The 230686-nt window shown below is 34.7% G+C and carries 197 protein-coding genes, 1 tRNA gene, 1 pseudogene and 1 riboswitch (2 of these 200 only partly in view); of the genes and pseudogenes, 119 read left to right on the top strand and 80 right to left on the bottom strand.

All coding sequences use genetic code 11. The features are described from left to right. Window positions 1-432, bottom strand: partial view of a uroporphyrinogen-III synthase gene (locus ACZ2G0_RS02200; protein ID WP_470308806.1) — the 5' portion only. Its footprint begins 318 nt before the window's first position; only the first 432 of its 750 coding nucleotides appear in the window; the start codon lies at window positions 430-432; the stop codon falls past the left edge of the window. A gap of 13 nt (window positions 433-445) precedes the next feature. Then, complete coding sequence (locus ACZ2G0_RS02195) at window positions 446-1117, bottom strand: DUF4271 domain-containing protein (protein ID WP_470308805.1); 672 nt, start codon at window positions 1115-1117, stop codon at window positions 446-448. Between the two features lie 103 nt (window positions 1118-1220). On the opposite strand from ACZ2G0_RS02195, the gene ACZ2G0_RS02190 reads away from it, so the two are divergent. From ACZ2G0_RS02190 to ACZ2G0_RS02180, 3 genes are read left to right on the top strand one after another with little or no spacing between them, the layout of a single operon-like run. After that, entirely contained in the window at window positions 1221-1946 is a 726-nt protein-coding gene (locus tag ACZ2G0_RS02190; protein ID WP_470308804.1) for a polyprenol monophosphomannose synthase, read from the top strand. 10 nt (window positions 1947-1956) lie between these two features. Beyond that, window positions 1957-3297: a dihydroorotase gene (locus ACZ2G0_RS02185; RefSeq protein ID WP_470308803.1), complete on the top strand. Its 1341-nt coding sequence runs from the start codon at window positions 1957-1959 to the stop codon at window positions 3295-3297. 9 nt (window positions 3298-3306) lie between these two features. Continuing rightward, window positions 3307-3792 carry a DUF4296 domain-containing protein gene (locus tag ACZ2G0_RS02180; RefSeq protein ID WP_470308802.1) on the top strand — a complete coding sequence of 162 codons (486 nt, stop codon included), beginning with the start codon at window positions 3307-3309 and terminating at the stop codon, window positions 3790-3792. Between the two features lie 14 nt (window positions 3793-3806). On the opposite strand, the gene ACZ2G0_RS02175 is transcribed toward ACZ2G0_RS02180, so the two are convergent. The 4 genes from ACZ2G0_RS02175 to ACZ2G0_RS02160 are packed head-to-tail and all read right to left on the bottom strand — an operon-like array spanning window position 3807 to window position 8855. Next, window positions 3807-4805, bottom strand: a complete 999-nt coding sequence (locus ACZ2G0_RS02175; RefSeq protein WP_470308801.1) for an NAD-dependent epimerase/dehydratase family protein — start codon at window positions 4803-4805, stop codon at window positions 3807-3809. 49 nt (window positions 4806-4854) lie between these two features. Beyond that, complete coding sequence (locus ACZ2G0_RS02170; RefSeq protein WP_470308800.1) at window positions 4855-7434, bottom strand: TonB-dependent receptor; 2580 nt, start codon at window positions 7432-7434, stop codon at window positions 4855-4857. A gap of 7 nt (window positions 7435-7441) precedes the next feature. Continuing rightward, window positions 7442-8083 (bottom strand): GLPGLI family protein, encoded by a 642-nt coding sequence (locus ACZ2G0_RS02165; protein WP_470308799.1) that lies wholly within the window; start codon window positions 8081-8083, stop codon window positions 7442-7444. Between the two features lies 1 nt (window position 8084). Then, complete coding sequence (locus ACZ2G0_RS02160) at window positions 8085-8855, bottom strand: GLPGLI family protein (protein ID WP_470308798.1); 771 nt, start codon at window positions 8853-8855, stop codon at window positions 8085-8087. A 669-nt stretch (window positions 8856-9524) separates the two neighbouring features. On the opposite strand from ACZ2G0_RS02160, the gene tyrS reads away from it, so the two are divergent. Then, window positions 9525-10823: a tyrosine--tRNA ligase gene (tyrS, locus tag ACZ2G0_RS02155; RefSeq protein ID WP_470308797.1), complete on the top strand. Its 1299-nt coding sequence runs from the start codon at window positions 9525-9527 to the stop codon at window positions 10821-10823. A 72-nt stretch (window positions 10824-10895) separates the two neighbouring features. Here tyrS and ACZ2G0_RS02150 read toward each other — a convergent pair whose 3' ends face one another. The 5 genes from ACZ2G0_RS02150 to ACZ2G0_RS02130 all read right to left on the bottom strand — a co-directional run bounded on the left by ACZ2G0_RS02150 (window position 10896) and on the right by ACZ2G0_RS02130 (window position 17297). Continuing rightward, window positions 10896-11612 carry a hypothetical protein gene (locus ACZ2G0_RS02150; protein ID WP_470308796.1) on the bottom strand — a complete coding sequence of 239 codons (717 nt, stop codon included), beginning with the start codon at window positions 11610-11612 and terminating at the stop codon, window positions 10896-10898. Continuing rightward, on the bottom strand, window positions 11591-12571 hold the full coding sequence (locus ACZ2G0_RS02145) for a LuxE/PaaK family acyltransferase (protein WP_470308795.1): 981 nt from the start codon (window positions 12569-12571) through the stop codon (window positions 11591-11593). Before ACZ2G0_RS02145 ends, ACZ2G0_RS02150 begins: the two co-directional genes overlap by 22 nt. Before the next feature lie 125 nt (window positions 12572-12696). Then, on the bottom strand, window positions 12697-13035 hold the full coding sequence (locus ACZ2G0_RS02140) for a T9SS type A sorting domain-containing protein (RefSeq protein ID WP_470308794.1): 339 nt from the start codon (window positions 13033-13035) through the stop codon (window positions 12697-12699). A 104-nt stretch (window positions 13036-13139) separates the two neighbouring features. Beyond that, window positions 13140-14333 (bottom strand): hypothetical protein, encoded by a 1194-nt coding sequence (locus ACZ2G0_RS02135; RefSeq protein WP_470308793.1) that lies wholly within the window; start codon window positions 14331-14333, stop codon window positions 13140-13142. 213 nt (window positions 14334-14546) lie between these two features. Continuing rightward, entirely contained in the window at window positions 14547-17297 is a 2751-nt protein-coding gene (locus ACZ2G0_RS02130) for a TonB-dependent receptor (protein WP_470308792.1), read from the bottom strand. 177 nt (window positions 17298-17474) lie between these two features. Here ACZ2G0_RS02130 and ACZ2G0_RS02125 point away from each other — a divergent pair, with 177 nt between their 5' ends. Further along, window positions 17475-18158, top strand: coding sequence for a response regulator transcription factor (locus tag ACZ2G0_RS02125; protein WP_470308791.1), 684 nt, complete (start codon window positions 17475-17477; stop codon window positions 18156-18158). A gap of 70 nt (window positions 18159-18228) precedes the next feature. Then, a complete protein-coding gene (locus tag ACZ2G0_RS02120) occupies window positions 18229-19305 on the top strand; it encodes a sensor histidine kinase (RefSeq protein WP_470308790.1) in 1077 nt (358 codons plus the stop codon). Between the two features lie 53 nt (window positions 19306-19358). Here ACZ2G0_RS02120 and ACZ2G0_RS02115 read toward each other — a convergent pair whose 3' ends face one another. From ACZ2G0_RS02115 to ACZ2G0_RS02100, 4 genes are all read right to left on the bottom strand, one after another. After that, complete coding sequence (locus tag ACZ2G0_RS02115) at window positions 19359-20423, bottom strand: glycosyltransferase (RefSeq protein ID WP_470308789.1); 1065 nt, start codon at window positions 20421-20423, stop codon at window positions 19359-19361. A gap of 84 nt (window positions 20424-20507) precedes the next feature. Next, on the bottom strand, window positions 20508-23936 hold the full coding sequence (locus ACZ2G0_RS02110; protein ID WP_470308788.1) for a hypothetical protein: 3429 nt from the start codon (window positions 23934-23936) through the stop codon (window positions 20508-20510). A gap of 83 nt (window positions 23937-24019) precedes the next feature. Next, window positions 24020-25276 carry an aspartate kinase gene (locus ACZ2G0_RS02105; RefSeq protein WP_470308787.1) on the bottom strand — a complete coding sequence of 419 codons (1257 nt, stop codon included), beginning with the start codon at window positions 25274-25276 and terminating at the stop codon, window positions 24020-24022. A gap of 24 nt (window positions 25277-25300) precedes the next feature. After that, the gene (locus tag ACZ2G0_RS02100; protein ID WP_470308786.1) at window positions 25301-25801 is read right to left on the bottom strand and encodes a GNAT family N-acetyltransferase; all 501 of its coding nucleotides are present in this window, start codon (window positions 25799-25801) and stop codon (window positions 25301-25303) included. A gap of 171 nt (window positions 25802-25972) precedes the next feature. Between ACZ2G0_RS02100 and fbp the strand changes: the two genes are divergently transcribed. Further along, window positions 25973-26992, top strand: a complete 1020-nt coding sequence (fbp, locus tag ACZ2G0_RS02095) for a class 1 fructose-bisphosphatase (protein ID WP_300284963.1) — start codon at window positions 25973-25975, stop codon at window positions 26990-26992. Between the two features lie 63 nt (window positions 26993-27055). On the opposite strand, the gene ACZ2G0_RS02090 is transcribed toward fbp, so the two are convergent. Continuing rightward, window positions 27056-27496 (bottom strand): tellurite resistance TerB family protein, encoded by a 441-nt coding sequence (locus ACZ2G0_RS02090; protein WP_300284966.1) that lies wholly within the window; start codon window positions 27494-27496, stop codon window positions 27056-27058. Window positions 27497-27680: 184 nt separating this feature from the next. On the opposite strand from ACZ2G0_RS02090, the gene ACZ2G0_RS02085 reads away from it, so the two are divergent. The 3 genes from ACZ2G0_RS02085 to ACZ2G0_RS02075 are packed head-to-tail and all read left to right on the top strand — an operon-like array spanning window position 27681 to window position 30278. Continuing rightward, entirely contained in the window at window positions 27681-28274 is a 594-nt protein-coding gene (locus tag ACZ2G0_RS02085) for a HupE/UreJ family protein (protein WP_470308785.1), read from the top strand. Window position 28275: 1 nt separating this feature from the next. Further along, entirely contained in the window at window positions 28276-28704 is a 429-nt protein-coding gene (locus ACZ2G0_RS02080) for a deoxycytidylate deaminase (protein WP_300285042.1), read from the top strand. 2 nt (window positions 28705-28706) lie between these two features. Further along, entirely contained in the window at window positions 28707-30278 is a 1572-nt protein-coding gene (locus tag ACZ2G0_RS02075; RefSeq protein WP_470308784.1) for a S41 family peptidase, read from the top strand. A 158-nt stretch (window positions 30279-30436) separates the two neighbouring features. Here the strand turns inward: ACZ2G0_RS02075 and ACZ2G0_RS02070 are convergent, their stop codons facing one another. Both ACZ2G0_RS02070 and ACZ2G0_RS02065 read right to left on the bottom strand, forming a co-directional pair. Further along, window positions 30437-30640, bottom strand: coding sequence for a hypothetical protein (locus ACZ2G0_RS02070; RefSeq protein WP_300284975.1), 204 nt, complete (start codon window positions 30638-30640; stop codon window positions 30437-30439). Between the two features lie 118 nt (window positions 30641-30758). Next, window positions 30759-31334: a MarC family protein gene (locus tag ACZ2G0_RS02065; RefSeq protein WP_470308783.1), complete on the bottom strand. Its 576-nt coding sequence runs from the start codon at window positions 31332-31334 to the stop codon at window positions 30759-30761. Window positions 31335-31509: 175 nt separating this feature from the next. On the opposite strand from ACZ2G0_RS02065, the gene ACZ2G0_RS02060 reads away from it, so the two are divergent. The 4 genes from ACZ2G0_RS02060 to ACZ2G0_RS02045 all read left to right on the top strand — a co-directional run bounded on the left by ACZ2G0_RS02060 (window position 31510) and on the right by ACZ2G0_RS02045 (window position 36643). Next, entirely contained in the window at window positions 31510-32076 is a 567-nt protein-coding gene (locus tag ACZ2G0_RS02060) for a DUF3109 family protein (protein ID WP_300284980.1), read from the top strand. A 266-nt stretch (window positions 32077-32342) separates the two neighbouring features. Next, a complete protein-coding gene (locus ACZ2G0_RS02055; protein ID WP_300284983.1) occupies window positions 32343-33320 on the top strand; it encodes a ribonucleotide-diphosphate reductase subunit beta in 978 nt (325 codons plus the stop codon). A 200-nt stretch (window positions 33321-33520) separates the two neighbouring features. Further along, entirely contained in the window at window positions 33521-35971 is a 2451-nt protein-coding gene (locus tag ACZ2G0_RS02050; RefSeq protein ID WP_470308782.1) for a ribonucleoside-diphosphate reductase subunit alpha, read from the top strand. A 330-nt stretch (window positions 35972-36301) separates the two neighbouring features. Next, window positions 36302-36643 (top strand): hypothetical protein, encoded by a 342-nt coding sequence (locus ACZ2G0_RS02045; protein ID WP_470308781.1) that lies wholly within the window; start codon window positions 36302-36304, stop codon window positions 36641-36643. A 45-nt stretch (window positions 36644-36688) separates the two neighbouring features. Here the strand turns inward: ACZ2G0_RS02045 and ACZ2G0_RS02040 are convergent, their stop codons facing one another. The 7 genes from ACZ2G0_RS02040 to ACZ2G0_RS02010 form a co-directional block, all read right to left on the bottom strand. Then, entirely contained in the window at window positions 36689-37432 is a 744-nt protein-coding gene (locus ACZ2G0_RS02040) for a hypothetical protein (protein ID WP_470308780.1), read from the bottom strand. A gap of 160 nt (window positions 37433-37592) precedes the next feature. Continuing rightward, window positions 37593-38054 carry a YHS domain-containing (seleno)protein gene (locus ACZ2G0_RS02035; RefSeq protein ID WP_470308779.1) on the bottom strand — a complete coding sequence of 154 codons (462 nt, stop codon included), beginning with the start codon at window positions 38052-38054 and terminating at the stop codon, window positions 37593-37595. 50 nt (window positions 38055-38104) lie between these two features. After that, window positions 38105-38533, bottom strand: coding sequence for an OsmC family protein (locus ACZ2G0_RS02030; protein ID WP_470308778.1), 429 nt, complete (start codon window positions 38531-38533; stop codon window positions 38105-38107). Window positions 38534-38537: 4 nt separating this feature from the next. Beyond that, the gene (gene trxA, locus ACZ2G0_RS02025; protein WP_300284997.1) at window positions 38538-38858 is read right to left on the bottom strand and encodes a thioredoxin; all 321 of its coding nucleotides are present in this window, start codon (window positions 38856-38858) and stop codon (window positions 38538-38540) included. Window positions 38859-38886: 28 nt separating this feature from the next. After that, a complete protein-coding gene (locus tag ACZ2G0_RS02020) occupies window positions 38887-39420 on the bottom strand; it encodes a carboxymuconolactone decarboxylase family protein (protein ID WP_470308777.1) in 534 nt (177 codons plus the stop codon). Window positions 39421-39448: 28 nt separating this feature from the next. After that, window positions 39449-39607, bottom strand: a complete 159-nt coding sequence (locus tag ACZ2G0_RS02015) for a hypothetical protein (protein WP_173854821.1) — start codon at window positions 39605-39607, stop codon at window positions 39449-39451. Between the two features lie 656 nt (window positions 39608-40263). Beyond that, window positions 40264-41085, bottom strand: coding sequence for a helix-turn-helix domain-containing protein (locus ACZ2G0_RS02010; RefSeq protein WP_470308776.1), 822 nt, complete (start codon window positions 41083-41085; stop codon window positions 40264-40266). 195 nt (window positions 41086-41280) lie between these two features. Between ACZ2G0_RS02010 and ACZ2G0_RS02005 the strand changes: the two genes are divergently transcribed. Together ACZ2G0_RS02005 and ACZ2G0_RS02000 are read left to right on the top strand one after the other, a co-directional pair. After that, window positions 41281-42627 (top strand): deoxyguanosinetriphosphate triphosphohydrolase, encoded by a 1347-nt coding sequence (locus ACZ2G0_RS02005; RefSeq protein ID WP_300285008.1) that lies wholly within the window; start codon window positions 41281-41283, stop codon window positions 42625-42627. A gap of 103 nt (window positions 42628-42730) precedes the next feature. Beyond that, window positions 42731-45406, top strand: coding sequence for a T9SS-dependent M36 family metallopeptidase (locus ACZ2G0_RS02000; RefSeq protein ID WP_470308775.1), 2676 nt, complete (start codon window positions 42731-42733; stop codon window positions 45404-45406). Between the two features lie 49 nt (window positions 45407-45455). Here ACZ2G0_RS02000 and ACZ2G0_RS01995 read toward each other — a convergent pair whose 3' ends face one another. The 3 genes from ACZ2G0_RS01995 to ACZ2G0_RS01985 are packed head-to-tail and all read right to left on the bottom strand — an operon-like array spanning window position 45456 to window position 49220. Then, entirely contained in the window at window positions 45456-46424 is a 969-nt protein-coding gene (locus ACZ2G0_RS01995) for a DUF3078 domain-containing protein (RefSeq protein WP_300285013.1), read from the bottom strand. A gap of 39 nt (window positions 46425-46463) precedes the next feature. Further along, complete coding sequence (locus tag ACZ2G0_RS01990) at window positions 46464-48230, bottom strand: 1-deoxy-D-xylulose-5-phosphate synthase (protein ID WP_470308774.1); 1767 nt, start codon at window positions 48228-48230, stop codon at window positions 46464-46466. 27 nt (window positions 48231-48257) lie between these two features. After that, window positions 48258-49220, bottom strand: coding sequence for an energy transducer TonB (locus tag ACZ2G0_RS01985; protein WP_470308773.1), 963 nt, complete (start codon window positions 49218-49220; stop codon window positions 48258-48260). A 60-nt stretch (window positions 49221-49280) separates the two neighbouring features. Here ACZ2G0_RS01985 and ACZ2G0_RS01980 point away from each other — a divergent pair, with 60 nt between their 5' ends. Then, window positions 49281-49724: a nucleoside deaminase gene (locus ACZ2G0_RS01980; RefSeq protein WP_470308772.1), complete on the top strand. Its 444-nt coding sequence runs from the start codon at window positions 49281-49283 to the stop codon at window positions 49722-49724. A gap of 182 nt (window positions 49725-49906) precedes the next feature. On the opposite strand, the gene ACZ2G0_RS01975 is transcribed toward ACZ2G0_RS01980, so the two are convergent. Both ACZ2G0_RS01975 and ACZ2G0_RS01970 read right to left on the bottom strand, forming a co-directional pair. After that, the gene (locus tag ACZ2G0_RS01975) at window positions 49907-51451 is read right to left on the bottom strand and encodes a ribonuclease E/G (RefSeq protein ID WP_300285030.1); all 1545 of its coding nucleotides are present in this window, start codon (window positions 51449-51451) and stop codon (window positions 49907-49909) included. Between the two features lie 343 nt (window positions 51452-51794). After that, window positions 51795-52085, bottom strand: a complete 291-nt coding sequence (locus ACZ2G0_RS01970) for an HU family DNA-binding protein (protein ID WP_066080765.1) — start codon at window positions 52083-52085, stop codon at window positions 51795-51797. 133 nt (window positions 52086-52218) lie between these two features. Here ACZ2G0_RS01970 and mutY point away from each other — a divergent pair, with 133 nt between their 5' ends. Continuing rightward, window positions 52219-53259, top strand: a complete 1041-nt coding sequence (gene mutY, locus ACZ2G0_RS01965; protein WP_470308771.1) for an A/G-specific adenine glycosylase — start codon at window positions 52219-52221, stop codon at window positions 53257-53259. Here the strand turns inward: mutY and ACZ2G0_RS01960 are convergent. The 4 genes from ACZ2G0_RS01960 to ACZ2G0_RS01945 all read right to left on the bottom strand — a co-directional run bounded on the left by ACZ2G0_RS01960 (window position 53256) and on the right by ACZ2G0_RS01945 (window position 56951). After that, window positions 53256-55031 (bottom strand): hypothetical protein, encoded by a 1776-nt coding sequence (locus ACZ2G0_RS01960; protein ID WP_470308770.1) that lies wholly within the window; start codon window positions 55029-55031, stop codon window positions 53256-53258. The two genes, mutY and ACZ2G0_RS01960, sit on opposite strands and share 4 nt — an antisense overlap. 132 nt (window positions 55032-55163) lie before the next feature. Then, complete coding sequence (locus ACZ2G0_RS01955; protein ID WP_470308769.1) at window positions 55164-55859, bottom strand: carboxypeptidase-like regulatory domain-containing protein; 696 nt, start codon at window positions 55857-55859, stop codon at window positions 55164-55166. Beyond that, the gene (locus ACZ2G0_RS01950; protein WP_470308768.1) at window positions 55860-56648 is read right to left on the bottom strand and encodes a GLPGLI family protein; all 789 of its coding nucleotides are present in this window, start codon (window positions 56646-56648) and stop codon (window positions 55860-55862) included. Between the two features lie 57 nt (window positions 56649-56705). Beyond that, window positions 56706-56951, bottom strand: a complete 246-nt coding sequence (locus ACZ2G0_RS01945) for a hypothetical protein (protein WP_470308767.1) — start codon at window positions 56949-56951, stop codon at window positions 56706-56708. A gap of 153 nt (window positions 56952-57104) precedes the next feature. Here ACZ2G0_RS01945 and ACZ2G0_RS01940 point away from each other — a divergent pair, with 153 nt between their 5' ends. The 4 genes from ACZ2G0_RS01940 (at window position 57105) to ACZ2G0_RS01925 (ending at window position 60382) form a co-directional block, all read left to right on the top strand. Further along, on the top strand, window positions 57105-57545 hold the full coding sequence (locus ACZ2G0_RS01940; protein WP_470308766.1) for a single-stranded DNA-binding protein: 441 nt from the start codon (window positions 57105-57107) through the stop codon (window positions 57543-57545). Between the two features lie 23 nt (window positions 57546-57568). Beyond that, window positions 57569-58867 carry a gliding motility-associated protein GldE gene (locus ACZ2G0_RS01935; RefSeq protein ID WP_470308765.1) on the top strand — a complete coding sequence of 433 codons (1299 nt, stop codon included), beginning with the start codon at window positions 57569-57571 and terminating at the stop codon, window positions 58865-58867. Next, window positions 58860-59441, top strand: coding sequence for a gliding motility lipoprotein GldD (gldD, locus tag ACZ2G0_RS01930; protein ID WP_470308764.1), 582 nt, complete (start codon window positions 58860-58862; stop codon window positions 59439-59441). The genes ACZ2G0_RS01935 and gldD overlap by 8 nt, the downstream gene beginning before the upstream one ends. A 74-nt stretch (window positions 59442-59515) precedes the next feature. Continuing rightward, window positions 59516-60382, top strand: coding sequence for a DMT family transporter (locus tag ACZ2G0_RS01925; RefSeq protein ID WP_470308763.1), 867 nt, complete (start codon window positions 59516-59518; stop codon window positions 60380-60382). 86 nt (window positions 60383-60468) lie between these two features. Here ACZ2G0_RS01925 and ACZ2G0_RS01920 read toward each other — a convergent pair whose 3' ends face one another. Next, entirely contained in the window at window positions 60469-62517 is a 2049-nt protein-coding gene (locus tag ACZ2G0_RS01920; RefSeq protein ID WP_470308762.1) for a M16 family metallopeptidase, read from the bottom strand. A gap of 12 nt (window positions 62518-62529) precedes the next feature. Further along, window positions 62530-63855 carry a M16 family metallopeptidase gene (locus tag ACZ2G0_RS01915; protein WP_470308761.1) on the bottom strand — a complete coding sequence of 442 codons (1326 nt, stop codon included), beginning with the start codon at window positions 63853-63855 and terminating at the stop codon, window positions 62530-62532. A gap of 263 nt (window positions 63856-64118) precedes the next feature. Here ACZ2G0_RS01915 and rplU point away from each other — a divergent pair, with 263 nt between their 5' ends. Together rplU and rpmA are read left to right on the top strand one after the other, a co-directional pair. Beyond that, window positions 64119-64544, top strand: coding sequence for a 50S ribosomal protein L21 (gene rplU / locus ACZ2G0_RS01910; protein ID WP_470308760.1), 426 nt, complete (start codon window positions 64119-64121; stop codon window positions 64542-64544). Window positions 64545-64568: 24 nt separating this feature from the next. Continuing rightward, window positions 64569-64835, top strand: a complete 267-nt coding sequence (gene rpmA, locus ACZ2G0_RS01905) for a 50S ribosomal protein L27 (protein ID WP_026709571.1) — start codon at window positions 64569-64571, stop codon at window positions 64833-64835. 108 nt (window positions 64836-64943) lie between these two features. Here the strand turns inward: rpmA and ACZ2G0_RS01900 are convergent, their stop codons facing one another. Beyond that, window positions 64944-65540, bottom strand: coding sequence for a hypothetical protein (locus ACZ2G0_RS01900; protein ID WP_470308759.1), 597 nt, complete (start codon window positions 65538-65540; stop codon window positions 64944-64946). Window positions 65541-65801: 261 nt separating this feature from the next. Next, window positions 65802-67118, bottom strand: coding sequence for an adenosylhomocysteinase (gene ahcY / locus ACZ2G0_RS01895; protein WP_470308758.1), 1317 nt, complete (start codon window positions 67116-67118; stop codon window positions 65802-65804). 260 nt (window positions 67119-67378) lie between these two features. On the opposite strand from ahcY, the gene ACZ2G0_RS01890 reads away from it, so the two are divergent. The 16 genes and pseudogenes from ACZ2G0_RS01890 to ACZ2G0_RS01815 all read left to right on the top strand — a co-directional run bounded on the left by ACZ2G0_RS01890 (window position 67379) and on the right by ACZ2G0_RS01815 (window position 84265). Further along, window positions 67379-68011 carry a 4'-phosphopantetheinyl transferase family protein gene (locus tag ACZ2G0_RS01890; protein WP_470308757.1) on the top strand — a complete coding sequence of 211 codons (633 nt, stop codon included), beginning with the start codon at window positions 67379-67381 and terminating at the stop codon, window positions 68009-68011. A gap of 36 nt (window positions 68012-68047) precedes the next feature. Then, the gene (locus tag ACZ2G0_RS01885; RefSeq protein WP_470308756.1) at window positions 68048-68773 is read left to right on the top strand and encodes a phosphoglycerol geranylgeranyltransferase; all 726 of its coding nucleotides are present in this window, start codon (window positions 68048-68050) and stop codon (window positions 68771-68773) included. Between the two features lie 15 nt (window positions 68774-68788). Continuing rightward, the gene (gene pnuC / locus ACZ2G0_RS01880; protein WP_470308755.1) at window positions 68789-69412 is read left to right on the top strand and encodes a nicotinamide riboside transporter PnuC; all 624 of its coding nucleotides are present in this window, start codon (window positions 68789-68791) and stop codon (window positions 69410-69412) included. Further along, window positions 69373-71487, top strand: a complete 2115-nt coding sequence (locus ACZ2G0_RS01875) for a DUF4301 family protein (protein ID WP_470308754.1) — start codon at window positions 69373-69375, stop codon at window positions 71485-71487. Before pnuC ends, ACZ2G0_RS01875 begins: the two co-directional genes overlap by 40 nt. 23 nt (window positions 71488-71510) lie before the next feature. Then, window positions 71511-71915, top strand: coding sequence for an alternative ribosome rescue aminoacyl-tRNA hydrolase ArfB (gene arfB / locus ACZ2G0_RS01870; protein WP_300288677.1), 405 nt, complete (start codon window positions 71511-71513; stop codon window positions 71913-71915). Between the two features lie 242 nt (window positions 71916-72157). After that, window positions 72158-74395, top strand: a complete 2238-nt coding sequence (locus ACZ2G0_RS01865; protein ID WP_470308753.1) for a TonB-dependent receptor — start codon at window positions 72158-72160, stop codon at window positions 74393-74395. A 163-nt stretch (window positions 74396-74558) separates the two neighbouring features. Beyond that, window positions 74559-75113, top strand: a complete 555-nt coding sequence (locus ACZ2G0_RS01860) for a GLPGLI family protein (RefSeq protein ID WP_470308752.1) — start codon at window positions 74559-74561, stop codon at window positions 75111-75113. 635 nt (window positions 75114-75748) lie between these two features. Beyond that, window positions 75749-76513, top strand: a complete 765-nt coding sequence (locus tag ACZ2G0_RS01855) for a hypothetical protein (protein ID WP_470308751.1) — start codon at window positions 75749-75751, stop codon at window positions 76511-76513. A 568-nt stretch (window positions 76514-77081) separates the two neighbouring features. Continuing rightward, window positions 77082-77261, top strand: a pseudogene (locus ACZ2G0_RS01850) (hypothetical protein); the annotation flags it as partial. 163 nt (window positions 77262-77424) lie between these two features. Beyond that, a complete protein-coding gene (locus ACZ2G0_RS01845) occupies window positions 77425-78156 on the top strand; it encodes a GLPGLI family protein (RefSeq protein WP_470308750.1) in 732 nt (243 codons plus the stop codon). A 90-nt stretch (window positions 78157-78246) separates the two neighbouring features. Beyond that, window positions 78247-78942, top strand: coding sequence for a GLPGLI family protein (locus ACZ2G0_RS01840; RefSeq protein WP_470308749.1), 696 nt, complete (start codon window positions 78247-78249; stop codon window positions 78940-78942). A 339-nt stretch (window positions 78943-79281) separates the two neighbouring features. Further along, on the top strand, window positions 79282-79482 hold the full coding sequence (locus ACZ2G0_RS01835) for a hypothetical protein (RefSeq protein WP_470308748.1): 201 nt from the start codon (window positions 79282-79284) through the stop codon (window positions 79480-79482). Window positions 79483-79520: 38 nt separating this feature from the next. Continuing rightward, the gene (locus ACZ2G0_RS01830; protein WP_470308747.1) at window positions 79521-80240 is read left to right on the top strand and encodes a GLPGLI family protein; all 720 of its coding nucleotides are present in this window, start codon (window positions 79521-79523) and stop codon (window positions 80238-80240) included. 330 nt (window positions 80241-80570) lie between these two features. Next, window positions 80571-80819 carry a hypothetical protein gene (locus ACZ2G0_RS01825; protein WP_470308746.1) on the top strand — a complete coding sequence of 83 codons (249 nt, stop codon included), beginning with the start codon at window positions 80571-80573 and terminating at the stop codon, window positions 80817-80819. Window positions 80820-80878: 59 nt separating this feature from the next. Beyond that, window positions 80879-81589 (top strand): GLPGLI family protein, encoded by a 711-nt coding sequence (locus ACZ2G0_RS01820; protein ID WP_470308745.1) that lies wholly within the window; start codon window positions 80879-80881, stop codon window positions 81587-81589. Between the two features lie 6 nt (window positions 81590-81595). Further along, window positions 81596-84265 (top strand): carboxypeptidase-like regulatory domain-containing protein, encoded by a 2670-nt coding sequence (locus ACZ2G0_RS01815; protein ID WP_470308744.1) that lies wholly within the window; start codon window positions 81596-81598, stop codon window positions 84263-84265. Window positions 84266-84269: 4 nt separating this feature from the next. On the opposite strand, the gene ACZ2G0_RS01810 is transcribed toward ACZ2G0_RS01815, so the two are convergent. Continuing rightward, complete coding sequence (locus ACZ2G0_RS01810; RefSeq protein WP_300288671.1) at window positions 84270-84686, bottom strand: Rieske (2Fe-2S) protein; 417 nt, start codon at window positions 84684-84686, stop codon at window positions 84270-84272. A 163-nt stretch (window positions 84687-84849) separates the two neighbouring features. Between ACZ2G0_RS01810 and greA the strand changes: the two genes are divergently transcribed. The 3 genes from greA (at window position 84850) to ACZ2G0_RS01795 (ending at window position 87000) form a co-directional block, all read left to right on the top strand. Continuing rightward, window positions 84850-85326, top strand: a complete 477-nt coding sequence (gene greA / locus ACZ2G0_RS01805; protein WP_300288670.1) for a transcription elongation factor GreA — start codon at window positions 84850-84852, stop codon at window positions 85324-85326. Window positions 85327-85369: 43 nt separating this feature from the next. Then, complete coding sequence (locus tag ACZ2G0_RS01800) at window positions 85370-85759, top strand: HIT family protein (RefSeq protein WP_470308743.1); 390 nt, start codon at window positions 85370-85372, stop codon at window positions 85757-85759. Window positions 85760-85845: 86 nt separating this feature from the next. Beyond that, window positions 85846-87000 (top strand): transglutaminase domain-containing protein, encoded by a 1155-nt coding sequence (locus ACZ2G0_RS01795; RefSeq protein WP_470308742.1) that lies wholly within the window; start codon window positions 85846-85848, stop codon window positions 86998-87000. Window positions 87001-87016: 16 nt separating this feature from the next. On the opposite strand, the gene ACZ2G0_RS01790 is transcribed toward ACZ2G0_RS01795, so the two are convergent. Then, window positions 87017-88165 carry a sensor histidine kinase gene (locus tag ACZ2G0_RS01790; protein ID WP_470308741.1) on the bottom strand — a complete coding sequence of 383 codons (1149 nt, stop codon included), beginning with the start codon at window positions 88163-88165 and terminating at the stop codon, window positions 87017-87019. Between the two features lie 167 nt (window positions 88166-88332). Here ACZ2G0_RS01790 and ACZ2G0_RS01785 point away from each other — a divergent pair, with 167 nt between their 5' ends. Continuing rightward, window positions 88333-89208 (top strand): flavin reductase family protein, encoded by an 876-nt coding sequence (locus ACZ2G0_RS01785; protein ID WP_470308740.1) that lies wholly within the window; start codon window positions 88333-88335, stop codon window positions 89206-89208. A gap of 28 nt (window positions 89209-89236) precedes the next feature. After that, window positions 89237-89617 (top strand): DUF3127 domain-containing protein, encoded by a 381-nt coding sequence (locus tag ACZ2G0_RS01780; RefSeq protein ID WP_300288665.1) that lies wholly within the window; start codon window positions 89237-89239, stop codon window positions 89615-89617. 54 nt (window positions 89618-89671) lie between these two features. Here the strand turns inward: ACZ2G0_RS01780 and ACZ2G0_RS01775 are convergent, their stop codons facing one another. Continuing rightward, entirely contained in the window at window positions 89672-90409 is a 738-nt protein-coding gene (locus tag ACZ2G0_RS01775; RefSeq protein ID WP_470308739.1) for a phosphatase PAP2 family protein, read from the bottom strand. A 69-nt stretch (window positions 90410-90478) separates the two neighbouring features. Between ACZ2G0_RS01775 and aat the strand changes: the two genes are divergently transcribed. Then, a complete protein-coding gene (gene aat, locus ACZ2G0_RS01770) occupies window positions 90479-91120 on the top strand; it encodes a leucyl/phenylalanyl-tRNA--protein transferase (RefSeq protein ID WP_470308738.1) in 642 nt (213 codons plus the stop codon). Window positions 91121-91704: 584 nt separating this feature from the next. Here the strand turns inward: aat and ACZ2G0_RS01765 are convergent. The 11 genes from ACZ2G0_RS01765 to ACZ2G0_RS01715 form a co-directional block, all read right to left on the bottom strand. Next, window positions 91705-92415: a HesA/MoeB/ThiF family protein gene (locus ACZ2G0_RS01765; RefSeq protein ID WP_470308737.1), complete on the bottom strand. Its 711-nt coding sequence runs from the start codon at window positions 92413-92415 to the stop codon at window positions 91705-91707. A gap of 455 nt (window positions 92416-92870) precedes the next feature. Further along, a complete protein-coding gene (gene thiH / locus ACZ2G0_RS01760; protein WP_470308736.1) occupies window positions 92871-93992 on the bottom strand; it encodes a 2-iminoacetate synthase ThiH in 1122 nt (373 codons plus the stop codon). Window positions 93993-94061: 69 nt separating this feature from the next. After that, window positions 94062-94439, bottom strand: coding sequence for a GxxExxY protein (locus ACZ2G0_RS01755; protein ID WP_470308735.1), 378 nt, complete (start codon window positions 94437-94439; stop codon window positions 94062-94064). A 245-nt stretch (window positions 94440-94684) separates the two neighbouring features. Next, a complete protein-coding gene (locus tag ACZ2G0_RS01750; RefSeq protein ID WP_470308734.1) occupies window positions 94685-95461 on the bottom strand; it encodes a HisA/HisF-related TIM barrel protein in 777 nt (258 codons plus the stop codon). Beyond that, window positions 95442-96080 (bottom strand): thiamine phosphate synthase, encoded by a 639-nt coding sequence (locus ACZ2G0_RS01745; protein ID WP_470308733.1) that lies wholly within the window; start codon window positions 96078-96080, stop codon window positions 95442-95444. The genes ACZ2G0_RS01750 and ACZ2G0_RS01745 overlap by 20 nt, the downstream gene beginning before the upstream one ends. Next, window positions 96073-96828: a hydroxymethylpyrimidine/phosphomethylpyrimidine kinase gene (locus tag ACZ2G0_RS01740; RefSeq protein ID WP_470308732.1), complete on the bottom strand. Its 756-nt coding sequence runs from the start codon at window positions 96826-96828 to the stop codon at window positions 96073-96075. The genes ACZ2G0_RS01745 and ACZ2G0_RS01740 overlap by 8 nt, the downstream gene beginning before the upstream one ends. Further along, complete coding sequence (locus tag ACZ2G0_RS01735) at window positions 96801-97394, bottom strand: thiamine phosphate synthase (RefSeq protein WP_470308731.1); 594 nt, start codon at window positions 97392-97394, stop codon at window positions 96801-96803. The genes ACZ2G0_RS01740 and ACZ2G0_RS01735 overlap by 28 nt, the downstream gene beginning before the upstream one ends. Window positions 97395-97434: 40 nt before the next feature. After that, a complete protein-coding gene (gene thiC, locus ACZ2G0_RS01730) occupies window positions 97435-99258 on the bottom strand; it encodes a phosphomethylpyrimidine synthase ThiC (protein WP_470308730.1) in 1824 nt (607 codons plus the stop codon). A 335-nt stretch (window positions 99259-99593) separates the two neighbouring features. Further along, window positions 99594-99800 (bottom strand): sulfur carrier protein ThiS, encoded by a 207-nt coding sequence (gene thiS, locus ACZ2G0_RS01725; protein WP_470308729.1) that lies wholly within the window; start codon window positions 99798-99800, stop codon window positions 99594-99596. Between the two features lie 65 nt (window positions 99801-99865). Beyond that, a riboswitch (TPP riboswitch) is annotated at window positions 99866-99962 on the bottom strand. Between the two features lie 114 nt (window positions 99963-100076). Further along, entirely contained in the window at window positions 100077-100649 is a 573-nt protein-coding gene (locus tag ACZ2G0_RS01720; protein WP_470308728.1) for a DNA-3-methyladenine glycosylase I, read from the bottom strand. Further along, window positions 100642-101289: a queuosine precursor transporter gene (locus tag ACZ2G0_RS01715; protein WP_470308727.1), complete on the bottom strand. Its 648-nt coding sequence runs from the start codon at window positions 101287-101289 to the stop codon at window positions 100642-100644. Before ACZ2G0_RS01715 ends, ACZ2G0_RS01720 begins: the two co-directional genes overlap by 8 nt. A 435-nt stretch (window positions 101290-101724) precedes the next feature. Between ACZ2G0_RS01715 and ACZ2G0_RS01710 the strand changes: the two genes are divergently transcribed. From ACZ2G0_RS01710 to ACZ2G0_RS01685, 6 genes are all read left to right on the top strand, one after another. Continuing rightward, entirely contained in the window at window positions 101725-102000 is a 276-nt protein-coding gene (locus tag ACZ2G0_RS01710) for a hypothetical protein (protein WP_470308726.1), read from the top strand. A gap of 44 nt (window positions 102001-102044) precedes the next feature. After that, window positions 102045-102791 (top strand): GLPGLI family protein, encoded by a 747-nt coding sequence (locus ACZ2G0_RS01705; RefSeq protein ID WP_470308725.1) that lies wholly within the window; start codon window positions 102045-102047, stop codon window positions 102789-102791. Between the two features lies 1 nt (window position 102792). Beyond that, on the top strand, window positions 102793-105447 hold the full coding sequence (locus ACZ2G0_RS01700) for a carboxypeptidase-like regulatory domain-containing protein (protein WP_470308724.1): 2655 nt from the start codon (window positions 102793-102795) through the stop codon (window positions 105445-105447). 278 nt (window positions 105448-105725) lie between these two features. Beyond that, a complete protein-coding gene (locus ACZ2G0_RS01695; protein ID WP_470308723.1) occupies window positions 105726-106496 on the top strand; it encodes a GLPGLI family protein in 771 nt (256 codons plus the stop codon). A gap of 2 nt (window positions 106497-106498) precedes the next feature. Beyond that, complete coding sequence (locus ACZ2G0_RS01690) at window positions 106499-107146, top strand: GLPGLI family protein (RefSeq protein ID WP_470308722.1); 648 nt, start codon at window positions 106499-106501, stop codon at window positions 107144-107146. Between the two features lie 49 nt (window positions 107147-107195). Then, a complete protein-coding gene (locus ACZ2G0_RS01685; RefSeq protein WP_470308721.1) occupies window positions 107196-109736 on the top strand; it encodes a TonB-dependent receptor in 2541 nt (846 codons plus the stop codon). A gap of 60 nt (window positions 109737-109796) precedes the next feature. Here the strand turns inward: ACZ2G0_RS01685 and tsf are convergent, their stop codons facing one another. The 4 genes from tsf to rplM form a co-directional block, all read right to left on the bottom strand. Then, window positions 109797-110621 carry a translation elongation factor Ts gene (tsf, locus tag ACZ2G0_RS01680; protein WP_300286593.1) on the bottom strand — a complete coding sequence of 275 codons (825 nt, stop codon included), beginning with the start codon at window positions 110619-110621 and terminating at the stop codon, window positions 109797-109799. 142 nt (window positions 110622-110763) lie between these two features. After that, window positions 110764-111567 carry a 30S ribosomal protein S2 gene (gene rpsB, locus ACZ2G0_RS01675; RefSeq protein WP_470308720.1) on the bottom strand — a complete coding sequence of 268 codons (804 nt, stop codon included), beginning with the start codon at window positions 111565-111567 and terminating at the stop codon, window positions 110764-110766. A gap of 191 nt (window positions 111568-111758) precedes the next feature. Beyond that, window positions 111759-112145 carry a 30S ribosomal protein S9 gene (gene rpsI, locus ACZ2G0_RS01670; protein ID WP_132108702.1) on the bottom strand — a complete coding sequence of 129 codons (387 nt, stop codon included), beginning with the start codon at window positions 112143-112145 and terminating at the stop codon, window positions 111759-111761. Next, window positions 112145-112600, bottom strand: coding sequence for a 50S ribosomal protein L13 (gene rplM / locus ACZ2G0_RS01665; RefSeq protein ID WP_187008734.1), 456 nt, complete (start codon window positions 112598-112600; stop codon window positions 112145-112147). The genes rpsI and rplM overlap by 1 nt, the downstream gene beginning before the upstream one ends. A 345-nt stretch (window positions 112601-112945) precedes the next feature. Here rplM and ACZ2G0_RS01660 point away from each other — a divergent pair, with 345 nt between their 5' ends. The 4 genes from ACZ2G0_RS01660 to ACZ2G0_RS01645 all read left to right on the top strand — a co-directional run bounded on the left by ACZ2G0_RS01660 (window position 112946) and on the right by ACZ2G0_RS01645 (window position 118430). Next, on the top strand, window positions 112946-113971 hold the full coding sequence (locus ACZ2G0_RS01660) for a LacI family DNA-binding transcriptional regulator (RefSeq protein WP_470308719.1): 1026 nt from the start codon (window positions 112946-112948) through the stop codon (window positions 113969-113971). A gap of 559 nt (window positions 113972-114530) precedes the next feature. Then, the gene (locus ACZ2G0_RS01655) at window positions 114531-114866 is read left to right on the top strand and encodes a hypothetical protein (protein ID WP_470308718.1); all 336 of its coding nucleotides are present in this window, start codon (window positions 114531-114533) and stop codon (window positions 114864-114866) included. Between the two features lie 56 nt (window positions 114867-114922). Next, window positions 114923-115744: a GLPGLI family protein gene (locus ACZ2G0_RS01650; protein ID WP_470308717.1), complete on the top strand. Its 822-nt coding sequence runs from the start codon at window positions 114923-114925 to the stop codon at window positions 115742-115744. A 22-nt stretch (window positions 115745-115766) separates the two neighbouring features. After that, window positions 115767-118430, top strand: a complete 2664-nt coding sequence (locus tag ACZ2G0_RS01645) for a TonB-dependent receptor (protein ID WP_470308716.1) — start codon at window positions 115767-115769, stop codon at window positions 118428-118430. Between the two features lie 74 nt (window positions 118431-118504). Here ACZ2G0_RS01645 and polA read toward each other — a convergent pair whose 3' ends face one another. Then, a complete protein-coding gene (gene polA / locus ACZ2G0_RS01640; RefSeq protein WP_470308715.1) occupies window positions 118505-121345 on the bottom strand; it encodes a DNA polymerase I in 2841 nt (946 codons plus the stop codon). Between the two features lie 322 nt (window positions 121346-121667). Here polA and ACZ2G0_RS01635 point away from each other — a divergent pair, with 322 nt between their 5' ends. From ACZ2G0_RS01635 to ACZ2G0_RS01625, 3 genes are all read left to right on the top strand, one after another. After that, window positions 121668-123146, top strand: coding sequence for a hypothetical protein (locus ACZ2G0_RS01635; protein WP_470308714.1), 1479 nt, complete (start codon window positions 121668-121670; stop codon window positions 123144-123146). Window positions 123147-123362: 216 nt separating this feature from the next. After that, a complete protein-coding gene (locus ACZ2G0_RS01630; protein ID WP_470308713.1) occupies window positions 123363-124595 on the top strand; it encodes a metallophosphoesterase in 1233 nt (410 codons plus the stop codon). Window positions 124596-124666: 71 nt separating this feature from the next. Continuing rightward, a complete protein-coding gene (locus ACZ2G0_RS01625) occupies window positions 124667-124963 on the top strand; it encodes a thioredoxin family protein (protein WP_300286692.1) in 297 nt (98 codons plus the stop codon). A gap of 8 nt (window positions 124964-124971) precedes the next feature. Here the strand turns inward: ACZ2G0_RS01625 and ACZ2G0_RS01620 are convergent, their stop codons facing one another. Beyond that, window positions 124972-125616, bottom strand: coding sequence for a polysaccharide deacetylase family protein (locus tag ACZ2G0_RS01620; protein ID WP_470308712.1), 645 nt, complete (start codon window positions 125614-125616; stop codon window positions 124972-124974). Between the two features lie 86 nt (window positions 125617-125702). Then, window positions 125703-128981 carry a glycosyltransferase family 117 protein gene (locus ACZ2G0_RS01615; protein WP_470308711.1) on the bottom strand — a complete coding sequence of 1093 codons (3279 nt, stop codon included), beginning with the start codon at window positions 128979-128981 and terminating at the stop codon, window positions 125703-125705. A 238-nt stretch (window positions 128982-129219) separates the two neighbouring features. Between ACZ2G0_RS01615 and ACZ2G0_RS01610 the strand changes: the two genes are divergently transcribed. Then, window positions 129220-129290: transfer RNA gene (locus ACZ2G0_RS01610), tRNA-Gln, on the top strand. Between the two features lie 64 nt (window positions 129291-129354). Here ACZ2G0_RS01610 and ACZ2G0_RS01605 read toward each other — a convergent pair. Then, window positions 129355-130179, bottom strand: a complete 825-nt coding sequence (locus tag ACZ2G0_RS01605; RefSeq protein WP_470308710.1) for a universal stress protein — start codon at window positions 130177-130179, stop codon at window positions 129355-129357. Window positions 130180-130347: 168 nt separating this feature from the next. Here ACZ2G0_RS01605 and rimP point away from each other — a divergent pair, with 168 nt between their 5' ends. From rimP to infB, 3 genes are all read left to right on the top strand, one after another. Continuing rightward, window positions 130348-130812, top strand: a complete 465-nt coding sequence (gene rimP, locus ACZ2G0_RS01600) for a ribosome assembly cofactor RimP (protein ID WP_300286701.1) — start codon at window positions 130348-130350, stop codon at window positions 130810-130812. A gap of 13 nt (window positions 130813-130825) precedes the next feature. Beyond that, window positions 130826-132079, top strand: coding sequence for a transcription termination factor NusA (gene nusA / locus ACZ2G0_RS01595; protein WP_300286703.1), 1254 nt, complete (start codon window positions 130826-130828; stop codon window positions 132077-132079). 112 nt (window positions 132080-132191) lie between these two features. Next, window positions 132192-135041 (top strand): translation initiation factor IF-2, encoded by a 2850-nt coding sequence (infB, locus tag ACZ2G0_RS01590; RefSeq protein WP_470308709.1) that lies wholly within the window; start codon window positions 132192-132194, stop codon window positions 135039-135041. A gap of 190 nt (window positions 135042-135231) precedes the next feature. Here the strand turns inward: infB and ACZ2G0_RS01585 are convergent, their stop codons facing one another. After that, window positions 135232-135621, bottom strand: coding sequence for an SPOR domain-containing protein (locus ACZ2G0_RS01585; RefSeq protein ID WP_470308708.1), 390 nt, complete (start codon window positions 135619-135621; stop codon window positions 135232-135234). A gap of 217 nt (window positions 135622-135838) precedes the next feature. On the opposite strand from ACZ2G0_RS01585, the gene ACZ2G0_RS01580 reads away from it, so the two are divergent. From ACZ2G0_RS01580 to queG, 10 genes are all read left to right on the top strand, one after another. After that, window positions 135839-137167 (top strand): c-type cytochrome, encoded by a 1329-nt coding sequence (locus ACZ2G0_RS01580; RefSeq protein ID WP_470308707.1) that lies wholly within the window; start codon window positions 135839-135841, stop codon window positions 137165-137167. 32 nt (window positions 137168-137199) lie between these two features. After that, a complete protein-coding gene (locus tag ACZ2G0_RS01575) occupies window positions 137200-140244 on the top strand; it encodes a TAT-variant-translocated molybdopterin oxidoreductase (protein WP_470308706.1) in 3045 nt (1014 codons plus the stop codon). 29 nt (window positions 140245-140273) lie between these two features. Beyond that, window positions 140274-141677 carry an NrfD/PsrC family molybdoenzyme membrane anchor subunit gene (gene nrfD / locus ACZ2G0_RS01570; protein ID WP_300288462.1) on the top strand — a complete coding sequence of 468 codons (1404 nt, stop codon included), beginning with the start codon at window positions 140274-140276 and terminating at the stop codon, window positions 141675-141677. Then, window positions 141670-142194 (top strand): DUF3341 domain-containing protein, encoded by a 525-nt coding sequence (locus ACZ2G0_RS01565; protein WP_300288463.1) that lies wholly within the window; start codon window positions 141670-141672, stop codon window positions 142192-142194. The genes nrfD and ACZ2G0_RS01565 overlap by 8 nt, the downstream gene beginning before the upstream one ends. A 7-nt stretch (window positions 142195-142201) precedes the next feature. Further along, window positions 142202-142747: a c-type cytochrome gene (locus ACZ2G0_RS01560; protein ID WP_300288465.1), complete on the top strand. Its 546-nt coding sequence runs from the start codon at window positions 142202-142204 to the stop codon at window positions 142745-142747. 27 nt (window positions 142748-142774) lie between these two features. After that, window positions 142775-144178, top strand: coding sequence for a quinol:cytochrome C oxidoreductase (locus ACZ2G0_RS01555; protein ID WP_470308705.1), 1404 nt, complete (start codon window positions 142775-142777; stop codon window positions 144176-144178). A 19-nt stretch (window positions 144179-144197) separates the two neighbouring features. Beyond that, window positions 144198-145355: a cytochrome c oxidase subunit II gene (locus ACZ2G0_RS01550; protein WP_470308704.1), complete on the top strand. Its 1158-nt coding sequence runs from the start codon at window positions 144198-144200 to the stop codon at window positions 145353-145355. Window positions 145356-145384: 29 nt separating this feature from the next. Continuing rightward, the gene (locus ACZ2G0_RS01545; RefSeq protein ID WP_470308703.1) at window positions 145385-147181 is read left to right on the top strand and encodes a cytochrome c oxidase subunit I; all 1797 of its coding nucleotides are present in this window, start codon (window positions 145385-145387) and stop codon (window positions 147179-147181) included. An 81-nt stretch (window positions 147182-147262) separates the two neighbouring features. Next, on the top strand, window positions 147263-148285 hold the full coding sequence (gene ruvB / locus ACZ2G0_RS01540; RefSeq protein ID WP_300288470.1) for a Holliday junction branch migration DNA helicase RuvB: 1023 nt from the start codon (window positions 147263-147265) through the stop codon (window positions 148283-148285). A 98-nt stretch (window positions 148286-148383) separates the two neighbouring features. Next, on the top strand, window positions 148384-149310 hold the full coding sequence (gene queG / locus ACZ2G0_RS01535; protein ID WP_470308702.1) for a tRNA epoxyqueuosine(34) reductase QueG: 927 nt from the start codon (window positions 148384-148386) through the stop codon (window positions 149308-149310). A 2-nt stretch (window positions 149311-149312) separates the two neighbouring features. Here queG and ACZ2G0_RS01530 read toward each other — a convergent pair whose 3' ends face one another. The 3 genes from ACZ2G0_RS01530 to ACZ2G0_RS01520 all read right to left on the bottom strand — a co-directional run bounded on the left by ACZ2G0_RS01530 (window position 149313) and on the right by ACZ2G0_RS01520 (window position 153669). Continuing rightward, on the bottom strand, window positions 149313-150341 hold the full coding sequence (locus tag ACZ2G0_RS01530) for a LacI family DNA-binding transcriptional regulator (RefSeq protein ID WP_470308701.1): 1029 nt from the start codon (window positions 150339-150341) through the stop codon (window positions 149313-149315). Between the two features lie 410 nt (window positions 150342-150751). Beyond that, a complete protein-coding gene (locus ACZ2G0_RS01525; protein WP_470308700.1) occupies window positions 150752-152506 on the bottom strand; it encodes a glycoside hydrolase family 13 protein in 1755 nt (584 codons plus the stop codon). A gap of 251 nt (window positions 152507-152757) precedes the next feature. Beyond that, window positions 152758-153669, bottom strand: coding sequence for a carbohydrate kinase family protein (locus ACZ2G0_RS01520; RefSeq protein WP_470308699.1), 912 nt, complete (start codon window positions 153667-153669; stop codon window positions 152758-152760). 451 nt (window positions 153670-154120) lie between these two features. Here ACZ2G0_RS01520 and ACZ2G0_RS01515 point away from each other — a divergent pair, with 451 nt between their 5' ends. From ACZ2G0_RS01515 to ACZ2G0_RS01380, 28 genes are all read left to right on the top strand, one after another. Further along, the gene (locus ACZ2G0_RS01515) at window positions 154121-156133 is read left to right on the top strand and encodes a glycosyl hydrolase family 95 catalytic domain-containing protein (protein WP_470308698.1); all 2013 of its coding nucleotides are present in this window, start codon (window positions 154121-154123) and stop codon (window positions 156131-156133) included. Between the two features lie 442 nt (window positions 156134-156575). Further along, window positions 156576-159542, top strand: a complete 2967-nt coding sequence (locus tag ACZ2G0_RS01510; protein ID WP_470308697.1) for a SusC/RagA family TonB-linked outer membrane protein — start codon at window positions 156576-156578, stop codon at window positions 159540-159542. An 11-nt stretch (window positions 159543-159553) separates the two neighbouring features. Beyond that, window positions 159554-161098 (top strand): RagB/SusD family nutrient uptake outer membrane protein, encoded by a 1545-nt coding sequence (locus ACZ2G0_RS01505; protein WP_470308696.1) that lies wholly within the window; start codon window positions 159554-159556, stop codon window positions 161096-161098. Between the two features lie 207 nt (window positions 161099-161305). Beyond that, window positions 161306-164623: a VCBS repeat-containing protein gene (locus ACZ2G0_RS01500; protein WP_470308695.1), complete on the top strand. Its 3318-nt coding sequence runs from the start codon at window positions 161306-161308 to the stop codon at window positions 164621-164623. Beyond that, window positions 164616-167870, top strand: coding sequence for a VCBS repeat-containing protein (locus tag ACZ2G0_RS01495; RefSeq protein WP_470308694.1), 3255 nt, complete (start codon window positions 164616-164618; stop codon window positions 167868-167870). The genes ACZ2G0_RS01500 and ACZ2G0_RS01495 overlap by 8 nt, the downstream gene beginning before the upstream one ends. A gap of 50 nt (window positions 167871-167920) precedes the next feature. Further along, complete coding sequence (locus tag ACZ2G0_RS01490; protein ID WP_470308693.1) at window positions 167921-169246, top strand: vanadium-dependent haloperoxidase; 1326 nt, start codon at window positions 167921-167923, stop codon at window positions 169244-169246. Window positions 169247-169248: 2 nt separating this feature from the next. Beyond that, window positions 169249-170169 carry a GyrI-like domain-containing protein gene (locus ACZ2G0_RS01485; protein ID WP_470308692.1) on the top strand — a complete coding sequence of 307 codons (921 nt, stop codon included), beginning with the start codon at window positions 169249-169251 and terminating at the stop codon, window positions 170167-170169. 142 nt (window positions 170170-170311) lie between these two features. Next, window positions 170312-171619: an MFS transporter gene (locus ACZ2G0_RS01480; protein WP_470308691.1), complete on the top strand. Its 1308-nt coding sequence runs from the start codon at window positions 170312-170314 to the stop codon at window positions 171617-171619. Between the two features lie 16 nt (window positions 171620-171635). Next, on the top strand, window positions 171636-172562 hold the full coding sequence (locus ACZ2G0_RS01475; protein ID WP_470309803.1) for a carbohydrate kinase family protein: 927 nt from the start codon (window positions 171636-171638) through the stop codon (window positions 172560-172562). Between the two features lie 6 nt (window positions 172563-172568). After that, window positions 172569-174305, top strand: a complete 1737-nt coding sequence (locus ACZ2G0_RS01470; RefSeq protein ID WP_470308690.1) for an alpha-amylase family protein — start codon at window positions 172569-172571, stop codon at window positions 174303-174305. A gap of 78 nt (window positions 174306-174383) precedes the next feature. Beyond that, on the top strand, window positions 174384-175631 hold the full coding sequence (locus ACZ2G0_RS01465; RefSeq protein WP_470308689.1) for an MFS transporter: 1248 nt from the start codon (window positions 174384-174386) through the stop codon (window positions 175629-175631). Window positions 175632-175654: 23 nt separating this feature from the next. Beyond that, a complete protein-coding gene (locus tag ACZ2G0_RS01460; protein ID WP_470308688.1) occupies window positions 175655-177520 on the top strand; it encodes a trehalase family glycosidase in 1866 nt (621 codons plus the stop codon). 70 nt (window positions 177521-177590) lie between these two features. Continuing rightward, on the top strand, window positions 177591-178016 hold the full coding sequence (locus tag ACZ2G0_RS01455) for a CBS domain-containing protein (RefSeq protein ID WP_470308687.1): 426 nt from the start codon (window positions 177591-177593) through the stop codon (window positions 178014-178016). A gap of 156 nt (window positions 178017-178172) precedes the next feature. Next, the gene (locus ACZ2G0_RS01450; protein WP_470308686.1) at window positions 178173-180461 is read left to right on the top strand and encodes an NADP-dependent malic enzyme; all 2289 of its coding nucleotides are present in this window, start codon (window positions 178173-178175) and stop codon (window positions 180459-180461) included. Window positions 180462-180509: 48 nt separating this feature from the next. Continuing rightward, window positions 180510-181091, top strand: a complete 582-nt coding sequence (ruvA, locus tag ACZ2G0_RS01445; protein ID WP_470308685.1) for a Holliday junction branch migration protein RuvA — start codon at window positions 180510-180512, stop codon at window positions 181089-181091. A 24-nt stretch (window positions 181092-181115) separates the two neighbouring features. After that, window positions 181116-188264 (top strand): T9SS outer membrane translocon Sov/SprA, encoded by a 7149-nt coding sequence (gene sov / locus ACZ2G0_RS01440; RefSeq protein WP_470308684.1) that lies wholly within the window; start codon window positions 181116-181118, stop codon window positions 188262-188264. 85 nt (window positions 188265-188349) lie between these two features. Continuing rightward, window positions 188350-188730, top strand: a complete 381-nt coding sequence (gene gcvH, locus ACZ2G0_RS01435) for a glycine cleavage system protein GcvH (RefSeq protein ID WP_470308683.1) — start codon at window positions 188350-188352, stop codon at window positions 188728-188730. After that, window positions 188723-189106: a VanZ family protein gene (locus tag ACZ2G0_RS01430; RefSeq protein ID WP_470308682.1), complete on the top strand. Its 384-nt coding sequence runs from the start codon at window positions 188723-188725 to the stop codon at window positions 189104-189106. Before gcvH ends, ACZ2G0_RS01430 begins: the two co-directional genes overlap by 8 nt. Window positions 189107-189305: 199 nt before the next feature. Then, window positions 189306-190049, top strand: a complete 744-nt coding sequence (gene deoC, locus ACZ2G0_RS01425; RefSeq protein ID WP_470308681.1) for a deoxyribose-phosphate aldolase — start codon at window positions 189306-189308, stop codon at window positions 190047-190049. A gap of 13 nt (window positions 190050-190062) precedes the next feature. Further along, complete coding sequence (locus tag ACZ2G0_RS01420; RefSeq protein WP_470308680.1) at window positions 190063-192171, top strand: energy transducer TonB; 2109 nt, start codon at window positions 190063-190065, stop codon at window positions 192169-192171. Window positions 192172-192308: 137 nt separating this feature from the next. Further along, window positions 192309-193211, top strand: coding sequence for a heme o synthase (gene cyoE / locus ACZ2G0_RS01415; protein ID WP_470309802.1), 903 nt, complete (start codon window positions 192309-192311; stop codon window positions 193209-193211). 2 nt (window positions 193212-193213) lie between these two features. Beyond that, window positions 193214-193801, top strand: coding sequence for a cytochrome c oxidase subunit 3 (locus ACZ2G0_RS01410; RefSeq protein WP_470308679.1), 588 nt, complete (start codon window positions 193214-193216; stop codon window positions 193799-193801). A 42-nt stretch (window positions 193802-193843) separates the two neighbouring features. Beyond that, window positions 193844-194824, top strand: coding sequence for a cytochrome c oxidase subunit 3 (locus ACZ2G0_RS01405; RefSeq protein WP_470308678.1), 981 nt, complete (start codon window positions 193844-193846; stop codon window positions 194822-194824). Window positions 194825-194842: 18 nt separating this feature from the next. Continuing rightward, on the top strand, window positions 194843-195199 hold the full coding sequence (locus tag ACZ2G0_RS01400; RefSeq protein WP_470308677.1) for a cytochrome C oxidase subunit IV family protein: 357 nt from the start codon (window positions 194843-194845) through the stop codon (window positions 195197-195199). Window positions 195200-195285: 86 nt separating this feature from the next. Then, on the top strand, window positions 195286-195927 hold the full coding sequence (locus ACZ2G0_RS01395) for a hypothetical protein (protein WP_470308676.1): 642 nt from the start codon (window positions 195286-195288) through the stop codon (window positions 195925-195927). Window positions 195928-195936: 9 nt separating this feature from the next. After that, on the top strand, window positions 195937-196623 hold the full coding sequence (locus ACZ2G0_RS01390) for an SCO family protein (RefSeq protein WP_470308675.1): 687 nt from the start codon (window positions 195937-195939) through the stop codon (window positions 196621-196623). A 4-nt stretch (window positions 196624-196627) separates the two neighbouring features. Further along, complete coding sequence (locus ACZ2G0_RS01385) at window positions 196628-197167, top strand: DUF420 domain-containing protein (RefSeq protein WP_470308674.1); 540 nt, start codon at window positions 196628-196630, stop codon at window positions 197165-197167. A gap of 64 nt (window positions 197168-197231) precedes the next feature. Next, window positions 197232-197429 (top strand): hypothetical protein, encoded by a 198-nt coding sequence (locus ACZ2G0_RS01380; RefSeq protein WP_470309801.1) that lies wholly within the window; start codon window positions 197232-197234, stop codon window positions 197427-197429. A 4-nt stretch (window positions 197430-197433) separates the two neighbouring features. On the opposite strand, the gene ACZ2G0_RS01375 is transcribed toward ACZ2G0_RS01380, so the two are convergent. Further along, a complete protein-coding gene (locus ACZ2G0_RS01375) occupies window positions 197434-198837 on the bottom strand; it encodes a DUF4403 family protein (RefSeq protein WP_470308673.1) in 1404 nt (467 codons plus the stop codon). A gap of 472 nt (window positions 198838-199309) precedes the next feature. Between ACZ2G0_RS01375 and ACZ2G0_RS01370 the strand changes: the two genes are divergently transcribed. From ACZ2G0_RS01370 to tsaB, 3 genes are read left to right on the top strand one after another with little or no spacing between them, the layout of a single operon-like run. After that, window positions 199310-200746 carry a TolC family protein gene (locus ACZ2G0_RS01370; RefSeq protein WP_470309800.1) on the top strand — a complete coding sequence of 479 codons (1437 nt, stop codon included), beginning with the start codon at window positions 199310-199312 and terminating at the stop codon, window positions 200744-200746. 6 nt (window positions 200747-200752) lie between these two features. Beyond that, on the top strand, window positions 200753-202042 hold the full coding sequence (locus tag ACZ2G0_RS01365; protein ID WP_470308672.1) for an efflux RND transporter periplasmic adaptor subunit: 1290 nt from the start codon (window positions 200753-200755) through the stop codon (window positions 202040-202042). Window positions 202043-202088: 46 nt separating this feature from the next. After that, window positions 202089-202757, top strand: a complete 669-nt coding sequence (gene tsaB / locus ACZ2G0_RS01360) for a tRNA (adenosine(37)-N6)-threonylcarbamoyltransferase complex dimerization subunit type 1 TsaB (RefSeq protein ID WP_470308671.1) — start codon at window positions 202089-202091, stop codon at window positions 202755-202757. 6 nt (window positions 202758-202763) lie between these two features. Here tsaB and ACZ2G0_RS01355 read toward each other — a convergent pair whose 3' ends face one another. Further along, on the bottom strand, window positions 202764-203597 hold the full coding sequence (locus ACZ2G0_RS01355; RefSeq protein WP_470308670.1) for a mechanosensitive ion channel family protein: 834 nt from the start codon (window positions 203595-203597) through the stop codon (window positions 202764-202766). Window positions 203598-203947: 350 nt separating this feature from the next. Then, window positions 203948-204847 carry a NifU family protein gene (locus tag ACZ2G0_RS01350; protein WP_470308669.1) on the bottom strand — a complete coding sequence of 300 codons (900 nt, stop codon included), beginning with the start codon at window positions 204845-204847 and terminating at the stop codon, window positions 203948-203950. A 153-nt stretch (window positions 204848-205000) separates the two neighbouring features. Here ACZ2G0_RS01350 and ACZ2G0_RS01345 point away from each other — a divergent pair, with 153 nt between their 5' ends. Next, window positions 205001-206002 (top strand): PorP/SprF family type IX secretion system membrane protein, encoded by a 1002-nt coding sequence (locus tag ACZ2G0_RS01345; RefSeq protein WP_470308668.1) that lies wholly within the window; start codon window positions 205001-205003, stop codon window positions 206000-206002. Between the two features lie 17 nt (window positions 206003-206019). Beyond that, entirely contained in the window at window positions 206020-206538 is a 519-nt protein-coding gene (locus tag ACZ2G0_RS01340) for a gamma carbonic anhydrase family protein (protein ID WP_470308667.1), read from the top strand. 3 nt (window positions 206539-206541) lie between these two features. Here the strand turns inward: ACZ2G0_RS01340 and ACZ2G0_RS01335 are convergent, their stop codons facing one another. The 5 genes from ACZ2G0_RS01335 to ACZ2G0_RS01315 are packed head-to-tail and all read right to left on the bottom strand — an operon-like array spanning window position 206542 to window position 210597. Beyond that, window positions 206542-207258, bottom strand: coding sequence for a LytR/AlgR family response regulator transcription factor (locus ACZ2G0_RS01335; protein WP_470308666.1), 717 nt, complete (start codon window positions 207256-207258; stop codon window positions 206542-206544). 34 nt (window positions 207259-207292) lie between these two features. Then, window positions 207293-208381, bottom strand: a complete 1089-nt coding sequence (locus tag ACZ2G0_RS01330; protein WP_470308665.1) for a sensor histidine kinase — start codon at window positions 208379-208381, stop codon at window positions 207293-207295. Beyond that, window positions 208382-208756, bottom strand: coding sequence for a DUF4907 domain-containing protein (locus ACZ2G0_RS01325; protein ID WP_470308664.1), 375 nt, complete (start codon window positions 208754-208756; stop codon window positions 208382-208384). Continuing rightward, entirely contained in the window at window positions 208728-209735 is a 1008-nt protein-coding gene (locus tag ACZ2G0_RS01320; protein ID WP_470308663.1) for a Kelch repeat-containing protein, read from the bottom strand. Before ACZ2G0_RS01320 ends, ACZ2G0_RS01325 begins: the two co-directional genes overlap by 29 nt. A 4-nt stretch (window positions 209736-209739) precedes the next feature. After that, window positions 209740-210597 (bottom strand): hypothetical protein, encoded by an 858-nt coding sequence (locus tag ACZ2G0_RS01315; RefSeq protein ID WP_470308662.1) that lies wholly within the window; start codon window positions 210595-210597, stop codon window positions 209740-209742. A 230-nt stretch (window positions 210598-210827) separates the two neighbouring features. On the opposite strand from ACZ2G0_RS01315, the gene ACZ2G0_RS01310 reads away from it, so the two are divergent. Further along, the gene (locus tag ACZ2G0_RS01310; protein WP_470308661.1) at window positions 210828-212150 is read left to right on the top strand and encodes a DUF4270 family protein; all 1323 of its coding nucleotides are present in this window, start codon (window positions 210828-210830) and stop codon (window positions 212148-212150) included. Then, window positions 212151-213395 (top strand): aromatic hydrocarbon degradation protein, encoded by a 1245-nt coding sequence (locus ACZ2G0_RS01305; protein WP_470308660.1) that lies wholly within the window; start codon window positions 212151-212153, stop codon window positions 213393-213395. Here the strand turns inward: ACZ2G0_RS01305 and murI are convergent, their stop codons facing one another. The 8 genes from murI to ACZ2G0_RS01265 form a co-directional block, all read right to left on the bottom strand. Further along, complete coding sequence (gene murI / locus ACZ2G0_RS01300; RefSeq protein WP_470308659.1) at window positions 213396-214172, bottom strand: glutamate racemase; 777 nt, start codon at window positions 214170-214172, stop codon at window positions 213396-213398. It lies immediately after the preceding gene. 110 nt (window positions 214173-214282) lie between these two features. After that, window positions 214283-214783, bottom strand: coding sequence for an OmpH/Skp family outer membrane protein (locus ACZ2G0_RS01295; protein ID WP_470308658.1), 501 nt, complete (start codon window positions 214781-214783; stop codon window positions 214283-214285). Between the two features lie 26 nt (window positions 214784-214809). Beyond that, window positions 214810-215823, bottom strand: a complete 1014-nt coding sequence (locus ACZ2G0_RS01290; protein WP_470308657.1) for an OmpH/Skp family outer membrane protein — start codon at window positions 215821-215823, stop codon at window positions 214810-214812. Between the two features lie 33 nt (window positions 215824-215856). Then, on the bottom strand, window positions 215857-218586 hold the full coding sequence (locus tag ACZ2G0_RS01285) for a BamA/OMP85 family outer membrane protein (protein WP_470308656.1): 2730 nt from the start codon (window positions 218584-218586) through the stop codon (window positions 215857-215859). Then, complete coding sequence (locus ACZ2G0_RS01280) at window positions 218519-219259, bottom strand: isoprenyl transferase (RefSeq protein ID WP_300283829.1); 741 nt, start codon at window positions 219257-219259, stop codon at window positions 218519-218521. Before ACZ2G0_RS01280 ends, ACZ2G0_RS01285 begins: the two co-directional genes overlap by 68 nt. A 3-nt stretch (window positions 219260-219262) precedes the next feature. Continuing rightward, window positions 219263-219946 (bottom strand): type IX secretion system protein PorG, encoded by a 684-nt coding sequence (gene porG / locus ACZ2G0_RS01275; RefSeq protein WP_470308655.1) that lies wholly within the window; start codon window positions 219944-219946, stop codon window positions 219263-219265. 167 nt (window positions 219947-220113) lie between these two features. After that, the gene (locus ACZ2G0_RS01270) at window positions 220114-220998 is read right to left on the bottom strand and encodes an NAD kinase (RefSeq protein WP_470308654.1); all 885 of its coding nucleotides are present in this window, start codon (window positions 220996-220998) and stop codon (window positions 220114-220116) included. A 78-nt stretch (window positions 220999-221076) separates the two neighbouring features. Beyond that, complete coding sequence (locus ACZ2G0_RS01265) at window positions 221077-221733, bottom strand: CBS domain-containing protein (protein WP_300285473.1); 657 nt, start codon at window positions 221731-221733, stop codon at window positions 221077-221079. Window positions 221734-221848: 115 nt separating this feature from the next. Here ACZ2G0_RS01265 and ACZ2G0_RS01260 point away from each other — a divergent pair, with 115 nt between their 5' ends. The 11 genes from ACZ2G0_RS01260 to ACZ2G0_RS01210 form a co-directional block, all read left to right on the top strand. Further along, window positions 221849-222562 (top strand): pyridoxine 5'-phosphate synthase, encoded by a 714-nt coding sequence (locus ACZ2G0_RS01260; protein WP_470308653.1) that lies wholly within the window; start codon window positions 221849-221851, stop codon window positions 222560-222562. A gap of 133 nt (window positions 222563-222695) precedes the next feature. Next, window positions 222696-223457: an alpha/beta fold hydrolase gene (locus ACZ2G0_RS01255; RefSeq protein WP_470308652.1), complete on the top strand. Its 762-nt coding sequence runs from the start codon at window positions 222696-222698 to the stop codon at window positions 223455-223457. A gap of 54 nt (window positions 223458-223511) precedes the next feature. Further along, complete coding sequence (locus ACZ2G0_RS01250) at window positions 223512-223856, top strand: phage holin family protein (protein ID WP_470308651.1); 345 nt, start codon at window positions 223512-223514, stop codon at window positions 223854-223856. Between the two features lie 98 nt (window positions 223857-223954). Next, the gene (locus ACZ2G0_RS01245; RefSeq protein ID WP_470308650.1) at window positions 223955-224326 is read left to right on the top strand and encodes a hypothetical protein; all 372 of its coding nucleotides are present in this window, start codon (window positions 223955-223957) and stop codon (window positions 224324-224326) included. Between the two features lie 151 nt (window positions 224327-224477). Further along, on the top strand, window positions 224478-225314 hold the full coding sequence (locus ACZ2G0_RS01240) for a DUF3347 domain-containing protein (RefSeq protein WP_470308649.1): 837 nt from the start codon (window positions 224478-224480) through the stop codon (window positions 225312-225314). Window positions 225315-225341: 27 nt separating this feature from the next. Continuing rightward, complete coding sequence (locus ACZ2G0_RS01235) at window positions 225342-225824, top strand: TlpA family protein disulfide reductase (RefSeq protein ID WP_470308648.1); 483 nt, start codon at window positions 225342-225344, stop codon at window positions 225822-225824. Window position 225825: 1 nt separating this feature from the next. Further along, a complete protein-coding gene (locus ACZ2G0_RS01230) occupies window positions 225826-226350 on the top strand; it encodes a heavy-metal-associated domain-containing protein (protein WP_470308647.1) in 525 nt (174 codons plus the stop codon). After that, window positions 226351-227154 (top strand): hypothetical protein, encoded by an 804-nt coding sequence (locus tag ACZ2G0_RS01225; RefSeq protein ID WP_470308646.1) that lies wholly within the window; start codon window positions 226351-226353, stop codon window positions 227152-227154. Window positions 227155-227201: 47 nt separating this feature from the next. Beyond that, window positions 227202-227891, top strand: a complete 690-nt coding sequence (locus ACZ2G0_RS01220; protein ID WP_470308645.1) for a DUF3347 domain-containing protein — start codon at window positions 227202-227204, stop codon at window positions 227889-227891. Between the two features lie 77 nt (window positions 227892-227968). After that, a complete protein-coding gene (locus ACZ2G0_RS01215; RefSeq protein WP_470308644.1) occupies window positions 227969-228529 on the top strand; it encodes a helix-turn-helix domain-containing protein in 561 nt (186 codons plus the stop codon). Between the two features lie 86 nt (window positions 228530-228615). Next, on the top strand, window positions 228616-230686 hold the 5' portion of the coding sequence (locus tag ACZ2G0_RS01210) for a heavy metal translocating P-type ATPase (protein WP_470308643.1). 425 nt of this gene lie beyond the right edge of the window; only the first 2071 of its 2496 coding nucleotides appear in the window; it begins with the start codon at window positions 228616-228618; its stop codon lies beyond the right edge, outside the window.

Below are 230686 nucleotides of genomic sequence, written 5' to 3'. Positions count from 1 at the left end.
TGCATCTGCATTTAATTGATCCGAGGCTGGTAATAAGAATTTTTCGTCTTTATACTTTTTAATCAGTGGCGATAAATCAGCAAAATCTTTAGGTCCTACGTAGATTTTACGTTTTCTGTAAACAACATATTTTTGTAAATAAAATGCAACTGCTTCTGATTGGCAAAAATATTTTAATCCTTCAGGAACTTTGAAACGCATTTCTTCGGCTACTCTAAAAAAATGGTCTACAGCATTTCTGCTTGTTAAAATAATAGCGGTATAATGATTAAGATCGATTTTTTGCAATCGAATCTCTTTGGCATTAACTCCTTCTATATGAATAAAAGGCCTGAAATCAATTTTCACTTTATGCTTTTGTTGTAGCTCAAAGTAAGGAGAATTCTCTACCTTAGGCTCAGGCTGTGACACCAAAATTGTTTTCACTTTCATATTTTAATTTTTTCTAAGCACTCCTATTTGTAAACAAATAGTACATAAAAAAGTAAGGTGCTATTTCGAGAGTGCAAAGATATAAAATAAAATAAAACAACTTACTGAATATTAAATTTTGATAATTTTTTATTGAAACCAAATAGATCAGTATGCTGATTAGTAGTATTATAGATAGGAATACGATTGGAATATTTTCAGAAATACTGTCGTAATAGAACAAGATAACATTCACTGGGAGTATAAATAAACTAATGTAAGTTCTATAGATTACTTTTTGAAGGTTAAATTGTTCTACAAATTCCTCAATATTAAATGCGGTTCCTATAATTTTTTCAATTAAAAACTTGGCTAAAACGAAGAAAATAAGAAGTGTAAATATTTGAATGTATAAAATTCCATCGGTTTTGTTGGCGTATCCAAAAATACTAAGCGTTAATTGGATAAAAAAGGCAACTGAAATTATTTGCACGATGAATAGTGCTATCGTAAAAGTGCTTTTTAACTGACTGCTGTCACGGTAAACCTTAGAATATTTGTCGGAGAAAATTAAATTCATAAAATCTCCAAATCGGTTTTCATAAACGGATTTAGTGATTGCAATAATTGCAAAGGCAAGGACAAATAGAATGGTTGCCCAATCTTTATTTTCAGTTAGTCGAGGATGCAGTACATGTTCAATCATAGGAGTACAAAATTAGTAATTTTTTATATCAATCTTTTTATTATAATTTTATTATGAATCGATTGCTATAAAATGGTTACTTTTGCCGTGAAATTACTAGAAAATGAGCGATTGTATTGTTATAATTCCTACCTATAACGAAATAGAAAATATAGAAAGCATTATTCGAACTGTGCTTTCTCAGCATAAGCCCTTTCATATCCTTATTGTTGATGATAATTCTCCTGACCGTACTGCAGACAAGGTAAAAGTGTTGCAAACGGAATTCGAAGGTCGGTTATTTTTAGAAAACAGAAAGAAAAAAGCTGGTTTGGGTACCGCTTATGTGCATGGTTTCAAATGGGCATTGGAAAATAAATATGATTTTATTTTTGAAATGGATGCTGATTTTTCACACAACCCTAACGATCTTGAAAAATTATACAATGCCTGCCATTTTGGGAATGCTGATTTAGCGATTGGCTCGAGGTATGTAACTGGAGTGAACGTGGTCAATTGGCCATTGAATAGAGTGTTGTTGTCCTATTTTGCTTCGGTTTATGTGCGAATCATTACGGGTATGAAAATTCACGATGCTACCGCAGGATTTGTTTGCTACAAAAGACAAGTGCTAGAAAATATCGGAATCAATAAAATAAAATTTGTGGGTTATGCATTTCAAATTGAGATGAAGTACCGAACATTTTGTAAAAAATTCAACATTGTCGAAGTTCCCATTATCTTTACGGATCGAACCAAGGGCGAATCAAAAATGAGTAATTCGATTATTGTTGAAGCCGTTTTTGGAGTGATTTCATTACGATTAAAAAAATTAGTTAATAGTCTATAATAAAATAACAATGAACAAGGTTTTAATTAAGAATGCCAAAATAGTAAATGAAGGAGTAATTTTTGAGGGCGATGTTTTAATTGAAAATGACATAATTGTTGAAATATCAGAAAGCATTAGTGCTAAGTCCTCTGATTGCGTTATTGTTGACGCCGAAGGAAACTACCTAATGCCAGGTGCCATAGATGATCAGGTTCATTTTAGAGAGCCAGGCTTGACCCATAAAGGTGATATCGAGTCGGAATCGAGAGCCGCTGTTGCAGGCGGAATTACTTCGTTCATCGAACAGCCTAACACTGTACCTAACGCAGTTACTCAAGAAATCCTAGAAGAAAAATACCAATTAGCCGCTAATAACTCCTACGCGAATTATTCGTTTATGATGGGTGCGACTAATGACAATCTTGAGGAGGTACTTAAAACAAATCCTAAAAATGTTGCAGGAGTTAAGATATTCTTAGGTTCTTCGACAGGTAATATGTTGGTGGATAATGAAGCGGTATTAGAAAAAATATTTTCAAGTACGCCGTTATTAATTGCCGTACATTGTGAAGACGAAACGACTATTAAAAATAATTTAGCTAAATACACTGAAGAGTATGGTGAAGCAATTCCTGTAACGGCGCATCACTTAATTCGATCTGAGGAGGCTTGTTATATTTCATCATCAAAGGCAGTAGCCCTTGCTAAAAAAACCGGTGCTCGTTTGCATATATTTCATCTTTCCACAGCTAAGGAGATGAGTTTATTTACCAATAAAATTCCGTTAGAGAAAAAGCAAATCACAGCTGAGGTGTGTATCCATCATTTATGGTTTACTAATGACGATTATGCAACCAAAGGGAATTTGATTAAGTGGAATCCAGCGGTAAAAACAGCCAAAGATAGAGACGCATTGTGGGAAGCATTGCTAGATGGCCGAATTGATGTTGTTGCGACTGATCACGCTCCTCACACCTTAGAGGAAAAACTACAGCCTTATTCAAAAGCGCCATCAGGTGGGCCGTTAGTGCAGCATGCAGTTGTAGCAATGTTTGAAGCGCATCATCAAGGTAAAATAAGCGTAGAGAAAATTGTGGAGAAAATGTGCCACAATCCAGCTAAGATTTTTAAAATAGAAAAGCGTGGCTTTATCAAAGAAGGCTACTTCGCAGATTTAGTGATTGTAAATGCAGGCTTACCATGGAGCGTAAAAAAAGAAAATATTTTTGCTAAATGTGGTTGGTCTCCTTTTGAAGGCTTTACCTTTAAGTCCAGAATTACGCATACTTTTGTAAATGGTAAATTAGTGTATAATGCCTTTAAAGTTAAAAATATCCGTGCTGGAAAAAGACTGTTGTTTGATCGTTAAAAAATAGAGATGAAAAAGATACTATCGGTTATTGTGGTGTTCGTTTTATTGGTAAGTTGCAAAGAGGATGTGGTCGCAAAACCAGATCGGCTAATTGCCAAGGATAAGATGATTGACATCATGTACGATATTGCTGTTCTTGAAGGAATAAAATATCAAAATCCTACTTCACTCGATAGTAACCAAATCAATTCAGCTTCTTATATCTATAAAAAGTACAACATCGATAGTTTGCAGCTTGCGCAAAGTAATGTGTATTATGCCACCGACTATGTGGAGTATAAAAACATGTACGATACCTTAGTTAAAAGAATCGACCGAAAAAAAGCAGATCTTGACTCCATTATCCAAAAGGATAAGAAATTGAAAAGTAAAAGGGAGGCTATAAAAGCGAAAAAGGCGAAGGCAGCTCTTAAAAAAGATTCATTGGCAAAGATTAAAGTAGCGCCTATCAACGAAAATATAACAAAGGGAGTAATTCTTAAAACGAAATAAAGATTCTTTTAATTTCAACTGAAATTTTCTTGGATGTAGTGCCGTACATCGGTAAATTCAAAATCTAAGTCGGCTTTGATTTTATCATTCGAATAGGTATTCATTGCAATAGAAGCTACTGCAGCGGCTTGAGTGAATTTTCGTTTCCTTTTGAAAATACGCGCCATTACAGCATCTATTCTCCAAGCAATTTCGATCATGAAAGGAGTTGCGTGCTTTGTTGGTTTTTTTACTTTTAAGGCAGTGGCTACAGTATCAAAAAAGTCTTTGAAAGATATGTTTTCTGCAATTAGAGTGTAGCGTTTATTGGTAATAGAGCTGTTCATTAATTGATAAGCTATAGTAGCAACATCGGTAACAGCAATAAAACCAGTTGTGCCTAAAGTATAATACGGCATTCCATGGGCTACTTTTGTAATAAGTTCACCACTACCTTGGTCGGGAAATCCTGGACCTAATATAACTCCTGGATTTACAATAATTACATCTAATCCCTCTTGTTGGGCGCGCCACACTTCCATTTCAGCGCCATATTTAGAGATGGCATAGTCGCTATGTTGTTTTTCAGGATTCCATTCGGCTTCCTCATTAATAACTGTTTGGGAACCTATAACATCTCCTAGAGCGGCAATAGAACTTATATGACACAGTTTTTTGATTCCTTTTGCTAAAGCAAAATTGACAATATTAGCAGTTCCTTCAATATTGGTTTTTCGTAGGATATCCTCGTCTCGTGGGTCGAAAGAAATAAAAGCAGCACAATGGTAAACCATACTTATGCCTTCAAAAGCGATTTCTAAAGCCGGAATATCAAGAATATCGGCTTGTACCCATTCGATACGATCAAAAAGGCTTGCTTTATTGTAGCGGTCAAATAAGGATTTTGTTTTTTTTATAGAGGCCTGCGAGCGATAGGTAGCACGCAGCTGCGACTGAGCCGCGCTAGCCTGCGATACAATATGTAGCAATATGTGTGCGCCTACTAAACCTGTTCCTCCTGTTACTAAAATCATTGTGTAAAGATAATGAGTTTGTTGGGTTTTAAAACCTAGAAGATTGAGATTAATAGGAATAATTTAGTCCAAGTAAAACATAGCCGGGCATAATTTGAGTAATTGTCTCAGTGAAAAAAGCAGTGTCTAGATTGGTTTTAATTATTTTGCTGTTATTCAAGTTTAAAAGGTTGAAGCCATTGCACTTGATTTTAACTTTTTTATTTAAGTTGTATTCTAGATTTGTGTTTAAAAAATTAATAGTGTTAGTAGAGTAGTTGGAGTTTTGATAATTCCTATTGATTCCAAGATCCCATTTAAATTTATTTTCAATCTGTCCTTTTAGAAGGAATGAAAATTCAAATGAAGAGGTTACATTAGCAAATGAATTTATGGATTGCTCAAACGAGGATTTCCTGTAATTAAATCCTAAATCGAATTGCATTATTGTCTTTTTAAAATTGGATTGTAATGTAGTCGTTGTCGATAGTAGTTTTGTAATCAAAGTATTCTCAACAGCGTTTATTTGTGAATCACCCGAGGTGTGTCTATATAAAATTGTGTTTTTTAATGACAGTGGTATTTTTGAAAACTTTAGGTGATACAATGCTAACCCATTTATTAAGTTGTTTATATTAGCTAAAATAGGTTGAATAGTTATTGACGAAGGTTCATAATTTGTATTAGTAGTAAATACTTGAGTATTTGTGCTGTAGTTTATAGTTGTAAATAAAACACTCTGATTTCTGCTGTTGATGTTTTGATATTCTATAGAGAATTCATTGGAAGGGCTGATTTGATTGTAATTAATTAAACTATTTCCTTTTATAGTTTGAAAGTCAAGAATAGTGTTGTTGGATTTTAACTCGTCTATTATAGGTAATTTGTGATTGATGGTATAATTAAAGGATAGGTTGTTATAACTGCTAATTGCATACCCAATACGCAGCAATGGTTCTATTCTATAAAATGAAGACCGTTTAGGTTCTAATTGAACGTTGTTATAAGTTAATTTAGCTGCTAAAGTTGAGTTCCATTTATTGTTCCACTGTCTTTTCCATGAAGGGATTACCTCTACTTTTTGGGTTGTTAATTCTAAATTGTTAGTATAGGTTGAAAGTTGATCTACTTGTGAGTCAAAAATATTTTTATCATGCAGTAGATTTAACTTCACAGTGTATGTTCCTTTTTTAGAAGGTACTGAGAAAGTATTATTAATCGCGTAGGAACTATTTTTCTGTTTGATATTTTGATTCAATTGAGCACGGTTAGTATCAAAAAAACTGCTAGTTGTATTTAGCATTAGTGATTTGTCAATCGTACTAAATTTATTTACCAAACTAAAAGTGTACTTTATTTTTGAACCTAAGCTAGTAAGTGCTTGGAATTGGTGACCAAAATTCAAATTGTTATTTGCTGCTCGTGAATGAATGGTATTTAGAGATTGAATATCATTTTTTTCTTTATTTGAATCAGGTGTTAAACCCATTATGTAAGAGATAAATGTTTTTTTGCTTTTTTTATATTCTAATTTGAAATTAGTGTTACTTAAAAAATAATCGGCGTCCTTGTAATCACTAAAACTGAAGCTGTTATTTGCATCATTTAAATTCGTTTGGTTTTTATTTTGTGCCTGTATACTATTGGCATTATTCAAAATGGTACTAGCTGTAATTTTTAGTTTTGGATTCACTAAGTAGGTATAATTTGCAGCCATAAAACTGTTTTTTCGCGCTGTAAAATAGGAGTTAGAATTTAAAAATGTAGGGATTTCAAAGTTGCTAAAAGTACTTTCAGATGATTTAATAGTGCCAATGTTTTGCATGTCAATATAATCATCGATAGTTATGGGGTTTTTAGCTACTGTATTGTAATCAAGAATTACTGCAATATTTCCTTTTGAAGAAAATTTAAATAAATTGTTATGGAACAAGAGCGAGTTGTTCAAACCTACTTTAGATTCTAGATCTCCCATCCACTTATTTTTGTACCCTTCCTTCGTTTTTAGATTGAGGGCAGTACCATTTGAACCGCCACTATACTCTCCTGAAAAACCACTATAATTGGTCAATAAGTCAATGCCATCAATCAGATCTGCATCAATATTTTGCGTGGCCATTTGATGTTTATTGTTAAAAAATTCATTTCCATCTATTAGGATGTTGCCTATTTCCTTCCCTTTAAACGAGACTTTACCTGTTTGATCTACATCAAATCCGGGTAATTTTTTAATAATGTCCTCTACTTTCTTCTCTGTTCCGTCTACAATTGCTTTTAAATTGTAGGTTATCGTGTCCGTTTTAATTTTCATTATTTTGGGACGGCTTTTTATGACAACATCGTCGAGTTTGTTTATTTTGTCGCTTAAAGTAACAGTGATAGTCTGGGATTTGTCAACGACTATATTAGTGATACTTGTTTCATATCCTAATTTGTTTATTGTCAATATAAAATCCCCATCAGGGAGGAGTAGGTTTAATGTTCCAGAGGCATCAGTAGTGCCGGAATTGATTTGCTTATTATCTTGAGAAACGATTACTATAGCTCGCTGTATTGGATTGGTATTATTATCTTTTACTTCTAGGGTAATTTTATTTTGTGAAAAGAGTAAAAACGGAAAAAATAATAATGCAAGAATTTTTATATTCACTAGTCTATTATTTGAAGAAATTTTTAATTGCAGGTTGGTCAAATTCAATTTTTGTAGCAACTGCCGAGCGGTTTTCGGCAGTGTATTCAAGTACTACACCTTTAATAAAAGGTATTTTTTCGGGTGAACCGATTCCTTTTATTTCGGTTGTATACCATATTGTGACTGGTTTATTTTTTAAAACACCTTTTGCTTCTGAGCAATTATATCCAAGTATTTCTTTCTGTCTAGAAGTTTTTTTCCAATTAATAGCTGGTAACTTCTCACGTATTAATTTTTTATCGACATAAGTTGCTATCGAATTTTGTTTACTATTTTTCAGGTATTTTTTTGCGGGTATAGTAATTTGAACAGACGGGATTTCATAATATTTTGTCGCGCTCGTTACTATTTTCTCTGATTGTTTGTTGTCTATTATTATCGCTTTTGTTTCATAATAAACAAATTCCTTTTCTATACTCATGTAACTTAGGAACTGAGTACTTCGAATACGTCTTAATGCATGATTTTGGACTTTTTCGGGAGATTTGCTTTTTATTTGTGAAATAGTGGGATTAACAGCGTTAGAAAATGTGATTTTCACATTTGATTGTGCACTAAGAAATCCACAACAAAGTATCGAGAAAAATAAATTTTTTATTGCAGTCATATCATTTAATTATAAGGCTAGTTGTTTTGACATTTTTGCCTTTTTCATCTACGTATTCTTTTGGTTTTAATGATTCGGCTTTTAGCTTTAGGTATTCTTCGTTTGAGATAACTGGTATTTTTGGGTCAAGTGGTTCAATATTTATCTTGGAAGCAATAAATTCAATTTTTGTAGCGTAGACTACGCGGTATTTATTTTCATATCGTAAAATAAGTCCCGGAATATTAGTTGTTTCAAAAGGACCATCTGCGATAGCAATTTCTTTGGCATACCAATATTTAATGGTGTCGTTAGATTTTTTACTAATGTAGTAAGCCAAATTACAATCGTAATCATCTATTTTTTTTGTAGCTGTTGGTTCAAATTCATAGATAGTCTTGTCAAAAGGATTTTGCTTGTAATAGTTTTTCTGGTTTAATTCTATCTTGTTGGTGGTTGTATTCGTATTGAAATCTTTGTAAACCCAAGTTTCTGCTAGTTTTATTGTTTCTCCAAAGTTCTTTTCATTTGGTTTGTTTTCTTGCGTACTTGGAAAATTTAGTTCTTCAGTTTTACTAACAATTAGAGATGTATCACCGTTGTTGATCAAGTGCAAAGTTGTTGGTGTAGTCAATAGTTTTTTGGTTTTTTCTCTAAGTTCTTCTGGGAATTTATCCCAATAATTTTCGGGATAAATATTTTGCTGCTCATAGGTTACTTTAATACTAACTTGTGCGTTCACAAAGGCATGACTGCCAAATATTAAAAATGCTATTATTATTTTTATTCTCATATTACTGATTATTTAAAAGTATCTGGGCCATAGGCGCAGATACTTTTGATTTTCTTACTATTATTTACCAACAAATAAGATAGTAGGTAAATGTTCGCTCAAGAGTGCTACTTAATTATGATCTTGATTTGCTAATACATTTCAGCCTTTTATTTTCTGAATAAAATATGTCCTGTACTTCGGTCATTACTTAGTTATACGCATTATTGTAAAATGATAGAAAAACTAATGCTTTCTCTATTAGGAGTTGTTTTCTTTTGATTAATCCTTACAAATATGAAAAAAAAAAAAAAGAATTATAGCGAATCGAATATTTAATTAACAAAAATTTAATAAGTTATGGATTATTCATAAAAAATTAATATGCTGGTAATGATGTTTTTAACACAAAGTATATTATTGATCCTCCCTGTGTCAGTAAAGTTCTTCTCGATTTAGCCTAGTTTTTATGTTTTAATAATTCCTACATTATTAAAAGGAATGTTTGTTTTTGCAAAATGGTATTATTATTAGGAATTTGTCTTTAATACAATCTTTATGTTTAAACGTTGTCCTATTAATTTTAGGTTTGTAGCTCGAGCTTATGACTGTATTTTTTTGAATATAGTACTAAACAAATATCCTAATCCACATTATATTTTATATTTGCATAAAATTATATGTACTAGAATGAAAAATATTATAACTGAATTACAATGGCGCGGATTAGTTCACGACATTATGCCTGGAACCGAAGAACAACTTTTAAAAGAAATGACCGCTACTTATATTGGTTTTGATCCTACATCTGATTCTTTACATATTGGTAGTTTAGTTCCTATTATTCTTTTGGTACATTTAAAAAACTTTGGACACAAACCTATTGCTTTAGTAGGCGGTGCCACGGGTATGATTGGTGATCCTTCAGGAAAATCAGATGAAAGAAACCTACTAGACGAAGCTACGCTAAATCATAATGTAGAAGGAATAAAAGGGGTATTATCCCGCTTTTTAGATTTTAACGCTACCGAAGCTAATGGAGCGGTGCTGGTAAATAATTACGACTGGATGAAGGAGCTTTCTTTTATCAATTTTGCTCGTGATGTAGGTAAACGCATCACAGTAAATTATATGATGGCTAAGGATTCTGTTAAGAAAAGATTGTCTGGCGAAGGCGAAGGAATGTCCTTTACGGAGTTCACCTACCAGTTAATTCAAGGGTATGACTTCTATCATTTGCATAAAGAATACAATTGCTTGCTTCAAATGGGTGGTTCAGACCAATGGGGAAATATTACCACTGGAACGGAATTAGTACGCCGTATGAATGTTGGTGAAGAAGCTAAGGCTTATGCCATGACTTGCCCTTTGATTACAAAGGCTGATGGTTCTAAGTTTGGTAAATCAGAAGGCGGTAATGTATGGTTAACAGCCGATAAAACCTCGGTTTATAAATTTTACCAATTTTGGTTGAACACAACAGATGTTGACGCGGAGAAATACATTAAAATTTTCACCTTTTTAGATCAAGAAACGATTGAAAGCTTAATTGAAAGCCATAAAGAAGCGCCGCATCAAAGAGCACTACAACGCAAATTAGCCGAAGAATTAACTGTTTTTGTACATTCTAAAGAAGAATTAGAAAAAGCCATTAAAGCGTCTAATATTTTGTTTGGAAATGCAACGGCTGATGATTTAAAAGAATTGGATGAAGCTACTTTTCTAGAAGTTTTTGACGGTGTTCCGCAAGCCGAAATAGCAAGAGCCGATATCCTAGCAGGAATCGAAATAATCTCGGTTCTGAACGAAAAAACAGGATTCTTTAAGTCTAATGGAGAGGCAAGAAGAGCATTAACAGCTAATTCAATTGCTGTAAATAAAGAAAAAGTAAAAGAAGATTTTGTCCTTTCGGAAAAAGATTTAATCAACAACCAATTTGTGCTTTTACAAAGCGGTAAGAAAAATTATTTTGTAGTTCGAATTGTGTAATAGGTTCTATTAAGAATAGAATATCCCAATACTGTGAAAAAGTGTTGGGATTTTTTTTGTTTAAAAAGGAACTTATTCTTTTAAATTGATCTCAACTTTATTCGATTGAAACCAGCCTCTTAGTATAGTTGTGTTCGCTTCAATTTTAAGTTTATCCTCAGGAAGTAATCGAGTATACAGTTCGTCCTTTAGTAAAATCACAACAAGGTCCATGTAGTGCGACGTTTTTTCGTCAAGGTAGTATTCGTTTTCATAATGGGTAACGTATCGGTTTTTATCCCAGTTGAAGGTTACGGCATACGACCTACTTTCGTGAGGTTGAAAAGTTAATATGCTGTTCAATATGTTTTTACTAGTTGTCTCCCGGTTTCCTTTTTGTTTTTTAAGGAGATAGGCTTCTAAATTACCTTTATTATCTCTGAGTTCTTGCTGCATTTTGTCGATAAATTCTTTATTCTTTTTGTCGTTGGTTAGAGGACTCGATATACTCTCAGCGTCAATGCGAATAGTATCTTGGTACAAACGGTAGGAAGGCATCCATGCCAATGCACTAGATACATTTGATCGAATTGCATTAGGGTTGAGAATAAAAGAAATTGGCGCTGCGGTTTTATTTTTTATTCGATAATGAATAGTAAAAACGCGGGAATTAGCACTTGGGTCTTTGGATTGAATAGAGTCTAAAACAAGTTCTATTTCTTCAGCTTGCGCTTGAAGACAAAAAGAAAATAAGAATAAAGCAATGCTTAAAAGGCGTACATTCATTTCTAAAGTACCATTAAATTGCATCCGCGAATATCTGAATTGTCAAAACGACCCAGAATTTCGAAAGAGTTATTGGTGATTTTTTTTCCTAAATCCTGAGTAGCAATAAAAGAGCAGGAGTTGAGGTTAGCGAGATCAATTACGTTAATACCGCCAGTTTTACCATGCGGAATATATGTTAACGCATCTTCAGTATCGCGTACTAGGATTTGCATCCAAGTAGGGCACTCAAACACACCTTGTCCAAGCGAGTAGGCTTGCGATAGCAACTCCGTCATTCCGTATTCAGAATGGATTGCAGACACTCCAAATCCAGCGCAGAGCTGTTGGTGTAACTCTTCGCGAATCATCTCTTTTCGTTTGCCCTTCATTCCGCCTGTTTCCATGATAATGGTGTTTTGTAGTTGGAATTGGTGCTTTTCGATTACATCAAGTAAAGCATAAGTTACTCCAATTAAAATCACATTTTGTCCAGCGGCATCCAGTGCGGTAAGGTTTTTTATTAATTCATCATGATTGTGTAAATAGAAGCCGCTTTCAGGACGATTGGAGCTTTTAATCAAATCCTCGACCATATAAATTAATGAAGATCCTTCTCTTTCTAGGTAAGAAGGCAATAAGGCCAGTACTACATAGTCTTCGATGTTTCCATAAAACTGTGAGAAACCTTTTTGGTAACTTTCTTCATAAAGTGAAGTATCGGTAACAAGGTGTTTACTCGTAATCATTCCGGTGGTTCCGCTGCTGGTAAATGTCTGTTGTATAGCATTGGTATTAGAAACGACTTCATGACTTTTAAAAAACTGAATAGGCAAAAACGGAATCTGAGCTATTGATTTGACTTTGGAGACATTCGTTTGAAGTAAATCGCAAAATTCCTTATACACTAAGTTGTTTTCGTATTGAAAACGAAATGTTTTAAGGGCAATTTTTTCAAATTGTTTTTGATTCGAAATGGTAAATATATCAGTAGCTGTAATCAAAACTATTTTTTAGGGCAAAGGTATAAATTTAGTAAGATAATAAGATTTTTTAGCGTCAAAGATATCGGGAACAAAAAAGCTCCATTGGTTACAATGGAGCTTTTAAAATTGATATGATTGTTTACTTATCTTACTATTAATTTTCGAGTAGCAGTTGCGTTATCTTCATTTATTTTAATGATATAAACACCTGGAATAAGATTTGAAATGTTTAATTCTCGCGTACTTAGCATGGTTTGAAGTACTTTTTTACCTAAAAGATCAAATATAATAACTTCTTTGTCGGAATCATTTTTGGTAGAAATATATACTTTACCGTTACTCACGGGGTTTGGGTACATACTTAAGCCCTCAATAATAGCGGACTCTTGTTGTTTAGTTGCGGGCTTAGCGTCCTGAGCCTGAAGATTCAAGGAAAATAAAAGCGCCAGTAAAATTGTAATATAAAAGTAATTTTTTTTCATTGACATTGTTTGGTTTCGTAAATATAAGAAATTAAATTCAAATAGTGTACCAAAAAAAAATGCCTTTCGGTTTGAAAGGCATTTTTAAGCTATAAATTATAATATTAAAGTGCGAATCCTGCAGACCAACCGGCTGCCCATGCTGGCATTCCAGCTCCGTTTCCAGCTCCAGTATTGGTAACTGTTGTGTAAAAAGAAGCATTAATTGTTGCGCTAGCTCCAGCAGTAGTTTTCCCTTTTGTAAGTGTTGGAACATCAGACCCAACAGTTAGTCCGTTTACTTTTAAAGCGGTTCCTACAAAGGCTAAAGTTTCGTCATTTTCGATATCAAAACCAGTTGCCCATCCTTGAATGAAAACATTATTGAAAATACCTTTAGTACCACGTCTTAGTTTCATGGCTTGGTTTTCAGCAAATGCAGTTGTATTTGCAGTACTTCCAGGTCCTACTAGTGTCAAGTTTGTAATAGTTGGATTTGCAATTGGAGTAAATCCAAAACCACCTTCAAAGTTATCTGCTTCAATTCCTCTATTTCCTTTTCCGAAGTCTAATCGTCCGTACCATTCTGTGTTTGTTCCAGACCATCCTTCAGTCCAGTCAAATTGATCATCTTCGTTACCTATAGAGATAATGTGATCTGTATTAACTGTTCCTCCAAAGAATTCAACACCGTCATCTGAACCGTGTAATAATTCTACGTAACTAATAGTTGTTCCTGAACCTACACCAAAAAGTGAAAGTCCGTTGAACTCTTTATCAGCATTAAAAAGGGCTCCTGCAAATTCAATACGCAAGTATTTAATAGAACCTGAATTGTCATTTGATACGGTTCCTCCATAGGTTAATCCACCTACTTCAGATTGAGCAGTACTAGCACCGCCTGAGATACGGTTGATAGGCGCTTTTCCACATATTACTAATCCACCCCAGTCACCACCGTTTTTAGTTGCTTGACCACTTGTCATAACTACTGGCTTAGTTGCAGTTCCATTTACATTGATTTTTCCACCTTGGGCGATAGCAATGTAAGAAGCTGTTCCACCTGTACCTTGTATAACAGTTCCTGCAGGAATGGTTAAAGTTGCACCATTATTTACTTGAAGTTTTCCAGTAAGTTTATACGTTTTAGTTGCATCAAGAGTGATTTCGCCACTGTTAATTTCACCTTGAAAATCATTTGGATTTGCGACAAAGTTTGGATTTGTTGGGTCAATTGTTATGTCGTTAGATGAACAACTTGTCATTAGGGCGGCCGTAACAGCCATCAGACTAAATAATTTTACAGTTAATTTTTTCATGGTTTTTTGATATTTTTTAATCATTTTGTTGATACAAAGATGGGATAAACCTTTTCTTTTTGTGTTATCTAAAGATGAACCTTGTTTTAAAAAACGGCTACTTTTATGTTAAGTAAATGTTTCTAAGATAATGCCTAAAGCACAGCTGTGATTATAAAGAGAATAGGGAATAACAGTACGCTATTCCCTATAATTTATTTTGTTGTTTTAGAATTAAAACTGGTAATTAACACTTAAACTTAAGGTAACTCCTTTTTTGTAAGTCAATAAGTTCACATCTCCAGTTGCGTTTTCTTGCACTTGATTAATGGTTGGATTTAAAAGGTTTTTTGCAATAAAGTTAAATCCTATTTTTTTATTCAACTGTAACTTGGCAATGTAATCTAGGGTACCAAAAGCTTTGTCAATAATGTCTCCTCTGGTTTGTGTTCCTAAAGCAAATACACGATCTGAGAAGTAACTGTAAGCCAATGTTGAGGTTAGGTTGCTGTTTTTGTCATTCCACTCATTAAAGAAACTTAGATCGGCATTTAGTAAAAGGTCTGATGCTCCAGTAAATTTTCCTTTTTTATTGGTAAAGTCAGCTTCAAATTCAGTTTCTCTTTTTACTTTATCAGCATTTAGTTCTTGGTTAGAGTACAAGTATGATATGTTGACTCCCGTTGTTAGTTTTTTAGAATTTTCAGCATCAATAGCAAAAATATTTTTCCTGTATTCTAATTCTGCTCCAGTAACATAACCATAATCCCCTGTGTTTACGAACGAGATATCATTAGTAGAGGAGTTAATCGTAATTTCGTTCATTGGATTTAAAATGTACTTACCAAAAGCGGTAACCGAAATCAACTCATCACTTTTAGGAAACATTTCCCATTTTATGTCAAGGTTATAATCATCAGAAGCGTACAAGTCTTTGTTTCCAAATTTCACAGTAGTAATGTCTTCATATAAAAAAGGCGCTTTTTCTTTAAACTGTGGTAAAGTATAGGTCTTGCTTAATCCAAAACGTAAATTTTGATTTTCTGATAATTCATATTTGGCAACAATACTTGGTAAAAATGCGGTTTTGTCCAATTGGTTTTTGTCTCCGCGTGGTTCTAACTGCGTATTCCAAATAATTTTTTGAGTAATCTTTTCTCCTCTCAAACTAACAACTGCTGTTAATTTTTTGAATTTATATTCTGTATTAACAAAAGCCGCATTGATGTATTGGTCACCGCCATATACCTGAGGGTCTAATGCGTTAGAAAGCGATGCATCTCCTCTAAAAGTAATCGTCTTGAAGAAATTATTATCTAAATTAGCTTGGTTAAAAAACAAATCAAGATTGTTTGGGTCAACTATGTCTGATAAATGGGCGTTATCAAGTCTAAAGTTAAATTGAGTAGCCTTGAACGCTCTACTTTTTATTCTTCCGCTATATCCTGCTGTTAATTTTCCTTGAAAGTCACCCTCTTCATTCTTGTTGAATTTGTAGTCATAACTTAAGTTAGTAGCTGCTTCATCTTCCTTTAAGTTTTGGAAATACCGGTTGTTATTACCTGCACTTCGAGATAAAAGGGTATAGCCTCCTGCAACTTTATTCAGTGTGTTCGTCGTTCTATCAGGGATGTCACTGTTTACGATGTTGTAAGATAGGCCCCAATTGAATTTTGAACGGTCATTCAAAGTGTGTTCTCCTAACAATTGATTTACCCATAAATCATTTTTAACGTATTCATTTCTTCTGATAAAACCGTTACCGTCATCGCCACCATCTACAAAATAACCACTGTATTCTTTTTTGGAAAGTGAAGTAGTGTTGATGTATAGCGTATTAAAGTTAATCTTATTGTTGGTGTTGATTTTGTAGCCTAAATTAAACATACCAGTAGCATTGGTGTTGTAGCTTTCATCAGTATACAGATTAAAATCTTTGTTTTTTACACCTGCTCCTGTTACTGAACCTCTTGCTGATCCGTTGCTTTTAGAATTGAATTCATTATCAAATGAAGCAGTAGCAAATAAGCTAATTTTTCCTTCGGCACCTACATCAAAAGATTTTCCAGCCGATACGTTAAAGGAGGCGGCAATTGGGTTTTTATTTTCCAATTGATTTGTTTTAAAATTGTACTCGATCAATGGGTTATTGGGAATTGAACGGTTTGTAAATCCTGAATTCCCAAAACCTTTTAGCAAACTAAAATTGTCAACTGCTAAAGCGTTTGTGTTTACTTTTGATCCTAATTGAATCTTCAAGAACCCTTGACCTTTATAGTCTTTAGAGATGATATCAACATTTCCTCCAGCAAAATCACCGTAGAATTTTCCGTTAAATACCTTGTCGATAGAGATGTACTCAACAATGTCAGTTGAAAAGATATCAAGATTCATGTTTTTCTTTTCGGGATCATTAGAAGGAATGGGTAAGCCGTTCATGGTTGTAGAGTTGTAACGATCTCCAAGACCTCTCACAAAGATATTTCCTGAACCTTCTTGCTTTGTGATTCCTGTAGTTTTGGTAACCGCCGTTGCTACGTCACTTACTCCTTTACGGGCTAATTCTTGGGTTCCAATGCTTTGTTTGATGTCTACTGCATTTTTTTGTTCCAATAATAAAGCCGATTCTTTTTGTTTATTAGAGGTTGTTTTGATAATTACATCATCTAATTTATAACTAGATGAGCCTAAAGCTTTGCTCAATGTAATTGTTTGACCGTTTACTACAGTAACAGGAACTTCGATTGTTTCGTATCCTATAAAACTAAACTGAATGGTATAGCTACCTGCTGGAACCGAAAGCGTGTATTTACCGTCAATATCCGTTGTAGCGTTTATAACTGTTCCTTTTAAATTTACATTCGCAAAAGGAAGCGTTTCGTTGTTTGAATCTTTATCTGTCAATATTCCAGTTATCGTTCCTTTGCTTTGAGCAAATGAAAGTGTACTGATAAAAAGTGTCAAAATAAATAATTTAAGTTTCATGTGTGTTTAAATTTTTTGCAAAGTAAAGGTGATATTGTTAAACAGAAGTTATCGAGAGGTTATCATTGCGTGTATTTAATATTATGAAAATGTTATGAAATTAAATTATGGTAAATACGTTATTTTAACAATTCATTTATTGCTACATTTACAATTGCAAACGTAAATTTGCTTCTTATGAAAAAGAAAAACACAAAGATTTTACTAGTAGATGATGAGCCGGATATTTTAGAAATTGTTGGCTACAACTTGACGCAAGAAGGGTATCAAATTTTCACTGCTACTAATGGTAAAGAGGCGATTGCCAAAGCCAAAAAAGAGATTCCTGACTTAATCATTATGGATGTAATGATGCCAGAAATGGATGGAATGGAAGCTTGTGAAAACATTAGAAAAATCCCAGAACTTAATAATGTATTGATTACGTTTTTAACAGCAAGAAGCGAAGATTACTCTCAGGTTGCTGGTTTTGATGCAGGCGCTGACGATTATATCACCAAACCAATAAAACCAAAATTATTGGTAAGTAAAGTCAAAGCATTACTGCGAAGACTGAAGGAGAAGGAACACAATAGCGAAACTTTGAATGTAGGCGGTATTGAGATTAATCGCGAAGAGTATAAAATTGTAAAAGACGATATAGAAATTGCATTGCCTAGAAAAGAATTCGAGCTGTTTTATTTGTTAGCTTCAAAACCTGGAAAGGTTTTTAAACGGGATGAGATATTAGATAAAGTTTGGGGTAATGAAGTAGTTGTTGGAGGTCGTACAATTGACGTACATATTAGAAAACTTCGAGAAAAAATAGGCGAGGACCTTTTTAAAACGATAAAAGGAGTAGGCTACAAATTTGAAGTTTAATTAGAATTTAAATGGCAGTACGGTATTTTAATAGTAATATCGGCAGTCTCTTGCGTTATCATACATATAAATGAAAATCAATTTTAAAAAAACATATAAGTTCGCAGTAAAATCGTCTTTGTACATTAGTGTTTTTTCTACCGCTTTTGTAGTATTGCTTTTAATGTCCTTGTTTCATTACACTTTTAAAAGTTTACTGTTTTTTGAAATTATTTTCTTAGTTGGAATCTATGCTTTTTCCTTCTTGGTGCTTCAATACCGTGTCGAACGGTTTATTTACCGTCGGGTAAAAAAAATCTATGACGACGTTTCTCTTCTAGAATCAAGTTCGCTTCTAAATCAACCCATAACCACAGATATGGAAACGCTGACCAGAGAAGTGAAGAAATTTGCTACTGATAAAAAGCTAGAAATTGAGATGCTACAAGTGCGTGAGGAATACCGTAGGGAATTTCTAGGGAATGTTTCTCATGAGTTAAAAACCCCTTTATTTACGGTTCAAGGATACATTTCTACTCTACTGGACGGTGCGATGGAAGACAAAACTATCCGTAAAAAATACCTAAAACGGGCAGAGAAAGGAGTGGAGCGACTTATTTATATCGTAGAGGATTTAGATATGATCACTAAATTAGAATCGGGTGATTTAAATTTAGAGTACACCAATTTTGATATTGTTGAATTGATCCAAAATGTGTTCGATTTGCTAGAAATGAAAGCGGATAAAAAGAAAATTACTTTGGCATTCGAAAACAGCCCTGTTCATCCTAACTACGTTAGAGGTGATAAAGATAGGATTCAGCAAATTGTTGAAAATCTATTGGTGAATTCTATCAAGTACGGCCGCGAAAAAGGGTTAACGGAGGTTGCTGTTATCAACTTGACCAAAGAGAAAGTTTTAGTCCGTATTAGTGATAATGGGGAAGGAATTGAACAACAAAATATTCCGCGTCTTTTTGAGCGTTTTTATCGCGTCAATAAGAGTGGTTCGCGTTCAGAGGGTGGCTCTGGATTGGGTCTTGCAATCGTAAAACATATTATCGAAGCGCATAAAGAAAAAATCTACGTCGAAAGCGAATTTGGAATCGGCTCTGAGTTTTCATTTACCATAGAAAAAGCGGTAAAAGTAGATAAGGTGATTGCATGATAAATGGTTGGTTTTTAAATATTTAAAAATTAGTTTAAAATAGATTTCACTCTTTATTCGAATAGTTCAAATAGTTCCTTCCAGTTTATGCTGGTTTTTTGACTAGTTATCGTTTTGTAATTAACGGTTCTATTGAGGTCAGAGATGGTAAATTCCTCTTGCAATGAGAAAGGTGCTATGCCTTCTTTTTGTAGTTTTTCAGCAAGATAAAGCTGTTCGTATTGTCCTGGAGTTGGTATAAAAAAAGCTTTTTTCTCCAATTGTGCTAAGTCCATTATGGTTGTATAACCGGAGCGGCACAGTACTAATGCACTTTCATTAAATGCTAGCTCTAGCTGTTTGCTATTCATGTAATTGTAATACGTAATCTTGCCTAGTTGCTCTTTTTTCTGTTCTTTTTCGACAATTCCTCGTATGAATATCACGTTGTCAGGGTAATTATCTAGTTCGGTTTTTAATCGTTCTTCCAGCAAAGTTCGTTGTGGCTCTGGCCCCGAAAGAATAATCATCAAGTCATACGCAATGTTAGCTTCTTTTTTGTGCATGCGGCTCAAAGGCCCAATGTATTTTAAATTTAATTTCTTTGTCTTACTATGACTTAATTCGCCTGCTAAATTGGGCGTTCCTTCAAAGTCTGGAATCCAGCAGCTATCAAATTTATTGATGATGTATTGGTGCATTTTGCTTGTGAGCCAAGTGGTGTTACCTGTCATAACATTCAACTGATGCGTGATAAAAACAGAAGGCACTTTTTTACTAATGACACCAAGTCTGTTGTCAGAAATGATGCCATCAATATCGTGATCGACAATCCACTGCTGTACCATTTTTTTCTCTCTTACGATAGCGCGGATCATTTTAGGCAAACTTTTTAAAAGCTTCCATTTAAAATGCTTGCCATTTTTAGCATATTCAATTTGGTATGAAGGCAAAGCTAATGCTTTGATATACGGAAACTCTTTTCGAAGTAAGTCTAATGCGATTCCATCTGAGGCGATGATGGGAATATAATTGTTTTCTTGTAAAGCTCTTATTATAGGAATGCATCGAGTTGCGTGACCAAGTCCCCAATTCAAGGGAGCTATTAAAATATTTTTGGGGCTTTGGTTCGAATTCATTGTTTTATCTACCGTTTGAATAAGCAAGATACATAAAGTGTTTTCAGCTACTTAAAGATCGATATTATCAAACTATTAACTTATTTAAAAGTAGGCTCTAAGTTGAATGTTTCCGGTGTGAATCGTTTGCGATAATTCACTTTTTCGACCCTGATAATTGAGGTTGATGTCCATGAATTGGGTGATGTTTTTTTGCAAAAGTAATCTCCATGTTAAATTTTGCCCTTGCTGCAGTCCTTCGAGCATTTGAAAGCCTACTGAGGAAAACGGATCGCCATTAAATTTGTTTTGATAAAAAGAGATTTCTCCATTTACCGTTATTTTTTTCTCCCCTGCATAGGAAAAGGAGGTGCCAAATCTGTTTTGAGATAGTGTTTCAGCGCTCCCTGTTTTGTTTTCTTTGTTTTGTAGTTCATAAAACAAATCCCAGCTTGTACTTTTTGAAAATAAGTAACTAATCTTTGGCGCGATTTGATAACCTGAGATTGCATAATTTTTTTCGGGGTAATTTTCAGAGCTAATGGCGGTTTGAATCGTTTTAGTCAAAAAACCAAAAAGCCAACTTTTTTGATACAAATGCGCGTATTGCAATTGATGCGAATTGTTTTTAGATTCTTGCGAACCTACCGATAGTAAGCTTTTTACTTGGTTTTGAATGTAAGTGTAGGTTACCGAATGGGATTGTTTGCCGCGGTTGTAAAACAGACTGTTTCTAAAACTTGAGGTTAGTCCTAAAACATCAGTTTGCGAGGGACTAAACGGATTCAGTTCAAAATTACTTCCGTCGTTCTTGGTTTTTCTATCGATTAAGTAAGCGGTTTGATTGTAGAAATAAGATAACAACTTTCTTAATCCGATTTCATTTTGCCATTGAACAGGATTTAAAATGATCGATTGCGAAAATTTAGTTTGATGTGTTTTTACAAAAATCCGATTGGGCAAAAATACCCTAATGTATTTCGCTTGATCAATAAATGGAGCTACTTCAAATTCTTGCAATTCTTGAATACCATTGTTGTTGTAGTCATTCCAAGTATACACACCTTGGCCTATTGGCACTTCTAGATAGGTGAATTCTTGCTGCGCAATTGATCCTGAATTGGTTTCGTAAGCACTGTTACTTTGTACCAATTGATTAAAAAAGCGGTCATTATATAGTATTCTTGAGTTGAAGGAGGGTTCTTTTCTTTTAGTACTGTTTTCAAAATCCAATACCCTGTAATTGGCATAGACCGATAGATCACTTTTGTCTGTTTGTATTAACTTTGATTTTAAATAAAAGGTTTGCGATTGGTTTACCCTTTGTAGTTGCCCGTTTTGGATACTGTCATTTGTACGTTTTAATAGTCCTACTTCCATATACACTCGCGTGCTGTCTCCACGCCCAATTGCGAGCCCATATTCCGAAAATCGTTGGCTTATATCCAGCAATTGGTTGGTGCTTTTACTTTTTTTCTGATTGTCCTCTATTCTTTGACTTGTGCTAATCCAGTTGCTGTTAAAATTATATTTTACTTGCGCTTGGTTTCTAATAAAAGTCGAACTAGCGACTGGATCACTGCTGTTTAAGTAACTACCTTGATTAGCGACAGTCCAATTTTTAGTGGTGAACTTACCGTTTATGACATGTCGGTTTCCTGAAAAGGAATCAGTAAAATCTAATTTCTCAAATTGATAGGCTATGAGTCCGCGGTTTGTATTAGTTGACTTGGGATTCATTTGTAAAACTAGTCCTGTTGTCAATAAACTTTGATTTCCGGTTACTATCGTATTTAAATTCCAATCCCGGTCAAATTCAATATTAAAAATCCGTTCGACAGATCTGAAGGACTGCTGGATAAATTGATAGTTAGTGATGGCGTCTAGGTTCCAACTTTTGGTAAACAAGCGTTGTTTTGCATTTAATTTTGCACTAACACCGGTATTGTTGGCGTCATCAAGTGTCGAAAACAAGTTTTTGTCGTTGTTACTTGCCGCGATTTCTAGGTCAACCACCGTTTTATCTGTGGAGGCATACTTACCCATAAAAGTGGCGATTTGAATTTTATCAGGAGCAATGAGTTGGATAATGGGAGCGAAACTTCCTTGCGGAATTCCATTTATTGGAGGAACATACTCATAGATTCGTGTAATACTGTTTTCGTTTTTAATCCTGTAATCTCCCTTGTTAGTGCCTACCGCGGTGAAACGAACATTGAACAATTCAGCTTGCGGATTATTAGTGTATTCAAAAAAGGTAATTCCGTTGAGTTGCACTTTTTGATACAAGATTTTATTATCAGAATAACTGTCGCTAAAAGCAGAAGGTGCTATCATTAAACTAGTGTCGTCACCAGCATTCGCTAAGATTAAAGCTTGATCAGTCGAAAGATTTTGCTGAAGCGGTTGGTTTTTGATATCATTTTCCGAATAAACGTAACTGCCAAATTTCCATTTTTTATTCTCATGAGTTACGCCTGCATAGGTTACAAACCGACTGTAATTGCGATCAGTGTATTGATATTCAATTGCAATTCGCATTTCGGATGTTATAGTAAAAAGTGGTGTAAATACAATTTCGCCTGCATTGTAGTCAATCGTGTAGTCGTTGTTTTCGCCTCTTTTTAATAAAATACCGTTAACGTAAACTCGTTCTGAGCCCGAGATTACAAGAACATACAACTCACCATTTTGACCTTTTAATTTATAAGGACCTTGATTGCCTTCGACTCCTGTAAAACTACTTTTCGCATATTGTCCGCGCACTAAGGCTGCCGAGGTAAAAACATTCGTTTTATTGTCAGTTGTTCCAAAATCGAATGAGGTGCTAATACCTTGCACTTTTTTGCTGAAGTTGAGGAATTTGGAGTTTCGGTTTTCTAAAAATAGATCACCGCCGCGAATGTTCCAGCGATCACTAAATAGTTCCATGAAAATATTGTCAAACTGATCTAATTTTTGCGAATAACCTCCATCTTGAAGCGGAATATTACTATCCTGTAAAGAAGCCCGAATGCTAACCTTATCCGATAGTTTTCCTGTGATTTGAAGATCGAGATTGGAATTTAAAACACTGTTTTGATTGTTTCCTACCGTCACTCCACGGGTAATGCTACCAGAGGTACTTAAACCGTCAAAAGGGACGTTTTTTTCGGCAGATTTAGTCTCTATTTTATAAATTCGATCTGTATTAATGTCACTACTTACCACGGTAATGTTGTCATTACGGTATACTTTCGTTAAAATATCTGGAAACTTTAAGTAATTAACAGTTAAGGAATCAGTGGTTGTAAATAAATTGGAATCGAGGATGAGATAGCCTTTTTCGAAGTTAATTTGGTATAAATTTTCGGCAAGAGCAGCGCCTTTACTATTGAGAATTTTAAAAAAAGAGTTATTTAAACTTTCTTTTTCTAGATGGATAGTGTCTGCACTGACTTTTATTTTTTTGGTCTTGTATAGCGTGTTATTTTCCTGGGCATGAAGCCCAGAAAAATAAAATAGCAACGCTAATAGCAATACTTTTTTCAACATACAAAGGATAACGTCTAGATGTCAAAAGTAGTGTATTCTAAAGAATTATACTGAAAAGGTGCGTGTGGCTTTGAGAACTAATTTTAATTTTCTAGCGTCACGATTTGCATCGTTTCGGTACTTATTTGTTTTAAAAGAACATTCTTTCCTTCTTCAACCGTTTGTGCTGCAGCATCTGTAAAATGGCGTATTGTGTACAACGTTACATTTTCGCTAAAATCAACCTTGAATTTCTTTGATAAAATGGCATTTAAATCTGTGAAATTATCAAACTTGTCTTCCACACAAACAGAAAAACTAATTGCCGAATTTTGAATTAAATTTACCTTTAATTTGAATTGGTGAAACAAAGCAAAAATCTCGCTTATGTTTTCTTCCATTATAAAAGAGAAGTCAATCGATGATAACGAAATCAAAAGTTGGTTTCTTTTTACAATAAAACAAGGCATAAAAGGCTCTAGAGCTACTCCTTTAGAAACACTGGTACCTTTTAACAACGGATTGATAAATGATTTTACATACAAAGGAATTTCCTTTTTCTGCAAAGGTTGTAACGTTTTTGGGTGGATAACAGTGGCGCCATAAAAAGCTAATTCGATGGCTTCACGATATGAAATCTGGTTCAATAAACTTGCGTTTTCAAAATATCTTGGATCGGCATTCATAACCCCTGGTACGTCTTTCCATATTGTAACACTTTCGGCATTTAAGCAGTATGCAAAAATGGCAGCAGTATAATCCGATCCTTCACGACCTAAGGTTGTTGTGAAATTATTATAGTCAGATCCTAAAAATCCTTGAGTAACATTAAGCATTTTTCGTTTGACATTTTTAGCAATATTTTGCTGTGTCAATTCCCAATTTACTTCAGCATCTCTGTAGTTAGAGTTGGTTTTAATGAAGTTTCTAACATCAAGCCACTGTGTTTGGATTCCGCGGTAATCCATATAATGACTTAAAATAGTTGTCGAAATTAACTCACCATAACTTACGACTTGATCGTAAACAAAGTTGTAGTTAGGAGATTTGTTGTGTGCCAGGAAATACTCTAAATCTGCAAACTGAGCTTTCACTGCAGTAAAAACAGCATGATTTTCGTCCTCGAAAAGATCCATCAAAATTTGATTGTGGTATTTTTTTATCTCTTGTACTGATGATTGTAAGGCTGCTGAATTATCAAAGTAATCTTTAATAACTACTTCGAGCGCATTGGTTGTTTTACCCATGGCTGAAACAACAAGCAGCACATCCTCATATCCTACTTTTTCTAAAACGTCGTACACGTTTTTAATTCCTGCGGCATCTTTTACTGATGCACCTCCAAATTTGAATACTCTCATATCTATCTAACAAAAATTGTAATTCTATTTTAATTTATTAGCAACAAAGTCGGCAATACCTGCTTCGTCCATTTGTACAACATACCAATCTCTGAGTACCTTAGCACCTGATTTTTCATAAAAGTCAATGGCAGGTGTATTCCAGTCAAGGACATTCCATTCTACCCTACGCACTTGGTCTTTTTTACCTTGCTTTATGATTTCAGAGTACAACGCATAGCCCAATCCTGTGCCACGCATACTTTCTTTTACGACCAAGTCCTCTAAGTGAATCGTTTTGCCTTTCCAAGTCGAAAAACGGTAGTAATACAATGCAATTCCAACAATTTCCTTATTGTAGGGGCTATTTTCTGAATCTATTTCAGCAACAAAAACATTAAATAATGGTTTGGGTCCAAAACCATCGCGAACCAAGTCTTCTACAGTAACTAAAACCGCATCAGGTTCTTTCTCAAAAATCGCTAATTCTTGTATCAGACCTAAAACAGCACCCATGTCCTCCGGTTGTCCCTTACGAATATTCATTTTTTCCTTTTTTAACAATTGATAACTTAAATTAAAGATTTTACATAAAATAAAACCTTTTTTAGGAACAAATATACAATAGTGATAAACTAAGTAAATTTTATTGAAACCAATTTCACAAAAAACACGATATTTGTGACTTCAAACTAACTAAACTACAACGATATCGGAATGGAAGAACGCAACAAAACCCTTGGGGAATTTATTATTGAAAACCAAAATGCCTTTCAATACTCGTCAGGAGAATTATCTAGAATCATCAACTCGATACGATTAGCAGCCAAAGTTGTGAACTACAAAGTGAATAAAGCTGGGCTAGTTGATATTGTAGGGGCAGCAGGTGAGCAAAACATACAAGGGGAAGACCAACAAAAATTAGATGTTTATGCTAATGAGGTTTTTATCCAAACGTTAATCAATCGAGAAATTGTATGCGGAATTGCTTCTGAAGAAAATGATGAATTCATTACAGTTGAAGGTAGCGACAACAGCCACAATAATAAATATGTTGTTTTAATGGATCCGCTTGATGGCTCCTCAAATATTGATGTAAATGTATCTGTAGGAACTATTTTTTCAGTGTATAGAAGGATTACCCCAATTGGAACGCCAGTAACGATTGAAGATTTTTTACAACCGGGTATTAATCAAGTAGCTGCTGGATATGTTATTTATGGAACTTCTACCATGATCGTGTATACGACTGGTCATGGAGTGAATGGGTTTACTTTGAACCCTGCTATTGGAACATTTTATTTATCGCATCCTGATATGCAGTTTTCAAAAGACGGAAATATTTACTCTATTAACGAGGGTAACTATGTTCACTTTCCGCAAGGCGTAAAAAATTATATAAAGTATTGCCAATCCGAAGAAGGAGATCGACCATACACTTCTCGATATATAGGAAGTCTAGTGTCGGATATTCATAGAAACATGATTAAAGGTGGAATTTACATTTACCCTACAAGCTCAAAGGCGCCCAAAGGTAAATTGAGATTATTGTATGAATGTAATCCAATGGCTTTTATTGTAGAGCAAGCTGGTGGTAAAGCTTCAGATGGTTTTGGTAGAATTATGGAAATTGAACCTAAAGAACTGCACGAAAGAGTACCGTTTTTCTGCGGAAGCTATAATATGGTTGAAAAGGCTGAAGCATTCATGCTTGAAGCAAAACTAAGTAAATACTAGTATCTGCGACTTAGATAAAATAAAAAAAGCTTCCTAATTTTTACACTAGGAAGCTTTTTGTTATTATGAATTTAATTTCTCAACTTTTTCAATTTCTTCAAGAAAAGTATCAAGGTCTGCTTTTTTATCTGCTAATTCAAGTGCTTTGGTAACCACAGCATGAACATTTTCAGGTGTGAAACCAATTCCTAAACTTAGTTTGTGCAACATCACTTCTTGATTATCTCCTAAATGATGATCAATATTTACCATTCTGGCCAAGTCATATAAACGCTCAATTCTTTGTGCATTTAAATAAGGAGGGTTGATTGGATATTTGGTTGGGTTCTCTAAAATTTCTTCGTATTCCGCAGCCGAGATCTCAAGTCTAATTGCTAGTTTGTCTAAAAAAGCGCGCTCTTCGGGTGCAAAAACTCCGTCTGCAAGTGCTAATCTAACAATAGAAGAGAAATGACCTTTGTTTCTTTGTTTGAATTCGCTATCAAATAAATCTGAAAATGACATAGTTATTGTTTTTATTTTATCTCGCAAAGATAATTCAATTTTTAAATTTATAATTTTAATTTTCTTTTTATTTAGTTCGATATTTTAGGATCGATTTTTTAAAGCAGGATTTAAGGCGAGTACTACAGCATTTTCAAAATTAATCGTAAGTTTACAAACCAATTATCAACTAATTTTTGTACCCATGTCAGAGTTTTGGATTTACTTTCAAATAGGATTAAAACACGTTTTAGATATTTACGCTTACGATCATGTTTTGTTTTTAATTGCGTTGTCAATTCCGTTTTCGTTTAAAGATTGGAAGCGTATTGTGCTTTTAGTGTCCCTTTTTACAATTGGTCATACGGTAGCGTTAGTTCTATCTGTTTTTGGAATTATTGCAGTAAAAGTAAATGTGGTAGAGTTGTTGATACCAATAACAATACTACTTACGGCTCTTTTTAACTTGTTTACGGCAGGTAAGTCAAGTAAAAAAGAGAGTATAAACTTGGTGTTTTTTATCACTTTGTTTTTTGGAATTATCCATGGATTAGGCTTTTCTAACTACTTTAAAACCATACTAGGAGGATCACCATCATCTAAGCTATTGCCTTTAGGGGAGTTTGCTTTAGGGATTGAGGCAGCACAAATAGTTGTGGTATTCGTAGTATTAGTATTGTCCTACATTGTGCAAACGGTCTTTAGGTTTTCTAAAAGAGATTGGACTTTAGTAATGTCGGCGTTTATAATAGGAGTAGTGATACCATTAATAATAGCAAGTGAAATTTGGGGAAGATAATATGGAAGCGAAAAAATTAAATAAATACGACAAAGCCTATCTAAGAATCGCAACTGAGTGGGGTGCATTGTCCTATTGTGAGCGTAAAAAAGTAGGTGCTATTATTGTAAAAGACCGCATGATAATATCTGATGGTTACAATGGTACGCCATCCGGTTTTGAAAACTGCTGCGAAGATCAGGAAGGATTGACTAAATGGGATGTTTTACATGCTGAAGCAAATGCTATTCTAAAAGTGGCTCGCTCTACGCAGTCATGTGAAGGTGCTACGTTGTATATCACGCTTTCGCCTTGCAAAGAGTGCAGTAAATTAATTCATCAATCTGGAATAAAAAGAGTGGTGTATCACAATGGATATCGCGATGACTCAGGGATTCAGTTTTTATTGAAAGCAGGAGTCGAAGTAGAGCATATTCCAGAACTAAACTAATAATGAAACCAAACCCAAAATATCTTCCAATGCTTTTTGGTGCAACCCTTGCATTAGGAATAATTGTGGGTGGATGGTTAAGTACTCCTACTGATAGCAAATTGCTAGTCAACAACAGTTCTAAGGTTAAACTAAATAAACTAATAGACTTTATTAATAATGAGTATGTTGATAATGTCAATGCAGACTCAATTGTGAATCTTACCGTTGATAAAATTCTTGGGCAATTGGATCCACATTCTGTCTATGTTCCTCCTACTGAGCAGGCAGAGGTTGCCGAAAGCATGAGAGGTGATTTCGTAGGTATTGGAGTTAGCTTTTATATGTATAAAGATTCGGTAGCGATTATTAAACCTGTAGCTAATGGTCCTTCGGCCAAAGCAGGAATTAAAGCTGGGGATCGTATTTTGTACGCAGATCAAACCAAGCTATACGGTAGAAAACTACCTTCTGATAGCTTGTTTTCAAAACTAAAAGGAGAAAAAGGTTCCGAAGTAAAATTGGTTGTTTATAGAAAATCAGAGAACAGAAAGCTAACCCTTAAAGTGAAACGAGATGTCATTCCTTTAAATAGTGTTGACGCTTCCTTAATGCTTACAAAAAACACTGCCTACATAAAAATCAATCGTTTTGCAGATACAACCTATGAGGAGTTTCATAAAGCATTGCTTAAGCTAAAAAAGCAAGGAGCAACTGCAATTGTGATTGATTTAAGAGATAATGGAGGTGGTTATATGGAAGAGGCCATTGCCATTGCTGACGAATTATTGAGAGACAAACAATTAATTGTTTTTACGAAAAATAAAAAAGGGAGTACTCAAAAAACGTTTGCTACTGCAAAGGGAGATTTCCAAAACGGAAAAGTTTTTGTACTAATAAATGAAAATAGTGCGTCTGCTAGTGAAATTCTAGCGGGTGCAATTCAGGACAATGACCGAGGAACAATTGTGGGTCGTCGCTCTTTTGGGAAAGGCTTGGTGCAACGCGAAATGAATTTTGAAGACGGATCAGCTGTCCGATTAACAGTTGCAAGATACTACACACCTACGGGAAGATCTATTCAAAAACCCTATATAAAAGGAGATGCCGAAGCTTACTTTAAAGATTCAGAAGATCGATTAACCAATGGTGAGTTGTATGAAAAAGATAGTATTAAGGTTGTAGATAGTTTAAAGTTTAAAACACCTAAAGGGAAAATAGTATATGGTGGCGGCGGAATCGTGCCTGACGTATTTATTCCGTTGCAACTAGAGCAGGGGAATGAAAATACTTTGTATTTGATGCAATCAGGATTGGTTGGGAATTTTGTTTTTGAACAATTAGACCAAGACCGAACCGTTCTTAAAGGAATTACTTTTGATGCCTTTTTGACAAAAATGAATAATACAGAGTTGTACTATAAAAACTTTAAAACGTTTCTAACTAAAAATGGTTTGGATCCTAAACTATTAAATAACAAAGAAATTGTGAAGCGGTACCTTACTGCTGAATTTGCTCGACAATTGTTTGGGGAGCAAGCCTATTACCAAATCGTGTTAAAAGAAGATGCTATGATTAAAGCGATCCTTAAGTAAGGAGAATAACTCTCAAATAAAGGTTGAGATGGAAATACTGGGTTAAAAACCGTCTTCAATACAATGTACTGTATTCAGTGCGTAATTTAAAAGCACTCTCGTGGCCTGTTTACTGCTACGGTTAGGGTAATGGAATTAAAAGGAAAAGCAAATTGATATTACAATTTGTTATTCATTCTCTCTTCTATCTTTTTAGATGTTTTAAAAATCAACAGAATTAAAACAGCGCAGAAAGAAGCGAAGATTCCAATAAAAGCAACTACGCTATCTCCCTGGAAAGGATGTTTGAAATCAAGTAAACTGATGTTGAAGATAATAAGGGCTACTGCAAGAACCACTAATACGTTAGTAAAGATTTTCATAATAGATTTTTTTATCTGTTGGCTGCTTACGGTTTTTTGGACAAAAATGTTTAGACAAGTAGTCGAACCTTGTTGTGGCCTCAGATTTAATTACTGCGTAAATTTATAAAAATTTTTATTATACAAACAAACCTTTAACATTAGCTGCAAATAATTTAACAGCAATGGCCAATAATACCACTCCAAATGTTTTTCTAATAACGCCTAAGCCGTTTTCTCCCAACATTCGCTCGATTTTTGACGAAGATTTCAATACGATATAAACCAATACGATATTAAGTACAATAGCAATAATGATGTTGATAGTGTGAAATTGTGATTTTAAAGATAGTAGGGTAGTCATTGTTCCTGCTCCGGCAATTAAAGGAAATGCAAGCGGAACGATCGAGGCCGAACTGGCTTCTTCATCTTTGTAAATACGGATTCCTAAAATCATTTCGAGGGCTAGAAAGAAAAGTACAAAAGCTCCCGCTACAGCAAAAGAGGCTACGTCGATTCCGATAAGTTTAAGGATTTCCTCTCCTACAAACAAAAACACGATCATAATGGCTCCAGAAGTTATTGAGGCCTTGCCCGACTCTAAATGTCCGAATTTTGATCGTAAATCGATAATGATTGGAATAGAGCCAATGATATCGATTACTGCAAAAAGTACCATTCCTACTGTGATTATTTCTCTAAAATCTAATTCCATAGCCAAAAATTTAGCCGCAAAGGTAAGGTAAAAGCGTAGAAATTGAGCTAAATGCTCGTGGTAATAGTAAATGTGGTTGTTTAGAGTAAAGGATCAGGAGTTGAAGCTCCTTTTGTTTTCTAGTTGTGGCTTTGTTTCGCTATCTTTGCCTAAAATAATTTAGTACCTCAATAGCATGTTTCAGTTAGGAAAAACCATAGTTTCAGAAGATATTTTAAGTAAGGATTTTGTTTGCAATTTATCAGCCTGCCATGGCGCATGTTGTGTAGATGGCGATGCAGGAGCGCCTTTGACTTTAGAAGAAACTAAAATTTTAGAAGACATATATCCTAAGGTTAAACCTTTTTTACGTAAAGAAGGTATAGCAGCTATTGAAGCACAAGGAACTTGGACTAACGGAACTGATGGTGATTTAGAAACGCCATTAATCGATAATAAGGATTGTGCGTATGTCATTTTTGACGGAAAAACGGCTCTTTGCGGTATTGAACAAGCGTACAATCAAGGGATAGTTGATTGGAAAAAACCTGTTTCTTGTCATCTTTATCCTATTCGTGTAAAAGATTATACCGAGTTTGCAGCCGTGAATTATGATAAATGGGACATTTGCGATGCGGCCTGCTCTCTAGGTCAAGAACTAGAAGTTCCAGTGTATAAATTTGTCAAAGAAGCATTGATTAGAAGGTTTGGCGAAGACTGGTATTTAGAGCTGGAAAAGGTTGCTGAAGAGCTGAAAAAATAAATAAAAAAATAAGTATTTTTTACTTGCTTCCTATTTAATATTTCCTATATTTTACGGCACTTCCCGTTCTTTTTGTTCTTTTAAAACGTTGATTTTTAATATTTTGTATTTTTGGTTGTAAATCTGCTGTTTTTTAACCTTTGTTAAAAACTAGGGCATATTGTGGATAAGTTTGACTTTCAATTCCGGCAATATTTCACAATCTTTGTAATTCGCAGAATGAACCTTATTTTGCTGGATTTTCATAATAAAAAAACAACAATACAATGTCGCAAATAGAACCAATTTTACAAGAAAATAAGAACCGTTTTGTTATTTTTCCAATCAAACACCATGATATTTGGGAGTGGTACAAGAAAATGGAGGCTAGTTTTTGGACTGCCGAAGAAATTGACCTTTCACAAGATCTAAACGATTGGAATAATAAGCTGAACGATGAAGAGAAATATTTCATAAAACACATTTTAGCGTTTTTTGCTGCCTCTGACGGAATCGTGAATGAGAACTTAGCTGAGAACTTTGTAAATGAAGTACAATATGCGGAAGCTAAATTCTTTTATGGTTTTCAAATCATGATGGAGAACATTCATAGCGAGACGTACTCTTTACTTATCGATACTTACGTTAAGGACGAGGCTGAAAAAGATGAATTGTTCAATGCATTAGAAGTTTTTCCTGCAATCAAGAAAAAAGCAGACTGGGCATTGAAATGGATCGAATCTGATTCGTTTGCAGAACGTTTAATTGCATTTGCAGCAGTAGAAGGAATTTTCTTTTCGGGAGCGTTTTGCTCGATTTACTGGTTGAAAAAACGTGGTTTAATGCCAGGATTAACATTTTCTAACGAGTTAATCTCTCGTGACGAAGGGGTTCACTGTGATTTTGCAGTACACTTGCACAACCACCACTTGATTAACAAAGTGCCAAAAGAAAGAATTAGAAGCATTATTGTTGATGCCTTAAATATCGAAAGAGAATTTATTACGGAGTCATTGCCAGTAAGTTTAATAGGGATGAACGCTTCGTTAATGACACAGTACCTAGAATTTGTAGCTGATAGATTGTTAGTGGAATTAGGATGTGATAGAGAGTACAATACTTCTAACCCATTTGATTTTATGGACATGATTTCGCTACAAGGAAAAACAAACTTCTTTGAGAAAAAAGTGGCCGAATACCAAAAATCAGGTGTTATGAACACGGATGGTGAAGCACAGAAAATTTCATTTGACGCTGATTTTTAATTAAATTATTTTTATTCGCCTACTGAGTTTTTAGCCCAGATAGTAGTGGAAATCCTTTTTTAAAATTTGTCATACTGAGCTTGTCGAAGTACAAATTTTAAAAAAGATTGCAACGGATAGCTGGAAACAGCTCCAAAAAAAATTACAAATAAATAAAAACAGCGAAGGGATTTTCTGTTTAAAAAAAAAAACAAAAAAGTATGTACGTAGTAAAAAGAGATGGCCGCAAAGAACCTGTAATGTTTGACAAAATCACAGATAGAATTAAAAAACTATGCTATGGTTTGAATGATTTGGTAGATGCAGTTAAGGTAGCAATGCGAGTAATTGAAGGGCTTTATGATGGGGTTTCTACGTCAGAATTAGATAATTTAGCTGCAGAGACAGCAGCGTCGATGACGATTGCGCATCCTGATTATGCACAATTAGCAGCAAGAATCGCGATTTCGAACTTGCACTCGAATACAACAAAGTCGTTCTCAGAGACGATGACTGAAATGTTTAACTATGTAAACCCAAGAAACGGTCAATACGCTCCGTTAATCTCGGATGAGGTTTACAAAGTAATTGTTGATAATGCAGAGTTTTTAGACTCACATATCATTTACAATAGAGATTTTAATTACGACTATTTCGGTTTCAAAACATTAGAACGTTCTTATTTGCTTAAGATAAACGGGAAAATTGTTGAGCGACCACAACATATGTTAATGCGTGTATCAGTAGGGATTCACTTAGATGATCTTGATGCTGTTTTAGAAACCTACGACTTAATGTCTAAAAAGTTCTTTACACACGCAACGCCAACCTTATTCAACGCAGGAACTCCAAAACCTCAAATGTCATCTTGCTTCCTTTTATCAATGCAAGACGATAGTATTGACGGAATTTATGATACGTTGAAACAAACGGCAAAAATTTCGCAATCAGCAGGCGGAATTGGTTTAGCAATTCACAACGTGCGTGCTACAGGATCGTATATTCGTGGTACAAACGGAACTTCTAACGGAATCGTTCCTATGTTACGTGTGTTTAATGATACGGCGCGTTACGTAGATCAAGGTGGAGGAAAACGTAAAGGTAGTTTTGCTATTTATATCGAAACTTGGCATGCGGATATCTTTGATTTCTTAGACTTGAAAAAGAACACAGGAAAAGAGGAAATGCGTGCAAGAGATTTATTCTTTGCAATGTGGACTTCTGATTTATTCATGAAACGTGTGCAAGAGGACGGAAACTGGACTTTAATGTGTCCTAACGAATGTCCTGGATTGTACGATGTTTATGGAGATGAATTTGAAGCATTATACGAAAGCTATGAAAAAGCGGGTAAAGGTAGAAAAACAATAAAAGCACATGAATTGTGGGAGAAAATTCTAGAATCTCAAATCGAGACTGGAACACCATACATGTTATATAAAGATGCGGCTAACCGTAAATCAAACCAAAAGAATTTAGGAACAATTCGTTCTTCTAATTTATGTACGGAGATCATGGAGTACACTTCTCCTGATGAAGTTGCGGTTTGTAATTTAGCGTCACTTTCGTTACCAATGTTTGTTGAAAACGGGAAATTTGATCACGATACTTTTTACACGGTTACAAAGCGTGTGACTAAAAACTTGAACAAAGTAATTGATAGAAATTACTATCCAGTTAAAGAGGCTGAAAATTCTAACAAACGTCACAGACCAGTAGGTCTTGGGGTACAAGGATTAGCAGATGCTTTTATCATGTTGCGTTTACCATTTACCTCTGACGAGGCTAAAAAACTAAATCAAGAAATTTTTGAAACTTTATACTTTGCTGCTGTAACCGCCTCTATGGAGATGGCAAAAGTAGAAGGACCATATTCTAGTTTTGAAGGTTCGCCAATGTCAAAAGGAGAATTCCAGTTTAACATGTGGGGAATGAAAGACGAAGAATTATCAGGTCGTTGGGATTGGGCATCGTTGCGTAAAGAGGTAATGGAGCATGGTGTTCGTAACTCTTTATTAGTAGCACCTATGCCAACTGCATCGACTTCTCAAATTCTAGGAAACAACGAAGCGTTTGAGCCATACACGTCTAATATCTATACACGTCGTGTGCTTTCAGGTGAGTTTATCGTGGTAAACAAACACTTATTGAACGATTTAGTAGAGCTAGGATTGTGGAATGAAACATTGAAACAAGAATTGATGCGTAACAACGGATCGGTTCAAGATTTAAATATCCCGCAAGACTTGAAAGAATTGTACAAAACAGTTTGGGAAATGTCTATGAAAGATATTATTGATATGTCACGTCAGCGTGGGTATTTCGTAGATCAATCGCAATCATTGAACTTGTTCATGCAAAATGCTAACTACTCTAAACTAACCTCAATGCACTTTTATGCATGGCAGTCAGGTTTGAAAACGGGAATGTATTACTTGAGAACAAAAGCAGCTGTTGATGCGATTAAGTTTACCTTAAACAATGATAAAGCGGCAGCGCCTATCGAAGTAAAAGAGCAAGTACAAGTACAAGCCTCTGCAAGATTAGAGTCGATTGCAACTTTGAATGAGCCAGTGGCTGTAGGAGTAGAGATGACTGCAGATGAATACAAAGCCATGATCGAATTAGCAAAAAATGCTGGTCCTGATGAATGTGAAATGTGTGGGTCTTAATTACCAATCCAACTTAAATATAAAAAACAGCTATCAATTTATTTTGGTAGCTGTTTTGTTTTTAGGAGCTATTTCCTGCTTTACGTTTCAATCTTTTTTAAAATTTGTCATACTGAGCATGTCGAAGTACAAATTTTAAAAAAGGATTTCCACTGCAATCAGGGCTAGTGATCCCGAATTTGATTTGATGTCGGAGAGTAAATGAACGCAATAATATGAATTGTAAACGTCACAAGAGCATTTTACAACAATCTCATAACACTTTCTAAAAATCCTATAAAAGTTAGCGTCTTACTGCTATGTATATTTGTTAAATCAAAAAGCAGTATTATGAAAGCAGTCCACTATATCAAACAAATAATTAAAAAAAGTATTCATTTAGTTTGTGCAACTTGCATGAATGATGTAATTATTTATTCGAAGCAAGCAAGTAATATCGAATTATTTATTCTTGCTTTTTTTATAGAGTTCAACCGACTTTTTATTGCAGATACCGTTTTTATGAACACCGTTCAAAAGCACGTTTTAGAAAAATTAGTGATCTCTTATCGTTTGAATTTAAGTTTGGCTCAAGTTAATTGGTTAGAAATTAAAAATGCCGCTGCTGAATTATTCTTTAATAACAATGCGTATGCTAATCAATATAACGAGGAAACAATGCTTAATCATTAATTGGCTATTCTCATGAATGAATATTCAATTAATACGCACCTAATACTAGTTATTCAGTAAAGCTATAAACGGATTAATGCCTTTATTAATCTCTTCTATCGATTGTCCGATTTGTATATTTTCTAATTTTAGGTCCAACAAGCCTCTGTGCAATGTAGCGATTTTAACTCCATTAGAAAATGTGATATAGTCCTCCCAACTCGTTTCTATGCCACCAACGGGAATAATACTTACCCACATTCTCCATGCTTTTGGAACATAATTTTTATCTACAAGCCAAACATACGAATCTCCGGGAGTACTGCCGCCAGAGGCATAAGTAATCATCAAGGCTTCTTGATTGTCCTGCATGACAAGGCTTCGAGTGGTTCCTGCGTCACGTAGTTTAAAGGGTGCGATTAGCCAAAATGAATCATTATTAAAATAATCATTTCCCTTTTTTATAGCGTCTATTTTATCAGATTCAGTTAGAGGTTTGTCATTTTTATAAGCTAGACCTTGCAATGTTTTTGTATTGTAAATCACTTTAGTTTCACCCCATTTTACTTGAACCAAGTTGTTCTTTTTATCCCAAAGATAATGATGACTTCCTCTAAAAGTGAAAGCAACCGCGGCGGTCGACTCCCAAGCTTTTTGATTGATTGCTTCTTGAATTTTATCAGTAAGTATTTCGGCTTTGCTTCCCGCATCTCCTTTTGGCAGCGGTTTACTCGTGAAATATAAAAAGACTGCTAAAACAATGGCAAGAACTACAATAATGGAAGCAGTTATTTTGAAGAATTTTTTCATTACAAAAACGATTTATTTACTATCAGTTTGTCAAAAGTACCAAAAAAACAGCATTTTCAGAAAGTATTCTCTGCTTTATTCCCATACAACAAAGGGTTTAGCTCATTAAAGCCAAACCCTTTGTGTCCAATTTTGTGGTGGTATATAATTGTGGTATTTATTATTTGATCGTATCCCATTTTTTGTCGATCATCCCTAAGTATTTGGCTTCGTCTTTATTCCAGATATCAAGCGTATTGACTTGTGTTCCATTAAAATCGCCATTAAAAAATAAATACAATTTGTTATTTACAATTTTAAAAGTTTCAGGATTGATAGAGAATTTAGAATCTTTTTCAGCTACACCCCAAGCGCAGTAACCGTTTACTTGTGGTACGTATTTTTTAGGGTTTGCTTTAAAAGCTTTTGCATTTTCTTTAGATGCAAAGTAATAAGTAACCTTTTCGTTTTGTTCTGCAAATTTAGCGCTTCCTTTCATTGCTTTGTGGTCTTTTTGGTATGCAACTACATCGTAACCACCTATTGCTAAACCTGTTTTGTCAATAGCATCCACTTGTGCAAATACTCCGTTTGAAAATAAAGCAATAAATGCTACTACTAATGTTGATTTTAAATTTTTCATGTTTTTGATTTTAATTATTTCTATGTGTAAGTTTGTATTTCTGTTGTATGTTAAGCTGTAACCGCTTCGGTAATTAGCTCTTGAGCATTTTCAATATTCCACTCGCCTTCAATCATGCGGTGTACATAGCAAGCGTCGGCTTGTTTTAACAATTCTGCTTTTTGTTCAGCAGTTAGGTCACCTTCAATTTTAATTTTTGCAGTAACGTTTGAGGTCAGTTTTCCTCCTTCGCCACGTTTCACATTAAGTTCGAATTCGCCGTCTACTTCGCCTATTGTCCAGTTGTTTTTTCGAGCAATGTATCGCACCGTTGCCACTTTGCACATTGCAATACTGGATAAGATTAAATCCTCAGGTGAGAACCCTAAATCAGTTCCTTTGCTATTTGTAGGCTCGTCACCCACAATCGCATGTCTACCGTTTGTAATCAGAGATTGGTATCCCGTAGGTAGGTTTTTGATGTTTATTTTTTTTCCCATTTTCTTAGCTTTTTATAATGTTTTGAAGGTGACTTGTCATTATAGACTTGCTTTGTACACCGTTTTGAGTACCTACAATTTCTCCATTTTTAAAGTAGAATAAAGCAGGAATGCTTCTTACTTTAAATTGTGCTGCAAGCTCTGGTTGTTCGTCAACATTGATTTTCGAAATAACCGCTTTACCATCAAAATCAGTTGCTAATGCTTCAAGAGCAGGATGCAAAGCCTTGCATGGTCCGCACCAGTCTGCGAAAAAGTCTACTAGTACGACATCGTTACTATTAATGGTTGCTTCAAAATTGTTTTTGTTTAAATGTTGTATCATTTTAATGGTTTTTAGGATTAATTAAAAATTATAGTGCTGGTGCAAGTGGAAAATCAATTGCAAAATCAGCTAGATTGTGAATGTAATTGCTAATGATTTTGTCACCTACTACTACCACTACGTCAATCATGTTTACTTCAGTATAACCAGCTTCAAAAAATGCTGTTTTAGATGCTGCAGTTGCTTTCCCTCTGTTTTCAACCACTGACGCTGTGAATTTTACTAAAGCGTCTAGTTTACTATCAAATGCAGCAGATCCTCTGCGTAATTCTAGTACTTGGTCATCCGTAAAGCCATTCATTTTTCCTAAAACAGTATGAGCCGACTGGCAATAATTACAACCATTTATTTGGCTAGTGATCAAGTTTACTACTTCTCTTTCTTTAGCTTTTAAGCTACTTTTTCTGTTTTGAAGTGCTAAATAGTCACCTAGAGCCGTTTCGCTTTTGGCGAAATAAGCATATAAATTAGGAACAAAACCTAACCCTTTTTCTAGGTTATCAAAAATTGCTTGATTGTTTGATGATACTTCTTCTCTTGTTGGTACGTTGAAATTTGACATAATTTTTTATTTTTTTGTGAATTAATATTTATATAAATAAGTTGCTTTCGTTACAGTAGTAATCGGTGATTGCCATATTCTGACAAAAATCTGCTTGAGTTACTGCAATCAATTGCGGTGATTTTTTTGTTTGGTTCAGGTTAAAAGCGTTTTTAAATCCTGTAATAAGTGTTTGTATTGTTCTCATAATTGGTTGTTTCAGTTTGATGGTACAAAGGTGCGACGAAAGAAGGCCTTTAAGTTAGGTCGCATTTCCCGTTGAGTTGTTCATTCTTCCCTTTTGGTGTTTTTATGAGTAAAAAACGAGCTTTTTGATAGTTTTAGGAGCAGAAAGTGAAGTGCTTTCAAGAAAATCCGTCCCGCTTTACGTTGCAATCTTTTTATTCGCCGCGGCGAATAAAAAGGATTTCCACTGCAATCGGGGCTAAGTGACGGCGTTTTGTCTTTGCCGATTACAATTCAGAATGGGAGTGAGTGCCAAGCACGAAGCAATCACACTCATTTGAAGGTATAAAGACTACTAGTTGTCTTTACATGATTTGACTTTTTGACGATCGAAAAAATATAACAATAGCAAATAATGTGAGCAACGGCTGAGATTCCTCCTTCGTCGGAATGACAAAGACGCGGTATTTTGATATTAGATTATCAAAAGTAAATTTTAGCGGAGTAAAGAACCAATATCAAATCTCGACTCTGCTCGATCTGACAAATTAGGAAATGAAAAGCAGATGTGATCGAAAGAAAAAACGTCCTAGCCCGGATAGAAGCGGCATCCTTTTATGCTGGGGTTCAGTATAAAAGATAGAGCGGATAGCCGGATTAGCTCCTGAAAAAACAGATTTATAAAGCCTTCTTAAAATCGGATGGAGAAACGCCTTCTGCTTTCTTGAAAAAGCGGCTGAAGGACTGAATGTCTTCATAGCCTATTTCGTAAGCGATTTCTTTGATGCTTTTGTCAGAATAGCGCAATAATCGGCGTGCTTCAAGGATGGTGCGGTCTTGAATGATTTGCAAAGGTGACTTTTCGTTGTATTTTTTGAATAAATTCGATAAGGTTTTCGGACTTTTATTCAGCATTTCGGCGTAGTCTGCCACTTGGTGTTTGGTTTTAAAATTGCTTTCGACTAAGTAGTTGTATTCGCGAACAATATCCAATTGGTTTTTGTCAAATGTTGTTAACTCCGTTTGCTCTTTGAACACGCGGGTGCATAATATGAGTAGGCGTTTGAGCATCATTTGTAACATATCGTTTTGCAAATCGTCTTTAGAAACCATTTCGATGGCAAACATTTTCCAAAGAATATCGAATTTTTCTAATTCGGCATCAGGAATAGCAATTTTCGGAAATTGTGACGCTCCAAAAAACAAAATCCCCTTGCAACCAACTTCGCTATCGTGATCTGCAATGCAGTAAAAAGCTCTATTGAACCGAATTAATCGCGCACTGTTTACGCTTAAAACTTCTACTTTATGGTACTCAGTTAAAAACAAAACCGTATTGGTCGGGAAAGTATGCTCGCTACCGTCTACTTTAATTTTTAATTCATCCAAAGCCCAAATAACGGTCAAGCCATCTGTGATTTTTTCTTTGAGTAAATCACAATTGGTATTGTCAATTTCGGCTAAACGTATAAATTCATTGAGTTGACCTGTGTAGAGCATAATGGGTTGTTAAATATGAATTTTCCCTTGTTGCAAGGAACGGTTTTTTAAACAGTGGTAACAGTTATTAAATACAAAGATAGGTCGTTTTGGCGTAATTGTTCGCTTGATAAATAATGTGAAAGCTATTTTATCTTAGGGCTATTTCTTTATCTTTGAAAAATAGTCTAATTATTCAAATTCGAAAACAACAGCATGAACTGGGAACAACTTTTATCATTAAAACGCCAAGGCGACACAAGTAAACGATTACGTATTGAGCAAGATGACACCCGTTTAGGATTTGAAGTAGATTACGACCGTATTATTTTCTCGGCAGCTTTTAGAAGTTTGCAAGATAAAACACAGGTGATTCCGCTTTCTAAAACCGACTTTGTACACACCCGTTTGACGCATAGTTTGGAGGTTTCTGTGGTTGGTCGTTCTCTAGGAAGGTTAGTAGGTAAGAAGATAATTGAAAAATATCCTCATTTACAAGAAGTTCATGGTTACCAAATGAATGATTTTGGCGCTATTGTAGCTGCGGCCTCTTTGGCGCATGATATTGGAAATCCTCCTTTTGGCCATTCTGGAGAAAAAGCAATTGGAGAATATTTCTCTATTGGTAAGGGTAAAAAGTACAAGGAACAGCTTTCAAGCAAAGAGTGGCAAGACTTAATCGATTTTGAAGGAAATGCGAATGGATTTACTGTTTTAACGGGAAGCCGACCAGGAATTGAAGGAGGTCTAAGGATTTCATATGCCACACTTGGCGCTTTTATGAAGTATCCTAAAGAAAGTTTACCAAAGAAGCCAACGAGAAACATTGCTGATAAAAAGTATGGTTTTTTTCAAATTGACAAACCGTTTTTTCAAGAGGTGGCTGATGATATGGGATTGATTCCTAATAAAACAGGAAATGATATTGGATATGAAAGACATCCTTTAGCCTACCTTGTAGAAGCCGCCGATGATATTTGTTACACGATTATTGATTTTGAAGACGGGATCAATTTAGGATTGGTGTCTGAGGATTTTGCCTTGGAATATTTGATTAAACTAGTGAAAGATAGCATCGATACCTCTAAATATAAGTCATTAGAGACAAAGGAGGATCGAATTAGTTACTTACGTGCCCTGGCTATTGGGAGTTTAATTAGTGACGCAGTAAAGGTTTTTACTGAAAATGAAGAGGCTATTTTAGCAGGGAAATTTCCTTTTGCATTAATGGATAAAAGTAAGTACAAAGCACAAATGGATGATATTATTAAAATTAGTGTTAATAATATCTACCAAAGTAGAGAGGTAGTAGAGAAAGAAATTGTGGGTTATCAAATTATTCAGACTTTGCTGGATACATTTATCACTGCATACGATAATAAGTACAACGACAATGCTTCGAATTACGATGCTTTAATTTTAAAGTTATTACCTGAAAAGCATCATCTTGAAAAAGAGAATCTTTATGAAAGACTTTTGCACATCTGCCATTATATTTCATTACTAACAGATGGAAATGCATTAGAATTATTTGAGACCATCAAAGGAAGAAAGAAAGAGTAGCTATTTAATATTTTAATAGACAAAAGCGTCGCTTTATAGTTGCTAAATCGAGTGAAAATCAGTAATTTCGCTTTTATAATTACCTATAACTAGTATACATCATATGAGAAAAATTACTCTTATTGCTTTTTTATTGATTTCTGTGTTAACATTTTCGCAGTCAAATAAAGACGTAATCCAAAATTATTTAAATTCAAACACATCTAAATTTGGTCTATCCAAAAATGATGTCCAAGATTGGTCTATTCAAAGTGAAGCGACATCAAGTAGTACCAACATAAATAGCAATTATGTAATTCAAAGATACAACGGAATTGAAATTTTTAGGGCGGTAACTAATTTCGCTATAAAGGACAAGAAAGTAGTAGATACGGATAAGAAATTCATTGCGAATGTCTCAGGAAAGATAAACGGGGTAACCCCCAAACTATCAGCAGTGGCCGCATTGTCCAAAGCATATTCGCTATTGGGAATTACTGAGGTAAACACGAGTACAGCTGTTGAAAAAGTAAGTCAAAATAAGTTTAAAATTAATGATAAGGTAACTAATCATGAGCCAATTGAAGTGAATTTGGTGTACCATCAAGCTGGCGATGGTAAATTAATGTTAGCTTGGGATTTGACAATCGAAACTCCTAAGCATGATCATTTATGGAGTGTTAGAATTGACGCATTGAATGGAGCTCTTTTAGAGAAAAACGATTTAGTTATATCATGTCAATTTGATAGAGAAGGTGCTTTAAGTCAAACTAGCGAAACTGCAAGCGGGTCGTTCCTGAATTTTGATAATTCGTACAAGCAAATATTCTCTCCTGCTGCAACTGCAGTTGTTGGCGGAGGGTCGTATCGAGTGATTCCGTTTAATTACGAGAGTCCTAACCATACAAGTAGACAATTAATTACAGATCCTGCAGATAGTAAAGCTTCTCCTTTTGGATGGCATGATACCAATGGCGTTGCTGGGGCTGAATATTATATTACTAGAGGTAATAATGTTTGGGCTAAAGATGATTTTTTAGGAACAAATAAAGACGATGGTTCCAGCCCAGACGGTGGATTAGGATTGGTGTTTGATTTTCCTTACGGAGGAACTAGTGTAGAGGCATCATCATACATTAATGCAGCGAACACAAATTTATTTTATATGAACAATATCATGCATGATGTATGGTATCAATATGGTTTTAATGAAGTTAACGGTAATTTTCAGGAGAACAACTATCAAAAAGGAGGAGTAGAAGGTGATTATGTGAACGCCGAAGCTCAGGACGGATCACTTGCTGAAACTATTAGTTTAAACAACGCTAATTTTTCGACTCCAAGGGATGGATTGAAAGGAAAAATGCAAATGTTTTTATGGAACAGAAGCCCTGAAATTAAACCATTAATTGTTACTTCGCCTTCAAACATTGCAGGTACATATGTTGCAACTCAAAATGTATTTAACCCAGGACGTGTCAATTTACCTGTGGCACCTGATTTACTTCAATCTGATTTAGTGTTGTATTTAGATAGTTCTGGTGATACCTCTTTTGCATGTGGTTTACCAAGAAATACCGCAGCAATGCAGGGAAAGATAGTTATATTAAGAAGAGGAAATTGTTCTTTTGTTGAAAAGGTAAAATCGGCTCAAAATGCAGGAGCTATCGCTGTAATTGTTGTGAATAGTGAACCCGAGAATCTTGCAATGTCTGGGGCAGATGCAGTAATTAGAATACCAGCAATTAGCGTAACTAGTACTATCGGAGAAAATATTATTAATCAGATGAAAATTGGGGCTGTAAATGTAAAAATACAATTGCAAACTGCTCAATTTATAAATAGTGATGGGGATTTTGATAATGGTATTATTTCTCACGAGTATGGACATGGTATATCAACTCGATTAGCAGGTGGCGCTAGTAACTCCAGCTGTTTAAACAATAAAGACCAAATGGGCGAGGGTTGGTCTGACTGGTTTGCGCTAATGATGCAATTAAAACCAGGAGATTCAGGAAAGTCTAAAAGAGGAATAGGTACATTTGTATCTTCTCAAGATACTGATGGTTTGGGTATTAGAAATTACGTTTACTCAACTGATAGAACTTTGAATCCAATGACATATGCCTTTACTAATGGTTTTACCACCTATGATACTAACGGCGTAGAATCAACATCAGTTCATGGTGTAGGGTCTGTTTGGGCGACAATGTTGTGGGACTTAACATGGGCTTACATAAATAAATATGGATACAATGACAATAAGTATACGGGTAACGGTGGAAATAATAAGATAATGCAATTGGTTATAGATGGCTTAAAAATGATGCCTTGTAGTCCAACTTTTGTTACAGCACGTAATGCTTTAATTGCTGCTGATCAAGCAACTACGGGTGGTAAAGATTTTTGTATGATATGGGAGGTTTTTGCTGCCAGAGGACTAGGTGTAAATGCATCTGCTGGTGATGGAAACATTGGTAACGATCAAGTAGAGGATTTTACAAGACCTGTTGCTGGTGCTAATTGTACGACTCTTGGAATAACTGATTTTGATAACGAGGACGTGATGAAGGTTTATCCAAATCCTTCAAATGGAATTGTAAACATTCAAATTAATAAATATTTTGGAACTGTAGACGTTCAGCTAATCGATATTACTGGAAAACAGATTTACAGTGCTAAAAATGTTGATTTTAATGGTCAAAAAAGTATTGATTTAAGTGCTATCACTTCAGGAATTTACCTTCTTAAGGTAACAGGAGAATCATTAAACTTTGTTGAGAAAATTATTCTTAACTAGAAATAGAATAAAAAGGCCGGTTTTGTACTACTACAAAACCGGCTTTTTTTTAAAATTGATAAACAACACCTACGCCTAACATTTGTTTGAACTGTGTTTTAGCGCCTAAGGTTACTTGTTCTCCGTCGATATTTTTTTTGGATTTAATATCGTCATCATAAATAACATGAAGACCTATATTTGTTCGAATGTATTCATTGACAACTAAATCAAAGGCCACATTATAATCCACATCGATATTACCAAAATTATTAATGTAATCAGAGTATAAACTCAAACGATTCTCCATAATTACATTTTTAACGACTTGCTTCTTATAATATCCGGTTAATAAAAAGCCGAGTTCTATTTTTGATTTTTCTCCCTCTTTATTCAAACTTCCATCGGTATTGTAAATTGCTTTGGTTACTCCAAAAGCCCCTTGATTGGCTAATCTTTGGTCTAGAACAAAGGTCATTTTAGAGGTAAAAGGCGATAGATATAATAATTCATCTTTTTTCTTTGAGGCGTACTCAGCTCCTAATCCTATGAAAACATAAGCTGGAGCAAATGGACTCGAAATCGTTTTTTCCGTATTTGGATAAGCGTATCCATTAGTGAATTGCGTGTTGAAATTAAACTTAGCTGTATGATACCAATTTGACAAGGTGTCCTTTCTATACCCAAAAGCAGAACTAAATAAAAAAACGTCGTCACTTTTTCTAAGTTCGACTCCGTCTTGCTTATTAAGTCCATAACGCATTATGAGTTCATTTGACCAATTGTAATTGCTTGTTGTATATATTCGGCTGAATTTTGTTTTTAACAATCCTGAAACCGAGCTAGTACCCCCTGCATTCCAGTTAACAAAAGCGATTTCGCTTATATCAAATCCAATCGTGTTTTTTTTTGCCCAATGGGAGACTGTATCTTTTGGTTGCTTTAAAGAACCTTCTAGAGTGGTGATTATTTTTTGGGAGAATAAATTAGTGGAAAAAAGGGATATGATTAGTAGGGAAGTAATAGGTATAAATTTCATTATGACTCTTTTTTTAACGTCTTTTGGTGATTGGTTGTTTTAGTTAGAAAGCAGTAATTCTAATGAATTAACGTCGATTTTACAAAATTGTTGTTGTTCTAATATGGTTCCTTGCTCGATATAAGAATCAGGAACACCTAATGTTAGAAGTTGCGCTTTGTAATTGTATCGAGTAGCAAATTCAGCTATAGCGCTACCAAATCCGCCTATAATGGTTCCGTCTTCAATCGTTATGATTTTTTTAAAAGCACGGAAAATGCGGTGTAGTTCTTCTTCATCTAGCGGTTTTACGAATGCAAAATCGTAATGAGCTACGGTATTTGGATGTCCTAAATTAGCTATTGCAAGTGAAACATTATTGCCTATTGGCCCATTGGACAGCACGGCTGTTTCAGTACCGTGAACTAGGCAATTTGCTTTTCCAATTGTAATGATTTCATAAGGTTGTATCCAATTAACAGTAACGCCTCTTCCGCGGGGGTATCGTATTGCGATTGGATGATTTAAACCTAGCTGGGCCGTGTATAGAATATTTCGAAGTGCTATTTCGTTTAGAGGCGAGTAGATTATTAAATTAGGAATACATCGTAAATAAGCGATATCATACAGCCCGTGGTGCGTTGGACCATCTTCGCCTACAAGACCTGCGCGATCCAAGCAAAAAATTACTGGTAAATTTTGTATCGCTACATCATGAATTACTTGGTCATAAGCGCGCTGCAAAAAAGTCGAGTAAATATTGCAATAAACGATCATTCCTTGGGTGGCCATTCCAGCAGCTAGGGTTACTGCGTGCTGTTCCGCTATACCCACATCAAAAGCGCGTTCAGGCAAGGCTTCCATCATGAATTTTAGAGAGCTACCCGATGGCATTGCTGGTGTTATTCCAATTATTTTTTTGTTCGTTTTGGCTAAATCTAAAATGGTAAGACCAAATACGTCTTGGTATTTCGGTGGAAGGTTTTCTTCTGATTTAGAATGAATTTCTCCTGAAATTGGGTCAAATTTGCCTGGAGCGTGGTATTTCACTTGATCTTCTTCGGCTTGTTTTAGGCCTTTCCCTTTGGTTGTGATAATATGGAGAAACTTAGGTCCTTTGATCTTTTGTAATCGTTTTAACTCTTTGATGATAGCATGAATGTCATGTCCATCTATGGGTCCTGAATAATCAAAATTCAAGGACTTAATCATGTTGTTTTGTCTAGGATTGGTACCCGTTTTTACAGCAGTCAAGTAATTTTTTAAAGCGCCTACACTTGGGTCAATTCCTATAGCGTTATCGTTAAGAATTACTAGTAAATTGGCATCAGTAACTCCAGCATGGTTTAGACCTTCGAATGCCATCCCTGCAGCTATGGAGGCATCTCCAATTACTGCAATATGTTGCTTATCGTAATCGCCATTTAAATTAGAAGCAATTGCCATTCCTAGTGCTGCTGATATGGCTGTAGAAGAGTGGCCTACGCCAAAAGCATCGTATTCACTTTCACTTCTTTTTGGAAAACCAGAAATACCATTGAGCTGCCTGTTCGTGTCAAAATTTTCTCTTCGGCCTGTCAAAATTTTATGACCATAAGCTTGATGGCCCACATCCCAAATCAAAAGATCTTTAGGAGTGTTAAAAACATAATGTAAAGCGATGGTAAGTTCGACTACTCCCAGACTGGCGCCAAGATGTCCTTCTTTTGCTGAAACAATATCAATAATAAAATCACGTAATTCTTTAGCTAACTGAGGAAGTTGCCCTTCGTCAAGTTGGCGTAAATCGGTTGGGTTGATGATAGTAGATAGCAGGTTATTCTTCATTGTTTTTCAAAAGACAAAATTACATTTTTAATGTGTAAACATGTTGTTTTCGTACTTTGTAATTTGTTTAATTTCTAAAGAGTCAATTTGGGTTAAAATTTGGGTTCTAAAAAAAGACTTTTTAATAGTGTCTGGTTTAATACTGACTGATAATTGAAATTTGCAGTTTCTTTTTTTACCATTTTGTTCTCCGGGATACCACTCAGGTGATGACTTCAGTACTCTTCTTAATTCTTGGTTGATAGTGCTATTTAGTCCTTTAATAATTGTTACATCATTTAAGGTTCCATCTTGGTCAATTTCGAAAGTAGCTTCAATTTCTCCTTTTAAGCTTTTATTATTGATAACTTGTTTGTAATTATCTTTAATAAAGGAATAGAATTTGGCAATACCTCCCTTGTAATCTGGATAGACGCTAAGTCCAATAACGCCATAAGCAGTGTTATCTTCGTAAATTACCTTTTTATCATTTGTTGATTGTTCTTTTTTCGATACTGGTTCGTTATAAGTTGTAGCTCTATGTTTTTTGAACTTTGCTTGTGGTGTTTTTTTTGAGAGCGGTGTTTTATTTTGCAACGAATCAGCAGGTTTTGGAGTAAGTGAAGGTGTGGTTTCACTGCTTACGATGTCGTTCGTAATTTCGATTTTATCAATCTTTTGCTTTATACCATCGTCGTTTTTGCAACTAAATAGCGTAGTTCCCATAGTAATGAATAGAGCTAATAAGAACAATTTGTTATACTGTGTTTGACTGTATAAAGTTTGTATTGGAATATGAATTGTAATTGAATTCAATTGAGAGCTCTTGAATCTTCCACAAACGTTTGTGTTTTTTTGAAAATAGTGCGCTATTTCATCGGGCAGCATTGTAGTAAAATCAACAACAGTCTTAGCGCAGCTAGTACAAAACTTTCCATTATTAGTTGGAGTCATTTTGTTCCAATCTTCGTTGCAAGGTTCAGGAATATTGATTTTATATGTTCGTTTCATTTTTGAATTTCAATATTTAAAAGTACTAAAAAATAAATTGTAAAGCGCTACTTTTGCTCTATGGAAAATATTTTCACTGACGATTACTTTATGAAAAAAGCTTTGCAAGAAGCTGAAATGGCTTTTGAAAAAGGCGAGATTCCAGTAGGTGCTATTGTTGTTGTCAACAATACGGTTATTGCAAGGTCTCATAATTTAACGGAGCTATTAAATGATGTAACTGCTCATGCTGAAATGCAAGCCATAACCGCTGCAGCCAATTACTTGGGCGGAAAATATTTGAAAGAGTGTACGCTATATGTGACTTTGGAACCTTGCCAAATGTGTGCTGGAGCCTTGTATTGGAGTCAAATTACCAAAATAGTTTTTGGTGCTCGAGATGAACAAAGAGGTTTTATTAAAATGGGAACGCAACTACATCCTAAAACTACTGTTGTGTCTGGAATTATGGCTGAAGAAGCTTCTAGTTTAATGAAGCGATTTTTTGCAGAAAAGAGGAAGTAGGTGTCCCACTTTTATTTCCTAGCCCCGATAGAAGTGGAAATCCTTTTATCCCACTTTTAGGGATAAAAGATTGCAGCGGATAGCGGGAAATAGCTCCTTCCTTCGGCTGCGCTCAGGATGACACTTTTTCTTGCCGATAAAACACAAAAAAACCGCTAATCTTGCGAAAAGCGGTTTGATGTTTAGTCTTTTATAGCATTTCCTTGTTTATCAAAGAAATGATATTCTAAATACGTGTAAGCGTCACGAGGTATAATTTTCACCCATTTTTTATGTTCAAGAAACCATTTTGAACGTAATGATGGAAAACCTTTGGTAAGGTATGCGGCCACAAAAGGGTGTACATTAAGTACTACTTTTTTATGGTTTTTTAATACTCCTTCTAAATCAGATATGATTTTGTCGATGATAATTATTGGCGCTTCAATTTCGCCATTTACATCGTTTGGATCTTCTTCTCTAGTTTTTATATTTCTTTCGGGTCTTACTCTTTGTCGTGTGATTTGGACTAATCCAAATTTACTAGGAGGTAAGATTTTGTGTTTTGCTTTATCGTCGCTCATTTCTTCCCGTAGGAATTCGAACAATGTTTTGCGGTTTTCGGGATTAGACAAGTCGATAAAATCAACTACAATTATTCCGCCCATATCTCGTAAACGCAATTGTCTAGCGATTTCAGCAGCGGCAATCATATTGACTTCCATGGCAGTGTCCTCTTGATTAGAGGCCTTATTTGAACGGTTTCCGCTGTTTACGTCTATAACGTGCAAAGCTTCAGTATGTTCAATAATAAGATAAGCCCCTTTACTCATGGATACTGTTTTTCCAAAAGAAGTTTTGATTTGTCTCTCTATGTTGTATTTCTCAAAAATAGGCGTATCATTTGACTGATAAAACTTTACAATTGATTGTTTGGATGGTGCAATTTCTTGCAAGTAATCCTTTGTTTGGTTGTACAACTCTTCATCATCAATTTGAATACTCGTAAAAGTATCATTAAACACGTCTCTAAGGATAGAAGATGCTCTATTGAGTTCCCCTAGAACCTTTGACGGATGATGAGCAGTTGGTAATTTTTTACACATTGCAGTCCATCTGCTAAGCAGGTTCTGCAAATCTTTTTCTAATTCGGCTGTATTTTTGCCTTCGGCTACTGTACGAACAATAACACCAAATCCTTTTGGTTTGATGGATTGTACAAGTTTTTTGAGTCGGTCTTTTTCTTTACGATCTTCTATTTTTTGAGAAATAGAAACCCGATCAGAGAAAGGAACTAAAACAATAAACCTACCGGCAAGAGAAAGCTCAGCGCTAATTCTTGGCCCTTTGGTTGATATTGGTTCTTTTACTACTTGTACTAAGATAGATTGATTGGCGTTTATTACCTCGGTAATGGTTCCATCTTTGTCTATCTCTTTTTCAAACTGAAAGTTTTTTAGGGAGAAATCTTTTATTTTACCTGCGCTTACAAGTTTTATGAATTTCAACTGAGAAGTTAAATTAGGACCTAGATCATGATAGTGTAAAAAGGCATCTTTTTCGAAGCCTACATTTACAAAAGCAGCGTTAAGTCCAGCAACGGGTTTTCGTATTTTGGCAATAAAAATATCACCTACTTGAAAGTTGCTTTTTTCTTCTTCCTTGTGTAATTCAATTAGTTTTCCATCTTTTAATAAGGCAAAATCTACGAAATCAGAACTAGATCTAATGATTAATTCTTTATTCATTTGTAAATTTTTATCCGAACTTTTTGGCATTGGGCATTGGGCCACAAGCTAATTGTAGGGATGGATTAAACAATAATTTAACAGGTATTGTACCCGGGGAAAACTAGCTGGCAGTTTTGTAAAAGTAATAATCAGCGGGCTGAATACTACTAACGGCTGACTGTGTGCTAATTTTCAATTTCAATGAACGTTTACGTTTAAAAAGAAAAAAGTAGTTAAAAACTACTTTTTCTTTTTGTGACGGTTAGCTCTCGCTCTTTTTTTTCTTTTGTGCGTAGCTACCTTATGTCTCTTTCTTTTTTTACCACTTGGCATAATCGTTTAGATTTTATGATTAATAATATTATTTTGCTTCGTTATTTGTTTTTACTCCTTCTACAAAAACTTTTGCAGGTTTAAATGCAGGAATGTTGTGTGCAGGTATTTTGATAGTTGTATTTTTAGAAATATTTCTACCTGTTTTTTCAGCTCTTGTTTTCACGATGAAACTTCCAAAACCTCTTAAATATACATTGTCTCCAGTCTCTAATGAATTTTTAACTTCATTCATAAAAGTCTCTACTGTTGCTTGAACATCACCCTTTTCAAGACCTAATTTTTCTGAAATTTTTGCTACGATATCTGCTTTCGTCATTTTCTTCCTTATTTATTATATTGTAATAATTTTTTTGAGTTTGCAAATATAGGAATTTAAAAAACAATTATTCAAGCTAATTCATTAAATTTTAATCACATAAACTTTTACTTTTGCAATCAAATAATTAACTGTGAAATTTTCTAATGTTCTTATTCAGTGGTATTTACAAAATAAACGCGATTTACCGTGGCGTAATACTACTGATCCTTACCCAATTTGGCTCTCAGAAATCATGTTACAACAGACGAGAGTAGCGCAAGGTACGCCTTATTTTTTATCTTTTACAAGCGCTTTTCCTACTGTTTTTGATTTGGCTAAAGCCAATGAAGAACAAGTACTGAAATTATGGCAAGGTTTAGGGTATTATTCTAGAGCGCGCAACCTTCATAAAACCGCACAACATATCGCTTTTGAGCTAAACGGGGTTTTCCCAAAAACTTACAAAGACCTTCTCGATCTTAAAGGAGTGGGAGAGTATACCGCTGCTGCTATTGCCTCGTTCTCCTATAATGAAGTAGTCCCCGTTGTAGACGGAAATGTTTTTAGAGTGTTGTCTCGCTATTTTGATGTGGAAACAGATATTGCTTTGGCTTCAGCCAAAAAAGAATTTGCTGCGCTCGCCTTAGCGTTAATACCTGCGAAGGATCCCGCTTCTTTTAATCAGGCTATAATGGAATTTGGAGCCTTGCAATGTGTTCCTAAAAACCCTAACTGCAGTGTTTGCGTTTTTAATAGTAGTTGTGCCGCCTTGCAAAAAGGCAAAGTGAGTGATTTGCCGGTGAAGTCAAAGAAGATCAAAGTTCGCAATCGCTACTTTAATTATATTGTGGTCGCTGATGTTGATGATAATATTGTTATTAATAAGAGAACAGCTAAAGGTATTTGGCATAATTTATATGAGTTTCCACTACTAGAAACCGATAAAGAGGAAGATTTTGACACGATTTCAAACCAAATTACTAAGGAGCTTTTTACCGCGTCCAATGTTATTAGTGTTGAAGAATGTAACAGTAATAGTATTCTTCATAAGTTATCACATCAACATTTGTATATCAAATTTTGGAAAGTAAAGCTATCGGTAGCAATTGACGGAGCAATTCGTGCTGCTGAGTTGAAAACATATCCTTTCCCAATTGTAATTCATAATTTTATTGAAAAGGAGGCTTTTTAAAATCTATATTTTGTGGAAAATAGAATATATCTGGGAACAAGATCAATCATGGTTTTGTAAGAAGCAAAGGAACTAATAGATTGCGCTGAGTAGGTTTCTTCATTTGCAAGATTGTTTAGCACAACTGAATAGGAAAACGGACTTTTAACAGGATTATAATTTAGAGCAGTATTTAGGAACGTATAATTTTGATTGTCCAGATTATAAAAGCTGTATTTTAATTCGGTAACCCAAATTTCTTTAAAGGTGTGATTGATATTGATGTATATATCTGAAGTAGTAGTTCTATTAGTGTTTGATTTATAATTTGATTCAAAAATATTCAAATTATATCCTAAGTCTAAATTAATAAATTTTTTGAAAAAAGTAGTGCCGGAAACTTTATATGTAGCATAATAATTTTGAATTAAGTCGATAGCATCCGAATTTACTTTTATTGGCGTTACAGCCCAATTTTGATTCGTTTCAAGTCGCGTAGCCAGTTTTAATTTTTTGAAATAGTTGGTAAGTCCAATGGTTGCCATTGTATTTTCTCCTCCTTTGCATATAAAGTAGTTGTATTGGTTTATATTTTGGTTTAGTGTGCTCGCTATATTATAAACTGTTGCTGTTTTGAAATACAAAAGAGAGGCTTCTACTGAAAAGCGTTTGGGAGTATTGAATAGAGAGTAGTTTAATGAAACGGTATTTCCATAGATACGACGTATTTCTTGCTCTCCTTTTATGAAACTTCGATAAGAATTTAATTGATTGCTAGCGAGCAATAGGTTAGTCTGCGGTAGCTTTGAGTTATAGTCAATGTTAAATCCAAAGCGCCCCAATCGCTTTAAGAAAAATTCAAATTGTAAATTAGGATTTATTAAAATAAAATCTTGCTCATTAATGTTGGTTTGTGCTACATTAAAGTTTGATGTTATTTGAAAACGATTACTAACTATGAATTTTAATTTTTGATTTAGGTTTATGTTTTTTTTATCAAAAGGGATATTGTTGTCTAAGAATTCAGTATTGCTAGTATTTGATAAATTACTAATAAATCTTTCGTTTTCGTTTTCTATTGTTAGGGTTGAGTTGCTTTCCAAGTTGTTTTTTTTAATCAACAGTGATGTTTTGAAACCAAAATAAGTGAGTTGATTGCTTGTATTTAGTCTGATTTTTTGATTCGAATTGCTTGCTAAGAAATCGTTTAGTGGGTCAGATTTAATAATAACATTTTGGTTTATCCGGCTATCGCCAAAATAAAAATAATTGGTTAAAATTGTATTCTCGGTTAATGAAAAAGTGTTTTGAAGATGATTATAAAATGATTGGTTTTTATTATTTAAATTTTGATCAATTTGATTTTCGTTAAACAACACATTATTTAAAATCTTTTCGGGGTTGTTTTGAAAAGAAAAGTAATTTGTAAAATAGCTTTTTTCGGTTGCAAAATATTTTAATTCTAATTCGGTTGAAGCTAAAGTTTTACTATTTTTATACTTATTGTTTTCCGAGAGAAAAATAGGGTTGGGTTCAATGTTAAACTCTGTTAATGCTAGAGAATTTTGATTTTGAATATCATTTAAATAATATGCTACAGCTCTTAATTTGATTTTATCGGTTAGTTTAGTACTTACGCTTAAGGAATTAAGTAGTGCCTTATTAAATAAACTTTGGGAAGTATTAAATTGATTGTTATCGTTGCTGTCAATAGAATACAAACCTTTTGCTCTTTTCTCGATTCTACCCATAAAATCTGAAAAATCTATAGATTCTTGGTTACCGATAATCAAGCTTGTTGATTTTTCGCCAATGTTATTATAATCTCCGAAGTAAAAAAACTTTATTTTTTTTCGTAACAAGCCCAGATTTAAACTTTCTTTAAATCTGTTTTTTGTTCCAAGTCCACCAGTAACGCTACCAAACTATATATTTGAAAAACCTTCTTTAAATTTAATGTTTAATGCAACTTTGTCTGAATCCGACAATTTTTTTAATATCGGATTTTCTTCAAAATTATCTAAAATTTGTACTTCATCTAGGACTTTGGCGTCTAAGTTTTTTGATAGTATTTTGTAATTTTTATCAAAAAGATCATCCCCATCTAAAAGTAATTTGTTGATTATTTTTCCGTGAGCTCTAATACTACCATCTGCTTCAACTTTTATACTCGGTAATTTCTTTAGTACATCTTCTAGTGTTTGTTCGGTATTATTTGTAAATTTTGATACTTTTAAAAAAGTAGTGTCCTGATTGATTCTTATTTTTTGATCGGTACGAATAATAACCTCTTTCAGAACTTCATTATCTTCCTGCAGTTTAATTGAAAATTTTCGATTGTTATTGTTTACTAAATTGTATTCAAACTCTTGTTTTACGTATCCTAAGCAAGAAATTTCAATTTTGACAATTGTAATGTTTTTATTGTCGAAATTTAATTCAACCTGTCCTTGATTATCAGTCCGTTTATATGCTAAAATGTTTTCAAATAGATCTGAAACTATAACGGAGGCGTTTGCCACTCCTTTATTATTTTGGTCTATGATTTTCCCCTCTATGCTATTAAGCTGGCCAAAGGAGCATACAGGAATCAGAATTAAAAGCAAAAATATTTTTTTCATTTACTCAAATTCTACAAACATTTCAGAGATTTTAGGGTCTACGAATACAATTCCCTTAAAGTTTTTTTGATTCATTCTATTCACGGCAATTGCTTCCTCTTGACGATCTAATCTGAATTTTTTAAAACTTTCATAATCTACGAATTGTATTGCTTTATCTCCTTTTGATTTCATGATAAAAGTTACATTTTGTTTCGTATCTGAGGGATATTCTGCATTTTTAAAATACCAAAATACTTTTTTGTCGGTATCATAAGCTTCAACGATGAGTCCAGGTAAGCCGTGAAGTTTCCATGGTCCGAATGGAATGGCAATTTTAGTAGTATACCAGGCAGTATAATTACGGCCTCTAAAAAAAACAGTTGCTTTTTTGCATAAAAAATCACCAATTTTTTTTGTTTCATTACTAAGTTGCCAATTTAAAGCAGTTGCCTCTTCTTTCATATAGATGTGTTCGTCATAATACAAATTTGACCAAATCGTGTTTTTCTTGATGTTATAAACCACTTGATCTCCTTGTACACTGCGTTTTCCAGTGTACTCTCTTTTTCCTTCGTATTTTTTATTATAAACTGTTATCGAGTTGATTTTTGATGCTTTCTCTAAACTGTCTTTTGCGGTAACATAATACGATTGCTCCTTATTGAATACAAGGTATGCATTGCTGTCGGCTCCTTTAGCGTTTCCTTCTTGTAAGGATTCGATGTAACCGTAATTAACCAGACCTTTGTTTTGAGAAAAAGTAATATTGGATAATAAGAGCAGAAAAAAAATAATTTTTATTTTCATTATTGTAAGTTAAGAATTTAAAAAAAAATGCTTTATAAGGCGGGTAAAATTTAAATGTTATTCAGCTGAAATGTGAGCATCTCTTCTGTCAGAGCAAATTCTGGACGCAACAACCTGAGCGTCTTCCTTCGTTGTTCCTTCTGATGCTAAAAATGATCCGGTGTGTCCTGTTCCGTCGTTACATGAATAGTACCAAGTAACAAGCCTAGTGTCCTCTTCTATGTTATTTTTCTTCTTCTCGACTACTGAGAAGGAATTCAAGGTAATAAATGCGATTGCTGCTAAAATTAGTGGTTTTTTCATGATAATAATAATAATAATAATTTATAATTGTTAGATAATAATTGTGACTTATAAAGCTTCACAAATAAAAAAAAACATCTTACTTTTCCTAATTTTATTTTTATTTTTTTAAAACAAAAAAAATGTATCTTTGATTAAATACCACTTATTATAATGAACGGAACCTTAAATAAAGTTATGCTTATTGGTCACTTAGGTGATGATGTTAAAATGCACTATTTTGATGCAGGAAATTGCATTGGTCGTTTTCAATTGGCAACGAATGAAGTGTATATTAATAAAACAACCAACGAAAAAATTACTTCCACGGAGTGGCATAATTTGGTTGTGCGCAATAAAGCAGCCGAGATGTGCGAGAAGTATTTAAGTAAAGGGGATAAGATATATGTAGAGGGTCGTATCAAATCACGTCAATGGCAAACAGAGGATGGTACCGTAAAATACGCAAGCGAAATACAAGTAACGGAATTTACTTTTTTGACCACTAAAAAAGGCAATGAAAACAACAAACAAATTCCCGGCACTGAATCGCCAAAAAACACTAACTTTGACCCCCAGAATAACGGCTTACCTATCAATGATTTGCCGTTTTGATTGTTTAACTAATCTTTTTTAATTTGGACCCAGAGCCCAGTTTAAATTTTGCATACGCTATTGATTTCGATCTAGTGTTTGGTTTTGCCGGAATAGCTGTATTGCTTTTTTTCTCGGCCCTAGTATCAGGTGCCGAAGTAGCCTTGTTTTCGCTTACGCAAAAAGACCTTGATGAATCAGTTCAAGCAAATCCTACCAAAGGGAAAATATTAGTGGATCTTCTTAGTAAGCCCAAAAAGCTTTTGGCAACTTTATTAGTAGCAAACAACTTTATTAATATTGGCGTTGTAATTTTGTTTTCCTTTATTGGAGGCGGTCTTTTTGCCGCAGTTACCTCACCTGTTTTAAAATTTATTTTAGAAGTTATCGTAGTGACTTTTTTATTGTTGCTTTTTGGCGAGGTTTTGCCCAAAGTATATGCCAGTAGAAACAACTTGAAATTTGCTAGTATTGTTGCTTTGCCAATTTCGTTTTTAGATAGTGTTTTGTCGCCAATTAGTATCCCAATGCGAAATTCAACGGTTTATTTGCACAATAAACTCGGAAAGCAAAAAACAAATTTCTCTGTAGACCAACTGTCTCAAGCATTAGAATTAACGTCATCTGATGATACTTCAAGCGAAGAGCAAAAAATATTAGAAGGAATTGTTTCATTTGGTAATACCGATACCAAGCAGGTAATGAGTCCTAGAATCGATGTTTTTGGATTAGAAATAACAGAGACTTTTGCAGAGATCTACATTAAAATAATTGAAAAAGGATACTCCAGAATTCCGGTTTACCGCGACAATATCGATCAAATAGAAGGAATTTTATTTGTTAAAGATTTACTGCCCCATTTGAACAAAGACGATTTTGATTGGGTAACTTTAATCAGAGAGCCCTTTTTTGTTCCTGAAAATAAGAAACTAGATAATTTGTTGAAGGACTTTCAAAGTATGAAAAGTCATTTAGCAGTTGTGGTTGACGAATATGGCGGTACTTCAGGACTAGTATCATTAGAGGATGTTATCGAGGAAATTGTGGGTGATATTAGTGATGAGTTTGATGATGAGGATATAAATTTCTCTCAAATCGATGATAGAAACTTCCTTTTTGAAGGGAAAGTCAATTTAAGGGATTTCTACAGAGTCGTTGATGTTGATGAAGATGTTTTTGAAGAAAGAAAAGGAGAAGCGGAGACGCTAGCCGGATTTATTTTAGAGATCTCCGGAAATTTCCCTGCCAAAGGACATAAAATCAGTTTTGCAAACTGTTTATTCACTGTAGAAGTGGTAGATAAAAAACGAATTAAACAAATAAAAGTTACTATTGATGCTTAGTTTTAAAAATAGCAGTAGCCGTATTTTAATTGCAATTTTGGGATGTATTTTGCTAGTTTCAGCGACGAGTTGTAAAGATGATGTAATTCCTAAGCCGTCCAGTTATTTGCGATTGGATTACCCGATGGCGGCTTACGCTAATTTTGAAAACAATTGTCCGTTTACTTTTGAAATGAACGCTGATGCGATCATAAAGGCCGAGAAAGATTGTGGGCTTACGATTACCTATCCTAAAATGAAGGCTACCATTTACCTGAATTATCAACCGGTAAAGAATGATATTAATGCCTTGTTAAAAGATGCTCAAACGCTTACTTACAAGCACGTAATCAAAGCAGATGATATCTTGGAACAACCGTACTTAAATCCGCAAAAGAAAGTTTATGGTATGTTTTACCAAGTTGATGGTAATGCAGCGACAAATTCCCAGTTTTATGCAACGGATAGTACGAAGCATTTCGTGCAAGGGACTGTTTATTTCTACGCAAAACCCAATTTTGATTCGATTATGCCAGCAGCAAGTTATATTAAAAATGACATGCAGCACTTATTAGAAACTCTAAATTGGAAGTAGTCTTGAATTAATTTTTCTCAAAAAAATAGGGGTATTCCATAAAATTATTAGATTTTTGACAAAAAATTGAATTAATGGAATCAAAACAAATAAAATGGGGTTATCTAATAGTACTTTCCTTAATCTGGGGGAGTTCTTTTATTTTAATCAAAAAGGGATTACTAGGCTTATCAGCAATTCAAGTGGGTTCCTTGCGAATTGTATTTGCTGCTTTCTTTTTGCTGCTAATCGGTTTCAAAAGTTTATCAAAAATCCCAAAGGACAAATGGAAATTTATTGCTTTGACTTCAGTATTTGGGACCTTTGTACCTGCTTTTCTTTTTGCAATTGCTGAAACCGAATTAGATAGTTCAGTAACCGCCATCTTAAATTCTTTAACACCGCTAAATACTTTAGTTTTAGGAGCTGTTTTTTTTGGAGTGCAGTTTCAGCGCAGGCAAATGTGGGGAGTTTTAATTGGTCTTTGTGGTAGCTTGCTGTTGGTTTTTAATGGGGCGATGAACCATCCAAATCAAAATTATTACTATGCAATATTGGTTATTATTGCGGCTGTTTGCTACGCAGTTAACGTGAACCTTATCAAGCGCTATTTGCATGACTTATCACCATTGAGTATTTCTACAGGGAACTTTTTGTTTTTGTTGTTTCCGTCCTTAGTGATTCTGTTTTCAACTGGTTTTGCTACTGTTATCCAAGTACCACAAGCGCAAGAATCTATTTTTTTTATAATGATTTTGGGAGTGGTAGGAACGGGTATTGCTAATATTCTATTCTTTAAATTAATTCAAATTTCGTCGCCGGTTTTCGCGACTTCGGTGACTTATTTGATTCCAGTAGTAGCTTTCTTTTGGGGATTGCTGGATAACGAAATGTTGACAATTGTTCAATTCTTTGGAGCTTTGATTATTTTAGTAGGGGTGTATTTATCGGCAAAAAAATAGTTTATAGTACATATTACATTTTGATATAAATAAAAATGGCTGTCAGTTATAAACCGACAGCCATTTTTTATTGCTTAGATCGTAGACTATTTAAAGTCTGCGTCTGTAACTCCTTCGTTGATTTTTACTTCAGAGATTTTGATATCTAACTCGATACCTACATTCTGAATAATGTTATAAGGTACTTTAACACCTTTAACAGCTCTATAGTCACCGTAGCTATTGGTTTGTGTAATTGATCGTCCTCCTTGATCCATTGTTTTGGCATCAGCAAGTTTTAAACCAGTTGTTACATCATAATACAGCTTAGTAGTACCGTTTTTAATTACGTAAGCTTCTTTACCATTGAATGTCTCGATTCCTTCAAGAGTAACTCCAGCTTTGCTTGCTAAGGCTGTCTCTTCGAATAAAACGGCACTTTTTTTCATTTCAGCTAATGGCTCTCCGGTAATATCCATACGTTGTCCTTGTTGAACAATGTACCCGCTTGTTTCGTTAATAACCTGTTTCATCATGCTATTTGGTCCCATCGCTAACTCAACAAATACTTTTCCTTTGGCATCCGCTTTTGATGTATATGTTAAAGGGGCTGGTGCTTGAGGAATTACTGTTTGTCCTACCATAGCAATGGTTTTAACAGCTTGTACTGCTTTTAATCCTCCAATTACAGTGATGTAATTGTCTAGAACTGTTTTAGCAGTTACTCCAGCAGGAACTTCTTTTTTGAAAACTGGTTTTTCTACTGGATTTCCGTACTTATCAAAGTAGTACATCGGTATTTTTAATTTTTCTAAACTTGCCGCTACTTCTGATCCTTTACCAGCAATAACAATACGAGTATTATCAGCTAGGAAAAAACGATTTGCCACGTCTTTGATATCTTGTACGGTTACTGCATTAATGTTTTTAATGTAGTTTTCGTAGAAGTCAGATGGTAAGTTTTGCGTTTGTGTATTTAAAGCATAACGAGCGATTGTAGTTGGTTTTTGAACTTGCATTACAAAGTTTCCAATGTATTTCGCTTTTGCATTTTTTAAGTCATCTGCTGAAACAAAATCGTTTCGCATTCTTTTCAATTCATTCAATATCTCAACAACTGAGCTGTCTGTTACTGCATTTCTAACTGAAGCAGTAGAGCTGAATTTTTGCACGTATTTTCCAAATCCGATATCTGAATACGATCCGTATGTCCAACCGTGTTTTTCACGTAAGTTTAAAAACAAACGTCCTTCACCACCACCACCAAGAATTTGGTTTGCTAGTATAGTTGCAAAATATTGTTTGTCTGTTATTTTTAAATTAACGGTGTTCACTAGAGCAATTTCTGACTGTACTGCGTTTGGCATATCAACAAAGTTAATTTGCGTTTGTTGTACATTTTTAGGGTCAGGGTACGTTGGTTGTGGAGCCGTTGCTTTTTGCCAAGAGCCAAAAAGTTTAGTTACTAATTTCTTTACATCATTTGTATTAACATCACCTACAATAACTAGGTAAGCATTACCTGGTACAAAGTTGGTTTTGTAATTGTTGATTGCGTCTTGCAAGGTCACTTTAGAAACACTTTCCGTAGTTAAATATTCTCCAGAAGGGTGGTTTTTACCAAAAGCTAAGGCGTCAACGACTCTTCCAGCTACAGCAGGAACACTTTTTTCTTGTGATTTGATTCCTTCTAAAAGTTTGGTTTGTATTTTGTCAAATTCAGCTTGAGTGAAAACAGTGTTTAAAGCACCGTCAGCCATTAAGGTTAAGATTTTATCTGAGTATTTAGATAATCCACTTGCAGCTGCTCCGTTTGAACTAAAATAGATATTAGCACCTAAAAAGTCAACCTCTTCATTAAAAGCATTTTTAGATGTTGTCGCTGTTCCACTACCAATAAGTTGGCTTGTGATATCAGCAACACCTTTGATGTCTCCTTCAGCATATGGCATATTGTCTAAGCTAAGGCTGTAGGATACTCGTGGTAATTTATGGTTTTCCACCACCATTACTTTCAGTCCGTTTTTCAATTCAAAATTAGTAGACTTACCAATTTTAATAGAAGGGACTGATGTTGATTGTGGCTGCGGAATTACTTGTCCTTGCATAACGAGAGTCAAAAATAGACTGGATAATATATATATTGTTTTTTTCATGATTTTTCGATGTTATTTAGTTGCTTTTTCTGTTTTTGGCAAATAATCCAATACTAATCTCTGGTTAGGGTTTAGGTATTTTTTTGCAACAGTTCTAATTTCTTCAGGTGTAATACTACGGTAGATATCAATCTCAGTGTTGATTAAGTTGATGTCTTTGTACAACATGTAAAAGGTAGCTAGATTACTAGCAATTCCTTCAATACTAGCATTGCTGTTTACATATTGATTTTCGTATTTGTTTTGCAACTTCTGTAACTCTTTAGCTGGTATTAATTCCGTTTGTAACTTTACTATTTCAGCGTCAACTTCTGATAATATTTGTTCTGATGTAAAAGGAGCTTGTGGTAAGCCATACAATATATACATACCGTAATCTTCTTGACTATTGTTGATAGCACCTATTTGTAAAGCCATTTTTTTATCGTCTACGATGTTTTTGTATAATCGAGAACTTTTACCATCACTTAGTATAGTAGAGATGAAGTCCAATACTCTTGCATCACGTGATTTCATTGACGGTGTTCTGTAAGCAGCCACCACCATCGGAATTTGGATGTTTGGGTCTTCAAATGTTGCTTTGATCGTTTGAGTAATTGGCTCTTCTACAAAAGTTTGTCTTTCAATAGCAGGTCCTTTCTCGATTTTACCAAAGTATTTTTGAATCCATTGTTTAGCTTCGTCTGTTTTAAAATCACCAGCTACAACAAGAACTGCGTTGTTAGGCATGTAGAATTTTTTGTTGAACGCTTGGAATTCCTCTAAAGTTGCTGCATCTAAATGATCCATAGATCCAATAGTAGTCCAACGGTAGGGATGGTTTTTAAAGATGTTTTTCTTTACTTCTGGTATGATTTGTCCGTAAGGAGAGTTGTCGTAACGCAGTCTTTTTTCTTCCTTTACCACTTCGTTTTGAGTATCAACACCTATTTGATTAATGATAGGGTGTAACATACGCTCTGATTCCATCCATAATCCTAATTCCAGGTTGTTAGATGGGAATACTTCATAATAGTAAGTACGGTCATCGCTAGTATTCGCATTATTAGTACCTCCGTTTCCGGTTACGATTTTAAACCACTCGCCTCTTTTAATATTTTCAGTACCTTCAAATAATAAGTGTTCAAAAAAGTGAGCAAAACCAGTACGTTCTGGGTTTTCATTTTTAGAACCTACGTGATACATTACTGAAGTAATTACAACAGGTGCCGAAGGGTCGTTTTGAAGTACTACATGCAAACCGTTGTCCATGGTGTACTCTTCAAAAACTACTTTTTGAGCAGATGCGGCTCCTCCGATTAAAAGTGCGGCGCTTAAAGCCATTATTGATTTTTTCATATTGGTTAGTGAATTTGTGTTTGACTATATGTCGTGATGTTACTACTATTGTTACATAAAAAAAGATATTTTTTATCAGAAATGTAATATGGTTTGTTTAAGGTTGTTGCCAGCTAGATGCTGGTCTGAAGTGATTTTCAAATGGTAAAAAACATTGAAAATCAACCTTTAATAATTCTTGTAGATTTTTTTGGAGGAACTGATTGCATACTAAATTTATAATTGTATATTTGCAACCTTAAAAATCAATAAATCAATTTGGTATGTATGCAATCGTAGAGATAGCAGGGCAACAATTTAAAGTAAGCAAAGACTTAAAGGTTTATGTTCACCGTTTAGCTAATGAAGAAGGTTCAAAAGTTTCTTTTGACAAAGTTCTTTTATTAGACGACAATGGTAACATTACTTTAGGCGCCCCAGCTATAGAAGGTGCTTCAGTAGAAGCTAAAGTGTTACAACACTTAAAAGGAGATAAAGTTATCGTTTTCAAAAAGAAAAGAAGAAAAGGATACAAAAAGAGAAATGGTCACAGACAATATCTTACTCAAATTGTAATTGAAGGTATTACTGCAGCAGGTGCTAAAAAAGCAACTACTAAAAAAGCAGCAGTTGAAGCAAGTACTGAAGAAGCACCAGCTCCTAAAGTAAAAAAAGCTCCAAAAGCGAAAAAAGAAGATACTAAAGAATAATAACAATATTTAAACTAATACGTCATGGCTCACAAGAAAGGTGTCGGTAGTTCGAAGAATGGTAGAGAATCAGAATCAAAACGTCTAGGCGTTAAGATTTTTGGTGGACAAGCTGCTATTGCTGGGAACATCATCGTAAGACAAAGAGGTTCAAAACACAATCCAGGTGAAAATGTTTACATTAGTAAAGATCACACGCTACACGCAAGAGTAGATGGAGTTGTTAAGTTCCAAAAGAAAAGAGATAACAAATCATACGTTTCAATCCTTCCATTCGAAGTTGAAGCATAATTGATTTTCTCAATTTATTAAAAAACCCAATCTGAAAAGATTGGGTTTTTTTGTTTTTAATCAAGACTACATAATGTTATTATGTTTATCTAGTTTAATGGATCTTATTTATTGTAATTTGTAATAGTAAAAGACAGGATTGCCACAAACTAATTGAGTGTAATAGTTTTCTACCTTTTCGGCAATATAAAATGCTGTTAGTTCACCAGAATCTTTGATAGTATATTCCCAAATTTCGTTGTTAGCGTATTGAAGTTCAGTAAAAAAATAAGATTCTGGATTGTCAGAAAAAATGAATTTTTCCGTTTTTACCAAATCCCATTTTTTTGCATTGCGATATAATTCGTAAAACAGAATTTCAGTAGTTGTAATAGTAATCATTTTTGCAACTAGGTTGTCCTCTGGCATTGCCCAGCTTGGATCTTTAGAAATCCATTTCCAACTTCCTACTAAATCATTTATTTTGTCTTTCCTGAGTACTGATTTTAATGAATCTGATTTTTGAGTAGCAATTTGTGCAATTTCAGAGGTCGGTATTACGCTGTGCGTGGCAGTGAATTTTTTGATAGCTAGCGGGTAGTTCTTATTTTTTACTAGGTTTTGTCCCTGTTCAAATAGTAGCTGCTGGTATCTGTTTCGGTCATTATCCTGAGCAATCCCTACAAGAGAGAATAAAAGGAGATAAATAAGAAACAGCTTTTTCATTGTGCGATTTTATAGTATTAAATGTACGAAAAATAGTGAATAAATTTATTTTCGACTAATTTTTCGCTCGCGTGAGTGATAGTAGTGAAAATCCTTTACGAAACGGACTGCAGTAAAGATTGCAACGCATAGCACGGCCCGTAGCGGCGAGGAGGAACGACGAAGGAACTACAGGGACACGGCCAAAATCAAAAAACCCTTACTTTTCAGCAAGGGTTTTGAAAATTATAGTGAGATTGCTTCGTTCCTCGCAATGACTCCCTAGTATCTGTAGTACTCTGGTTTGAATGGACCTGCAACTTCAACGCCTATGTAAGCCGCTTGATCGTCACGTAAAGTCTCTAATTCAACACCTAATTTAGCAAGGTGTAACATAGCTACTTTTTCATCTAAGTGTTTTGGTAACATGTAAACTTCGTTATTGTACGATGCACTGTTTTTCCACAATTCGATTTGTGCCAAAGTTTGGTTTGTAAATGAGTTACTCATTACAAAACTTGGGTGACCTGTAGCACAACCAAGGTTTACTAAACGACCTTCGGCAAGTAAGATAATATCTTTACCGTTGATAGTATATTTGTCAACTTGTGGTTTGATCTCCACTTTAGATGCTCCGTGATTCGTGTTTAACCAAGCAACTGCGATTTCGTTATCAAAGTGTCCGATGTTACAAACGATAGTTTTGTCTTTCATTTGCTCAAAGTGCGAACCTAGAACGATATCTTTATTTCCTGTAGTTGTGATTACAATATCAGCATTACCAACAACAGTGTCTAATTTTTTAACTTCAAAACCGTCCATTGCAGCTTGTAAAGCACAAATTGGGTCAATTTCAGTTACTGTAACAATAGATCCAGCACCTCTAAACGAAGCAGCAGTTCCTTTTCCTACGTCACCGTATCCACATACTACTACTCTTTTACCAGCAAGCATGATGTCAGTTGCACGACGAACCGCATCAACTGCTGATTCTTTACAACCGTATTTGTTGTCAAATTTCGATTTAGTAACCGAGTCATTAACGTTGATTGCAGGCATTGGTAATGTTCCCGCTTTCATTCTTTCGTATAGTCTGTGAACTCCAGTTGTAGTCTCTTCAGATAAACCTTTGATTCCAGGAATTAATTCTGGGTAGCGGTCAATAACCATATTTGTTAAATCTCCACCATCATCAAGGATCATGTTCAATGGTTGTCTGTCTTCACCAAAGAATAAAGTTTGCTCGATACACCAGTCAAAATCTTCTTCGTTCAACCCTTTCCAAGCATATACTTGGATTCCAGCAGCAGCAATTGCAGCAGCAGCTTGATCTTGAGTTGAGAAAATATTACATGATGACCAAGTTACCTCAGCTCCAAGAGCGATCAATGTTTCGATTAATACAGCAGTTTGGATTGTCATGTGTAAACATCCAGCAATACGAGCTCCCTTTAGTGGTTGTTCGTCTTTATATTCAGCACGAAGTGCCATTAAACCTGGCATTTCAGCTTCTGCTAGTTCAATTTCTTTTCTTCCCCAAGCCGCTAGAGAAATGTCTTTTACTTTGAAAGCCACATAAGGCATAGTCGATGTACTCATTTATAGTATATTTGTAATTAGTTCGTCTGTTTGCCAAATTTGGCTAAGATGAATTTTTTGCAAATTTACGTAATAACTTTATAATTATAGCACATATCACAACATTTAAGAAATGTTTAATTGTCTAATATTTTGATGGTTAGTTAAATACTAGCTTTTAGGAGCTATTTCCCGCTATCCGCTTTATCTTTATGTTCTTAAAGAAAGAACATAAAGGATGCCGCTACTATCGGGGCTAAAAACAAACAGGAATACAACCTATGCCGTTATACAAAACAATACAATTCAATACTACTACTCAAATCCTAGTTTGGAAGATTACCGAATCCTATCAAGAGTTATTTGAGTCAGTTGTTGTTAATCCAACTAACCTTATTCGGTTGGGTAACATGAAATCAGAGTTGCACCAACGCGCTTTTCTAAGTGTGCGTCGGTTGTTTCAAGAAATTGGTCATACTGATCTCGATTTGCATTATGATGCTTTTGGAAAGCCACACATAAAAGGCGAAAATCATATTTCGATAACACACTCTCATGAGTTTTCGGCCATTGTTATCAGTAACGAACTCGTGGGCATCGACATGGAGTTGCAGCGCGACAAAATCATGCGTATTGCTGATAAATTTGTGGATGAAGAATTTCAGTATTTGGACCAAAACAACAAGGAAGAATACATTAAAAAACTAACGGTTATTTGGGGTGCTAAAGAAGCTATTTTTAAAATTAGAAACGAAAAAGGAATCAGTTTTAAGGATCATATAAAGGTGAAACCATTTCTTTTATCAAACGAACAGATACAGGCTGAACTTCATTTTCAAAACATTGTGCAAGAGTTTGATTTGTTTCACGAAGAAATTGAAGGTTTTGGACTTGTTTATGCCTTTGAACATTAATACCAACTACCAATTTGCGAATTCACGGTTTTACCTATGACACATATCTATAATGACATTTTAAAAGCAAAACGGGAGAATATAAAATTACTAGCCATTTTGCTCGATCCTGATAAAATTGATTTAAAAACAATTGATGAATTAGTTTCAAAAATCAATCAATCTCCAGCAACTCATATTTTTATTGGCGGGAGCTTAGTGACAACAAATATTCTAGAGGTTTTGATTGTGAAAATTAAAGAAAGTTGCGGCTTACCACTCATACTTTTCCCGGGAAACCCGTCTCAGATTTCTGATCAAGCAGATGCTATTTTGTTTTTATCATTAATCTCCGGTCGCAATCCCGATTTTTTGATAGGACACCAAGTAGCTGCAGCTCCAATAATCAAAAAGACAAAATTAGAGGTCATTTCAACAGGGTATATGCTAATTGAAAGTGGTAGTGCAACAGCAGTAGAAGCAGTAAGTAAAACAAAACCTTTACCAAGATACAATTTTGATTATGCTGTGGCGACAGCGCAGGCAGGCGAAATGTTAGGGAACAAATTAATTTATCTCGAAGCGGGTAGTGGAGCAAAACTCGCAGTTCCTTTACAAATGATTAATTTAGTGGCCCAAAACATTGCTATTCCACTAATTGTAGGAGGCGGAATTGCAGATTTAAAAGGAATACAATCTGCTTACGAAGCTGGTGCTGATCTAGTGGTTATAGGAACCGCTTTTGAAAACGATATTCATTTTTTTGAAAAGAATGCAAATTAATAAACCTTATAAATTATGATTGAATTTTTTGTCGATGCCTATAAAAATGCTTCAATGACTCAAATTATTTTAGAATTCATTGCCTTTATCTGCGGTATTCTAAGTGTGTGGTTTGCTAAAAAGGAGAATATTTTGGTATATCCTACAGGTTTAATTGCCACAATTATAACTGTTTATCTGTTGTTTATAGCTGGTTATGTTGGTGATATGCTTATTAATGCGTATTTTAGTGTAATGAGTATTTATGGATGGTACAAATGGTCTAGAAAAACGCAAAATGAAGATAATTTACCTATAAGCAGAACTAGTAAAAAAGAGAAAATAACAGGAATTTTATTGTTTATTGTAACTATTTTTGTTGTTTACGGGATCTATAAATTATTCGATTATGAAATTCATAACGATAATTACATTGACATGGTTGCTTCAGGAATATTTTTCACAGGAATGTGGTATATGGCACTCAAAAAAATAGAAAACTGGACACTATGGATTATCGGTGATTTGATAGTGACGCCTTTATATGCGTATCGAGGATTAGGAATTTTGTCTTTACAATATTTAATATTTACAATATTAGCAATATCAGCTTATTTAGAATGGAAGAAAATCTTAAACAGCACAAAGCTGACATCATAAAAATAGCCATGTTTGGTCCAGAAAGTACTGGTAAAACAACGCTGTCAATACAACTAGCTGATTATTATAAAACAGAATGGGTTCCTGAATTTGCTCGGGATTACCTGCAGCAAAAATGGGATAACAGCCAAGGCATTTGCGATGTTAATGATATGATGCCCATTGCTTACGGACAAACAAAATTAGAAAATGAAAAACTAAAAAGGGCCAACAAATTCCTTTTTTGTGACACGAATCTAATGGTAACGAAGGTGTTTTCAGAGGTGTATTACAATTATTGTGATCCCTTGTTGGATAAAGCTGCAAAAAAACACCAGTACGATTTGTTTTTCTTAACGGATATCGATGTTCCCTGGGAAAAAGATGATTTACGCGATAGTCCTGACAATCGCAAGTCGGTTTTTGAGGTTTTTAAAGCTAGTTTGATCAAAAATAAAAAACCTTTTATAACCTTGTCTGGTGATCAAACAAGTCGGTTAAAATTAGCGGTCGCTATCATTGACAACTTGGTCATTGCCAAAGACATGGGTTTTAGTGCTATTGACTTTGTACAAATATACGAGCATGGAATAGCTTTAAATGAAGTGCAAAAGCAGTTAGCTATTTTTAAAAGCGGTGTTCCTAAAATTAGGTTAACAGCTCCTGCCACGGTAGATAATGGTCTTTTGAAATTGTCGGAATCTGAATTTCAACAAAAAGCTAACTTTTTTGACGCCAATAAAGCATCGTTGAAGCTACTTAAGTTTGTTCCGGCTTCGGGTGCAGCAAGTAGAATGTTCAAGTTTTTAAATTCATTTTTAAATCAATTTGATCCTTGCTCTGAGTCTATCAATGCCTATATTAATAGAACGAGAGATACGGACCTTGCTATTTTTATAGTAGGAATGGATAAGTTGCCATTTTTTGATGAAGTCGACAAAAAGCTGAGAGAGATTTATCAAGACTTTGATGAATTATCTAGAGATTATAAAAATTATTACTTCATAAAACTAATATTAGATAAAGAGTACTTTGATTTTGCTAATAAGCCCAAAGGTGTACTTCCTTTTCATGCCTATCAAACCACAGTAGCCTCTCCTATAGAAGAGCAGCTTTATGAATGCGGCCATTATGCGGCTACAAAAAACAAATCGACCTTGCATTTTACGGTTTCAGACACGCATCGTGAACAATTTCAAGAGATCGTAAATAAAGTAAAGCCAGAGGTTGAAGCAAAGTTGCATACTAAAATTGAGGTTGAATATTCGTATCAAAAACCAAGTACAGATACCATTGCAGTTGACGAGAACAACAATCCCGTAAGAGACGGTAGTGGGAAATTATTATTTCGTCCCGGTGGACACGGTGCTTTAATCGAAAATTTAAACCAATTGGATGCTGATATAATTTTTATCAAAAACATCGATAATATTATCATCCATAAAAAGGAAATAATAGCATTGTATAAAAAGGCTCTTGCTGGTATTTTACTAGAATTACAACAAAAGGTATTTGCTTACTTGCGTGCGATTGATGCTGATGAGGTAACAGAAACGATGATTTCAGAAATCAAAGAGTTTTTGAGCTCAGACCTTAATGTAACTATTCAAAGCAATGATTTTGAAATGTACACCTTTGAGAATAAAATTAAAGTGCTCAAAAAAGCTTTAAATCGTCCGATCAGAGTATGCGGAATGGTGAAAAATGAGGGTGAACCGGGTGGAGGACCATTTTGGATAAAAGGGGATAATGACGTGACTTCTTTGCAAATTGTAGAGTCGTCGCAAGTTGATTTAGAGAGCAAAAAACAAGTTAAAATTTTAGCAAGTGCTACCCACTTTAATCCAGTAGATTTAGTGTGTTCCACTTTAAATTATAAGCAAGAACGTTATGATCTTACTAAATATGTTGATCCTGAAGCAGGTTTTATTGTCCATAAAAGTTTTTTAGGAAATAATATCAAATCGTATGAGTTACCAGGTTTGTGGAATGGTGCAATGGCTGATTGGTTAACTGTTTTTGTTGAAGTGCCTTTGGTGACTTTTAATCCGGTAAAAACGGTGAATGATTTACTCAAATCGGCACATCAATTGTAGCATAAAAGATTAAATTGGACTTCATGGAATGGAATAAACTAGTGTCAGAACTAAACTATAAAGCCGTACGGAGCAGTGGTGCCGGTGGTCAAAATGTGAACAAAGTGTCTTCAAAGGTGGTTTTGTCCTTTGATTTGAAAAATTCGCAGGTCTTATCAGAAGAAGAAAAGGTACTTTTAGAACAAAATATTCAAAGCCGACTTACAACTGATTTAATTCTTAATTTAAATTGCGATGAAGACCGTAGCCAATTAAAAAATAAAGAGTTGGTTACCAAGCGATTTTTGCAAATTATAAAAAAAGGATTAGAAGTTCCTAAAGAACGAAAGGCAACTAAAGTGCCCAAGGGAGTTATTAGGAAACGAATTAAAGATAAAAAGAGCGTCTCTCAAGTGAAACAAAACAGGAAGAAACCCAATTTAGAATAGGTCGAAAAAAAGTGCAATTTCTATTTTGATTTTTAGTCTTTTTAGATTTACATTTGCACCGTCTCAAAGGGGTGCTCTAAATAACGAGCTGAGATTATACCCAACGAACCTGAGCAAGTAATGTTGCTAAGGGAAAAAATGACAAGAATAGGTAGTAAACACTGCTATTAGTCATAGGAAACAATCATATATCAATATAACAAAAAGAATAATTCCCCCTTTTATTCGTGAATTTTTTACGGATGAAAACAGTTATTAGTTTCAAAGGTGCACAATTTCAAAGTTGTAAAGCTGCATCAATTCAAAAATGTTCTGCACTTAAAACAGTTTCACTTTCTCTTTTCGCTATTGTATGCAGTACGGTTTCTTTTGCGCAAGTAAAAGACACAACCACTGTTAATAAATTAGATGAGGTGCTAGTATCAGCGGTACGTGTGACTACCAAAACACCAGTTCCATTTAGTAACCTCAGTAAAAAAGAAATCGCTCCCCGCAACTTGGGGCAAGACATTCCTATTTTAATGAATTATTTACCCTCTGTAGTGACTACTTCGGATGCGGGTAATGGTGTAGGTTATACGGGTATTCGTGTACGTGGTAGCGATGCAACCCGCGTGAATGTTACGATAAACGGAATTCCGTACAACGATTCTGAAAGTCATGGTACTTTTTGGGTCAACATGCCTGACTTTGCCTCTTCGCTAGAGAGTTTACAATTGCAGCGTGGTGTGGGAACGTCTACCAACGGTTCGGGTGCCTTTGGCGCAAGCCTAAACATGCTTACAGATAGTTATGCGAAGGTTGCCAATGGCGAAATTTCGAACTCTTTTGGTAGTTTCAATACGCGTAAACACACGGTAAAATTCAGTACGGGATTATTGAATGATCATTTTGAATTAGCAGGGAGAGTTTCGGCTTTAAACTCAGATGGATATATTGACCGTGCGACTTCTGATTTAAAATCGTATTTCTTGCAAGGAACTTATGTTGGAAAAACGACCTTGATTAAAGCATTAGCTTTTGGTGGAAAAGAAAAAACCTATCAGTCGTGGAATGGTCTTGAAGATCTGGACAAGCTAAAAAATGATAGAACATTCAATGTATCAGGTATTTATACCGATGAATTGGGTAACACTCGTTTTTATGACAACGAAACCGACAATTACCAACAAGATAATTACCAATTGCATTGGAATGAAAAACTTTCTAATAACTGGAATACAAATCTTGCTTTTCATTATACCAAAGGAAGTGGTTTCTATGAAAATTTTAAGGAAGATGCGAAAATTGTTGAGTATGGATTTGCACCGATAGTCGTTGATGGAACGACACGTAAAAAAGTAGATTTAGTACGTCAAAAATGGTTAGATAACGATTTCTACGGAACCACGTTCTCAGCTAATTATAAAACTGAAAAGCTTGATTTAATCCTTGGTGGAGGCTATAATAAGTACGAAGGAACTCATTATGGAAAAATACTGTGGTCTCGTTACGCTTTACCATTCGAGCCGGGTGATCGTTATTATGATGATATTGCGACAAAAACTGATGGAAATCTTTTTGCTAAAGCCAATTACCAAATCTTAGATAAACTAAGCGTTTTTGGTGATTTACAAATACGTTCGGTGCATTACAAAGCGAATGGCGCAGAAACAGGATTGGTTAACGATAACTTTAATTTCTTTAATCCAAAAGCAGGTTTGAATTTTGAAATTGATGTAAACAATGCTTTGTATTTCTCTTACGCAAGAGCGAATCGTGAACCGAATAGAACGGATTACGAAAACGGAAGTCCGCGACCAGAGAAATTAAATGATTTTGAGTTGGGATTGCGTCACGCTACTGCAAAAGTAAAACTGAACGCCAACGTTTATTACATGGCTTATAAAGACCAACTGATTCTTACCGGAGCATTAGATGATGTTGGTGCGCCAGTGAGAGAAAATAGCGGAGACAGTTACCGTTTAGGACTTGAGCTTGATGCTACAATTGCTTTGTCGGATAAGGTTTTTTTGCGTCCGAATGTAACGATTAGTACCAATAAAAATAAAGATTTCTTTTTTAAACGTGATGGTGTGTTAACAGCTTTAGGAAACACAAATATTGCTTACTCTCCTGATTTTATTGCAGGAAATGCGCTTACAGTACTTCCTATTCAGAATTTGCAATTAACGTTTTTGTCTAAATTTGTGGGCGATCAATTCATGGGAAATATTGATGCTCCAAGCTCTAAGCTAAGATCGTATTTCGTAAATGATTTGAATGCGTCGTATGAGTTAAAGCCAAAAGGAATTTTTAAGTCGGTTATTTTCTCGGCTTTGGTTAATAATATCTTTGATTACAAATACATCTCTAATGGATATTTTTATACGTTCGATGATGATTATTCTAACCCGCCAGCAGTTACAACCATTGAAGGAGCGGGTTATTATCCTCAAGCAGGAATTAACTTTTTAGTGGGAATGACATTGAAATTTTAAGGAATAAAATTGACTTGTAGTACAACCTGAAAGTTTCGGCTTTCAGGTTTTTTTGTAGGTAATTTTTTTGTTTTCGCTTGCTTTATCAGAAAAACTCTATCTTTTTATTTTTTAAAGTTTAATTTATCTTTTCGAAAACTGAATCAATTATCCATATAGACCGATGAAGTACCTTTTTTTACTATTATTTACCACAGTAGCCTTGGCGCAAACATCAGGTGGTGTTACCTATAATTTCAATTACGAAATGGATCTAGACGGCCTTAAGTCGCAAGAATCCAAAGATTTTACAACAAACATTTTAAGTGCAGCTAATCAACTGGAATTTCAGTTGACTTTTAATAAGCAGCAATCACACTTCATCCAAAACACCAAATTAAATTTTGAGTCAGAAAAGGATAAAAAGTTAAGCGCAGTTGCTAGAGCTTTACAAGCATCTAATGAAACGCATACTGATTTTGAAACCAGTAGGCAAATTATAACGATGAGTGACAGAACCTTGATAGAAGAAAAATTAGACAAGCAAGATTGGCAAATAGGAACGGATTCTAAAATGATTGGAGTCTATTTGTGTTACAAAGCAACGCTAACAATACCATTTGTAAACAGATATGGTGAAGCTAAAACTAAGGAAGTAGTCTGTTGGTTTGCACCTAGTTTGCCATACAGTTTTGGTCCAAAAAGTTATTACGGTTTACCGGGCTTATTTTGGACCTAACAGAAAATAGAACTACCTATCTTGCTACAGTAGTAGACTTTAGCGATGAGATAATAAAGATTGACTTTCCGAAAGGAAAAATAATAAGTGAAGAACAATATTCTAAAAAAGTACTTTCAAATTAAGCATTAATGATTAAGAGTTTCTTTATTTTCTTTCTTTTCACCACTCTTACCTTCTCGCAATCTAGTACTATCACTGGTGTGGTTTCTGACGTTACAAATAAACCATTAGAATCGGCTAATGGGATTGCTAAAACTTTTAACAGTACATCTTACATTTTTAATTTTATCTAAATATTGTCAATCAGGGTTTTGTGTTTTCAATGAAAGTATTAACATGTTAAAATTTAGTTAAATTTGTAATAATATTTGTAGAAATTAGTTTTTTTTTTTTTCATATTTGTCTTGGTTAACCAGAAAATAATTATAAATTTAAACCAAGTAAAAATGGAAAAATTAGTATTTTACGTCCGAGATTTGTTATAACACTTGATACGACAGAGGTATAGGTAAGAGAAAAAAAATATTACCGAATTATACACATAACCTAATGGTTAAATGTTAAGATATGTACTTAAAGTGTAATATTTGTAATAATAACCTATTTGCAATTTTAAAAGAAAAAATAATTGAATGAAAAAACATTCACAAAAACTATCAAAATGTCAAAAAAAAAATAAAATTTCAATTTTCGCAATTCTACTTATTGCGTTAAATGCATTAATATTTGTTGCTTGTACAAATAATGAAAACCAAGTCGAAAAAAACCAAGACCCTTTAGCAACGAAATTTCTTGGTTCTAAAACTTATTTAAATCACAAAGAAGATATTGCAAAATTTGGCACGATTATTTACGGCGAAATTAAATCGGCAGAAATTTCAATTGAAAATCAAAAAATTACAGTTTTAAGTATTCCAGTAAAGGATGGTAATAAAATAGTTGGAAAATTAGAAGTAGTTGATTTAAAAAATACATCATACCTTCCTAATGGAGATACTTATGCGCTAAATTTTATTAATTTAGCTAAGTTTAATTCAAAGACTTTGACTGGTCAAATTGAAATGGTTGACTTGAATTTTGATAATTATATGCATTCGTCTATTGTTGTAGAAAAAAACAAAATTAAATCTTGGAAAAGTGAAGGTTTGTCTGAAAAGTTGTCGAACAAATATAAGAAATTTAGAAACCCCAATATAAAAAATATATTTGCAAAGAGACATTTATGTGATGCAAACAAAAATGGTGATGTTTCTTTTTCTGAATGTTATAAATGTGTTGCTGATGCAATAGACGCTGATGGTTTTTCATCATGGGTTTGTGACTTTCCAGTTGCAGGTTGGTTGAGTTGTTGGGGTTCAACAACAGCTGCCTGTGTCTATATTTCAGCTACTAATTAAATTAATATCAAATGAATTACGAAACAATAGGAATATCTTTATTCATAGTATTAATTATTGTAGGTATTATCTTTACAATAATTAACATCAAAAAGGACAAAAATTTAAGTAGTAGGCAAAAAAATAATTTAATATTCTTGCAATTATATTTGCCAATTATTGGACCAATGATATATTTTTCATTTTTTAGAAAAAGACAATTATCTTGATCGCTTGAATCAACCAAGACTCACGCTAGCTGTGGTTGATTACTATCTTAAGTTATGAGGAAAATAAATACAATATTACTTTTTAAGTTATTTCTTATTGCATTGTAATGTTTTTTGTAAACGGTGTAAGCACCATTAGATACAAAATTCAAGTGGTTCGATTTATGTCACACACAAAGAATTCTGAAAATCAAATAGTAAATGACATGATAATATTAATTGTAAATTGTAAAACAGATAATCTTCGATTCAATAAATAAAGTCGAGTTTTATTCAAAATTATTAACTGTCACCGTGAGTTTCTTTTGCAAATTTTAATATTATGATGGAGAAAATTGCTTTAATAGAAATAAACAGTCACAATTATTTTCTCGGCTTTAGTTAATAATATCTTTGATTACAAATACATCTCTAATGGATATTTTTATACGTTCGATGATGATTATTCTAACCCGCCAGCAGTGACAACCATCGAAGGAGCGGGTTATTATCCTCAAGCAGGAATCAACTTTTTAGTGGGAATGACATTGAAATTTTAAGGAATAAAATTGACTTGTAGTACAACCTGAAAGTTTCGGCTTTCAGGTTTTTTTGTAGGTAATTTTTTTGTTTTCGCTTGCTTTATCAGAAAAATTCTATATTTTTATTTTTTAAAGTTTAATTTATCTTTTCGAAAACAGAATTAATTATCCATATAGACCTATGAAGTATCTTTTTTTACTATTATTTACCACAGTAGCCTTGGCGCAAACATCTGGCAGTGTTACCTATAATTTCAATTATGCAATGGATCTAGACGGCCTTAAGTCGCAAGAGTCCAAAGATTTTGCAACAAACATTTTAAGTGCAGCTAATCAAGTGGAATTTCAGTTGACTTTTAATAAGCAGCAATCACACTTCATCCAAAACACCAAATTAAATTTTGAGTCAGAAAAGGATAAAAAGTTAAGCGCAGTCGCTAGAGCTTTACAAGCATCTAATGAAACGCATACTGATTTTGAAACGAGTAGGCAAATTATTACGATGAATGACGGAACCTTGATCGAAGAAAAATTAGACAGGCAAGATTGGCAAATAGGAACGGATTCTAAAATGATTGGAGTCTATTTGTGTTACAAAGCAACGCTAACAATACCATTTGTAAACAGATATGGTGAATCTAAAACTAAGGAAGTAGTCTGTTGGTTTGCACCTAGTTTGCCTTATAGCTTTGGTCCAAAAAGTTATTACGGTTTGCCGGGTTTGATTTTAGAGTTAACAGAAAGTCAAAAAACCTGCGTGGCATCAAAAATAGAATTCTCAGACACGGCACTAAAAATAAACGTACCTAAAGGAAAAACAGTATCTAGAGAAGCATATGAAAAAATGCTTGAGTCGAGTATGGGTGCTGTAATATTATCAAATAAGAGGGAAAAAGAGAAAGAGACCAATTGAAAAATAGTAAATCCAGTTTTTTAAGTTAAAAATGAAATCAGGTATTCATGAACACTATAAAAAAATTGTTGTTTTTAAAAAATAAATAAAATGAAAAAATACTTTATCCTAGTTTTGTTTTCAAGCTGTCTATTTTCTTACGGACAAGTAAAAGGAGGCGTTGTAACTTATGGAGTTACCGTTTCTGAAGACAAGGACAGCCAAATAGACAAGCTGATGTTATCTATGAATGCTAATTACTACTCGATTATAAAGGAATTTGAATTTACCCTAAAATTCAATAGTGAAAAAGCACTCTTTGTAAAAGTAAACAAAATGTATTCTGATGCTAATGCTGCAGCAATGGGGGACGTTAAAATTAGATTTAATGGAAATTCAATGATTACCAATGATAGTGTTTTTAGCGAATTTTCATCTCGAGATATAGGTGAATTCATTGTGAAAAATGAATTGAATAAAAATTGGACTCTAATAAATGAATCCAAACTTATAGGAGAATATAAGTGTTTCAAAGCTACTTCTGAAAATGTGGTAGTGACCAAGGAAAAAACGTTTAGACATCCAATTGTGGCTTGGTATTGTCCCGCAATTCCCTTTCCGTACGGACCATTAAGTACTGGCGGTTTACCGGGACTGATTTTAGAATTACAAACTAAAAATGGGGTGTTTGGTGTAAAAAAAATTGAATTAAGTCCTACTACAAACAAAATTGAAAGTTTGAAGAACTATAAATTTATTGAAAATGAAGAGTTGAATAGGTTGATTGAAGAGAAAAATAGCAATTAAAATCGATTTCAATAAAATACATGTTTAAAATCTTATTACTTCTTCTTTTCACCACAGTCTCCTTCTCGCAATCTCGTACTATCACTGGTGTGGTTTCTGACGATACAAATAAACCATTGGAATCGGCTAATGTGATTGCGAAACCTTTTAATAACACATCTTACAGTTTAAGATTTGTTTAAATACTGTTAATTAGCGCTTTGTGCTTTTAATAATAGTATTTACCTGTTAAAATTTAGTTAATTTTATAAAAATATTTGTAAGAATTAGTTTTTTTTTTTTTTTTCATATTTGTCTTGGTTAACCAGAAAATAATTATAAATTTAAACCAAGTTAAAAATGAAAAAATTAGTATTTACCGCTCTAGCAGTGGTAGCATTTAGTGGAGTTGCTATGGCAGAAAATCAACAAGTTCTTGTTGAAGATAATTGTTCAGATGTATACCACGAAACTTATGAGGAATTTGTTGCTCTAGGGCTAGAAGAAGAAGCTGGAGCTGAAGCTTTTGCTGCTTACAAGGATTGTAAAGGCTTAAATTAGTTTAATAACCCGTTTTTTCACGGGTTAATTTTTTAAATATGAAGTATTTTGCTATTATTTTATTTTTTGCTAGTATGACATTATTTTCTCAAACTAATGCAAAAATAAGTTATTCTGTAATACCTACAGGAGGATCTTTGGAGAAAAATGAAGAGGTAGTTAAAAGTAAGGTTGCGAGTTCGTTTATTGGTGTTGATGAAGCACTAGCAAGATTGACTTATATTCTTGTTGTAAAAGATCAAAGATCTAATTTTTATTTAGAATCAATGTTAGATTTTAATCAAAGATCTGCAAGATTAGCGAGAGCTTTTGCAGGGAATAATGATTTTTTTAAAGATCAAGTTAAGAATCATATTATTAAAAAAGTTGATTTTTCAAATGAAATCTTTTTTGTTAAAGTAGATTCAGTTTCTCAATGGGAATTGCAAAATGAGCAGAAGATAATCAATGGTTATACTTGTTTTAAAGCTGTGAGAAATAAGTTTCTTAGGCTAAAACAGAAAAACCGTGTTCATGTCATTGAAGCATGGTACTGTCCTGCAATACCTATAAAAAACGGCCCCAAAGAATTTGGAGACTTACCGGGCTTGATATTGGAGTTACAAGATGATAAAATTACATTTTTGGCTTCAAAAATCGAGCTAGGCACCGATTTGAAGTTGATGATTAAAGAGGTAAATAGTAAAATAATATCAGAAACTGAATTTTACAAAATTGTTGAGAAAACTGTCGAAAACACTACTGGTTCAATTAGATGATTCATGGTGTCAGTTTATAAAGCAATCACTAAGGAACTATTTTGATTTAAGTATATTTCCAATTAATTTAACTTGTCATATCGGAATGTAAAATACATAATATCAAAAAACACAACAAATAAGTGGGAGGTATACATTACACATAGTAGAATTTCAATAGAAAATCTTAATCTTAGACCGTTAAACCGTCTTAAGAATGTTTGTTGCTCTTCAAGTAATTACATTTTAATGAATATCTTGATATCCTACTTAATAAAATCTAAAAATATAAATTTAAACCGAATTAGAAAATGAAATCGAAGATTCACGAACACCAAAAAAATTGTTGTGGTGAGTAAAAAATTAGTATTTACCGCTCTAGCAGTGGTGGCATTTAGTGTGTCTGCAATGGCAGGTACAAAAGAAGTAAAAAAAGCAAAAGTTGTAGCTGATGATTGCTATACAAAAGCTATGAATTATATCACTAACGTTTGTGATCCAAACGGTACTAAGACTAATCAAGAATGTGAAGCTGCTTATCAAGGTTATTTACAAGGATGTTATGATGGCGGAAAAACGGCGTCGATTTCCGCTAATTAATTAGTTTTTACAATCAACCAAAACTCATAGTAGTTTTGGGTGATTAATATTTTTAAGTTATGAGAAAAATAGAAATATTATCGCTTTTTATGCCATTACTTTTTGCATCCTTATGTTTTGGGCAAACAGTTTCAGGTACGGTTATATACAAAATTAAACTAGTAGATTACGGGGTAGACAGTAAAGATCCAGAATTTAAAGAGTTAAATGAAGAAACTGTAAAAATTGCAAATTCACAAACATGTACACTCAGTTTTAACAATTTTCAATCAAGTTCAGTTTTAGATAGATATTTAATTGCTAATGATCAAAATAGCGGGTTAAAAAAGATGGCTAGAACCATGGCTTTTATTGTAACTAATGGGAACGATTATTTTTTTGACAAAAGTACCAACAAGGCAATAAAGAGAGATGATAATGGTAATTTAATAAAAATTAATCATGAAAAGTTAGATTGGGAGGTAACAACTGATACTAAGAACATAGATGGTTATTTATGTTATAAAGCAATTTATCAGATGAAATTTATTAATAGGAGAGGTGTTAATATGAGTATTCCAATAATAGCATGGTTCGCACCTAGTTTGCCATACTCTTATGGCCCTAAATATTTTAATGGATTACCGGGACTTATTTTAGAATTAATAGATCGGGAGACCACGTTTTATGCTTCATCAGTCAAAGTTGTTAATGAAGAGGTATTAATTGACTTTCCGAAAGGAAAAATAATAAGTGAAGAACAATATTCTAAAAAAGTACTTTCAAATTAAGCATTAATGATTAAGAGTTTCTTTCTTTTCTTTCTTTTCACCACTCTTTCCTTCTCGCAATCCCGCACCATTACAGGAGTGGTTTCTGACGATACAAATAAACCATTAGAATCGGCTAATGTGATCGCGAAACCTTTGCAAGAAAAAGCGAGCCTTAAGTTTGCTATCGCTGATAATAAAGGACGCTATCGCTTGGAACTAGACAAAGAGGTTAAGTACGAAATCACTGTTTCTTACATTAGCTTTATTGAGGAGGTATTTGTCCTTGAGGCTACTTCAGCAGTGACTACCCACGATTTTAATCTAAAGTCTAGCGGAGAACAACTCAAAGAGATCGTCATAAAACACGAGTTCAAGCCGATTATCATCAAGAAAGACACCATGACTTTTGATGTTAAGAGTTTTGCGAATGGAAACGAACGCAAAATGAAAGAAATTTTGGAAAAGCTACCTGGGGTAGAAGTGGATAAAAACGGCGGAGTTACCGTACAAGGAAAAAAGGTAACTAAAATGCTGGTAGAAGGAAAGTCATTTTTTGGTGGTGGCTCTAAATTAGCTGTAGAGAACATTCCTGCTGATGCATTAGATAAAATTGAAGTAATAGACAATTTTAACGAAGTAGGTTTTATGAAGCAAGTGTCAGACAGTGATGACTTGGCCATGAATGTAAAACTGAAAGAAGATAAAAAAAAGTTTGTTTTTGGTGATATCGAAGCTGGCGCTGAAGTAGGCAACGCCGATAACGGATTTTATCTCGCTCATGCTTCCTTGTTTTATTATGCTCCTAAAACTAATTTGAGTTTTATAGGCGATGCCAATAACATTGGCAAGAGTACTTTTACTTTTGATGATTTAATGCGCTTTGGCGGCGGAATGAGTAGTTTTTTGTCCAACAGAAAATCACTTACTAACTTATATTCACTAACCAATGACAATCAAGATGTAGTCCAGAATAAATCGCAATTGAGTGCTTTTAATTTTAGTCATGATACATCGTCTAAATTAACGATTTCGGGATTTGCTATTTTTTCGAAAGTATTTATGGCTTCAAAATCTGAAGCTAAAAACGATTACTTGCAAAGCAACGCCATTACTTTTGAAAACAAACTTCAAAACGGAACCAATAGCACCGTTTTAGGAATTGGAAACCTAAAGTTTGATTACTCGCCATCCGCTAAGGAAAAATGGTATTATAATGCCCAGTACCAATCAAGCACCAACGATTTTGCAAGCACGATCAATTCGATTACGAATACCAACGCAAGTACTTTTGAAACCATTAGCAAAGCTGATAATACCGCTGTAAAACAGTATATGGAGTGGCATAAGAGTATAAATGAGCACAATACAACGACTTTGGTAGTCAACCAAGCCTACGAAAAAAACACGCCTTCGAGTCGGTGGTTTACAGATCAGCCTTTTTTATCGGGATTGATTCCGCTTCAAAATGATGCAACCTACACCATCAACCAAATCAAAAAAGTGACTAATAATAGTGTCGATGCGTTGTTCAAGCATTATTGGATAATCAATAATTTCAATCATTTGTACACTAATGTGGGGAATAATTTCGGTAGTTCCACTTTTTCTACTTCCGAAAAGCAACTGCTAACTAATGGTAATACGAATGATTTTGCGACAGCAGGCTTTGGCAATGAAGTAGACTACCGCTTAAATGATGTTTACATAGGTTTAGAATATAAGTTTCAAATAGGAAAATGGATTAATAAACCGGGTTTGTATTTACACAATTATGATTTACGAACGTCTCAATTAGGAAGTACGACCACTTTATCTAAGTTCCTTTTTCAGCCCCAATGGAATAGTGATTACGAGTTCAATAAATCCGAATCGCTAAGTTTCACCTACAAGTTAGAGAATGGTTTTCCGGAAGTAAGTAGGTTGGCGAGCAACTTTACTCTTCAAAATTATAATTTAGTTTATAAAGGTAATGCCCTTTTAGAAAACGAGCAGTTCCATACCGCTAACTTGCGTTACACTAAAACTAATTTATACCGCGGCATCACTTGGAACGCTAATGCTACCTTTAATAAAAAGGTAAAAACCATACGAAACGAGATTCTGCTTGACGGAATCAATCAGTTCAATACACCTATTTTAACCGATAATCCTGAGACGAATTATAATGTAAGCGGGTCTTTTAGTAAACGCATCTATCGCTTTAATCTTAGATTCAATTCTCGATTGAGTTGGTTTAATTACACTCAAAACATTAATTCAGTAGTCACCACCAATGACCGAAACAGTCAAAATCTTGGTGTAGTGTTTAAAACGGCTTACAGGAAATGGCCGGGATTTAGTGTGGGATACAATAAAGGCTTCAGTCAGTTGTCAGGATTAACGCAGTCTAGTTTTAAGACGGATGCTTTGAGTACGAGTTTTGACGCGTCGGTTTTTAAATTTTGGACCGTTAAGGTAAATTATGAAAACCTTAAAAACACAAATAACAACGGGCAAACTAATTTTTATGATATTGCAAATACTTCCCTTCGTTATCAGAAAAAAAACAGTCCGTTTGGGTTTGAACTTACTGCCAATAATATATTCGATAATAAGGTAAAGAATGATTATTCGATCTCTGATTATTTAATTAGTGAGCGAACTACGTATGTTTTACCACGCGTGCTACTATTTTCAGTGAGTTATAAACTGTAAAATCTTAATTGTAAACGCGAAGATTTGTTCCATTAGCTTCTACTCGGTATTGTTTCAAAGGATATTGCTTTCCGCCTTGTCCTGTAAATAAACTATATTCTGTATTGTCGCAAGCACAAACTACATTAATACCTTTGAGTGTCATGGTCGAGCAGCTACTGATGGCTTGATTAGGACAAGCGGCATCGAATGCATTAAAACCACTTCCCGTATTAAAAATAAAAATACCACGTGGAACGGCTGGACTAGAATAATAAATTGCATTACTTGCAAATTTTAAATTGGAGTAAGCCGGTAAGTTTAGATTCAAGTCAGCGGTAAACGAATAATTAGATAAAAAAGGATTGTTATTATTAAAACCATTATCGCTACATCCCATAAACAAAGGAAGTAGAAGCAGTAGAAGCAGTGATTTTTTCATGTTTTAAAATAAGTTGGAACTATTAGTAAAACAAATTTAAATTATTTAACTTTGAAATAGATATGATTAACATATAATTATAGACTTTAAAAATTATTAGTATCTTTGTGGAAAGAAATCCCGTCCTGATGGGATTTTTTCTATTTATATAAACGACCAAACTATGAGCGCAATATCTTATTATACCGCAGAAGGATTAAAGAAATTAAGAGAAGAATTAGATTATTTAAAAAATGTAATGCGTCCAAAGGCATCTGCTGATATTGCCGAGGCTAGAGATAAAGGTGACTTGTCTGAAAACGCTGAATACGATGCAGCCAAAGAAGCTCAAGGAATGCTAGAAATGCGTATTGCTAAACTAGAGGAAGTTCATTCTAACGCGAGATTGATAGATGAATCTAATCTAGATCTATCTAAAGTTTTGGTGCTTTCGATTGTAAAGATCAAAAACCAAACTAACGGCATGGAAATGAAATACACTTTGGTTGCTGAAAGTGAAGCCGACTTGAAAACCGGAAAAATATCAGTTACTTCCCCTATCGGGAAAGGATTGCTAGGAAAATCAGTAGGTGATGTTGCTGAAATCACTGTGCCTAATGGTGTCTTGAAATTTGAAATTTTAGAAATCTCAAGAGAGTAAACCTTACTAGCTAATTTGATTTAAAACCAAAATTGTATTTACGATGAGTTCCATATTCACCAAAATTGTAAACGGAGAAATCCCTTGCTATAAAATTGCCGAAGACGAAAATTATTTGGCTTTTTTAGATGTAAATCCAAATGCCAAAGGGCACACGCTTTGTATTCCTAAGTTCGAAATTGATAAAATTTTCGAAATGGACGAGGCACATTATTTAGGACTGATGCATTTTTCTAGAAAGATCGCTATCGCTCTTGAGCAAGCAGTACCCTGCAAGCGAGTAGGAATGTCGGTGATTGGTCTCGAAGTACCACATGCACATGTACACCTGATCCCGTTGAACGCCATGGACGAGATTCGCTTTCAAAATAAAGTTACTTTAACTAAAGAAGAATTCGAACAACTAGCAGCCAGCATTGCTTCGAAACTGTAATTTTTAGTACAACCCAATAAATTGGTATGGTTTTCGTTTAAAGCCAGATAGTTCCTTCTATTTTAAACGAAAGCCTCCCCATACCAATGAAATCTCTCCGTTTATTTTTTACTTTATTTTATGTGTCTTTCAGTTTTGGTCAAGCCAAAGCAGATTACAGCAGGATAGACAGTCCCATTTCTAAAATCCCCACCAGCGCAACCGTTTCTACAGCCGCTATTGCCAATTACATTCAATCTAAATTCACTACTCCTGATGATAGAATACGAGCCGTATTTTATTGGACAACCGCTAACATCAGTTACGATTTGGCTAATATTAAATCGCTGCAACAAGACCAATTGCTCGAAGATCGAATTGCAAAAACCTTAAAATCCCGAAAAGGAGTTTGTAAAAATTATGCTGAGGTTTTTAGTGATTTAGCCAATAAACTAGGAGTCGAAACTGTAATTATTAGAGGCTATACGAAGCAGTATGGCGAAGTCGGTCGTATTCCTCATGCTTGGTGTGCCTCGAAACTAAGTGGCAAATGGTACCTTTTTGATCCTACCTGGGCGGCAGGTTATATTGATGGTGGTCAGTTTAAAAAGCGACTACGAGATACCTATTACAAAGTGCAACCGCAGGAAATGATTAGCTCTCACATGCCTTATGACTATGTATGGCAGTTTTTAAATTATCCTGTTACCAATGCAGAATTCACTTCAGGAAAGCTGTTGCCTACTAAAACAAAAAAGTACGTTGATTTTGAAAAAGAAATTGCCAAAGCAGCAATGCAAGACGAGGAACAACAACTAATAGCATCATCAAAAAGAATTCGTGAAAACGGCATTACGAACGCGATGATTGCTGAGATGCTATCCTATAATGACAAGAAAATAACTTATATACAAGAGGAGCGCTCTTTTGAACAACTGAATCTTATCTTAAAAAAATACAACGAGGGCGTAGCGGAATTAAATCAATTCATTTCCTTTAAAAACAGACAGTTTAAGCCGTTAAAAAATGATAATCTGATCAAAAATATGATTCTGAGTCCCTATGATAAATTGCTGTGGTGCCAAAAGTCATTAGGCAATCTAGGGCATTTGAGTGATGCTAACAGGCAAAGTGTAAACGGACTGCAACAGTCGTTAAGCGCAGCGCTGCAAATGACAATTGAGCACAAGAACTTTGTATATCAGTACGTTTCAAAATCGCCAACTAGCCGAGAAAAAATGTTTTATAAAAGAGTGTATTAAATAGGTTGCCCTTGCATCATGCTTCTTTTTTAAAAATCATTTGCATAGTAGTTCCTTTTCCTATTTCGGACTGCAGTACTTTAATAATTCCTTTATGGTATTCCTCTACAATTCGCTTGGTTAAGGACAATCCCAATCCCCAACCTCTTTTTTTAGTGGTAAACCCAGGTTCAAACACGGTCTTAAATTGATTTTTACTGATACCGCTGCCGCTGTCTTTAACGCTAATTCTCACCTGATCTTGGTCCTGGCTAATTCGTAAATCGAGACTTCCTTTCCCTTTCATAGCATCAATCGCATTTTTTACTAGGTTTTCGATCGTCCAGCTGTGCAGTGTAGGGTTTAGTTTTACAAAAATAGGTGTGTCCGGTGCTTCAAAAGTAAACGCAATTTGTTTTGAAAAACGAGATTGTAAATAGGTGTAGGACGCGATGGTTTCGGCAACAATGTCGCTGCGTTCTAAAACAGGCTCGGATCCTATTTTAGAGAAACGTTCGGTTATCGTTTGCAAGCGATCAATATCTTTTTCAATTTCCGCAGTAATCGATTCGTCTACATTATCTGCTTTTAATATTTCGACCCATCCTATTAATGAGGAAAGTGGAGTTCCAATTTGGTGTGCGGTTTCTTTGGCCATTCCGGCCCACAATTTATTTTGCGTAGCAATTTTTGTACTGCGGTAAAAATAATAGACCAAGGCAGCAAATAACACGATGATAAGTAGCAAGGCCACTGGATAGTATTTTAGCTTATTTAATAATTCACTATTACCGTAATATAATTTCTGGAAGCGGCCAGGTACATATTCAATAACTATTGGGTCATTATCATTTTTTAAAGTGGCGAGAAATTGAGCAGCGTTTTTTTTATCATTAATAATTTCGTCAGCAATATTAACTGCGTTTATAATGCTATCGTTTTCCGTTAAAATAATCGGAATGGTGGTATTGTTACTAAAAATCTGCAAGGGAAGTTCCACATCAGTGTTTTCACCTGCGTTGATAAGCGTTTTTTGTGCTTTGGCCCAAAGGTTCATTTTTAGACGTTCTTCATTTTTAAAAATTTGAAAAAAAGTATAGGTGTTCCAAAGTATCAGAGTAATGATAAAAAAGGAAGTAAAAATAATAAGCCAGCGACTGGTGTTTCGTCTTTCAGAAAACTGCATAGAGTAGATTTTGAGCTATAAATATAACGAAATTTCTATCGTAATATTTTAGATTTTATTGCAATGTAGCGTATTCACTTTCGATTCTATTTATAAATCCATCGCGACTCTTTTTATACTAGAACGATTTCCTTACTTTTGTAACTAGATACCTAAAAAAACAAAGCATGATTACGATTGACCCTAAAAGTATTACCACAGCCAAACTACAAGGATACCTGCAAGGTTCAGTAGGACCAAGACCTATTGCTTTTGCGAGTACCGTTGATAGTGATGGGAATCCCAATTTATCTCCTTTCAGTTTTTTTAATGTATTTAGTGCAAACCCGCCAATTCTTGTTTTTTCACCCTCACGTAGAGTTCGTGATAATAGTATAAAACATACGTTAATCAACTGCGAAGCGACTAAAGAAGTAGTCATTAATGTGGTTAATTACGATATGGTACAACAAACCTCATTAGCGAGCACAGAGTATGCTGATGGCGTGAACGAATTCATCAAATCAGGATTAACGCAAGTTCCATCTGATCTTGTAAAGCCCTTTAGAGTGAAAGAATCTCCAGTGCAATTTGAATGCAAAGTAACTCAAATTATTGCCCTTGGTGAGGAAGGTGGAGCTGGAAATTTAGTTTTGTGCGAGGTAGTGAAAATACACATCCATGAAGCCGTTTTGGACGAAAACGGAGCAATAGATCAATATAAAATTGACTTGGTATCGAGGTTAGGAGGCAATTGGTATGGGAGATCGAACCAAGGTTTGTTTGAAGTGCCTAAGCCATTAACGACGCTGGGAGTTGGTGTAGACGCTATTCCTGAACCTGTTAGAAAAAGTCCTGTTTTCGACGGAAATGATTTAGGTAAATTAGGGAATATAGAAGCCTTGCCTAGCACCGAAGAAGTTAGTATATTTGTAAAAGAAAATTTTTCGATTAAAGGAGTGTTAAGCTCGGATGATCAGGAAAATGTGTACTTAGAAGCGAAAAAGTACTTGAATGAGAATGATGTTTTATCAGCATGGAAGGTGCTTTTGGCAAAAAAATAATTAGAGCAAAACAATTAAATTATAGAAGATGGAAGTTACAGGAAAAATTAAAATGATCGATCAAACTAAAGAAGTTGGATCTGGAGGTTTCAAAAAGAGAGATGTTGTTGTAACAACTGATGAGCAGTATCCACAGCATATTTCTGTACAATTTGTTCAAGATAAATGTGACTTACTAAATAGTTTTCAAGTAGGAGAAGCTGTTAAAATCGATATTAATTTAAGAGGTAGAGAGTGGACTAACGCGCAAGGCGAAACCGTTTACTTCAATACTATTCAAGGATGGAGAATTGCTAAGCTACAAGCTGAAGCTCCTGCTGCAGGACAAGCTCCACCTATGCCGGCTGCACAAGCATTTGCACCAGCTACGAACCTTAATGAGGAAGAGCCAGACGATTTGCCTTTTTAATCATTAGCAATAAAAATAGTAGCCTTGAGAGTAATTTCAAGGCTTTTTTTATGCTTAAAAATTAGGGTTAATCACGGCGCCCAAACCTATTTGATTTCCTATTTGAGGATATACAAAAGCCGTTGTATTTGTTTTCTTAGAAACTCTAAAGGCTTTCAACGGACTCACATGCGAAAAGATAATTCCTGATGCCATTCCTATTCCTGCTCCAGCAAGTACATCTGATGCAAAATGCTTATTATTAGCAAGTCTAAAAGCCGCCGTTGCACCCGCAAATAAAAAGCCACTACTGGCGTACCAAAAATTAGAATCCTTATACTCATAATACAATAAGGTAGCGTTTGTAAACGCGACAGCCGAATGCCCTGAAGGAAAACTTAAATTGTCCGATAAGTCGGGACGTTCTCTCTTTGCAATTCGTTTAGCAATTTCTGTAACAATCACAGTCGCAGTATTGGCTACAAGAATATTCACAGTTTGATTTCTATAATTTGTTTTGGATTCAAACCCCAAAGATTTCCCCATATAGATTTGAGCAATGGGAACAAACGGAAAAATATTATCGGCACCGGAACTAAAAGTTGAGCCAAAAATTTTACCTGATTTTGTTTGAATATCACCATTAAACTCCGAATTTAATAAAAAGGCTCCAGTGGTCAATAGCGCGGCCGGAGCTATAAATGATTTGTACGATAGTTTATTTTGCACCTTTAAAGAATCCACATTTTGTCCATACATTTGCAATAACGGACTCATCAAAATGAGTAAAAGTAAAAAAAATGTTTTTTTCATTGTAGTAGTTAATTTGATAGTGCTTTGATCAAAAATAGAACTTTATAGTCTAATTATAATAAGAACAATATGTATTATTTATCCCAAGATTTGTTTTTTCCTGACGTATCACTAACGCATTCTTCGGGAATTATTGCCTTGGGTGGCGATTTATCAGTAGCGCGGTTACAGTTGGCCTATAAAAGCGGCATTTTTCCTTGGTTTGAAGATGGCGAACCCATCACGTGGTGGTCGCCTAACCCGCGTATGGTTTTATTTCTAGACGAGTTGGTGGTGACTAAAAGTATGCGAAACGTCCTTAACCGCAATACATTTACAGTTACTTTTAATCAAAATTTTAGAGAGGTAATTTCTAATTGCCAACAAATAAAACGCGACGGTCAAAACGGAACTTGGATTACTAATGACATGATCGAAGCCTATTGCAATTTGCATGAATTAGGAATCGCAAAATCGGTTGAGGTGTGGCAAGATGGCCAGATAGTAGGCGGCCTCTACGGGATCGATTTGGGTCATGTTTTCTGTGGCGAAAGCATGTTTTCAAAAGTTTCGAACGCAAGCAAAGTCGCCTTTATCACCTTAATCCGCCAATTACAACAAGAAAATTACAAGTTATTAGACTGCCAAGTCTATAACGAACATCTAGAAAGCTTGGGCTGCCGCGAAATACCACGTGAAGATTTCATTTCGATTCTTAAAGATAATAAGTAGAGCCTAATCCAGCTGTACGGTACAAGTCCTCGGTCAAAACCTTTTTTTCTAAAGTCATAAAAGGAGCTTCCTGCGGTCGCTCTTTTACGCCTAGAAAAAATAGTTTTTTCCCTCCGGGCTTTCCCCTCCCATCTGGGGCAAAACACATCCCTGTCACGAAGAAAATTGTAAGCACTGAGAAGTTCACTACATAATAAAGCTAAGGAGAACAATTTTTAAAGCTGCTTGAATCTAAATTACGTGCGTATCAAAATCAAGTAATTACCATCCACATTAAGACTTTCGACTTTGCAACTCGGCAAAAAAATCTGCGGAATCTGCGGAATCTGCGTGCCACAAGCTGTAATCGAACTTCCCTTCTAACTTTTAAACTTTAAGACTTTCGACTTTTGAATTTTCAACTTTGCGACTCTGTAACTTTGCAACTCTGCAACTCTGTAACTCTGCAACTCAATAAAAAAATCCGTGTCATCCGCGTTCTAATTTCCCACAATCGAGCTTTCTTTATGATTTTCGACTTTCAAACTTTAAGACTTTTGACTTTTCAACTTTGCAGCTTCACAACTCAGTAACTCAAAAAAAACCTAAAACTTTAACTTCGTAAACTGCCAATTCAACGTATTAAACAAAACCAACTCATTCCTTAAACAAGGCAATTCCAATATCACCTTCAATGTCTCATGCGCCATCATGGTCCCAATCATCCCAGGTAAAGTACCTAGCACACCATTCCTATTACAATTAGGCACATCCTTTGGGTCAGGCGAATCTGGAAACAAGTCTCTCAGGTTTTTACTCTTTCGATGGTTAAAAACAGCAACTTGTCCTTCAAAACCTAAAATACTACCATAAATCAATGTTTTAGCCAGACTCACACAAGTATCGTTAACTAAATAACGGGTAGCAAAATTATCTGAGCCATCGACGATAATATCAAAGTCATTCAAGATAGAAGCCGCATTCACTGCAGTTACCTTTTCCGGAATAGCAATAACTTCAATCAACGGATTTAATTTTTGCAAAGTCGCTTTGGCAGTTGCAGCTTTTGATAATCCCACTTGATCTTCAGCATATAAAATTTGACGGTGCAGGTTGTGAATTTCGATAGTATCAAAATCAACGATACCAATAGTGCCAACACCAGCCGTAGCCAAATATTGTAAAATAGGACAACCCAAACCTCCCGCACCGATAACCAAAACTTTGGCTTTTTTAATTTTTGCTTGCCCAGCGTCACCCACTTCGGGTAACATCACTTGGCGGTTGTAACGTAAAAAATCTTGTATAATGCTCATTTTTTTGAGTAATTAGTAATTAGTGAAAAGTGATTAGTAATTAGCTACTAGTGAAAAGTGATTAGTAATTAGCAAATTAGCTGTCAGTTCGAGCGGAGTCGTGAACCTTTTTTAAGTGGTAATTTATTTTATATTAAGTGAATAGTAATAAGTGATTAGTAATTAGTGAAAAGTTATTGGTTAATAGTAATTAGCAAATCGGCTGTCAGTTCGAGCGGAGTCGAGAACCTTTTTTAAGCGGTAATTCATTTCATCCTAAGTGAATAGTAATTAGTAGCTAGTGAAAAGTTATTAGTTAAAAGTAATTAGTCAATAAGCTGTCAGTTCGAGCGAAGTCGAGAACTTTCTTTATCGCAATGTATTTTTATTTGTGTATCAGAGTCAAAAGTCAACGTAAAATAGCATTGTGATTATGTTCCAAAAAAAAGCGCTCTAGGGACTTTTGATATTCGACTTTAAGACATTTGACTAAAAGTTTTATCCCAATCTTTCCAGACGGGCTCGTAGCCTTTAGATCTAATAATGTCTGCAATCTCTGCTACAGAGCGCTCGTCACTAATTTCGAATTGCTCTAACGATTGGGGATCGACCACATAACCACCAGGATTTGTTTTTGAACCCGCACTGATGCTGGTCGTTCCAATAGGGATAATGTTGTTTCTAAAGTTTTCATTCTCTCGAGTCGAAATCGAAATCTCCAAGTCTTCATTCCACAAACGATAAGCGCAAATCAGCTGAGTCAAATCTCGATCGTCCATAATAAAGTTAGGTGGAGCAGTACCTTCTGCTGGTCGTAATCTTGGAAACGAAACGGAGTACTTCGTTTGCCAATAGGTTTTTTGTAAGTAATCTAGATGCAAGGCATTAAAAAAACTATCTGTTCGCCAATCTTCTAAACCCAATAACACACCCAATCCTATTTTGTGTATGCCCGCTTTCCCAATGCGGTCTGGAGTATCTAGTCTAAAATCAAAGTTGGATTTCTTCCCTTTAGTATGATACTTTTTATACACTTCCTGATGATAGGTTTCCTGATACACTAACACGGAGTACACACCAGCTTCATGCAAACGTTCGTATTCTTCTTGCGAAAGTGGTTGTACCTCAATCGAAATAATCGAAAAGTCATTCTTGATTACATCAACAGCGTTTAGAAAGTAGTTGATATTCACCGTATAATTTGCCTCTCCAGCAACTAACAATACATGGTCAAAACCCAATGCTTTCAATGCTGCTACTTCTTGCCTAATCTCCGAGTCTAGCAAGGTCTTTCGTTTAATTTTATTGTCAAGACTAAAGCCACAGTAGGTACAAATGTTCTGGCATTCGTTACTAACATATAAGGGAGCATACATCTGGATGGTTTTACCAAAACGTTTTTTAGTTAGTTCATGGCATTCTTGCGCCATTTCCTCTAAGTAAGGTTGCGCAGCTGGGGAAATCAAAACCAAAAAATCATCTAAGTCTCTCTTAGATTTGGCTAAGGCTTGCTCCACTTGCTTTGCAGTACTAGCGTAAATTTTGAATTGGATTTCATCCCAATTGTATTGTTCGAAAGTAGATTTGAATGTTGTCATTAGTGCTTTAGGTTATTGTAAGTACAATGTTGATCACGCACGCAGATTTTGCAGATTTGCGCTGATATTTTACAGGTTATTTGCTACGCGTTTAATATCATTTAAAATTGTTACTGTGTTGAAGTTGACAAGTATGCCAAGCTTTTTATTCGTTAGTTTTAAATAGTTTGTGATTTGTTTATAATGAATAGGAGCTAAATCTGTCACGGACTTTATTTCAATGACTACTTTGTCTTCAACCAATAAATCAATTCTAAACCCTACATCTAAAATGATGTCCTCGTATGGAATATTGATTTCTACTTGTCTTTCAACTTTTAATTTCAACTTAGTTAATTCATAATACAATGCACTTTCATAAAAAGACTCAAATAAGCCAGAACCAAGTGTATTATAAACTTTGAAAATAGCACCTCTAATTCCAAATGATATTTCGTTTTCAGTCATTATTAAGAATTTATATTTTATTAAAAGTAATAATTTGCTTCCAAATGATTCTTATTACATGTTTTAAAATGTTACAAATCAGTAGATTGTTTTCTAATCTGCTAAAATATTTTTCATCTGCGAAAATTTGCTGAATCTGCGTGCTAATTAAATTATTCTATATCTGTGAAAAAAATATCGACGGACTTGACGTCATCGCATGTTTATACTTTCGCCCTAATCTAACTTCATTTGAGAGCAATAAACTATTCATACAAAAACTCGGTCAACGGACTCGATGCCATTGCATGTTTATATTGTTGCCCCAATCTCGCTTCATACGCTTTCCTACCAGCAATTACGGCCTCTTTAAAAGCCTCTGCCATTAGTCTCGGATTTCCTGCAACGGCAATAGCGGTATTTACTAAGACAGCGTCAGCACCTAATTCCATTGCTTTTGCAGCATCCGATGGTGCACCAATTCCCGCGTCAATAATCACAGGAACTTTAGATTGTTCGATAATAATTTCGAGAAAATCGATTGTTTTAAGTCCTTTATTGCTCCCTATTGGCGAACCTAATGGCATCACGGCCGCGGTTCCTACATCTTCTAATCGCTTGCATAAAACAGGATCAGCATGAATGTAGGGCAATACAATAAAACCTAGCTTGGCTAATTCTTCTGTGGCCCTCAAAGTCTCGATAGCGTCTGGCATTAAATATTTAGGGTCAGGATGGATTTCTAACTTTAGCCAGTTGGTTTCTAGAGCTTCTCTGGCAAGTTGAGCGGCAAAAATGGCCTCTTTAGCGTTTCTTGCTCCAGAGGTATTAGGCAATAGATTGATGTGTGAATGCTGTAGGTGTTTCAAAATAGCATCTGTTTCTGTTTCGAGATCAATGCGTTTTAAAGCTACGGTAACCAACTCACTTTCTGAAGCTAAAATGGCTTCTTCCATTTGGGCATTCGAACCAAATTTTCCCGTTCCTAAAAACAAACGAGATTGCAATATTTTATCCCCTATTTTAAACAATGATGGTTCCATAAAGGTCGTTTTTAAGTAGTTTGATTGTCTTTTTTTTGTGTTCTGATTGGGTGATTAATCCTGAAACGGCAATGCCATAAATTCCGGTTTCTATTAATGCAGGAAGATCGTCCGTTGTAATGCCGCCTATAGCATACACAGGCGTAGTAAGTCCGTTGTTTTTCATCTCTGTCAGGATGTTTTTATAGCCGTCAAGACCTAAAATCGGACTCAATTTTTCTTTTGTAGTTGTAAATCGAAACGGACCTAAACCTATATAATCACAGCCGTTTTTTATGTGGTTTTGAATATCTTCAAAAGTATTTGCAGTCGCTCCAATGATTTTTGTATCTCCTAGAATGCTGCGCGCTTCGGATATCGACATATCGGTTAACCCAAGGTGTACGCCGTCTGCAGCGATTTGCTGCGCGAGATAAACATTGTCGTTGATGATAAAATTCGATAAGTACTCTTCGCATAAAATTTTTACGGCTTCCGCCAAAGCAAAAGTTTCTTCAGGGGAATGATTTTTAAAACGAAGCTGAATCCATTTACAACCGCCGTTTAGTGCTTCATGAATATTTCTAGTTTGCTCCTCAACCGAGTTTCCTTGCGAGATGTATTGTAATTTGTTAAACATTATGATATCCTAGTTTTGTGTGGTTAGACAATAGGTAGTTTTCGATATAAATTTTAGCGTTTTCGCACGCATTTAATTCCGTTTCACCCTTAGCAAGATTAGCTGTAATCGCAGAGGATAATACACAACCCGAACCATGCTTTTCATTTACATCAGTATGACGCGGTTCTAATCTATAAAACTGATCTTTAGTATACAGATAATCTACTCCAAGTTCGTTAGGATTGTGGCCACCTTTAAGTAAAATTGTACAATATTCTGATAGCATTTCGGCTATAGATTCAGGGTCAATTTCTTCTTGAGATAGCTTTATAATCTCATTATAATTGGGAGTGATTAAATCTATTTCGCTTAAAATGAGTTTTAGAGATTCATAGTTTTTGATCTCTAAAAAATCAAATGTAGTCGAGGATTTTACCACAGTATCCCATATAATTTTAGTTGCTGGAGCAATTTGCCTAATCAATGTGACAATGGTTCCCAGATAAAATAATGAAGGAACAATCCCAATTTTAACAGCCTTAATTTTATAAGTTTCGAAAAGTCTTTCCACGGAACGAATGGTGAATTCTAAGGAAGTCCACTCAATTTCATGAAAATTGTTTTCTGTCTGGATCGTGTTTGCCGTATTGATAGCAAGACCATATACTTGATGCTGTTCGAATGTTTTACAGTCGGCCAATATTCCGGCACCTCCCGAAGGATCAAAACCAGCAATACTTAATACAAATGGGCGATTTTCTGGCATATTTTAAAATTTTGAATGGGTTGATTACTGTTCCAAATACTTCCTAATAGCGCTACATCATCAAATCCAAGTTGGTAGGTTTTCTCTATGTTCTCAATTGAGATTCCTCCCAAAGCCACTAGTTTAGTTATAAAATTGGTTCGCTCTGCTATGGCTTTAACTGCATCTAAATCAGATTTGTAATCGGGTTTAGAAATACTTTGATAAATCGGACTCAAAAAGGCGTATTCAAAACAACTGTCAAGTTGGTTAAAATCAGCCATTGTATGAATCGAAGTCGATTTGATATAACCATCGTTATTATTTGTTGATTCTAAATCCAAAGCTGCTCTGGCACTTTCAGTAAAATGAATGCGATGAATTCCAAATTCATTTGCCACTTGATGCTGCTGGTGTAAAACCAATCGCGATCGAAATTCAGGATGTACTTTCGATAAAAACAGCCTTAGTTCTTCCACTGAATAATTAGGTTTACGCACATGAACCAACTCCAATCCACACTCAAAAAGAGCGTGAATGGTGTTGGTTTCATTTGCTATAGCAATTGGATTTGTGATTACAATCATAATCTTGACTCTTGGATCTTTATTCTATTTTCTTTAGGCTTTAACTATAAATCTCTTTTCCTTGCTCAATAAACTCCTCTGATTTTGCTGCCATTCCTTTTTCAGCTTCGGCAACGTCACGAATTTCCTGTGATATTTTCATGGAGCAGAATTTAGGGCCGCACATCGAGCAAAAGTGTGCAATCTTAGCGCCTTCAGCAGGTAAAGTTTCATCGTGAAATTCTCTTGCGGTATCAGGATCAAGCGATAAATTGAATTGATCTTCCCAACGGAATTCAAATCTGGCTTTACTTAAAGCATTGTCACGGTATTGAGAACCCGGATGTCCTTTGGCTAAATCAGCAGCGTGGGCAGCAATTTTATAGGTGATCACACCATCTTTCACATCTTTTTTATTGGGTAAACCAAGGTGTTCTTTAGGCGTTACATAACACAACATCGCACAACCGTACCAACCAATCATGGCAGCACCAATGGCTGATGTAATGTGATCGTAACCAGGAGCAATATCAGTCGTTAGTGGGCCAAGAGTGTAAAAAGGCGCTTCGTTGCAATGCTCTAATTGTTTCTCCATGTTTTCCTTAATCATGTGCATCGGTACGTGACCGGGACCTTCGATAAAGACTTGTACATCGTGCTTGAAAGCAATTTTAGATAGTTCACCTAAAGTTTCTAATTCGGCAAATTGTGCAGCATCATTAGCATCAGCAATTGAGCCCGGACGCAAACCATCACCAAGAGAGAAAGCAACATCGTATTGCTTCATGATTTCGCAAATGTCCTCGAAATGGGTGTACAAAAAGTTTTCTTTGTGGTGAAACAAACACCATTTTGCCATGATTGAACCTCCACGAGATACAATTCCCGTAACACGGTCCGCGGTTAGGTGAATGTAACGCAATAGTACGCCCGCGTGAATGGTGAAATAAGAAACACCTTGTTCAGCTTGTTCGATCAGTGTGTCACGAAAAACCTCCCAAGTTAAATCCTCAGCAATTCCGTTAACTTTTTCCAAAGCTTGGTAGATAGGTACGGTTCCAATAGGCACGGGAGAATTACGGATGATCCATTCTCTGGTTTCATGAATGTTTTTTCCAGTCGATAAATCCATGATGGTATCAGCTCCCCAACGGCAAGCCCAAACTGATTTTTCAACTTCTTCTTCGATGGTTGAGGTCACAGCACTGTTTCCAATGTTTGCGTTTATTTTCACTAAGAAATTGCGCCCCACGATCATTGGTTCGCTTTCAGGGTGGTTGATGTTGTTAGGGATTATAGCGCGACCAATGGCTACTTCATTACGAACAAATTCGGGTGTGATTTTACTTTTAGGGGTGTTTGCTCCCCAGCTATGTCCAGGATGTTGACACTGCATCGCTTTAGTTTGGGTGTCTAATTGCTCGATACGTTGGTTTTCACGAATCGCAATGTATTCCATTTCTGGAGTGATAATGCCTTGTTTTGCGTAGTATAGTTGGGAAACGTTAGCTCCTTTTTTAGCTCGCATGGGTTTGTGTAAATACTCGAACCGAAGGTGGTTTAATTTTTCATCGTGTAGTCTTTGCTTTCCGTAATCCGAGCTAATTTCTGTAAGCTCTTCCACATCATTACGGTCTAAAATCCACTGCTCACGAATGCGAGGCAACCCTTTTCGAATATCAATTTCGATATTGGGATCAGTGAACGGTCCTGATGTATCGTATATAGTAACTGGTGGATTTTTTTCGATACGACCGTTAGACATTTTGGTGTCAGCTAGTGTGATTTCGCGCATGGCAACTTTGATCGGATGGATTTCACCGTCGATGTATACTTTTCTTGAATTAGGAAAAGGTGTTCTTGAAAGTTTTTCTTCGTTTGTCATTTTTATGAGTATTGAGGTTGTAACGTTTATTTGATTGTATTGTCTTTTAATGGCCGGATTTACTCGTATAGCATGTTTTCAATTCTGTTTTGGTTCTAGTTTATTGGCACGCAGCTTTAAATAGTTATGAAGTCAAATGTTTTTAAGTCTGTTTTGGTTTTGATTTATTGGCACGCAGCTTTAAATAGTTATGAAGTCAAATGTTTTTAAGTCTGTTTTGGTTTTGATTTATTGGCACGCAGATATAGCGGATTTTTGCAGATTTGTAAAAAGCAGTAATTGATACTTACTAATCACTAATCACTAGTTACCAATCACCAATCACTAATCACTATTTACCCTCCTTGAGTTGCAGAAATAATTAAAATGGTATCAGTTTCTTTAAGGGGATGGGAATTCCAATTGGATTTTGGAATTACGGTGTCGTTGATGGCTATGGCGATTCCGTTTTGTTTTTCGGGAATTTCCAAGTCAAGAAGTGCCTGAACAGTTAAGTTACTGCTGGCAAAATGTTTGTTTTGATTGTTGATTTTAAGTTCCATTCCTTTTAAATTTAGTATAGTTATACTTTAGGAATGGCTACAAGTTGTCCCAAAAAAGGGACCATAGAAGTCATCTTACTTTTCCCTACGCTAGTATGAACTAGATCAGGTTCAGAGGGTAATTCTCAGCCTACAAAATTGTAGACACCCCTAAAGTGTGTAACAAATGTAGGGGTTTTTTTAGTTTGAAGATGATTTTTTTAGGTTAAATTTTTGTCAGCAAATAGTGATTTTTGTGAAATCAGCCAATTTTGAATAAAGGATAGCCATTGAAAATCAGCTTTTTTTCCAGCAGTTTTCCACATGGTCATTGACCATTCCTGTGGCTTGCATAAAGGCATACATAACCGTAGAGCCGACAAATTTAAAACCTCTTTTTTTTAAATCTTTGCTTATTCTATCCGAAAGTGGAGTAGTAGCAGGCACGTCTTTTAGTGTTTTTGGGTTACTGATGAGAGGTTTTCCTTCTGTGAATTCCCAAATATATTTAGAGAAGGAACCAAATTCTTCCTGGATTTTAATGAAGTTTTGGGCATTGGTTACAGCCGAATATACTTTGAGTTTGTTGCGGATGATACCAGCATCTTGTAATAAATCGAGGATTTTATCATCGTTGTATGCTGCTATTTTTTTATAATCGAATTGGTCAAAAGCAGCTCGGAAGTTTTCTCTTTTGTTGAGAATGGTAATCCAGCTCAAGCCTGCTTGAAAGATTTCTAATAGTAAAAACTCAAATAATGTAGCATCGTCATAAACGGGGGTTCCCCATTCTTGATCGTGGTATTCTTTGTACAAATCGCTGGACAAACACCAACCACATCTTGGTTTTTCGTCGGTGATACTATTCATTGTGCAGGTATTTTTCGATTATGGAATGCCCCAAATAAATTAAAGGAGTCAAGGCAATGGCGATAATAAGCTTTACAAAATAACCTGTAAAAGCAGAAGCGATGAATACTTCGGTGGTCATTTTACCCGTCATCCAAAAGGCGATACCAAGGACTATGAAGCTATCAAATAATTGGGAGATAACGGTTGATCCCGTACTGCGCAACCAGATCATTTTGTTACCCGTTTTGTTTTTCAGAAAATGAAAAATAGTAACATCAATCAGTTGTGAAACCATAAAGGCTGTAATACTCCCAACAATGATCCACAAACTTTGACCGAAAACGCCATTGAATTGATTGTCAGACACGAGTCCGTCACCTGCTACGGCGGGAATTTGCATCGCCATATAGATAATTACAAAAGTGTAGGCGATAAGGCAAGCGGTTATTAGTGATAATTTTTTGACACCTTTTTCACCAAAATATTCATTGATTAAATCAGTAGTGACAAATACGATTGGCCAAGGTAAAATCCCCACGCTCATCAGGTACGGGCCTACTTGAATTAATTTCCCACCAATTAACTCGGCGACAACGGCATTGGTGATAAATATACCGGCAAGTATGATGTATACGGTTTCTTTTTTGGATTGAAGCATAAGGACTATTTATGCTCAAATATATTGTATTATTTTGTTTTTATAAAATATTTGTGGGTCTTGTAGTGTTCCAATCTAGGGAGCTCGATAAGGTAAGAAAGAAGAAATATGTACAAAAGACGGTAGTCTAATTTATGGTGAAAACGAATCAGATATGTAGTTGTAAAATGAAATTGAAACAATACATCTTACAATTTTAACTTCTTTGGGTATTTGAATTATTTTTTGATTAGTTAATTAGGTAAATATTTTTTTTTCAGTACTTTGTGAATGTATTGTATTTATTGATTTGTACGATTAATAGTAAAAATAATTTCGTTTTTGTAGTAAAATAGTTAGGTTAAATCGTTTTTTTTTTTTTTTGATTTGTACTCGGACGTCTAAAACCACTTGTTAAATGGTTTAACAAGTAAATAACTAAATTATTTTTAAATTATGAAAAAATTCTTATTAAGTGCGACACTGTTAGTTGCTTTTTCTTTAACTTCGTTTGCATCAAAAGGTAAGACAGAAAATGTATTATCTTCTTCAACGATGGTTAGTTCTACTATTTTTGACGGTACATGTACAATTTATGTAACACAATATAATAGCGAAGGAATAGCGACAGGTACTAGAATTCACACTCTGCCAGCAACTAGCCAAGCGGATTGCGAGAAGACAGCTAAGTCAATAAAAACACTTTATGAAATAGGTGTTTTAACAATGTAAATTAATAGGGTGGTTGCAATACCACCCTTTATTACTATAAAATTATGAGAAATATATGTTTTGTTCTTTTAGCACTTACCAGTAGTACTATTTATTCGCAAAGTGATAAAAAAGCTTTTGCTCAGGTGCTGTATAATGTTTACTTTAATGTGGAAATACCAAATACTAGGAATGCTATTTTAGAAATCAACTTAAATGATAATACCTCTGTTTTTGTAACTCTTGCAGGAGACTTACAGGCAGGCTCTACGGCCAAAGACAACACAATAAGTTTAGTTGAAAAGGGAAGCAATCGCTACGTAAAAACCTTAAGTGATAAAAAAGAGTTTTTAGTTACAGAAAAGTTTAAAAATCAAGACTACTTACTTCATGATACTATTCCGGAATTGAAATGGGACATTAGTCACAAAGAAGTGAAGAAAATAGGGGAGTCTAACTGTAATAAAGCAACTACGACTTTTAGAGGAAGGAATTTTATTGCTTGGTATGATGTTACAATTCCATTGAATTACGGACCATGGAAATTTAATAACTTACCTGGTTTAATTCTAGAAATTTACGATGAAACTAAAAGGTTTAATTGGCAAGCGACCGCCATACTTTATAGTGATAAGTCGGAAGTTGTATTTCCTGTAATTAGTGGTGCTAAAAATATATCGATCAAGGATTATGCGAATTTGCGTTACAAGCAAATGGAATCCACTGTAATGTCACAATTGCCACGAGGTGTTGAGACGAAGACAATAGGTCCGAGTAGAAATGGTATTGAGACTAAATTTGAATGGGAATAACATGAACAAATTTTTTTGTCTTTTTATTTCTTTCTTTTTCACGGTATTTATTTTTGCTCAAAAAACGATATCAGGCAAAATTACCAACGGTACTAACCAACCTGTTGCTGCATCAGTTTTGCTTAAAGAATCTTCAAGTACAATCTCTTATGCTATTTCTAACACTTCAGGCTTTTATGTTTTGAAAACGAGCAAAACAGGAGATTTTCAATTAGTGATAAATGCGCTAAATTACGAATCTCAGGTTTTTGATATTCAAGTTTCTTCTGACGATACGAATTTAGAAAAGAATATACAACTTCTTCCAAACCCTGTTTCTTTAAAAGAAATAGTAATTAAAACAGTGCGACCTATAACTGTAGAAGACGATAAAATCATTTTTGATGCTAATTCTTTTGCTCAAGGAAACGAGCAAGTAGTAGAAGATCTATTAAAAAAAATACCAGGTTTAAATGTTGGTGCTGATGGAAGTATTAGAGTTGGTAATCAAGAGGTAGAGAAGGTAATGGTGGATGGAGAGGATATGTTTGAGAAAGGGTATAAAATCCTAACCAAAAACATGCCCGTTAATCCTATTGATAAAATAGAATTGCTCAAACGCTATTCCAATAACAAACACTTAAAAGGGATTGAAAACAGTAACAAAGTGGCATTGAACCTTACTTTGAAAGAAGATTTTAAGCGACAATGGTTTGGAAATGCTGTTGGAGGCTATGGCTTAGTTTCAGAAAACAGGTATGATCTTAGAGCTAATTTAATGAATTTTGGTAAAAAAAATAAGTATTATTTTGTCACAAATCTCAATAATCTGGGTATTGATGCCGTGGGAGATGTAGATATGTTGGTGCGACCTTTCCGGTCTGATGAACCAGGTAGTATTGGCGATAACCAAAGCGCAACAAGTTTATTAGAAATGGGTGCTGGCTTGCCTAACTTAAAGCAAAAGAGAGTCAACTTCAACAATGCTGAGATGCTTTCACTCAATAGCATTTTTACACTTTCAAATAAAGTCAAAGTAAAAGCATTGGGGTTTTTAAATACGGATGAAAATGATTTTTTTAGAAATAGTTTTGAAACCTTCGCAGCAGGAACAACACGTTTTCTAAACACAGAAGATTTTGTAGGAAGAAAAACTAAGATCACTGGATTTGGAAAAATAGATCTTACCTATGATATCTCTAAAAATAAAACACTCGAATACAGTGGGAAATTTAATAAAACCAACGAAAAAAACAATAGTGATTTACTATTTAATACTGATGTATTGAATGAACGTCTCCATACAAACAACCAACTTTTTGATCAAAAAATAGTATTGACGAATAAGTTTAAAGACAAAAAAGTTTTTGTGTTTTCAGGTAGGTATATTAATGAGAAAACGCCACAAAATTATTCGGCTAATCAGTTTCTTTTTCAAGATTTATTTGCAGTTAATGCGAATAGCACCAAGCAATTTTCTGAGAATAGTATGCAGTTCGCTGGAATAGAAGCTCATTTGCTAGACAAAAAAGAAAATGGAGATTTACTGGAATTAAAGGGTGGAAGTCAGTTCCGATTGGACAAGTTAACCACTCGTTTTGAATTAGTGGATAGCCAATCTAGTGCGATGACGCCTAATGGCTATCAAAATAATTTAAAGTATGGCACCACAGATTTGTATGCCTCAGTCAAGTACCGTTTTAAGCTCAACAATTTCTCAATACTCACGCAATCTGATTTTCACCAATTATTTAATCGGATAGATAATTTTGATGTTAGTAGAAACGAAAGTCCATTTTTTATCATTCCAAAAATAGGGTTGGACTGGAAGATAAATGAAAAGAATAAGATCATGACGAGCTACTCCTTGAATAGGACGAACGCGGAGGTTTTAGATGTTTATTCAGGCTTCGTGCAAACCGGTTTTCGATCGCTTTCAAAAGGATTGGACGATTTTAATCAATTAAATTCCTCCTCTGCTATTTTAAATTATACCTATGGTAGTTGGGGCGACAAGTTTTTTGCTAATACCTTTTTGTTGTATTCTAAGAACAATGATTTTTACAGTACGAATTCAATCATAACTCAAAATTATTCACAGTCTGAAAAAATCATTATCAAGGATAGAGAATTTGTCTCTATGTCCTCAAGTATTGATAGGTATTTTAAGCGGATACAATCTAATTTAAAATTGACTCTAGGAGCAAACAAAAGTAACTTTAAGAATAGTGTAAACAATACCAACTTAAGAGAAGTCACTAATTTAGGTGCTGATTATGGTTTTGAGCTCCGGTCAGGATTTAAAGGTTTTTTTAATTATCACCTGGGTTCAAAGTGGAATTGTAACCAAGTGAAAACTACTATAAAAAACGATTTCACGGATAATATGAGTTTTCTAGACTTGTCGATGCAGTTTAATGATACGTTCAATGTGCAAGTGCAAGGAGAGCGCTACTTTTTTGGAAATTTAAATAAAGGGAGTAATCAATATTATTTTGTAGATGTCGAGGCTCGCTATGTGGTAAAATCAAATAAGCTCACTTTTTTCCTTTCAGGAAATAATCTTTTTAATACCCAAACTTTCAAAAACTACAGTGTGTCAGATATCAGTATTTCACAAACAGAGTATCGATTAGTACCTAGGTATGTGTTGCTTAAAATGGAGTATCGTTTTTAGGATTTGACCTTTGATGATACTAAAATTGATCAATTATTCTAATTTGATTCCTTGTTTTAATGTTTTAAGCCTTGTATCTGGTAACTAATATTATATCAGTGGGTTGTGAGGCCTTGTATTTATTGACTTGTACGATTAATAGTAAAAATAATTTCGTTTTTGTAGTAAAATAATTAGATTAAATCGTTTTTTTTTTAGCTTTGCTATGCCGCAAGTAAGTTTTATATTTCTTTTATGAACTTTTATAAATTTCGCAATAGCGATCCAAATAATACTATATGAAACAGAACTTACTTTTCATTCTTTTAGTTTGTCCTGTTTTCTTACTAGGGCAAATAAGCGTTAAGATCACTTACGAGCAGAAAAGCATATATAGTGACGCCTTTTTTAATCAAATTCCTGCTGGGAGTAGAGAATCATTTAGAACAATTTTAGCAAAGCCTTCTTATTTTGAACTTTTAAATAATGGTGATTATTCACTATTTAAAAGTATAAATCTTAAAGAAGAAGTAATTCCGTCCACTGAGATTAGTACCAAGACTGCAATAAATCAAGGGACGATATTCACACCATTTAAAGTTTTTATTTTAAAAGATTTTTCTAGTGAAATTAGTACAGAATGCGCTGTAGTAAAAGATAAAGAATACTACATACAAATGCCGTTCGCCAAGGAGAATTTAGTTAACGATAAAAAAAATAAAGCTATTGATGGTTATATGTGTAAATCGGCCTACACCTTGACCACTGCAAATGACACTATACGCTATTGGTATACTCAAGATATTCCGGTGATCGATGGGCCATTTTCGATGCATGATATTCCAGGATTAATTTTAAGTGTTGAGTCAAAAAATAGAATAGTATATGCTACAAAAATAGAATTTTTTGATAAAAAGCTAGTTTTGGATACGGTACCTAAGAATGCGGAATTTATAACAAAAGAGCAATTGGAAATAAAGAGGGCGGACGCACTTAAACCACAATCCTATACTGATGAGTTTGGCGCAAAGCATGAAACTAATTCTATTCATATTAAAGCAGATAACTAAAGATGGGAAAATTTATTTTATTTTTTTTACTGTGTTTTTATTCTATTGGTGGTAATTCTCAAACCGGTATTAAAGTAGTATTTGAAACACATCGTATGATTACTGAAGAGTCAGTAAAAAGTATTCCAGCGCAATTTAGAGCTGATTTTGTTAAGCAATACAATAGCATAAAAAAGGAATCGTTTATGTATCTTCAGGAAGACAAAGTCTATTTTGAAGTACAACCAGCAGAAATAAAAAATTTTAAGTTAGGAAAACTGGATGCAAATGAGACTGCGGGAAAAGTACTTCTCGCTAAGGACATGTCAACTATTGTAACTTATGCTGCAGAAAAATTGATTAAAGACCCACAGAATAATACTTATACCGAGAGAAAGCCAGCCGGCCTAGTTACAAAAAAGCTTGCAATAGCAAAATGGAAATTAACAAAAAAAACAAAGCAACTACTGGGTTATACTTGTTATGAAGCTGTTACAACTTTCAATAACAAGGTGTTGACTGTCTATTTTACTAAACAGTTGCGAGCTAAAGGAAGTCCGGATACCTTGCCATTTATAGATGGAGTTGTGCTAGCATACACTTATGGAATCGTAGATGCTTCAGCAATAAAAATAGCATTAAAACAGCCTTTGATTACTAAATTTTTATAATCCTATTAATTTGAATTTAAGGTGTTTAATTTTTTTACTTTTTCCACTGGTGCTGCATGCCCAGGGTAAGGTACAACTAAAAATTGTCGATGAAAATGCTACTGCAATTTCAAGAGCCATTGTAATTATTTCTCAAGCCAATAATCAAATAGCATTTGGAACAACAAATAACGAGGGTGTTTTTGAAAAGGATTTAGCTCCAGGTTCTTATGTTTTCAATATAAAAAAGCTGGGTTTTACGGCTATTACCGAAGAAGTTTCTGTGTTAGAAAATTTAAATCTAACTTTTGTTTTGCTTCCTGAAACCAATCAATTACAAAATGTTGTAATCACGAGTCGACCGAAATTAATGCGAATTAAGGAGGATACTATTTCCTATAATTTAAAAGCAGTCGTTGATGGTACTGAAAACAAAATTGAAGATGTTATAAAAAAGCTTCCCGGTCTTGATATTGATCAAGATGGTAAAGTATTGTACAAAGGGCAGCAAATTAATAACGTACTTATTGACGGCAATGAGTTTTTTGGGAGTAAGCATCAAATGGCCACTCAAAATATTAGTGCCGAAATGATAGAGGGTATAGATTTACTGACTAACTACTCCGGTTTTGCACTTTCTAGTGGCGGTGTAAAAGGAGTTGCTTTGAATTTAAAAACCAAAGATTCGTATAAAAATAAATGGGTAATAGATGTTGAGGCAGGATACGGTAGTAATAATGCGCTGAGATGGCATTCTAATTCCTTTAAATTTTTTAAAAAGGGTAATATTGCCATTTTATCAGATTATAATACAATCGCAAAAACACCGATTTCATTAGAAGATTATAGAGAAATGCGTGCTGTTTCTGATAGTGATAACGATGATAAACAAATTCAAAGTATAGATGTTCCTACTTTTTTGAGTCCAAATATTTATATCAAAGAAAAAAGAAATTCTTTTATTGGTCTTACCTATAGTAATTTGATTTCGCCACGAGCAAAAGTTACATTTTCTTCGGTATTTAATAAGGCTAGCATAGGGGAAGAAAATAATAAAACACAAACTAATATTGGGCAAGATGTAGGTCGGTTTTCTTTTTTGGAGAATAAACAAGGTTCCTATTCTTTAAGTAATACAGCTATAAAGTGGGAGTTCAATAGGTCAACAACTACTTTTTTATCGTACACGGCTGGACTAACGCCTAATAGAGATGTTGATTCGCAAAATTTATATCGAGCGGTTAACCAAATTAATTATCAAAAGAGCAATACAAATCTTAGTTTTGCTCATAGTTTTAAATGGCAAACTAAGTTATTTAAGGTGATTAATTTCAAAGCTGCAATAAGGCAAAGCTTCACTATAGATGACCAAAGTATTGCCTTAAACGGTTCGCGAAATTTATTTGACACAGGATCTAGTAGTTTAGAGCAGGTTAGCAAGAATCAGGACAGGAGTTTTACAGTTGCTAATGTTTTTTCATATTCTAAAAAAGCCAATCTGTTTACAGCTAAATTAAATTATTTAGTTCAGGAGAGGATCTTTGATAGTAGCGTGCATGAAGCAGCTAATTATGATGGAGAATTTAGTTGGTATAGTAAGTCGTTACAATCTAATTTTTCGTGGTCACGTAATTGGACGCCCAAACTACAATCAGTCGCGGGCGTAAAATTCACCAATACTACCATTTCTTTTCAATCAAAAGAAAATAGTTTCTCACGTTTCGAGCCTAATGTAAGTTTGATATATAGTCTGTCGGGACTCGATAAGTTGGTTTTGAGTTATGAGGTAGATCACCACTTAGCTTCGATGTCTGATTTACTTGATGCAAGTATAATCACTGATTTTCAAACAGTATCCAGGCCTAGTGCTGTAAATTATGCTACGATTTTACCTAAAAATAGTTACAGTTTACACTATTTTAATGTCAATACTAAAAATTATAGTGTGTTATTTGGTAGGTTAACCTATTCTAAGGAACAGAATACAGTTTCTAATAATACATTTTATACTTCTGATTATATAGAAAACCAAGCAGTTAATGTTCGTAATTCAGAGACTAGTCAGGGATTACTTGGCTATGATTTAAAGTTTAAAGAATTCCCTTTGTCACTGAAAAGTACGGTATTCTATCTTAATTCAAAAGGAATTTCTCAATTTAATGGAATAGACAACTACTACACTGCGAATAACTTTACCAGCAGATTAAAGGTTTATTCTAACTTCAAAAAATCACCAGTACAATTGGGAGTCGAGTATAATTTTACGGAACGTACAATACAACAAGAGCTGCTTAATTTTTCTAACGCGACTACAATTAATCAATTAACACTCTCATTGCGTGGAAAATATGGTAGTAAATTAAAATGGGATGCAGGCTTGACTATCGATAATCAAAATTCTAGTTTTAATAGCAATAGACTTTTTCTCCTTAATACTAATTTGCAGTATGTTCTTAATAAGGATATTAAATTATTCTTGAATAGTAATAATCTTTTAAATCTAAATCGTAGTTCGGTTATTAATACGACATCCAATCAAAGTGTTTTTACGGAGTCTATTATTTCGATCATGCCTGGTTATGTAATTGCGGGCCTTAATTATTCTTTATAAAAAACTCCCTTTCAAATTGCTTTGAAAGGGAGCCTTATATTTTAAAAACGAACTTTAAGATTAACCTAAAGCAGCTCTTTTAAATCCTGTAACGATAAGATCTTTGTCTAAAGACTTAACATAAGCAGCAACGCTCATTTTGTTGTCTTTGATGTAATCTTGGTTTACTAATGTATTATCTTTAAAGAAACGAGCTAGTTTACCTTTAGCGATATTATCTAGCATAGCTTCTGGCTTACCTTCTTGACGTAGTAAGTCTTTAGCGATTTCGATTTCTTTTTCGATTGTAGCAGCATCAACACCAGCTTCGTCTAAAGCGATAGGAGACATTGCAGCAGCTTGCATTGCAACGTTTCTTGAAGCTTCTTCAGCACCTTCTACTTTTGCAGATAAAGCTACTAATGTTGCGATTTTGTTACCAGAGTGGATGTAAGATCCAACGAAAGCACCTTCTAATTTCTCAAAAGTTCTGATTTCTAATTTTTCTCCGATAACTCCTGTTTGCTCAATTAATTTTTCAGCAACAGTGATTCCTTTGTATTCAGCAGCTAGGAAAGCTTCTTTAGAATCGTAGTTCAATGCTAAGTTAGCTAATTCTGTAGCCATAGTTACGAAACTTTCGTTCATACCTACGAAGTCAGTTTCACAGTTTAGAGTGATTACAACACCAGCCGTTTTCTCAGCATTAACAACAGCAATTGCAGCTCCTTCTGTAGATTCTCTATCAGAACGGTTTGCAGCTACTTTTTGTCCTTTCTTGCGTAAGTTTTCGATTGCTAATTCAAAATCTCCTTCTGCTTCAACTAATGCTTTTTTGCAGTCCATCATTCCTGCACCAGTAGCTGTTCTTAATTTATTTACGTCTGCAGCAGTTATTGTTGCCATAATATTTATATTTTAAATTAAAAAAAAATAGTTTTAATAAAAAATTCCAAATCTCAAATTCCAAATTCCAATTGATTAATTAAATCATTTCTGATGTTAATTTTTGGAATTTGGAATTTTAAAATTTGGAATTAAGATTGTTTTATTCTTCAGTTGCTGGAGCAGCTGTTTCAGCAGCAGGAGCTGCAGTCTCAGTTGCTACCGCTTCAGCTGTTGCTGGAGCTGCAGTTTCAGTTGCGTCTGTTTCTTTATCAGAACCTCTATCAGAAAGTCCTTCGATAACAGCAGCAGTTACTAAAGATAAAATTTTATCGATTGATTTAGAAGCATCATCATTTGATGGAATTACGTACTCTACTTCACGAGGATCAGAGTTAGTATCAACCATTGCAAAAACTGGAATGTTTAATTTTTGAGCTTCTTTTATTGCGATGTGTTCCGCTTTGATATCTACTACAAATAATGCAGCTGGTAATCTTGACATATCAGAAATTGAACCTAAATTTTTCTCTAATTTAGCACGAAGACGATCAACTTGTAAACGCTCTTTCTTAGAAAGGGTCATGAAAGTACCATCTTTCTTCATTTTATCAATAGTAGCCATTTTTTTAACAGCTTTACGGATAGTTACGAAGTTAGTTAGCATTCCACCAGGCCATCTTTCAGTGATGTAAGGCATGTTTGCAGCTTTTGCTTTTTCAGCAACGATGTCTTTTGCTTGTTTTTTGGTAGCAACAAATAATATTTTTCTACCTGATGCAGCGATTTTTTTCAAAGCTTCGTTAGCTTCTTCAATTTTTGCTGCAGTTTTATAAAGATTGATAATGTGTATACCATTACGCTCCATATAAATGTAAGGAGCCATGTTTGGATCCCATTTTCTAGTCATGTGTCCAAAATGAACACCTGCTTCTAGTAATTCTTTTACTTCTACTTTGTTTGACATTTTTTGTACTAGTTTACGTTCTGTTGATTAGCAATAGGTCTCTTTGGTACGACTTTAAGACTTGCGGCTTAAGACTTTCGACTTATTTAGATGCTAAACTAATTCCTACCTCAGTAGGCAACAACAACATTGTTTTAAATTCAATAATAAATTCCTTGAGTCTTGAATAAAAGTACTCAAGATAGGCAATATTAACGTTTCGAGAATTGAAATTTCTTACGAGCTTTCTTCTGACCGAATTTCTTACGTTCAACCATTCTTGGATCTCTTGTCAATAAACCTTCTGGTTTCAATACTAATCTGTTTTCAGCGTTTACTTCGCACATTGCACGAGCTAATGCCATTCTTACAGCTTCTGCTTGACCAGTTGAACCACCTCCGTATACGTTTACTTTTACGTCAAAGTTAGTAGCGTTCTCTGTCATAGACATTGGTTGCATAACTTTGTATTGTAAAGTAGCTGTAGGGAAATAAGTTGCAAATTCTTTTTTGTTTACAGTGATTACTCCTGTTCCTTCCGAAACATAAACACGTGCAACAGCGGTTTTTCTTCTACCGATTTTGTGAATAACTCCCATTACTTAAGATCGTTAAGGTTAACTGTTCTTGGTTTTTGTGCACCTTGTTTGTGCTCTGAACCAACAACAACATTTAAATTTCTGAAAAGTTCAGCACCTAATTTGTTTTTAGGTAACATTCCTTTTACCGCTTTTTCTACTAGAGTTGCAGGGTTTTTCGATTGCAATACTTTAGCAGTTAAAGTTCTTTGTCCTCCTGGGTAACCTGTATGACGCATGTAAATCTTTTCGTCCATTTTGTTACCTGTAAGGTTGATTTTTTCTGAGTTGATAACGATTACGTTATCTCCACAGTCCACGTGTGGTGAGTAACTTGGCTTGTACTTACCTCTCAAAATCATAGCGACTTTTGAAGCAAGACGTCCTAAGTTATGACCATCTGCATCTACAACAATCCACTCTTTTACAGAGTTAGCTTTTGTTGTTGAAATTGTCTTGTAGCTTAATGCGTTCACAATAATATATTTTAATTAAACATTCCATCCCCAATAAAGGGGTTGCAAAAGTACAATTTATTATTTTAAATGCAAATAGCTTAAAAGATTATTTTCTAGATGTTTTTGTGCTGATTATCAATTGTATATTTGTTTGCTAAGAGTAATGTCGATTTAGGTGGCAAACCATTAAGCCTTAATTCTATTTTCATATTACTTTTGAAGGTTGAAATAAAATTTTTATCTTGCATGCTTATCTTGATTGCAAAAGCTTATTAAATATCTATTTTTGGTAGATCTATCTTTGATTTACTTTGAAGGAAGCGCAGGTATAAGGCTAGCAATCGAGCCAATAAAACAACAACTATGAAAGTCAAAGCAACTCTTAAACAAATAGCTAAAGAACTTAATGTATCGGTTTCGACTGTTTCGAAGGCGCTAAACGATAGTCCGGAAATAAGTGAGGTAACCAAAATAAAAATTAAGGAGTATGCGAAGCTTAAGAACTATAAACCCAATGTCATTGGTTTAAACCTTAAAAACAGAAAAACGAAAACTATTGGTGTGATCATCCCCAATATCCTAAATTCGTTTTTCGCCAAAGTGTTTAGCGGTATCGAAAAAGTAGCGGAACAAAAAGGATATAATGTTATCACTTGTATTTCGAATGAGTCGCTAACAAAGGAAATTAGCGCTTTAGAGATTTTGAGCAATGGTACGATTGATGGTTTTATATTATCGGTATCTGAAGAAGCTCAAAAATTACAAGACTACTCTCATTTTACTGAAATTATCAACGATGGTACGCCTATTGTTATGTTTGATCGCATTGCCGAAGGAGTTGAATGTGATAAGGTAATTGTGGATGATTACAATTCAGCATTGAATGCTACGCAGCGTTTAATTGATTTAGGATGTAAAAATATTGCTTTGTTTTCCTCTGTAGATAATTTAAGTGTTGGAAAATTGCGTACAAGTGGGTATTTGAAAGCATTGGAAAATAATGCAATTGCCATTAATGAAAATATTGTTCTTAGAACAGATTCCGAAGAAGACCTTAGAAACGCTATTGCGACCATGCCTTCAGGGCAAATGATTGACGCTATTTTTGCTTTAGAGGAAACTGATACCGTTGCGGCCTTGAAATTTGGTTTGAAAAATGGATTTAAAATCCCAGAAGAACTTTCTATTATCGGTTTTGCTGACGGAATTTTAGCATCCAGACGATTAACTCCTAGTGTTACCACCGTTAGTCAGCATGCTCCCGAAATTGGTGAAAAAGCCGCTCAGTTATTAATCGATCGATTAGAAAGTAAGGAAGAAGAAGAGTTGCCGTATAGAACGGTTGTGATTAATACGATTTTGAAAGAAAGAGAATCAACAAGAAGTTAAGGGTTTTTCTTTCCTAGATTAAAACCCGCTCCAATTGCTATAAAATTGGAGTGGGTTTTTCATTTTCTATTGTTTTTTAATGCGCTTTCAACTAGTTTTTCCCATTCCTATAATCAACCACTAAAGGAATATCAAGCTCAAAAGCAATTTCTATTTTGGACTTAATCATCGGTTTTATTTTTTGTAATTTACTTTTGTATATATCGAAAGTTATATCAGTTTATTTGTAATCAGCATACTTATGTTGTTTAGCCCTTGACTTGTTAATTATTTGTTAAATTAAATATATTGTAAGGTAAATCGTTTTTTTTTTTTTTGTTAAATTTGAAAAGCAAAATAACCATAAAAATTACTTTGTCAATCAACCTAACATTGGAAGAATATTAGTTTTAAAATAGTCGCGAATATAAAAAGCTAACCTTGCAAGGATATTTTAACAATTAGTATGTTGATGGGGCGGAATAGATAAACTAAAAATATGTTCCTTAAGTTTTCGTCCTTAATAGTGGCAGCTGGTCTGCAAGTGGAACTTATTATTTTAATCAAAAAACCATAACAAATGAAAAATTTATTTCTTTGCCTTACCTTTACGTTAGTCAGTTTTTGCTCATTTGCAAAATCAGATAAACAATCGAATGTTCTTTCTTACAAAATAAAAATTGCGAAATTTTCTGCTCATGCTGAACAAGTTGTCAATTATGCTGATATTAATTATGTATATGATGGCGCATCGTGCTATGTTGAAATTTACTATAAAGGAGAACTTGTGCATACTATTCACAGATACGCAACGGGAACAAGCTCTTTTGATGCGCAACTAAATTGTCTTGGAGCGGCACGAAAGGCAGCTAATGACTTTATTGCAATGCAAGAAAGCAGTATTTCACAAAATTAGAATACTAAAGTTAATACAATAGAGAGGCTTATTTTAGCCTCTCATTTTTTGAAATTATGAAAAACAAATTTACATATCTAGTTTTTATATTGTTTTTGACTTCATCATGGGCGCAGCAAGATTCCATAGCCAAAATTGTTGTACATTACAATTATGTAGTTAAAGGAAATGCCACAAAACAAGTAACTTACAAAGGTGATTTCAATTTAACGGTTTTGCCGGATTATCAAGTTTCCATTTATGATATTAAGCTTACTGATTTTGATCAAAAGGAAGAACTTAAAAATGATCAATTGATCTTGTGGAAGCCTAAAGGGAGCAATCTTGATTTAATTTATAAAAACTATAACAGAAATGAAATGTTTTTAAAGGAACCAATTAGCTTAAGGTTTTTTGTGCAAAAGGATTCCTTAAATATCTTTGAATGGGAGATTAAAGAGGACACCAAGATTATTTTAGGTTATAATTGCCAGTTAGCCGTTACAAAATTTAGAGGAAGGTCCTATGAAGCTTGGTTTACCTCGCAACTGCCAATTGGCGGTCCATGGAAATTTAGCGATTTACCGGGGATGATTTTAGCAGTAAAAGCAGTTGATGGCTATGTGAGCTGGGAGGCAGTTGGCATACGTATTAAAAACGTATCGTCTGATTTTCCAATGCCCGAAAATCCATTTCAGTTAGATAAAGCCCTTTCATGGTCTGATTTTAAAGCACTTTACAAAGAAAAAGCTATAGCAGCCAGTAAATTTAGTACAAAAGAAGGAGAGACTTACACTACAGTTGCACCTCGAGTAAAAATACAACGTTATATTGAGGAAGATGATAACGATTATACTGCAGACAGAGCTTTAGAAAACGCAAGAAAAGCAAATAATTAATTCGCACTATTTCTAAAAGTTTATGAAATTTATTTTTTCCTGCGCCTTATTATTTGTTTTCTCTAATTTCTATTCGCAAAATATTAGCGGTACGATTACTGATAGCAACAACCAAAAAATAGCCAATGCGACCTTATTATTTAAAGAAGCATCTAATTTAAATTTGATCAAGGAATTCAATATGAGCCGCAATGGCACATTTTCGTTTTCGTTAAAAAAAGAGTATCAAACCTTAGTTATAGAGGTTAAAGTAAATGGATACATCACTCAAAGTATTGCAGTAGAAAAACCAATCTCTTCAAAATCATATGTTTTTAATGTTGTTTTAGAAAAAGATAAAAATATCGTACTTAAAGAAGTGGTCATTATAGCTAAAAAAAAACCATTTGAAGTTGTAGAGGACACGGTAAAGTACAACGTTGCCGCTTACAGCAATGGAACTGAGCGTAAAATTGAAGAAATTATAAAAAAGCTTCCTGGTATTGAGGTCGATAGTAAATCAGGCCAAATAAAATACAAAGGTACGGCTGTTGAGACGGTTACTCTTGAAGGCGATAATTTATTCGGGTCTAATTACACCTTGGGAACAAAGAACATCAATGTTGATATGGTAGACCAAGTGCAAGCCGTTGATAATTACAGCGAAAATCCTTTGTTAAAAGGCATAGAGCAAGAGGGTAAAGTATCGTTGAATTTAAAACTTAAAAAAGGGAAGGTCAATTTTTCGGGCGATTTGAGTTACGGTGGCGGTTTATTTGATGGAGGAAAGGCAGTTCATCAAGATAATGTGACGGTTTTAGGTATTACTAAAAAGTTTAAATCGTTTGGGACTTTAAACTACAACAATATTGGAGTCAATAGTTCACCATTTGATTATGTTGGATTTAACCTAAATGTTGAGGATTTGAAGGAAAGCAATGTTACCGGTAAAAAAATAATATCTGAAAGTCAATTTTCGAATGTTTTAGGTACAATGCGCACCAATGTAAACAATCAGCTGTTTGGAAATTACAGTAGCATTTTTAAAATAGGAGACAAATGGAGCGTAAAAACTAATTTGTATTATTTACAAGATAAAATAATCGCTAACAATTATTTTGAAAGCCAATATCAAATTAATAATCAAAATTTCAGCACTAGCGATAATACGTTGATTACTAAAAAACCAGAGCAGTATAGAGCCGATGTAGAGCTGAGGTACACCATGTCAAAAACTTCCTTACTGGAATATAATTTTAGAATTAAGGAGGAACGTATAGGAACGCCTACGCAAATACTTCAAAATAATACGGACCAGTATTCCTCATTTTTAGATTCTAAAGACCTACTGTACAGACAAAATTTATTATGGACTAAAAAAATTTCGGACAAGAAAGTAGTACAAATTAATCTTTTTCAATCGTCTGACAACCTGCCACAGCAATTATCCATCAGTCCTTCTTTATTTGATGGTGCTGCTAGGAATGATATTCAAGAAAGCGCTTTTAAGAAAAATTATCTAGAAGTGAGTGCGAAATTACTTGGTGCAGTAAATAAAAACAAATATAATTTTAAAATTGGTGCGCTACTGGATTCTAATCCATTTAGATCAAACTTGTACAATCAGGACAATGGCGGTACTATTTCTGCTTCTATCAGTGAAAATAATTTTGACTACACTAAAAAATCAATTTACCAAAAAGGAGAGTATACTTTTAGGATAGGAAAATTTAGCTTGTCTCCTTCCTACAGTTTGGCATATCAGTCCCAATATGTAGATAATCGTATTGAGAACGAAAAAATTGTTCAAGAGAATTTTATAGTTGAGCCTAGGCTCTATGCGCTGTATCGATTTTCGAATAGTGCCTCTTTGAGTGCCAATGCTAGTTATTCACAAAATAGTACCGGAGAGCAGTTCTTTTTTACAAATCAAATTCTAATCAATAACCGATCTAGTATTAGTAATCGCCCCTCGTTAAACTTACAAAAAAGTCAAAACTTGGGCTTGAACTACAATGTTAATGATCTTTTTAACCAATTTGAACTTAATGCAGGACTTAATTATAGTTTTAATAAAGGGAGTTTTTTTTCTAATTCAAACATAACTCAAAATGCTACTCAGGTAGAATATTTCTTTCTTCCGCAGGGAAATAAACAGTTAGGAGCTGATTTTATGGTAGCTAAATATATTTCTTTTCTAGAATCGACTCTTAAACTAAAGTCCAATTTTACTTTGTCTACCTACAGCAACATCGTCAATGATTCTGAATTACGAACGAATAGCAGTCGGTTTTTTCAAACGCAATTCTTGTGGAAAACTGCATTTGATTTACCCATTAATTTTGAAAACGAGTACAGTTGGAGGTATTCCAATTCTAAAAGTCAGGGATTACCACAAACATTTACGAATAGTGCAATGCAAGACGAGTTTAGGATTATTGTCAAACCCTTTAAAAGGTGGAATTATGTCTTTGCAGCCGATTATTATGTGCCAGATTTGTCCAACAGAAGCACTAATTTCTTGTTTCTTGATAGTAGTTTAGAATATGTGGCTAAAAAAAATAAATGGCGTGCTAGTTTCAAAATGACAAACATTGCTAACGAAAAGAATTTTGAACAAATTCAAACCAATGATTTCTCCACTACCATTTTTAGAAGCAATTTGTTGCCACGTTATTTTTTAGTTAATTGGTCTCTTAGTTTTTAGGTGTTATTGCAAATGAAAAAATCCATCTAATTGTAGCAATCAGATGGATTTTATATTTAAAACGAGATATTTTATTAATGCGCTTCTAACCAGTTTTTCCCCATTCCTAGATCAACCACTAAAGGAACATCAAGCTGAAAAGCATTTTCCATTTCGTGCTTGATCATCGGTTGGATTTTTTCTAATTCGCTATTATGAACATCAAAAACGAGTTCATCATGAACCTGAAGCAGCATTTTCGATTTCCAGTTTTCATTGCTTAATTTATTGTGAATATTGATCATTGCTATTTTGATAATATCCGCTGCGCTTCCTTGTATAGGCGCATTTACGGCATTACGCTCCGCACCACCGCGAACAATAGCGTTTTGAGAATTGATGTCTTTTAAATAACGGCGACGTCCTAAAACCGTTTGTACATAACCATTATCTCTCGCAAACTCGACTTGACTGCTAATGTATGCTTTTAACTGTGGATACGATTGATAATAGGCTTCGATCAAATCAGCACTTTCGGAACGAGAAAGATTGGTTTGATTTGATAGTCCAAAAGCAGACACACCATAGATAATTCCAAAGTTAACCGTTTTGGCATGGCTACGTTGCTCTTTCGTAACATCCTCTAGAGCTACATTAAATACTTTGGCTGCAGTCGATTTGTGAATATCTTCGTTGTTCTTGAAAGCAGCTATCATATTTTCTTCGCCACTTAATGCAGCAATGACACGCAATTCTATCTGAGAATAATCGGCAGAAACCAATGTGTAGTTTGCATCACGTGCTACAAATGCTTTTCTGATCAAACGACCTCTTTCGGTACGAACCGGAATATTTTGTAAGTTAGGATTATTCGAGCTCAAACGACCTGTTGCGGCCACCGTTTGCATGTAATCCGTGTGAACCCTTCCTGATTTTAGATCCACTTGATTGGGTAGTGCATCAATATAGGTACTTTGTAGTTTCACCATTTGGCGCCATTCTAAAATGTCACGAACAATTTCGTTATCGTTGGCTAAATAGCTTAATACTTCCTCGCCTGTTGCGTACTGACCGGTTTTGGTTTTCTTTTGCTTTGCTCCGCCAATTTTTAGCTTATCAAATAGGATATCGCCTAATTGCTTTGGTGAGGCCAAGTTGAATTTCTCTCCGGCAGTTTCATATATTTTTTGTTCGAAAGTGTCAATTTCTTTCTGCATCTCGCTCGACATGCTTTTCAAGAAAGCAACATCTAGGTTGATTCCTTCGGTTTCCATAGCGGCTAATACCGGCACAAGCGGAATCTCAATGTCTTCGAATAATTGATTAGTCTGTGTTTTTTCTAATTCAACCGCAAATAATTCCTTTAGTTGAAACGTAACATCAGCATCTTCAGCAGCATATTCTTTGACTTCTTCTAAAGGCACATCACGCATCGACTTTTGATTCTTTCCTTTTTTGCCAATGAGTACTTCAATTGATTGCGGCGAATATTTTAAATAGGTCTCTGCCAGAATATCCATGTTGTGGCGCATGTCAGGATTGATCAAATAATGTGCAATCATGGTATCAAATAATTTGCCTTTTACGGTAATTCCGTAATTAGAAAGTATTTTCAAATCGTATTTAATGTTTTGACCTATTTTTTCAATGGCTTCATTTTCGAAAAACGGAAGGAATGCGTTTGCTTGCTTTTGCGCTTCATCTTGATTTTCTGGAAAGGGAACGTAAAATGCTTTTCCTTTTTCGAATGAAAAGGAAATCCCAACCAGCTCGGCATGCAAGGCGTCCAGTCCCGTGGTTTCGGTATCAAAACAAACAGATGGTTGCTTGAGTAAATTTTGCAACAGCAATTTTATACCTAGATCCCCTTGAATGATTTGGTAGGAGTGGGGAGTGTTTTCTAAAGTGTTGTAATAGTGTTGGTGACTGGCAGGAGATGCATTATCCTGGGTCGCACTAGCAAAAAGGTCAAACTGCTCTTCGTTTTTGGGTTGTGGTTTTTTATATAATTTAGAATCATCAACTGTAGTTGTACTTCCGTCAGCAGTTCCTTTCTTAAAAATAGCGTCAAACTGCTCGGCCATTCTTCGGAACTCCAATTCGTTAAATAAGGCATCGGTTTTCTCTACATCGGGAGTTGATAATTCATAATCTTTTTCGTCAAAAGTTACTGGGCAGTCCAATAAAATGGTAGCTAGTTTTTTGGATAAAAGTCCCAATTCCTTGTTGGCTTCAATTTTAGTTTTTATGGCCCCTTTAAGTTCGTGTGTATTTGCAAGCAGGTTTTCCATGGAGCCGTATTCAGCTAAGAATTTTTTAGCTGTTTTTTCACCTACACCCGGTAGTCCGGGAATATTATCGGCGGCATCACCCATCATACCGAGGTAATCAATTACTTGCTCTGGCCTTTCGATTTCGAATTTTTCAAGAACTTCAGGAATTCCCCAAATTTCGATACCATTTCCCATACGGGCTGGCTTGTACATGAAAATGTTCTCTGAGACAAGTTGCGCAAAATCCTTATCCGGAGTTACCATATACACTTTATAGTTCTCTTTTTCGGCTTGCTTAGCAATGGTTCCTATTAAGTCATCGGCTTCATAGCCTTTTACTTCTATAATAGGAATGTGCATGGCGCGCAATAATTCCTGTATATAAGGTACTGCAATTTTGATGGCTTCTGGCGTTGCATCGCGATTTGCTTTGTAAGCCGGAAAAATGTCGTTTCGTAAGTCACTACCGCCTTTGTCGAAGGCAACGGCCAAATGATCAGGTTTCTCTCTTTTAATTACATCCATTAAGGAGTTCATAAAACCCATAATGGCTGAAGTGTCCATTCCTTTAGAGTTTATACGTGGATTTTTTATAAAAGCATAGTATCCTCTAAAAATTAAAGCATAGGCATCTAGTAGGAAAAGACGTTTTTGTTGTGACATAAGACTGTATTTCTATTGTTTTCAAAAGTACAAAACTTAAAAGATTTAAAAGTAAAGTTTTGGCATTTCTGTTTTGTTTACCGGATTGGATTGAAATTGAGTGTTTTACAAATTTTTTAAAAAAGCCGTTTTTTATTTAAAAGCGAATCCTTGTAAATTGTAAGTAGTATCTGTATTAAAATAATAAATAGAGCTTAATTGTTAAAAATAAATGCTTTTAATCGATATTATTTGCACTTAGTCGGATTAATAGGTATGTTTGTCTAGTCAAAAAGAAATTTGATAAACACAAACAATAGTAATCATACTAAATTACAAGATCATGAAAAAAACTACTCTTTTAAACAATGCGTTTCCAGTTTTGACTCTCATTTTCATGATGTTACTTTCAGTGACTTTGTCGGCTCAAGTAGGAATTGGAACAGTAACGCCTGATGCAAGTTCAGTATTGGATGTATCATCCACTACGCAAGGAATGCTCACTCCAAGAATGACTACAGCTCAAAGATTGGCTATTGTGTCTCCTGCAGATGGATTAATGGTTTATGACACGACCTTAAAAGTATTATCGTATTACAATTCAAATTCATCAGGATGGAATACTATCGCTGGAGGTTCTGGAGATCGTATAAAATTCAAAAGAATTAAATCGACAGATGTTTTGGCAACGGTTTTAGCTTCTGAAAAAACAGCAGGAGGAAATACCAAATATCTTTTAGATTCTCAAACACTATACGAGATTAATGGTACTATCAATGTCGATTTACCTATAGATATTAACAACGCTTACATTGCAGGATTAGATTCTGCAGAAGATAAGTTGGTAAAAGCCACAGGCGATTTATTCGTAGGAACAAGTGGTGGTTCCATTAGAGTACTTACCTTGACGGCTACTACAGGAAAAGTATTCAATATTGCAGCAGGAGCTAACCAAGCTTTTATTTTTAGAGATGCTATCGTTTCTGGATCTGCTGAGGTGGGTAATTTGGAGAATTTTTCGCTGACTTTTATGAGTATTATTCAATATCTTGGAAATACTAAGGGTATTGTTTTTAAAAACATTAGCAAATTGTTGTTGAGTAATATGGGCTGGTTTGGAAACAACTCTGGTACTTACGAAAAAATTGAAGGGACTTTTGATTTAATTCAAAAAACAGGTGGTTTCATTGAAGTTACAGGTACGAATATTGGATTTGATGTTTCTTCAAACCCAACAATCAATAACGATGCAGTAATGCGAGATGTAGTTTTTACAGGAACTTTGAGTTCAGGTAAATATGTAAATGGTTATACTGTAGGATCTTATTCAGGTTATAGCTTTAACAACAAATGGATGGTTAACTCTGCTGGAATTCCAAGGGAAGATGATTCGTCAGCAGTAGGAGATTTTTATTATAATTATGCAGTTGGAAATGGCGTTGGTTCTTCATTAAATTCAAATCCATCGAAGCTTTCAGGAGTATCTCAATCGGACAATTTATATCGATTTTCAAGAGGAGGAGTAGACAATAGAATTACTTATCTAGGTAATAAAAAGAGGTTTTTTAGAGCTACTGGTACAGTTTCTTTTCAAGCGGATGCAAGTGGAGTTATTTACATTTTTTATATCGCAAAAAATGGTGTTGTAATAAATAAATCTAAAGTATATATCAAGGCCAATTCTACTTCTGATCTTCTTGCTATTCCTTTAAATGTGTTGACAGATATGTCACCTAACGATTACCTAGAAGTTTATGCAGAACGTTTTACTGCAGGTAGTGGGACGATAACAATAGCATCTTTAAATTTATTTGTGTTTTAGTACTAAATCTTTTCTGCAGTGTAATGATCGATGCAGTGAGTAAGAATAGTTTGGTTTTAGTTAATTTGGTTTTGTTGAAAAAAGAGATTGTCTTTCCCCCAAGAGGCAATCTCTTTTTTTGTAAAGCAAAACGTATTGTATAGTTTTGTTAAATTTTGAGAAAGAGGGTCTATGATGTTTTGTTAATTTGTTATTTTGTCGCAAAATATATTAATAATGATTTTTAGAATATTATTTCTAGCACTTTTTCTTTTGCTTATTGAATTTTATGCCTTTCAGGCGATAAAAACAGTTTTGAAATTCAAATGGGGATTGCTTACCTATCAGCTGTTTAGTGCTGCCGTATTTTTATTTATACTTTACTCTTTTACAAAATTCGATAGCTCGGTTGGACAAACACATCAAACAATGCTTACGATGGGATTGTTGCTATTGGTGTACGTTCCTAAAATTGTTTTGATGTTAACCATGTTAGGAGAAGATGTATTTAGAATAAGTTCGGGTGCAGTAAACTACTATAGAGATACTAAAGAGGAAGGTTTTTTAAATTCCAGAAGGAAATTTGTTAGTCAAGTAGGACTTGGATTAGCCGCTATTCCATTACTTTCATTGATATACGGTGTAACAGTTGGGAAATACAATTATAAGGTAATCAAGCAGCGCATTTTTTTTCCAGATTTACCAGAGGCCTTTGATGGTTTTACAATTACTCAAATATCTGACGTGCATAGTGGGAGTTTTGATAATCCAGAGAAAATAAGTTATGCCATCGATTTAGTAAATGAGCAAAACTCCGATATGATATTGTTTACTGGAGATATTGTAAATACACATGCTAAGGAAATGCTACCATGGATTGAAACTTTTAATAAAATCAAGGAACATCCTTATGGGAAATATTCGGTTTTGGGGAATCATGATTATGGCGAATACGTTACTTGGCCTACTGAGCTAGAAAAAGAGGAGAATTTTCAAGCAATTAAAAAACTATATAGTCAAATTGATTTTAGACTTTTGCTAAACGAACATCGATTTATTACTAAAGGCACTGATCGCATTGCTTTAGTAGGGGTCGAAAATTGGGGACATAATTTTAAAAAGGCAGGAGATATTAATAAAGCCGCCGAAGGGCTTGATAAGGAAGAATTTAAAATTTTGATGAGTCACGACCCAAGTCATTGGGAATATGAAATTAAAAACCATACAAAAAACTTTCATCTTACATTGTCTGGTCATACACACGGAATGCAATTTGGAATTGAAATTCCGGGCTATTTCAAGTGGAGTTTAGCGCAGTATGTATATGCGCAGTGGGCTGGGTTGTATGAGCATCTTGGAAGATATGTGTATGTAAATAGAGGATTTGGCTTTCATGCTTACCCTGGAAGAGTAGGAATAATGCCTGAAATAACAGTGATTGAGCTAAAAAAAGGGGATAAAGTAGCATAATTCGTGAAAAATGCTACATTTGTAGATTAATACCTACTCAAAAGTAGATTTAAATATTAAATTTTTGGTTTATGTCAAAATTTGGAGAACTTATAAGCGCACAAGTACCTGTGTTAATAGACTTTTACACAGACTGGAATGAATCATCTGTTGCTATGCATCCTGTTATTAGAGATGTAGCGGCAGCTCTTGGTGACAAAGCTAAAGTCATTAGGATTGATGTAGATAAAAATAAAGAACTAGCAGATGCTTTGCGAATTAAAGGATTGCCTACTTTGATGATTTACAAAGAAGGACAAATGATTTGGAGGCAATCTGGTGAGTTAGATGCTAATTCGATTATAACGATCGTTCAGGAACAATTATAACCTGTATTTTACAGTATTTTACCGTATTGATAGTTGTTTTTCTGAAGAAATTCTAACGTTTTAGGCAAGGCGTATTTTAGGTTAGTAGCCGCTTTAGCACTATCGTGAAATACAATGATGCTTCCCGGTTGTATAGTGCTTATAACATTGTTTAAGCAGTCTTCAGGAGTTATAGTAAGATCAAAGTCGGCACTTAAAACATCCCACATTATTATTTTATACCCTTTTGCTCTAAGCAGCTTAGCTTGACTGTGTTTAATTTTGCCGTAAGGCGGTCTAAATAAAGTAGGGTGATTTTCAATTGTTATCCATTTAGACATACTATCCTGACAAGCAACAAAATTTTCAACATACTTATCAGTAGTTGTCTTCCATCCATTCAAATGATTGTAAGTGTGGTTCCCCACCTGATGTCCTTCAGCAAGTACTCTTTTAAAGATAGCAGGTTGTTCTTGGATGTTTTTACCAATGCAAAAAAATGTAGCGCAGGCATCATACTTTTTGAGTTGATCAAGTACCCAATCTGTTATTTCAGGTGTGGGTCCATCATCAAAAGTCAGGTAAATTCTCCTCTCGGAATTAGGAATAGCCCAAACATAGCCCGAAAATAGTTTTTTTATAAGCCAATTCGTTTTAACCCAATACGCTTTCATGCTGCTGTTTTTTTATTATAAAAGTAAAAAAAATGCAGCAGTTTTAAAACTGCTGCATTAAGTAGGTGTTCAATTAGAAATTCAATTTATTCCTTATCACGACCAAAACGATCAAACATTTGAACGTAAGTGTTAAAAACGCTTCTGTTTTTTTCGTAGAACGGAAGATCGTTATTGTCTTTCATTACTTCTAGTAAGCTTCTGTAACGCTCGATATCAGTGATGATTTCAACCCCTAATATAGATTGTTCGTCAGCTGGTATTTTACTGTAATAGTTTAAGTTGTCTTTGTATTTAGACACCAGTTTATTCAATAGATCTTGGGCGTTTTTCTTCTCGCCAATTTTATAGTATCCATCTGCAAAAGGATCAACTAAAGAGTAATATTCAAATTTATCCAAAGGCATTTTTGTTAAAGCGAGTTCTATGATAGTTTTAGCTTTATCTTTTTTACCTTCTTTAATTAATTGGTTCATCAATCGAGCAAGGTTTGTTCGGTAGGTGATGCTCTCTCTGCGTGTTTCAGGATCATGGTAAATGTCACCGTCGCTATTGCCCCAATCCCATTTCATGATGTTTGCATACATTTTGTCAGCATCTATTTGTCCCATGTCTAGTGGATTTCCATCCTCAGAAGCAGGATTTCTAACGGGTACTAACTTATAGACCAAACCATCTAGTTGTAGATAGTCTTTCATCCATAAATAATCTTCAGGATCAAAAGCACCACCACTAAAATAAATAGGCCTTTTCCAGTTGTTGTTAGCCACAATATCAAGCATCATCAGTCTGTTTTTATACAATGCTTTTCCTTTGATGTCAATATCGATATAAGGTACGATAGAATCATAGTATTTAGGAGCAACCACTCTGTTTTTAATTATGGTATTTTTGTCTACTGGAATTCTAACCTTGTTTGTAGGGAAGAAATGTATAGTTTGTCCGTTTTGCATTTCAACGGTTGATTTTGGGTTTTTGATAAAACTCATTAAATCTTTAATGTCCCATCGACTATCAATCTTCGGAATATGTACAACATAGTCTAACTTGTCTCCTACGTACTGATCATGTGTAAATGAAATTGGTAAAGGAGCTGATTCATAGGTTTTCGTTTTCATTTGATCAATATACCAATCGGTCATAAATAAGCTAGTATTTACAATTTTGATATCTGTTCTAATGTTTTCTATCTCCTGCGCATACCAAAGCGGGAAAGTATCATTGTCTCCAATGGTAAACAGTATAGCATTTGGATCACAAGAATACAAATAAGCTTTCGCCATTGCTAGTGCTGTGTATTTTCCAGAACGATCATGATCATCCCAGTTTTGCGATGCCATTAAAACTGGAGCCGCTAGTAAACTTGCAGTGATGATTAATGGAGCTGCTATTTTTGGCGCTAAATATTTTTGTATGCTCTCATAGAGGGAATATACCCCGAAGCCAATCCAAATTGCAAAAACATAAAAAGAGCCTACCAGTGCATAATCGCGTTCACGAGGTTCAAATGGTCTTTCGTTCAAGTAAATTTTTAACGCAAATCCTGTAAATAAAAATAAGGCCAACAGGACATAAAAGCTTTTTTTGTTTTTCGAAGCATGGAACATTAATCCTATTAATCCCAATAGAAATGGTAGGAAGTAATATACATTTCGGCCTTTATTATTTAAAACATCTGCCGGTAAATTGTCTTGTGAGCCTAAATGAATCTCGTCAATAAATTTAACTCCACTCAACCAGTTGCCATCCTGAGTACCGTAGCGCCCTTGGTTGTCGTTTTGACGACCTACAAAGTTCCACATTAAATACCTCCAGTACATGTAACCAAATTGATATTCAACCATAAAGCTTAAATTGTCTACGGTTGTTGGTTTTTCGATAATTAAATAATCGCCATAGCTTTTTAGGAATTTTACATAACCACTATCATCAATTTGCTTTTGGGCGTACGCTTGTCTGAACTCAACAACTGTTTTTTCGACTTCATTTTTAAGCTGAGCGATTGCTTTGTTGTAGTCTTCTTCGCTGATCTTACTAACGTCGATGCCATATTTTGCCAAGTCATCCTCGTAAGGATAATCAGGGTTAATTTTAAACTTAGGAGGGTTGGTAAAATTGATATAATTTTCAATGTGATCCGTACTCCACATTCTAGGTAGAATGGTTTTTTGAGCGTCATCACTATTTTGTTCTGCGTTCTTGTAATTATTTGTGATTACATATTTTCCTGTTGTGTAATCTCTTTCATAATTAGGAGCTTTGTCTAAATAAGGTGTTTTCTCGTCAAGTCCTGCAAAGGTCTCTGTGTATTGTGAGCCATAGAACAAAGGATTTACACCATATTGCTCTCTGTTGTAATACGCTAAAACTTCGGCAGCATCTGAAGGTTTGTTTTCATTAATTACCGTATTGGCATTAGCACGTACAGGTAGCATCATCCAAGTAGAGAATCCAATTAGAATAAATAGGATGCAAAGAATGATAGTATTGTAAAATACATGTCCTTTTTCTTTAGTGTATTTCAGTCCAAAATAAAAACCAACGCAAAATAGAATTCCAACTAGGATGGTTCCGGAATTGAAAGGCATTCCTAAACTATTTACGGTGAAGATTTCGGTTTTGGCAAAGAAAGCCATCGTTAGAGGAAGTAGTAACTTAAATATAAAAAGCAATACTGATACAACAACAACATTGGCAATGATGAAGTTTTTTAACGTTACAACTTTATAGTTTTTAAAATAGTATAAAAACCCAATAGCAGGAATGGTTAATAGAGCCATAAAGTGCACTCCAAAAGAAAGTCCGATAACTAAAGAGATAATCAATAACCATCTATCACCTCTTGGTGTGTTCATTTCTTGTTCCCATTTTAATCCAAGCCAAAACAGTAGGGAAATTAATAAGGATGCCATCGCATAAACTTCGGCTTCGACTGCATTAAACCAAAAACTATCAGAGAAGGTGTAAGCAAGGGCTCCTATAAATGAGCTACCTAATATGGCGATGTCATTATATACGTTGCTTTCGGAATCGTTCTTTACTAATTTTTTTAAAATTATTGAAGAAGACCAAAATAAAAACAAAATTGTAAAGGCGCTTGAGAACACGGAAGTCATGTTGACCATTAGAGCGATATGCTGGCTATCTGAAGCAAACATCGCGAAAAAGGCACCAATCATTTGAAATAAAGGAGCTCCTGGTGGATGACCTACTTCTAGTTTTGCAGCAGTAGCAATATATTCACCACAATCCCAAAAGCTCATTGTAGGTTCTACGGTCAGTGTATAAGTGAGTAATGCTATAGTAAAGGTAACCCAACCTAAAATCGTATTCCATTTATTGAAACTGAATGTTGCTTTATTCATGTAGAAAAATTTAGTTTTATTTAATGACACAAAGAAAATGTTTTTTTTTATAAGGTTAGGTGCATTAACAAAATTTTCTGCAAAACAAACCGTTTTTCTTAATGTATTGGTTTTTAGTATTTTTGATTGTTAAATGTAGATTGTTCTCTTTTTTTTTTATTTTTTTTGAAATAAAATGCGAAAAAAATTTGCGCAAACTAATATTTATTATAAATTTGCACTCGCTTAACAGCATTGATGGTCTATGGTGTAATGGTAACACAACTGTTTTTGGTGCAGTCTTTCAAGGTTCGAGTCCTTGTAGACCAACAGAAAGCCTCTCATTTTTTGAGAGGCTTTTTTTATGCCATAAAATCAAGGTCTTTTCCTAATTCTAAATTTTGAATGTGATAATGGGTCTAATGCTGTGGTTAACCAAGTCTTCACTAATGCTTCCTGTGAAAAAATGAGCTAATCCAGTTCGTCCGTGAGTACTAAGTCCTATTAAATCCGCTTCCACTTTTCTGGAGAAATTAATTATACCCTTTTCGATATTGGTATCATTGTAAATGGTAATCGTATAGTTGTCAATAGTAAAATCAGATACAAAGTCATTTATAATTTGCTCAGATAGCGCTGTTGTCTTGAAACTGTTAGGGGTACAAATCATCACTAATGATAATTTAGCATTAAAAATTTGAGTAAAATTCAGCATTTTTTGAAATGGCTTTTTAATCTCTTCTGAGAAATCAGAAGCGAAGACAAAGTGTTCTCCTTTGAATTCCGAAGTTTCTTTTTTCAGAACTAAAACAGGTACATCGGATAAACGAACCACTTTTTCAGTATTGGAGCCCAATAATAATTCCTCCATTCCTGAAACGCCATGCGATCCCATAACAATAAGATCAGTTTTGTTTTCTTTTATATAGGAAAGAATGCCGCTAAAAGCGCTTTCGAATTTGATGTGGTGCACGGTGATTATCTCTTTTAGGAAATCTTGCGACAATATTTGCTCAATTTTCTCTTGTGCTTTTTTTATAAACAACATGATTTCTGGAATGGGTGCACCATTAGAAACTGCATCATTCATTTGGCTTGGGAGTTCAAGCATATGTAATAAATGAATTTCGCTACCGTTTTTCTGCGCAATCTTGGCAGCTACTTTTAGCGCGTTTTGTGAATATGTAGAAAAGTCGATTGGAACTAGGATGGTTTTCATAATTGAGCTTTTAGTTAAAAATCAGTATAAAATTGGTTAATAAAGATAAGAAATTTTTCAGGAGCAGTCAATCATTTTTTGTTTATGAAAAAAAACACTATATTTGCACCGTTATTTATTAAAATCTAGATAATGAGGGGACTAAATGTCCCCTCTTTTTATAAAAATATGACATTTAAAGAAAAAGTAAATAAGTTGTTAGTAGAGGCGCTTGTAGATAAGCCTACTCTCTTTTTAATTGATCTTACGATTACAGATGCTTTTAAAGTAATTGTGTCCTTAGATGATGACAAAGGAGTTGCCTTGCAGGATTGCATCGATGTAAGTAGAGCAATCGAAGCTAATTTAGATAGAGAAGAACAAGATTTCTCTCTTGAGGTAGCGTCAGTTGGAGTGGGTTCACCACTTAAATTGGTTCGTCAATACAAAAAAAACGTGGGCAGAACACTGATTGTGAAAACAGTTAATGAAAATTTAGAGGCAGAGTTAGTAGAAGCTAACGATGATTTTGTAATTTTGTCGTGGGAAGCGCGAGAGCCAAAAAAAATTGGCAAAGGGAAAGAAACTGTTCAAAAAACACTTCAATTACCTTATGGAGATATCAAAGAAGCAATTGTTACAGTAACATTTTAATTAAAGAATTCGCATGGAAAATTTAGCATTAATCGATTCATTCTCAGAGTTTAAAGATGATAAACTTATTGATCGTGTAACGCTTATGGCAATTTTAGAAGATGTATTTAGAAATGCATTGAAAAAAAAATACGGTTCAGATGATAATTTTGACATCATCATAAATCCTGATAAAGGGGATATGGAGATTTGGAGAAGACGAGTAATTGTTGCCGACGAGGATTTGGATTTTGAAAACGAAGAAATAACGCTTACTGAAGCAAGAAAAATTGAAGCTGATTTTGAAATCGGTGAAGAAGTATCTGAAGAAGTAAAATTAATCGATTTAGGGAGAAGAGCTATTTTAGCTTTACGTCAAAACTTGATTTCAAAAATACACGAGCACGATAATACTAATCTTTACAAGCAATTTAAAGATTTAATTGGTGAAATATATACAGCTGAAGTGCATCATGTTCGGCCAAGAGTTGTAATTTTGGTAGATGATGAAGGAAATGAGATTGTATTGCCGAAAGAAAAACAAATTCCATCTGACTTTTTCCGTAAAGGAGATAACGTACGTGGAATTATTGAAAGTGTTGAATTAAAAGGGAATAAGCCTCAAATTATCATGTCTAGAACTTCAGAAAAGTTTTTAGAGAAATTGTTTGAACAAGAAATTCCAGAAGTTTTCGACGGTTTGATTATGGTCAAAAACGTGGTAAGGATTCCTGGTGAAAAAGCGAAAGTTGCTGTGGATACTTACGATGATAGAATCGATCCTGTTGGAGCTTGCGTTGGGATGAAAGGATCTCGTATTCATGGTATTGTCCGTGAATTAGGTAATGAAAATATCGATGTAATTAATTTTACAAGTAATATACAATTGTTTATTACAAGAGCATTAAGCCCTGCTAAAATCTCTTCAATCAAAATCAACGAAGAGACTAAGAGAGCTGATGTTTACTTGAAATTAGAAGAAGTTTCTAAGGCAATTGGTCGTGGAGGACACAATATTAGATTAGCTGGTTTGTTAACGGGCTATGAATTAGATGTTATTCGCGAAGGTGATGTAGCTGGTGCTACTGCAGATGAAGATGATGTTGAATTAACAGAGTTTTCAGATGAGATTGAAGAATGGGTTATTGAAGAATTTGCTAAAATTGGTTTAGATACTGCAAAAAGTATTTTGAAACAAGAAGTAGAGGATTTAGTAAGAAGAACAGACCTAGAAGAGGAAACGATTTTAGATGTAATGAGAATATTGAAAGAGGAATTTGATAGTTAGTCAATAGATCTTCAACGATAAACATGCCGGTTTGCAATTAACTCTTATTCGAATGATAGCGATGTAGAAGTAAACCGAGGAATAACAAAAAAGGTAATAATAAAAAGGTTTTATGTCTGAAGAGAGAATTATTAGAATAAACAAAGTTTTAAGGGAATTGAATATTTCTTTAGAAAGAGCTGTGGATTATCTAAAAGATAAAGGGATTGCTATTGAGTCAAATCCAAACACAAAAATTTCTAATGATGTATACGATGTTTTGTGCGGTCAATTTGCAGGTGACAGAGGGAAAAAAGAAGCTTCTAAGGAAGTGGGAGAGGAGAAAAGAAAAGAGAAAGAAGCTTTACGTGTAGAAAGAGAGAAAGAGGTTGAGGATAAACGTAAGCATGATGAGGAGGTTCAAAAACAACAGCAAGAGGTGATCAAAGCCAGAGCCGTTGTTACAGGTCCTGTTCAAGTGGGTAAAATTGATCTTAATCCAAAGAAAACTGTTGCTTCTGCTCCAGTTGTTGAAGAGAAAAAGGAAGAAGTGAAACCTGCTGCTGTTCCAGAAGTGAAGGTGGTAGCTAAAAATCCTGCACAAGACAAATCGGCTTCAGTAAATAAAACTGCGAAACCTATCGTTGATGCTAAAGAAGACAAAAAGGAAGTTGTAAAAGAGACAGTAAGTAAAGTAGCTCCTAAAGAGGAAGCTGCTCCAAAAGTGGATGAGGCGCCAGCAGAAGAAGCTATTGCGACTCAATATCAAAAGCTTTCAGGAACTAAGCTTACAGGTCAAACTATCGACTTGTCTCAGTTTAACAAACCGAAAAAGAAAAAAGAAGAGCCGAAAATTACTCCTAACAAACCGGGTGCTCCTGGTGCGGCAGGTGCGGCAAACAAAAATAAAAGAAAAAGGATTGCGCCTAAACCAGGTACTCCTAGACCTCCAGGGGTTCCAAATCCTAATAAGATTACGCCTAATACTGGTGGTGGTGGTTTCAATGCAAATAGAAGCGCAAGACCTGGATTTGTAAAAGGTAACCGACCTGCGATTGTGGCTAAAGTTGAGCCTACAGAGGAGGAAGTTAAAAACCAAATCCGTGAAACTTTAGAAAAACTACAAGGTAAAAAAGGTGGTAAATCTAAAGCGGCAAAATACAGAAGGGACAAAAGAGATACGCACCGTCAAAAATCAGTCGAAGAGCAAAGAGCGATTGATGAAGGAAGTAAAACTATAAAAGTTACTGAATTCGTTACCGTTGGTGAAATTGCGATCATGATGGATGTGCCGATTACAAAAGTAATTGGAACTTGTATGTCACTTGGTATCATGGTTACAATGAATCAGCGTTTAGATGCTGAAACATTAACAATTGTTGCTGATGAGTTTGGTTATGAAGTTGAATTCATAACTGTTGATATTGAAGAAGCAATTGAGGTTGTTGAAGATAAAGAAGAAGATTTAGTATTTAGAGCACCGATCGTAACCGTAATGGGTCACGTAGATCACGGTAAAACATCGTTACTGGATTACATCCGTAAAGAAAATGTGATCGCTGGTGAATCTGGAGGTATTACACAGCACATTGGTGCTTATGGAGTAACTTTGGATAACGGTCAAAAAATTGCATTTTTAGATACTCCTGGTCACGAAGCGTTTACCGCAATGCGTGCACGTGGAGCACAAGTTACTGATATCGCTATTATTGTAATTGCTGCAGATGATGACATCATGCCGCAAACGAAAGAGGCAATTTCACATGCTCAAGCAGCAGGTGTACCAATTATTTTCGCAATCAATAAGGTTGATAAGCCAAATGCTAATCCTGAAAAGATTAAAGAAAGATTAGCGGGAATGAACTTATTAGTAGAAGATTGGGGTGGTAAAATACAATCACATGATATTTCTGCAAAGCAAGGTACTGGTGTCAAAGAATTATTAGAAAAAGTATTGTTAGAGGCAGAATTATTAGATTTGAAATCAAATCCAAATAAAGCAGCTCAGGGAACTGTTGTTGAGGCATTCTTAGATAAAGGTAAAGGATATGTATCTACTATTTTAGTACAACATGGTACTTTAAGAATTGGAGATTATATGTTGGCAGGTAAGCATCATGGTAAAATTAAAGCCATGCATGACGAAAGAGGTAACATTGTGTTAACTGCTGGACCTTCTACTCCGGTTTCGGTTTTAGGATTGGATGGAGCTGCAACTGCTGGTGATAAGTTTAATGTATTTGAAGAAGAAAAAGAGGCGAAACAAATTGCTTCTAAACGTTCTCAATTGATGCGTGAGCAATCAGTTCGTACACAACGTCACATTACACTTGATGAAATTGGTCGTCGTATCGCTTTAGGTCAATTTAAAGAATTGAACGTAATTCTTAAAGGAGATGTTGATGGTTCTGTGGAAGCATTATCTGATTCGTTCTCTAAATTATCTACTGAGGAAATTCAAATTAATATTATTCATAAAGGAGTTGGAGCGATTACTGAAACTGACGTTATGTTGGCTTCTGCTTCAGATGCGATTATCATTGGATTTAATGTTCGTCCTGCTGGAAATGCAAGACAATTAGCTGATAAGGAAGAAATTGATATCCGTTACTACAGTATTATTTACGCTGCTATCGATGACTTAAAAGATGCAATGGAAGGGATGCTTGCTCCTGAGATGAAAGAGGAAGTATTAGGTACTGCTGAGATTAGAGAGATATTCAAAATCTCTAAAGTAGGTTCAATTGCAGGTTGTATGGTTATGGATGGTAAAATCATCAGAAATGCTAAAATGAGAGTTATTAGAGATGGTGTAGTAGTTCACGAAGGTGAATTAATCGCTCTGAAACGTTTCAAAGATGATGTGAAAGAAGTAGCTAAAGGATACGATTGTGGTATTCAAATAAAAGGATTTAATGAGATCGAAGAAAGAGATGTTATTGAATCGTACCATGAAGTTGCTATCAAAAAGAAACTTAAATAGTATATAGAGTTGTAAAACCAAAAAATCCCGATTTATCGGGATTTTTTAGTTTTATATATGTTGTATTGATTTGGAATTTGGTTCGATTAAAGATCGTGGAAAAGTGCTTTTGTGAGATAAAAAAATGACTTTTTTCACAAGAATCGAACTCAACTTAGGATTCCGATGATGTGATTTAATGAATGAATTCTTATTTTTTTGGTTTAATTAAAAAAGCGGTGTTGTAGCGTTTTTTAATTTCGACTAAGTTTCTTTCTGCTTCAATTCTAGTTCTAAAATTCCCTACCCAAACTTTGTAGTTCGGAGTGTTAAAAACAAGGGTTCCGTCTAATGAATTAAACTCTTGTTTGCAATCATAGAGTGCTTTTTTAGCTGTTTCACTATCGCCACTAAATATTTGAATTTTATATCGTTCATTTACAGTTAGTAGCGTATTTATTTTTCTCTTTTCGTTTAGTAACTGTTCAAAGTCAGGGCTTTGTTTAAGGCTATTTTTAGTGTCTTGTGCTTGTAAATTGCAAGTTATTGTAAATAGGAAAATGGTAAAAAAGGTGTTGTTTTTAAATGTTAAAATTCTCATAACGTAATGGTTTTTAAGCAAAAGTACTGTTTAATTAAATAAAGTGAAATAGAAATATTATTTAGAATTAATATAAATTGGAAATTAGACTATTTTAGGTTTTTCAGAATAGTTCTTAAGTCGTATTTTTGTACGAGTTTAAAATAAAGGCCTGCTCTTTTTTACGTAAGTATAGAAAATACTGTGCCAATATTTATTAGATAATCATTATACTATTATGAAAAAGGTGGGTAACCATAAATCGACTTCAAGGAATTTATTCTTAAGCTTAGCATTAATGCTAACTTTTTCCTTAACTTCATCTGCACAAGAAGCTGCTCCAGACGCAGCTGCTGTTGCTGCTGCTCCAGCTGTTGCTCAAGGTGGGGATCCTGTAAAAGGTAAAGAACTTTTCAATGCGAATTGTGCTGCGTGTCATAAGCTTGATGCTAAGGCTACGGGTCCAATGTTACGTGGTATTGCTGCGAAGCATGATATGCCATGGCTGTACAAATGGATTCATAATAGTTCTGCCTTAATCAAATCGGGTGATGCTGCTGCTGTAAAAGTGTACGAAGAAAACAATAAGGCGGTAATGACGGCTTTTCCTCAATTATCTGAGGGAGATATCGATAATATTATTGCTTATACTTCTGAGCCAAAAGCGGAGGCTGCTGCTCCTGCTGCGGGTGTACCTGGTGCTCCTGTAGCAAATCAAGATGGTGGTATGTCTAACAACATCATATTAGGAGCTTTGGTTCTTGTAATGGCGATGTTAGTTGTGATGCTGTTTTTGGTAAATAATGTGTTGAAAAAAGTTGCCAAAGCAAATGGTATTGAGGTTGCTCCTAAAACAGCGACTACTCCAATTTGGAAAGCTTTTATCAAAAACCAATTTTTGGTTTTAGTAACTGTTATTTTCTTGCTATTGGCAAGTGCTTACTTCGTTTATGGTTTTTTAATGCAAGTAGGTGTTGATGAAGGTTACGAGCCAATACAGCCAATTCATTATTCGCACAGAATTCACGCAGGAGACAATGAGATCAACTGTAAGTATTGTCACTCTTCTGCTAGAGTTAGTAAGCATTCTGGTATACCTTCTTTAAACGTTTGTATGAACTGTCATAAAAACATTGCAGAGGTTGCGGAATCTACAGCTACTCCAGAGTATAGCAAAGCTTTCTATGATGAGCAAATTCAAAAATTATACAAAGCGGTAGGTTGGGATCAAGCTACGCAAACTTATACAGGTAAAACGGAACCAGTGAAATGGGTTCGTATTCATAACTTGCCTGATTTTGTTTACTTCAACCACGCGCAGCACGTTACCGTTGCAGGTATTGAATGTCAAACTTGTCATGGACCAGTAGAGACTTATGAAATCCAAAAACAATTTGCTCCGTTAACAATGGGATGGTGTATTAACTGTCACAGAAAAACAGAAGTGAAGATGGAAGGTAATGAGTATTACACCAAGATTCATGAAGAGCTTTCTAAGAAGTATGGAGTTGATAAGTTGACTGCTGCTCAAATGGGAGGTTTAGAATGTGGTAAGTGCCACTATTAATCAAATTATTAAGATTTTAATATTTATATACAATGTCATCAAACAAAAAATACTGGAAAAGTGTTGAGGAACTAGAGAATGGTTCTATTGTTGAGGCGCTTAGAAATAACGAGTTTGTTGAAGCTATTCCTACTGATGAATTTTTAGGAAATAGTGACTCAATGTCTTCAACTTCAAGACGTGATTTTCTAAAGTACGTTGGATTTAGTACAGCTGCGGCAACGCTTGCGGCTTGTGAGGGTCCTGTAAACAAGTCGATCCCTTACGTTTTGCAACCAGAACAAATCATTCCTGGAGTAGCTGATTATTACGCTACTTCTGTTTTTGATGGATTTGATTTTGCAAATCTTTTAATTAAGACACGTGAAGGGCGTCCTATTAAAGTAGATAATAATACAATAGCAGGTGCTAAGTTTTCAGCAAATGCTAGAGTTCATGCTTCGATATTGTCATTGTATGACAACATGAGATTGAAGTCACCTAAAATTGGTGGTAAAGAGGCTTCATGGGCTTCAGTTGATGCTAAATTAAAATCTAGTATTGCTGATGCAAAGGCTAAAGGTGGGCAAGTAGTGTTGTTGACAAATACTTTAGCGAGTCCATCTACTGAAAAATTAATTGCTGATTTTATCGGTGTTAATCCTAATGCTAAGCACGTTGTTTATGACGCTGTTTCTTCTTCGGAAGCTTTAGATGCATTTGAGATGGTGTATGGTGAAAGAGCTTTGGTTGATTATGATTTCTCTAAAGCTGCTTTGATTGTTTCTGTTGGTGCAGATTTCTTAGGAGATTGGCAAGGTGGAGGGTATGACTCCGGTTATGCTCAAGGAAGAATTCCTAAAAACCGAAAAATGTCTCGTCATTTTCAATTAGAAGCAAACATGACTTTGTCTGGTGCCGCTGCTGATAAGCGTGTAGCGATGTCGACTGCTGATCAAAAACAAGCATTAGTACACATATATAATATTGTAACTGGTTCATCAGTTGCAGTGAGTTTAGATGCTAAATTTAAGCCAGAGGTAACTAAAGCGGCTCAGCAATTGAAAGCTGCTGGTGCAGACGGTGTTTTGGTTTCAGGTTTACAAGATAAAAATGCACAGTTATTAGTAATTGCCATTAATCAAGCATTAGGTAGTCAGGCTTATTCTACTGCTGGAGCTAGATTAATTCGCAAAGGTTCTAACGAAAAAGTAGCGCAGTTAATAGCTGATATGAAGGCAGGTACTGTTCATACTTTACTAATGAGTGGTGTTAACCCTGTTTACACTTTAGCAGATTCAACAGCATTTGTTGAAGGATTGAAAAAAGTTACAACTTCGGTAGCAATGTCTTTGAGAGAAGATGAAACTGCTTTATTGACTACGGTTGCAGCTCCAGTTCCTCATTATTTAGAAGCTTGGGGTGATTTAACCTTAACTAAAGGTACCTACAGCTTAACTCAGCCTACAATCCGTCCGTTGTTTGATACAAAGCAACTGCAAGATGTATTGATGTCATTGAACGGTATGACAGGTACTTATTACGATTATTTAAAAGCAGTTTCTGCTTCATTTATAGCTGGTTCATCATGGAATAAAGTATTGCATGATGGTGTTTATACTAGTGAAACGGGTGCTTTAAGCGGTTCAGCTGATTATGCAACTGCAGCTAATACATTAGCTCGTTCTAAGAAACTGGATAACTTTGAGTTAGTTTTGTATACCAAAACCGGAATGGGTGATGGACAACAAGCGAATAACCCATGGTTACAAGAGTTTCCAGATCCAATTACAAGAGTATCATGGGATAACTATTTAACTATTTCTAATGCTGATGCAAAAGAGCTAGGAATTACGAATGAAATTGTTGCTAATGGTGGTTTAAACGGAAGTTATGCTACTGTTACAAGCAAGGATGGAGTGAAGTTAGAGAATGTTCCTGTAATTGTTCAACCGGGTCAGGCGATAGGTACTGTTGGATTGGCTTTAGGTTATGGTCGTAAAGCGGCTTTAAAAGAAGAAATGCAAGTAGGTTTAAATGCTTACGCTTTTTATAAAGGATTTAATGATATTCAATCAGTTGTGATTGAGAAAGCCGGTGGTGAGCATGAATTTGCTTGTGTTCAAGGTCAAAAGACTTTGATGGGTAGAGGTGATATTATTAAAGAAACTACATTAGAAATTTTCAATACCAAAGATGCTAAAGTTTGGAATGAAGTGCCAATGGTATCTTTAGATCATTCTGAAGTAGAATCAACTAAGGTTGATTTATGGGAATCATTTGATCGTTCTGTAGGGCATCATTTTAATCTTTCGATAGATTTGAATGCATGTACAGGATGTGGTGCATGTGTAATAGCTTGTCACGCTGAGAATAATGTACCTGTTGTTGGTAAGGCTGAAGTTAGAAGAAGCCGCGATATGCACTGGTTGCGTATTGACAGATATTATTCATCTGAATCTACTTTTGAAGGAGATAACGAAAGAAAAGAAAATATTGCAGGTTTAAGTGATTCATTGTCTACATTTAATGAGATGGAGAAAGCAGGAGATAATCCTCAGGTTTCTTTCCAACCAGTAATGTGTCAGCATTGTAATCATGCTCCGTGTGAAACAGTATGTCCAGTGGCTGCGACTTCTCATGGTAGACAAGGTCAAAATCAAATGGCATACAATAGATGTGTTGGTACTCGTTACTGTGCAAACAACTGTCCTTATAAAGTACGTCGTTTCAACTGGTTCTTGTATAACAAAAATAGCGAGTTTGATTATCACATGAATGATGATTTAGGTCGTATGGTACTTAATCCAGATGTAAACGTTCGTTCACGTGGAGTTATGGAGAAATGTTCAATGTGTATTCAAATGACACAAGCGACTATCTTAAACGCTAAGAAAGAAGGAAGAGAAGTGATCGAAGGAGAATTTCAAACTGCTTGTTCTAACGCTTGTTCTAATGGAGCAATGACTTTTGGTGATGTAAATGTGAAAGAAAGTCCAATAGCGAAATTAGTAGCTGACGACAGAATGTATCATTTATTAGAGCACGTAGGAACTAAGCCTAATGTGATCTATCATGTTAAAGTTAGAAACACTTAAGAAATAATTTAAAATCAATATAAAGGAATATGTCTCATATATACGACTCTAGTATTAGAAAGCCTTTAGTTATAGGTGATAAAACTTATCATGATGTAACAGTAGATGTGGCTGCGCCTGTCGAAGGTAAAGCAAACAAACATTGGTGGATTGTATTTTCAATCGCACTTACTGCATTCCTTTGGGGATTAGGATGTATTGTATACACTGTATCTACAGGAATTGGAACTTGGGGATTAAACAAAACTGTTGGATGGGCTTGGGATATCACCAACTTCGTTTGGTGGGTTGGTATCGGTCACGCAGGAACATTGATTTCTGCTGTACTTTTATTGTTCCGTCAACGATGGAGAATGGCAATTAACCGTTCTGCGGAGGCGATGACCATTTTCTCTGTAATTCAAGCAGGATTGTTTCCAATCATTCACATGGGACGTCCATGGTTAGCGTACTGGGTTTTACCAATACCAAATCAGTTCGGTTCTCTTTGGGTGAATTTTAACTCGCCTTTATTATGGGATGTATTTGCAATTTCAACGTATCTTTCTGTATCGCTTGTTTTCTGGTGGACTGGTTTATTACCTGATTTTGCTATGCTAAGAGATAGAGCAATTACTCCTTTCAACAAAAGAATATATTCGATCTTAAGTTTTGGATGGAGTGGTCGTGCTAAAGATTGGCAACGTTTTGAGGAAGTTTCATTGGTTCTTGCAGGTTTAGCAACGCCACTTGTACTTTCCGTACACACGATTGTATCGATGGACTTTGCTACCTCGGTTATTCCTGGATGGCATACTACCATCTTCCCTCCATACTTTGTTGCTGGTGCAGTTTTCTCTGGTTTTGCGATGGTAAATACCTTGCTTATTATCATGAGAAAAGTATCAAACCTTGAAGCTTACATTACTTTACAGCATATCGAATTAATGAACATTGTAATCATGATTACGGGTTCTATCGTAGGTGTTGCTTACATCACTGAGTTATTTATCGCTTGGTATTCAGGTGTAGAGTATGAGCAATACGCTTTCTTGAACAGAGCTACAGGACCTTACTGGTGGGCTTATTGGTCAATGATGACTTGTAATGTATTTTCTCCACAATTCATGTGGTTCAAGAAATTGAGAACAAGTATTATGTTTTCGTTTATCATATCTATTGTAGTAAACATTGGTATGTGGTTTGAAAGATTTGTAATTATTGTTACTTCGTTACATAGAGATTACCTTCCGTCATCTTGGACTATGTTTTCACCAACATTTGTAGATATTGGAATTTTCATAGGAACAATTGGTTTCTTCTTTGTATTGTTCTTATTGTATGCTAGAACTTTCCCTGTAATTGCTCAGGCAGAGGTTAAGACAATACTTAAGGCAACTGGAGATAATTTTATTAGAGAAAGAGCAGCAAATAAAGATTCACATCATGAGTAATAAAGTAATTTACGCCATTTATAATGACGATGATATATTGATGGATGCGGTAAAAAAAACCAGAGCAGCTCATCATCATATTGAAGATGTTTTTACACCTTTCCCAGTACACGGGTTAGATAAAGCAATGGGATTAGCACCAACAAGATTAGCGATATGTGCTTTTCTATACGGTTGTGTGGGTATCACTGTGGCAACAACAATGATGAATTTTATCATGATTCAAGATTGGCCTCAAGATATTGGTGGAAAGCCTAGTTTTAGTTATATTGAAAACATGCCTGCATTCGTGCCAATTATGTTTGAAATGACTGTTTTCTTTGCAGCTCACTTAATGGTTATTACTTTTTATATGAGAAGTAAATTATGGCCGTTTAAACAAGCAGAGAATCCTGATGTTAGAACTACTGATGATCATTTCTTAATGGAAGTAGCCGTTAACGATAATGAAGAAGAGTTAGTTTCTTTTTTCCAAAGTACGGGAGCTGTAGAAGTTAAAGTAATAGAAAAGAATTAATTTAGATATGAAAAGGGTATATAAAATAACACTTTTATTTGGCATTTCGCTGCTAGCAGCTTCTTGTCATAATAACAAAGCACCAAATTATCAATACTTTCCTAATATGTATGAATCCGTAGGGTATGAAACATATGCAGAGTCAAGTGCTTTTAAAGATGGTAAAGAAGGACAACTTCCTGCTGCAGGTTCTATCAATAGAGGATTTGAACCTTTTGAGTATGAAAATACAACTGCGGGTTATGAGTTAGCGAAAGCTAATTTGAAATCTCCGATTGATTCATTAGATAGAAATAATGGGAAAGGGAAAGAGCTATATGAAATTTACTGTATTAGCTGTCATGGTGCTGCTGGTAATGGTAAAGGGAAGTTAGTTGAAAGAGAAAAATTCCTAGGTGTTCCTAGCTACAAAGATAGAGTAATCACTGAAGGTAGTATTTACTTTGTTGTGACTTATGGTTTAAATTCAATGGGTTCTCATGCCAACCAAGTTAGTTCTCACGAACGTTGGTTAATTGCGGACTATGTTCTTAAACTAAAAAGCCAATTATAATTGTTGAACAAACTGATCGTAATAGATATGTATACATTTTCAAGTAAATTAAAAACTTTGTCTTTCATCTTAATGGCTCTTGGGGTCTTAGGAATAGGTTATGGTTTTTTAACTGCTCCTAAAGATATTCAAGCAGTGGAGCAAATCTTAGCTGCGGATAGCCACGGTGGTCATGCTGCGGTGGAAAGCCACGGCGAAAGCACTGCGCACGAAGCAACTTCAGCTCACGAGGAAGTTAAAGGACACGAAGGAACAACTGAAGCACATGCAGAGAAAGCTGCTGTAGCTGGTGAACATCATGATGCCAAAGAGGTACAAGAACATGAGAAGCATTTAACGCATGTTTTACATCAATTACAAAACAAGCCATGGGCTGCTTTGTATGTTGCTTGTATCTTTTTCATGCTGATCTCATTAGGTGTTTTGGCCTTTTATGGTATTCAACAAGTTGCACAAGCTGGTTGGTCTCCAGTATTATTTAGAGTTATGCAAGGTATCACGGCTTACTTACCGGTAGGTTCAATCATATTTTTTATAATTTTATTATTATGTGGTTTTCATTTTAATCACCTTTTCGTTTGGTTAGATCCTGAGGTTGTTGCTGAAGATAAATTAATACAGGCTAAAGCAGGATATTTGAACTTTCCGTTTTGGATTGCTAGAGCTGCGGTATTTCTATTAGGTTGGAATTACTACCGTTATAAATCAGTACAAAACGATTTAGCTCAAGATGAGTCAAATGATAATTCATTTTATAAAAAGAACTTTAAATTAACAGCGGGATTTTTAGTATTCTTCATTGTTACGGAATCAATTATGTCTTGGGACTGGATTATGTCTGTAGATCCACACTGGTTTAGTACTTTATTTGGATGGTACGTTTTTGCAAGTTTCTTTGTAAGTGCTATTACTACTATAGCTTTGGTTACTTTATACCTAAAAGGAAAAGGTTTCTTAGAATATGTTAATACAAGTCATATTCATGATTTAGCAAAATTCATGTTTGGTTTCTCTGTTTTCTGGACATACTTATGGTTCTCACAGTTTATGTTGATCTGGTATGCAAATATTCCTGAAGAGATTACCTATTTCATCACAAGAATCGAAGTTTACAATTTGCCTTTCTTTGGAGCGGTAGTTATGAATTTTGTGTTCCCATTGTTGATCCTTATCAATACAGATTTTAAAAGAATTACTTGGGTTTTAGTGATGGCAGGAGTTGTTATCTTAGCAGGTCATTATATTGATTTCTTCAATATGATTATGCCAGGTACAGTAGGTGACCAATGGTTTATCGGCGTTCCTGAGATTGCTTCAGTTCTTTTCTTCCTTGGTTTATTTATATATGTTGTATTTAGTGCATTAACGAAGAACCCTTTGTTAGCGAAAAGAAATCCATACATTGAAGAGAGTAAACATTTTCATTATTAATATTTAAAGAAAAAAACAGATGACAAGTTTGTTGGTAATTATAGTTTTAGTTTTATTAGCTGTTGCTTTGTGGCAATTGACTAAGATATTTGATCTTACTCAAGTAGGATTAAATTCTGATAGCACGCAAGTAGCTAATGATAATGATAATAATGTTCAAGGGTATTTAATGTTTGGTTTCCTAGCATTTATCTATATATTTTCTATATATGGTTTATTTACATGGGGTCCTCTAGTTTTGCACACACCAGCTTCTGAGCATGGTTCAGATGTTGATAATTTAATGAACATTACTTGGGTTTTAATCTTTATTGTTCAAGCGATCACTCAGGTTTTATTACATTATTTTGCATTTAAATATCGTGGTAAACAAGGTCAAAAAGCGCTTTACTTTGCTGATAACAATAAATTAGAAGCTATTTGGAGTTTAATTCCGGCAGTAGTTTTGGCGGGTCTAATTTTGTATGGTTTGTACGCTTGGACTAACATTATGTTCGTTGATGAAGATGAAGATACTGTTGTAATTGAATTGTATGCACAGCAATTTAAATGGACTGCTCGAATTGCAGGAGAAGATAATGTTTTAGGAAAAGCGAATGTAAGATACATTGAGGGCGTTAACGTTCTTGGAGTTGATTTAGCTGATCCGTATGCTCAAGATGATATTGTAGTTTCGGAGTTACACATCCCAAAAGGTAAAAAGATACTTTTCAAGATGAGATCTCAAGATGTGCTGCACTCTGCTTACATGCCTTATTTTAGAGCACAAATGAACTGTGTTCCTGGAATGGTTACTCAGTTTGCTTTTACTCCAGTTTATACTACTGATGAGTACAGAGAGTTACCTTATATGGTAGAGAAAGTGGCTAACATTAATCAGTTGCGTGCTAAAAAGAGTATTGATCTAATCGCCAAAGGTGAGGCAGGTCTTGATCCTTACACATTTGATTACTTATTGCTTTGTAATAAAATTTGTGGAGCATCACACTATAACATGCAAATGAAAATAGTAGTTGATACGCCAGAAGATTATAAAAAATGGTTGCTAAATCAAACTAATTTAATCACTCAAGTTAAAACTGCTGCTACAGAGCCTGCTGCAGAAGGAGCTACTACAGGTGGTGATAGTACGAAAGTTAGCGATACAGCGGCTGTTTCTAAAATGGCTATGAAATAATTATTTAAGAAAATTTAAAGTATACATATATGTCAGCAGAAGGTCACGATCACGGACACGATCACGAACACGAACATCATCATAAAGACACATTCATTACTAAATACATATTTAGTCTTGATCACAAAATGATTGCGAAACAATATCTTATTACAGGTATTTTTATGGGAATCATTGGTGTAGGATTGTCTATGCTTTTTAGAATGCAATTGGCTTGGCCAGAGCAATCTTTTAAAATATTTAATGTATTGTTGGGCGATAAGTTTGCTCCTGAAGGAGTTATGGCTAACGATATATATTTAGCCTTAGTCACCATACACGGAACCATAATGGTGTTCTTTGTATTGACCGCCGCCTTAAGTGGAACTTTCAGCAACTTGCTTATACCACTCCAAATTGGAGCGCGAGATATGGCCTCTGGATTTATGAACATGATTTCCTATTGGTTGTTTTTCATATCCAGTGTTATAATGATAAGCTCGTTATTCGTTGAGGCAGGTCCGGCTTCATCTGGATGGACTATTTATCCTCCTTTGAGTGCATTACCGCAGGCTATCCCTGGTTCAGGAATGGGTATGACATTATGGTTAATTTCCATGGCTATATTCATTGCTTCGTCTTTGATGGGTTCTTTGAACTATATCGTAACGGTAATTAACTTGAGAACAAAGGGGATGTCTATGACAAGATTACCTTTAACAATTTGGGCATTTTTTGTTACTGCAATTATTGGTGTAGTATCATTTCCAGTATTGTTGTCTGCTGCTTTGTTATTGATCTTTGACAGAAGTTTTGGAACATCATTTTTCTTGTCTGATATTTATATTGCTGGTGAAGTTTTACATTACCAAGGTGGATCTCCAGTATTGTTTGAGCACTTATTTTGGTTCTTAGGACACCCTGAAGTTTATATTGTATTATTGCCTGCATTAGGTATTACATCTGAGGTAATTGCTACTAACTCTCGTAAACCAATCTTTGGATACAGAGCCATGATTATGTCGATTCTTGCAATTGCATTTTTATCAACTATCGTTTGGGGTCACCACATGTTTATTTCAGGTATGAATCCATTTTTAGGATCTGTATTTACGTTTACGACTTTGTTGATTGCGATTCCATCTGCAGTTAAAGCATTTAACTATATCACGACATTGTGGAAAGGTAACTTGCAATTGAACCCAGCTATGTTGTTCTCAATTGGTTTAGTTTCTACTTTTATCACAGGTGGTCTTACAGGAATTATTCTTGGAGATAGTACACTTGATATCAACGTTCACGATACGTATTTCGTGGTTGCTCACTTTCACTTGGTGATGGGTATCTCTGCATTGTACGGAATGTTTGCTGGTATTTACCACTGGTTTCCAAAGATGTTTGGTAGAATGTTAAACAAAAACTTAGGTTATGTTCACTTTTGGGTAACCGCAATCTGTGCTTATGGTGTATTTTTCCCAATGCACTTTATTGGATTAGCTGGTTTACCTAGACGTTACTATACAAACACTAACTTTCCGTTATTTGATGATTTACAAAATGTAAATGTTCTTATTACGATGTTTGCTTTAGTGGGTGGTGCATTCCAATTGGTTTTCCTTTACAATTTCTTTAGTAGTATTTTCTACGGTAAGAAAGCGGTTCAAAACCCATGGAGATCTAATACTTTAGAATGGACTACTCCAGTAGAACACATCCACGGTAACTGGCCAGGAGAAATTCCTGAAGTTCACAGATGGCCTTATGATTATTCTAATCCAGGACATGATGAGGATTTTGTACCACAAACGGTACCAATGAAACCAGGAGAAGAAGTATTACATCATTAATATTCTTATAAAACTATATAATGCCTTTCTATAATAGAAAGGCATTTTTATTTAGTTCAAACTTTATTATATCTTTGTTAGATGAATGAAAATTTAGACCCAACAACAAGCGGCTACGGTTCCGAGGAATTTGATCTAGAAAAAAAGTTAAGGCCATTATCTTTTGATGATTTCGCGGGTCAGGACCAGGTGCTGGAAAATTTAAAAATTTTCGTAGCTGCAGCCAATCAGAGAAATGAAGCTTTAGATCATACACTTTTTCATGGTCCTCCTGGTCTTGGAAAAACTACATTAGCTAATATTCTCGCTAATGAGTTGGAGGTTGGAATAAAAATCACTTCTGGTCCAGTACTGGACAAACCAGGGGACTTGGCAGGTCTACTCACTAATTTAGAGGAACGTGACGTGCTTTTTATCGACGAGATTCATAGATTGAGTCCTATTGTTGAAGAATATTTATATTCAGCAATGGAGGACTTTAAAATCGATATTATGATTGAATCGGGTCCTAATGCAAGGACCGTTCAAATTAATTTGAATCCTTTCACGCTAATTGGAGCTACAACCCGATCGGGATTGCTTACCGCACCAATGCGTGCCCGTTTTGGTATTTCATCCCGTTTACAATATTATACAACGGAGTTACTTACAACTATAGTAGAAAGAAGTGCTTCCATACTTAAAATGCCCATTTCATATGAAGCTGCGCTTGAAATAGCGGGCCGAAGCAGGGGAACACCTCGAATTGCGAATGCGTTACTACGTCGCGTTAGGGATTTTGCACAAATTAAGGGAAATGGTACCATTGACATAGAAATCGCCAAATATGCTTTAAAGGCGCTAAATGTTGATGCCTTTGGTTTGGATGAAATGGACAACAAAATATTAAATACCATTATCGATAAGTTCAAAGGTGGTCCGGTTGGGCTCTCTACCTTAGCTACTGCTGTTTCAGAAAGTAGCGAAACAATTGAAGAAGTCTATGAGCCTTTTCTTATTCAAGAGGGTTTCATTATGCGCACACCTAGAGGTAGGGAAGTGACGGATAAGGCCTATAAGCATTTGGGAAAACTCAAAATTAATGTTCAAGGTGGTTTGTTTTAATAAGGAGCTTATTCCTGCTCTACGCTGTATCTTTTATTTTGAACACCAAAATAAAATGATGCCGCTGCGATCAGGGCTATGGAAAGGAGGAAACTTTTATGGTTAATTCCAAAGCTACTTTTTATTCGAATTTTATTAAAGAAGAAGCAAAGCGCCTTGGTTTTTTATCTTGTGGAATTGCTAAAGCCGAATTTTTAGAAGCTGATGCACCAAGGTTAGAAAGCTGGCTGTCCAAAAATCAAAATGGTCAAATGAGTTATATGGAAAACCATTTTGACCTACGTTTAAATCCAACCTTATTAGTTGATGGTGCTAAAAGTGTTATTTCGCTGCTGTTAAATTATTACCCAAATGAAATGCAGATTGCTGACACCTATAAAATAGCTAAATATGCTTATGGGACTGATTACCATTTTGTTATTAAGGATAAATTAAAAGAGTTACTTTTTTCGATGCAATCCACTATTGGTGATGTCTCCGGTCGAGCTTTCGTAGATTCTGCTCCAGTTTTAGACAAAGCATGGGCTGCCAAAAGTGGGCTAGGTTGGATTGGTAAAAACTCGAATTTGATTACACAAAAAGTAGGCTCTTTTTATTTTATTGCTGAGCTGATTGTCGACATTGATTTAGCTTACGACCATCCTACAACTGACCATTGCGGCTCTTGTACAGCCTGCATAGATGCTTGTCCAACTGATGCCATAGTTGCACCTTATGTTGTTGATGGTAGTAAATGTATTTCCTATTTTACAATAGAATTAAAAGAAAGTATTCCTGAATCAATGAAAGGGACTTTTAACGATTGGGCATTTGGTTGTGATATATGTCAAGACGTCTGCCCTTGGAATAAATTTTCGAAGGGTCATAATGAACCCTTATTTAATCCTAAGCCTGAAATGTTAGCAATGAATAAGAAAGACTGGGAAGAAATCACCGAAGAAACTTTTAAGGTAGTTTATAAAAATAGTGCATTACAAAGAACGAAGTTCAAAGGGGTAAAACGCAATATCGATTTCCTAAAATAGTGCTACTTTTTTTTTAAAGATGATTCACGAACAATAACAGCGGTATTTAATTCGATAGTTCTGGGAGTAAAAGGAATGCCCTCTTTGTGACAATTCATTTCTTCTAATAATAAATTAAAGGATTCTTTTCCCATCTCGTGGCTTGGTTGATCAATAGTGCTTAATTTAGGTGTTAGCACCTGAGAAATAAACCAGTTACTAAAGCCTATCACTGCAATTTGTTCTGGTATCTTGATTTGATTGTCATTTAGGTAGGATAAAACTCCAACAGCAACTAAATCAGTAACGGCAAAAATACCATCAGCATCAGGATGTTCTTCAATAATTCTTTTGGTATAGTCCACTCCCTCTTGAAAGGTTACATTTTCGCACGTATAAACAAGAGCGGGATCGAACGGAATATTGTTTTTTTCTAATGCTTTTTTGTACCCAATGAATCGATCAACTGAATTTTGTGGATTAAGAGGACCTCTAATATGAGCAATTTTTGTACATCCATTATCGATAAGATGCTGTACTGCACTAAAAGCAGCATGTTGGTCATTAATAATTACTTTAGAGCATTTGCTAAGCTTTGAAATTTTGTCAAACATAACAAATGGAATGTTCCGATTGATGATTTCTTTGATATGATCATCATTGTTGGATTCGTTAGACAAAGAAATTAAAATGCCATCCACTCTTTTATTGATTAAGAGTTCCACTTGTTTTTTCTCTAGAGCTAAAGACTCATTAGATTGTAAAATGATTACTAAATAGCCATTTTTTTCAGCTTCATCAATTATGGCATTGATGATATTCGAAAAGAAATGGTGCATTACCTCTGGAATGATTAAACCAATAGTTTTCGACTCTTTAGTTCGTAGGTTAACTGCAAAACTGTTGGGCGTGTAGTGTAATTCTTGGGCTAATTCAATAACTGCTTTTTTAGTTTTATAACTTACATCAGGGTAGTTTTTTAACGCTTTCGATACAGTAGTAATAGAAATACCTAATTTAGATGCTATTTCTTTAAGCGTGATATCTTTCATGAATTACAAGGCTAATGGTTAAATTTTAGACTACGCTAATTTACTAGCTTTAGTAGCCTTTTATTATAAATCGGTTCTAAACGGACCAACTGTTTTTACGAACACAAGATATTGAATTTTCTGTTATGATTTGAACAAGCGTTCGAAATCCAGGATAATTATGGATTATCTAGATATCTAGTAGTTTTTGATAAGGGTAAGCCAAATTTAACTATCCAAATTCTGTGTTTGAGGCATATAATGCAATTCGATGTTACTTACTTCTAAAATAATTTGAAAGTGACCAAGTAACCTTTAGCTGGATAGCGAAGTATTACAGAAAAAAAATCTGCTTTTTATCTTAAAACTAGCTTGAAGCAGTAATATTATAAGAAGCAGATTTACAGAATCTAACACTAATTACTGGTTGATTAGTCCTTTACGATTTCAACAATAGTAGCTTGGTACGGTAATAGAATTGCCGAACTGGAAAGCGTTTTTTCGTTATAGTTGTCTAATAGAATTTTTGTTTTGTCTAATTTGAAACCTAAATCATAAGTGGATTTTTCTTTGGAAAAATTTAGTAGGATCACTATTTTTTTTCCGTTTAATTCTCTAGAATAGCTAAAAACATTTGGGTTTTTTTCGTCTAGTAATGTGTATTTTCCATAGACTAGTATTTGTTCTTTTTTTCTTAGTTGAACTAATTTTTTAAAATAATTCAATGTCGATTGTGGATCTTTTTCTTGCTCAGCTACATTTACATCAGTGTAATTAGGATTTACTTTTAGCCAAGGTTTACCTGTTGTAAAGCCAGCATTTTTTTCATCATTCCATTGCATTGGCGTTCGGCCATTTTCTCTAGATGTTTGCTTTTGTAATTCTAAAAAAGCGGCTAGATCTCCACCTTTTTCTTTCAATCCTTCGTATTTGTTTCGGGTATCAACATCGTTATAATCATTAATGTCATTTAATCTAATGTTAACCATCCCTAGTTCGTCACCAAAATAATAAAAACTAGTACCTCGCATGGTCATTACGAATGTAGAAAGCATTTTTGAGGATATGGCTCTAAATTGTGGGCTGTCATTTCCAAATTTACTAACCATTCGAGGTTGATCATGATTCGCCATAAAAATAGATAGCCATCCTTTGTCTTTAAAGACATCGTCATACCTTGAGAATATTTTTTTATAGTTTACTAATCCAAAGTCAGAAACGTGTTTGCCAATATCTACGCTTTCAAAATGATAGGCAACATTTAATTCTTTACGGTCAGGGTCTACAAATTTAAGAGCGTCTTCAGGAGAACTTCCGGCGCCTTCACAAACCGTCATGGCGTTTGGATATTTGCTTAAAACTTCTCTATTCATCTCTTGTATATAGGCATGAAGGTTTGGGCCTTCGCCATAATACTTGTTTATTTCTTTTTCGTAACCATCAGGGAAAACAGGCCACGATATGTCTTTAGATACATATTGAAAGGCATCTAACCTAAAGCCATCTATACCTTTGTCTAGCCAGAATCTCATAATATCATAAACTTCCTGTCGTACTGCTGGGTTTTCCCAATTTAGGTCAGGTTGCTTTTGCGAAAAATAATGTAAGTAGTAGGAATCTGTTTGTTTGTCATATTTCCATGCCTCACTTTTTACGTCAAAAAAACTCCACCTGTAAGTCGGTTTTCCTTTTTCAGCAGGCCACCAATGATAATAATCTCGGTATTTATTGTCGCGAGAGCTGCGTGCTTGTTTGAACCATTCATGTTCATCACTACTGTGATTTACGACTAAGTCCATTATTAACTTGATACCGCGATCATGCAAACCTTTTAGCAAAGTGTCAAAGTCATCCATGTTACCAAAATCTTTCATAATGGAACGATAATCACTAATGTCGTAGCCGTTATCGTCATTAGGAGATTGGTATATTGGGTTTAACCAAATGGCCTCAATACCTAAGCTTTTAATATAGTCTAGTTTAGATATGATTCCTTTCAAGTCACCAACGCCATCCCCATCACTGTCTTTAAAACTTCTAGGATAAATTTGGTAAACAACGGCTTCTTTCCACCATTTTTTGTCTGCTTCTATTTTAGCTGCTTGATTTTTTACTTGTGCTTGCATTTTAATAAAGGGTAATAGTATAATAATTAGGTGTAAAAATAGTATTTGATAACGTTTCATAAATTAAGGTTTTTCAGTATTTATTTATTGTGATATTCTGAATTATAATTCTGTCTGTATCTTTAGGTTTATTAGATAGAGTAAGTTGTTTTGAAGCTTACTTTACTAATATTGCTTCTCCTAGGCACATTTCATTTCTTAAAAAGGGAAAATAATTGAAGGACCTTGCCATTTTAAATTTTTTAAAGTATTTGATGTTATTTGTTTTAATTAAAATTTAATTACTCTAATGTTTATTTCGTTGTGTTGAATTATTCATTTGATTTTGTTGTAAGCAAAATGCTGATTTCCTCCGGAGAAATAGTAGGATTAGCTCCTTCTTTCATAGCAACAGCGGCTCCTAATGCACAAGCAAAGTCAACTGCTTCTTGTGGATTATTACAGAATAATAGTTTGGACAGCAAACCGGCAAGAAAAGAATCCCCGGCACCTACGGTGTCTTTTACAGCAACCTGAAACCCTTTGCTATAATATATTTGTTCGTTGTAATATAGTACTGCGCCTTGATCTCCTTTTGTTACACAAATGTGTTTTGTATTCGTTTTTTTTGCAATGAAATGGATGTTTTCCTCTACTGTCTGATAGGGAGAATGCATTAATGTGCCTATTTCGGCTAATTCACTGTCGTTAAACTTTATGAAGTCGGATTTTTCCATTAATTGCTGTAACACCTTTTGATTGTAAAATGGAGCACGTAAATTCACATCAAAAACAGCGTACTTGGCGCATTTTATTAATTGAAGTAAGGACTGGCGAGACACATCATCTCGCGAAACGAGGCTTCCAAAAACGAAAGCATCGGCATTCTTTACTAGAGTATCATTCGCTAAAACGGTAGTAATTTTATCCCAAGCCACAGGATAACTAATAGAATAGGTTGCTGAGCCACTGGCATTTAATGCAACAATGACTTCTCCAGTTGGCAAAACATCGTCAATTTGAATTGCACTTGAATTTACTCCATGGTTGTTAGCGTACGTAATTAATTTTTTTCCTAGAGCATCGTTGCCCACACGGCTAATGATATGCGCTGATAAACCTAATGAGGCAAGGCGCAACGCTACATTTAAAGGAGCGCCTCCAATTTTTTGGTGGTTAGGAAAGAGATCGTAAATCACCTCACCAAAACTTACGATATTAAATTCAGCAATGCATTTATTCATGGATCTTTTTAATGTTTTTATGATAGAGTAGCTTTGCAGTGAGTGCCTGTAAAGAAGTGTTACACTTTTCAATTTACAATCTTACATGCCTATAAATTAGTGCGAAAATCAGTAGTTTAATTCACTTTAATTTTGTTGAAATAAACACTATTAGTTTTCATAGTCAGTCATTTATTCTGTTGTAATTAAAGAGCAATGAGTTACTGAAAATTATTCAAGACTTAAAAAAATAAGAACGAATGAGATACTCGATAAATTATTTTTTAGTCAATTTAACAGTAAATAATCTTTAATTAAATAAAAATAGAATACAATTTTTAATAATTCAATAAGTTTGAATCGAAAACGTTATCGATTTTCCGAAAACGTTATCGATGATCGCTTTTTACAATTCTTGCGTGGTATACAGAATTTATTTTCTAAGTTTGATTTACATCAAAAAGCTATTATCATGAAAAATTCAATTGTAAATTTCCTTCGTATTGTTATTGTATGCAGTCCTATTGCTTTATTTGGACAAGCTAAAGCAGATGAATGGCATCTTTTTGCGAATTCAAGAGCCAATTACTTTGGTGTAGCAATGGCAAATGGCCAAATTGGTATTGTTACGGATGATACTCCTTTAAAAACAAAAGAAATTATTTTGAATGGTGTTTATGATGGTAGTCCTGAAAACGGAATTAGTAGGATTGTTAGGGGAATCGAATTTTTGAATTTAAGGCTTTTGATAAACAAGCAAGAGATTAAATCAGATAATATTGCAAATTGGAGTCAGATCATCTCGATGAAAGAAGGTACAAGCACCACTGCTTTTACTTTTAAAGACATGGCACTAATCAAATACACAATACTTGCAAATAGAGCAATTCCATTTTCAGCTATGGCTATACTTGAAATCACTCCCTATAAAGACGTGGAAATTGAAGCAAGTAATTTTATGGTAGTTCCTGATGAATTAAAAAATCCTAAAAGTCAATTTAGAATTTTAAAAGATAATGAATATACCATGCCCGTTTTTGGCACAGTTGCAAATACACTTACGGGAAAATATAAAGTCGCTGCATCAACTACTTTTTTGTTTGATGGTAAGCCCGAGGTTTTAAATCAACTTGGACAAGAGGTTGGTTTTACTAAAAAATTAGTGAAGGGTCAAAAGTATCGATTTGCCATTGCAGGAGGTATTTGCACTTCAAAAGACGTGACTGATCCTTTAAATGAATCCGAACGCCAAGCGATTTTTGCTCTACAAGAAGGTATAGACAAACTTTTAGACCGTCATACCAAAGCATGGGCTGATTTATGGAATACAGGCGATATACAAATTGAAGGTGATTTAGATGCGCAACAGCGTGTTCGATTTGCATTGTACAATTTGTATTCCTTTATACGTCCAGAAACAAGACAAAGTATTGCTCCAATGGGGCTTTCGTCACAAGGATATAATGGTCATATATTTTGGGATTCGGAATTGTGGATGTATCCAACACTTTTGGCGCTGCAGCCTGAAATGGCAAAATCGTGTTTAGATTACAGAGCTGATCGGTTGAGTAAAGCGAAGCAAAAGGCTACTATTTATGGTTACAAAGGCGCCATGTTTCCTTGGGAGTCAGATGATACAGGTGAAGAGGCAACGCCTACTTGGGCATTAACCGGTATATTTGAACAACATATAACAGCCGATGTTTCTATTGCATTTTGGAATTATTATGCGCTAACACAAGATAAGTCTTGGCTTAAGTCTGAGTGGGAAGTGCTTAAAGAAACTGCCAATTTTTGGGTTAGTAGAGTAGTCCAAAATCAAGATGGAAGTTTTTCTATTTTAAATGTCGTTGGTGCTGATGAGTATGCGCAGCATGTTGATGATAATGCTTTTACGAATGGCTCCGTAATTGAATCGTTACGGAATACGGTAAAGGCGGCAAAAATTTTGAATGAGCCAATCAATCAGCGTTGGATTGAAGTTGCTGACCAATTACTGATACACACTAAAAATGGGATTACGCAAAATTATAAAGGATATGACGGACAAATGATCAAACAAGCAGATGTTAATTTATTAGCTTATCCGCTTCATGTCATCACAGACGAAGATCAAATCAAAAGAGACTTAAATTATTATGCAGGAAAAATAGATCCAAAAGATGGACCAGCAATGGCATCTGGGGTTTTATCGGTTTTATATGCCCGTTTAGGAGATAGTGATAAAGCGTACGATTACTTTTTAAAATCGTACCAACCCAATAGTCGACCTCCATTTGGTGTTTTTTCAGAATCAGCCAACAGCAGCAATCCTTATTTTGCAACAGGGGCAGGTGCCATGCTCCAAGCGGTAATTTATGGTTTTGGAGGTGTGGAACAAACAGATGAAGGTTTGATTTTTCATAAAGGATTGTTGCCTAAAAAATGGAAATCTTTAAAAATTGTTGGTTTGGGCTTAGAGAACAAAACCCATACAATTAAGTAAAGCGCTCATTCAGTTTCTTTTTACAGTCTAAGTTTACTTTTGCAACGTTTTTGTATTCAGTACTTTATCTGTTTAATTTTTCAAACAACTTCACGAAACGCTTTTTGTTAAAATTATGGAATAGCGTTCTAAACTCATTATTCTTTGCATAATTAGCATTATTTTTTAGAAACAAGTAGGTTTACTGACTAAAATGCAACAAAAACTAGGTCTAAAATGTCTAAAATCGATACAATCATCAAAAATTGTTATTATTTTTATGTTTTACATAATTTAAGTATTAAATTTTTACGGTATCAATTTTAAAATCGAAAACGTTTTCGGTAAATCGAAAACGTTATAGTTACTGTGTTTCTTAAAATTTTCCTAAATTTTCGATAAGTTTGATGTAGTAATTAAACAAAACCAATTCAAAAATTATTAACCAACTTATTTATTACGTATGAAAAATAGTCTAATCAAAGGCTTGATGGTGTTTCTAACGGTATTATGTACTAGTTTGACCTATGCACAAGAGGTCTCGGGTACGGTATCGGACGCTAACGGTCCTCTTCCTGGAGCATCAATCTTAGTTAAGGGAACTACAAACGGAGCTCAAACGGATATCGATGGTAAGTATACCATTACCAATGTAGGTGCAAACGCTGTTTTAGTTTTTAGCTACATTGGTTTAAAAAGCCAAGAGATCACTGTAGCAGGAAAAAAATCTATTTCAGTTGTTCTAAAAGAAGATTCAGCTGAGTTAAAGGAAGTAGTCGTTATTGGTTACGGATCAGTTAGGAAAAAAGATGCAACTGGAGCAGTTGATCAATTAGGATCAAAGAAATTTGATAATATTGCTGCAATTAATCCAGCTGAAATCTTAAGAGGTAAAGTAGCGGGTGTTCAAATTACTTCTTCAAGTGGAGAGCCAGGAGCTAGTAATTCAATCCGAATTAGAGGTAACGGTTCATTACGTGGAGGAAACGGACCTCTTATTGTTGTTGATGGAGTTCCTCTTGGAGGCGGAGACGTTTCTTCGGGTGGAGCTGATTTTAACTTAGGGAGCAGTTCTGCAAAAGACCCTTTAAGTTTTATCAATCAAAATGATATCGAAAGTATGACTATCTTGAAAGATGCATCATCTACTGCAATATATGGAGCTAGAGGAGCAAATGGTGTAATCATCATTACAACTAAAAAAGGTAAAAGTCAACAACCTGAATTAACGTATGCGACTTCGATAACTACTTCGTCTTACGCTTCAAAATTTAGAGTTTTAAGTGCTGATGAATTTATTGCTGCAACGCCAGGTCAAAATGCAAACCATTTTGGAGGATCATTTGATTGGGAGAAAGAAATTTTACGTACAGCAACGTCAACAAATCATGACCTTTCTTATTCTTCTGGAACTGATAAATCAAATACAAGAATTTCCCTTGGTATGTCAAATACAGAGGGTATAGTTAGAAACACAGGTTTAGATAAATATACAGCTACCTTGTATAATTCTAATGATTTTTTTGACAATAAGTTGAAATTAGAAACACGTATTTCATACACTAATATCAAGGATCAAAGAGGTTTGATCACGAACAATGCTGGTTATATTGGTAATTTACTTGCAGCTTCTTTGTACTGGAATCCTACAAGATCGGTATATGATGCAACAACACCAAGTGGTTACACAAGAGTTAGTGGTGATTACATCAACCCAGTACATTTAAATAATTCATTTTCAAATAATGGTGATTTAGCTAAATTTTTAGGAAGTTTATCAGCTACTGTTAAATTAACGAATAATTTGAAGTATAACTTCTTAATAGGTTTCGAAACTTCAACTTCAACAGTGAAACAACAAGCTGGTCCTGATTTAGATATTCAAGATTTTGCGAGAGCAACTAATCCTGCTAACTTAACAGAGTACAGAGGACAAGCTGCTATATCTCTTGACCAAAGAGTGAACAAAACAATTGAACATAACTTAACCTATACTAAGGATCTTACTAAAGACATTAGTTTAAATGCGGTTGCTGGTTATTCTTTTTATAGCTACAATGCTAATGGTAATTTCACTTCTGCAAAAGGTTTTGCTGCAACCCAAAAGAACTTGTTAGATAATATGGAAGGTGGTATACCTACAGAAACGAGAACAGGTTCTTATCGCTCTTTGGTTGAGTTACAATCAGTTTTTGCAAGAGCTTCTTTTGCATTTTATGATAAATTAAATCTAGACTTAACTGTTAGACGTGATGGTTCATCTAAAACAGCTCCAGGGAACAAGTATGGTAATTTCCCTTCTGTTGGACTTGCTTACAAAGTATTTGCAGATAAAGAAGGTTTAGTGAATGATTTGAAAATTAGAACGAACTATGGTAAAACAGGTAACACTGAATTTCCAAGAAACTCTGCTGTAGGTATTATAGAATATAATGGACCAGATCAATTTAATATTGTAAATAACGCTAACTCACAATTAAAGTGGGAAACTTCTACTTCTTATGGTATAGGTGCTGATTTTACCTTGTTGAATAATAAGTTAACAGGTTCAGTAGATTATTTCAATAAAAATACGACTGATTTAATTGTAGGTATTCCTTCAGCTTCAGGACAACCATCAGCACAAGGTATTAAATATGTAAACCTACCTGCTAATTTGATTAATAAAGGTTTTGAATTCTCATTGAATTATAATGTACTTGAGAACGACGATTGGAAATGGGATGTTTCTGGAAACATGGCATTCTTAAAAAACACAATCAATAATTTAGGATCTGCAAATGTGTACAATGTAGGAGCAATTAATGGTCAAGGACTTACTGATTCTTATGTACAAAGAATCCAAGACGGATATCCAATTTATACTTATTTTTTACCAGAATTCACAGGATACGATGCAAATGGAATTTCTCAATATGCTAATGGTGGAGCACCTAAGTTGTTAAACAAGCAACCATTGCCAAAAACAACTGTAGGTTTCAATACAAGTGTTTCCTATAAAGAATTTGATTTAAGTACTTCGATGTATGGTAACTTTGGTCACTATTTGTTCAATAACACTAACGTAGCATTGTTTTATCAAAATCAATTAGGTGGTAAAAACGTTACGCCAGAAGTGGCTAATTCAGTTCAATCGAGATCAGATGCTAACACGCCTTCTACAAAATACCTTGAAAAAGGTGATTTCTTACGATTGGGTAACTTGACATTTGGTTATACAGTTAAGAGAGACTTTTTAGAGCGTTTCAAATTAAGTACAGCGCGTTTTTATGTAAGTGGTTCCAACTTGTTCGTGTTAACTAAATATTCAGGTTTTGATCCAGAGGTAGATACGAATAAAACTTTAAACGGGATTCCATCTGCTGGTATAGATAATTTATCATATCCAAGAGCCAGAACGGCTACTTTAGGACTAAACGTAACATTTTAATTTTAATCAAAATGAAAAAAAATAATTTTTTAAAATACAGTTTATTTGTGGGCGCACTTGCTCTCACAGTTAGCTGTACTAACTTAGATGAAAAAATTCTTGACGCTACCGAGATTACTAATGCCGATCCGGATGCTATACTTAACTCAGCCTATAAAGGATTGAGAGAGTTTCAAGGTCAAGATGGTATATTTGCAATACAAGAATTATCAACAGATTTTGTTATTGTACCAACTCGAGCAGGTGACTGGGGAGATGGAGGCGCGTGGTTGCAAGATCACCAGCATACATGGGATGCCAACAGTAGAGAGATAAATACAGCATGGAGACAAATGTTATCCAATGTTTACAACTGTGATTTAGCTTTGGCTATTACAGGAATTGCCCCTCAAAAAGCGGCTGAGGCAAAGTTTTTAAAAGCGTATTACTACTATAATGCAATCGATATGTATGGTCAAGTGCCTTACAGAGAAGCAGGTAGTTCTCCTGATGATTTCCCTAAAGTATGGGACTCACCTACAGCAACTGCTAAAATCATTGCTTTGTTAGAAGAGGCTTTGCCTAATTTACCAGCTAAAAATGCTTCTGATCCATCGATCGCAAGTAAGGACGCGGCTAATTTTTTATTAGCTAAAATTTACCTAAATAAAGCAGTTTTTGATGCACCAACACACGTTGGATTCAATCCAAATAATGTTGCCAATATGAATAAAGTTATTCAATATGTTAATGCGATTTCAGCAGGTACAACGTTAGCAAATGATTATTGGGATAACTTTAAACCATCAAATAACACGTCTCCAGAGTTAATTTTTACATCAAAAAATATTAATGGTGTTGAAATGGGAGCGGTAAGATCAAGATGGTACATGGGAGGTCACTACAACCAAGTACCAAGCGGATGGAATGGTTTCTCAGTATTGCAAGATTATTACAATCAGTATGATCCTACTGACAGACGAATTTTAAATAGAGATGCTGGAGTGATTTCATTTTTTGGTAGCCCAATGGGAATGCGTATTGGTCAACAATATGCACCGGGAGGAACTGTAGCTTTAACTACTAGAGGTCAAAATGGTTCTAGACCATTAAATTTTCAAAGTGACCCAGCTGGTTTGCCAGCTAACGGATTAATTGTAAATGAAGAGTGGCTAGAGCGATGGGGAATTCGTCCGCAAAAATACTTGCCAGATACTTCAAATTTAGATAAACCAGAAAATGATTATGTACTATTCCGTTATGCCGATGCTTTATTAATGAAAGCTGAAGCAATAGCAAGAGGAGGTACAGGAGTTGTAGCTCCAATACAGGCTAGTTTACAAAGCCGTATGGGTATTACGACAGTTATCGATTTGACAACCCTTACTGGAATTTATAAAGCAAGAGGAACAGAGTTGTGGGAAGAAGGATGGAGAAGAAATGATATGATTCGTTTTGGTACATATACTACTGCAAGACCTACAATGACAAATACTGATGCGTATAGAGTTTTATTACCAATACCAACATCAGCGTTATTGAATCCTAACATTAAACAAAATCCTGGTTACAATTAATTAAATTTTTTTTATTAGTTATTTTTAAAAGGGGGCAATTATGTCCTCTTTTTTATTGTATTTGTTTTCTAAATACTTCTTTTTTACAGCCCAATTTAGGCTATTTATTTTAAAAGAAATTATACGCTAAAACCTTTATTTAATTGCGTTTTAATAGATTATTATAGTAAATTAGACTTTTCTTTTACTTCAAAATTAAGTGTCATTATGTACTCAAAAAAAATATTTTTTATATTTTTCGTTTCGTTGTTATTTTCTTGTTCTAAAGACAAAGAACAAAATCAAAACACTCTTTTTTCTCAACTTGAATCAACGGAAACAGGGATTGATTTTGTAAATAACGTCACCAATGAAAAAGATAATAATTTGTTTATTTATCGCAATTTTTATAATGGTGGTGGTGTCGCCATAGGGGATATCAATAATGACGGTCTGGCTGATATCTATTTCACCTCAAACCAAGGAACTAATAAGTTATATTTAAATAAAGGAAATTTTAAGTTTGAAGATATTTCGAAAAAAGCAGGAATTGAAGGAACCAAATCGTGGTCAACAGGAGTAGTAATGGTTGATTTAAATGGAGACGGATTATTAGATATTTATGTTTGTAATGCCGGTAATACTAAAGGTAATCAGCAAGACAATGAATTGTTTATTAATAATGGGAATTTAACCTTTACCAACAGAGCAAAGGAGTATAACCTTGCTGAAACTGGAATTACGACTCACGCCTCTTTTTTTGATTATGACAAGGATGGAGATCTTGACTGTTATATTCTTAATAATAGTTTTATTCCGGTTAGTAGTCTCAATTATTCTAATAAAAGAGAGTTACGCGATACCGATTGGGACGTGAATCCGCTACTAAAAGGCGGGGGTGATCGGTTGTTGCGCAATGATAATGGTAAATTTGTAGATGTAAGTAAAGAGGCTGGTATTTATGGTAGTTTAATTGGTTTTGGTCTGGGTGTTACAGTAGGTGATGTCAACGGCGATTTGTATCCGGATATTTATATCTCTAATGATTTTTATGAAAAGGACTATCTATACATTAACAATAAGAACGGTACCTTCTCTGAACAAATTGAAAAGTATACCACACATATCAGTCAAGCCTCTATGGGAGCTGACATGGCGGATATAAATAATGATAATTTCCCTGATATTTTCACTACTGATATGCTTCCTGAATCAGATTTTAGAACTAAAACCACAACGAGTTTTGACAACTATGATTTGTTTACCAGGAAATTAAGTCTTGATTTCTTTAATCAGTACATGCAAAACACCTTGCAGTTAAATAATGGTAATGGGCAATTTAGTGAAATATCTGGTTTTGCAGGTGTTTCTAAAACTGACTGGAGTTGGGGTGCTCTATTGTTTGATATGGATAACGATGGTTTTAAGGATATCTATGTTAGCAATGGTATTTATCACGACTTAACAGATCAAGATTTTGTTGACTTTTTTGCAAATGAAGTGCTACAAAAAATGGCGGTAACTGGCAAAAAGGAAGATATGGAAAATATCATAAATAAAATGCCTAGTACTGCAGTACCCAACTATGCTTTCAAAAATAATAAAAACCTAACGTTTACCAATCAAGCTACTAGTTGGGGGTTGAGCACTCCTAGCTTTTCAAACGGGGCTGCTTACGGTGATTTAGATAATGATGGAGATTTGGACTTAGTGGTAAATAATGTCAATATGCCTGTTTTTGTGTATCGAAATAACGCAGAAAAAAACAAGAATAATCATTTTGTAAAAGTAAAGCTTAAAGGAGAAGCCGGAAATACATTTGCCGTGGGAAGTGTTGTAGAGTTATACTCTGGAAAAGAGATTATCCGTCAAGAGTTAATTCCCTCTCGTGGTTTTCAATCGTCTGCTGATTATGTTTTAACCTTCGGAATTGGAGCAAAAAAAATTGATTCACTGTTGGTAATTTGGCCAAATGAAAAGTTTCAAACAATTAAAAATGTAGCGAAGGATGCCACAATTAATTTAAATGTGGCTGATGCCAAAAGCATATATGTACCAAAGGTAAAAACGAATCAAACTTATTTTAAGGAGAAATCAACTAAGCTAGCAGCGCACAAGGAAAATGAATATATTGATTTTGATTATGAAGGATTAATCTCTAAAATGTTGTCACATGAAGGACCAGCTCTTGCTGTTGGAGATCTTAATGGCGACGGAAATGATGACTTATTCATTGGTGGGGCTAAGGGATCATCGGGAAAAATTTACCTGAACAATGGTAAGGATGACTTCGCTCTACTAAAACAACCAGCTTTAGATAAAGATTTTAATTTTGAAGATACCGCCGCAAGTTTCTTTGACGCAGACAATGATGGAGATTTAGATTTGCTTGTTGGTTCTGGAGGGAATGAAAAAGCAGATCAAGCGAACTACAAAAACCGATTGTACCTAAATAATGGCAAAGGAAGTTTTCAAGTAAGCACTTCTATTCTTCCAACGACAAATAATAACGTGGCTATCATTGCACCCTATGATTATGATAACGACGGTGATGTTGATGTTTTTATTGGTAGTCGTTCAGTGCCGGGTGTATATGGAATTAACCCAAAGCATTTATTGTTAGAAAATGATGGAAAAGGAAACTTCACTAATGTAACGGATAAAAAATTATTCAAATTAAATGAAATCGGTATGATTACCGATGCAGTATGGGAAGATATTGATGGAGATAATAAAAAAGATTTAATAATTGTTGGGGAGTGGATGGCACCTACTATTTTTAAGAATACGGGTAGACGTTTTGCAGAATTTAAGACCAATTTGAAAGAGCAAAAGGGATTCTATAATGCTGTTTTATGCGTGGATTTGAATAATGACGGTAAGAAAGACTTGGTTTTTGGAAACAAAGGAACGAATACCTCCTATAAATGTTCGCCTACAAACCCAATGAAATTGTTCGTTAATGACTTTGATAACAACGGAACAATTGAACAAATTATGTCTAGAACCATCGATGGGAAAGACATGCCCATTCACATGAAAGGTGAATTAGCGAAGCAGATTCCTTCGATTAAAAAGAAAAATTTAAGTTACCAAGCGTACGCAAATAAGTCAGTTCAAGAAATCTTTAGTCCTGAAATTGTTTCTAATTCAATTATAAAAACAGCTACTATGCAAGAAAGCAGTGTAGCTATCAATAAAGGTAATGGTCAATTTAAGATAACGGCTTTGCCTAAGGAAGTTCAGTTTTCAAGCGTAAACACGATAACTGCTATGGATGTCAATAAGGATGGTATAGTAGATTTGATTCTAGGTGGAAATCAATATGACTTTAAGCCTCAATTTTCAAGACTTGATGCGAACTTTGGTAGTGTAGTTTTAGGTAATAAAAATGGTTCTTATTCTTGGCTGCCTAATGAAAGATCCGGTTTTTTTATTAAAGGAGAGGTTAGAAATTTAAAAGTAATTAAAACTAAAAATGGTGGAGCGGCTTTTATAGCTGTTGTTAATAATAATGAGCCAAAAATATTTGTACGCAATGACTAATTTTTATAAAATATTTTTCGTTTCAATTGTGATTGTCAGTTGTACGAATAAAAAAGAGGAATTGTTTGAGAAATTAGATCCAAAAGAAACAAACATCACGTTTGAAAACAAGTTAGATCCTTCAAAAAACATTTCGATCTTAGACTATCTGTACTATTATAACGGTGGAGGCGTAGCTTTAGGAGATATAAATAATGATGGTCTAGTGGATATTTATTTTACTTCAAATCAAGGCAAAAATAAACTGTACCTGAACAAAGGAAATAATAAATACGAGGACATCACTTCAAAAGCGGGGGTAACGGGTCAGAGTGATTGGAGCACAGGAACGGTTATGGCTGACGTAAATGGCGATGGCTATTTAGATATTTATGTTTGCGCTGTAGTTGGAATAAATGGTTTTGAAGGACATAATGAATTATTTATCAATAATAAAAACAACACTTTTACTGAAAGTTCGGCTGAATATGGGCTAGATATTGATAATTATAGTTCCTCAGTAGCCTTTCTTGATTTTGACTTAGATGGTGATTTAGATATGTATTTACTAAATCACGCCATTCATACGGAGGCTTCTTACGGTAAGGCTGACATAAGGAATAAAAGAAGTTACGAATCCGGAGATAAATTATTTAGAAATGATAATGGAAAATTTACCGATGTAAGTGAGCAAGCGGGGATTTTTGGCGGAGCAAATAGTTATGGCTTAGGATTAGCAGTTTCCGATTTTAACTTAGATGGTTATCCCGATATTTATGTGTGTAATGATTTTCATGAAGATGATTACTACTATTTAAATAATGGGGACGGTACTTTTAGTGAATCCATGAAAAATTATTTTGGACACACCAGCCGATTTTCTATGGGGATTGATGTAGCTGATATTAATCATGACGGCTTTCCGGATATAATGACGCTTGATATGCTTCCAGAGAATGAAAAGGTACTTAAATCTTCTGCCGGTGACGATAATCCGCAAATGCTAAAATTCAGGACAGAAAAACTAGGTTATCATTACCAATATTCTCGAAACATGTTGCAAATTAACAATGCGGGTAAAAACTTTATTGAAACCGCATTACTCAGCGGAATAGCAGCTACGGATTGGAGTTGGAGTTCCTTGTTTGCTGATTTTGATCAAGATGGAGAACAAGATATTTTTATATCTAATGGTATTCCTAAAAGACCAAATGACCTTGACTATATTAAGTATTTTTCGAATGATAATGTGAAAAGTAAATTAAACACGACTAAACTACTGGACAAGCAAGCATTGAATAAAATGCCATCAGGAAAAGTAACAAATTATATTTTTCAAGGAACCAAAGATTTACGTTTTATCAATAAATCTAGTACCTGGATCGAAAATGATTCTATAATCTCTAACGGAAGTGGCTATGCGGATTTAGATAATGATGGCGATTTAGATATTGTTACCAATAATTTGAATAGTGTCGCATCGGTTTATAACAACAAAACGAATGCAAATTCGAATTATTTAAAGGTAAAACTAGTTTACCAAGGAGGGAATGTTTTTGGTATTGGCGCTAAAGTTATTTCTTATTATAAAGGACAAAAACAATTCAAAGAGCTACAAACAACTAGAGGATTCCAATCGTCATCCGACCCGATTGTTCATTTTGGTTATGGCAAAATAAACGCCATTGATTCTTTAGTAGTCATTTGGCCTGATAAAACTTTTCAAACTTTAAAAAACATTAAAGTAAATCAAAAGCTTGTTGTTACCGTTGCAAAAAACAGAAAAATATTTGATTACCAAAAATTGCATCCTAAAGTTACTCCAGTTTTTAAAAAAATAGAAGGAAACTTAGGGATTGATTTTACGCATAAAGAAAATGACTTTGTTGATTTTACGGCTCAAAAATTAATTCCATACCAACGTTCAGATAGAGGACCAGCTGTAGCATTTGGAGATTTAAATAATGATGGTAAAGAAGATTTGTTTTTTGGTGGCGCTCAAGGAAAAACACCAGTAATTTATCTCCAAAACGCGAAAGGATTTACTGAAAAAGTGGTTGGTTCAATTGCTGCGGATTCCATTTACGAAGATGCTTCGGCAATAATTGGAGATTTTAATGGAGACCAGTTAAATGATCTAATTGTGGCGACAGGGAGCGGACAATTTGCCGCTGATTTAGTTAGTCGATTTTATTTGGGTAATAATTTCATAAAAAATGTTTTCCCGGATACGAATTCCATGAATGCTACAATTATTAAGGCAATCGATTATGATAAAGATGGGGATTTAGACTTGTTTATTGGTGCTAATTCGAGATATAATATATTTGGTAAAATGCCTGATTGTTACTTACTCAATAATTCCAACGGTGTTTTTACAATCGTTCAGAAGAATGTTTTTTCTGCAATTGGAATGGCAACGGATGCAATAGTAACCGATTTTAATAACGATGGCTGGCAAGATTTAGTGGTAGTTGGTGAATGGATGAAACCTAGCTTTTTTGCGAATAATAAAGGACAATTTAAGGAGGTTACTAGTATAGTGTTTCCTCAAAAAGCAAATGGTTTGTGGCAATCCATTTGCTCCTTTGATATCGATCATGATGGTGATGAAGATTATTTGGTAGGAAATTGGGGTTTAAATTCAAAGTTTAAAGCTTCAGCTGAATTTCCAATGAAAATGTATTTTGATGATTTTGATTCCAATGATACTTTCGAAACAATCGTGGCAATTGAAAAAAATGATCAGTATTATACCACTTTAGGATTAGATGAATTGGCAGAAGAATTTAGTGGAATGTTGAAAAAGAAATTCAATAGCTATAAATCATTTGCAGGAAAAACAGTTGAGGAGGTTTTTGATTTGAAGTTGTTATCAAAAGCAAAAATGTACGAAGTACACAATTTAAAATCAGGTTATTTAAGAAACGATAAAGGTAAATTTACTTTTGTGCCCTTTAGTAATAAAATGCAGGTGGCGCCTATTACCAGCTTTGTAAAAGCGGATTTTGATGGTGATGCTAAAAGTGAAGTTTTTGCAGCAGGAAATTATTTTGGTGTGTCTCCTTTTCATAGCCGATTTGATGGCTTTGAAGGTGCTTTAATAAAGGGACCAAATGCTATTGAAATGGGTAATCAAGTAGGAATCGATTTAACCAAAAAGGCAGTTCGACACCTTAATATAATTTCATTTAATGGTAAAAAATACTTACTAGTCACTGTTAATAATGCCAAAGCAGAGGTGTATGAGTTGCCAATGAGTAAATAAATAACACTACTAATTTTTAACTAGAAAATTCAGAATTAAAGAACTAAAAAATGAAATATAAAATTGTTATTGTTGCGTTGATTGGAGCTCTCATGGTCTCCTGTAACCAAGCGAAACCTATAGAGGTTACCACTGATGAATATCATGCTTCCATTGAAAATGTGACTCAAATAATGATTCATGATATTTTTTCGCCTCCAGTGGCAAGTCGCATTTTTGTGTATCCTAATATTGCAGCTTATGAAATTATAGCACAAAATAGTAAAACATACTCTAGCTTACAAAATCAATTAAAAGGACTTGGAGCAATTCCAAAGTTAGATCCTAAAAGCGGAGTTAATACTAAAGTTGCAGCCCTAGTCGCACATATGGAGATTAGTAAACAACTGGTGTTCTCCGAAGATTTAGTGGAGAAATTTAGAGATAGCCTTTACGAAAAATGGAGTGCTACCAACAAAGAAGAGTTTGAAGTTTCAAAGGAATACGGTCTAAAAGTCGCAGGATTTATAAAGAAATGGATCGATACGGATAATTACAAGCAAACGCGTACCATGCCAAAATTCTCAGTTCTTCAAAATGATCCTGGACGTTGGCAACCTACGCCTCCAGCGTATATGGATGCAATTGAGCCGCACTGGAACGCGATTAGAACGCTTGTATTAGACTCTGCTTCTCAATTTAAACCTAAACCTGCACTTCCTTTTTCTGTAAATAGGAATTCGGCATTTTTTAAAGAAGTTCAAGAAGTGTACGATATAAGCCAAGAAATGAAGAAAAAAGGAGACGAATCTGAAGAAATTAAGATGGCTCAATTTTGGGATTGTAATCCGTATGTTTCGGTTAGTCAAGGTCATATGATGTTTGCGAAGAAAAAAATAACACCTGGCGCACACTGGATGGGTATCGCGAAAATTGCGTGTAAAAAATCAAAAGCTGATTTTGATAAAACGGTGTATGTGTACACCAAAACCTCGATTGGAATGTTTGAGGCGTTTATAAGTTGCTGGGATGAAAAATTCAGGAGTAATGTAATCCGTCCTGAAACAGTAATTAATCAAGAGATAGATGAGGATTGGAAACCGGCTTTACAAACACCTCCATTTCCAGAATATACTAGTGGACATTCAGTAGTTTCGACTGTTTCAGCTGCAGTGTTAACTTCTATTTTTGGGGATAATTTTGCATTCGTTGATGATTCTGAGTTGCCTTTTGGGTTGCCTAGTCGCTCGTTTACCTCCTTTAATGCAGCATCAAAAGAGGCAGCTATGAGTCGTTTTTATGGAGGAATTCATTACAGAGCGTCTATCGAAAACGGAATGACACAAGGTACGGACCTAGCCGGCTATCTGATTAAAAAATTAAAAATGACAAAATAATAATGAAAAATAAAAAAATACTATCAATTGCTTTCCTTGTTTTATTTTCAGTGGGTTTGATTTGGTACTTGTTCATAAAAAAATCAGATTACACTATAACCTTTACAGTTAATGCCGCGACAGGTACTGTTTCGCAAGGGATTGTTGAATGGTCAAAAACACAACTTAAGGATAAAAATGATTTGTACACGATAATTGAAAAGAGAAACTTTGATTTTATCAAACAAAATTTTAAAAATGATACCGAAGACATGGAATATGTTTGGGAATTAAATCCCGTCGATGATTCCATCACTAAGGTTACTGTTGGGATTAAAGATTTAAAACATTCGCTTTATAATAAGGTAACAGTTCCCTTTGCAGCGACCCAATTTAGAACACAACAAATCGAAAAAATTAAAAATTTTAAAGCAGGTCTTGAAGATCATGTCAAAAAATTTAAAATTAAAATTGATGGAGAAGGGGAATCTAAGGAAATGTTTGTTGCCTATATACCTCTAAAAAGTGTCTTACAAGAGAAAGCGCAAACCATGCTTTCAAATGACGTTGTTATTGTTGGCTATTTGACTAGAAATAAAATTCCCATTTTAGGCTATCGCCCTTACTTAGAGGTAACTGAATGGGATAAGGAAAATGAAACAGTAACGTTTAATTATTGCTTCCCTATACCCAAAGACACCAAGTATATTCAGGATAAGCGCATCAAGTTTAAAACAATCAAAGCGATGAAAGGGTTAAAAGCTACTTATTATGGTAATTATAGAACTTCTGATCGAGCTTGGTTTACGATGTTGGATTATGCTAAAAGGCACGATATACAATTACAAGATAAAGTTTTAGAACACTTTTTAAATAACCCTTTCAATGGAGGGAATGAATTAGAGTGGCAAACGACGGTTATTATTCCGTTTTTAGTGCAATAAGATTGTAGTATTTGCTAACGCTTTCGAAAACGTTTTCGGTCATTCCGAAAACGTTTTTTGTTTTAAAACGCAAAATATTGGCGTTTTTAAAATTAAATTTAGAAAATAATAACATTAATAAAAAGAATAACGTAACCAGCAAATGAATGTACCTAAAATAAAACTTAGCTTTTGGCAAATAATCAATATGAATGTTGGTTTTTTTGGTATTCAATACAGTTTTGGTTTACAGCAAAGTGCTGTGAATCCTATCTATGATTTTTTGCATGCAAGCCCAGATCAAATTCCACTTTTAAACCTAGCGGGACCTTTGACAGGGCTACTCATTCAACCCATAATTGGTGCAATGAGTGACAAGACATGGCATCCTAGATGGGGAAGGAGGAAACCTTATTTTTTTATTGGTGCAATCGTTTGTAGCATAGCGCTTTTTCTTTTTCCTTTTAGCAGCTCGCTTTGGATGGCAGCAGGGTTGTTGTGGATTTTAGATGTTGGTAACAACACAGCAATGGAACCGTACAGGGCCTTTATTGCTGATACACTTACCGAAGAACAACAGCCAATGGGTTTTCAAGCGCAAAGTTTTTTTACTGGTTTTGGACAATTTTTAGCGTACATCTCACTGTTTTTATTTCCAATTGTTTTCGTAGGTTACACGGGGTCGTTACCAACCTGGATTTATGCGTCCTTTTTTCTAGGTGCGGTATTATCTGTGACGTCCATTTTTTGGAGTATGAGTAAAACAAAAGAGATTCCCCCATCAGCAGAGGAACTCGCAGCTTTAAAAGCAGAGCCCTTAAAGTTGTTTTCACCTTTTATTGATATTTACAAAGCGGTTCTTGAAATGCCTTTAGTTATGTGGCAATTGTTTATTGTGTATTTGTTTCAATGGTATGCTATGATGTGTTATTGGCAAAACAACTCTAAAAGTATTGCCTTGTCAGTATGGAATGTTACACCTAAAGATGCAGTAGGCTATGAAAAAGCCGTAGAATGGAATGGTTTAATAGGTGCTTTTGGATTTATTGTAACTTTTTCGATTGCCTTCTATCTAGCAAAATTAGCTAAGAAGTATGGGGCAAAAATGATTCATTTTGTTTGTTTAGTTTTTGGAGCGGTATCCTTTTTATGTTTTCCAATGGTTCAAAATGAATATTTATTTTTTGCAGTCATCATAGGTTATGGGATAGCATGGGCTAGTATGATGGGAATACCCTATTTGATGGTAGTTGCGGTTATTCCAAAGGAAAGATATGGTGTTTATATGGGAATTATTAATATGATGATTGTTATACCAATGATTATTCAAAACGTGTCATTTGGTTATATCCTTAAGAATTTTTTAAATAATGATTCACGTTTAGCCATTACGTTTGCGGGGATATTATTAGCATTAGCAGCCGTATTTACATTATTTATCAAAACTAAAAAACAGAGAATAATTGAATAATTTTAAAGATAATAGAATGGAGGAAATAGATATTCTTTGTGTAGGTGAAGTTCTTATCGATTTTATTGGTCATCAAGAAGGTGTATTAATTAATCAAACTAGAGATTATCACAGGTATTTAGGAGGGTCACCTACTAATGTTGCCATGAATGCCACCCGATTAGGATTAAACACCCTGTTGGTAGCTACAGTTGGGAATGATGGTTTCGGAACCTATATTAATGAACGCTTGTCTACTAATGGCATAAATACAAGTTTTTTAAATGTAGTCGAGAATAAGGCAACCAGCGTTATTTTTGTTTCAAGGTCCGAAGGCACTCCTGATTTTATACCATATCGAGCTGCCGATTGTTGTATATATGAAGACCAAATTTCAAAAGAATTATTATCAAGAACTAAAATATTTCATACTACCTGTTTTGCCTTGAGCAAAAATCCTGCGCAAAAAACGATTTTAGCAAAAGCCAAAGAAGCGCATGCTTTAGGTTGTAAATTAAGTATTGATGTTAACTATGCATCCAAGCTTTGGAAAAGTCAAAAAAAAGCTTTTAAGGTCATCAAAAACTATTGTCAGTACAATCCTCTGATAAAAATTAGTGAAGATGATATGATTCGGCTTTTTGAAAAAGAACTCCCTCATGACGAAATATTTAAATTTTTTCATGATCAAGGAGTGGATGTTGTCTGTCTAACCTTGGGAGGTAAAGGGGTCAAATTAGCGCAAAGAGGCAAGGATGTAATTCAAATGCCTGCAATAAAAATAGATAAAATAATGGATTCGACAGGGGCTGGTGATGCTTTCTGGTCTGGGTTTTTATTTGCTTTTCTCAAGGAAAAGAACATCAATGAATGTTTAGATATTGCTTTGAAATTAGCGGCTTTAAAATTGCAAAATGTGGGTAGATTACCTGATAATATTAACATTCTATCTAAACTTTTATAAACTAGTATGGAGGAAAATGATAAAAACATCAATCATGGTGTGATGCTTAATGCGTATCCAGATAGTATTGGAGAAAAGCTTAGTGATACAGTGACTATGCTTCAAATGCCGGAGTTCAAGGATGTCTTCTCTTTGTTGTATGTGTTGCCAACCTTTTTTAATAGTGATTTAGATAGAGGATTTTCAATCATTGACTATGACCTAAACAACGATTTAGTAAGCACACAAGACTTGGTTGTATTAGAAAAGTTGAATATTAAACTAAAGTTTGATATTGTATTAAACCATCTTTCCGTTGCGTCACCGCAATTTAAAGACCTGATTCTAAATGGAAATCAATCTAAATACAAAGATTTTTTTATAAATTGGAATGAATTCTGGGAAGGAAATGGAGAAATAAATGAGGATGGAATTGTAATTCCTAAACCAGAATTTCTGAGCAAGTTATTCATGAGGAAATCAGGACTTCCAGTTTTAAAAGTTCGTTTTCCAGATGGTACTGAGCAGCCGTACTGGAACACCTTTTACCAACAAATCACATACAGTACGCTTACTTTAGATGATATACAAAGCATTGTGGGTTTGACTGATTTACAACGTAACGCTTTACTTGAAAAAGTGAATCGTGCCATAGTTGAACATCAAGATTTTCAAGCCATAGATTTTCAGGAATTGAATGCTTTTAAGTCAGTAATTTTGGAAATTGTAGAAGAAAAGCGATCCTATCTTGGTCAAATGGATGTGAATGCAGCCTCACCATTAGTTTGGGAATTCTACGAAGAAACACTCAAAAAGCTAAGTGCTTATGGGTGTAATATCCTTCGTTTAGATGCTTTTGCTTATTTGCATAAAATGGTTGGTGAAACTAATTTTTTCAATACACCAGGAACCTGGGACTATTTAGAGCGCATAAAAAAAATAGCGCAAGAAAACGACTTACTGCTGTTGCCTGAAATCCATGCTGAATATGGCTTGCATTTGCATGACGAAGTAGCAAATAAAGGGTACACTATTTATGATTTTTTCTTACCTGGTTTGATGATTCATACTATTGAAACTCGTTCAAGTAAAGCGTTATTACAGTGGGCTAAAGAAATAGTTTTGAAAGGCTACAAAACAGTTAACATGCTGGGTTGTCATGATGGAATACCAGTTTTAGACTTGAAAGGGAAGGAAAAAAATGGTGTTTATTATAACGGTTTGTTAGAAGATGATGAGATTGAATCGATCATGACCACCATTATGGAAAGAGGCGGGAGAGTTAAAAACCTGTATGATCCATCGGGTAAAAAGATCTCTTATTATCAAGTTAATGCCACCTTTTTTAGTGCTTTAGGTGAAGATGATCAAAAATTACTTTTGGCTCGTGCAGTTCAAATGTTTATGCCGGGAACACCTCAGGTTTGGTATTTGGATGTTTTTGCAGGTAAAAACAATTATGAAGCAGCTGATAATAGCGGAAGCGCAGGTCATAAAGAAATTAATCGGACCGCTTTAACAATGGGCGATGTTAATCAAGGATTACATAAAGCTATTGTCCAAAAACAACTGGAAATAATTCGATTGCGAAATACATGCGAAGCATTTTTAGGATCGGTTGCTATTGATGACTCACTAGCAGAAGGTATAGATATCAAATGGACTAATCATAGTACAGCAATTCATTTGAAGGCAAATCTAAAAAACTATAGTTTTGCCATTGAACAAATTGAAAATGGAACAGTAAAAATACTGCGCTTTTAATAGCCAAAAAAAATGTCTTACATTTAGAAATATTTTGAAAGCATATAAATCGTGTAACAAGCAGTAGTTAGAGAAATTATGAAAAAAAACACCGTTAAACTAGCCATGTATCTCAACTACTTTGTATTTGCGATTTTATTAAACAGCGTTGGGATTGTAATTTTTAAATCACAATTAAATTACGGGGTCGATGAACTACAAGCGAGTATATTAGAGGCTTACAAAGATTTACCAATTGCTATCGTCTCTTTTTTAATTGCTTCTTTTTTACCACGTATTGGTTATAAAAAAGCGATGTTGGCTGGTTTGGGTCTCGTAACTTTGGCTTGTTTAGGTATGTATTTTGGAAATTCGTTCGATATGGCTAAGGTTTTATTCGCTACCGTTGGCGTTTCATTTGCATTGATAAAAGTCTCTGTTTATTCTCTAATTGGCACGGTTACCAATAATCAAAAGGAGCATAATAGTTTAATGAGTAGTATCGAAGGGGTTTTTATGATTGGTATAGCCCTGGCCTATTTTTTATTCCCTGCTTTTAATTCTGTTCAAGATCCAGATGCCTGGTTGAACGTTTATTGGCTTTTGGCGGCAATTTCTTTTCTTTCATTTCTGTTTTTGTTTTTTACGAAATTCGAGAAAGAAGTAGCGATTCCGGGCGCGAATTTTATGGATGATTTTGCCCAGATGTTCCAACTTTTTGCAAAATTATTGACAATCGTTTTTGTGATTAGTGCCTTTTTATTTGTGATGATTGAACAGGGAATTATGTCATGGTTGCCAACATTTAACAGTAAAGTGCTACACCTTCCTGAAAACATTAGTATTATGATGGCTAGTATTCTCGCTATTTCTTTAGCAGCAGGTCGCTTATTAGCTGGAGTTTTAACTAGAAAAATAAATTGGATTTGGATTCTCAGCTTTTGTATAACTATGGCCATGCTTTTAGTAGTTTTTGTGTTGCCACAAACAGTAGGATTGGATGTGAAAGAAATTAACTCTTTGGGAGATATACCCTTAATTGGATTTGCTTTTCCAATTGTTGGATTATTCATTGCTCCCATTTATCCCTTGCTAAACTCGGTTGTGCTTAGTGCGTTACCAAAAAGTTTGCACAGCGCTATGACAGGACTTATTGTAGTTTTTTCAGCTTTAGGCGGTACAATGGGATCTCGAATAGTTGGCTATTTGTTTAAAAATGTAGGTCCAGAAAATGCTTTTTATTATACTTTGATTCCGATGTCGTTATTGCTTGTTTCTTTTTTTATCTTAAAAAAATTAACAGCGAACAATTTGGAGGTTATAGCTTTTAATAACAAAGGTCACTAGTAATAATTACAAGGATAACTAATATGAAAATTGTAGTCGACATAGCAACCGTTTTTCGCGATCTTTTACTTCAGGAAGATACAGATAACGATAAAAAAATCACCAAGGATGACGTGGGACCCAAGCGTTTTACTTTAGTAGATCAAAAAACTAAGGTCGAAACAGTTATTGAGGGTACCTACTTCCTTGCTAATTTGCTGCAAGAGCTCGCCGTTCATAAAGAAAATGGAATTGCAATTGCAACACTGGATTTGGCAAGAATACAAGAAAAACCAGTTGACCGAATTTCGAGAAAAATTAGAGATGATTATTGGAACGAACTTACCAGAACTATTGATAAAAAAGGCTTAGAGCAAATTCTAAAAGACGAAAAAACAACCAATGAAATCCCTACTTTGTACATCTCTGCCAAAGATGTTCAAGGGGTGAACTATTTTACAACTTTAGAAAAAGAGCTCAAAAATTTTAAAGTTGAGGTCTTACCGTTAGGATATACTGAGGAGTATGTGGCCACTTTAAATACAAAGCCTGGAATTCTCGCATTGGGTTTACGTCAGGAGTCGGGCAGTTTGCAGGGAATTCCGTTTGTAATTCCCGGAGGGCGATTTAATGAAATGTATGGTTGGGATAGTTATTTTATAGGTGCAGGATTGTTAATTGACAACCAACTTGAAAAAGCTATGGCAATTGCCGATAATTTTAAATATCAAATTCTTCATTACGGTAAAATTTTAAATGCAAATAGAAGTTATTATTTAACGAGAACGCAACCTCCTTTGTATTCCTCTTTATTAGTGGACATTGTGCAGACTAAAATTCCGGATCTTGATTGGCTGCGAGAACATGTACAAACAGTAATTTTAGAATACAACACTGTTTGGATGGTGCCTGGAGAACGATTGACCAATACAGGTTTAAATAGGTATAAGTCAGGTGGAGAGGGAATGCCTTTTGAGGTAGAACCGGGACATTTTGATGATATTTTAGCGCCCTTCGCTCTTAAATGCAATTTACCAATTAGGGAGTTCGAAAGACATTATTTGAATCGAACGATTATTGATACTGAACTAGACGACTATTTTGTTCATGATCGCAGCTTGAGAGAGAGCGGACACGATACCACAAATCGATTAATTGGCGTTTGCGCTAATTTAAATTCAGTTGATGTAAATAGTTTCTTGTATAAATATGAAAAAGACATATCGTATCTAATTGCAGCATTCTTTGGCGGATCACTACAATTGAATGATATAATCTATACTGCTGCTGAATGGGATGCTAAGGCTGAATTTAGAAAAAGCAAAATGGATGAATTATGTTGGAATGAAACCGCCAATATGTATTTGGATTATGATTTTATCAACAAAAAGCAAATGCCATTTGAAGCAGCTACTACTTTCTTTCCGCTTTGGGCTGGCTTGTGTAGTGAACAACAAGCTAAAAAATTAGTAGAAAATGCATTGCCTCAATTTACAATGGCTGGTGGTATTACAGGTAGTACGATTGGTAGTAGTGCTCTTTTCCCTCCTGATGCACCTCAAAGACAGTGGGACTATCCTTTTGGTTGGGCACCGCATCAAGTACTGTTATGGCAAGGGCTGTTACAGTATGGTTTTAAGGAGAAAGCGCAAGAAATGGCCTACCGCTGGCTGTGGTTGATTACTACTAATGCAGTGGAATATAACGGTACCATACCAGAAAAATTTGATTTAGAAATTAGCTCGCACAAAGTTTTCGCTGAATACGGAAATGTGGGGACAGAATTTGATTATATAGCCAAGGAAGGTTTTGGATGGGTAAATGCATCCTATCAAATGGGTTTGCAAATAATTAATGAATCATTGAAAGCTAAACTAAATCAACTAGTGCCGCCTGAAGAAATATTTTAGCATTTTTACCGATTGCTTGTTTTTTATAGACAATTTTATTTAACTTTAGAGTCCACTAAAATCCATCAATATGACTGTAAATCAAATATTAAGCAAGAAAGGGAATGCGGTTTTTTCAGTAACTTCAACAATCACGGTATACGAAGCCATAAAAGTGATGGGAGAAAAAAACATCGGTGTCGTTTTAATTATTGAAGATGCTATTTTAAAAGGAATTTTATCCGAAAGAGATTATGCTAGAAAAGTAGTTTTAAAAGACAAAGCTTCAAAAGACACCTTTGTTCATGAAATTATGGATACCGACTTAGTTACGATTTCTCCATCTGATAAAATAGATGATTGTATGGCTTTGATGAGCACCAAAAAAATCAGGCATTTGCCAGTTGTTGACAATCAAAAGGTCGTTGGTATAATTTCAATGGGTGATGTCGTAAATGCAATTATTGAAATTCAAAAAACAACCATTGAACATCTTGATTCCTATATTTCACAGTAAATAAGTAGTTCATAATCAAACTTATAAATAGCTGCGAATTCTTGTGGCTTTTTTTATGTAACAAAAGAAAAAGGCTTTTTTTACAAAAGACCATTTTAAAAGACTGTTTTTACGTCTAGACTTATATCTTTGTGAGCTAGAATAAAATCATGCAAAATGAATAAAGATAGCAAAAGAAGAGAAGCATTATTATATCATGCTAAACCTACACCAGGAAAGATTCAAGTAGTGCCTACTAAGAAATATGCAACTCAAAGAGATTTATCCTTGGCTTATTCTCCCGGAGTTGCTGAGCCTTGCTTAGAAATCGCTAAAGATGTAAATAATGTATACAAATATACCGCCAAGGGAAATCTTGTAGCGGTAATAACAAATGGTACTGCCGTTTTAGGATTGGGTGATATAGGACCTGAGGCTTCAAAACCAGTAATGGAAGGAAAAGGTTTATTGTTCAAAATATTTGCAGATATTGATGTTTTTGATATCGAAATAGGAACAAAAGACATCGAAGAATTTATACAAACAGTAAAAAATATTGCACCAACGTTTGGTGGAATAAATTTAGAAGATATCAAAGCGCCTGAGTCATTTGAAATTGAGCGTAGGTTAGTCGAGGAATTGAATATTCCAGTCATGCATGACGATCAGCATGGTACGGCAATTATCTCCTCAGCAGCACTTTTAAATGCGCTTGAATTGGCAGGGAAAGAAGTGGCTGATACAAAGCTAGTAGTGTCCGGAGCGGGATCTGCTGCCTTGGCGTGTGCTAACTTGTACGTGCTTTTAGGAATCAATCCTGACAATATTATCATGTTTGATAAAGATGGCGTTCTATCTTCTGAAAGAACTGATTTATCACCTTTGCAACTAAGATATTCTAAAGGAATCGCAGGAATTACTCTAAAAGAGGCTTTAAAAGGAGCGGATGTTTTCCTAGGATTATCTGCTGGGAATATTTTAACCCCTGATATGTTATTGGGAATGGCTAACGATCCTATCGTTTTCGCTATGGCCAATCCTGATCCGGAAATCGAGTACAATCTTGCTATCGCCACAAGAAGTGATCTTATAATGGCAACGGGAAGATCTGATTATCCAAATCAAGTAAACAATGTTTTAGGTTTTCCTTACATATTTAGAGGTGCGTTGGATGTTCGAGCTACTAAGATTAATGAGGCAATGAAGATGGCTGCTGTCAAAGCATTGGCTTTATTGGCAAAAGAGTCGGTTCCTGAGCAGGTTAATATCGCTTACGGAGAAACTAAACTGAATTTTGGTAGAGATTATATTATTCCAAAACCATTTGACCCAAGATTAATTAGTATCGTTGCTCCTGCTGTGGCAAAAGCAGCTATGGAATCCGGAGTTGCTTTAAATCCTATCACTGATTGGGATAAGTACGAAGAAGAACTTTTGGGGCGCCTAGGGAATGACAATAAAATGGTTCGCTTGATTACCAATAGAGCTAAAATCGAACCTAAAAGAATAGTTTTTGCAGAAGCAGATCACTTAGATGTGTTGAAAGCAGCACAAATTGCATTTGAAGATGGAATTTGTCACCCTATTTTATTAGGAAATAAAGAAATCATCTTAGAACTAAAAGAAGAACTTGGTTTTTATGCCGATCTTGAAATTATAGATCCTAAGATAAAAGAAGAAGATGTAAGACGAAATAAGTTTGCCACGATTTACTGGGAATCTAGAAAGCGAAAAGGAATTTCGTTATATGATGCCCAAAAATTAATGCGGGAACGTAACTATTTTGCTGCGATGATGGTAAACGAGGGTGATGCTGATGGACTGGTTACAGGGCATTCTAGAAGTTACTCCTCTGTAGTAAAACCAATGTTGCAACTTATCGATAAAGCCAGTGGAGCATCGATTATCGCAACCACTAACATGATGATGACTTCTCGTGGTCCAATGTTTTTATCTGATACAGCAATTAATATCGACCCATCAGCTGATGATTTGGCGAAAATTGCAATTATGACGGCAAAAACAGCAAGAATGTTTGGTGTTGAGCCAGTTATAGCAATGGTTTCATTTTCTAATTTTGGTTCATCGACAAATTTAAAGGCATCGAAAGTTAGAGAAGCAGTTGCCTATTTGCATGAGCACCATCCTGATTTAATTATCGACGGAGAAGTGCAGGCTGATTTTGCTTTAAATCCTGAAATGTTAAAAGAGAAGTTTCCTTTTTCTAAATTAGCAGGGAAAAAAGTAAATACCTTAATCTTTCCTAATTTAGATTCGGCGAACATAACCTATAAACTACTAAAGGAATTGAATAAGATAGATTCAATAGGACCTATTATGTTGGGGCTTAGCAAGCCAGTTCATATTTTTCAACTAGGAGCCAGTGTTGAAGAAATGGTTAATATGACAGCAATAGCTGTTATTGATGCGCAAGAAAAGCAAAAAAAGAAAGTAGTTAAAGTTTAATTTCATTTAGCTTGCAGATATATTTTAAAGTACTTTAATACAGTAAACATGATTGCACACTTACAAGGTAAATTAGTAGAAAAAACTCCAACGGAAGTTGTAATAGACTGCGGCGGCGTTGGATATCAAGTTAATATTTCATTGCATACCTATTCGTTATTGCCAAATGCTGATTTTATTAAATTATTTACCCATCTGCAAGTAAAAGAAGATTCGCATACTTTATTTGGTTTTTTTGAGAAGTCGGAAAGAGAAATATTTAAGCTGCTAATTTCTGTTTCAGGAATTGGTGCTAGTATTGCTAGAACGATGTTATCCTCTTTAGAGCCAAGGCAAATTATAGAGGCAATTGGCTCAGGAGATGTCTCAACGGTACAGTCCATAAAAGGTATTGGAGTTAAGACGGCGCAAAGAGTAATTCTCGATTTAAAAGAAAAAGTACTTAAGTTGTACGATTTAGACGAAGTTTCGATGGTACAAAGCAATACAAACAGAGATGAGGCGTTATCTGCTTTAGAAGTCTTAGGTTTTGTTCGTAAAACTTCGGAGAAAATTATTGAAAAGATTGTAAAAGAGGACCCAGAAGCTTCTGTGGAATCAATTATTAAAAAAGCATTAAAAAATCTATAAAAGGAATTGAGAAACTCGAATTGTATGCATAAAATTACTGTTTTTTTTCTTGTTTTATTTTGTGGTTTTGTATCACTAGCTCAAGTTAAAAAAGAGCCGCAGGATACAATTAAAAATGGATTTTCGGTTGGAAAAGTTCAATTGAAAGACCCACAAAGTGTATTATCAGCGTACAAATATGATCCCGTTACGGATAGGTATATCTATACCAATTCAGTAGACGGGTTTTCTATTAATTATCCTATAATATTAACTCCAAAAGAATACGAAAGATTAGTCTTGAAAGAATCCATGCGGAATTATTTCAAGAAAAAGAGTGATGCTATCGATGGAAAAAAAGAAGGTAGTGAGGAAGCTAAAAAAGATTTATTACCTAAATATTACGTCAATTCAGGTCTTTTTGAATCTATTTTTGGTAGTAATACCATCGATGTAAAGCCTACAGGATCTGTAGAAATGGATTTGGGAGCCCGATACACAAAACAAGATAACCCCTCTTTTTCACCAAGAAATCGCTCGAATCTATCTTTTGATTTTGATCAAAGGATCAGCATGAGTCTAGTAGGGAAGGTAGGAACGAGATTAAATGTAAATGCTAATTACGATACGCAATCTACCTTTGCATTTCAAAATTTATTTAAGTTAGAATACGCACCTTCAGAGGATGATATCATTCAAAAAATTGAAGTTGGTAACGTAAGTATGCCTTTAAACAGTTCTTTAATTAGAGGGGCGCAAAGTTTATTTGGAGTTAAAACACAGTTGCAATTTGGTAAAACTACAGTAACAGGTGTGTTCTCAGAGCAAAAATCGCAAACCAAAAGTGTAGTTTCACAAGGTGGAGGTACGCTTCAGGATTTTGAAATGTTTGCTTTAGATTACGACAACGACAGGCACTTTTTTCTTTCGCAGTATTTTAGAAATAAATACGATGCCGCTCTTAAAAATTACCCTTTTGTAGATAGTAGAGCTCAAATTACCAGAATTGAGGTTTGGGTTACCAATAAACAAACACGATTAAACACTACTTCTAATAACCTTAGAAATGTTATTGCACTTCAGGATTTGGGTGAAGCCCGATTAACGGGACTTGCTGATAACGAAGTCGTAGTTTTAGACCCATCTACAGGAATTTTCAACAACCCTACTGATTCTCCTGCGGATAACTCTAATAACGATTATGATCCGGCACAAATTAAACTCGGAACGGGGCTTTTAAACAACAATATTAGAGAAATTGCTACGGCGAGTTCTGGTTTCAATGCAACAGTTAGTGAAGGTCAAGACTATTCAAAACTTGAAAACGCACGTAAATTAACGTCAAACGAATATACCTATAATGCGCAACTTGGATACATCTCCTTGCAACAGCGTTTAACTAATGATGAGATATTAGCTGTTGCGTACGAGTACACTATAGGCGATAAGGTGTACCGTGTAGGAGAGTTTGGTAATGATGGTGTAGATGCGACTCTGGTTACAGGAACACCACAATCATCCCAAGCGGTTATTACGCAAAGTTTGATTTTGAAAATGCTGAAAAGTAATTTAACTAATGTAAAGAACCCAGTTTGGAATTTGATGATGAAAAATATTTATCAAATTCAAGGAGCATATCAAATCAAGCAAGAGGATTTAAGATTTAATATTCTTTATACTGATCCGTCGCCTTTAAATTATATATCGGCAGTCGACGGTAGTCCTTTTCCAGCAAATCCAACAGCTGATAACAAAGTAGAACAAACTCCTTTATTACAAGTTTTTAACTTAGATAAACTCAATTATAATAATGACCGTCAAACCGGTGGAGATGGTTTTTATGACTTTATCCCGGGTATTACAATAGACGCACAAAACGGTCGTATAATTTTTACCACAAAGGAACCTTTTGGAGAATTACTGTTTTCTAAATTATCTAATGCAGGTTCGGCTGAAAATTACAATGATGCAGCGACTTATAATGCAAACCAAAGTAAATATGTTTTTAGAAACATGTATCGCAATACCCAATCAGGTGCGTTGCAGGATAGTGAAAAAAACAAATTCCTTTTGAGAGGAAAGTATAAATCTTCTGCCACAGACGGAATACCAATTGGAGCCTACAATGTGCCGCAAGGTTCAGTAGTGGTAACTGCCGGTGGTCGCGTTTTAATTGAAGGAATTGATTACAGCGTAAATTATCAATTGGGGACGGTTCAAATTTTAGATCCTTCACTCCAAGCCTCGAATACACCTATCAACGTTTCTGTTGAGAATAACTCTATTTTTGGACAACAAACACGCCGTTTTATAGGAGTAAATGTCGAACATAAAATTTCAGATAACTTCTTGATTGGGGCTACCTACATTAAAATGTCTGAACGCCCTTATACCCAAAAATCTAGTTTTGGACAAGAATCAGTGAATAATACTATTTTTGGACTTAACACTAACTTTTCTACTGAGGTCCCTTTTTTAACACGACTAGTTAATAAATTACCTAACATTGACACTGATGTTCCGTCTAATTTATCAGTAAGGGGAGAAATTGCATTTTTGCAACCGGATACACCCAAGGCAGACCGTTTTGAGGGAGAATCTACTATTTATGTAGATGATTTCGAAGGTTCGCAATCAACAATAGATATGCGTTCAGCTTTTGCGTGGAGCTTAGCTTCTACACCGGATAGGAATGCACGTAGTACGTATGATTTTAATGCTTCGGCAAATGATTTAAGCTACGGTTTCAAGAGAGCAAAAATGGCGTGGTACACTATTGACCCAATATTTTATGCACAAAAACCAGCTGGTATTACTAATGATGACCTTTCATTTAATTCCACCAGACGAATTTTTAGTGAGGAACTCTACCCATTAACTGATATCGCGCAAGGGCAGTCACAAGTCATCAATACGTTAGACCTTACCTATTATCCATCAGAAAGAGGTCCTTATAATAACAGCACTAATTTTGCTTTAAGCCCAAGAGATAATTTTGGAGGTATTATGAGGTCAATCAACTCTACTAATTTCGAGCAAGGAAATGTAGAATATATTCAACTTTGGATTTTAGATCCTTATGTGGGTAATGGTAAAACTACACCTAGTAATGTGGGTAAAATTTACTTTAATTTAGGTGAAATAGCAGAGGATGTACTTAAGGATGGAAGAAAACAATATGAAAATGGTTTAGGGCCTGATCAAATTTTGGTTAATCCAAGACCTATATGGGGAGATGTTCCTGCCTCGCAGTCTTTAATCTATGCCTTTGATACTAATGCTGATACTAGAGCCAATCAAGACGTAGGTTTAGACGGTTTGCCAAATTCAAAAGAAGGTGCAGTTTACACTAATTACGCATCGGATCCGGATCCTGCTGGGGATGATTACACGTATTATCTAAATACTTCGGGAGGAATCGTAGACCGTTACAAAAACTATAATGGAGTTGATGGAAATTCAAATGTGGACATTAATAATCCAAATAGAGCATCCAGTACAGTTCCTGATGTTGAAGATGTGAATAAGGATAATACCATGAATACAATCAATGCTTATTATGAATATAGCATTGAAATGGCGCCTAATATGGCAGTGGGACAAAATTACATTACTGATATTCGAAATACACAGGTAACACTCGCTAACGGCGAAGTAACTGATGCACGATGGATACAATTTAAAATACCGGTTTCACAGCCAGAAAATACAATCGGAAATATTTCTGATTTTAGATCTATCCGTTTTATGAGAATGTTCATGACGGGATTTACTAATAATGTAACCATGCGTTTTGGAGCTTTGGACCTTATTCGTGGTGATTGGAGAAGGTATACCAATACCTTAGATTTTAATGACACTAATGTGTCGGATGACAATACAACACTAGATGTATTAGCAGTAAATATTCAAGAAAACAACGAAAGATGTCCAGTGAATTACATTGTTCCTCCTGATGTGAGAAGAGAGCAATTGTACAATAATAATACACTTATCAATCAAAATGAGCAGTCGTTGTCATTGCGTGTTTCCGGTGACGGATTAGAGCCTGGAGATTCTAGAGCGGTATTTAAAAATGTGAGTATCGACATGCGTCAATTTAAAAAACTTAAAATGTTTTTACATGCTGAATCTTTACCTAACCAACCTGTATTAAGAGATGATCAAATGGTTGGATTCATAAGATTTGGTAATGACTTTACGCAGAATTTTTATCAAATTGAAATACCGTTAAAAGTAACAACGCCATCGTCAAATTCGCAAACTAATTGTTCGCCTTTGAGCGCTGAGGCTGTTTGGCCAGCTGATAATAATATTGATCTTTCATTAGCCTTATTAACCCAGTTGAAAATTATGGCAATGGGAATTGATTTGAGCACCTTACCTGCTGACGGAATTTACTACCAAGAGGAAGACCAGCTTGATCCTGCCTTGTCAAATAAAATCAATAAATTAAGGTTGGGAATTAAAGGGAATCCTAATTTTGGATTTGTTCGTACCTTAATGGTTGGTGTTAAAAGTAAAGAGACCATCCAAGATATTAAAGGAGAGGTGTGGTTTAATGAGCTTCGTTTGGCTGATATGGACAACCAAGGAGGTATGGCGGCGGTATTGAATGTTGATACTAATTTAGCTGATTTTGCAACTGTTTCTGCCACCGGTAAGAAAAGCACCATTGGTTTTGGAACGGTAGAGCAAGGTCCTAATGAACGACGTCGCGAAGACATCCAGCAATATAATGTCGTTACCAATATAAACTTAGGTAAGTTGCTTCCGCAAAAGTGGGGAATCAATTTGCCATTCAATTATGGAATAGGCGAAGAGATTATAACGCCACAATACGACCCATTTAACCAAGATATTAAACTGAAGCAACTGTTAGAAAACACAACTAACGAAGCGGACAGAAGTAATATTACTAATAGAGCAATTGATTATACTAAGCGTACTAGTATTAATCTTATTGGTGTAAGGAAACAACGTAGTCCTGAGCAAAAGCAACATGTTTACGATCCTGAGAATTTTACATTTTCACAATCATTTAACCAAGTTGAACGCCATGATTACGAAATAGAACAGTATGTTGATCAGCAAGCAAGCACCTCAGTGGATTACGCTTTTACCTTTCAACCAAAACCGGTAGAACCTTTTAAAAAGTCGGGCTTCTTCAAGAAAAGCAGTTATTGGAAACTGTTGAGTGATTTTAATTTCAATTATTTGCCTTCAAATATTTCGTTTAATACCAATATAAACAGGCAATACAACCGTCAGCAATTCCGACAAGTAGAAGTGGAAGGTTTAGGATTAGAGCCTTTGTATAGAAGGAATTTCATGTTCAATTATCAGTATGGTTTCAACTATAATTTGACTAAATCATTAAAATTAGGTTATACGGCATCGTCAAATAATATTGTTCGAAATTATTTAGATCAAAACAACCAATCAATCGATAGCTTTACAATCTGGGATAGTTATTGGGATATTGGTACTCCAAATCAACACATGCAACAACTGGTTGTGAATTACGAGATTCCAATCAATAAAATTCCGGTATTTAGTTTTATAAAAGCTAACTATTCGTACACGAGTGATTACAGCTGGCAAAGAGCTTCAACAGCCTTGTCTCAAATCGAAATTGATAACACTAGTTATAATTTAGGAAACACGATTCAAAATGCACGTTCCAATAATTTGAATGCCAATTTAAATATGGAAATGCTGTACAAGTATTTAGGGTTGTCCCAAAAAGGAACAAGTACGGTATCAAAACCAAAACCAACTATTCCTAAACCAGGGGAGAAGATTGTCAATAATAACCAAGCGCCAGCTCAAAGCAATGAGTTTATGAAAGGGTTATTGGGCGTGTTGACCAGTGTTAAAAACATACAATTAAATTACACTGAAAATAGTGGTACCGTTTTACCAGGTTATACTCCGAGTATAGGATTCCTAGGTTCGTCTCGACCTTCATTAGGGTTCGTTTTTGGTAGTCAGGACGATGTTCGTTATGAAGCGGCTAAAAATGGTTGGTTGACAGATTATCAAGATTTCAATCAAAACTTTACTCAGGTTACCAACAAGGTTTTCAAATCGACCGCTAATGTTGATTTGTTTCCAGACCTTAAAATTGATTTAACTGCGGATCGATCCCTGTCTGAAAACTATTCAGAGCAATATGATGTGTCTGCAGGAGGTATATATAATTCACGATCTCCTTATACCTACGGATTGTTTTCAGTCTCAACCGTATTGATTAAAACATCATTTTCTAGGAGTGATGAGGTCGCATCAGCTGCATTTGATGCGTTCAGAGCAAATAGGTTTGTAGTGGCCAATAGGCTTGCAACTGCACGCGGTATCGATGTCAATAATCCAGCTAATTTCGATGCAGATGGTTATCCAATAGGATACGGTAAAAACAATCAAGCAGTATTGTTGCCGGCGTTTTTAGCAGCTTATTCAGGAGCAAATGCTGATAATGTCTCTCTAGGAATTTTTAGAAATGTTCCTATTCCTAACTGGAATATCAAATACAATGGATTAATGCGTTTTGATGTGTTTAAGCGTAATTTCAAACGTTTTTCACTTCAACATAATTACAGAGCTTCCTATACTGTAAATCAATATCGATCTAATTTTGAGTTTGATAAGACGCCAAATGGAGTAGATGGTAGTGGTAATTTTTTCAACAAAATTATCATGTCTAACATTAACTTAGTGGAGCAATTTAGTCCATTAGTTCGTATGGATTTTGAATTAAAAAGTTCTTTGAAGGTCCTAACAGAAATAAAGAAAGACCGTGCGCTGTCAATGAGTTTTGATAATAATTTGCTAACGGAAGTTAAAGGTATCGAATATGTAGTTGGGCTAGGATATCGTTTTAAAGATGTAATCTTTAATTCAAGACTAGCGGATAATCCATCAGGAATAATAAAAGGAGATATCAACCTTAAAGGTGATTTGTCTTATCGCAATAATCAAACTTTAGTTAGGTATTTGGATTATAACAACAATCAGTTGGCTGGAGGGCAAAACATATGGTCTATGAAAATCACTGCTGATTATTCGTTTAGCAGAAACCTTACGGCAATTTTCTATTACGATCATTCCTTTTCGAAAGCAGTAATTTCAACTTCATTTCCGCTAACTAACATTCGTTCTGGATTTACGCTTCGTTACAATTTCGGGAATTAATTTTAGTTTCTTCTCTAGAATTGAATAGAAGATTATTACATTTGTGAAGTAAAAAATTAATTATTAATTATCAATAAGAATTTATATGAGTATTCCATCAAATTTAAAGTATACTAAAGATCACGAATGGGTTAGTATCGAGGGAGATATCGCAACCGTAGGTATTACACATTTCGCACAAAAAGAATTAGGTGATATCGTTTACGTTGAGGTTGAAACTTTAGATCAAACTCTAGAAAAAGATGAGGTTTTTGGAACTGTTGAGGCAGTAAAAACGGTATCTGATTTATTCTTGCCTATGGCAGGTGAAGTGATTGCTTTCAATGAAGATTTGGAAAGCACACCTGAAACAGTAAACTCAGACCCTTACGGTGCGGGATGGATGATTAAAATCAAAGTTGCAAACACTGCTGATTATGATGCATTGCTTTCAAGTGAGGAGTATACAGCCTTAATTGGTGCGTAAAAATAGTGCTTTATTTGCAGCTGTTTTATGGACTTCGGTGATCTTTTTTTTGTGTTTAATAAAATCAAGTGACCTTCCCTCTGTAACAATTAACAATTTAGATAAAGTAGTACATGCCTCTTTTCATCTACTATTTGTGGTGTTGTGGTTTTTGTATTTTAATGAGCTCTTCAACAAGAGTTATAGTACTAAGGCCTTAGTGTTTGCCTTTTCGCTATCGGTGTTTTATGGTATAGCAATTGAGATAATGCAAGCGATCTTTACAACAACCCGTTCAGCAGATGTTCTTGATGTAGTAGCTAATTTGATTGGCGCCATAATAGGAGTTCTACTTCTTATAATTGGAAAAAAGATTTTCAATAGAAGAGTAGTATAAAAAAATTTACGATTTTTAATATGCCCCAAAAAGTTCACTACTATTTGGGGCATTTTATTTGGTTTAAATACAACAAAGTAGCTCATTATTTTTGATTTTAAGACGAGACATTTAAAACTAAAAAGTTTAACTAGCTGCTTAAAATATAAAATGTATTTTTGTCAATCACTTGAATTTTTAGTTAATCAAAGCCTTCAAAATGAATATTAGACAATTCCTTGATTCTACATATTTGAAAACAGCTGTACAGGCAGGACTGTCCGAAGCTGAAAACATCCTTGTGGTACAGCAATGTATTAAAGAGACTATTGATGAAAACTTTAAGTTAATTATGATCAGGCCTGATCAAGTGACGCTGGCAAAACAGATGATTACCGAGGCAGGTTCAGGAGTTCAAATAGGAACTGTAATTGATTTTCCACAAGGTAGGTCTGCTATTGAAGACAAGCTTCTTGAAGCTCAATCAGCTATTGATAATGGTGCAGATGAATTGGATTTTGTATGCAATTACGAAGCGTTTAAGATTGGTGAAATTGATCTTGTGAAGGATGAAATTATTAAAGGAACACAACTAGGATTAGAAAATGGCAAAATAGTAAAATGGATTATTGAAGTTGCTGCACTTAACGATAAACAAATTATTCAACTGAGTGCGTTAATTAAAAATTGTGTCATCACCAATTTTGAAGAAAAACAATACTGTTCGGTTTTTGTTAAGTCATCAACGGGTTTTTATAGTGCAGAGGGAGGTTTGCCTAACGGAGCCACTGTGCCTTCGATAATAATGATGCTAGAGAATGCTTCCCCGCTTCCTATAAAAGCAGCTGGTGGAGTGCGAACGTATGAAGAGGCAATTGCTATGATACGTTTAGGAGTAAAAAGAATTGGTACATCAGGAGCAAAAGCTATTGCAAATGGTCAAAATTCAGAATTAGAATATTAAAATATTGAGCATTATGAAAAAGAGTTTTTTAGCTTTGTTTTTATCCCTTTTCACTTTTTTGTTACAAGCCCAAGAAAACGGTTCTAGTTTATCGGCTGAACGGTTTCCTGTTTTTCCAGGCTGTGAGAATTTAGAAGGGCTTGCTTTAGAAAGCTGCTTTTATAGTAAGGTTCAAGGTTTTGTTTTTCAAAATTTTGTAGTGCCTGAAAACCTGGCGAAAAATAATTTTAAAGGAGAGGTAAAAGTGCTTTTTGAGGTCGATACTAAAGGTGCTTTTAAAGTAATTTATGTAAATGCTGTTGACGAGAATTTAATACAAGAGGCTAAAAGAGTTTTTACTAAATTTCCTAAAATCAGTCCGTCAACCTACAACGGGAAACCCATTTATGCTACCTATACTATTAGCATAGCAATACCTTTAAAAAATCCTGACGAGATTGTTTCTGTAAATGTTGAATCTAAAACGGCGGCACTTCCTGAAAAAATTAAAAGTACAGAGTTGGATCGTATTGCATACACCAAGTACAATAGTCCTGAATTGGTAAGTAGTTTGCGAATTCCTTTTTCACATAGTAGCTATGCGCAATTTGATGGGGAGTTAAACCTAGTAGGTAGTAACAATCATACCGCTTCCAAGCCGTATAGTTATGCCGAAGTTTCTAAATATTACGACATTCAAGCAGCTAACCAAAAATTAAACAGACAAGCTTCCAATTGGTGGGCAAAAAAGTTGTGGAATGAGAATTTAGTTGAAATACAAGGTGAAGGATATTGGTTCACTTTAAATCCTATTGTTGATTTGCAATTAGGTAAGTCTTCAGATGGAAAAGCTGCTTATACATACGTTAATACACGTGGAATCAATTTTAGAGGAGGATTAGGTAGTCAAATTACTTTTTCAACAACCGTTTTTGAAAGCCAAGGTCGTTTTGCTGATTATTTTAATAGATATGCACAGTCAATTCGTCCTGCAGGCGGTAATCCCGCTATTATTCCTGGAGTAGGAATAGCTAAGGATTTTAAAACGGATTCGTTCGACTTTCCTTTGGCGGATGCTAATATTACCTTTACGCCAAATAAATTTTTTGATTTGCAGCTTGGATATGGTAAAAATTTTATTGGAGATGGTTATCGATCTTTATTAGCAACTGATGGTGCGAGTCCGTATCCCTATGTGAAATTAAACACCACTTTTTGGAAAATTAAATACACTAATACCTATATGTGGTTGAAGGATGTGCGACCGGAAGTTACATTGGAACGAACGTATGCAACCAAATTCATGGCAAATCACTATTTGAGTTGGAACGTTTCTAATAGATTAAATTTAGGACTTTTTGAATCTGTAATTTGGACCAATACTAATAATAGAGGATTCGATGCGAGTTTTGTGAATCCTATTATTTTTTATCGTGCCGTAGAATTTGCTTCTTCTGCTAGAACAGGAAATGCTTTGCTGGGTTTAACATCTAAGTTCAAATGGAATAACAGTATTAATATCTATGGACAATTTCTACTAGACGAGTTTTCGCTTGGTGATATTAAAAAAAGAGATAATAGCTGGAAAAACAAGTATGGTTATCAAATAGGGGCAAAGTATTATAATGCTTTTGGAGTAAAGAATTTACTTGTTCAGGCCGAATACAATCATGTTCGTCCGTATGTGTATTCCCATAGTGATCCAATTACAAATTATGGGCATAATAATCAAAATATTGGTCATCAATGGGGCGGTAATTTTAGTGAATTAATAGCCATTGCAAGGTATCATAAAGGCAGGTATTATGCTGATGCAAAGTTAACTGCGGGAACGCGTGGATTGGATTTTGATACTACGGATAATCAATTTAATTATGGAGGAAATATTTATAAAGACTATGATGTAAACCGTCCTTTTGATTCAGGTGTTGTTGTGGGTCAGGGTAATAAAACAACTATTATTATTGCTGATTTACAGGCTGGGTATTTAATAAACCCGGCAACAAATTTAAAATTATTTGTAAGTTATATTTATCGAAACTTTGATCCTACTAAAAATACTCCAGCTGCTTTTAAGGAAAACACCAGTTGGTTTTCCATTGGATTAAGAACAGATGTGTTTAATTGGTACTTTGACTATTAAAATTGAGCAAACAATTGTTAAATAAATCAGATGTTTTTTTATGATTTACAGTCTGAAAAAATATAAAATCTAGCTAATAAATTCGTTATCTAATTCGTACCTTTGCAGCAGTTTTATAATCTATAATGCAATCTGAATTGAACACTTCGGCTAATACGTTTTCCTTTAAAGCAATCTTCTTAGATTTCAAAGAAATCACTAAAGCAGGGTTAGCTATTAGTGTTTTGTTTTCTTCCATAGCAGGTTATCTATTGGGATTTGATCAAAACAATCCTTTTCAATGGTCGGTTCTCGTGATGCTTGTCATCGGTGGGTATTGTATGGTTGGTGCTTCCAACGCATTTAATCAAGTTATTGAGAAGGACTTAGATCGTTTAATGGATCGTACTAAAAACAGACCAGTGCCTTCAGGTCGAATGTCCTCAACTGTGGCTTTAGTAGTTGCTAGTGTGCTGACTGTGGTTGGGTTGGCCTTGTTGTATATGATTAATCCTAAAACTGCAATGTTTGGGGCGATATCTATATTTTTATATACGAGTGTTTACACGCCTTTGAAAACAATGACTTCATTGTCGGTTTTTGTGGGTGCGTTTCCAGGAGCAATTCCTTTTATGTTGGGTTGGGTAGCTGCCACGGGTAGTTTTGGTATCGAAGCAGGTACTTTGTTTTTGATTCAGTTTTTTTGGCAATTTCCTCATTTCTGGGCGATAGGTTGGTTTTTATATGAAGATTATGAAAAAGCCGGTTTCTTTATGTTACCTACGGGTAAGAAAGATAGAGGTACCGCGCTGCAAGTGATATTGTATACGATATGGTTAGTAATTGCATCGTTGCTTCCTACATTAGGTTTTACCGGTAAGTTGTTTATTTCGCCAGTGGCAGGGGTGTTAGTGTTTTTATTAGGAATGTGGATGCTGTTTTATGCGGTTCGCTTGTATAAATTAAGAACTACAAAATCAGCAAGAACATTGATGTTAGTGAGTGTTTTGTACATCACTTTGTTGCAATTGATTTATATATTTGATAAATTTTTAAGATAGTTATGGAAGTTAGGATGACAACAGAGGAACATCAGTTAAGAACCGCACGATCATACAAGTTGATTTTGTTGTTTGCGATGGTCAGTATGACTATGATGTTCGCCGGCCTTACTAGTGCATTTGTAGTGAGTAGGTCTCGAGTAGATTGGTTAAAGAATTTTGAATTGCCAACGGCTTTTTATTATAGTACAATTGCTATAATAGGATGTAGTGTGACATTTCATTTGGCTAAAAAAGCAATACAAAAAGACAAGCAAAGTACGACTACTTTATTTCTTTTAAGTACATTGGGATTGGGGATTTTATTTGTTATTTTGCAGTTTGTAGGATTTGGACAAATTGTAGAAAACGGATATTATTTTACAGGAAGCGAGAGCTCAATAACCACAACATTTTTGTATATTGTAACCGTAGTGCACTTGATTCACCTTGCTGGAGGATTAATTTCATTGTTAATTATAATTTATAATCATTTTAAACAAAAATACAATTCGAGTCAAACTCTTGGAATAGAACTAGGTGCAATGTATTGGCACTTTTTAGATTTCTTGTGGATTTATTTATTTGTATTTTTATATTTCTTTAAATAAGAAAAAAACGTAAATTTGGGAACTTTTTAACGAATAACTTTTATGGAAGCGACAGTTACTACTGCAAATAGTGAAGAAAAAACTTGGGGAGGCGGCGAAAATCAGCCAATGGGAGCAAGTTATGGTAAATTGATGATGTGGTTTTTTATCGTATCAGATGCCTTAACGTTCTCTGGATTTTTAGCAGCTTACGGTTTTTCAAGATTTAAATTTATTGAAACATGGCCATTGGCCGACGAAGTGTTTACACACTTTCCGTTCATGCATGGGGTATCTGCTCCGATGTATTATGTCGCATTGATGACATTTATTTTGATTTTTTCATCTGTAACAATGGTTTTGGCTGTTGATGCTGGACATCAAATGAAAAAAGATAAAGTAGTTCTTTATATGTTTTTAACCATCATTGGTGGAGGGATCTTTGTTGGTTCACAAGCTTGGGAATGGAAAAACTTCATTAAAGGAGAGTACGGTGCTATTGAAACTAAAGGAGGTAGCTTACTTCAATTTGTGGATAAAGACGGTAAACGTGTTGCTTTAGCTGAATTTGCTGCTACTTTACCCGAAGTTAGAGAGCAATTGACTAGAAATAAAGCGAAGTGGTTTATGGAAGAAGGATCATTGCCTTCTTACTCAGTTGCCGAAGTACAAGCTGGATTTAAAGCGCATCCTGATCTTTTAATTAGAACAGAAACCATTACTGCAGAAAAGCAGAAAACGGTGCTTTCTAGAGCAGAGTCAGAGTTGAGGCTAACTCAAGCAGCTTACGTTGTGGAAGGAGCTAATTTGACAAGAAATGAGTACGGAAGTAAATTGTTTGCTGATTTCTTCTTCTTCATTACTGGATTCCACGGATTCCACGTATTGTCAGGTGTAATCATCAACATTATTATTTTCTTTAATGTTCTTTTAGGAACCTACGAGAAAAGAAAAAGTTACGAGATGGTAGAGAAGGTTGGATTGTATTGGCACTTTGTCGATTTAGTTTGGGTATTCGTATTTACGGTTTTCTATCTAGTTTAATTTTCAAAAGATTTTATTATGTCACACGGTCACGAACATGTATCAAATATTAGCAGAATCTGGAAAGTTTTCGGAATATTGTCTGCGGTTACAATTATAGAAGTTATTTTAGGTATCTACAAACCTGATTCATTACACTTTAGTCACTTTTTAGGCTTGAGTTTTTTAAATTGGATTTTTTATGGATTAACTGTATTTAAAGCCTATTACATTGTATGGGCATTTATGCACATGGAAGGTGAAAGATCTAGCTTGAGATCAGCGGTAGTTATACCAGTAATTTTCTTGATTTTATACCTTCTTTTCATTCTTTTAACAGAAGGACATTATATATATGGGGTTTTTAAAGATTCAACAATTAAGTGGAATTTTTAACATTATATTAATTCAAAAAAAGGGTATTCGTCGAGGCGAATGCCCTTTTTTGTTTTATTTTTGTATCCTATATATTTCCCTTTCAAATGAAAAAAAACATTGTTCTTTTTGTCCTTTTTATACTTCCTATCGTTGCCTATCTTTTCTTTGCATCGGGTGTAAATGGCTTTACAACATTACCTGTTATTTCTCCTTCAGTTCCTGATTTAGGGAAGTGGGAATCGTTACATGGTGAAGAAGTTACTTTAAATGGAAAAATCACGATTTTAGGTTTCTCAGGTTCTGATATTTTAAAAAACAGAGGAAATCTTTTTAATCTTAACGAGAAGGTATACCAACGGTACCATGCCTTTAAAGATTTACAGTTTGTTATGGTATGTCCAATTGGAACTGAAAATGACATCAAAAAGATTTTAGATGCCTTAGATGAGTTTACTGATGTGTCGCAATGGCATTTCGTTTTCACAACTCCTGAAAATATAAATACCTATTACAAAAGCCTTAAATTAAAAGGATCATTGGATAAACATGCGGGAACACCAATGGTTTATATCGTTGATAAAGCGAGGAATTTAAGAGGTCGTAAAGAAGTAAAAGAATATAAAGAGGGTTATGATACTTTTCATCCTTCGGATCTAAGTAATGAAATGATAGATGATTTTAAAATTATCTTATACGAATACCGTGCGGCATTGAAGAAAAATCATAATGCTACAAAGCAACTTTAATTTATTATTATGTTCAAAAACAAATCATACATAGGTATTTCTTTTGTTATTCTGGTTTTTGGGATTTATGCAATACCTAAAATTTTAAACCGTATTCAAGATGGGTCTGTTGTAAAAGCGGATCGTTTGGATCATGTAAGTGGGGTTGCTACATCTGATGGCAAATTAGAAATGATTGGACCATCGCCTAAATTTCAATTAGTAAATCAAAACAACCAAAAAATTTCAAATGAAACGTATAAAGGTAAAGTTTATGTTTTAGAGTTTTTCTTTACGACCTGTCCTACGATTTGCCCGAAGATGAATCAGAGTATGTTAAGTATAGAGAAAAAGTTTTTTGGAAATCCTAATTTCGGTATTGTATCTATAACTATTGATCCGGCTCATGATACACCAGCAGTTTTGAAAGAGCATGCACAACTACTTGGTGCAACTTCTTCAAATTGGAATTTTTTAACAGGAGATAGACAAACCATTTTTGATTTGGCAAACAAGGGATTTAACCTTTATGCTGGAGAAAATAGTAAGGTTAATGGCGGTTTTGAGCATTCAGGCTTATTTGCTTTAATTGATAAGAATGGAAATATCCGTTGTAGGAAAGATAATTTTGGAAACCCTATACTATACTACGATGGTTTAGAAAAGGAGGGGGTTCGCAATATTCAACAAGATATCAGTATATTATTAAAAGAATAAAGTTATGGAAAAGCAAAATACGCAGTTGAAATATAAAAATTGGATTATCATTTTGTCGGTTGCTATTCCGTTAGTAGTGGTGCTTCTTTTTACAGTAAACCTAAAAAAGATGGGTTTTAATGTAGAGCCACTCACTTTTTTACCTCCAATTTATGCCTCAATAAACGGATTAACTGCTGTTTTATTAGTTACAGCAGTATTAGCAATTAAAAATGGTAATCGAAGATTACATGAGAATTTAATGAAGTCGGCAATAGCTTGTTCTGTTGCTTTCTTAGGCATGTATGTCGCATATCATATGACTACTGATTCAACAAAATTTGGAGGAGACGGAGTTGTTAAGTATGTGTATTATTTTATTTTATTTACTCATATCGTCTTATCAGTTATAGTTATTCCTTTGGTGTTGGTTACTTATGTAAGAGCTTTGTCAGAACTTTTTGATCAGCACAAGAAAATTGCAAAGATCACCTTTCCAATTTGGTTGTATGTAGCTGTTACAGGAGTAATAGTGTATCTAATGATTTCACCTTATTATGTATAAATATTCAATACTAAAAGTCGTTACTACCTATTTCAAGCAAAGTAGCATAAAGCTAGGCTTTCTAATGGTGTTGTTTTTTTTGTTTAGTACTGTTGCTAGTGCGCAATGTGCCATGTGCCGTGCTGCATTAGGAGGAGAATCGAATAAAGCGCAGGCGCAAGCAGTTAATGATGGAATAGTATATTTAATGGTAATACCTTATGTTTTAGTGGCAGCGATAGGTTACGCAGTTTATAGAATGCGAAAAAAGAAAGTAAAGTAAGTGCTTACTTTAAGCCGTTAACACTAACGTTAATTTCTCCGTTTATTTTTATAAATGCCAAAATAGCATTATTCGTTAGTTCTATTTTTTTGAACTGAATATCTTCCATTTTACCATTTACATATATTCCTGGCATCGGAGAGTAGTTTTTTAAATAATTGAGCATGGTTTTCTTGCCTTCTTCTAGATTTGGTTTGATGGAATAGCGGCAATTTTCTTCGATCTTTTTAAGGATGATTCCTTGGGCAAGCCAGTTTGCAGTTCGCATTAATTTACTTTTAGTATCCAATACGTATTCTAGTTGATCGAAATATATTTCTTTGGTTTGGTCATTGTATTTTGGGAAACCAGTCAAGTAAATAGTTCCGTTAATCGATCCTTGAAGTGCTAACGCAATAACCATTTTGTCGTTTTTATGCCAAATAGTAACATCTTTCACGGTCACTTTTTTTGATCCAGAAGTGAAATCTTGTCCTGCAAAATTCTTCCGAATAATTTTAGATGCATCGGCGTAAGTTGAAACTGCAACAATATTAGTTGTAACTTGATTTGGAATCTTTGCTACAGGTTTCAAGATTATTTTTGTGGCATCAAACTGCTTTTCTGGTTTTTGGCCTATCAGCGTTTCCATAGTGCATTTCATACCCATGTCTAACAAAAACGAATCGTTTTTTAAATGCGCTGCAGTTGAATAAATTTCGATAGGAACGATTCGCAACCAACTTTCGTAATCTTCGTTCATTTTGAAAGGTGTGCATAGGGTTTCCAAAGTTGCTAATACATTCGGTTTAAAATCCATTGCTTTTTCGATGGCGTCATCAATGCTTTTTTCTATTTTAGATCGAAAGAGTTTAACAGTGGGATTGATGATGTAGGTTACAGGGACGTTTTTACCCAAGACCGTCATTGTTGGACTCTCATTCCACTCAAGAGACTTTAACTCAGTTTTTGTTTTTAGTCTCCAATTATTTAGTGTCACTGAGCTACTAAGCGTAACTATTCCATTTAAATTGAACTCTTGTGTTTTATAGAGGTCTACTCCCATAGTTTTGGTTCCTATGCGGTATTTTATTAGTGCTTTTAGGGGAAGGATGGTTTTAATTCGCTCTGAACCCTTGGCGTTTTCATTTACTATTGTGATTGGTGCTAGCTTCCATATTTTGATTTCGACATTGTCATCTTCAATAGTATTGTCCTCATAAATCAAACCGTTTAAATAAGCGTTAGTTTGGTTTTCAATATCTTTTAATGCAATACTTATGGGTAAATTAATAAACGACGGGCTGTTGTCATACACTACTGGCGAAGCATCATCTGGCTCAGGTCGTAAGGTGTTAATCTTTTGACTAGTGGAACATCCTAAAAACAAAACGGTAAGGGCAAGTAGGCTCGCTATTTTTCGAAGCATTTTTCTTTTTTTTTTTACAAAAGTAAACAATTTTAAAAGACGTAATCTTGCAGATACTCTTTTGTTAAACAGCAAAATTTGTCTAAATCTGTTTAACTTGTTGCTAAGAGAAGTGCTGTTTCGAAATTTTTAGGATTAAAGTGTAACAATTTAACAGGACCGAAGTCTTATGGGTATATAAATCATTTTTAATATTGTCATTACTGAAAATTAATAGGAGTAATTCTTGGTTTGGATGTAAGGATTTGATGAAGCGATGATTTTGTAGCAGTGCGATTTTGTAGTAAATGAACAACTATAATGTGGCAGTGAACAATTGCCAAGATAGAAGCTATGAACTGCATTATGAAAGATTGGAACCTATTAGCAAAGATTTTTTAGTTGTAACTACTATTTAGATCGTCAGATTTATTTTTGGTTTTAATAAATGTTAAATTTGTGTGCTTCATTGCGCCGCCTTGATTATAAAGATATGAGAAAACCGAGCTGGATACCTATAATACTACTCTTCTCTGGAAGTTTGCTTTCGCATGCACAAGGGAAGAAATGGACTTTACAGGAATGTGTAAATTATGCTTTGGAGCATAATATTTCTATAAAACAGACCGAGCTTGATGGTGAAACGGCATTAATTGACAAGAGAGGCGCTTTAGGACGTTTTCTTCCTTCTTTGAATGCAAATGCTTCACATTCATGGAATATTGGTTTGAACCAGGATATTACTACTGGATTGCTACAGAATCAAACTACTCAATTTACCTCTGCAGGAGCTAGCGTTGGTGTCGATATTTATAGAGGATTGCAAAATCAAAATACATTGAGACGTGCCAATTTATCCGTTGTTGCAGCCAAATATCAAATTCTGAAAATTCAAGAAGATATAGCATTGAATGTAGCTAATGCTTTCCTACAAGTCTTATTCAATAAAGAAAATCTAAAAGTTCAAAACGAACAATTAGGAATTGACCAAAAGCAATTAGCGCGTTCTCAGGAATTAGTAAATGCAGGTACGATTCCCAAAGGAGATTTGTTTGATGTGAAGGCTACTTTAGCGTCTGACAATCAAAGGGTAATAAATGCTGAAAATTCATTATTAATATCCAAATTAAGTCTTGCGCAATTGCTTCAGTTGGAAGATTTTGATTCCTTTGATGTTGTGGATGATACGGCAGCGAAAGACGAGAATAATATCTTATTGGAAACGCCAACAAGTATTTATGCAAAAGCAAAAGAAGGTAGAACTGAATTAAAAATAGCGGAAACAAATCTTGAAATAGCCGAAAAAAACGTTGCTATTGCAAAAGGGGGTTACCAACCAACACTACAAGGGTTTTACAGTTTTAATTCAAGGGTATCCTACAGCGACAGAGTTGTTGGCGTGATACCAAATGCTGCAAATCCTACCTCAGTTGTTGGATTTGTGCAAGGAACGAATCAAAATGTTTTGAGCCCAAACTTTACAAGAGTTTTAGGGAATCCAGCACCGTTCTTTGATCAATTTAATACGAACAAAGGACAATCATTTGGTGTACAGCTTAGTGTACCCATTTTTAATGGATTCGCTGCTCGTAATAATGTGGAACGATCAAAAGTAACATTAGAAAAGTCAAAAATCGCTTTGGAACAACAAAGCTTAACTTTACAGCGTAATGTATACACCGCATTTGTTGATGCTAAAGGTGCATTGAAATCATACGAATCAGCACTTACGGCATTAGACTCAAGAGAGCAATCGTACAACTATGCTAAGGAGCGCTATAACGTAGGTTTAATGAATGCATTTGATTTAAGCCAATCTCAAACCTTGCTTGCAACAGCTCAGTCAGAAGTTTTAAGAACGAAATACGACTACATTTTTAAAATAAAAATACTAGAGTTTTACTTCGGAATTCCAATTATCAAAAATTAATTTATCATGTCAAAAAAAACAATTTATAGTATCGTTGGTGGAGTAGTAGTGGTAATCATCGCCTTGATTGCGCTTTCAAAAGCAGGAATAATAGGTAAAAAAGACCAAGGAATTGAGATAGAAACCGCACAAGTAAATACGACAACCGTGGTAGAAACGGTATCGGCAACCGGGAAAATTCAGCCTGAGATCGAAGTTAAAATTTCGTCAATGGTATCAGGTGAAATCATAGCCTTGCCAGTTAAAGAAGGACAGGTAGTTAGAAAGGGAGAATTATTAGTTAAAATCAATCCTGATTTATATACATCTAGTTTAAACCGTACCATTGCTGGATTATCTGGTTCAAAAGCTGGACTTACTCAAGCTGACGCTCAATATAAAGAAGCAAAGGCAAGTTACGATCGTAATAAAACATTATTTGAAAAAGGAATTATTTCAAAATCAGATTGGGATAAAGCAGTGGCATCTTTTGATGTAGCAAAAGCTACGAAACAATCCGCTTATTTTAGTGTTCAAAGTGCTTCAGCTTCTGTTAATGAAGCAAAAGATAACTTAGGAAGAACTATTATTTATGCTCCAGCTGATGGTACAATTTCGATGCTTAATGTAGAATTAGGGGAACGAGTTTTGGGAACGCAACAAATGACTGGTACTGAAATATTGAGAGTAGCTAACTTGAACAATATGGAAGTTGAAGTGGATGTTAACGAAAATGATATTGTTAAAATAAAGGTAGGCGATTTAGCTAATGTGGAAGTAGATGCTTACTTAAAAAAGCAATTTAAAGGGACGGTAACGAGTATTTCTAATTCTGCTAGTTCAGCCTTAACCGCAGATCAAGTGACCAATTTTAAAGTTAAAGTTAGAATATTAAAAGAGTCATATGAAGATCTACTAGTAGGGAAGCCTGCAACCTATTCTCCTTTCCGACCAGGGATGACGGCTACTGTTGATATTATAACTAAAACAAAAAAGAATATTTTAGCAGTTCCTATTAGCTCTGTAGTTGTAAAATCAGATACAGCTTCGACCAAAGATATTAAAATGGTTCCTACGGAAGACGAGAAGAAAATGGCGCCTAAGAGCGATAAGAAATTTGAGTGTGTTTTTGTTAAAGTAGGAGATAAGGCTAAAATTAGAATTGTAAAAACGGGTATTCAAGATGATGCTAATATTGAAATTATTAGTGGTTTACAAAAGGGTGATGTAGTGATTACAGGTCCGTATACTACCGTGAGTAAAGATTTAAACTCAGGTGATAAAGTAACTATAAAAACAGATAAGGATAAAAAATAAATAATTACTTTTGATGTCTTATTATAGACTTTAATCTTATTATATTTTGACTTATATACTCAATATTGAAACTTCGACTAAAAATTGTTCCGTTTCAATAGCTCAAGATGGCGTAACTATTATTTGTAACGAAATAGCTGAGGAAGGTTATTCTCATGCTGAACGCTTACATGTATTTATAGAAAAAAGTTTAAAAGAAGCGGCTATTTCGTACGCTGATTTAAGTGCAGTCGCAGTGAGTCAAGGGCCAGGGTCTTATACCGGTCTTCGAATAGGCGTTTCTGCGGCTAAAGGTTTATGTTATGCATTGGGAATTCCACTACTTGCAGTCGATACGCTTCAGGTGCTAGCTAGCCAAGTAAAGGTACCATCGGGCTATATTGTACCCATGCTCGATGCTAGAAGAATGGAAGTGTATAGTGCGGTTTTTGACTCTGATGTAAATAACGTTAGAGAAACACTAGCGGAAATCATCACTGAAGATTCATTTGAAAATTATAACGAGAAAATGTACTTTGTAGGGGATTGCGCTGATAAATGTACATCAGTTTTAGCCAAGCCAAATTTTCTCTTTTTAGAAGAGATTAAATACCCATCTGCTAAAGAGATGAGTGTCTTAAGTTTTGAGAAATTTAAGAATAATGAAATCGTAGATGTGGCCTATTTTGAACCTTTTTATCTGAAAGATTTTATGATTACTACCTCCAAGAAATAAAGGTTATTATTCATCAATATTTGTTCGGGACATTTCCTTTACAAAAGGTTGTATTGCAATTCCTGCTGCGTCAAACGCATTTTTACAATCTTCTAATGTTTGAGTAAATACATAACTAAAGTCTTCGTTAGTAGCCCAAGGTCGTACTGCAAGTTGAATAGCACTATCTGTTAATGCTTTTACAAAAACTTCCGGCTTAGGAGTTTTTAATACCTTTGGATTGTTTTCCAGTATATGTATAATGATGTCTTTTGCTGTCTTGATATTCGCGTCATAGGATATGGAGAAGACTAAATCAGCTCTTCTGAATTTTTCCATAGAATAATTGATGATGGTGCCGTTTGATAAAACACCATTGGGTACAAAAACAGTCTGGTTGTTGGCGGTTGTGAGTTTGGTAACAAAAATCTGTATTTCGTCAACTGTAGCAATTATTCCTTGTGCTTCAATCAAATGTCCTACTCTGAAAGGTTTAAAAAGTATAATTAACATTCCTCCTGCAAAATTAGATAACGATCCTTGTAAGGACAAACCAACTGCCAGTCCCATCGCTCCAAGAATAGCTACAAATGAAGAAGTTTCTATTCCAAGTTTAGAAATAAAGGTAACAAATAGTAAAACGCGTAATACCCACAATAATATATCGGCAAGAAATTTTGATAAGGTAGGATCCAAATCCCGCTTTACCATTATCTTTCGTACCAAACGGTTAACTATTCGAATTAAATACAGTCCTAAAAATAAAATTAGAAAGGCAGAAATAAGTTTAGGCGAATAATCGATTACAATTTTTAATAGATTTCCGGTGTAATCTGCGATATAGTTGGGGTTCAAAGTCATTTTGATCAAGTAATTATATTTTGGTGTTAGGACATAACCTAAGATGCAAAAATACAAATTAATGGCGATTGTAGTTGTGTTAAAATAGTCTTTAAACTAAGGTATTTAAGTGTTTTCTTCGGGATTATATATTTTATTCAATACTAAGAAACGAGCACGATTGGTATGGACTGTATTGCTTTTGTAGCCTAATTGGGGTTTAGATCTGCTTACTAAGAGAACTACATTTTAATTAAAATAATTTTGACGTTAATAAGGAGTCGTACAAGTCTACTATAATTCTAGTAAAGAGCAAAAAAAAAGGCATTTCGATAAACTGAAATGCCTTTTGGTATTATTTAAAAATGCAATTAAGCATTTAATGCTTCAACCTGAATTTTTTCATCGTTAAGCATGTTTTTTAGCATGTTTTCAATTCCTGATTTCAAAGTAAAAGTAGAAGAAGGACAGCCGCTACATGCTCCTTGCAAAATTACTTTTACCACTTTAGTTTCTTCATTATAAGAATCAAAGGCAATGTTTCCGCCATCAGCAGCTACCGCTGGTTTAACGTATTCTTCAAGTATGTTGATGATTTGTTGTGAGGTAACATCTAATTTATCAAATTCTTGTTCTTTATTATCCTCTGTTTTTTTAGCTGCCACAAGAACCGTTTCGTCTAAAACCGTACCTCCATTTTCAATGTATTGTTTAATGAAAGTTCGTAATTCTAAAGTAATTTCATCCCAACTAATAATTTCGTATTTAGTAACAGAAATATAATTTTCATCAATAAATATTTCTTTTACATAAGGGAATTTAAATAACTCTTTTGCCAGTGGAGAAGCTTCTGTTTGGTCGATATTTTTAAACTCGATAGCGTTTTTAGTAAGCATTCTACTCACTACAAACTTCAAAGCGGATGGGTTAGGTGTAGATTCACCATAAACAGTGATTGGCTGTTTTTTTACTTTGTTTTCCGTAACCGTAATGATCACACCGCCGTTGTCTACGAATGTTGAAATTTGTTCTGCAACTGCATCTTTAACGTCATCCCATTCTACTATACTAAATTTTTCGATAGCGATGAAATTTCCTGAGATATATACCGTTTTAACAAAAGGTAAATAAAATAGTTGTTGTGCAAGTGGTGACTCTTTTGCCTCATCTATGTTTTTAAATTCAAAATTTTCGTTTTGAGTAATAAAATCTTCAAATTCAAATTTTAATATAGTAGGATTCTGAGTTTCTTTTATAATTAATTTTGTCATGATTTTTGTAAATTTTTACAAATTTAGTAAAGTTATTTTCTATGAATACCTATATTTGGTTTATTAATTTAGAAATTAACTTTATTTTAAAGTTTGTTCCGTTTTTAAATTGATTTTTAATTGGTTACTATTCATCTTAGACTAATGCATTACATGTATAACAACTTTAAAATTTTAATTGCACTTTTTATTTTTAGCCTGTCCTGTACCGCACAAGAAGACATCGCAGTGTATTCTGATTACCTATCTGATAATTACTATTTGATTCATCCTTCGATGGCTGGTGCGGCAAATTGTGCAAAATTAAGAGTGACTGGTAGAAAGCAATGGTTTGGTCAAGAAGATGCTCCAGAGCTACAAACAGCTAGTTTTAATGGGCGAGTAGGAGAGAAAGCAGGAGCTGGAATTATTATTTTTAATGATAAAAACGGTTACCATTCTCAAAAAGGAGTGAAATTTACTTATGCCTATCATTTAATGTTCTCTCGTGATGAGATCGATTTAAATCAATTGTCATTTGGTATCAGCGGAGGTTTAATTCAAAGTCAGTTAGACGAAACGAGTTTTAGGAATTCAGGTAATTTCGATCCCATTATTGATGGTACGGTAGTTCAAAAAGATTCTTATTTTAATATGGATATTGGTGCCTCTTATAATTATCTTGATTTTTATGTCCATGGAACTATAAAAAATGCGATCGAAACAAGACGAAATATTTACACCGAATATGAAAGTGACAACTTACGAAAGTATTTGTTAAGTGCAGGTTATGTGTTTGGAGATAAGCAAAGGATATTATGGGAACCTTCCTTATTGTTTCAATATACCGATAAAACTAAGGAGAAGGCTATTGATGTTAACTTAAAGGCGTACAAAAATATAGATTTTGGGTCTATTTGGGCCGGTTTGTCTTACCGTCGCAGTTTAGATGGTGCAAACTATACGGATAACAGTGGCGCGGTATTCAGTCAAAAATTACAATATATTACTCCAATTATTGGTGTTAATGTCGATAACTTTATGTTTGCCTATACGTACTCGCATGTGACAGGTCCTGTTAAATTTGATAATGGTGGCTTTCACCAAATTACTATCGGGATTAACTTATTTTGTAAGCCTGAGAAATACGAGTGTAACTGTCCAGCTATAAACTAAAGCACCCTAAATACATCATGTTAATAAAAGCAGTGAACGGTATCTTACCGTCTATTCCAACCGATTGTTATGTTGCCGAAAACGCCACTATCGTGGGTGATGTTAGTTTTGGCGATTCTTGTAGTGTGTGGTTTAATGCTGTGATACGTGGCGATGTCAATTCGATTCGTATCGGGAATAAAGTCAATATTCAAGACGGAGCTGTAATTCATTGTACGTATAAAAAACACCCAACGGTTATAGGTAATAATGTATCAATTGGTCATAATGCAATCGTACATGGTTGTACCATTCATGACAATGTGCTAATAGGTATGGGAGCCATCGTGATGGATAATTGTGTCATCGAAAGTAATTCTATCGTGGCAGCTGGCGCTGTAATCACCCAAAATACTACTGTTTCATCAGGTACTATTTGGGCTGGTGTTCCTGCTAAAAAAGTCAAGGATATTGATCAATCTAATTTTGCAGGCGAGATCGAACGTATTTCTAATAATTATGTAATGTACTCTAGCTGGTTTAAAGAGGAGGAGTAGTTTTTATATTTTTATTCTTTCATAAAATGAATTTTTGTAACTTTCACTAATAGGTACTCTTTTTTCATTAATTATTACTTTATTTTTTTGGATTGATTTTACATGCTTTATATTAATAATGTAAGAGCGGTGAATGCGTGCAAAACCTTTAGACGATAATAAGTTTTCGAGCTTGATTAAGCTGGTAAGTGTTAGAGTGTATTTATTGTCAGTAGTGTGTATTTTAACATAATCCTTAAGGCCTTCGATATATAAAATATCATCAAAATTCAACTTTACATTTTCGTATTCGGCACGAACAAACATAAAATCTTGGTCAACTTCAGGAGCTGTAGCTGCGTTAGCTATGGGAGCTAAAGTTGCTTGTGGGTTAAAGATTTGCTGCGCTCTCAGTACTGATTTAAGAAATCGATGAAAAGGTATTGGTTTTACCAAATAATCAACAGCACCCAAATTAAATCCTTCTACCGCGTATTCAGAATAGGCAGTCGTGAATATGATTAAGGGTTTTTTATCAATTGCATTGATGAATTCAATCCCAGTAAAATGAGGCATTTCGATATCTAAAAAAACCAAATCTATATTAGTTTGATTAATCATGGAAATGGCATCAATAGCATTGTTAAAAGTGTTGACAAGTTCAAGCGTTTCTACTTTGCTAACAAACTCCTTAATTAAATCAACTGCTAAAGGCTCGTCATCTATAATAACACATTTCATAAGGTTGCTTTTGTATTGATTTAAAAGAATTTTTTTAGGTCCGAGATGTTGTTGCATCGTCTAAAATTAAATTCAAATGTACGCTATAATTGATTTCTGTCTCTGTTATTGTTAGCTTGTGTGTATCTGGATAAAGTAAATTTAGTCTACTTTCTATATTATTCAATCCAATACCTGAATTTTCAACATCTTTAACGTAGTGTTCCATTCTATTTTCTATCCAAAAGTCTAAAACAGAATCGGTAATATTTATTTTTATTTTGACATGAGCAACTCCTTTATAATCTGTTCCATATTTAAAGGCATTTTCTATAAAAGATATCAATAGCAGTGGTTCTATTTGTTTATTTCTTGTTTCGCCATGAATATTTATGAAGATATTTTCAATATTATTCAACCGTAACTTTTGAAGTTCAATGTAGTTCTTGATATAGTTGATTTCTTTTTCTAATGGAACCGTTATGTTATCTGTTTCATATAACATGTAGCGCATCATCTCTGATAAAGTTACGATGGCATCGGGCACCAAATCTGATTTCTTGTAAGCTAAAGAATAAATACTATTGAGTGCATTGAATAAAAAATGCGGATTGGTTTGTTTCCTGAGGTAAGTGAGTTCGGTTGTTGTTCTATTCGCCTCTGCAATTAGCTTGTTTTGCTCATTATCGTAAAAACCGGATAAGGTTCGTAATACGGTGCTAGAAGCAATTATAAAAATGTAAAAGATCGATGGGAAGATCCTCATGATAAAAGGGCCTTTTCGCTGCAGACGCAATGGTCTTATGATTTCTTGTCCTGTTGCATTGAAAATCTTTGTATTTTCAAATTGCCTAAATTCAGGTAGGAAATATAAAATTCGGATTACCGTAAAAAAGGTGATAATAGATAAGACGATTGTAACAAATGTCCAGTATTTCTTTTGCAATAATAATTTTGGAACTAAGTAGAAATAGTTGAAGTAAAATAGCATAATACCGGTAAACCATTGAACATAAAAATCAAGGTTTATGACTAAAAAACTTTCATAAAAAGAAATTAGGGAGGTCACCATGATAAAACACCAAATAATACTATGGATTAGTATTTTGTTGGTCGTATTGTATTTTAATCGGTCTATGGTCATTTATGTTTTTATCGATAATAAAATTAAATCTTTTTGTGTAACTGATGGAGAACTATTTTTATTCAATTTTTCTAAAACTAGCTTCCCAACTTTCAAGGCATCTTCTTCAGTTTGGAAGCTTTTATTCTCGCTAATGGCAGGAATTATAGTTTGTTTGATTATTATTTTCTGGGCATTTGAAATGGTATAGCCCCAGCCTGAGTTAACTTTTATTGCTTTAACTTCTAGTTTTTGATTGGTGTTGCAAGCGGTAAATAAAGCAAAAATAAATAACAGTAGAATGGTTTGCTTACTATTTATGACAAAATTCTCCTGGATTTTACTCCAGAAGAATCTTTTTGTGGTATTAATTATCATCATCACTTTGCGTATCATTAGGTTTAAATTCCCAGGCATCGTCAAAATAGCTTGATCCAGTTCGTCCAAGCAGTAAAAAACCACGTTGATTAATGGCAAATCCAATTGCATCTGTTCTTGCAGATCCTTCAAGTGAAGTTTTTTGGACCCAAATATCTGAATTAGGATTATATTCCCAAATCGTCCTCGTATTTTCACCACAGCCAATATACCCTAATCCATTCATTGAGAAAGCTGAAGCACTTGAGCGCACGATCACATACTCATCATTGAATGAATAATCATCGCTTGTGTCTTGGTCTATGTCATTTTTTCTGGTCCATGTATCTGTGGCTGGATCAAACATCCAAAAATCTACTTGATACGTTCCACTATTTACTCCTAGTCCTAAATATACTTTATTGTCTATGACAAATGTACTTGCACCTCTTCTTTTATTTCCGCTAAATCCATTAACTAATGTCCAGGTATCATTCGATGGTGTATATTGGTAGAAGTCTTTTAAATAATTACCATCATATCCTGTACCAAAATAGGCTTTGTTAGCCGCCTGAAATCCTACTGCTGAATAACGAGCTGTACCAGCAAAATCAGCTTTTTGTGTCCAGGTGTTAGCAATGGGATCGTATTCATAAAAATCTTTTAACTTATTAACTCCGTCATAGCCCAAGCCTAGGTAGCCTTTAGAATTAAGCTCAAATGCCGAAGCAGCACTTCTGCCTACTCCAGTAAAATCAGCCTTTTGTTGCCAATAATCACCTTCGGAGTCGTAAGCCCACAAATCCTTCAAGTATTCATCTCCCGTGTAACCAGTGGCTACATATGCAAAACTTCCAATGACAAAACTCGTTGCGCTTGATCGCGCTGGCCCATCAAAAGAGGATTTTTTTATCCAGTTTCCAACTAATTCCGTATCCGTGTCATCATTACTACAGCTAACCATCACTAAACCCGAGAGGAGAGCAACTACTAATCTACCTTTTCCTAAAATATTCATCCTTTTATTGTTTATTAATATTAAATTTTAATCCTACGTTTAAAGTGTATCCATTTGTGTTTTTGAAATCATAGGCTGAATTGCCTGCATTATTACTTAAATAATAGTTGTTACTGAAGTTGTACCCCGCTTGAAAATTGACGGACCAGTACTGATCTATATTTCTAACGTACTCAAGAGTAGAAGCCATTTGTGAGTAGGTTATAGATGTGAAATCATCACTATTGCTATTTGTGTGTCGATTATCTAAAGTAAAGACAACACCTTGAATTTTGTTTTTTAGAGTAAAAGTGTTCTTTTTGTTATTAGAATAGGTCAGTTGTGAATTAGGGAATCCAATTGAAAGCATTGTTTTCTTTGTTAACAGTGTGCTGTAATTTACAGTTGGTAAAATGCTCACTTGGTTAAAAAAGACATCACGAGTTGTTCCTATGGCTAATTTGTTTTTAGCGTTAAAATGGTATTCAATAGATGCACTACCCAACCACTGAATGTCTGATAGGCCAATAGTTGTTTCAAAATTAATCGTAGGTTTTAGATTTATGTTTGCCGACGTTTTACCATTGAACTCATGATTAAATCGGAACTCATTTTCTAAACTATTAAAATCATTTAAATCATGTTGTAAATTATAGGTGGCCATGTCGTAATCTACTTTTGTTTTTTTGTACCGTATTGCATTAGTAAAGGAGTTTTTTGTATCGATTTTATTAAAAAGCAATATTCCTAAACTTGTTTCATTAATAGTCAGTTTATCGGCTGTAGCAGACTTCATGTTTAACTCGAGAGAATAATCGCTTTGTCCCTTGATATTTTGTATGCAAAAAAGAGGCATTAATATAGTGTAAAGTTTTAATCTCATTTTTGGTTTTGTTTTTTCAAAAGTAGGCGCTATCTCCAGCTAAAAAAAAGAAGATATATGTATCCTAGGATTCTATCGACAAATGAGCTCTTTGTCTTGCTGAATGGATAATAGCCATCAGTAACAGTGCTTATAGATAGTTTGATGTTATTTGTAGATTAAAAGCTTTGAATGGTATATGTTGTAATGAAGTATAAAATAGGCTCTCCTATATTTGTTAAAAAACTTATATGTACAAGGTAGTGTTAGTGCTTTTACTTGCAATTTTTATAACCTCTTGCGATTCTGATGTAGATGCTGGGGAGTTTGTTGTAGGTTCTGATTATTTGTCAGTTAATAATAAAATTGTTTTAGTCGATACTTTAACGGTCGATGTTTCTACAATTAATTTAGACTCATTAATCACCTCTAATCAAGGGCGGATTTTAGTTGGGAATTATGAAGATCCTTATTTTGGAAAAGTCAAATCTGAAAGTTATTTCCAATTATCAGGGGTCTCTTATGCTTTAAATAGTAACACATCGGACTTAGATGCTCCTAACTATGTTTTTGACTCAATTCGAATGATATTGAAACCTGATAAGTATTATTACGGTGATACCACTAAAGTGCAAACAATTAGTATTCATCGTCTATTAGAAAAAGTCAAGGTAAAGGATGATGATTATTCTTTTTACAATGACTCTAGTCTCTCCTATGATACTGAAAGTTTAGGTTCTATTTCCTATAAGCCAAGGCCACACGCACAAGACACAGTCGTGGTAAGTTTAAAGGATGTTTTTGGTACTGCTTTATTTCAAAAAATTAAAAAGAGAGAAATTACTAATTTCGATGAATTTACGGAGTATTTTAAAGGGTTGGTGATAAAAACTACCACGAGTACCTCAAGTAGTGTAGCAGGCTTTTCTACTTCAAGTGTTCTCAGATTGTATTACTCCAAATACTTAGCAGATACTGAAGAATCGTTTCAGCTTGATTTTAATATCTTAAATAAAGCCAATCAATTTAATAATATCAGCTTGGATAGGTCAGCTACGGAATTAAAAAATCTATCTGGATTTACAGGGAGTTTGTCGAGTATACAAACTGGTAATAAAGCTTTTGTTCAATCAGGTACAGGTATTGCTTGTCGGATCGATTTCCCTAACATAAAACAATTAAAATATATTTCAGCTAATGGTGCAATCGTCGATGCCGAGCTTATCATAAAACCGGTCAAAAATACTTTCTCTAATAGTTCTTATCCTCTGCCTGACTCTTTGCGAGTTTTTGTTGCAGATAAATTAAATAGGATAACAGGTACTTTAAACAATACGGGAACTGCTACGTATGCAATTCTAAATACTCAAAACGATGAATTTAACGAATATTATGGTTACAAAGTTTCTATTGGAGCTTTTTTGCAAAATGAAATGATTAAAAAATCGGACACTAAGTTGTCACTTTTGCTTACGATACCCGATATCTTGAAATCTGTTAATCGAGTCATCTTAGGCAATCAGAAAAATAAAGACAATAAAATACAACTTAAAATTTATTACATTTCTTATTAAATGAAAAATAAAATAGCATTTACTTTTATTCTTATCGTTTTGATAACGAATGGTTATTCACAAAGTATATCGAGTTCACCTTATTCAATTTACGGATTAGGAAGTTTGTATGATTCTAATTTTGGATCTAACGCATCAATAGGATCTAGTGGAATAGCTTTACCATCTAGTAGCTCGATCAACAATTTAAATCCGGCTTCCTTAGGCTTTATGTACACGAATCATTTTTTATTCGATATTGGAGGGCAAGCCATTCAATCCTCTTATTCTAAAGGAAGTACGTCAGAAAGCCGTAATAATATGCAGTTTTCGCATATTGCGTTGGCTTTTCCTGTAACTTCAAAGTCGGCCGTTAGTTTCGCTTTACAACCGTATTCTAGTGCCACATACAAAATATCAAATCTTCAACTGCCAATAGAGAATAGTACTGAAAACTTTACATTAGACGCATCAGGCTCGGGAGGATTAAGCGATTTTAGCCTGTCCTATGGTTATAAGGTAGGTAAGAAGTTTTCGTTAGGATTATCTACTAATTTCCTTTTTGGATCTATAAGTGATAATAGAGACTACACCATTGCAAATTCTAATACCTCAATAGATAAAACATCCTACTATAAAGGAACTAGATTGTCCTTAGGGACCCAAATCAAAGTGGATTCCACTTTTTCCATTGGGACTAATTTTAAATCTCCTAGTCGGGTTAGTGCGTCAAAGAGTCAATCAGTCAGTAGTTATAATATTGCTACAACTACTTCGGCAACGATTGAAACAGATGCAACTTATGATGTTGTCGATTACTACCTGCCTTTAGAAATAGGATTCGGTATTAATAAGGTTTTTAAGAACAACCTAAGTTTTACTTTAGACTACACCAAAAGTCTTTGGAGTGGAACGAATCAATCTAGTTTGTATGGTAGCTATGCTGATCAAGATAGATTGGCTGGAGGTTTTTCCTATTTTAAAACTAAAAATATTAGGTCTTATTTTGATCGTTTGAAATACGCAACAGGTTTTACCTACGATACTGGTTTCTTAGAGATTGATAATAATCGAATAAACAATGTTTCTGTTTCAGTGGGTGTTGCTCTACCTCTCGAGAGTAGAACTTTTTCTGCTCTAAACGTAACCTATTCCTATGGACAGAAAGGGAGTTTAAGTAGTGGTCTCATAAAAGAAAATTTTCATAAAATATCTTTAAATTTGAGTTTAGACGGAATTTGGTTTGTGCAAAGAAAGTTCGAGTAACTAAAATTCTTTTTCAATCACAGTATATCCACTGCCAATAATTTCTTTAAGTACAGTTGGATTAGTATTGGTGTAAAAAACAGGAGTTTTATCCAATCCATCTGAAAAACCGATTTTGTTTTCCAGTATATTTTTGGTTTGTTTTGCTACCGCTTCGCCAGAGTCAATAATTTTAATATGATTGGGCAAAATCTTTTTTATTTGAGGAATGAGATAAGGGTAATGACTGCATCCTAGGACGAGGTAGTCAATATTAGCGGAAATCATAGGTTGTAAATAGGAATCTAATAACTGTGACATTTCTGCTGAATTTATTTTCCCGTTTTCAATTAGTTGTACAAGTCCGTTACCCACTTGTTCCACTATTGTAATGTTATTGAACTTCTTAGCAGTTTCATAAAATAAAGCACTAGTTAGAGTGCCTTGAGTGGCTAAAATACCAATCGTATGCGTCTTCGAATGGATGGCAGCAGGTTTTATGGCTGGTTCAATTCCGATAAAAGGTATGTTGTAGGTTTCTCTTAACTCTGTAATAGCATTTGTGGTAGCAGTATTGCAAGCGACTACAATTAATTTACAGTTTTGTTTTATGAGGAATTCGGTGTTTTTAATACTCAATGCAATAATTTCATCCTTAGATTTTTGACCATAGGGAGCATTCTTGCTATCAGCAAGATAGATTGTTTTTTCATTAGGGAGTAAGTGGTGGATCTCTTTCCAAATTGATGTACCACCTATTCCAGAATCAAAAATACCTATGGGTTGATTGTTGTCCATTATGACAAAGTTACGTGCTGTAAATTGATTTTCCTAAAAACAAGAGCTAAAAAAAACCGCTCCATCCTAGTGTAGGGGAGCGGTTTTTTATATTGCTTAGGTTGTTGTTATTAAAAACCTAAATCTTTTTTTACGTCAGCTGTTAAATCAGTTCCATCAGCTAATAATAATGTAGATCCGTCTAATACATATTGAAAACCTTTAGCTTTTCCAACTTTTTGAATTGACAATCTTACTTTTTCCATTAAAGGTTTGACGATATCAGATTCTTTTTGTTGTAATTCTTTTTGAGCATTGTCTCTAAAGTCAACAATTCTCTTTTGCATGTCCTGTACTTCTTTAGAACGGTCACCATTTACTGCATCAGTTACTGTTGCAGCTTCACCTTCGTACTTTTTAAGTTTGGCTTGGTATTCTTCAACCATTTTCTTGTAATCAGTATCGTAAGTTCCTTGCAATTTTTCTAATTGTTTTTGAGCATCCAACATTGCTGGCATTTTAGACATAATTTCGCTAACATCAACGTGTGCCGTTTTAGTTTGTGCATTTGTTGTTTGCGTAGCACCAAAAATGAATATTGCAGCAATTAATAAAGTTTTAATCTGTTTCATCGTTTTTAAAATATTAAGTAATTAATTTATTGTTTTAGGTTTAATTTTTCTTCTTTCGCTTTCTTTATAGAATCGCGTTGTTTTATAATTTGAAGTCGTCTGTCTTCAACTGCTTTTCTTCTTGCTTCTAAATCTTTTTTTCTATCTTCGAGTATCTTAGCTTTTAGATCGGCTTGTTTTTTCTGAGCGTCTTCGGCAGTTGCTTTTGCTACTTCTTTTTCTGTAGGTTCTACTTTGGATCCTTCAGTTGTTTTTTCTTTTGATGAATTTGCAGAAACCGTGCCATTTTTTTTAGCAGCACGATCATCTAGTATTTTTTGTCTTTTTTCGTCAAACTCTTTTTTCTTGTTCTCTTGCTCTAATTTTCTGTCAGCAATGATTTTATCTCTTGCTGCCTGTTTTTCTTCTAGTGCTTTTTGTCGTTCGGCTAATTGTGGATTAGAATCTAAAGCATCTTCTTTTCTTTCTTTTTCATCTAAATCCGCTTGTTGCTTCTTTGTGAGTTGCTCTCTTTTCTCTGTTCTATTAAGTACGCGAAGTACTTGATCACTGATGTCAAATTGCTTTGCAGCAAAAAGCATTGTTAGATCAGATGATTTATCGAAAATGAAATCATACTTTTTTGACTCTGCTATATCTTGTACTATAGTGAATACCTGATCTTGAATAGGTTTTACAAGTAAAGCCTTTTGGTTGATAAGGTCTCCATTAGCTCCAAAACGTTGCTGTTGAAAATCCAACATTTCATCCTCTAAGAATTTTATTTCGGCTTCTCTTTCTTCTATTAATCCTTTTGTCAATAATGCTTTTTCGGCTTTTAGTGCATCTTTTATTTTGTTGATTTCAACTTTTTTGGTTTCAATATCTTGTTTCCATTTTTGCGCCTTAAGCTCTAGCTGCGTATTTGCTTCAGCATAGTTAGGTACATTTTGTAAAATGAATTCCATATCAATATAGCCTACTCGAGAACCACGCGCCTGTGAATGTAATACGTTTGCCGTAATCGCAGCCAAAAATATAAATAAAAAATGTTTTCTCATAGCATTATAGTATTTGAAAATCGTATCGCAATTCTAGAATTGTTGACCAATTATAAAATGGGTTTCCCATCCATTAGGTGTTGTTGTACCTGGTAAAGCATCAAATCCATGACCAAAATCTATTCCTAGTAATCCAAATGCTGGCATAAACACACGCAAACCAACTCCTGCAGAACGACTAAGTGCAAATGGATTGTAGCTTTTGAAATCGGCATAAGACGAACCAGCTTCTAAGAATGCTAATGCATAAATAGATGCAGATGCCTTTAATGTAATTGGATAACGCATTTCTAGGGAGAATTTATTGTATACAGTGGCACCAATTTGTTCTCCGTTTGCATTTATAGGTGTTAAGGAATTGTTTGGATACCCTCTTAACTGTATTGTTTCACGACCATCCATTGAAAAGTTGGCCATACCGTCACCTCCTAAATAAAAACGTTCAAAAGGCACTAGACCTCTATCTTGATTATAGGCACCTAAGAATCCAAATTCAGTTAAAGCTCTCAAAACAAACTTACCGTATACTTTAGTGTACCAATCAGCTTTGAATTTAACCTTATAATACTCTAACCAATTGAATCGTTTTTGATCTACTTTGGCTTGATCAGGTGCAGCGTCTTCAAAATTGAATACTTTGTTCCCGGCAGCATCAACGTAATCTCCAATACTAACGATGTTTCCATTAGCGTCAACTTGATTTCCTCTGTCAACTGTATTTGTTAATTTGTTTTCCTTTTGGTCTCCCAATGTATTATAGTCTATACCGTTTAGCAAGGAGTATGGAGGAGTTAATTTAGCTGAAATACTAAACTCTGATCCATAAGTTGGAAAAATAGGGTTTACTCCTTTATTACTTCTAGATAATCCTACTGTATAAGCTAAGTTTCTAGATGATCCATTCCCAAAGGTAAATAAACCTGTATTATAATTGTTTAGATCATAAAATTGATAACTCAAAGACTGTGATAAAACAAAATAATCATCAGGCACTGTTAATCTTTTTGCCAATCCAACCGATACCGTTAGGATATTAAAACTCTTAGTTTTATCCACTCGTTGCGTTTGGAAGTTATTCAAGAATTGTTTACTGTACGAAATAGAGCTACTAAATTGTACTGGTTTTTTTCCACCAAACCATGGCTCCGAAAAGGATACACTGTATGTTTGGAAATAAGTACTTCCTTGTAAACGTAAAGATACCTTTTGTCCATCACCCATTGGTAGAGGTCTGTAGGCGCTTTTGTTGAACATGTTTCTGGCTGAGAAGTTGTTGAACGAAAGTCCTAGTGTTCCAATGAAACCACCACCACCATAACCCCCTTGGAGTTCAATTTGGCTGGAACCTTTTTCTACTAATTGGTATTCAATGTCAACCGTTCCTGCAGATGCATCCACATTCTTGAAAGCGGGATTGATAGCCTCAGGATCAAAGAAACCTAATTGACCTATTTCACGGATCGTTCGAACTAATTCGTCCTTGCTGTATTTTTCTCCTGGTTTAGTTCTTAATTCTCTATAAATTACACGGTCATTGGTCTTGTCATTTCCTGTTACGGTAATTTTGTTAAAGTAGGCAAGAGGTCCTTCCAGTACTCTAATTTCAAAATCGATCGTGTCATTAACTGTTTTTACTTCCACAGCATTGATGTTACTAAATAAGTATCCACTATTTTGGTACAAGTTAGTAATATCTTCTCCATCCGGTTTTGATTTATCTGCAATTCGTTTTTCAAGAAGTACTCCATTATAGGTTTCTCCTTTTTTAACTCCTAAAATTCTATTTAATAACTGGTCAGGATAGACTGTGTTTCCAAGGAATTTGATATTACCAAAGTAATATTTGTTTCCTTCTTCAACATTAATTTTAATAGCTAAAGTGTTCTTGTTTTTATTGTAGGTAACAGAATCAGATACGATTCTCGCATCTCTGTATCCCTTTTCTTTGTAGGACGCAATTACTTTCTCTAAATCTGTTTTGTATTTAGATTTTATAAATTTCGAAGCCTTTAAGATTCTGATTGGGTTTTTTTGCTTGGTATCTTTCATTGCCTTACGCAATGCTTTGTCTGATATCTTTTCGTTTCCTACAAAGTCAATCGAGCTAATTTTAATTTTATCACCTTTATCAATATTTACAAGCATGTTAACTTGATTAACAGCGGCAGTGTCTTTTACAATATTGATATTTACCTTAGTGTTGTAGTAACCATCTTTTTTGTACTTGTTTTCAATGTAATTTTTGGTAGTAGTAATTAAATTTTCATTAACTACTTTACCTTTAGTTAAGCTATTGTCTTTGATTAATCCTTCAATTTTACCCTTTTTCACACCAACGAATCTCACCTCTTTTAGTTTAGGTAATTCTTTGATTTCCAAATCAAGATAAACACTATCATTTTGGATATGGTTGATGTAAAAACTAATTTCATCAAAAAGCCCTAGTTTACCTAGTTTTTTGATGGCAGCACTTATTTCTTCTCCTGGGATTGTGATTTTTTGTCCTTTTTCAAGGCCTGCAAATGTGACTACAGTTTGATCGTTGAAACTTATTTTATTAGTAAGTTTTACATCGGCTAAGATGTATTTTTTTCCTTGGTCAAAAGGCACTCTGTCTTGCGCTTTCATTTGAGAAAAACTTCCTAATAGTACTAGGGAAAGGATTGCTTTTATAGTTTTATTCAACACTAAAAAATTATTTAATTTGTTCACTTGTTTTTCCAAATCTTCGTTCTCTTTTTTGATAACTAATGATAGCCTCATATAAATCTTGTTCTTTAAAGTCGGGCCATAATACGTCAGTAAAATATAATTCTGCGTATGCTATCTGCCAAAGTAAAAAATTACTTATTCTATGCTCACCACTTGTGCGTATTAATAAATCTACATCCGGTAAATTTTGCGTGTAAAGATGCTCATTTATAATTGAATCGTCAATAGTGTCAATTGAAATTATATTATTTTTAACTTTATCACTGATGTTTTTTACCGCATTGACTAATTCCTCTCGCGACCCGTAGCTTAAGGCTAGTGTTAAGGTCATGTGCGTATTGTCTTTCGTTTTTTCTATGACATCCAGCAGCTCACTTTGTGCTTTTTCAGGCATTTTTGATAAATTCCCAATAGCATTTAATTTGATTTGGTTCTTTTGTAAGGTAACTAATTCTTTCTTTAATGATTTAATTAGTATTTTCATTAGGGTGTCCACCTCTAATTTAGGTCTGTTCCAATTTTCTGATGAAAAAGCGTAAAGTGTTAGGTTTTTGATACCTAGCCTAGCGCAGCTTTCAATGATGGTTTTTACTGATTTTGTTCCATTTTCATGACCAAATGCTCTTAAAAAACCTTGTTGCTTCGCCCAACGTCCATTTCCGTCCATGATGATGGCCAAATGAGTAGGTAAGTTTGTAGTATCTATAGTATCTAGTAAGTTCATTTTTTAGTCTGCACAATAGCAAGGTTTTTGTCCAAAGGTATACGTTAATGTTACACCAGAGAAGACATACCAGTCATTATTATTTAAATTTCCGAAACGCAAAGGTTTCCTGTTTTCTATTGTCGGATTACTTCCGTCTATATTATCTGTTAGTGTGGCTCGTGCTCCTATTTCTGCTGCTAGAATTAATCTAGGTGTGATAGATGATTTTATACCCAACGTTACAGGAATAGCAAATGCATTCGCTTTTTTATCTTCCTGAGTCAACCCTGAAAGCACGTACAATTGATCGTACCTAAAATAGCTTATTCCACCAAAGACATAAGGTGTTATCTTATGTCCTAATTCATGCAAATTAAATTCAAAAAAGTTAAATTCAAGACCTAAAGATACTTCTTTTACATTATTTTCAAAACGATAGCCTCTTTGATTTCTTCCTGGTTCCTCAGAATCGAAGTCATCGGCAGCAAGCTTTGTTTGCGTATAGGAAACACGCCAAGAGTGCCTTGGGCTTTTGTTCCATTTGTAAAGCAAACCTATCGCTGGTTCATTTGGGGCTATATAAGTCGTGGATCCCACGTCACCTACATAGTTACTTCCTCCTAAAAAAACTCCTAGCTCGTGTATTTGTGAATGCGCACCAACAGTGAGAAAAAGGCATATAAATAAGCTGAATATTTTGTTCATTTTAATTTAAATTGCGTGCAAATATAATGATTATCGATTCGAATCAATGCTCATTGAATTAAATGTGCTTTTTTTTAAAAAAATAGCACAATAATCTAATGTAAAAATTGATATGTTAAAAATTAAACGGTAAAAAGCAGTAGAATCGTATGTTTACTTAAAAAGAATTAATTTCTCTTGTCTTCTCCCCAAAGTAGTTTTGTACGTAAGGTTTTTAAAAAAGTCTCCTCCGGTATCTCTACCATGTTGATTTGGAAAGGAGTTTTGCTAATTGTCAAAATAGATTCATTTGCCACTGAGGTAATGCGCGAGTCTAATGAAACTAAATAATTGTCCTCACGTCCAGATACTTTCAATCGAATAATTGTTTCATCGGGGATAACAAGTGGTCTCGCATTAAGATTATGAGGAGCTATAGGAGTAATGACTAAACTTTTTACATCAGGCGTTAAAATAGGACCGCCACAACTTAAAGAATAACCTGTAGAGCCTGTTGGTGTAGATATTATTAAGCCATCGGCCCAATAGGAATTTAAGTATTCATTATTTAAAAAGGTATCTATTGTAATCATCGATGTAGTATCTTTTCTGCTGACAGATACTTCATTCATTGCGAAATTTATGTCTTGCAGCGCTTCATTTGGAGGATCGCAGGTCAAACTCAATAACGTTCTCTTCGATACCGAATATTTTTGGTCAATGACAATTTGTAAAAAGCTGTCAATGTTTTCCTTTTGGACAGTAGCTAAAAAACCAAGTCGCCCCGCATTTATTCCTAAAATTGGCACGCCTGAATCCCTAACAAGAGTGGCTGCTCTTAATATGGTACCATCACCACCAATACTTACTAAAACATCAAAGCTACTATCGAGCTCCGTATGCGAAGAAAAGGTATTGTATTCTTTTTGAACAATTTTTTTTTCGTAAAGTAACTCTAGAAAATTGGCCTCTATCACTAAGTCTACCTTGTTTTTGTTAAAAAACACAAAGATGTCCTTAATAATAGGTTCTGTACTGTTTTGATAATATTGACCGTATATGGCTATTTTCATTGTGTTGTTTTTCAATCGTTACAATTTGTAATAAAAGCTTTCGCGTGAAGGATAAAATGTTTAGCCTTTTGGTATTCGCTACATATTAAGGTACTTGTCTAAATAATCGGATCGTTCTTTTAAATTAGCAATGTAATCATCTTCCTGATGCTCTGAGGTGATTTCGTAATTATACCTTCTAAAGGTTTGAATAATTTCGTTAATCGCTCCTGTACTAATTTTAATGGTTACTTCAACCGTATTTATATCTGATTCTGAAATGAATAATCCCAAAAGTTTACCATTATTGCTCTCTACAATTTGGGCAATTTGTCCCATGCTATAGTCTTGAATGTTTTTCTTGACTTTAATGATGCTACCTTGCTCTTTCAAAAAAGTAGTTTGGTGAAAAAAGGTCATAATGTCATCAATTTCATAATAACCTACATAACCGTTGTTTTCATCTAGAACAGGGACAACATTAGCATGATTCTTGGCAAAAACTTCTAAAACATCCAGCCATATAGCGTCTTGTCGAGTAAAAAATGGCTCTAAACTGTATTTGTAATCGGCTACTTTTTTATAATCTTCAAATGTTTCGATGTCTTCGGCAACAATGCTACCTATATATACACCTTCTTCCACAACTGGAAAATGCGAAAAGTTCAAATCATCAAAAAAATCCTTAACGGCCGTAATAGTTTCTTGGCAGTCAATGGCTTTGTAATCAGTTGTTATGTAATTTTTGATTTCCATCTTCGTTAAATCCTCAATTTTTATGCAAAATAATCAAAAAAAGGCAAATCCGCCTACCTTTTACTTTGTATTTTTGTGCTATTAAAACAGTTCCAACTAATCAAAAATTGTTCCAATGACAAAGTTAAGTGTTAACATCAATAAAATAGCTACTTTACGTAACGCACGTGGCGGTAATGTGCCTGATTTGCTTAAAGTAGCCACCGATATTCAAAAATTTGGCGGACAAGGAATCACTATTCATCCTCGTCCTGATGAGCGTCATATTAGGTACCAAGACGCACGCGACTTAAAAGCGGTTGTTTATACCGAGTTTAATATTGAAGGAAATCCGCAGCACAATTTTATCGATTTAGTACTGGAGTGTAAACCCGAGCAAGTAACACTTGTTCCTGATGCTATTGGTGCCATAACGTCATCTGCAGGTTGGGATACGGTTCATAATCAAGCTTATTTGACAGAGATGATTCAAGAGTTTCAACGCAACGGCATCCGAACTTCTATTTTTGTTGATCCGAGCTTAGATATGATTGAAGGCGCAAAAAAAACAGGAACTGATCGAATTGAGTTGTATACCGAAGCTTTTGCTCATCAATACGGTCTAGGGAATCAAAAAGGTATTGAACCTTACATATCAGCAGCAGTTTTAGCCAATGATTTAGGTCTTGGAATAAACGCTGGACACGATTTGAGTTTAGATAATATTCAGTTTTTTAAACAAAATATTCCGGGTCTTCTTGAGGTTTCCATTGGTCATGCTCTTATTGCTGAGTCTTTGTATCTAGGTTTAGAAAACGTTGTAAATATGTATTTGCAAAAATTAAAATAAAATAATTTGGGCGTGACCCGCCGAAAAAGCGGGTCGGGCTATGCACTACAATCTTTTAAGGGACTTCGCTATCGCTACTTCCCCTAAAAGGATTTCCGCTGCTATCCCTTACGCACTACTAAAATCACACAAAATGTTATATTCAAAAATTGAAGGTTCCGGAAAACCACTTCTGATTCTGCATGGATTCTTGGGAATGTCAGATAACTGGAAAACAATTGGAGTTAAATTAGCCGAAGTTGGTTTCGAAGTTCACTTATTAGATCTCCGTAATCATGGGCGGAGTATGCAATCACTTGACTTTAGCTATGCCCTCTTGGCGCAAGATGTTTATGACTACTGTGTAGGACATAATTTAACAAATGTTGATTTGATAGGGCATTCGATGGGAGGAAAAACGGCGATGCTGTTTGCAACTAAATATCCAGACCTTATCAGTAAACTAATCATAGCCGACATTGGTCCTAAGTTTTATCCGCAACACCATCAATCTATTCTGGCAGGATTAAACGCAGTTAATTTTGCTGAAAAGCCAAGCCGATCTGATGTGGAAGCTGTTCTAGAAAGGTATATACTTGATTTTGGAACCCGTCAATTTTTAATGAAAAGTTTGTATTGGCAGGAGCCAGGACAATTGGCTTTTAGATTTAATTTGGCTTCCTTCAATCAAAAACTAGATGAAATAGGAGTTGCGCTACCAGCAGATTTAAGTTTCGAAAAGCCAACGCTTTTTATTCGCGGTGCCAATTCCAATTATATATTAGATACAGATTTTGATGCTATCAAAAAGCAATTCCCGTTAGCAGAGTTTGAAACAATTCCTAATGCAGGCCATTGGCTTCATGCCGAAAATCCTCAAATGTTCTACGATTTGACACTCGCTTTTTTAAAATAAAAACAGTTCTTAAAAAATAATAGTACTTTTAGTAAAATTTAAAAACAGAAAACTATGAAGTTATTAATCAGAATTCTTGTGACAGCAGCTTTAGTACTGTTAATCTCTAATTTTATGCCGGGTGTTCAAGTAGCGGGCTTTACAACTGCGTTAATTGTTGCGGTGGTTCTTGGGTTGCTTAATATTTTTATCAAGCCTATTTTAGTGCTGCTTACATTGCCGGTTACGTTTATTACACTAGGTTTATTTTTGCTAGTAATCAATGCAATTATCATCATATTGTGCGATGCTATCGTAGGTGGTTTTGGAGTTAGTTCTTTCTTAACTGCGTTGTTATTCAGTATCATATTGTCCTTGTCGCAATCTATATTGTATGCTATTTTAGGAGAGAGTAAATAAAAGGTTATTTGCAGAATCACCTCTTTTGAACCTGATTTAACATATTTTTAAAATAAAATTGGTTCAATTATGGTAATTTTGTCTTTTTAAGTACACAAATGAAAAAAATCCACCTTATAGTAGTAGTCTTACTTGGTATCTTTTTGATGCCAAGTCAAGCTATTGCATGTGGTACTACTAAAACCGTTTCCTCTTGTGGGATGGAAATGACTTCGAATACTAAGAAAAAAGATTGTTGTTCTAAAGAATCTCATTCTAAATCGAAGAAAGAAAAAGGCTGTACAAGCAAATGCGGAATGGGTATTTGTAGTACCAATTCGTCTGTCAACACAGCGATATACACTAATACCACCATTGATATTCAAGGAACTATTTTTAACTTTAGTTCTAAGAAAGCAACAATAGATCATACATTATCTTTCCTTTCGGATGGATATTCTTCTATTTGGCTTATTCCTAAAATAGGCTAGTTATAAATTCTTGACAGCCATTCGTGCGTCAAATTCAAAGCATATTTGCTTTACAATCATTATTTTTTTCCGGATAATAACAAGATCTAATCGTTTTTTATAACTTTTAGCACCTCTTATTATACCCTCTTTAAATTTTAAAAAATAAATCATGAAAACATTAAAAACAGTATTGTTAGCAGCTCTAGTATTGCTATCAACAGCAAGTATTAACGCGCAAATAAAAAATAAAAAAACAGAAACAGTTACGATTTTCGGAAACTGCGATATGTGTAAAGCCAATATAGAAAAGGCTGGAAATGTAAAAAAAACTGCCGAAGTGGTTTGGGATAAAGATACCCGCATGGCAACATTGACTTTTGATGCTACCAAAACAAACTCTGATGAAATCTTAAAACGAATTGCTCTGGTAGGATACGATAGCGATAAGTTTCTTGCTCCAAAAGACACATACGAAGCACTGCATGCTTGTTGCCAGTACGACCGCGATGTAAAAGAAGAGGCAGTAATGGATCATAAGGAGAGTCATGATCATGAGCCAACAACAATGGTAAAAACGCAAACAGCAACAAACCAGTTTGAAGCAGTATATACCAACTATTTCTCACTTAAGGATGCTTTAGTAAAAAGCGATGCAACTACTGCGGCTGCAAAAGCTAATGAAATGCTTGCTGCGCTAGAAGCGGTTCAAATGGATAAATTACCAATGGATGTGCATATGGTTTGGATGAAAGTAATGAAAGGTTTAATAACTGATACCAAAGAAATAGGTTCAAATACTGATGTTAAACAACAGAGAGCTGCTTTTAAAACAGTTTCGACTACAGTTTATGAGTTGATGAAAGTGTCTAAAGCTGAAACAGCTACTTATTACCAATATTGTCCTATGGTAAAAGCCAATTGGTTAAGCAAAGAGGCAGCAGTAAAAAATCCATATTACGGTGCATCAATGTTAACTTGTGGTTCTACCGTTGAAACTATTAAATAATGCAGCACACTGCTAAAATCTTAGTTCATGCTTAAAATACATAATCTTTTTCTAGTCCTTTGTCTATCGTTGTTTTGTTCAGTTACTTTTGGTCAACTGAAAATCGGAGACCAATTGCCTGAAATCACGCTTCAGAATAACAAAGACAAAGCAATAGGCCTTCAGTCATTTGAAGGTAAAATTGTGCTTGTTGATTTTTGGGCCTCATGGTGCGCACCCTGTAGAGTAGCTAATAAAAAAATGGCTCCTTTTTACAAAAAGTACAAATCAGAACAATTCGAAGTCGTTGGGATATCCGTTGATACCGATAAACTAAAATGGAACAATGCCATTGCCAAAGATAAATTAGAATATGAGCAACTAGTAGATCCTTATGGATTTGATGCCAGGTCTGCCGTATTTTTTGGTGTGGAGCAATTACCAAATTCGTACTTATTTGACTCGGATGGAACATTGGTCTCTATCAATCCAACCGAGGAAGAAATTGTACAACTAATACATAAAAAATAATATGAAAAATATAAATTTAAAATCGATTCTAGTATCGGCTTTCGTTTTACTAGCAAGCCTATCTTCCCAAGCACAAATTTCAAAAGCACAAATTATTGCTACGGGTTTAACCTGCTCAATGTGTTCTAATGCAATTAATAAGCAGTTGAAATCGATGGCCGAAGTTGAAAACGTTGCCGTTGATTTGAATACGAATACTTTTACCGTTAGTTTAAAAGAAAACAACACTTTAACTCCTAATGTTTTAAAAGAAAACATCGAGAAAACAGGTTTTTTTATTGGTTCCATGGTATTAACTATCGATTTAGGAACTACGAAAATCGAGGAAAGTAAAGCGGTTAAAAAGCAAAGTGGAACCTATGTTTTTGTTAACGGAGGCGATAAAACAATTGACGGTGCTATTAAAGTACAAGTCTTAAATGATGGTTTCGTGACCAAAAAAGAATTTAAAAAGTCTGCTAAATTACAAGCTAAATATGCTGATTTGGTAGCGCAGGAAAACACCTATTTATTAAAATCAATCTAAATGAAATATTGTGTAGTTCTATTTTTGACCTTACTTTCTTTACAAGTTAATGCTCAAGAATTATTTGTAATGACTGAGCCCGCCAGTAATATGCCCGCGGGATCGATAGGTGTTCGAAACACTAATATGATCACTTTTAAAAACGCAGGGGGCACGAATTACCACAATATGCCCGAGCTAATGTGGGGAGTTGATAAAAATTGGATGATTCATGCAACTGCTTTTCTGAACAACAGAGAAGGAGATATCATGTTCCAAGGAGGAAGCTTATATGCTAAATATCGTTTTTTTTCTAGTGACGATCTTCACAGTCATTTTAGACTAGCGGCTTATGGAAGAGTAAGTACTAATAATGGCCCGATTGATCAAGATGAAATTGAAACAATGGGAATGAATTCAGGATATGAAACAGGACTTGTAGCAACTAAATTAATTAATAAAACTGCCATAAGCGGCTCCATTAGTTATGAACGCGCTTTAAACAATAATACGTATCCATTTCCTAGTTTGCAAAGCAATAGCGCCATGAATTATACACTTTCATTAGGTCAGTTGCTTCATCCGAAAAAATATACCAGTTTTAAACAAACTAATATTAATGCGATGGTCGAATTATTGGGTCAGCGATTGAATGAAAATGGGAAATCTTATCTAGACGTCGTACCTTCGTTGCAGTTTATTATTAATAGTCAAGCAAGAATTGATTTAGCCTATCGACACCAAATTTATAGTGACATGAATCGCGTTGCCAGTAACAGTGTTTTAGTAAAGTTAGAATACACTTTTTTTAACTTGACCAATTAATAGAAATAAAAGTAATCATCATATAATAATTATCTAAAACTTAAAAAATGAAAAAAATAATTCTTTCAATGCTGTTAGTAAGTCTTACACTTACAAGTTGTAATCAAAAAGCAAAACAAGAAACTGACGAGGCTTCTGTTGAAACAAGTTCTGAAAAATATGCTTGCTCCATGCATCCTGAGATTACAGGAAAAAAAGGAGACGTTTGCACAGAATGCGGAATGGAGCTAGAAGCAGTGAAGGCAGAGGTTGAACAAGAAAAAGTTGAAGAAGTAGTTCCGGTTAGTGCCGAAGTAAAAGCTACACTTTCTACAGATGCTATTGTAGCAGATTATTTAGCGGTTAAAAATGCTTTGGCAAAAGATGATTCGGCGCAAGCAGCTAGTTTAGGAAAAAAATTAAGTAGCACAATTGCTGCTACTGATGCATCTAAAATTGATGTGAAATTAAAAGACAAATACACTGCTTTTGCTACTAATGCGAGTAAGCAATCTGCAACTATTACAGCTAATACAGGAAAAATTGACGCGCAAAGAACCGCATTTGCAACATTAAGTAAAGAGGTAACGGATTTGATTGCCACTTTTGGAACGAATAAAAAATTATACCAAGACTACTGCCCAATGTACAATGAAGGAAAAAGTGGCTATTGGATAAGTGAAATGAAAGAAATTAAAAATCCATATTACGGTGCTGAAATGTTGGAATGTGGTGGAATGATCAAACAAATTCAATAAGATGTTCCTTTTTTTTAAAATATCAAAAAATCCTATCTTAATTGCAAGCTAGGATTTTTTTGTAATACCATTTCTTCATGAGGTTAGTTATTAAAAATATGGTCTGTGGTCGCTGCGAAATGGCGGTCAAAAACGAACTGGATAAATTGGATATTCCTTTTTTGAATATGCAATTGGGCGAGGTTACGCTCAATCATTCATTAGGGGAAAAGGAAAAAAGAGAACTTTCTATAAACCTAAAAAACCTGGGTTTTGAACTGCTAGATGATAAAACTAGTCAAACCATAGAGCGGATAAAAAACCTAATTGTGACCTTAGTACATCATGAAGAGGCAAGGTCAAAAGTGAATTTATCGACTTATTTAGCAGCCGATTTAAATCAAGATTATAGCGCCTTGAGTAACCTGTTTTCTGAAAATGAAGGAGTTACGATCGAGCATTATTTTATTGCGCAAAAGATTGAAAGGGTGAAAGAATTATTGCTGTATAACGAATTGACTCTGAGTGAAATCGCCTATCAAATGCATTATAGCACGGTAGGACATTTAAGCAATCAGTTCAAAAAAACGACTGGAATCACGCCGACTCAATTCAAACAATCCAATGAATTGAAGCGCAAGCAAATAGATGAGGTATAAATCATGTAAAGGCTTTCCAAAATTGTGTAACACTTTAGCTGGTTTTTATTCCGAAATTTGTAATTGATGATTAAAACTGCCTACAAATGACACATAAATACCAAATTACGGGAATGAGTTGCAATGGTTGCCGAACCAAAGTCGAGAAAGCACTTAATGAAATAAATGGTGTCCAAGCTACTGTTTCTTTAGATCCGCCAATTGCAGCCATTACAATGCAAAAACCAATTCCAGTTGCGACTTTTCAGGAAATACTTTCGCTTGTTGGCAACTACTCCATAAAAGTCTTTAACCCGAATGACAAGCTTTTACCACAAGAAGAAGTAGTAGTAGCTCCTCCTCCCAAAAACGCTGCTGGAAAATACTACTGCCCTATGTTTTGCGAAGGCGATAAAGTGTATGAAAAAGCAGGAGATTGTCCTGTTTGCGGAATGGATTTGGTAAAAGCACCTGATTTGGTTGCAACCAAAGCAACCTACATTTGTCCCATGCATCCTGAAATTGTTCAAGATGAACCGGGCAATTGTCCAACTTGTGGGATGGATTTAGTACCGATGCAGCCAACTGAATCCGAGGATAACAAAACTTATCTCGATTTAGTACGCAAAATGAAAATAGCGACCTTTTTTACCTTGCCTATTTTTATGATAGCCATGTCTGACATGATTCCTAATAATCCTTTGATGATGGTTATGGATCATTCACAATGGAATTGGGTACAGTTTGCTTTATCACTACCTGTCGTTTTTTATGCGGCTTGGATGTTTTTTGTTCGTGCTTGGAAATCAGTTATCAGTTGGAACTTAAATATGTTTACTTTAATAGGTATAGGAGCTGGAGTAGCCTTTTTATTTAGTGTTTTTGGATTGTTTTTCCCAGACGTTTTTCCAACAGAGTTTAAAACCGATATGGGAACCGTTTATTTGTACTTTGAGGCAACTACCGTGATTTTAACCTTGGTTTTATTGGGGCAATTACTAGAAGCCAAAGCGCACAGCAAAACCAGCGGTGCGATCAAAGAATTATTAAAATTAGCGCCTACTCAGGCCACTTTAGTTATTGATGGCAAAGACAAAGTAATTTCGATTCATGATATCAATAAAGGAGATTTGCTCCGCGTAAAACCAGGAGAAAAAGTCCCAGTTGATGGAAAAATAACTGATGGGCAGAGTACGATCGATGAATCTATGATTACAGGTGAACCCATTCCTGTGGATAAAAAAGAGGACGATGCCGTAGTTGCAGGAACAATCAATGGCAATCAGTCGTTTGTAATGATAGCCGAAAAAATAGGATCAGAAACCTTGCTTTCGCAAATTGTTCAAATGGTGAATGACGCTAGTCGTTCTCGAGCACCGATTCAAAAACTAGCCGATAGAATTGCCAAGTATTTTGTTCCTATAGTAGTAGGAGTAGCGGTACTTACCTTTTTTGTTTGGGCAAAGTTTGGGCCAGAACCCAATGCTTTGATTTATGGGTTTATCAATGCGGTTGCCGTATTAATCATTGCCTGTCCTTGCGCTTTAGGATTAGCAACACCTATGTCAGTGATGGTAGGAGTTGGTAAAGGCGCTCAATCGGGAGTTTTGATTAAAAACGCCGAAGCTTTGGAAAACATGAATAAGGTTAATGTTTTAATCACGGATAAAACGGGAACGGTAACAGAGGGAAAACCTTCAGTCGAAAAAGTATTTGCGTTACATAATAATGAGGACGAGCTATTGCAGCTTATTGCTTCTGTGAATCAATATAGCGAGCATCCTTTGGCGCAAGCCGTGGTAAATTTCGCGCAAGCCAAAAAAGTATCTTTGGTCGAAGCTAAAAACTTTGAAGCTGTCACGGGAAAAGGTGTTATCGGAACTGTTAACGGGAAAAAAGTTGCTCTTGGAAATAAAAAATTGATGGAGCAAGTGGGAGCGACCATTCCTGCCGATTTAGAAACAACTGTTATCGAGGAGCAAAAGCTAGGAAAAACCGTTTCCTATATTGCTGAAGATGGCGTTGGTGTTGGTTTTGTTTTGATTTCGGATGCGATTAAAGCATCGAGTAAAAAAGCGATTCAAACATTACTAAGCGAGGGTGTTGAAGTAATTATGCTTACAGGCGATAATGAAAATACGGCTAAGGCGGTTGCCGATGCAATAGGTTTGACTTCTT

Source organism: Flavobacterium sp. KKT103, assembly GCF_055640565.1.
The sequence above is the reverse complement of the archived record's forward strand: the minus strand, read 5'-3'. Positions and strand labels throughout refer to the sequence as shown.

What these genes read in the sequence shown, in the direction of transcription:
- ACZ2G0_RS01955 (WP_470308769.1), bottom strand. Translation starts at nt 55,859, where the DNA reads ATGAAAAAAATATTTTTGCTTTTAATTCTGATTCCTGTATGCTCCTTT.
- nrfD (WP_300288462.1), top strand. Translation starts at nt 140,274, where the DNA reads ATGTCTCATATATACGACTCTAGTATTAGAAAGCCTTTAGTTATAGGT.
- ACZ2G0_RS01505 (WP_470308696.1), top strand. Translation starts at nt 159,554, where the DNA reads ATGAAAAAAAATAATTTTTTAAAATACAGTTTATTTGTGGGCGCACTT.
- ACZ2G0_RS01990 (WP_470308774.1), bottom strand. Translation starts at nt 48,230, where the DNA reads ATGAAGAATAACCTGCTATCTACTATCATCAACCCAACCGATTTACGC.
- ACZ2G0_RS01510 (WP_470308697.1), top strand. Translation starts at nt 156,576, where the DNA reads ATGAAAAATAGTCTAATCAAAGGCTTGATGGTGTTTCTAACGGTATTA.
- ACZ2G0_RS01740 (WP_470308732.1), bottom strand. Translation starts at nt 96,828, where the DNA reads ATGCCAGAAAATCGCCCATTTGTATTAAGTATTGCTGGTTTTGATCCT.
- ACZ2G0_RS01705 (WP_470308725.1), top strand. Translation starts at nt 102,045, where the DNA reads ATGAGAAATATATGTTTTGTTCTTTTAGCACTTACCAGTAGTACTATT.
- ACZ2G0_RS01950 (WP_470308768.1), bottom strand. Translation starts at nt 56,648, where the DNA reads ATGAAAATAAAAATTATTTTTTTTCTGCTCTTATTATCCAATATTACT.
- ACZ2G0_RS01285 (WP_470308656.1), bottom strand. Translation starts at nt 218,586, where the DNA reads ATGAGGCTATCATTAGTTATCAAAAAAGAGAACGAAGATTTGGAAAAA.
- ACZ2G0_RS02140 (WP_470308794.1), bottom strand. Translation starts at nt 13,035, where the DNA reads ATGAAAAAAAATTACTTTTATATTACAATTTTACTGGCGCTTTTATTT.
- ACZ2G0_RS01380 (WP_470309801.1), top strand. Translation starts at nt 197,232, where the DNA reads ATGGTGTTGTTTTTTTTGTTTAGTACTGTTGCTAGTGCGCAATGTGCC.
- ACZ2G0_RS01410 (WP_470308679.1), top strand. Translation starts at nt 193,214, where the DNA reads ATGGAAGTTAGGATGACAACAGAGGAACATCAGTTAAGAACCGCACGA.
- trxA (WP_300284997.1), bottom strand. Translation starts at nt 38,858, where the DNA reads ATGATACAACATTTAAACAAAAACAATTTTGAAGCAACCATTAATAGT.
- ACZ2G0_RS02080 (WP_300285042.1), top strand. Translation starts at nt 28,276, where the DNA reads ATGGAAGCGAAAAAATTAAATAAATACGACAAAGCCTATCTAAGAATC.
- ACZ2G0_RS01330 (WP_470308665.1), bottom strand. Translation starts at nt 208,381, where the DNA reads ATGACCATAGACCGATTAAAATACAATACGACCAACAAAATACTAATC.
- ACZ2G0_RS01520 (WP_470308699.1), bottom strand. Translation starts at nt 153,669, where the DNA reads ATGAATAAATGCATTGCTGAATTTAATATCGTAAGTTTTGGTGAGGTG.
- ACZ2G0_RS01345 (WP_470308668.1), top strand. Translation starts at nt 205,001, where the DNA reads ATGTATAACAACTTTAAAATTTTAATTGCACTTTTTATTTTTAGCCTG.
- ACZ2G0_RS01995 (WP_300285013.1), bottom strand. Translation starts at nt 46,424, where the DNA reads ATGAAATTTATACCTATTACTTCCCTACTAATCATATCCCTTTTTTCC.
- ACZ2G0_RS02065 (WP_470308783.1), bottom strand. Translation starts at nt 31,334, where the DNA reads ATGGAATTAGATTTTAGAGAAATAATCACAGTAGGAATGGTACTTTTT.
- porG (WP_470308655.1), bottom strand. Translation starts at nt 219,946, where the DNA reads ATGAACAAAATATTCAGCTTATTTATATGCCTTTTTCTCACTGTTGGT.
- ACZ2G0_RS02190 (WP_470308804.1), top strand. Translation starts at nt 1,221, where the DNA reads ATGAGCGATTGTATTGTTATAATTCCTACCTATAACGAAATAGAAAAT.
- ACZ2G0_RS01765 (WP_470308737.1), bottom strand. Translation starts at nt 92,415, where the DNA reads ATGAGCATTATACAAGATTTTTTACGTTACAACCGCCAAGTGATGTTA.
- ACZ2G0_RS01255 (WP_470308652.1), top strand. Translation starts at nt 222,696, where the DNA reads ATGTTATATTCAAAAATTGAAGGTTCCGGAAAACCACTTCTGATTCTG.
- rplU (WP_470308760.1), top strand. Translation starts at nt 64,119, where the DNA reads ATGTATGCAATCGTAGAGATAGCAGGGCAACAATTTAAAGTAAGCAAA.
- ACZ2G0_RS01405 (WP_470308678.1), top strand. Translation starts at nt 193,844, where the DNA reads ATGGAAGCGACAGTTACTACTGCAAATAGTGAAGAAAAAACTTGGGGA.
- ACZ2G0_RS02005 (WP_300285008.1), top strand. Translation starts at nt 41,281, where the DNA reads ATGAACTGGGAACAACTTTTATCATTAAAACGCCAAGGCGACACAAGT.
- ACZ2G0_RS01940 (WP_470308766.1), top strand. Translation starts at nt 57,105, where the DNA reads ATGAACGGAACCTTAAATAAAGTTATGCTTATTGGTCACTTAGGTGAT.
- polA (WP_470308715.1), bottom strand. Translation starts at nt 121,345, where the DNA reads ATGTCACAACAAAAACGTCTTTTCCTACTAGATGCCTATGCTTTAATT.
- ACZ2G0_RS01800 (WP_470308743.1), top strand. Translation starts at nt 85,370, where the DNA reads ATGAGTTCCATATTCACCAAAATTGTAAACGGAGAAATCCCTTGCTAT.
- arfB (WP_300288677.1), top strand. Translation starts at nt 71,511, where the DNA reads ATGGAATGGAATAAACTAGTGTCAGAACTAAACTATAAAGCCGTACGG.
- ACZ2G0_RS01795 (WP_470308742.1), top strand. Translation starts at nt 85,846, where the DNA reads ATGAAATCTCTCCGTTTATTTTTTACTTTATTTTATGTGTCTTTCAGT.
- ACZ2G0_RS01820 (WP_470308745.1), top strand. Translation starts at nt 80,879, where the DNA reads ATGAGAAAAATAGAAATATTATCGCTTTTTATGCCATTACTTTTTGCA.
- ACZ2G0_RS02015 (WP_173854821.1), bottom strand. Translation starts at nt 39,607, where the DNA reads ATGAGAACAATACAAACACTTATTACAGGATTTAAAAACGCTTTTAAC.
- ACZ2G0_RS01605 (WP_470308710.1), bottom strand. Translation starts at nt 130,179, where the DNA reads ATGAAAACCATCCTAGTTCCAATCGACTTTTCTACATATTCACAAAAC.
- ACZ2G0_RS01755 (WP_470308735.1), bottom strand. Translation starts at nt 94,439, where the DNA reads ATGACTGAAAACGAAATATCATTTGGAATTAGAGGTGCTATTTTCAAA.
- ACZ2G0_RS01580 (WP_470308707.1), top strand. Translation starts at nt 135,839, where the DNA reads ATGAAAAAGGTGGGTAACCATAAATCGACTTCAAGGAATTTATTCTTA.
- ACZ2G0_RS01530 (WP_470308701.1), bottom strand. Translation starts at nt 150,341, where the DNA reads ATGAAAGATATCACGCTTAAAGAAATAGCATCTAAATTAGGTATTTCT.
- ACZ2G0_RS01470 (WP_470308690.1), top strand. Translation starts at nt 172,569, where the DNA reads ATGGAGGAAAATGATAAAAACATCAATCATGGTGTGATGCTTAATGCG.
- rimP (WP_300286701.1), top strand. Translation starts at nt 130,348, where the DNA reads ATGACATTTAAAGAAAAAGTAAATAAGTTGTTAGTAGAGGCGCTTGTA.
- ACZ2G0_RS02060 (WP_300284980.1), top strand. Translation starts at nt 31,510, where the DNA reads ATGTTTCAGTTAGGAAAAACCATAGTTTCAGAAGATATTTTAAGTAAG.
- ACZ2G0_RS01875 (WP_470308754.1), top strand. Translation starts at nt 69,373, where the DNA reads ATGGAAGAAAATCTTAAACAGCACAAAGCTGACATCATAAAAATAGCC.
- ACZ2G0_RS01735 (WP_470308731.1), bottom strand. Translation starts at nt 97,394, where the DNA reads ATGATTGTAATCACAAATCCAATTGCTATAGCAAATGAAACCAACACC.
- ACZ2G0_RS01370 (WP_470309800.1), top strand. Translation starts at nt 199,310, where the DNA reads ATGAGAAAACCGAGCTGGATACCTATAATACTACTCTTCTCTGGAAGT.
- ACZ2G0_RS01660 (WP_470308719.1), top strand. Translation starts at nt 112,946, where the DNA reads ATGAAAGTCAAAGCAACTCTTAAACAAATAGCTAAAGAACTTAATGTA.
- ACZ2G0_RS02100 (WP_470308786.1), bottom strand. Translation starts at nt 25,801, where the DNA reads ATGAATATTCGTAAGGGACAACCGGAGGACATGGGTGCTGTTTTAGGT.
- ACZ2G0_RS02125 (WP_470308791.1), top strand. Translation starts at nt 17,475, where the DNA reads ATGAAAAAGAAAAACACAAAGATTTTACTAGTAGATGATGAGCCGGAT.
- murI (WP_470308659.1), bottom strand. Translation starts at nt 214,172, where the DNA reads ATGGACAACAATCAACCCATAGGTATTTTTGATTCTGGAATAGGTGGT.
- ACZ2G0_RS01775 (WP_470308739.1), bottom strand. Translation starts at nt 90,409, where the DNA reads ATGAAAAAAACATTTTTTTTACTTTTACTCATTTTGATGAGTCCGTTA.
- ACZ2G0_RS01325 (WP_470308664.1), bottom strand. Translation starts at nt 208,756, where the DNA reads ATGATACGCAAAGTGATGATGATAATTAATACCACAAAAAGATTCTTC.
- ACZ2G0_RS01615 (WP_470308711.1), bottom strand. Translation starts at nt 128,981, where the DNA reads ATGAATAAAGCAACATTCAGTTTCAATAAATGGAATACGATTTTAGGT.
- ACZ2G0_RS01695 (WP_470308723.1), top strand. Translation starts at nt 105,726, where the DNA reads ATGAAACAGAACTTACTTTTCATTCTTTTAGTTTGTCCTGTTTTCTTA.
- thiH (WP_470308736.1), bottom strand. Translation starts at nt 93,992, where the DNA reads ATGACAACATTCAAATCTACTTTCGAACAATACAATTGGGATGAAATC.
- ACZ2G0_RS01865 (WP_470308753.1), top strand. Translation starts at nt 72,158, where the DNA reads ATGAAAACAGTTATTAGTTTCAAAGGTGCACAATTTCAAAGTTGTAAA.
- ACZ2G0_RS01355 (WP_470308670.1), bottom strand. Translation starts at nt 203,597, where the DNA reads ATGACTTTGAACCCCAACTATATCGCAGATTACACCGGAAATCTATTA.
- ACZ2G0_RS01985 (WP_470308773.1), bottom strand. Translation starts at nt 49,220, where the DNA reads ATGAAACGAACATATAAAATCAATATTCCTGAACCTTGCAACGAAGAT.
- ACZ2G0_RS02000 (WP_470308775.1), top strand. Translation starts at nt 42,731, where the DNA reads ATGAGAAAAATTACTCTTATTGCTTTTTTATTGATTTCTGTGTTAACA.
- greA (WP_300288670.1), top strand. Translation starts at nt 84,850, where the DNA reads ATGAGCGCAATATCTTATTATACCGCAGAAGGATTAAAGAAATTAAGA.
- ACZ2G0_RS01630 (WP_470308713.1), top strand. Translation starts at nt 123,363, where the DNA reads ATGATTTTTAGAATATTATTTCTAGCACTTTTTCTTTTGCTTATTGAA.
- deoC (WP_470308681.1), top strand. Translation starts at nt 189,306, where the DNA reads ATGAATATTAGACAATTCCTTGATTCTACATATTTGAAAACAGCTGTA.
- ACZ2G0_RS01365 (WP_470308672.1), top strand. Translation starts at nt 200,753, where the DNA reads ATGTCAAAAAAAACAATTTATAGTATCGTTGGTGGAGTAGTAGTGGTA.
- ACZ2G0_RS01545 (WP_470308703.1), top strand. Translation starts at nt 145,385, where the DNA reads ATGTCAGCAGAAGGTCACGATCACGGACACGATCACGAACACGAACAT.
- ACZ2G0_RS01690 (WP_470308722.1), top strand. Translation starts at nt 106,499, where the DNA reads ATGGGAAAATTTATTTTATTTTTTTTACTGTGTTTTTATTCTATTGGT.
- aat (WP_470308738.1), top strand. Translation starts at nt 90,479, where the DNA reads ATGTATTATTTATCCCAAGATTTGTTTTTTCCTGACGTATCACTAACG.
- ACZ2G0_RS01920 (WP_470308762.1), bottom strand. Translation starts at nt 62,517, where the DNA reads ATGAAAAAAACAATATATATATTATCCAGTCTATTTTTGACTCTCGTT.
- ACZ2G0_RS01525 (WP_470308700.1), bottom strand. Translation starts at nt 152,506, where the DNA reads ATGAAACGTTATCAAATACTATTTTTACACCTAATTATTATACTATTA.
- ACZ2G0_RS01250 (WP_470308651.1), top strand. Translation starts at nt 223,512, where the DNA reads ATGAAGTTATTAATCAGAATTCTTGTGACAGCAGCTTTAGTACTGTTA.
- ACZ2G0_RS01265 (WP_300285473.1), bottom strand. Translation starts at nt 221,733, where the DNA reads ATGGAAATCAAAAATTACATAACAACTGATTACAAAGCCATTGACTGC.
- ACZ2G0_RS02130 (WP_470308792.1), bottom strand. Translation starts at nt 17,297, where the DNA reads ATGAAACTTAAATTATTTATTTTGACACTTTTTATCAGTACACTTTCA.
- ACZ2G0_RS01635 (WP_470308714.1), top strand. Translation starts at nt 121,668, where the DNA reads ATGAAAAAAACTACTCTTTTAAACAATGCGTTTCCAGTTTTGACTCTC.
- fbp (WP_300284963.1), top strand. Translation starts at nt 25,973, where the DNA reads ATGGAAGAACGCAACAAAACCCTTGGGGAATTTATTATTGAAAACCAA.
- ACZ2G0_RS01420 (WP_470308680.1), top strand. Translation starts at nt 190,063, where the DNA reads ATGAAAAAGAGTTTTTTAGCTTTGTTTTTATCCCTTTTCACTTTTTTG.
- ACZ2G0_RS01230 (WP_470308647.1), top strand. Translation starts at nt 225,826, where the DNA reads ATGAAAAATATAAATTTAAAATCGATTCTAGTATCGGCTTTCGTTTTA.
- ACZ2G0_RS01335 (WP_470308666.1), bottom strand. Translation starts at nt 207,258, where the DNA reads ATGAAATGTGTTATTATAGATGACGAGCCTTTAGCAGTTGATTTAATT.
- ACZ2G0_RS01840 (WP_470308749.1), top strand. Translation starts at nt 78,247, where the DNA reads ATGAAAAAATACTTTATCCTAGTTTTGTTTTCAAGCTGTCTATTTTCT.
- ACZ2G0_RS01290 (WP_470308657.1), bottom strand. Translation starts at nt 215,823, where the DNA reads ATGAGAAAACATTTTTTATTTATATTTTTGGCTGCGATTACGGCAAAC.
- ACZ2G0_RS01790 (WP_470308741.1), bottom strand. Translation starts at nt 88,165, where the DNA reads ATGCAGTTTTCTGAAAGACGAAACACCAGTCGCTGGCTTATTATTTTT.
- ACZ2G0_RS01970 (WP_066080765.1), bottom strand. Translation starts at nt 52,085, where the DNA reads ATGACGAAAGCAGATATCGTAGCAAAAATTTCAGAAAAATTAGGTCTT.
- ACZ2G0_RS01305 (WP_470308660.1), top strand. Translation starts at nt 212,151, where the DNA reads ATGAAAAATAAAATAGCATTTACTTTTATTCTTATCGTTTTGATAACG.
- ACZ2G0_RS01625 (WP_300286692.1), top strand. Translation starts at nt 124,667, where the DNA reads ATGTCAAAATTTGGAGAACTTATAAGCGCACAAGTACCTGTGTTAATA.
- ACZ2G0_RS01310 (WP_470308661.1), top strand. Translation starts at nt 210,828, where the DNA reads ATGTACAAGGTAGTGTTAGTGCTTTTACTTGCAATTTTTATAACCTCT.
- ACZ2G0_RS01560 (WP_300288465.1), top strand. Translation starts at nt 142,202, where the DNA reads ATGAAAAGGGTATATAAAATAACACTTTTATTTGGCATTTCGCTGCTA.
- ACZ2G0_RS01515 (WP_470308698.1), top strand. Translation starts at nt 154,121, where the DNA reads ATGAAAAATTCAATTGTAAATTTCCTTCGTATTGTTATTGTATGCAGT.
- ACZ2G0_RS01215 (WP_470308644.1), top strand. Translation starts at nt 227,969, where the DNA reads ATGAGGTTAGTTATTAAAAATATGGTCTGTGGTCGCTGCGAAATGGCG.
- ACZ2G0_RS02105 (WP_470308787.1), bottom strand. Translation starts at nt 25,276, where the DNA reads ATGAGAGTATTCAAATTTGGAGGTGCATCAGTAAAAGATGCCGCAGGA.
- ACZ2G0_RS01450 (WP_470308686.1), top strand. Translation starts at nt 178,173, where the DNA reads ATGAATAAAGATAGCAAAAGAAGAGAAGCATTATTATATCATGCTAAA.
- ACZ2G0_RS01890 (WP_470308757.1), top strand. Translation starts at nt 67,379, where the DNA reads ATGCCGTTATACAAAACAATACAATTCAATACTACTACTCAAATCCTA.
- ACZ2G0_RS01700 (WP_470308724.1), top strand. Translation starts at nt 102,793, where the DNA reads ATGAACAAATTTTTTTGTCTTTTTATTTCTTTCTTTTTCACGGTATTT.
- ACZ2G0_RS01620 (WP_470308712.1), bottom strand. Translation starts at nt 125,616, where the DNA reads ATGAAAGCGTATTGGGTTAAAACGAATTGGCTTATAAAAAAACTATTT.
- ACZ2G0_RS01495 (WP_470308694.1), top strand. Translation starts at nt 164,616, where the DNA reads ATGACTAATTTTTATAAAATATTTTTCGTTTCAATTGTGATTGTCAGT.
- ACZ2G0_RS02110 (WP_470308788.1), bottom strand. Translation starts at nt 23,936, where the DNA reads ATGTTGAAAAAAGTATTGCTATTAGCGTTGCTATTTTATTTTTCTGGG.
- infB (WP_470308709.1), top strand. Translation starts at nt 132,192, where the DNA reads ATGTCTGAAGAGAGAATTATTAGAATAAACAAAGTTTTAAGGGAATTG.
- ACZ2G0_RS01240 (WP_470308649.1), top strand. Translation starts at nt 224,478, where the DNA reads ATGAAAACATTAAAAACAGTATTGTTAGCAGCTCTAGTATTGCTATCA.
- ACZ2G0_RS02195 (WP_470308805.1), bottom strand. Translation starts at nt 1,117, where the DNA reads ATGATTGAACATGTACTGCATCCTCGACTAACTGAAAATAAAGATTGG.
- ACZ2G0_RS01260 (WP_470308653.1), top strand. Translation starts at nt 221,849, where the DNA reads ATGACAAAGTTAAGTGTTAACATCAATAAAATAGCTACTTTACGTAAC.
- ACZ2G0_RS01455 (WP_470308687.1), top strand. Translation starts at nt 177,591, where the DNA reads ATGACTGTAAATCAAATATTAAGCAAGAAAGGGAATGCGGTTTTTTCA.
- pnuC (WP_470308755.1), top strand. Translation starts at nt 68,789, where the DNA reads ATGATTGAATTTTTTGTCGATGCCTATAAAAATGCTTCAATGACTCAA.
- ACZ2G0_RS01245 (WP_470308650.1), top strand. Translation starts at nt 223,955, where the DNA reads ATGAAAAAAATCCACCTTATAGTAGTAGTCTTACTTGGTATCTTTTTG.
- ACZ2G0_RS01225 (WP_470308646.1), top strand. Translation starts at nt 226,351, where the DNA reads ATGAAATATTGTGTAGTTCTATTTTTGACCTTACTTTCTTTACAAGTT.
- ruvA (WP_470308685.1), top strand. Translation starts at nt 180,510, where the DNA reads ATGATTGCACACTTACAAGGTAAATTAGTAGAAAAAACTCCAACGGAA.
- thiC (WP_470308730.1), bottom strand. Translation starts at nt 99,258, where the DNA reads ATGACAAACGAAGAAAAACTTTCAAGAACACCTTTTCCTAATTCAAGA.
- ACZ2G0_RS01745 (WP_470308733.1), bottom strand. Translation starts at nt 96,080, where the DNA reads ATGTTTAACAAATTACAATACATCTCGCAAGGAAACTCGGTTGAGGAG.
- ACZ2G0_RS02175 (WP_470308801.1), bottom strand. Translation starts at nt 4,805, where the DNA reads ATGATTTTAGTAACAGGAGGAACAGGTTTAGTAGGCGCACACATATTG.
- ACZ2G0_RS02120 (WP_470308790.1), top strand. Translation starts at nt 18,229, where the DNA reads ATGAAAATCAATTTTAAAAAAACATATAAGTTCGCAGTAAAATCGTCT.
- ACZ2G0_RS01750 (WP_470308734.1), bottom strand. Translation starts at nt 95,461, where the DNA reads ATGGAACCATCATTGTTTAAAATAGGGGATAAAATATTGCAATCTCGT.
- queG (WP_470308702.1), top strand. Translation starts at nt 148,384, where the DNA reads ATGGTTAATTCCAAAGCTACTTTTTATTCGAATTTTATTAAAGAAGAA.
- ACZ2G0_RS01465 (WP_470308689.1), top strand. Translation starts at nt 174,384, where the DNA reads ATGAAAAAAAACACCGTTAAACTAGCCATGTATCTCAACTACTTTGTA.
- ACZ2G0_RS02180 (WP_470308802.1), top strand. Translation starts at nt 3,307, where the DNA reads ATGAAAAAGATACTATCGGTTATTGTGGTGTTCGTTTTATTGGTAAGT.
- gldD (WP_470308764.1), top strand. Translation starts at nt 58,860, where the DNA reads ATGCTTAGTTTTAAAAATAGCAGTAGCCGTATTTTAATTGCAATTTTG.
- ACZ2G0_RS01720 (WP_470308728.1), bottom strand. Translation starts at nt 100,649, where the DNA reads ATGAATAGTATCACCGACGAAAAACCAAGATGTGGTTGGTGTTTGTCC.
- ACZ2G0_RS01710 (WP_470308726.1), top strand. Translation starts at nt 101,725, where the DNA reads ATGAAAAAATTCTTATTAAGTGCGACACTGTTAGTTGCTTTTTCTTTA.
- ACZ2G0_RS01500 (WP_470308695.1), top strand. Translation starts at nt 161,306, where the DNA reads ATGTACTCAAAAAAAATATTTTTTATATTTTTCGTTTCGTTGTTATTT.
- ACZ2G0_RS01315 (WP_470308662.1), bottom strand. Translation starts at nt 210,597, where the DNA reads ATGAGATTAAAACTTTACACTATATTAATGCCTCTTTTTTGCATACAA.
- rpmA (WP_026709571.1), top strand. Translation starts at nt 64,569, where the DNA reads ATGGCTCACAAGAAAGGTGTCGGTAGTTCGAAGAATGGTAGAGAATCA.
- ACZ2G0_RS02185 (WP_470308803.1), top strand. Translation starts at nt 1,957, where the DNA reads ATGAACAAGGTTTTAATTAAGAATGCCAAAATAGTAAATGAAGGAGTA.
- ACZ2G0_RS01485 (WP_470308692.1), top strand. Translation starts at nt 169,249, where the DNA reads ATGAAAAATAAAAAAATACTATCAATTGCTTTCCTTGTTTTATTTTCA.
- ACZ2G0_RS02070 (WP_300284975.1), bottom strand. Translation starts at nt 30,640, where the DNA reads ATGAAAATCTTTACTAACGTATTAGTGGTTCTTGCAGTAGCCCTTATT.
- ruvB (WP_300288470.1), top strand. Translation starts at nt 147,263, where the DNA reads ATGAATGAAAATTTAGACCCAACAACAAGCGGCTACGGTTCCGAGGAA.
- gcvH (WP_470308683.1), top strand. Translation starts at nt 188,350, where the DNA reads ATGAGTATTCCATCAAATTTAAAGTATACTAAAGATCACGAATGGGTT.
- ACZ2G0_RS01555 (WP_470308705.1), top strand. Translation starts at nt 142,775, where the DNA reads ATGTATACATTTTCAAGTAAATTAAAAACTTTGTCTTTCATCTTAATG.
- ACZ2G0_RS01810 (WP_300288671.1), bottom strand. Translation starts at nt 84,686, where the DNA reads ATGAAAAAATCACTGCTTCTACTGCTTCTACTTCCTTTGTTTATGGGA.
- ACZ2G0_RS02055 (WP_300284983.1), top strand. Translation starts at nt 32,343, where the DNA reads ATGTCGCAAATAGAACCAATTTTACAAGAAAATAAGAACCGTTTTGTT.
- ACZ2G0_RS01900 (WP_470308759.1), bottom strand. Translation starts at nt 65,540, where the DNA reads ATGAAAAAGCTGTTTCTTATTTATCTCCTTTTATTCTCTCTTGTAGGG.
- ACZ2G0_RS01220 (WP_470308645.1), top strand. Translation starts at nt 227,202, where the DNA reads ATGAAAAAAATAATTCTTTCAATGCTGTTAGTAAGTCTTACACTTACA.
- ACZ2G0_RS01815 (WP_470308744.1), top strand. Translation starts at nt 81,596, where the DNA reads ATGATTAAGAGTTTCTTTCTTTTCTTTCTTTTCACCACTCTTTCCTTC.
- ACZ2G0_RS01925 (WP_470308763.1), top strand. Translation starts at nt 59,516, where the DNA reads ATGGAATCAAAACAAATAAAATGGGGTTATCTAATAGTACTTTCCTTA.
- ACZ2G0_RS02045 (WP_470308781.1), top strand. Translation starts at nt 36,302, where the DNA reads ATGAAAGCAGTCCACTATATCAAACAAATAATTAAAAAAAGTATTCAT.
- ACZ2G0_RS01565 (WP_300288463.1), top strand. Translation starts at nt 141,670, where the DNA reads ATGAGTAATAAAGTAATTTACGCCATTTATAATGACGATGATATATTG.
- ACZ2G0_RS01395 (WP_470308676.1), top strand. Translation starts at nt 195,286, where the DNA reads ATGAAAAAAAACATTGTTCTTTTTGTCCTTTTTATACTTCCTATCGTT.
- ACZ2G0_RS02115 (WP_470308789.1), bottom strand. Translation starts at nt 20,423, where the DNA reads ATGAATTCGAACCAAAGCCCCAAAAATATTTTAATAGCTCCCTTGAAT.
- ACZ2G0_RS01235 (WP_470308648.1), top strand. Translation starts at nt 225,342, where the DNA reads ATGCTTAAAATACATAATCTTTTTCTAGTCCTTTGTCTATCGTTGTTT.
- rpsI (WP_132108702.1), bottom strand. Translation starts at nt 112,145, where the DNA reads ATGGGAGTTATTCACAAAATCGGTAGAAGAAAAACCGCTGTTGCACGT.
- ACZ2G0_RS01490 (WP_470308693.1), top strand. Translation starts at nt 167,921, where the DNA reads ATGAAATATAAAATTGTTATTGTTGCGTTGATTGGAGCTCTCATGGTC.
- ACZ2G0_RS02150 (WP_470308796.1), bottom strand. Translation starts at nt 11,612, where the DNA reads ATGCAATTTAATGGTACTTTAGAAATGAATGTACGCCTTTTAAGCATT.
- ACZ2G0_RS01550 (WP_470308704.1), top strand. Translation starts at nt 144,198, where the DNA reads ATGACAAGTTTGTTGGTAATTATAGTTTTAGTTTTATTAGCTGTTGCT.
- ACZ2G0_RS01915 (WP_470308761.1), bottom strand. Translation starts at nt 63,855, where the DNA reads ATGAAAAAATCAATAATGGCTTTAAGCGCCGCACTTTTAATCGGAGGA.
- ACZ2G0_RS02010 (WP_470308776.1), bottom strand. Translation starts at nt 41,085, where the DNA reads ATGCTCTACACAGGTCAACTCAATGAATTTATACGTTTAGCCGAAATT.
- sov (WP_470308684.1), top strand. Translation starts at nt 181,116, where the DNA reads ATGCATAAAATTACTGTTTTTTTTCTTGTTTTATTTTGTGGTTTTGTA.
- ACZ2G0_RS01860 (WP_470308752.1), top strand. Translation starts at nt 74,559, where the DNA reads ATGAAGTACCTTTTTTTACTATTATTTACCACAGTAGCCTTGGCGCAA.
- ACZ2G0_RS02135 (WP_470308793.1), bottom strand. Translation starts at nt 14,333, where the DNA reads ATGAAAAAATTAACTGTAAAATTATTTAGTCTGATGGCTGTTACGGCC.
- ACZ2G0_RS02030 (WP_470308778.1), bottom strand. Translation starts at nt 38,533, where the DNA reads ATGGGAAAAAAAATAAACATCAAAAACCTACCTACGGGATACCAATCT.
- ACZ2G0_RS01945 (WP_470308767.1), bottom strand. Translation starts at nt 56,951, where the DNA reads ATGAAAAAACCACTAATTTTAGCAGCAATCGCATTTATTACCTTGAAT.
- ACZ2G0_RS01655 (WP_470308718.1), top strand. Translation starts at nt 114,531, where the DNA reads ATGAAAAATTTATTTCTTTGCCTTACCTTTACGTTAGTCAGTTTTTGC.
- ahcY (WP_470308758.1), bottom strand. Translation starts at nt 67,118, where the DNA reads ATGAGTACATCGACTATGCCTTATGTGGCTTTCAAAGTAAAAGACATT.
- ACZ2G0_RS02090 (WP_300284966.1), bottom strand. Translation starts at nt 27,496, where the DNA reads ATGTCATTTTCAGATTTATTTGATAGCGAATTCAAACAAAGAAACAAA.
- ACZ2G0_RS01390 (WP_470308675.1), top strand. Translation starts at nt 195,937, where the DNA reads ATGTTCAAAAACAAATCATACATAGGTATTTCTTTTGTTATTCTGGTT.
- ACZ2G0_RS01835 (WP_470308748.1), top strand. Translation starts at nt 79,282, where the DNA reads ATGAAAAAATTAGTATTTACCGCTCTAGCAGTGGTAGCATTTAGTGGA.
- ACZ2G0_RS01650 (WP_470308717.1), top strand. Translation starts at nt 114,923, where the DNA reads ATGAAAAACAAATTTACATATCTAGTTTTTATATTGTTTTTGACTTCA.
- ACZ2G0_RS02035 (WP_470308779.1), bottom strand. Translation starts at nt 38,054, where the DNA reads ATGAAAAATTTAAAATCAACATTAGTAGTAGCATTTATTGCTTTATTT.
- ACZ2G0_RS01845 (WP_470308750.1), top strand. Translation starts at nt 77,425, where the DNA reads ATGAAGTATCTTTTTTTACTATTATTTACCACAGTAGCCTTGGCGCAA.
- ACZ2G0_RS01980 (WP_470308772.1), top strand. Translation starts at nt 49,281, where the DNA reads ATGGAAAATATTTTCACTGACGATTACTTTATGAAAAAAGCTTTGCAA.
- ACZ2G0_RS01480 (WP_470308691.1), top strand. Translation starts at nt 170,312, where the DNA reads ATGAATGTACCTAAAATAAAACTTAGCTTTTGGCAAATAATCAATATG.
- ACZ2G0_RS01575 (WP_470308706.1), top strand. Translation starts at nt 137,200, where the DNA reads ATGTCATCAAACAAAAAATACTGGAAAAGTGTTGAGGAACTAGAGAAT.
- ACZ2G0_RS01375 (WP_470308673.1), bottom strand. Translation starts at nt 198,837, where the DNA reads ATGCTTCGAAAAATAGCGAGCCTACTTGCCCTTACCGTTTTGTTTTTA.
- ACZ2G0_RS02040 (WP_470308780.1), bottom strand. Translation starts at nt 37,432, where the DNA reads ATGAAAAAATTCTTCAAAATAACTGCTTCCATTATTGTAGTTCTTGCC.
- ACZ2G0_RS02075 (WP_470308784.1), top strand. Translation starts at nt 28,707, where the DNA reads ATGAAACCAAACCCAAAATATCTTCCAATGCTTTTTGGTGCAACCCTT.
- ACZ2G0_RS01785 (WP_470308740.1), top strand. Translation starts at nt 88,333, where the DNA reads ATGATTACGATTGACCCTAAAAGTATTACCACAGCCAAACTACAAGGA.
- ACZ2G0_RS01320 (WP_470308663.1), bottom strand. Translation starts at nt 209,735, where the DNA reads ATGAATATTTTAGGAAAAGGTAGATTAGTAGTTGCTCTCCTCTCGGGT.
- ACZ2G0_RS02050 (WP_470308782.1), top strand. Translation starts at nt 33,521, where the DNA reads ATGTACGTAGTAAAAAGAGATGGCCGCAAAGAACCTGTAATGTTTGAC.
- ACZ2G0_RS01830 (WP_470308747.1), top strand. Translation starts at nt 79,521, where the DNA reads ATGAAGTATTTTGCTATTATTTTATTTTTTGCTAGTATGACATTATTT.
- ACZ2G0_RS01280 (WP_300283829.1), bottom strand. Translation starts at nt 219,259, where the DNA reads ATGAACTTACTAGATACTATAGATACTACAAACTTACCTACTCATTTG.
- ACZ2G0_RS01460 (WP_470308688.1), top strand. Translation starts at nt 175,655, where the DNA reads ATGAAAATTGTAGTCGACATAGCAACCGTTTTTCGCGATCTTTTACTT.
- ACZ2G0_RS01400 (WP_470308677.1), top strand. Translation starts at nt 194,843, where the DNA reads ATGTCACACGGTCACGAACATGTATCAAATATTAGCAGAATCTGGAAA.
- nusA (WP_300286703.1), top strand. Translation starts at nt 130,826, where the DNA reads ATGGAAAATTTAGCATTAATCGATTCATTCTCAGAGTTTAAAGATGAT.
- ACZ2G0_RS01295 (WP_470308658.1), bottom strand. Translation starts at nt 214,783, where the DNA reads ATGAAACAGATTAAAACTTTATTAATTGCTGCAATATTCATTTTTGGT.
- ACZ2G0_RS01715 (WP_470308727.1), bottom strand. Translation starts at nt 101,289, where the DNA reads ATGCTTCAATCCAAAAAAGAAACCGTATACATCATACTTGCCGGTATA.
- ACZ2G0_RS01645 (WP_470308716.1), top strand. Translation starts at nt 115,767, where the DNA reads ATGAAATTTATTTTTTCCTGCGCCTTATTATTTGTTTTCTCTAATTTC.
- tsf (WP_300286593.1), bottom strand. Translation starts at nt 110,621, where the DNA reads ATGGCAACAATAACTGCTGCAGACGTAAATAAATTAAGAACAGCTACT.
- ACZ2G0_RS02020 (WP_470308777.1), bottom strand. Translation starts at nt 39,420, where the DNA reads ATGTCAAATTTCAACGTACCAACAAGAGAAGAAGTATCATCAAACAAT.
- ACZ2G0_RS01270 (WP_470308654.1), bottom strand. Translation starts at nt 220,998, where the DNA reads ATGAAAATAGCCATATACGGTCAATATTATCAAAACAGTACAGAACCT.
- rpsB (WP_470308720.1), bottom strand. Translation starts at nt 111,567, where the DNA reads ATGTCAAACAAAGTAGAAGTAAAAGAATTACTAGAAGCAGGTGTTCAT.
- thiS (WP_470308729.1), bottom strand. Translation starts at nt 99,800, where the DNA reads ATGGAACTTAAAATCAACAATCAAAACAAACATTTTGCCAGCAGTAAC.
- ACZ2G0_RS01340 (WP_470308667.1), top strand. Translation starts at nt 206,020, where the DNA reads ATGTTAATAAAAGCAGTGAACGGTATCTTACCGTCTATTCCAACCGAT.
- ACZ2G0_RS01975 (WP_300285030.1), bottom strand. Translation starts at nt 51,451, where the DNA reads ATGAATAAAGAATTAATCATTAGATCTAGTTCTGATTTCGTAGATTTT.
- ACZ2G0_RS01385 (WP_470308674.1), top strand. Translation starts at nt 196,628, where the DNA reads ATGGAAAAGCAAAATACGCAGTTGAAATATAAAAATTGGATTATCATT.
- ACZ2G0_RS01585 (WP_470308708.1), bottom strand. Translation starts at nt 135,621, where the DNA reads ATGAGAATTTTAACATTTAAAAACAACACCTTTTTTACCATTTTCCTA.
- ACZ2G0_RS01475 (WP_470309803.1), top strand. Translation starts at nt 171,636, where the DNA reads ATGGAGGAAATAGATATTCTTTGTGTAGGTGAAGTTCTTATCGATTTT.
- ACZ2G0_RS01855 (WP_470308751.1), top strand. Translation starts at nt 75,749, where the DNA reads ATGAAAAAACATTCACAAAAACTATCAAAATGTCAAAAAAAAAATAAA.
- ACZ2G0_RS02160 (WP_470308798.1), bottom strand. Translation starts at nt 8,855, where the DNA reads ATGAGAATAAAAATAATAATAGCATTTTTAATATTTGGCAGTCATGCC.
- tyrS (WP_470308797.1), top strand. Translation starts at nt 9,525, where the DNA reads ATGAAAAATATTATAACTGAATTACAATGGCGCGGATTAGTTCACGAC.
- ACZ2G0_RS02085 (WP_470308785.1), top strand. Translation starts at nt 27,681, where the DNA reads ATGTCAGAGTTTTGGATTTACTTTCAAATAGGATTAAAACACGTTTTA.
- ACZ2G0_RS01780 (WP_300288665.1), top strand. Translation starts at nt 89,237, where the DNA reads ATGGAAGTTACAGGAAAAATTAAAATGATCGATCAAACTAAAGAAGTT.
- ACZ2G0_RS01885 (WP_470308756.1), top strand. Translation starts at nt 68,048, where the DNA reads ATGACACATATCTATAATGACATTTTAAAAGCAAAACGGGAGAATATA.
- ACZ2G0_RS02165 (WP_470308799.1), bottom strand. Translation starts at nt 8,083, where the DNA reads ATGACTGCAATAAAAAATTTATTTTTCTCGATACTTTGTTGTGGATTT.
- ACZ2G0_RS01350 (WP_470308669.1), bottom strand. Translation starts at nt 204,847, where the DNA reads ATGACAAAATTAATTATAAAAGAAACTCAGAATCCTACTATATTAAAA.